The sequence below is a fragment of the Algoriphagus iocasae genome, from assembly GCF_014206875.1.
In the GTDB taxonomy this organism is placed as follows: Bacteria; Bacteroidota; Bacteroidia; order Cytophagales; family Cyclobacteriaceae; genus Algoriphagus; species Algoriphagus iocasae.
This window is the reverse complement of record NZ_JACIJO010000001.1, coordinates 57,672-288,357: the sequence shown is the minus strand read 5'-3', so window position 1 is coordinate 288,357 and position 230,686 is coordinate 57,672. Positions and strand designations below refer to the sequence as shown.

Below are 230,686 nucleotides of genomic sequence, written 5' to 3'. Positions count from 1 at the left end.
TTGGAAATTTTGATTTTCGAGTTAAAATAAGAATGATTAAAAAATCACTTTTTCAAGTCAACTTGGATTTTTTATTTAACTGAATTTTCTCCAAATTTGATGCCCCTGTAATTTCAGGTTCCATCAGATTTTCAGAAATCTTCTCTAATGAGTTCAGAAGCTAGCGCCGTTTGGAATGAATGTTTACGTGTCATAGAACAACACGTCAATGAGCAGAGCTTTTCAACTTGGTTTAAGCCGATCAATCCAGTTAAACTCGAAGGCACCAATTTAACGATCCAGGTACCTAGTCAATTTTTCTACGAGTGGCTGGAAGATAATTACGTGCAGGTTTTAAAACTTGCGATTAAAACGACTTTAGGCCAAGGTGGAAGACTCGAGTATGCCGTGGTGGTAGACCGTGGTAATTCCTCCAACCAGCCTTATGTAGTTTCTTATCCTCAGGGAAATAATGGTAAAAAAGGAGCTCCGACACAAGCAGAGGAGCAAAGAACTCCTTTTGAAATGAAAAGCTTGGATGCAGAAGCTTTGACCAAAAGCAATCTGAATCCGAATTATACTTTCAGCGCATACATTGAAGGTGATTGTAACCGCTTGGCACGATCTGCAGGATTTGCAGTCGCTACAAAACCAGGAATCACTTCTTTCAACCCATTAATGGTGTATGGTGGAGTGGGATTGGGAAAAACTCACTTGGTGCAGGCGATCGGAAACGAGATCAAAAATGGTCCTGAAGATAAGTTTGTACTTTATGTCTCTTCAGAAAAGTTCGTAAACCAGTTCATGGATTCCATCAAAGATGGCAACGTGAAAAGCTTTACCAATTTCTATATGCAAGTAGACGTCCTGATCATTGATGATATCCAGTTTTTGGCTGGAAAGGACAGAACTCAAGAGATGTTCTTCCATATTTTTAACCACTTGCATCAAAATAAAAAGCAAATCATCATGACTTCCGATTGTCCTCCTAGGGATTTGAAGGGTCTGGAAGAGCGTTTGCTTTCCCGTTTCAAATGGGGTTTGACTGCAGATTTGCAAATGCCTGATTTCGAAACCAGAGTGGCAATTATTCGCCGTAAAATGCAATCTGAAGGCATTTTCATCCCTGACGATGTGGTGGAATATTTGGCTTATACAGTTGATACAAATGTCCGTGAACTGGAAGGAATCCTAATTTCATTGATCGCTCATGCTTCCTTGAGCAGAGTTGAGATCAGTCTGGAACTTGCCAAAACCGTGATGAAAAATATCATCAAGGACATCGAGACAGAAGTTGGCATCGATTACATCCAAAAAACAGTTTCTGAATATTACGGAATTGCTTTAGACGATCTAAAAGCAAAAACCCGAAAGAAAGAAATTGTGGTTGCGAGACAAGTTGCCATGTACTTTTCAAAGGAATTCACCAATCATTCCTTAAAATCAATCGGCTATCACTTTGGTGGAAGAGATCACTCCACTGTCATCCATGCTGTACAAACAGTAAATGACTTGATGGAAACTGATAGTTCTTTCCGAAATGCTGTGAATGAATTGAAAAAGAAGTTTAAAATGAGATCTTATTAAGATTTTCAATTTTACTTTTTCACGATCCCATCCAATTCTTTCAGACTAAATCCCAACTCGGTATATCCCATCACATAAGGTCCTATCTCGTATGGAATATAGGTGAGTTTCAAACTATCCCCCTCATAGCCCACCGCATTAGGCAGAAAAAATCCTTCTTCAGGTAAAAAGAAGCGATCATCTTCTTCTAACGAAACACCTTCTTTGACATCATGGTATTGACGGAATGCCTGCTTCGTCAATCCTAATAATTTTTCCTTATCCAGGATAAATTGATCTTCGATCAAATGAAATCCATTGGACTTACTGAAAGTCATATAATTCACACTTGAATTAGGATGTGCCCCTCCCATAAATTCGTATTCTGAAAATTTCAAGCAAATCAAACTATCGGACTCATAGGACTTATTCACATTTATTTCTATCGCCCAAGCACCAGGCGCATCAGGAAAATCTTTTTTGAAATCTTCATACGACTTCACAAAATCTTGTGCTGCGGCTTCCATCCCATCAAAAACTGTATCCTGCCGGAAATACGCCATTAATCGATTTAATACCGCTGCATTTATTTTATCCCCAACTTCTGACTCTGATGCTACCGGCCAATTGATTTTTACAGTTGCGCAATCCTCACCTACACAACTCTCGGTCGTGAAATTCTGATCAGAAAATGATAATTGTTGAGCTTCTTCTTTCGGTTTTGAGCAAGACAAAAGGACCAATAGGCAAAAGATGGAGGCAGTTCTCATGGTAAATTAATTAGTCGGTTCAAAAAACATAGCGATCAATTCTCTGGCCAAAGCTAATGGACTGACCTCTCCATTTTGAATTTTTATGCGCTCTGCCTGAAGTTTAGATTTAATTTTCGGATGTTCTGAGAATCTATTCCCTAGGAGGTATTGGAGGTTTTCGTCTAACCATTTCAAGCGCTGATCTGCTCGGTTTTTTTCTTTAAATCCAGATTCCAAGGTGATTGCCTCATAGGATGAGATCATTTTCCACACTTCTTCCAAGCCAATTTTGGACATGGAGGAGGCTGTTAAAACAGGAACAGTCCAACCGCTCTCCGATGCTGGAAAAAGATGCAATGCATTCTGGTAATTCGCTTTGGCTTTTTTTGCTTCAGCTAGATTATCTCCATCTGCCTTATGAATCAAAATCCCATCTGCCATTTCCATGATACCTTTTTTAATACCTTGGAGCTCATCACCTGCCCCAGCAAGTACCAGCAACAGGAAAAAATCGACCATGTTTTTAACGGAGGTTTCTGATTGTCCTACTCCCACTGTTTCTACCAAAATCACATCGAAACCTGCAGCTTCGCAAAGCAACATCGCTTCCCTGGATTTCGCAGCAACTCCACCGAGAGTCTGGCCAGCTGGGCTAGGACGAATGAATGCTTTCTTGTTTGCAGAAAGTTTCTCCATCCGGGTTTTATCACCCAAAATGCTCCCTTTACTTTTCTGGCTGCTTGGGTCAACTGCGAGCACAGCTAATTTCTTCCCCTTTTCTAAAATCATGCTCCCAAAAGCCTCGATAAAAGTACTTTTACCTACTCCTGGAGAACCGGTAATTCCTATTCTTAATGAGTTGCCTGTATAAGGAAGAATCTCCTGAACTAATAGAGAAGCTAAAGCCAGATCTGATTCCAAATTACTTTCCACCAAGGTAATCGCCTGGCTTAAAATCATGCGGTTTCCTGAAAGGACTCCTTCTTTATATTCCTGTAAATCGAGTCTCCTTTTCATTTTGGATAGCCTTCTATAAATTTCACATCGCCCATAGGGCCTTTTTCATAGGTAGCTAAGACATATGGTTTCAGTCCTGATGTAAAGTAGGGTTCTGTTGGCGAAAGATTAATTTCCTGATCGATTTCCTTTGAAAAGAAAAAGACCATTGTCCGTCCATATTTAGTGTGCGGCTGAAAATCACCAAAAGACCTCATCCAGTCAGTGTTTGAATCCAATGCTTTCACAGTGATAATCCGAACTACTGGACCGGTATTATTTTCATTTCGATAGCTGGACAAAGGCTTGTATTTTCCTTCAAACTGTTCCAGTCCTGGTTGGGTAAAGCTTTCTTTTCCGATCCAAACGACCAGAATCAGAACCAATAATGCCAATAAATAGAAAATGAATTTAGAGCTTTTCAAGAAGTATAGCGGGTTTACGAGGTTTAGGCCTTAATTTAGCCGAAAATTCTGACAATGGGTTTCGAGTACATCAAAGCCTTACATATCATTTTTGTAGTCACCTGGTTTGCAGGGCTTTTCTATATCGTCCGATTATTCATCTATCAGACGGAGGCTATGGAGCGTCCCGAAAATGAAAGAGACATCCTAAAACCTCAACTTGATTTGATGGCATCCAGATTATGGTACATCATTACCTGGCCCTCAGCGATCCTCACTTTGATACTGGGAACATGGGTATTGAGTTACAGAATTGGGTATCTGGAAATGGGATTTATGCAGGCCAAACTGGCTTTCGTAATCTTACTTTATGGATACCATTTTGGCTGCCATAAATTATTCAAAGAATTACAATCCGGAAGAACCAGATGGACTTCAACTCAGTTGAGGATATGGAACGAGGCATCCACTTTGTTGTTGTTTGCCATCGTTTTCCTTATCGTTCTCAAAAATACTCTGAGTATGGTTTGGGGAGTATTAGGATTAATCGGTTTAGGAATCACCTTGATGATTGCAATTCGACTTTATAAAAAATACAGAAATAAAAATTCATGATCTCATGAAATTCAAAATTAGCATCCCTGCCATTTCATTACTTGCTGTGCTTTGCTGGCAATGCAAACCTGCTGCAGAAGAACAATCTGGACCATTACCGATTTTAGGTAACTTTCATGTCAATGACATTGAGATTGAAGGAAAAATCCTGAAAGACACCGTGTATCATACCATCGCGGATTTTGCATTTGTCAACCAAGATGGAGATACAATCAGTAATGAAGACGTAGCTGGAAAAGTATATGTGGCAGATTTTTTCTTTACTACATGCCCTACGATTTGCCCTATCATGAAAAAGGAAATGCTTCGTGTTTATGACACTTACAAAGGCAATCCTAATTTCAAAATCCTAAGTCATACTATTGATCCAAAGCATGACACTCAGGAAGAATTGAAAGACTATTCAGTAAAATTGGGTATTCCAGATGCCTCTACCTGGAATTTTCTAACAGGTGATTCCGAAAAAATATTTGAAATTGGACAGACCAGTTACCTGACTACCGCGATGGAAGACCAAAATGAAGCTGGTGGTTTTCTTCACAGTGGTGCATTTTTATTGATCGATCAAAAAGGAAGAATCAGAGGAGTATATGACGGAACCAAAACCGATCAGGTGGATCGATTGATCAATGACATTCCAAAGATTTTAGGAGAATGAAATACATCCATTTCGTCATTTTGATTTCCTCTCTTTTCGCCTGTGCTCCAAAATCTTCTGATGAGGATAACACACTGGCAAAGATTTCAGATCCTGAGGTGATGAAGTACGCAATCGCAGGAAAGAAAATCTATGAAAATCACTGTGGTAATTGTCATCAAAGCAATGGAGAAGGTTTAGGAAATTTGATCCCGCCAATAAAAAATTCTGACTATTTCAAGGAAAGTATTCACAGAACCGTCTGGATTATTAAATATGGTCAAAAGGGTGAAATCACAGTGAATGGAAAAATATATGATCAGGAAATGCCTGCAAGCCCGAAGCTGACTCCATTGGAAATTTCCCAAATCAGCACCTATCTCTATAATATTTGGGGAATGGATGAGGGTAAAATCACCTCCGTGGATGTGGAAAATTATCTTCGGACTAAACCCGAATTTTAATCACCCAAGAGTTTTTCAGATCTATCCAACACTTCCTTAAACTGCTTATTTACTTCTTTTACTTTGACCAGCTGATCCTCCAGATAGACTTTTAATTCTTCTTGAGTCATATCACCGTCTGTAACATCGTATCCATGCATCCAATCAAACATCCCTTCATAGGCGGCATTTAAGTCGACAGCTAAAGCTTTGAGTTCCACTATTTTTTCAGAATCGGGATTTTCTTCTTTCTCCAGCTTTTCAATAGTCTGAACAGCCTCTTTCTCAAGGGTTTTCAACTTCCCCATCAAAGGCATCACTTCGTCATGATAGCCGATTATTTCCTCCCGAAGTTTAAGATTTTCTTCCCTTAAGTTAGGGCCACAGGAACTTAGAATAAATAACAGAGCAATAATTAAAAAAGGAATTCGTCTAGTCATGATAAGTGGTGTAATCACCCCAAATATACTATTTATTCTATTTTAAATCTAAAAGATTAAGAGGTTTTAAAATGTTACTGGAATTAAAAAATGATCCTGTATTTTTGAGTAAATAAAATCAAACCACATGAAACCATTCTGCTTTGCTGACGGAGAAATAGTCGATTCATCCACTGCCAAAATTCATCCAATGGACCTAGGCTTTATCCGGGGTTACGGGATATTTGATTTTTTCAGGTCAGTAAATTATCAACCACTTTTCTTAGATTCTTACCTTGATCGATTTATAGGTTCTGCCGAAAAAACCTTCCTTCCATTACCTTATTCCCGTAAAGAATTAAAGTCGATTGTGAAGGAATTAACGGATAAAAATGACATGGAGCAAGGTGGTTTTAGAATGCTTTTGAGTGGTGGACTTTCGGAAAACCATTTTTCCCCAGCAGAAGGAAAGCTGTTTATTTTTCCGGAAACCTTACTTTTCCCAAGCGAAGAAAAATATAATAAAGGCATTAAGTTATTGGGATTGGATTATGTCAGACCTTTGGCAGATATCAAAACCACAAACTATGCACTACCAGTTTGGGATAGTATCCGCTGGAAAAAAGAAGGTGCAGAAGATGTGCTCTATCATAAAAATGGAATTGTAAGTGAAAGCTCCCGAAGTAATTTCTTTATTGTCAAAGATGGAACGGTCATCACTCCAGACAAAGACATCTTATTGGGAATCACAAGAAAGCATGTCTTAAAATTGATTGACAAAGTGGAAATCAGACCGGTAACGCTGGAGGAATCTTTGGCTGCCGATGAAGCATTCATCACAAGCACCACTAAAATCCTACTTCCTGTAACCCAAATTGATGATCATTTAATTGGGAATGGAAATCCAGGACCTGTTTCAATGGGTATTTTAGAAAAATTCAAAGCTTTAGAAAAAGAAGTAACTGTATCCTGAGACCGACTTATTTCCGATTACGAATTCAGTTTCCATCAATAAAAAAGCCTTCGATTCAGAATTGATTTTTGAATCGAAGGCTTTAATTTTTTTAGAAAGTTATTTATTCTGAAACAAGCTTTGCCTCTTTGAGAATATACATCAGTTTCTCAGGATCATTGCCATTTAGCACCAACTTCCCTCTCACTTTTACTCTCTTGGAAGTGTATTTAATCGGATCGGTAAGCATGACTTCCATCACTGTCTCAGGTCCACCCGAACCACAAAAGAAGCATTCTGCCAAAGGCAAACTCGAAAGAATAATATGCTCAGGCTTAAACATTCCCTCAAAAGGAATAATATATCCATCCGCCTCAACCACTGTACCTTCCAGTTTCTTTGATTCTTCAGAAAACACAGGAACGTACAATTCACCGAAGTTATCCTTACTCACTTTATAAGAAACGTCTGACAGACTTTTCCAAACATTCTTGTCTTGAGCATTTGCAGTCACTGTACCTAACAAGACCAAAGCCGCCAAACCAAAAATTATTTTCTTCATCATTTTCACCATCATTTTTAAATCTTCTGCTAGTTAAGCCTTTGTCAATTGCTTTGCAATACTTGTTTGATAAGCTGTAAAAGCAGGTATCAAAGAGGCTAAAACTCCCACCATTAACGCATAAACTACTATCCAAAGTTCTGCTTTTAAGAAAATCCATGGCTGGATACTTGTCATTACGCCTGTCTGATTTTGTCTAATGATCAAATCCAGAAAGCCATGACCAATCAAAATCCCCAAAATCGCTCCAAAGAAAGTCAGCAGAATTCCTTCCAAAAAGATCATCTGAAGCAGTTGAAATCTAGATGCACCAATGGCGCGAAGAATGGCCAGATCGTATTTTCTATCTTTCAAAGAATTATAAAGAGCGATAAAAATCCCTATTCCAGAGATCCCAATTAACACAAATGCCAATCCTTTTAGCATACTAATCCCAACGCCAAGTAACTCAAAAAGTCTGGACATCTCAAAAGTCGGAGAAGCTGCCTGCATATTAGTTCTGGCATTGACAAGTCGTGGAAGCTGGATGGCAGCCATTGGATTTCTATACTGGATTAAAAGCGTTGTAATTTCCTTTGGGCTATCACTGCTTGGCAGGCCATGAAGAGTGATTTCAGTTGACTCCAATTCCTCTGAATGTTCAGCTCCTTCCTCCTCTTCTTCCTCTTCATGGGTTAGCCAAACGGACTCAATACTGGTCAAAATCAATCTATCCACCACATTTCCTTTCGGCTTTAGCACTCCAGTAACCACAAAATAATTGGCATCATGATCATGACTTCCTTCACTGATCCCATGGCTTCCCAAAAATTGGTCTCCGGTTTTTAATCCTAGTTTTTGAGCAACTTCAGCCCCCAAAACAACTTCAAATGGTTTGGCCCAAGCCTGCCCTGTTTCAAACTCAGTTTTGTATAATTCCAGATAATCCAGATTGGTACCGACTATGCGGAACCCCTGATAATTATCTCCCAATGCCAAAGGAATGGTACTTTTTACCAACCTGTTTCTTGAGAGATTTTTTGCCTCATCCAGAGAAATATTTCCTGTCGGAAAATCGATATGATATACACTTGATAATATAAGTTGCAATGGACTCCCTTTTGCACCAACGACCAAATCAATCCCCTCGGCATCCTCATTCATTTTCTTTTCTAGCTGATCCTGCATCAGCAAAAGAACAGTAATGATCGCCAGACCCAAGGCCAATAAAAGCACATTTAAGCCTGTCGAAAAGGGTCTAAAAGTCAAATATTTCCAGCTGAGTTTGAATAAATTCATGAGGCTTTGACTTCTATAAATTTCGAAATATGATTCTTGACACGCTGATCATGAGTGACGATGATCAAACCTGCTCCGATCTTCTTTGCCTGATCTTGCAATAATTTGATCACTTTCAGGGTATTTTCATCATCTAGACTTGAAGTGGGCTCATCCGCCAAAATCAATTTCGGCTCATTTGCCAAAGCTCTGGCTATGGAAACCCGCTGCGCTTCTCCTTCACTCAATGTCAGAACCGAGGCATTTTTTTTTTGCGCCAAGCCTAGATCCTCTAAAATCTGGCTAAGCTTATTATTCCTTTTTTTGCTGAAAAAATTAGCCATTTTCAGATTTTCAATCACCGAAAGAGGTGCCAGCAAATGTGGCTTTTGAAATACAATTCCGATGTTTTGACCGCGAAAAAGATCCAGTTTTTGTCCTGTCAGCTTAGAGAGCTCAAGTCCTTCCATCAAAATTTCTCCTTTGTCAGGCTTTGCTAATCCTGCCAATAAATTCAGAAGAGTGGTCTTACCACTACCGGATTTACCTAAAATCAAAAGGCTTTCTCCGGATTCCAGTTGGATGTTTTCAAATTGAATGGTCTTTTGACCTGGATGAGTAAAAGCTAAATCGCTTGTCTTTAATAGCATATTAATTTACAGGAATTGACACGTAAAAAGTGGTTCCTTTATTTTCTACACTTTCAAAGGTAATCTCTCCTTTTAAAACCTCCACGCATTTTTTGACAATCGAAAGTCCTAAACCGGAACCTTCAATAATCCCGACGTTATGCGCTCTGAAAAAACGATCAAATAACTTGCTCTGTTCCTTAGGAGGAATACCAATTCCATGATCTGTAAAAGTCGCTTTCAAATGATTGTCTTCAAAATCTAGCTGGAAACTAACAGACTGTCCTTCTTTTGAGTATTTCACTGAATTGGAAAGCAGGTTTTCAAAAACCTGATAGAGCAGATCATAATCTGAGGTAATAGTCTTCGGCAGGTTTCCTAGGGTAGTTTTGATGGTTACGTTGTTTTCAATTCCCGCTTTTACGGTATCCAAAACCTCCTTAACAAAAGCTCCGAGAAACATTTTCTTAGGCTTAAACACCATCTTGTCTGCATCCGCTTTACCAAAGAACAACACACTGGTCAGAAGATTATTAAGCGCCCTCACCGAGTTTTCAATCTTCGTGGCATGCTTTGCAATTTTCACTTTAAATGGATGATCTTTTTCAGCATAGATCTGAAGCAATTGGGCAGAACTCAAAATCGATGTCAAAGGAGTTTTGAACCCATGTGAAACATTCAAAACAATCCTGGATTTCAGCTCATTGATCTCTCGCTCTTTTTCGAGAGATTTGGTCAATTCCTTATTGGCTTCATGGAGATCAGCAGTTCTTTGCCTTACTTTTTCCTCCAGTTCATTATTTAATTTCTGAAGTTCTTTTTCTTTTCTATCCTTAAAAATTGCCAATTCAATCACCATATTCAGTTCCCTGATATTAAATGGCTTGATCACATAGGCACTAGGATTGGTGCCAACTACCTTATTTAAAGTCTCAGCATCCGAACTGGCACTCAGATAAACTACCGGAATATCGTATTTCTCATTGACGATTTCTGTGGTTTTAATCCCATCCAATTCCCCTGCAAGATTGATATCCATCATCACTATATCTGCGATGTTATTCTCCAGAATATCAAGGGCTTTCTCCCCAGAATCTGCAATCCCTATGATGTCATGATTGTTTTTTTCGAGAGCTCTTTGTAACAATAAAGCGGAAACAGAATCATCCTCTACAATAAGAATTTTAAGACTAAACATGAGTTGCTGGGTGGATTTTTATGGGATTCAAAACTGAAAATACGAAATAAATTATTCTGGCAAGGGGATTTCTATGGTCACAAGCGTACCTGCGTTTTTTGTGCTCTGCAAAAGGATTTCGCCGTTTAGGAGCGCAACCAGATTTTTGGTGATACTCAGACCCAATCCTGTACCTTCATAAAGTCTCTGATTCCCGGTACTTTCCTGCTCAAATGGCTTAAAAGCTTTTTTTAGAAAATCCTCGGACATCCCAACTCCGGAGTCTTCTATCGAAATGAGAATATTGCTTTTACGCTTATCCACGGTCATATGGATTGCACCATGATCTGTATATTTCAAGGCATTGCTGACGATATTATTAAGGATCATTTCCATAAAGCGCTTGTCTATTTTACCATAAAACGGCTGCTTTAAAAAGCTCAGTTTTAAGCTCAATCCTTTACGGTTTGCCAGATTTTTTAAAGGGGAAATAATCGTGGCCATAAACTCATTGATGTCGACATCCGAATATTCCACATGCATTTTATTGGCTTCTATTTTGGCTATGTCCAGCAAGGAGGTGATGGTATTGAGTAACCTTTCGCTGCTTTGAAGGATAATATCCAACTGGGAAATCAATTCTTCATCGTCCTTTCTCATCATCATGATATGTTCCGTGCCACCTAATATCCCGTTTAACGGAGTCCGTATTTCATGGCTGATGTTCGACAACATACTGGATTTATACCTGTTTGCCTGTTCTGCTTTTTCTTTGGCATCCCGGAGTTTCTGCTCAATGGCTTTCTTTGAAGAAACATCCCTGAACACACTTAAAATCAAATTCTTACCTTCAAAATTCTCTTGGATCAAAATGGAAAAAACTTCCATTTCAAGATTCCCCGATTTCCAGGGCACAGTACTTTCATAGGTAAATCCTGTATTTCTCCTTTTCAAAACCCTTTTTAAAAATGACTTGATGTACTTTGTAAAATATCCCTCATAGCTGAAAAGATCTACCACATTGGAATTTTCCAAAGTGGCAACATCCGAATTCACCAACTGGGCGAAGCTCGGGTTTGCCGTGACGATTTTCTCACCATCCAAAGTAAGGATCAATCCATCTTTGGAACTGCTCCAAACATTTTTGAATTGCACTTCTGCGATTTGTTTCTCCTTTGACTTTTGATCAAAAGCACTCTTCAGCACTCCCACTTTTCGGATTTGCTGGTAAATGGTATTGATCAGGACACCCAATCCTATGAAAAACAGCACTAACAGGACAATAAACCAAGTCTGGAGATAGACTGGTTTCAATATTTCAAAAGGGGGAGAAACGATTACATCTGAGATATTGTCTCCCTCATAAGAAGCTTTCAGTTCCAGTTGATACTTCCCAAAAGGAAGGTTTGAGAGAAATAAAACAGTGGATTTCGGATCTTTGATGATTCTCCATTCCTCATCTTGATCCAGCCTATAATGGACCCAAAGATCTTTTGTTTCATTAAATCCAATGGCGGAATAATCTACTTCAAATGAATTTTGGGAATATGGGATTCTCAGTTCAGTAGTGATTTTCACCCTTTTGGAATCCAGAACAAGATCATGCAACATCACATTGGGAGCCTGGTCCAGCGAGTAGTTTTCTCCGGAGAAAAACAGAGAAAATCCCTTCATGGTGCCCACCAGAATCCTTCCATTGGTCCCTTCCAGAAGTGCGCCTCTATTCAATTCATTTCCTACCAATCCATTTTTCTCGTTGAAATGATGCAGCTCGTTATTTTCTATCAGAAAGACACCGTCATCAGTCCCAGCCCAAATCCGGTCTTGGCTGTCTTTCAACATAGCATAAACAGGCCTGGAAATGACTTCACCATTTATTTGAAAAGGCTTGATTTCATTTTTATAAAAGAGCTTCAATCCAGACTCTGTTCCAAAAAGTATGCTGTCAGGAGCCAGTTCCAAATAGTCGTACCCATTGGAAATCAACATTCTTCTGTTCTCATGGAAGGGTTTTCCGGTGGCGTTTTGTCCAGCTTTCACGATGATCAGACGACCATCGGAAAGCTTGCCTGCTTTTCGCATATAGATAACGCTGCTTTGCACCAGTGCCTCAATTTCATTTCGGATGTCATTGGAATAAATAGAAGAGGGAGGACTGCTTATGGTCGACAGGTAGAGATTTTCCGGACCTGTAATGATCAATGAATCTCCTTCCACTTTCACAAAGGAAATATTCACACCTTCAGGAGGGTCGATCAGGCTGATCCTCTCTCTTTTGATATCATATTTCCCTACCCCTGCCCAATTGGAAGAAAACCAAACAGTCCCTTTCCCGTCGTTTGAAAAATTGATTATCCTATTTTCGGGGTTCCCTTCCGGGTAAGGATCCCTATGCAGGGTTTTTACTTCCAATTGGGAATATTTTTGTATCCCGTTATTGAACCCAAAAAGGTATTCCCCATTGCCAAGACTACCGATAGCTGAGACTTCCTCCCCTAGAAGTGAACTGACCCCCAGGCCATAGTTCTGAAATGCCAGACTGTGAAAATTCACAAGTCCCCTGTTGGTAGCTACCCAAAGGATCCCTTCCCTATCCATCAGGGCTTTATTGATGGCATATGCCCTTAACTCACTACTGAGATCTACTTTTAAGGGAAATCTATTAACCCTGGAATATTTGAGAAGTTGCGAATTGAAATGATAAAAGATAGCGTCTCCATCAAAGAATAAATCATAGTAATCAAGGGAAGAATACTCCTGATCCGAAAAACTCCGATCGAGAAATTGCTCGGGATGGAAGGGGTCTTTCCCCACTGCCAGATATTCCCTGCCCAGAAAATAATACAATTGGTCATTTACGTTCCGCTTAACCAGAAATGGTGGCGAAGGCAGTGGTATTCCTTCTAATTTTACTGGTGAAATCTCTCCGTTATCTAAAGTAAACACCCCTTTTTCAAAATAGAGATACGGTTTACCAGTGACCGATTCCACTGACCCTAAATCACCTTCTTCATCAAAATTCCTTTCAATCAGTTGACTGGGCTTACTTTCATTTTTCCAGTGAAGAAAATCGTACTTGGTATCAAGAAAAAATTCCTTTTCCGACCCTTTACCTATGGAGAAAAACTTGATTCCGGAACTGAATTTTTCATTGAACATCACCTCAAAATCCACAAACTCCCAGGAACCATAGCCCCCTTTCATAATTTTGGGAAGCCCGGTGGCATTATAGATCCAGATCAGTCCATCCGCATCTTTGTGTATGGACATGCGGTAATTAAACTCGCTAACCAATGAATCCGGAAGAGAATAGGTCTCAATTCCATCTGAATAGTAAATGCCGACAGGAGTGGCAAACCACATCCTTCCCAAAGTGTCCTGCTCTGCCTGCAAAACCACCTGAACAGGCAACTTTACTCCTTTTGGCTGAAGATTGTACTTAAAACTCTGGGCAGATACCAGACTCACCAGACCAAAACAAATGAAAAGAGTAAAGAGAAATCTCATTTTATAGGCGTACTTTGCGCGACTAAGATATAAAAAGTATTGCGTCGGTAAATTCCCTAGATAATGTTCTTCATTTCTTTTGTCAGCGACCTGATTCTTTTATTTTTGTGCCAAACTTTAGAAATCGCATCATGAGTGTACTAGTAAATAAAAATTCCAAGGTGATCGTACAAGGATTCACCGGGTCGGAAGGCTCTTTTCACGCACAGCAAATGATCGAGTACGGAACAAACGTAGTCGGTGGTGTAACTCCGGGAAAAGGTGGGTCCACCCATTTGGACAAACCTGTTTTCAACTCTGTAGAAGAAGCCGTTCAGAAGACTGGTGCTGATACATCCATTATTTTCGTGCCACCGGCATTCGCTGCCGATGCGATTATGGAAGCTGCAGATGCAGGTATCAAAGTTATCATTGCCATCACTGAAGGTATTCCAGTTGCGGATATGATGAAAGCCAAGCCTTACATAGTAGAAAGAGGAGCAACCCTTATCGGTCCTAACTGTCCAGGTGTAATCACTCCAGGAGAAGCGAAGGTTGGAATTATGCCAGGATTCGTATTCAAAAAAGGTAGAATCGGTATCGTTTCTAAATCTGGTACTTTGACTTACGAAGCTGCTGACCAAGTTGCCAAAGCTGGATTGGGCGTTTCTACTGCAATCGGTATCGGCGGTGATCCGATCATCGGAACTTCCACCAAGCAGGCTGTTCAGTTGCTAATGGAAGATCCAGAAACTGACGCAATCGTCATGATCGGTGAAATCGGGGGTAACTACGAAGCAGAAGCTGCAAAGTGGATCCGTGAGACTGGAAACAAGAAACCAGTGGTAGGATTTATCGCTGGACAGACCGCACCTCCGGGAAGAAGAATGGGCCATGCTGGTGCCATCATCGGTGGAGCTGACGATACTGCAGCAGCGAAAATGAGAATTATGAGAGAAAATGGAATTCACGTTGCTGAATCTCCAGCTGAGATCGGTGCTACCATGGCGAAAGCTTTGGGCGTGGACGCCTAAGTGATATAAGATATCAGATTTAAGATATATGATTTTGAAAACCGCTTCGATTGATTTCGGAGCGGTTTTTTTGTGCTTTGCTCAAATCTTCAGGAAATTCTTTAAATTTTGAATTCATTCTCTGTTTAAATCCAGAAAATAAACTGTCTGAAATCATGAATGCACTACCTCTTTTTACTAAGAAATTTCTTTTCCTTTTTCTCCTCTGGCTTCCATTTCTATCTTATTCCCAAACAGGAATTGAAGTAAAAAAAGTTGAATTTGAAGAAGGAAAATCATCTACCGTCATTGAAGGAAAATTAAAGGGAAATCAAACCATCGATTATGTCCTTCAAGCTAAAGAAGGTCAGGTTCTGGAAGTGAAATTCACCAGTTCAAATTCTGCCAATTATTTCAACCTGATGGCTCCTGGAGAAGAATATGTGGCATTCTATAATTCCTCCATGGATGAAAATTCCTACACAGGTAAATTAGAAAAAAGTGGAGAGCAAAGAATTCGGGTTTATCTGATGAGAAGTGCTGCCAGAAGAAATGAAACAGCAGATTTCAAAATTGAAGTTTCTATAAAACCCTAGGTTTTATATCATAAAAAAGCCCTTTTGGAGATTCCAAAAGGGCTTTTTTAATTTTCAGGACTTCGCCTATTCTTCACTAAGCTTAGATTCAATTAAGGCATCAATATCTTTCAGGTGGTATTGAAAAATTCCTGATGGATAGCGGGAGCTGGCTGACTTGGCCATCCCCTGGATTGTTTTCAGTTCAGCTCTTGCTGCAGCACTGATGTCAGTCCGATTTTTCTCATCCTGTTTCATCAAGCCTGCCAACATCTCAACATGTGCTCTTTGAAGGTTTCTTCTGTAGGTATCAATTTCCTTCGTAGCAGAAAGCTCAGACCACAATCCTTTTCTAAGATCACTCAACATAGTTGTCAGCTTGTAGGCCTCAGCTCCATTAAGCGCCTCATTCTCTATCATTCTTTCTAATCGATCTTTTCTAAGAAGATTCGAAAGCAATCTAGATTGCATGGATCCAACAGCAGCTACCGCTCCACTTGGGCCGATATTGTTTAAAATTTCCTTTTGCAATAACCAATCAGGTGTAGAGAAAACATCCTCATTTAGAAATTTCATGGATTCGATCTGAGCAGATTTTGCAATTGGAGTATAAGTAGTTCCTGATTGATCGGTGGTTTTAAATTCCTCATATACTCCTCCAATATTTGTGATCACATGTGCAGCAAATCTTGTCCAAACTCCGATCAATTCTCCATAAAGCTCTTCCAGATCAGCATAGCCTTCCCCAGGCGTAGAAGTCCATTTCACCAGATTTGGTGCGACGATCTTTAAGTTTGCCAAGCCATATCGGCTGGCTTTGACAGGATCATCTCCAACAGATTCTGTTTGGGAGCTTGGGTCAAATGAATTTCCTCCACCGAAAAGATATTTTGGATCTCCGGCTTTTTCTGCGATCCACTTGTTCAAGATCGGCTTTTCATCTTCTGCCGAGTTGGCTTCAGGAATGTATCGATAGCCCCAATTGATGGCATATTCATCATACGGTCCTAGCATTCTAACAAATCTCACTCCTTCATCGCCCGGCTGAGCCACATAATTGTAGCGGGTATAATCCATGATTGTAGCTGCTAGTCCCCACTTTTGAGTGAAAGAAGCAGATCGAAGTGAATCTGTTGGATAAGCATAAGAAGCTTTCATGTTATGTGGTAAACCTAAAGCATGTCCTACTTCATGAGAAATAACACGTCTCATCATTTCTCCTATCTCCTCTTCCGGAGTGTCCAAAGTTCTAGCAGAAGGATTTGCTGCTCCAGTCTCTAATAGATATCGGTTTCTATACGAACGCAAATGGTTATGATACCAAATAATGTCACTTTCTATTATCTCACCGGATCTAGGATCTGAGACACTCGGTCCAACGGCATTTCTGGTAGTTGAAGCCACATATCTTACTGTAGAATATCGGGCATCTTCAGGACTCCAATCAGGGTCTTCTTCCTTAGTCGGTGCATCTTTGGCGATAATTGCATTCTTAAAACCAGCTGCTTCAAATGCTTGCTGCCAATCTTCGATGCCCTGACGGAAATAAGGTCTCCATTTTTCTGGAGTAGCAGGATCTAGGTAATATACAATTGGATTGATCGGCTCCACCAATTCTCCCCTTGCGTAAGCTTCAGGGTCTTTTGGCTCCAATTTCCATCTTCTGATGTAAGTTTTCACATCAGACTTCAACGCTTCAGAACCATAATCAATTTGCCGGATGGTAAACCAACCCACGCGCTGATCATAAATTCTTGGCTGCATCGGCACTTCAGGCAGTAAATACATGGATTGACTCATCTCCATCGAAATAGTCCCGCTTCTGAAATTAGAAGGTGGCTCGGTGGCATTGTAGGTCAAATCATGACGAACTTCGATATTTTCAGAGAAGCTAGCCATTCGGCTGATGAAACTTCTTTTTCTATCCAAGTTCCGAACTTTATACTGCCTTCTCATATTTTCTGATAGCCCACTTAGCGCTGGATTGTCAGAAAGGAACAAGTCACTCACTTCGATCAAAGCGGCCGTTGAATCTGCATTGAATGCCTCTATCGGGAAAGCAGCCAAAATAGGATCATAGTTATTTGCAGATACAGAAAGCTGAATCGGCAGAGAATCACTGGCCACATTGCTATAAGAGATGGATCTTAAATGAATGTTATTTTGAACTCTAGACCATCTGACCACTTGTTCATTGGTCTTGGAACCAGCATTCATATATCCTCCACCTAGTCCTGCAGCTATTTTTGAAATCCGGCTGACCAATAACATATCTGCATTTAGCAGGTCAAATGGAACTTCATAATAGTATTTTTCCCCAACCATATGCACTTTAAAAAGTCCTTCATCAGTTACAGCATCTGAAGTCACGATATCACTGTACTTTTTAAAAGGGCTCTTTTTTTCAGCTTTTGCAGGCTGACTTTGAGGAGCTGGTTCTGCACCTTTTTTCTTACTTTTCTTTTGTCCATAGCTGACCGTGGAAGCCAGCATCAACAAGAGAAATAAAACTTTGGAAATGTTCTTCATAGGATTGTTTATAAAACTCAAAGAAAATTAGAAATGCACGCTATCTAAAACAAGCAGACATATATGATCGGTAAATCCCTTTTTGGAGACAATTCATAATTACTCCAAATTTTAAATTCTCAATTCCTTACCTTTGCCGCTTCAATTCAGATAATTATGATTTCAGTAGATAATGTAGCAATCGTACACAGCGGCTCTACACTCTTTAGTAATATTTCATTTGCCATCAATGAAACCGATAAAATCGCCTTGATGGGGAAAAACGGAGCCGGTAAATCCACTCTTTTGAAAATTATCGCGGGGCAATCCAAACCCACCTCCGGTTCTGTTTCAGCTCCAAAGGGATTTGTTGTAGCCTATTTACCACAACATTTATTGACTTCGGATGACTGCACGGTGATGGAAGAAACTTCCAAAGCTTTTGCAAGCTACCTGAACATGAAGACAGAGATTGATCGGATCAATGAAGAACTGACTGTACGTACCGATTACGAATCAGAAGAGTATTACAAACTGATCGAGCAGGTTTCTGAATTGAGTGAGAAATTTTATGCGATCGAGGAAGTCAACTATGAAGCAGAAGTAGAAAAAGTACTTCTTGGCTTGGGTTTCGTCAGAGAAGATTTTACACGATTGACATCTGAGTTTTCCGGAGGATGGAGAATGCGAATTGAATTGGCGAAAATTCTTTTGCAAAATCCTGATCTGATCTTACTTGATGAGCCTACCAACCACTTGGATATCGAATCCATTCAGTGGCTGGAAGATTTCTTATTGAATAAAGCAAAAGCGGTAGTGGTAATCTCCCACGATAGAGCTTTCGTAGACAACATTACCACTCGAACCATCGAGGTGACCATGGGCCGTATTTACGATTACAAAGCGAAATACAGCCATTACCTCGAGTTAAGAAAAGAGCGTCGCGAACAGCAGCAGAAGCAGTACGAAGAGCAACAAAGAACCATCGCGGACATCCAAGGATTTATTGATCGCTTTAAAGGAACCTACTCCAAGACTTTGCAGGTACAATCCCGTGTGAAAATGCTGGAGAAAATGGAAATCATTGAAGTAGATGAGGTGGATACTTCTGCATTGAAACTTCGCTTCCCTCCTTCCCCGAGATCAGGGAAATATCCGGTGATCGTGGATGAGATGAGCAAAACCTATGGTGACCATGTGGTTTTCAAAAATGCCTCTATGACCATAGAGCAAGGGCAGAAAGTAGCTTTTATCGGAAAAAATGGAGAAGGTAAATCCACCATGATCAAGGCGATCATGGGAGAAATCGATTTTGAAGGCAAATGTGAATTGGGACACAATGCCATGATCGGCTATTTTGCGCAGAATCAGGCATCCCTTCTGGATGAAAGCCTCAGCATTTTCGAAACCATCGATCATATCGCTGTGGGAGAAATCAGAACCAAGGTAAAAGACATCCTCGGTGCCTTTATGTTTAAAGGTGATGATATCAACAAGAAAGTGAAAGTTCTTTCAGGTGGTGAAAAAACCCGTCTCGCTATGATCAAATTGCTTCTGGAGCCGGTCAACTTATTGATTCTCGATGAACCTACCAACCATCTGGACATGAAGACCAAAGACATCATCAAAGATGCACTGAAGGCTTTTGATGGCACCTTGGTGGTAGTTTCTCACGATAGAGATTTCTTGGATGGTTTGGTGACCAAAGTATTTGAATTTGGAAACAAACGCGTGAAGGAACACTTTGAAGACATCAATGGATTCCTGAGAAACAAGAAAATCGAAAATCTGAAGGAAGTAGAAAGATAATCTTCCTTAAGGGAACATTTTATAGAGCTCGTTTTTGTGGGAAATTCTTGCGAAAACGAGCTCATTTATTTCTATGTACAATCCGATCCGGTAGTTCTTTTTCTTGATCCGGAAGACATTTTTAAAGCCTGCCAGTTTTTTCAAACTTCCGATTTCGGATAAAAACTTCGCTTTCTCACAGGTTTTAAGCAACTGCGAGATCTCCTTTTTATCCTGCTCCTCGCTGACATTTTCAAGATCTTTCAGAAAGGATTTCAAAAATCTAGTTTTCATGCTCCATTAGCTTCTTAAGAACTACTTCCTTTGGGATTTCTTTAGTGCGATCGACTTTCACCATCAGATGTGAAAGGCCCAAATCCTCTTTTTCTTCCGCAGTAATAATCTTATATCTGGCACCTATCTTGCCCAATAACTCAGCAATAAAACTGAGTTCCTTTTCATTTTTCGGATTAATTAAAATAGAGTCCATATCGCCCACAGTACAAAAATTATTCCTTCAACAATCAGAAGCTAATTCATGATAATCGAAGGAATAGTTGTGGAATCAATACGACTTTTTCACTCAATTTGGGGGATTATACCCCAAATTTTATAACCCGAATACCCTCGGAAGCCATAGGGAGATTTCCGGGAAAATCATGATCAAAGCCAAGGCCAGAATCATGGCAAAGAAGAAAGGAAGTAAGGGTTTAATGACTTTTTGAATCGTCGTCTGAGCGATCCCAACTCCAATGAAAAGTACCGACCCTACCGGTGGGGTACAAAGTCCGATGCAGAGATTCAACACCATCATAATCCCAAAATGTACAGGGTCCACTCCAAGTGATGTCACCACTGGCAAAAAGATCGGAGTAAAGATCAATACCGCAGGAGTCATGTCCATAAATATTCCCACAAAGAGCAAAAGAACATTGATCATAATCAGGATCACGAAAATGTTATCACTCAAGGACAGAAGTGAATTGGAAATGCTTTGAGGAATTTCCTCACTGGACATCACCCAAGACATGGCCATAGAAGTTGCTATCAAGAGCATCACTACTGCGGTGGTTTCTGCCGATTTTAATAAAACTGCAGGAAGATCCTTGAATCCTATTTCTTTATAAATCAGGGAAAGAACCAAGCTATATACTACCGCAATTGCTGAGGCTTCAGTGGCGGTAAAAACCCCACCTATAATACCACCAATCACTACTACCAATAGAAATAAACTAGGAATGGCATGCCAAAATGTAACTGCTAAATGCTTTATGGTTGTAGCTTCACCAGCAGGCAATTTCTTGATTTTCACCATTACGGCAGCGGTAATCATCAGCAGCAATCCAACCAATAATCCAGGTAAATATCCTGCCACGAAAAGTGCCGCAATAGAAACGCCACCCGAAGCCAATGAATACACAATCAGAACATTGGAAGGCGGAATGATCAAACCTGTAGTCGAAGAAGTGATGTTCACTGCAGCTCCCAACTCTTTTGGATATCCTTCTTTCTCCATTCTTTTCCCTAAAATTCCACCCATAGAAGAGGCTGCAGCTACAGCAGAGCCTGCAATTGCCCCCATAAGCATCGCAGCGATGACATTCACATGCAATAATCCGCCAGGAAGTCTACCAGTCAAGGCTTTGGCAAATTCAATCAATCGGTTGGCAATCCCTCCCCGATTCATAAGTTCACCGGCAAGAATAAAAAACGGAATAGCCAATAATGAAAAGCTGTCCAATCCTGTCCCCATTCGCTGTGCAACTGTCGTAATTGCTGGCATACTGGCGACTGTAACCATCAAGGTAAACATGCTGGAAAGTCCCAAGCTCCATGCTACTGGAACGCCAATTCCCAAAAAGAAAATAAAAGACAATACGAGTACTAATACACTTAAAACTTCCATTATTCAGCTGTTTTGATTGAAGTGGACAATTGAATAATAAAAAAGAGCTGATAATAAGTTATCAATACTCCACTAAAGGGAATGATGGAATACACATATGCCAATGGAATTTGAAGTGTGGCAGATTTTTGACTCAAAATAAAGGTGATGTAAACCAGGTTAGATCCTCCTATCACCATGACGATCACTGCAAAAACCAAGATGCAAACACTGATCAATATCATTAATTTATCCTGTGCTTTTCCTTTTAAACTTGTCAATAATATATCGATTGCCAGGTGATCATTTTTACCAGCGACATAAGCTGCTCCAAGCATTCCAACCCAAATCATCATATACCGGGATAGCTCATCAGTAAAGGAGCTTGGATCTTTAAAAATATAACGGGAGGCTACCTGCCAAGTGACATTCACGACCATCAATGCCATCAAAACAATGAGTAAATAGGATATCAGTTTGTCAAGTTTACTTTTGGAGTCTAATGAAAACATGAAAAGATCGACTTTGGGTTTAAATTATTTCACATCACGGATTGCCTGAACAATCTCATAAATTTCTGGCTGTTGTAATTTCAGCTCATCATAAACGCCTTCCACTGCCTTTCTGAAAGGTTCTTTATCAGGATAGGTGATTGTCACACCAGCTTTTTCAAGCTCTCTCATGGATTCTGCTGAAGACTCCGCCCAAAGCTTATATTCGTAAGTTGCCGATTCATCGGCGGCTTCCTGAACCCATTTTTGTTCTTCTTCTGTAAGGCTTTCCCATACTTTGGTGCTGATGATCACCACATCTGGCAATGCAGTGTGCTCATCCAAACTATAAAACTTACATACTTCGTAATGCTTGGAAGTAAACAGACTTGGAGGATTATTTTCTGCAGCATCCACGATGCCCTGTTGTAGTGCTGTGTACAGCTCACCATAGGAAACAGGAGTCGGGGAACTTCCCAATGCTTTGACCATATTGGAAGCTGTGACACTTTCCATTACCCTTACTTTCAGACCAGCAAGGTCTTCCGGAGTTTCTACAGGCTTATCTTTGGTATAAAAACTTCTTTTCCCGGCATCATAATAACATAAACCTCTCAGCCAAAACTCTTCTCCGTCTAGCAGAAGTTGCTTGCCAATTGGCCCTTCCAAAACTTTGCGCTGATGCTCATCATCTCTAAATAAATATGGCATTCCAAACACCTGCATGGTGGGTGCGAATCCTTCCAAAGCTGCCGCAGAAACCTTGGTCATCCCAAGACTTCCTATCTGAAGTAATTCAAGTAATTCTCTTTCCGACCCCAATTGCTGATTGGGGTAGACTTTGACTTTTATTTTACCATTAGATTTCTTCTCAATCTGCTTCGCCATATAAAGCATGGCTTCATGAACAGGGTGGCTGACTACGAGTCCATGGCCGAGTTTGATAACCTTAAAATTGAGAGGAGAAGTACAGGAAAATGGAAGAACTCCTAAAAAAATCAGAATCATTAAGATAGGAAAGGCTCTTTTCATGGGTTTATTTAATCAATTAGGGATTTAACAATAATAGTCTTTTCCTGACTTACTTAACAGATGAATTACGGAATCGATTTAAAATACCGGATGCTTGGTTGATATTATCTCCCAACTTTTCAAATTGCTTTTCCTGAATCAAGACTTTTGAAAAAAGCTGAGACCCCATTCCTACGCAGTGAACTCCTGCATCAAACCATGTTTTAAGATTACCTTCTTCCGGATGAACTCCCCCAGTAGGCATTACCAATAAGTCTGGAATTACAGACTTGACAGAGGCAACAAACTCTGGCCCAAGAACATTAGCTGGAAATACTTTGATCAAAGGAATCCCAAACTTAAAGGCTTGAAATGCCTCCGAAACAGTTCCTATACCAGGAATCCAAGTGATTTTTTGAGACTTGGCATATTCAGCAAGTTCAAGATCCCATACCGGAGAAACCAGAAAATCGGCTCCAGCTTCAATGAAATCTGCGGCCTGTTCCTTGAAAAATATTGTCCCGATCCCCAAATAAAAATCTTCCCAATGTGCAGATGCTTTTTTTAGCTCTTTAAAAACAGATAGTGAATGATCTCCTCGGTTTGTAAATTCAAAAACATTCAAGCCCGCTTGATGACAAACTTTCATGACTTTAATTGTTGCCTCCACATCTTTGTGGTTAAAAACAGGGATTATCCCTGCTTTATTCATAGCATCTATCAAAACTTTTTGATTCATATAAATTCTTAGCGTAATAGTTTTCCAACATTTTTATCTTCTACCAGCATCAATGCTTCTTCTACAGTAATCTCATTGGCGTCACCATGAATACTATGTTTCAGAACTGAAGCGGCAATCGCAAATTCCAAGGCTTTTTGAGGCTCAAAATAATTCAGTCCATAAATCAATCCTGCGATATAAGCGTCTCCACCACCGATCCGATCTACAATTCCTGGCATATCATAATTTTTTGAACGCAAAATCTCACCATCCCAAAGTATCCCTTCTAATTGATTGTGAGTCGCCGAGATAGAATTCCTGATAGTCGTTGTGATGTATTTAATTTTGGGAAATTTCTCTTTTGTTTTTACACAGGCACTTTGAAAATCATTTGCTGCAATTCCGGCACAGTTTTCCAAATCTGTTTCACCCGCCACCATCAAGGTGCTATACTGCATCAATTCTGGCATTGCTTCCAAAGGATTCCTGCCATATTGCCAAAGGTTTCTTCGGTAATTGATGTCAGCACTGATTTTCACTCCCTGCTTATATGCAGCTTTAATTGCCTTTAACATTAATTGGTAGGCATTTTCAGAAATTGCTGGGGTAATTCCAGTCCAATGAAACCAATCAACTCCTTTGAATATTTCTTCAAAGTCAAATTGGTCTGGATCTAAATTGGCAAATGCAGAATCTGCTCTATCATAAATGATTTTGGATGCTCTCTGCATGGCTCCTACCTCTAAAAAATAGAGCCCAAGCCTTCCTGCTTGGGTTCGGATCAAATCCGTTTTCACTCCAGATTTTCTCAAACTTTTAATAACTGCTTTTCCAAGATCATTGTCAGGTAAAACAGTCAAATGGCTTACATCAAATCCCCATTCTGCAAGGGAAACAGCCACATTTGCCTCTGCGCCACCATAAACAGCACCAAAAGAAGCTGCCTGAGTAAAGCGCTGATTGGATTCCGGTGTCAATCTCATCATGATTTCACCGAGGGTAATTATTTTAGGGTTCATTAAATATTCTTATTTCCAGACAAATTCTCTACAAATGATTTCCATTTGATGTTGAATTATTGTCTATATTGCGCAATCGATTGCACAATATAGACAATAATTCCCATGAACCATAAAACATTGCAAATTCATTCTAAAGACAATGTGTTTGTTGCATTGCAGGATCTAAAGGCAGGAGAAAAAATTACATTCGAACAAAAAGTAATCACTTTAAAAACCGATGTTCCTGCAAAACATAAATTCGCAATAGGCGATTTGTGCAAGGGCGATTTGATTTATATGTATGGGGGAATTGTTGGAAAAGCAATGGTTGACATCCAGTCAGGAGAGGTTTTGACCACGTCGAATGTCACTCACGAAGCAGAAAGTTTTGGGAAAAAATCCGGAACATATTCTTGGGAAAAGCCAGATATCAGTTCTTTTGAAAATCGGACTTTCCAAGGCTACCATAGAAAAGACGGCCAGGTAGGCACAGGGAATTATTGGCTGGTAATTCCAATGGTATTCTGCGAAAACAGAAATGTAGACACTATCAAAGAAGCATTTTTGGATGAATTGGGCTTTGCTAAAACCAACCCATACAAACAATTGGTGAAAGAAATGGCCTCGCTTTACCAAAATGGAGATTCAGAATCAATCAAAAACTTGACTGTCAACACCTATTTAGATAAATCTCCTGCCAAGCTATTCGAAAACATAGACGGTATCAAATTCTTAAATCATCAAGGCGGATGCGGAGGTATTCGTCAAGATTCTGATGCGCTCTGTACGCTATTGGCCGGTTACATCAATAATCCAAATACTGCCGGAGCTACAATTTTGAGCTTAGGATGTCAAAATGCTCAGGCTCCGATTTTAGAAGAGAAGCTTAAAAACATAAACCCCAACTTCCAAAAACCATTGATCATCCTGGAGCAACAGAAAGAAGGAACGGAACAACAACTGTTGACACGGGCTATCAAAGAAACCTTTTTGGGTATGGCAGAAGCTAATTTGGAAACAAGAAAACCTGCTCCTCTAAATAAGTTAACTGTTGGTTTGGAATGTGGAGGTTCGGATGGTTTTTCTGGGATTTCTGCAAACCCTTCCGTTGGCTATGCTGCCGATTTAGTCGTAGCATTGGGTGGAAAAGCAATTTTATCTGAATTTCCGGAGCTTTGCGGAGTAGAACAAGAACTTATCAACCGATGTGTCACCAACGAAAGTGCCGAGAAATTCTCAAACTTAATGAAAGCCTATGCAGCATCAGCTGAAGCCGTAGGATCCGGGTTTGACATGAATCCATCCCCTGGGAACATCAAAGACGGTTTGATAACTGATGCCATGAAATCTTCTGGAGCAGCTAAAAAAGGTGGTACCTCACCGGTTGCAGACGTTCTGGATTATGGCGAATATGTAAAAACTCCTGGGCTGAACCTCCTCTGCACTCCAGGAAATGACGTGGAAAGCACAACGGCAATGGCTGGTTCCGGTGCAAACGTCATCCTGTTTACAACTGGCTTAGGAACGCCTACAGGAAATCCGATCACACCAGTGATCAAAGTATCCAGCAATCATCGCCTAGCCGAAAAGATGCCGGATATAATTGATGTAAATACAGGTTTTGTTATTTCTGGAGAAAGATCCATCAAAGAAATGGGCGAAGAAATCCTGGAAAAAATCATCCGTGTTGCCAGCGGTGAGGAGTTGACAAAAGCAATGATTCTAGGTCAAAATGACTTTATTCCTTGGAAGCGCGGAGTATCTCTTTAATATTTGATGTCTTCAAAAGGAAACTCAATTTTCTCATTTCTCTTTGAAGAGAGATAAATCCCTCTGATCAGCTCCACAGATTTTCGAGCCGTTTCACCGTCGACGACTGGAAGCGCACCCTCTTCTATTGATTTTAGAAACAATTGCCACTGAGCCAAGTGAAGCTGATGTCCAATTGCATTCGGGTCGGAAGAACCAGACGCTGATCCCGGAGCAGAACTGATCATATTACTATCATCACCTTTTATATTCCAAGCCACCAATTTCCCTGCTTCCAGGATAGCACTACCTTTCGTACCAAAAACCTCAATTTTCTCTGGGTAGCCGGGATATAGGGAAGTCGCAGAAGTAATATTTCCCAAAGCTCCACTTTTAAAATTAACGATCGCTGTACCCAAGTCTTCACCTTCTATCGGATAAAGTGCGGTTTGCACCTGACCAAAAACCGCCGATACATCTCCCATCAAATCCAATAGTAAATCAATGGTATGGATACCCTGATTTATCAAAGCTCCTCCACCATCACCTTTTAATGTACCTTTCCACTTACTTGTCCCATAATAGGCATCATCACGGAACCAATTGACATAGGCATTTCCCATCAATAATTTCCCAAAAACTCCCTGATCCACCGCCTTTTTCAATTGGACGTAATCTTCCGAAAATCTATTTTGAAAGATTACCGCCAGTTGAACTCCATTTTCCCTACAACTCTCCAATAGCTGATCAGTTCTATCCAGGTTAATTTCAATTGGCTTCTCTACTAAAATATGTTTTCCAGCTTTTGCGGAAGCTAAACTAGGCTCCAAATGCATCCCACTGGGAGTGCAAATACAAACGACATCCAATTCAGGGATTTTCAGGAACTCATCAAAATCAGTGAAAACAGGCTCTTTAAATTTAGTCTGTGCTGTTTCTGCACTTTTTGGATTGGGATTATATAATCCGACCAAATTAGCCTGATCCAACTCTGCGATTGCCTGGGCATGTTTGATCGCGATTGAGCCTGTTCCGATGATTCCAATTCCGTATGTTTTCATTTTTCTAATTCTTTTAAAATCTGATTCCAAATTGCCTCATCCACGGGTATTCCTTTTTCTAAATTTTCCTGCCGGGTTTTCAAGACATTTTCCCCAGGATAAAGAATCTGTTGTCCCTCAAAAACTTCAGAGCTTTTCAGATCTTGAATAATCGCATCACACTTTTGATCCATCCATTCTTCCAATTCCAACTTGACAGGGTCAAGGCTTATAAAAACCTGAGAAAGTCCGATTTCTGCACCCGAGTGGTCGACTTCATGGGTACTATAACCACCTGAAAGCACAGCTGCAAGCATGTCCAAGACCAATGAAAGCCCAGCACCCTTCCACATTCCAGCAGGTAAAGCCATATCGTTTTTCAGGATGGGTTCAGGCTCGTTGGTCAAATTTCCGGACTCATCAAAACCAGCAACATAAGGAGCATTTTTACCAGCTCTTGCATAGTTTGCCAGCTTGCCATAAGCGAATTGGGACATGGCCATATCTAGAACGACAGGTCCTTTTTTTCTAGGAATCGCAATAATCAAGGGGTTATTTCCGAGCTTAGGTTCACTTCCACCCCAAGCTGGCATATTGGGTTTAGTATTGGTAAAACAGATGCCTATTTTACCAGAATCTACTGCCTGCCAACCAAAATTACCTCCACGCATCCAGTGGTTTGTCTTCTTCAATGCCACACAACCAATTCCAAAGATTTCTGAATTGGCAATTGCTCTTTGCATGGCAAATGCAGCATTCAGATTCCCGGGGCCAAGCTGCCCATCCCATCTCTCAAAAACCCCTAAACTACTCTCCTGTCGGGGCTCAGCAGCAGGGTTTACAAAACCTTGTCTGATAAAATCCAGAAATAATGGAAATCGATTAACTCCATGGGATCGAACTCCATCGAGGTCTGTTTTGGCAAACAATTGTGCACATTTTTTGGCTTTCTCTGATTCAAATCCATACTTCAACAGGACATTTTCAAGCGTGCTTGTCAGTTGGGAAAAAGAAATCCTTTTGTCAGTCATAAGCTTTGACTATTAAAAATCGAGTATTATCCTAAGATAAAACCTCACGTCGGGAATGCCAGACCAAATTCAAAAATCTATCTAATTATCTAATCAAACTATTCAAATACATTTCCACATTGGTATAGTCTTGATCTAAGGTATAAAGTTTTGAATCAGAGGGGTCATTCGGGTTCAGTTGAAAAGCAAGCTCCCACTTATCTGGCATTCCATCCCGATCGGTATCAAGTGGTACATCTCCTTTTGGTAAAATTGGCCATCCTCCCACTTGGGTTTGTGAATCAATGATCCCATTATTCCCAAATTGGTTTTGTCCAGAACGAACTTCCTTAACAATCCGAGAATCCACAGGGTCTCTAAAAATATTAGCTCCAGCATTTTTCATTACCGCATCAAAAGCTTGCTCTGCAGTCATCGTTTCTGCATTTGAGAATTCAAATTCATTGTCAACTTGAACGATTTTTGGATCCACATTCTGAATTCCTAAAGAATTATTTTTCGTGACTGTAGCTGCTCCTTCCACCACATTTCCGGTTACATAAAAACTCGCATAAGGTTTATATGGCTCCACGATTCTATCTCTATTGGACTGGGTCGCGGGACCAGGTTTATAATAGTTGTTTACAATATTATATTGCCCTTGCTCACCGGCATAGGAACTATTTCCTTTCCAATTATAGATCACATTATTTCTAAAGTCCACCCATTCTTTAGCAGGTTCCTTATGATACCTTGCACCATTAAACCGAGGGTTTCTACTGTTATGATCAGCTAAGAGATTATAAAGAAAAGAAGCCTTTTTCCCTCCCCATATTCCTCCATAACCATGTTGTCCTTTTTCATGCACGGAATTATTTAGGCTTTCAGATAAAATGGTCCACTGAAGGGTAAAGTTTTCATTGTCATAAAAAGATCCGCATTCGTCTGTAGCCCAGCTTAGTGAACAGTGGTCAATGATGATATCTTTATTTCGTATGGAGCTCATCGCATCATCTTGAACTTTTTCTAAATCCCCAAGCCGGCTTCTAATGTATCGGATAATGACATTATCAGCTTTGATTTTAAGAGGATATCCCTGAATGGTTATTCCTCCTCCCGGCGCGCTTTGTCCTGCTATCGTCAGATCCCCATAGTTGATATCCAAACTGGATTTTAATTCGATATTCCCGGCTACTTCAAAAACAATAATCCGAGGTTCTTTCTTCTGGATTCCATCCCGAAGTGAGCCTGGTCCATCATCATTTAAATTAGAAACTATATACACCATTCCCCCTCTACCACCAGTGGTGTATTTCCCAAAACCTTCCGCCATTGGAAAAGCCAGTGGTTTTTGCGCCTCCTGTGCAAAGGCATTTTTGGTACCGCAAGAAAAAGTACTAAATGCAAAAAGAATCCCTAATACAGCATTCGAAATCTTTATCATAGGTTTAAATCATTGGTATTGCTCTTTTGCAGAGCTGAAGGCAAATCCCCCAGGGATCTCTAAGCATCACTAAATGCGATCCATCTGGTAAGATATCATCAGAAAACTCAGTCGCACCAGCGGCTATCAGCCGGGTTTTATCCGAGGCTGGATCTTCGGAAACCAAAGCCAAATGTACCGCCAAGGGATGTAAGGTTTCAAAACCCAAAGTTTCTCCTTTTGGATTGCTATAAATTTCCAACATCACTGTTCCGCTATCATCTGCCAAAAACGTCATATAAGGGGCCTCGGACATTTTCTTTTTAACCGTGAGACCCAAATGCTCTTCATACCAAAGAGAAACAGCTTTTGCATTGGGTACATTGATGGCGAAATGTTCGAATTTCATAAGTCTTATTTTTTGAGGGGAAAGTCTTTGATGAGACTATTTAAATAAATCTCAAGATAAGTATAGGGCGTACCTGATTTTATTTCTGTAGCATCGGAAGAATCATCAGGATCTAGAGAATTTTCAGTTTCCCATGAATCTGGAATTCCGTCCAAATCACTGTCATTAACAGCTTCTCCTTCGGATAAATCCGGCCATCCACCGACATCTGCCTGAGAGTCAATAATACCATTTGTACTTCCCAAAGAGCCTTCGAATGAATAAGAATTATCCTGTAAGTTCTGAATTATCCTTTGGTCCACTATATCCCTAACTTTGGAATTACCAGCATATTTCATCACCAATGACAAAGCTTCTTCCGCGCTGTGGGTAATCACATTGTCTTCGATATCATGTTCTTGATTTTTTCTAAGTCCGGCAATTTCATCTTCGGACACAGTCCCATAGCTGGAGTGAAACTGATTCAAAACCCCATAAGTCCAATTATCAGCACTGGTCTGAGAGCTTCCTTCCACGACATTGCCATTTATGAAAAACTTACCCCAAATATTATAAACCTCGGTACCTACATTTTTATTCTTGTCTATGGAAACAATCCGATTCCGCTTGCTTCCTGAAGGTGTTGCTGGTCCTGGTTTATAATAATTATTGACCAAATTGACATTCATTGCTTCACCTCCATAGGTACTGTTGGATCCCCAGTTATAGATGACATTATTCCTTATGTCCACCTTATCCGTCAGAGCAAAAGCTTTTCCCGCTTCCTCCCCTAGTCTTGGATTTCGACTATCATGATGCGCTAGCAGATTATGATGAAAACTGGCATTTTTCCCGCCCCAGATGCCTCCGTATCCATGAGACCCTTTTTCATGGACAGAATTCTTCAGGCTTTCAGAAATAATACACCATTGAAGTGTTGTATTTTCATTAGCATAAAAAGTGGCTGTCTCATCAGTAGACCAACTTAAAGAGCAATGGTCAATGATGATGTTTTTTTGAAATCTAGCTTCCAAAGCATCCGCTTGCTGCTTTGCCTCATCACCCATTCTAAATCGAAGGTAGCGGATGATTACATTACTAGCATTGATCACAACTGGAAAATCCCTAATTGTAATCCCATCACCAGGAGCACTTTGGCCGGCGATGGTTAAATCGCCAAAATTGATCAGCAGTCGGGATTTCAACTGAATGGTACCGCCGATATTGAAAACTATGGTCCTTTTCCCACTTTGATTGATAGCATGCCTCAAGGTACCTGCAGATCCATCATCTGTCAATTTTGTAACATAGTAAACTTTTCCTCCTCGACCTCCAGTAGTAAACTGACCAAAACCTTCTGCACCTGGAAATGCATATACAGGACCATCATAAGGGGGTTCTTCTACTATAGGATCCGGATCGAGAATAGGCGCTTCATTAGTCTCACCACAAGAAATAAGTGCCCAGACTATGGATATAAGCAAATAATGAAATTTCAAATCTTCCTATTTTTTGGGCCATATCAAGAAAAAAGTGTGGCTATTGCCACACCTTTTCTAAATCTATTACCCATGTTAATCTACAAAACAACTCTCCATCTAGAATCCCCAGAATCAAATCTTCCTGCAAAGCCATTGTCTTTGAAGTTGAAATTATTCATGGCTGGATTTACCCAAAGATCATCCTGACCTCCAGAGTAATTGCCAATTGGGAATCCCGGAATTTCGCTATCTGAAAAACTAAAATCACTAGTACTATATACATTGACAATGTCCAAAACCGTATTATCTAGGCCTTCGATTCCTCTGATTGCATAATTTTCTGATTCACTTTCGTCCCAACCGTGGCCAAAAATGCTGTTCTTGATGCTGATACCATTGGTGACATTATTATTGCCATCACCGCCTCTATATCTGAAAATACGGTTACCGCTGGAAATAAAATTCCCAAACGTACAAGATTCAATCTTAATTGATTTTGAATTATTTCTTGAAGTAATTCCACCTTGAATTTTATTGAAAGTAGAATTCTCAAAAACGATGTTATCCACATGCGCAGTTAGTTCATCATCACTTGGATTGGTATCAGTGGTAAGCAATCCATAACCGCCTATGCTGTCTACCAAGGTGTTTCTGATAATATAATTCTCCAAACCAACGGTTCCCCTTATTCTAATTATCCCACGGACAGTACCTATTTGGCAATTTTCGAACAATAACTCACGTACATTGACATTTGAAGTGTTTGGATTGAAAATATAATCCCCGGAATAATCCGCACCTCTTAATTCCAAATCAACGAATCGAATATGGTCAATCTGAGCTCCCTCGGCAATATTCCAATTTCCAGTTGTATATAGCTTTGCTTTTTGCTCACCAAAACCATAAGCTGCCCGAATAGTAATAGATCTGGTCAATGGCTCTTCAGGAAGGTCATAAGTAACACCTCTTTTCACTAAAATGATTGCGCCTTCAGGAGCAGTCAACACCGCGTCAGCTACAGCAGATGGACTTTCATTGTCTCTAACATCGATTACATTTGGATCATTTGGATCGATATCTTTCTCACGTGTAGTATAATCCACCCAACCTCTTAATTGCTCACCGCTATAGATTGCAATCTGATATTCAGTCTCTGGTTCAAGCCCTTCCTGAATAGCCACTCCTGACAGTGCTTCTTCGGAAGTCACTGGTCTCTCCTCAAATAATGGAGTAGTCAACTTCAAGTCCTCAGCAGCAAAAACTTTCATCCCAGTCACAGCTGCTCCGGCATTAATCCAGGTAACACGAGCAGCAATATCAGTGACATCATATCGGGCTGGTTCGTTTAGGATAGTAGGAAATCTTTGTGTCCTGACATTCCCCAAATCCGATGCCTTACTGTCATAAACTGACTCAGAAGCCCTTGCAGTTGCTCTAACTTGGTAAAGAGTGTTCCAGAACAACTCTTCCCCGACCAACTCTTTATCAATCACCACATAACTGGTGTCAGTTTCAATCAGATATTCTACAGTCTGAAAGGTATCTCTACTCACTTCCAAAGTATAAGAAATAGCTTCTTTCAGCTTTCCCATATTCACGATAATTGAATTACCTTCTGAAAAGAGGTCTTCATTCAGTACCGGTCTGAAAAGTCTTGTCTGCTCATAGATGGTCTCTTCCTCCTTACATGCTGAGAAAGCAATAATACCAACCATCACCAGCAGCAAGGAAGATTTTATATTGAATTTAAATTTTTTCATGTTCAATTTCTTTTGGGCGGTGTTAATCGAATTAAAACTCATAGCCGTCATTGGTCAGAGTACCTTGACTATTCGAGATTGCAGAAGTAGGGATTGGGAAAATGTACCTAACAACACCTGGCTGTGGCCCATTGATATAATTGGCCCAGTCTTTTGTAATCCATTCAGAGTACTGAAGTGTCTCATCATGCATACTCAAAAGGAATGGAACCTGATTCCAGGAATCATCTGGTGGAGCCACAACTTTTGTATTTGGATTTAAAAGAACGAACTGTCCGCTTTCATTTACTTTCCAGTACATGTAATCAGGAAGATTTCCTGTACCATTGAAAGCATCATCAGCCATCTTTTTAAGTCCTTCGACTGTTTCTTCCATCTTCTGGGAATAATTTCCCCATCTGATCAACTCGTATTTACGGATCATCTCGCCGCCAAATTCCCAAGCTCTTTCATCTACGATTGCCTCAAAGAACGACTCTTTACTTACCGATACCTCATCTACATACTCATCCACTTTCTCAGTCCATAAATCATCAGAAAAGGCACGTCTTCTAACTCTTTTCAGTGCTTCCTGTGCTTCGCCTGATGGACCGTTCAACTCATTTTCTGCTTCAGCATACATCAGCAAAACATCAGCATAGCGCATCATAGGCCAGTTGATACCAGTTCCTTTAGCAGAAGATGCTCCCGGAGGATTTTCCAAGAAAGCTCGACTCCACTTGCCTTGGGAAATGTTTGTTCTGTTATTGACAAACTCTTTTTCAAAGCTTGAATTGATCTTATACAGCGCGCAGGTCACATCTCTCCTTACATCCAGTGTATCAAATGAGAAGTAATAAGTAGGAGGAATTGCCATGTAGTTATTACCTGAACCAAAGCTATGGGCAGCGGTAGGTCCACCTTCTACAGTGATCCCGATATTCCATGCCACATCACCATTTCCAAGTGCAAAAGGCACCTCAAAAAGAATTTCAGAATTGACTGGAGAAATGAATTTTGACTGATTCAAAAATACCTGTCTGTAATCAGCAGGAAGTTCCCTGTCTTTCAGAGCAATTAATTTTGCTGTGTAATCTTTGGCGATTTGATAATAATCCAAGTAGTCAGATTCTCTTGCCAGCGTCAAATCAGGTTTTAAATAATAACCACCTCTTTGCAAGGCAATTCTTGCTATCATTCCCAAGGTATATTCTCTGGTTACTTGCTCGATCCCGAAAGGAGTTTCATCAGCCCACATCATCTTCTCTTCCACTTCGATCATGTCTTGAATTACTCCAGCCAAAATCACATTTCTATCTTCCTTTGGAAGTAAAAACTCACCACCAGCCACTGGAGCCTCATTGACATAAGGGACATCACCAAAGTAAAAGGCCAAAATACTGTACCAATAAGCCTTCAATGTGATTGCTTCTCCAAGAAGATGATTCATCGTTCTAGCTTCCACTGGATCAGAAGACTCCAATTTGCCACTGGCTCGAAGGCCTTCGATAGAAATATTTGCATCTCTGATCGCGCGGTAAGCATAAGTCCAGACAATATCCAGATCCCGATTGCTTTCCAAAGCATCTAAATTCCAAATTTGGTATCTATCCCCAGAATTGGTCCAACCGCTTTGATGCTCGATATCGGTGTTTCCTGCCATATTGTTGGAAAGACGAGATCTAAATGCATCCTGTCCGAAATGGGAATAGACCGCATTGACTCCTTTTCTGGCATCATCGACATTCGAGTAGATATAATTAGTATCGAATGTGGAGATGGATTCTGGCTCCAGAAAATCACTGCATGACATCATTAGGACTGAAGCTGCAGCTACAACTATATATTTTAATTTTATTGCTTTCATTTTCAGTTCAATTAGAATGTGATGTTTACTCCGACGGTATAAGATCTACTTCTTGGGAAAGAAGAATAATCCACGCCTGGTGTCAAGGCAGCGTATGAACTACTTCTGGAAGTACTAACTTCAGGGTCATACCCTGTGTAATCAGTCCAGATTTTCAGGTTGTTCCCTGTCCCATAAATTCTAAATTGAGACAATCCAATTTTTGAAATCAGTTCTCTTGGGAATGAATATCCTACAGTCAGGTTATTGAGACGGATAAATGATCCATCCTCCACTGCCCAATCTGTGATTACAGCTTGAGCAATTCCAAAACTGTTGTGAGACCACATCGTCTTACCTTCATTCAATTCACCTAACTGACCAAGGTCAGTCACTACTTCACCAGGAGTACCTGTAAAAGATCCATCCACATCGATATATGTGAATCGATTATCTGAGCTCATCATGGTAGTCATATTACCATAGGTCACTCTTCTGAATTGGTTGTATTGAATTTTACCGGTATTGTAAACATCATTTCCATATTGGTAATTGAAGAATACAGAAGCATCAAATCCTTTGAATCGGGCGTTTATTCCAAAACCACCTTGATTTTTTGGAAGCGCATTTCCAATCACTTTTCTATCTTCTGCATTAATCACTCCGTCTCCGTTCAAATCCTTGATTTTCATAAAACCAGGTTTGATGTTAGTATTTCCAACAGTAGAGCCTGAGTTAGGTACTCCTTCTTTCAGCTCGTATTGGCCTGTAACAGTATTGTATGCTTGGAAGTCATCCACTGAATAAAATCCATCTGAAACATAACCGTAGATATCACCAAGTTTTCCTCCAACTCTCAAGTAGTAATCATTGATGTTATTCAAGTCAGTACTTGCCCAGTTGGACTGGAAGAAGCGCTCATTTGTACCATCCAACTCTTCAATTCTAGCCACGTTGATACCGGTATTGAAATTAACAGAGATGGAGAAGTCCGTTTTGTCAACCAAGAAAGCGTTGATTCCTAGTTCAAAACCTTTATTCGAAGTGCTTCCTACGTTGTCCCACTGTGTAGCAAAACCAGTGTTTGGTGGTATGGCAGATTGTAAAAGAAGGTCTTTTGTCGTATTGGAATAAAGGTCAATGCTACCTTCAATTCTTGACTGTAGGAGCGTAAAGTCTAAACCTAAGTTTCTGTTGATGGTAGTTTCCCAAACCAAATTTGGATTGTACAACACAGAGCTACTTGGTGTATAATACACATTGTCTACGTTTCCAAAACCTGGACCTCTGTTTGTAGAACCTTGGAAAAGGAATTGTGTTGCTGTTGCATCAATTCTATCATTTCCGGTTTCACCCACACTGACTCTTAACTTCAATTCGTCGATAAAGCTGGACGATCTTAGGAACCCTTCCTCAGAAAGTTTCCATCCAAAAGCCAATGCTGGGAAAATCCCCACTCTATTTTCTTTTGAGAATTTTGAAGATGCGTCAGACCTTACTGTTGCAGTAAGCAAGTACCGATCTTTAAACTGGTAATTTGCTCTACCGAAAAGCGAGAATCGGTTGATATCTGTATTATTTCTTGTCTCTAAACGATCAGTTCTACCAAAAGTCATATTGGCAAATAATTCCTCCGGAGTGATGGAAAGTCTGAAATCCTCAGAACGGATCATGGCATAGGTACCACCTGTGGAATACACTTCCTGACCCACTAGGAAGTCCAAAGAATGATCTTTCCCTAGACCCTGAACATTCCATGTAAGACTATTTAACCAACGATAAGAGAAACCTTCTGTATTGGTTTTCACACCAAGAGGTAAGCTTCCGCCATTGTTAAATGATTCACCTGTCAATGGACCATAAAATCTTAAATCTTCACGGAAATTTTTAGAGCCATTAATTGTGGATTTGAAAGTCAGTCCGTCTACAATGCGATAAGTTAGACCAGCATTAAATACATAATCATTATCAGTTCTTTTTCTCCAATCTTGTTTTGCTAACTCAGTAGGACTAACTAAGCTTAAAAGGAATGACTGGAAATCATCTTCAGAATTTAGATTGTTAATATCAATATCCAATTCATCGGCAATACCATTTACGGGTCTTGTCTGAACAGCATCTTTAATATTAATCTGGGCATTTCCAGAAGTTCCAGCTCCATCCACCACCGTATTAGTGATTCTTGCCCCGATATCCAAGGTCAACTTCTTCGCTAATTCCTGACTTAACTTAAAGTTGATCACATTTCTTTTATAGCCAGAATAAAGCATCAAGCCCTCATCGGTGTTATTTGTCAAACTGAGCATCATCTTCGTCTTGTCAGTTCCACCGGTGATAGACAAATTATGGTATTGTGACAATTTTGGGTCACCGAATAATTCATCTTGCCAGTCTGTTCCTGGTTTTTGCTTATAAAGCTCTAAGTCATCATAAACTCCATAGAATCTCTCGAATCTTCTCAAGTCAGCCTCTGATCTTAACTTCGCATATTCGTAGTTAGCCATCACATACTCATATGGGTCTAACACGTCATAGCGACGGTCTTTTGGTAAAGTTTTAAACTGAAAGAAGTTATTATATGAAACGGAGGCCTTTCCAACGGTAGGAGTTTTAGTAGTGATTACAATTACACCATTAGATGCTTGTGCCCCATATATTGCTGTCGCAGCAGCATCTTTTAAAACAGAAATACTTTCGATGTCTGTTGGTGGAATATCCCGGATACTGCTTACAATAAATCCATCTACTACATAAAGAGGCGCATTATCCTGCGTAATGGAGCCACCACCACGAACACGAATCACCACATCAGCATCTGGTGAACCATCAGTCGTCAATACGTTGACACCAGGCAGTCGACCGGTAATAGCCTGCGCAGCACTGGCAACAGGGATTTTGGCAAGTTCTCTTCCAGACATGGATGCTACCGAACCTGTCATATCTGTTCTTTTTACAGTACCATAACCAAAATCAACTACCTCGACAACTTCCAGTTGCGAGATATCCAATTTCAGCTCTACGTCAATGGTAGATTTTCCTTCAATAGGAACTTCTTGTGTTACCATTCCGATCATGGAATAGACTAGGGTTCCATTAGGATCATTGACAGTGATGGAGTAAGCTCCATCAATATCAGTAACCGCACCAGTAGTGGTACCCTTTAGCAAGACGGTGGCTCCCGGAAGAACCTCGCCTTCTTCACTCGTTACTGTACCAGAAATCTTAGAAGTTTGAGCTTGCACCTCAACCACCAAAATCGTCAACGACAGCAAAAGCAACGATAAGAGTTTAGTAAAATTCATTTCAATTGAATGAGGGTTATTGTTATTAATTAGGTAGGAAATTATTGGTTGGGGAGCTAGGTACTTGGCGAGTTGATGCGATCCTTTCCACACAGCAGTCAAAAAATGGAGGCGACATATTCCTAGGGTACTTCATGATTTATTTTGGGTTATTACTGATATTGACTCTACAATCGATTGCTAAATTTGAGCAATCGATTGCATGATAAAAAATAAAATACTTATTCTCAAGAGTTCTTTGTTTTATTTACAAAAAACAGAATCTATTTGCCAAAATAGGCTTTTTCCTTTTTGAAAATTTTGCTAAATATTGAAAATCAAGACCAAAAAATGATTTTGCGTAATCGATTACGTGCGCAAACGATTACACATTTATTGAAAAATTATTTATCAAAGACTCGATCAAAAAATTGAATCATTTTTTCTATGGTTGGCTCAAACCAAGGATTGTACAACCAAAAGGGATGGGGAGTATCCGGAAAAGTGTGCACTTCTGAATAAATTCCTTTTGCATTGAGTTTGTCTATTAATTCATCTCGCCCTGCATGAAAACGAGGATACTGACTCTGTATAAAAAGGATAGGTTTATAGATAGGGTTCTGGAGATACAATGGAGAGGCTGCATCCCATACTTCGGGTTTTTGCTCGTAAGTTCCTCCAAGCCATTCTGAAGCCACTTGTCCTTCTGCAGATTCGGGATGATGAAATGCCAAAACTCCATCCATATCCACGATTGCTTGCACTTCCGAACTTGCATCTAATTCCGAAGTTCCTTCATACTCCTCTGTATTGGTCATACCTACCAAAGCCGCGATTTGTCCTCCAGCAGAACTACCGGAAATAGCCATTTGAGAAGAATCAATTCCAAACTCATTTGCATGCACTTTAAGCCAACGAATCGCTTCTTTTACATCATGAATCCCTGCAGGATATTGCGCCTCCGGCGAAAGTCTATATTCTACCACAGCGGTCACGTAGCCTCTTTCTGCCAAAGCAATTGCCATGGGAATTTGAAGTTCCTTATCTCCTGACTTCCATCCGCCACCATGAACCATCACAATCACTGGGCGTAGGGATTCTGCCTGGGTCGGTGAGAAAACATCCAATTTCAGTTCCCTTCCACCGAGTTTTTTATAAATATGTCCTCTACTTTCAGTCACCGATTCGCTGGACTGTATTTCTACCGGGGTAATCTGAGGAAAATTCTTTACATCCTTTTTCCAGGCATCTTGGAGGTTGAAAGAGCCATCTTTTTCAAAACCAAACCATCGGTTTCCATAAAAATCTGAATCCTTTGTTTTCCCGGCAAAGACCTCATATACATGGAATTTCTTTGCTTGGTTTTCTGTCAGTTGATGCGACCATACCACTCTTTCCTTCGAATTGGCTCCAGCACCAAAACTCCCATATTCAGCATAAAAAACAGTTTGCTCTGCCTTTTCGCGTCCCCAATTATGCCAGCCTTCTGGAACAATATGAGCTCCCATCTCCGTATTGATAAAAACCGTTATGGCAAAATCCCGCCAAGGTCTTCCCAGATAAACTTTTGTTACTTCAGGAGCTGAAGTGAGTTTGCAATCCTTGAACACATATCCATATTCTACCCATTCCGGAGTGGAAGCAGCTGTGATGTAAGAATCCGCTTTGGAGTGGATCACACAGTTTTCAAAAACCGCTGTAGCAGAGCCAAAAATAAAATCCGTGGTACCCTCTATATAGCAATTTCTATAGAGTTGACGGGAGTTTTCGCCGGAGGCAAACATGGTATCTTGGTTACCAAGAAAGCGGCAATTTTCGAATACCAGTCGATCTCCTTCTGCATGTAATGCTACGGCCTGTCCTACATTTCCAGCTGTATTTTCAATGGTCAGGTTTTTAAAAGTCAGGGAATTCCCCAAAACTTTCAGTGTGTAAGTCTCAAAAGTCCCCATATTATCCTTCGCCGCATAATCATCAAAGGTAATGATCGTGTTTTCTGGACTTTCTCCTTCAAACGTCACATTCGTCACCGGCCCAAGAATGACCAACTTCTCTTTATAAATGCCAGGCTTGATATAGACGGTAATAGGTTTTGGCAAATAAACCCGAATCGCATCCAAGGCCTCTCCAATGGTTTTGAAATGCCCAGAACCATCCTGCGCTACGACAATATCATGCTCAATTTTACCCTTCAGCTTTTCAGAATCAAGAGGTTTAATCTCTCCCGAAGTCACCTGAGAAAATGAATTGCTAATTATCAAGAGCAAAAACACCAGATAAAAAAATGCTGATTTCATAAAGTACTTCATATTATCTGATTTAATCTAGGCTCTTTGTTCTTGATACTTGATTCTTGGCTCTATAATCTTGAATCTAGATAATTGCTACTTGATACTTCCTGCCAATTCCCTCATCCCTTCCTGCACCAAAGCTGCCACGGCTTTCGCGCCTTCCGGCTGGAAATGCGTATTGTCTTTTTGTCCATCAGGATAGGCTTCATATAGTCCAGGACCGAAATTCATAAAGTAATTTTTGGTCACAAATTCCTGACCTTTTTCAGAGAAAAAATCCATAGAACGCTGGTTCAAGTCAATCATTAATGCACCCAACTCAGCTGCAACTTCTTTTGCCGCAGCATCATATTCTCCGTGCACATTTTGTAAATGACCATCCTTCCAAGGGTAGTTTCTAGCAACCGGTGTGAGAACAATTGGAGTAGCTCCTTTCTCTCTCGATTGATTCACAAAAAGCCGGATATACTCTTTGTACCCCTCAACAGTCACATAACGTTCAGTCTTATCTTTCGCAGCATCATTGTGCCCAAACTGCATGATCACAAGATCACCTGCCTTTAATTCTTTATAAACAGCCGACCATCTCCCTTCTTCGAAGAAAGTTCGGGTACTTCTCCCTCCACGAGCTCTATCATCCACAATAATAGAATCTGCTTTCACTAAACCCTGCAAAGATTTGAGGTTTTCTTTGTTCATAAAAGGCTGAAAAACCTGCCCCCAGCCGGTTACTGGATATCGGTCTTTCATATAATCTTCATCTCCTCCATAGTTGGAATAATCTGCCATAGTGGAGTCTCCAATCAAGTAGATTTTTTGGATCTTTTCTTTTGGGGCGAACGCTGAGGTAACAAAGATCGCAAGAAATATTGCTAAATATTTTTTCATGTTTTTTTTTGGTTGGTCCACAGACGACGATCAACAGTCCACTGCGGGGAACCGTTGTCCGTGGACGGTGGACTGTCGGCTTATTTTAATCCTTAAGAAATTTCATCAATTCAGGTAATTCCCTTTTCAGTTCCTTGATCGCCAAGTCACTTACTTTGAAAGCTCCTGTTGGGGATAAATGCGTATTATCCTCCACTCCTTTGGGGAATTTTTCATATTCTCCTGGTTTGAAATGAAGAAAAAGCTCCTTGGATTTCTCCACTCCCCATTGTTCCAAAAGCTCCACAGTCTTTTTATGAAGATCAAAAAGTGGAACCTCCATTTCAGCCGCAACCTCTCTTACTACCTCAGAATACCTGCCATGTGTATCCGTCAAAACCCCGTTCTCATCAAAACTTCTTCTGGAAATAGGAGTCGCCAATACTGCTTTCCCTCCCTTTTCTCTCACCTCATTAACAAATCGAATCAAATTATCTCTGTAAGTAGAGTCGGCAAAAGCATAACGATCGGCTGAATTGATTTTCTGATCATTGTGCCCAAACTCTACAATGACATAATCGCCCTCTTTCAATCGGTCCATCACCACATCCCATCGACCTTCGGCACGGAAACTTTTGGTACTTCTTCCATTCATCGCATGATTTTCGAAGCGGATTCCTTCTTTGAAATACAATGGAAAAACCTGTCCCCAACCTTTTTCAGGATTGCTTACTCCATAAGGTTTATCTGCCATGGTTGAATCTCCAACAAGAAAAAAGGTGATCTCTTCCTCACTTTTCCCTCCAAAAAAAGTTGAGAAAAATAAAGAAATGGTGGAAAGTAATATGATCAAAGTCCTCATTTTATTTAATTTTTATGGCAGATTCTGAAACACCATTTCCCTTCAAAATTTGATCTGAATTCTTAAAATCTGCTTGATCAAATTCTACATTATCAGAATTCCCCAACACTCGAACAGCTGCTTTCCCATTCTCTTCAAATTTAAATCCGCTCACTTTTACACCCTGGCTATTGTAGATTGTCAATGGAACCTCATCTGTCCCCAAAACTTGAACATTGATCAGTTCAAGCCCTTCAGCATCTATCGCGGTGATTCCTTTTTTAGCTTGTAAGACAGCATTTTCTAATCTGACATTTTCCAGTTTCATCTCTGGCAATCCCATAAAAAAAGCCGCAATTTCAGAATCTGTCACCGTAATATTCTTCATGCTGATATTTCTGAAAACCGGGGTTTCCTCTGTTACAGGCACTAAATTTTCCTGTCTTGCTTCATCTTCTGCGCTTTGATCTTCTTCGATCACAGGACTATTTCCTGTGTAAAACATATTGAATCCAATAGCCTCTGTAGGTATGCCCACCATATCGATATCAGAAATCCAGATATTCTCCACTACTCCTCCGCGACCTCGTGTACTTTTGAATCGCAATCCTATATCAGTGCCGATGAAAGTACAGGCAGAAACATGGATGTTTTTCACACCACTGGACATCTCACTTCCAACAGTCACTCCACCATGACCATGGTAGACGATGTTGTTTTTGATGATCACATTTTCGGTAGGAATTGCTCTATCCCGGCCGTCTTTATCTTTTCCGGATTTGATGCAGATCGCATCGTCACCCACGTCAAACGTGTTATTATAAATCAAAACATTCTTGCAGGATTCGAGATCCAAGCCATCCCCATTTTGGGAATACCAAGGATTCCTCACATTCAGATTTCTGATGATGAGGTCTTCACTCATCAGCGGATGAATATTCCAGGCTGGAGAGTTTTGGAAAGTCGGCCCGTCCAATAACACCACCTTACTTTCCCGGATACTTACCATCACTGGACGAAGGAAATCCTTCATTTTTTGCAATTCATCACGATCGGTAATATCAGGTACGTTAAAGCTGGAACTAGCCTTATATCCGTCTAGATAGGATTGTGAAGGATACCAGTTTGAGCCTTCGACAATTCCACCGCTTTTCACCAAATCTTTCCATTGGGATTCGGTCATTTTCCCTTTCTTCACAGCTCTCCAAACCTCTCCACTCCCATCGATCGTACCCTTACCGGTAATCGCAATATTTTCTACTTGATAGGCATTGATTGGAGAAAGGCAACGTACCGTATTTAAGCCTTCAAAACTGGTTTCTACCAAAGGATAATCGTCCTTATCCTTACTGAAAATGATTAGGGCACCATCTTCCAAATGAAGATTTACATTGCTCAAAAGAGTGATGGGACCAGTATACCAGACACCTCTCGGCACCAAAACCTTTCCCCCACCTGCTTTATTGACAGCTTCTATCGCAGATTTAAATGCATCAGAATTTTTGGTCAAGCCGTCACCAACTGCTCCATATTCTATGATGTTTTTTTCAAAATCAGGAAAGCTAACTTCCTTCACTTTTGGCATATCAAATTCCACCCCGTCATAAATGGTTTCAATAGTTTGCTGGGCAAAAGCCGGAATGCAAAGCAATGCCAGAAGCAAAGCAAAAACCGTATTCATATTATTTAGTCTCATATTTTGGGTATTCTTATTTTTAATTTTCTTTCCTTTTTTCAAATTCTTACTTCTTTTTTGGAATTTCTTCTCTCTAAAATATCTGAACCTGAAATCAACCTCTGAGGTCCAAAAAAACTCGTAAATCGTAAATCACTTCGTATTTCTCATTTCGTACTTCTAACTTCCTACTTCCTTACTTCACACTTCCTCGCTTCCTATTTCGAAAATCTAAACCAATCCACATCGGCAAATCCGCTATCATTGGTTTTGGTATTTCTAATGGCAAAAAGACCAACTTTTGCTCCGATCCATTTTCCAGGTACAGCAGTAAAAGTTTCCTTTATATCTTCAAATTTCTTTCCATCGATAGAGTAAGCAAAAGTGCAAATCCCACCTTTGTCAACTTTTACACGCAGTTGTATTGAGTAAGTATCCAGCTTGGCTATTTCTTTTTTCACTTCGGGTTTCCCATGTTCCGCATCTATACTAGTCACATAATTCAGAGAAATCCCCTCTTCTGTACTTTCCAAAGCCAAGTACGCATAGCTCATTCCCATCACGATCAAGCCAACCTGCTCATTTCTCAATTTTGGATTTGGATAAAATTCTAGCGAAGTGGTCGTAGTGAATTCCTCCGCGGGGAATTTTTGAAGCAACAAATTCGGCGCATCCCACAAGTTTTTAGCATCCTCAGGAAGTTGAGCTGTAAACAATCTCAATTTGCTTTCCGCAGGATTGGCAAAAGCACAAGTAGCCAAAGGATTTGCCTGCCATTGCCATTGTAGCCCTATGTCATTTCCACCAAATTCATCTGTATCTGGAGGTGTAGCAATTGCCTGTTTTGCATTGACATCAGGCTTTTTATAGGTCAAGACTGGCTGGCCAGTCCCATCTCCATCCGGATCATCTCCCATGGTAGGCCAGTCATTTTTCCAGTTCATCGGCTGCAAATGCGTAATCCTGCCATAAGCCTCCACATCCTGAAAATGCACAAACCAATCTTCACCTGACTTAGTATCTATCCAAGCGCCTTGATGTGGGCCATTGATGGGCGTATTTCCCTGTGCTAATGAAATATGCTCTTCATAAGGTCCGTATGGATTTTTTGACCTTAAAATCAACTGCCAACCTGTAGATACTCCTCCAGCTGGCGCAAAAATATAGTAATACCCATTTCGCTTATAAAACTTCGTGCCCTCCACTGTCGGATGCGCATCATGCCCATCAAAAACCATTTTGCCAGCACCAATCGTTTTGGTTCCTTCCCAGTTCATAGGCTTTACGACTAACACGCTTTTAATCCCAGCCCTACTTCCTGCAAATGCATGGGATAAATAAGCATTTCCATCCTCATCCCAAAGTGGACATGGATCGATCAACCCTTTTCCAGCTTCCACTAAAATAGGTTCCTCCCATTTCCCAAGTGGATCTTTTGTTTTCACCATGTAAATCCCAAAATCAGGATCTCCCCAATAGATATAATATTCTCCTTCGTGATAGCGAATGGATGGAGCCCAAACACCATTTCCATGCTGAGGCTTTGAAAAATGATCAATCGGGACCTGTCTTTCCAGTGCATAATTCACCAATTCCCAGTTCACCAAATCCTTCGAATGCAGAATCGGCAAACCCGGCACAGCATTGAAACTGGAAGCGGTCATGTAGAAATCTTCCCCTACCCGGACGACATCCGGGTCTGAATAATCAGCATGCAAAATCGGGTTGATATAGGTACCATCGCCCTGATCTGCCACCCAGACTTTTGACACTTCATTTTGCTGCGCAAAAACGGAACTTGCAGCAGCGAGTAATACACAAAAACTGTAAACTAATTTTTTCACTAAATCTATTTTTCAATTTTACTTTTTGGATTCCACTCATCTTCACCTGCCAGGACTGATTCAACAGTGTATTTAACAACTTCATCTTCAGTCAATTGATGAGCCCATGATACTCTTTGAGAGGCATTTGCACCAGGACCTGTCGAACCATATTCTGCATAAAAGGCGGTTTGCTCTGCATTGGGTTTGTTCCAATTATGCCAACCTTCCGGCTTTATATGAGCCCCCATTTCCGTATTGATAAACACCGTCTGCGCATAATCACGCCAAGGTCTTCCTAAATAGACTGAGTTTTGAGGAGCATCTCCTGTAAGTTTGCAATTGATAAATACGAAGCCGAATTCCGTCTCTTTTTCAGTCGATGCAGCTGTGACATAACCGTTCGGTGCTTTGGAAAAAATCTCACAGTTTTCAAAAACTGCTGTGGACCAACCGAAAATAAAATCTACGGTTCCTTCTATGTAACAATCCTTATAATATTGCCTGCTTCGATCTCCATGAGGATAAAGTGTATCCTGAAACCCTAGAAATCTGCACTTTTCAAAAATGACTTTATCTCCATCCACGCGAACAGCCACCGCTTGACCTACAGGTCCTGAGGAATTCTCAAACGTGATATTTTTGGCATAAAAACCATCTCCAAAAACAAAAAAACTGGTTGATCCAGTGGTACCCATTTCCTCACCAAACTTATTTTTTTTCTGAGCGAAGTCGTCATAAGTCATCAAAGTAGTTGCAGCATCCTCTCCGATAAGAGAAATATTGGTTTTTGAAGCTGCCAGAACCAACTTTTCTTTATAAACACCTGGCTTGAGTAGGATTCTCGTTTCATTTTTTCGAAAATCCGGAACTGCATCAAAAGCCTCTTGGATTGTCTGAAAATCTCCAGAACCATCTTTTGCTACGACAAAGGCAAATTCCTGAGCAGAAACAGGTCCGCTCAGGAAAATCATAAACAAATAGACAATAGATTTCTTCATTACTTAGCAAGTTGTTCGTACTGCAAAGAGGCCAAAATAAATGGGCCAACACCCTTTGGATCGTTGACACGTATTTCTTCGCCTACATAATATTCAAAAGATCCATCTCGATAAGGATTTCCTCCAAGTCCTGCCACTCCACAAACATTGGTAATGCTGATGCTTCCATCTGGCTCTTCTTTAATAAATTCTGCAAGCATTCCTTCATAGGCTTTCTTGCCAGCCGCCAAATCATCTGTATCTAAATAGCCTTTTTCCGCTCCTTTGAGAAGGAAATAGGCAAACATTCCAGAAGCAGATGATTCTAGGTAATTCCCTTCGCGAGTTCCTTGATCCACTACTTGATACCATACACCTTCTGACGTTTGATAGCGTTGGATTCCTTTGGCCAGTTTTTGGGCTATCACGATAATGTCTTTTCTTTTTGCATGATTTTCAGGAAGATAGTCTAACACATCTACCAATGCCATAGCAAACCAACCTATGCTTCTGCCCCAATAATTAGTAGAAAGTCCAGTTTCTGGATCGGCCCATTTTTGCTCATGACTTTCATCCCAAGCATGGTGATACAGTCCCGTTTCTTCACTGTAACCATACTTGTCCATCAACAAGATTTGATTTGCGACATCATCAAATAAGGCTGGTTCATCGAAGTTTGCTGCATACTTGGCTAAAAAAGGTGAACCCATGTAGATTCCATCGAGCCACATTTGATGAGGATATACTTTTTTATGCCAAAAGCCTCCTTCTGAGTTACGAGGATGATTTCTCATTTGATCTCTCAATTCCTCTATTGCCAGCTTATACTTTTCTTCCCCAGACTCCAGGTATAGATCTATCAAAAACTTACCTCCGTTTACTCTATCAATATTGTAATCTGATTTTTTATAGGTTTTAATAGTTCCAGCGCTATCCACCATAAAATCAGCGAATCCTTTGGCATAGTTATAAAAAGCAGAATCTCCACTTGATTTCCACACTTCGATCATTGAAGACATGATTAATCCATGGGTATATTCCCATTTTGGCTTTTGATTGAAGTCAATCGTCCAACCTTCGGGATTTCGTTGTATTTCGGATTTCGCCATCCATGCTGCATAAGATTCCGCAGGCTTTTCTGAAGTTTTAATAGCACAAGAAACAAAGCAGATCAGCAGAATGTGACCTACTTTGTTTAGGTTTAATAGGTTAAACATTGGTTCCATTAAGGGTTTATTGAACGATAAAAGTCCATGAATCAATCAAGTTAAAAACTGACTTTCAAAGGGTTAGATTTTTCTAAAATGATTTTATCCAAATAGGATTGAAAGGCTTCTCTGGAAGTAATTCCACCTGGTTCTTGTTCCCAAGCAGCCAAGAAATAATAACTCAGTTTTTTGCTACTGCCATCAAACACCAAAACATGTGAAAGATCATCTGAAGTCTTTTCCTGAAGTAAGGCCGTAGGGTAAATCAATGCAATTCCAAGATTATCCTCTGCCAAACTTTGAGGCCCATAGCTTGCTATATACCCATATTCCAATTCATCCGAACTGGTAAAAAATTCGGCCTTAGTATCTTTGATAAGGCCAGTTGCAAAGTTCTCAATGGCATTTGTAGATTTTAAATCCATTCTTGACAACCTCGTTCCGGCATGGATAGAAATATTAGAAAGAATATCGGTTTTGCCACCAGGAAGATCCCAACCAAAATAAGTAGTGAAAACCGATGAATATATAGGTCCATTATTAGTGATCTCTGAAAATAGACTATCTGTGACATCTACTCTACGAGCCGCACCATTTTCAAAAGTAGCAATACTTCCCAAGCCCAAGGTCTTCCCTACCTTCAAAACATCCATTCCCCAATCTGCAGGCTCATGGTATGAATTGAAACCATCTTGACCTACATCCTGAAGCACGGGAGTTTTGACTTTTTTACCAAAAACATCTATCCCATTTCTCCAATCCAAATAAAAACGATAGCCCACCAAATCAGACTCCCATCCAGGCCCCTCATATCGGATAAACCAAGAATGATCAGTATGCTCAGCAGGCACAGAAAGGGAATTCACATTTTCAAAATGCCCCCCGAAGTACTCTCTATCTTTAAACTCTCCACCAAATTTATGGGAAAGTTCAGCCTGGGTTCTCTTGGAATATTCTGGTTTTAAACCTTCTTCATCTGAAACAATTTTAAGTTCAATAGTTACGGAGGCCCCTATTTTTGGTAATACAAAAGCCAATCCCACATCATTTCCATTCTCATTCCATTGGGATGGGATTTCTTCCTCATCGGCATAAACCCTGAATTGATTCTTTTTTGACTCTGGAAATTTATTCTTCATTTCTTGAGAAGAAATCACAATTAGCTCTTCTTCTCTTTCCTGATCAAGAGGGTTTTGAATTTTCAATAAATGGGTAACTGAAGAATTTGCATCTTCTTCTTTTTGTTGCGCACAAGAAAAAATTGAAATGGCAAAAAGTCCATTTAGAATACAGAATAGGGCTAACCTAATCCAAGGAAGGTTTGTCGTTTTTGGGTCCATTAAATCACTATTTATCAGCAGATTAAATTAAACTCAATAGAAACTTTTAGAAAGTTTTGTTTCAAATTTTGAGCAATCGATTGCATATTAAAAATAATTTCTGAAATAAAAAATAAATAACCTGATAGCGATATTTAATATTGTTTTTTAACATTTTAAATCGTTTTTGAACTTCAATTATGATTTAAAAGAAATAATTATTGCTCTCCAGAATAAGTTAATAAATTTCAATTTTAATAGTATATTGCGCAAACGATTACATAAATCCAAAATGAATACTGTAATAAAAACCCAATATTCTTCCCATCCGGAGGATTTTAAATCTTATGACACCTCAGAGATACGTGATAAATTTTTAATCGAGGAGTTTTTTCAAACAGACATGATTTCGGGTGTATACACCATGGAAGATAGGCTTATCGTAGGAGGAATCCATCCAGTATCTAAGTCCCTTCAACTAGAACCTGTCGATCAATTAAAAGCTGAGACTTTTCTAGAAAGAAGGGAAATAGGAATTATTAATGTTGGAGCAAAAACAAAAATAGAGGCAGACGGAACGGTTTATGAACTCGATACCAAAGAGGCTCTTTACATAGGAAAGGGAACTTCTAATGTGATATTCCATCCTACTGAAACGGGTGATACTTTTTTATATTTTAATTCCGCCCCAGCGCATATGACTTATCCAACTACCAAAGTATCCAAAGAGAATGCTGAGGTGGTAACATTGGGTTCTTTGGAAAATTCAAACCATAGAACGATCTATAAGCTTTTGGTCAATTCAGTGGTCAAAACATGCCAACTTCAAATGGGCATGACTGAATTAAAACCTGGGTCGGTCTGGAATACCATGCCAGCACATACACATGATAGAAGAATGGAAGCTTACTTCTATTTTGATGTCAAAGAAGGAAATGTGGTATCCCACTTTATGGGTCAACCTAATGAAACAAGACATATTTGGGTAAAAAATCATCAAGCAATCATTTCCCCTCCTTGGTCTATTCACAGTGGTGCAGGAACTTCCAATTACACTTTTATTTGGGGAATGGCAGGAGAAAACATGAATTATGGTGACATGGACACTGTAAAACCTTCTGATTTAAAATAAGATGAAGCCGAACTTTGATCTAACTGGCAAAACCGCATTGGTCACTGGAGCAACCCATGGCTTGGGAATGGCAATGGCAAAAGCCTTGGCACATCAAGGAGCCCAGCTTGTCATCAACGGACACACACCTGAAAAGATGGATGCCGCCATTGGGCAGTACACTGCGGAGGGAATCACAGTCCACCCTTATTTATTTGATGTAAGGGATGCGGGTCTGGTAAACCAAGCTATTTCAAAGATTGAGGCCGAAGTCGGCGCAATCGACATTCTGGTAAATAATGCCGGGATGATCCAACGGACTCCAGCCTTGGAGATGGATCCAAACGATTTTCGAAAGATCATAGACATTGATTTAGTTTCGCCATTTATCGTTTCTCAACGGGTAGCAAAGACCATGGTGGAAAGAGGGACTGGAGGTAAAATCATTAACATTTGTTCTATGATGAGTGAGTTGGGAAGAAATACAGTAAGTGCTTATGCTGCCGCAAAAGGTGGATTAAAAATGCTTACAAGAAATCTCGCCACAGAATGGGCAAAATTCAATATTCAGGTCAATGGAATTGGCCCTGGTTATTTTGCCACTGAGCAAACAGCTCCAATCCGTGTCGATGGACATCCTTTCAATGATTTTATTATCAACAGAACCCCAGCTGCGAAATGGGGTGATCCTGATGACCTAGGAGGAACAGCCGTATTTCTGGCTAGTTCGGCCAGTGATTTCATTAATGGACAGATTATCTATGTAGACGGAGGAATTCTCGCAACAATAGGAAAACCTCATGGAGAATGATAAACCTTAAAATCCATAAATTGGAACAATATACCCAAACCGCTATCTGTAATGAAGAAACAAAAAGCCACCATTCATGACATAGCTGAAAAGTTGAAAATAACCGCAAGTACTGTATCAAGAGCTTTAAATGACAATCCGAGGATTTCTGAAGCCACTAAGAAAAAGGTACTTAAAATAGCAAAACAACTCAACTATCAGCCAAACCATATTGCCTCAGCTTTACGAAGCGGAAAAAGTAGATTAATTGGAGTGATTGTTCCTACTGCCAACAGGAATTTCTTCTCGTCTGTGATCAGAGGAATTGAAGAAATCGCCAATAGCTTAAATTATAAAATCATCATTTCGCAATCTTATGATGAATTTGATAAGGAAGTTCAAACGGTGGAGGCTTTATTGAATGCAAGGGTGGATGGGATAATTGCTTCGATCGGAAAGGCGACGGAAAACTTTGATCACTTTGAAAAAATTATGAACAAAGGAATTCCCTTGGTTCTATTTGACAGGATTTCGAATGAATTGGAAGTTAGCCAAGTGGTCATTGATGATTATTTGGGTGCTTATCAAACAGTAGATCATTTGATTCAAAACGGGTGTAAAAGAATTGTTCATTTTACAAGTACACAGAGAATAAACATCTATAAAGAAAGAAAACGAGGATACGAAGACGCCCTGAAAGACCATGGTTTGACTGTTGATCCGGAACTGATAGTTTATAGCAACATGCAGCTGGAAGATGGAAGGAAAAAAATGGAGGAAATTCTAAAGAAAAAAATCTCTTTTGATGGGGTCTTTTCCGCTTCAGATTATGCCATTATGGGTGCCATGCAAGTATTAAAGGAACATGGATATAAAATCCCCGAACAGGTGAAACTTGCAGGTTTTGGTAATGAACCCTTCACATCTTTTACAGAGCCGGCCATTACCACAGTGGATCAGAAAAGTATTCCAATGGGCAAAATCACTGCAGAAACTTTCTTTGAGCTATTAAACAGCCCAAACACCGACACTGTGGCAAAGAAAACCATACTTAAACCAGAATTAATCATCAGAGACTCTTCTAAATAGTCTTTTAATATCATGTATTCATCACCATTGCAATCCACGGGATTTTTGTCTGAAAACTTCCTTTTAAAAAGTGAATTCAGTCAGATTCTATATCATACTTATGCTTCTCACCAGCCTATTATTGATTACCACTGCCATCTTTCACCGAAAGACATCGCATTAAACAGGCAATTCAATAATATCACTGAAGCATGGCTGGAAGGAGACCACTACAAATGGAGGGCAATGAGAACCATGGGAATTCCTGAAAAATTTATTACTGGAAACAGTACTCCGGAATTAAAATTTCAAAAATGGTCCGAAACTGTTCCCTACACCATGAGAAACCCTCTTTATCATTGGACTCATCTTGAACTTCAGAGGTATTTTGGGATCGAAGAACTGTTAACTGGAGCCAATGGAGTAGATATTTACAATGAAACAAATGCTCTGCTCACCAGCGGGAATTATAACACCCAAGGTCTCCTTCATAAAATGAATGTAGAAACCGTCTGTACCACAGATGATCCAACAGATGACCTGGATTCCCATCTTCAGATGAAGCATTCAAATGCTCCTGTTAAGATGTATCCTGCCTTCAGGCCGGACAAATCATTTGCCGTAGAAAATCCAATCACCTATAAAGCTTACCTAGAAAAGCTAGGCGCTGTATCAGGAATTTCTATTCGATCTTTTGAAGATCTATTATCTGCTTTGCAAAACCGGATTGATTTCTTTGATCAAATGGGTTGTCGACTTTCGGATCATGGAATGGAGAAACTCTATTTCTTTAAAAATGGGGCTTATTCTATTTCCTCACTTTTCCATAAAGTGTACCAAGGCGAGGAGCTGAAGATCGAGGAAATTGAATATTTCAAATTTGCCACCCTACTTGAACTATGTAAAATGTACGCTTCAAAAGGCTGGACACAACAATTTCACTTAGGGGCTATCCGAAATACCAATGAGCGAATGCTGTCTATCCTGGGACCGGATACGGGTTTTGATTCCATTGGGGATTTTGAGCAGGCAGCACCCTTAGCTGGCTTTTTAAACGAGCTCGACAAAACTGACCAACTCGCAAAAACCATCCTTTACAACCTCAACCCTCGGGACAATGAAGTATTTGCAACCATGGCAGGTAACTTTAATGATGGTTCTGTTAAAGGCAAAATTCAGTTCGGTTCAGGTTGGTGGTTTTTAGATCAAAAAGATGGAATGGAAAAGCAACTCAATGTACTTTCAAACATGGGGATGCTAAGTTGCTTTGTGGGTATGCTTACTGATTCCAGAAGTTTCCTTTCATTTCCAAGACACGAATACTTCCGAAGAACACTTTGCAATTTGATAGGCCAAGATGTGGAAAATGGAGAATTACCCGCTGATGAAGAATGGCTCGGTAAAATCGTTTCTGACATCTGTTACCACAATGCTAAAGATTTTTTCCAATTTGCTTAATCATTTAACAACATGAAATCACTGACTCGATCTGCTGTTTCAGCAAAACCCAGACCTATCAAAATCCTTCAATTCGGAAATGGAAATTTCCTACGGGGCTTTACTGACTACATGGTAGATGAAGCCAATGACAAAGGTGTTTTTGATGGAAATATCCAAGTAGTACAGGTGCACTCCCCTATTGCAGATCCAAAAATGATCGCTCAAGATTGTCTGTTTCATGTTTTGATCAGAGGTTTAAAGGACGGGAAGCGGGTGGATGAAGCCAAGTTGATCACCTGCGTTTCCGGAATTTGCAATCCAAATGAGGATTATCAAGCTTACTTGGAACTCGCCAAAAACCCGGATTTAAGGTTTGTGATTTCGAATACCACCGAATCAGGAATTCAATTTGACCCCTCGGATATTGACCCGACTAAAGTTCCCAATTCATTCCCAGCCATCTTAGCGGCTTTGCTTTATCAACGATTCCTGCATTTTGAGGGAGATACTTCCAAAGGATTTGTATTCATTCCTTGCGAATTGATAGAAAACAATGGAGGAACGCTGAAGGCTTGTATTGACCAATATGCGACACTTTGGAAACTTCCCAATGCATTTACAGAATGGCTTTACAGTGCTTGTACATTTTGCAATACATTGGTGGATAGGATCGTCCCAGGTTTTCCGAAAGACAGCATCCAGGAAATTCAAGAGCGTATTGGATTTGAGGATAAACTGGCGGTAATGGCTGAACCTTTCCACTTCTGGGCGATAGAAGCTCCGGATCATGTGAAGGAAGAGTTCCCGCTGGACAAAGCCGGACTGGATGTGTTATTTGTCAAAGACCTGACGCCATTCAGAACCAGAAAAGTAAGAATCCTTAATGGAGGTCATACCTCTATGGTTCCTTATGCATACCTATCAGGAATCCGAACTGTGCGTGAAGCTGTGGAAGATCCTGTAATCGGAAAATTTATGAGAGAGGTGATTTTCAATGAAATTATCCCAACATTGGACATGCCAAAAGATGAATTGGAAAAGTTTGCAAACGATGTTTTAGAGCGATTTGCCAATCCTTTCATTCATCATGAATTGATCTCCATCGCTTTGAATTCCATTCCAAAATTCAAGGTAAGAGTACTTCCCTCCTTATTAGAATACCATAAGAAAAATAAAACTTGGCCTCCACTTTTGGTGAAATCCCTAGCTGCTCTTCTTGTTTTCTATAAAGGTGAATATCATGGAGAAACCATTCCATTGAAAGATGATCCAGCGATTCTAGAATTCTTCAAAAAAGCTTGGGAGCTTTCTACAACTGAAGAAACTGTAAACAAACTCTTGTCTGAGTATAGTTATTGGGGATTGGATTTAAGTGAAATAGAGGGACTTCCAGAACTTGTTTCACAAGAAGCTAAAACACTGATTAATTCTTAATCCAAACCCTCGGATCTTGTCTCAATAGGCGCACAATTGTGCCGTACAATTTTGAATTGTATTGAAAAAACTGATGTGGTCGTTCGAAGAAATTTTCCAATGCTACAGCGAAAAACTCATGTTCGTTGATTCCGCCCGCAGACCTGAAAAATGAGACTTGGCCTGATTTTATTTTTTCAACCTCCTCTATAGCTAGAGCTTTATAATCCATGTAAGTAGACAAGTCAAAAAAATCACTTTCATCATTTCCCTTGATGATGTTTTCTAGTTTTAAAGCATGGGCAATTTCATGAATACCTAAATTCTCACCATCTCTTTCATTTTCGTATCCTCTTAGAAAACAATTCCAGGAAAGTACTATAATCCCATGTCTCGGGTTCACTTCCCCTCGATGATATTGTTTGGAAATAGTACTGTAATACGTATCTGGATAGATTAATATTTTGCTGAAATGTGGAAGCCTCAGTTCCCGAAATCCAAAAGTCACCATCACAATAGTGGCTCCTATCAGGAGTTTCATCTCTTGAGTGATTACTCTGATTTCGGACCTGCCTATAAAGGTCCTGCCTTTTAAAACCATCTCCAGCTTACTCACAAACTCCTCTTTGTGATTTGGATTCAGCCGTTGGTAAAAAGGAAAATTATTCTCCAGATAAACCTTATCTGCACTACTGAGTTTGGGTCTCCTCAGATAAGAATGACGCTGAAAGATCCTTTCCAAAATCTTATGAAGAAGTGAATAGAATAAATACATAGGCACAAAAAAGAGGCTGCCTCATTTGACTGTTATTTGTCAGCCTGAGCACTGAAGCGACAAAAGTCGCGTATATCGAAGGCTTGAAATTTATAATCAAACCACATTTCGATTTCGAGACTCTCGTCTCTCAAGTGCTCAATGTGACAAACAGTTCTTTTGAAACAACCTCCTTAAAGTAAGAATTAATTCTTAAGTTATCTAGCGTAATTCACGGCTCTCATTTCTCTGATCACAGTGATCTTGATTTGTCCAGGATATTGCATTTCCTTTTCGATTTTCTGAGAAATATCGAAGGAAAGTTTTCCGGCTGTAGAGTCATCTACATTGTCTGCATCTACTAGCACACGTAGCTCTCTACCTGCCTGCATGGCAAAACATTTATTCACTCCATCAAAGCTTAAAGCCAACTCCTCCAATTCTTTCAGACGCTTGATGTAACTATCCATCACTTCTCTTCTCGCACCTGGTCTCGCACCTGAAATGGCATCGGATGCCTGTACAATCGGAGAAATCATCGAAGTCATCTCAATCTCATCGTGGTGAGCTCCAATAGCATTACAGATTTCAGGATGTTCTTTGTAACGTTTTGCCAGCTCCATACCCAATACTGCGTGAGGCAACTCTTGCTCTTCCGGCCATACTTTTCCGATATCGTGAAGTAAGCCGGCACGTTTTGCCATCTTGGCATTTAAGCCCATTTCGGCAGCCATAGTTGCTGAAAGCTTCGCTACTTCTCTGGAGTGCTGAAGCAAATTCTGTCCATAGGAAGATCTAAATCTCATTCGACCCACCATTCGGATCAATTCTGGATGAAGACCGTGAATCCCAAGATCGATACAAGTTCTCTCTCCAATTTCTACGATCTCTTCTTCAATGTTCTTTTCAGTCTTCGCAACAACCTCTTCAATTCTTGCCGGGTGGATTCTACCATCCTGCACCAATCTATGAAGTGAAAGCTTGGCAATTTCTCTTCTCACAGGATCAAAACCTGAAATAATTATTGCTTCAGGAGTATCATCCACTACGATTTCTACTCCAGTAGCGGCTTCAAGAGCTCTGATATTTCTACCTTCTCTACCAATGATTTTTCCTTTGATATCATCACTTTCGATATTGAAAACAGAAACGCAGTTTTCTACCGCATGCTCAGTTGCAGTACGCTGGATGGTGTCCAAAACAATTTTCTTCGCCTGCTTGGTAGCAGTCAGTTTGGCTTCGTCTAGAATATCCTTGATCTGAGAGGATGCTTTGGATTGAGCTTCCTCTGTAAGCATAGTCACAAGCTGTTCTCTAGCCTCTTCACGGGTAAGATTTGCGACTTTTTCCAAGTCTGCAATTCGCTGATTGGTCACTCGATCCAGCTCTTCTTTTTTCACCTGAACGGCATGAAGCTGGGCAGATAAATTCTCTTTTTTACTGTCTAGTTCAGCTTCTTTTCTCTTTAGCTGCTCCAGTTCTTTTGAAACCTGCTGCTCTCTTTGCTTGACTTTATTTTCATTAGAAATGATAATGTTTTTCTTATTACTCACTTCTTCATCAAACTCAGATTTGAGTTTCAGGTACTTTTCTTTTGCTTCAAGAATACGGTCTTTCTTGATGGATTCGGCATTGATCTCTGCCTCTCTGAGCATGGATTTCACACGCTCTTTAGTCTCTTCTTCGAGTTTTTGGTTTTTATTTTTGATCAATAATCCCGCTATCGCGGCTCCAACGCCAAGCCCAACCAGGGCGGCAAGGATGATGTATACTATCTCTCCCATAGGTTATTTATATATAATTCACCTGCGGGGAATCTGAAAAATTCCTGAAATAAGGTTGTAACAAATAATTACAAGGCTTTCGAAAGTAGGGTATTCAGTTGGGAAATACTGTTGCGGATATGTTCACTATCTTCTGCATTTACTTCATTGGTTTCCAATGACTCCACCATGCAGTCAAAAGCTACCATTGCCAGTAAATCCTGATTATCATCTAACCCAAACTCCTCTTTATACCTTCTCAATTTTTCATTAATCAACTTGCCCGCATGCCTGATCTTGGCTTCATCCTCGATCTTGACGCGCATGGGATATTCTCTGTCCCCTATTTTTACTTTGATGGCAAGTGTCTCCATATCACTCGGATAAGTAGGTGATTAAATGGTCGATTTCTTGTATATAATTATTGATTAATTCACTCATTTCGGTGGAATCTCCTGAATTCACCGGTCGGCTGTCTACAATGTTACTAATTTTAATCTTATTTTTAAAATGTTCGATTTCCTGCTCCTTTTGACTTAATTCAGCCGTCATTTCAGTCATTTTTTCCTTCAATTGCTCATTTTCTTCGCTCAAATGAAGTAATTTCTTACTGGCTTGATGTACCAGCTTTTCTAATTTTTGCAGTTCGTCGTGGATCATTTCTAAGTACGGATCAATGCACCTACTTCTTTTTCAAAGGCTTGAATCAATTTACTCATTGTTTTGTCAATTACCTTATCGGTCAGGGTATTTTCCTGATCCTGTAGATGAAAACTCAATGCATATGCCTTTTTACCTGCATCGATTTTGTCACCTTGGTACACATCAAAAACGCCAATTCTTCGTAATAATTTTCCTCCGAATTTAATTCCTACGGATTTTACCTGATCAAAGGTTACCGTTTTGTCAATTACCAAAGACAAATCTCTCCTTACTTCCGGGAATTTTGAGATCTCCTCGTAGCTCTTCAATCCACTGGCTTTCTTGCAAAGCAAGTCCCAATCCAACTCAGCAAAGAAAACTTCCTGTCTCACTTCTGCCAACTTGAGCAACTTGTCATCCACCAAACCAATAGACCCAATCTCTTTCTGACCCAACATCAATTTCAAACCATAAGCAAATGGAGCTGTTTCCACCATGCTCACATCTCCGATATTGATATTTAATTTATCCAAAATCTTTTCTACTGTGGAATATAAATCTGCAAATGCAAATGGTCTAGCAGGCTCAATCCAACTCTCAGAAGATTTATTCCCAGAATGGAAAATCGCCAATCGTCTTCCTTCTTTGTATCCATCTTCTGTCTTTTGATACACAGTACCAAATTCAAAAGTTTTCAGATCTGTCTGCCTACGATTGATATTTCTCGCCAAAACTTCCAATCCTGTAAACAACAAAGTCTGACGCATTACTCCCAAATCCTCACTTAGCTTGTTATAGATTTCAACGCTTTTGGTTGGATCCAAATAGCCGGATTTTTCTGCATAAGAAGGTTTTGTCAAACTATTGGTAATCATTTCGAAATACCCCTGACCAGAAAGAATCTCAGTCAATCGATATTGAAGTTTATTAAGATCTTTAACTGGATGCTCAGCCAGATAATCGGTTTTCAAATTTTCGGCAAGAAGAACCTGATGGAAGCCATGGATTCTTAAAATCTCTTCGATAATGTCCGCCTCACGGGTCACATCCACACGATATGGTTTGGCAATTGCCGTTAAACCCTCTGCTGTTTCATTCTTTACCTGAATGTCCAAGCTTTCCAAAATGGACTTCACTTCAGATGGCTCGATTTTCTTCCCAATCAAACGATTCACATGACCATACTCCACATCAATCACGAAATCCTCAATCGGATTTGGATAAAGATCTACGATATCAGAAGCTACTTTACCTCCAGCAATTTCCTGAAGCAATTTCACTGCTTGCTTCAAGGCATAAACAGGCATATTAGGGTCTGTTCCGCGCTCGAATCTGAAAGAAGCATCAGTTTTTAAGCCATGAAACTGACTTCCTTTACGAATAATATCCGGAGAGAAATAAGCAGATTCAAGGAAAATCGACGTGGTTTCATCAGAAACACCAGAACCTTCTCCTCCGAAAACACCTGCGATACATAAACCTCCTTTTGGGTCTTTGATCATCAGTTCCTCACCAGAAAGCTTACGCTCTTTTTCATCCAAAGTCACAAATTTTGTATCCTTTGGAAGTTTCCCAACAATGATTTTCCCTTCGGAAATTTTATCTGCATCAAAAGCATGAAGAGGCTGCCCCAGGTCATGCAAAATAAAATTGGTGATATCCACCACATTATTAATTGGCTCCAAATCCAGCGATCGGAGAAAATTTTGAAGCCATTGCGGAGAAGGCGCTACTTTCAAATCAGTCACAACCACCCCAGCATATCTAGGACAATCATCTGCATTTTCCACCTCTACAGTGATAGTAGGGCCATCAGCTTCTTTTTTCATTTCACCTTCAGCTGGTAGAATGATATCTCTTCCCAATAATGCTTTCAAGTCCCTTGCAACACCCAAATGAGAAGCTGCATCAGCTCTATTGGGAGTTAGCCCGATCTCTAAAACCTGATCTTGGGAGATTTCCAGAAGTTGGGAGGCTGGTGTACCATTCGGAAGGTCTGTATTCAGAACCATGATTCCGGCATGACTGGTACCAAGACCCAATTCATCTTCGGCACAGATCATCCCTTCAGAAACCTGACCTCTGATTTTTGCTTTCTTGAGCGTTAATGGATCGCCCGAAGTCGGATAAATAGTGGTACCTACTTTGGCAACCAACACTTTTTGACCTGCAGCCACATTCGGAGCTCCACAAACAATCTGCGAAGGAGTATCCAAACCCACATCCACTGTGGTTAAACTTAGCTTATCAGCATCTGGATGTTTTTCACAGGTTAAAACCTCGCCGATCACCACACCTTCCAGGGCTCCTTTTATCGACTCAAATTCCTCAATCCCTTCTACTTCAAGTCCAGATCTGGTCAGCAATGCTGCAATCTCTTCTGGGCTTTCTGTTAATTGGAGATGATTTTTAAGTCTGTTTATTGAAATTTTCATTGAATATTAGCTAGTGCTTTCGAATCTAAGATTCGTATTGATAAACAAAAAGGGTTCGAAAACCCCAAATTGATTAGAATAAGCTACAAATTTAAGAGAATTGCGGTAGGCAAAAAGGCTATTTATCGTAATTTTTCTCTCCTGCCGGAATTGGGATTTCCAGGATGTTCTCACGAGGTGGAATCGGGCATGCGTAATCCGGATTATAAGCACAATAAGGATTATAAGCCAAATTAAAATCCAAGGTGATACTGGATTTCCCATCTTGTCTTGCATTGATGTAACGTCCTCCACCATAGGTTTCTACTCCACTGGTTTCATCTGCAAAAGCCAAAAAGAAATTTCTCTTATCCGATTCATCCATGGACTGCATCAGCAACAAGCGCTGTGGTTTTCCCTGAATCTCAAACTCAGCCCAGGAATGCTCAATGTATCGCTCTTTAGAACCATCTGTCAAAGGAACCTCCCTCACTTTTTTATTTTCTATTGTCACCATCAAGGCTTTCACCTTGTAAGTTGGGTCAATGGGATAAAATTCCAGCTTCGTAAAAGACTGCTTTTGGGACTCTGTCAAAGGGGATTCAGCATTGAATCGGATAAACTTAAACTGTCTTTCCCGTTCTGCCTCCACCTTTTCAATATATGCCTCGGGGCTATCGGTACTTGTTAAGGTATAGGCAACCGCAGCGATGATTACTATCGCCACCAGCAAGGTTAAAATGTGTTTTGGTTTCATCTATTTAAATCATTCCTTCATCTGCAAAGCTAAAGTAGCCAACATCTGTAAAAATCACATGATCTAAAACAGGCAAATCCAATTCTCTCCCCACTTTTACCATTCTTTCTGTCAATCTCTTGTCTTGTTCGGATGGTTTCAGATTCCCACTGGGATGATTGTGTACCAAAATAATGGATTGGGCTAAGTGTTCCAAAGCTGCTTTAAAGACCAGTTTGGTATCCACAACTGTGCCTGCCGTGCCCCCTTGGGAAATAAGATGTTTTTTGATGACCTGATTAGATCGACTCAATAAAATCAGATAAAAATATTCTATTTGTTCGTCCTGAAGTTCTTGCTTCATCAGCTGATAAATATCCTGAGAGCAAGTGATCTTTGGTTTTTGTAATGGCTCTGCCTCTTTCCTCCTTCTTCCAAGCTCCATCGCTGCCACGATCGAAATTGCTTTTGCTTCGCCGATTCCCTTAAATTTCTTCAAATCCTGAATAGTCAGCCTTGCCAAAGAAAATAAGTCTTGATTGACCGATGAAAGGATATTTCTCGATAAATCCACTGCACTTAGTGAAGGAGTACCAGATCCAATTAATATTGCAATTAGCTCAGCATCAGAGAGTGCAGACTTGCCTTTTAGTAAAAGCTTTTCTCTTGGCCGATCTTCTTCTGCCAGTTGAGAAATCTTGATGGAGGAATTATTTTCCATGTCAACAAATAAAAAAGTTCAACTAAAAATACTAACTTATAGGCAATAAAAAAACCCTGACAAGCAGGGTTTTTTTAAAGATAGAATCTTTAAGTATTAACCAAGAGCGTTAACTAACTTGGCCAATCTTGATTTCTTGTTATTAGCGTTGTTTTTGTGAATCACATTTTTCTTCGCCAATTTATCCAACATAGAAACTACTTTTTTGTAAAGCTCAGTAGCTTCAACTTTATCAGTAGTAGCTTTCAATCTTTTGATGAAAGTTCTGGTTGTTTTGGCTTGGTATCTGTTTCTCAAACGCTTCGCTTCGTTTGCACGAATTCTCTTAAGTGCTGATTTGTGATTTGCCATATCTAGTTATAATAAATAAATTCTTTACGTTCCCCTATTCCGAATTGGAGTGCAAAGTTATTAGAAATTATTTACACTGCCAATTTATTTCTTGAATTACAGCAAATTGTCCAATTCATCAAAACCTGAAAATTGTACTATTTCGCCTATTCTGGCACAAAGATAGGTTATTTTCTAAGATTTCACAGTTTAATATTTTAACATTTTTAGATATGACTGGATCATTTATTTTAATTTTTTGTCAGTTTTTTTTGATTCAAACCTCCTTCTTTTGGGGTTTTTATGCGCATTCATTGATCAATCGAATGGCGGTTTATTCTTTACCACCGGAATTAATCCAGTTTTACAAACCTCATATTCAATACATTACTGAAAACGCAGTAAACCCTGACAAGCGGCGCTACGCTGTGGAAGGTGAAGCCGAAAAACACTACATAGATTTGGATCAATATGGAGAGAATGCGCTGGAAATTCTTCCTGAATATTGGTTTGTTGCGGTAGAAAAATTCTCAGAAGACTCCCTGCGAGCCAAAGGAATTGGCCCTTGGTCCGCCTACCTTACTTTTCAAAATCTCACCAAAGCTTTCGAAGAAAAAAATGCGTTGGCCATACTCAGACTATCCGCAGATTTGGGGCATTACCTGGGAGATCTGAATGTCCCGCTCCATACAACTGAAAATTATAACGGTCAACTCACAGATCAAATCGGCATTCATGGTTTTTGGGAAAGCAGGATTCCCGAGTTATTGGCTTCTGATTTTTCGCTTTGGGTAGGCAAAGCAAGTTATGTAGACCAACCTCAAAAGGAGATTTGGAAAGCCGTAAAACGGGCACATAGCCAGGTGGATTCAGTTTTATTTTTTGAAAAGAAGTTGACCGAAGATTTTGCTCCAGATCAAAAATTCAGCTTCGAAGAACGAAACAAGCAAACTGTCCGGGTTTATTCAAAAGAATTCACAGAAGCCTATGCCGCCGCCCTTGACCAGCAGGTCGAAAGACAAATGAAACATGCCATCAAAATGATCGCCGACTTCTGGTACACCGCCTGGATCAACGCCGGGCAACCAGAATTACCTAACATCGCTAATATGCCTCTTGAAGAAGAGGTAATAGTACCTAATAAAAGGATAAAGGTGAGAGAACACGGTAATTAGTGTTCAGTTGGCAGTCGCAGTGTTCAGTAGATAGCCGAAGTGTTCAGTAGGCAGTCGCAGTAATCAGTAGGCAGTTAGGAGATATAGGGTTTTTAGAACTACAAAGAGAATTAATAAAAGAAAAGATTTTTCAATTTTTACTAAAAGACTTATGGACTACAAACAACTATTAGCATTCAAAAAAGGATTTGAATTAGCCATGCTCATTTTTAATATTTCAAAAAGTTTTCCCAAAGAAGAAAAATATTCATTAACTGATCAAGTAAGAAGGTCAAGCAGATCTGTATGTGCATGTATAGCTGAATCATATAGAAAACGAATATTCCCAGCTCATTTTAAATCTAAACTAAGCGATGCAGACATGGAAAACAGTGAAACCAACGTTTGGTTAGATTTTGCACATGCATGCAATTACATAATTGATGAAACGCATTTAGATCTAATCCAAAAATCAGAGGAAGTAGGGAAACTCATAAATTATATGATGTTGAATCCTTCAAAATTCGGTGTTTCAGGAAAATAGCTTATTGAAACTACGCAGTAATACTTGACCACTGCCCACTGAGACTGAAATTGAGATTGTTATCTGCGACTGAATACTGAGCTGCCTACCGCGACTGAATACTGAGACTGCTCACTGAGACTGCCTACTGAGACTACTCACTGCGACTACCTTCTAAACAACGACTTCCGACTTCAAATACTCCCCAATCGCCTTACCCAATCTTCTGAAGGTATTTTTAAAGACTTCTTCGTTTTCTTCCAAAAGTGTCACGCGGAAACCACGGAGATCTGAACAGAAGGAAGATATCGGCACCACGCATATTTGTTCTGCTGCCAGCAAATTGTAAACAAATCGCTTATCCAAAGGCATGTTATTTTCTTCCAACCAAGAATCTAGAAGGCTTTGAAGTTTTTCATCTTCAATCGGTAAGGACTGCCCTTCTTTAAGCACTCCTTCATCAAACACGATCGTATTGTAAAATGCTCCCTGGGTTGGGTTGAATTTAATCCCTGGAATATCTCCCAAAATCTCCCGCATCCAATCGCTTCGCTTGCCGATTTGCGCATTTGCCTCTTCTCTGTATTTGAAATAGGCAGGATGTTTCATGATTTTCGGAATAGCCAACTGAGGTAAAATAGTCGAACAAACCTCGATCATTTTCGCATTTTCCAATGTTTGACAAAGCTTGGAAAATTCTTTTGAGGACTCTCGATTGTAGAACTCCATCCAGCCGCATCGCGCACCTGGCCAAGGGAATTCCTTGGAAATCCCTTTCAAAGAAATCGCAGGCCTATCTCCGATTACCTCAGAAAGCGGCACAGCAGTAATGCCATTATAAGTGATGTTTTGATAAATCTCATCCGTGATCAACAGGAGATTAAACTCCTCAGCGATCTTGACAAAAGCTTCCAACACTTCTTTTGGATAAACCATGCCGGTAGGGTTGTCCGGATTAATAATCAAAATACCAACGATAGAAGGGTTATAGCGCACTTTCAAATACAAGTCCTCCATATCCGGAAGCCATTGATTGTCCGGGTCCAACTTATAGGTAATCGGAGCAGCATTGGCATGGGCCGCCTCGGCGGAGCTATGCGTACTATAGGCTGGTGATGGGCCGATAATTCTGGCAGTAGGAATCAAAAACTGATATAGTTTTGCAATTGCATCACCGAGTCCATTAAAAAAGAGAATATCCTCCGCACTGATTTGGGTTCCTCCCCTTTCATTATTAAGATCAGCAAGAAATTTCCGTGTTTCCAACACCCCTTTGGAATCCGCATAGCCATAAGTTTTGTCCTCTTTCAATAAATCGGCAATAATCTCTTTCATCCAATCAGGCACATGATTGCTCTTTTGGATCGGATCACCGATATTTTCCCAGGTCATAGAATAACCTAGAGCTTCAATTTGTCGGGCTTTTTTGACGATCCCACGGATTTCATAGGATAATTCTTCTGCTCCGGGTCTGAGGAGTAACTGTCTCATAGTGTAATAGGCTTGATGCGGAATAAATCCGCTACAAAGAAACGAAAAAGGGAAAGAAAATTGCCTAATCAGGAAAAAGAAGAAATTATCAAAAAGTAAAATTCGTCAAGCACACATTCACTCTTTCTGGAATAAACACATTTTTGAAAACATAAAAACTTGCAACTTACTCAACCTAAGGAGTAATTTACCACGTACAAGTTGTCTCATGGTTTCTTATTCCTATTTAGGAGATAAAGAAACTATAGATTGAACCTACTCACATTTTCTGTTTTGGTACGAATTCTTCTTTTCCTCCTCTTTTTCTTCCTGATCGATTGGTATTCCTTTCAAGCTTTCAAAACCGGGCTTCCTGCCCAAAGCTGGATAAAACTCGTTTATTGGGCATTTTCCATTTTCATTTACCTCTTTGTGGTATATGGATTTCTGACTTTCAACAGAAGCAATCTCAGCCTGAATTTTGGTAGATTAATCTCCCTGATAGTGCTCTCTCTGATCCCAAAACTGATCCTATTGGGATTTATGTTTGGGGAGGATTTTCTGAGATTTTTTACCGGAATCTATCAATCAGTATCAGGAAGCCGGGAAGGTGACTTCTTGCCAGACCGAAGAAAATTCATCAGCCAAACTGCCCTAATTGTATCTTCTATCCCCTTTTTAGGGATTTTGCATGGTGTTTTGGTGGGTAAATACCGCTATCGGGTTGTGAACCATACCCTGGAATTTGATGACTTACCGCAGGAGTTTGACGGATTTACCATCACCCAGATCTCGGACATCCATTCAGGTAGCTTTGACAACAAGAAAAAGCTGGAGTATGGCGTGGAACTGATCAACAAACAAAATTCAGATGTGATCCTTTTCACAGGGGACTTGGTAAACAATCATTCTGGGGAAATGGAGCCTTGGATAGACACTTTTAAGAAGCTGAAAGCTCCCATGGGCAAATATTCCATTTTAGGAAACCATGATTATGGAGACTATATGTCTTGGCCTAGCAAGGAAGCCAAAGAGGCAAATATGCAGCGACTCTATGAAATTCAGGGGGAATTAGGTTTTCAGCTTTTAAAAAACGAAAACGTGAAGCTTAAAAAAAATGGAGCCCATATCGATTTGATCGGAGTGGAAAATTGGGGAAAGGGATTTGGGCAATATGGAGACCTGAAGAAAGCTGCTTCAAATCTCAGCGATCAGAGTTTTAAAATTCTGATGAGTCATGATCCTTCCCATTTTGACGAGCAGGTGAAAAACTTCTCCCAGTTCATCCATCTTACGCTAAGTGGTCATACCCATGGGATGCAGTTTGGGATAGAGATCCCTGGCTTTATCAAATGGAGTCCGGCTTCCCTTCGCTACCCGAAATGGGCTGGAATGTATGAGGAACTCGGACGCTACCTGCATGTCAACAGAGGATTTGGATTTTTGGCCTTTCCGGGTAGAGTTGGGATATGGCCTGAGATTACGGTAATTAAGTTGAAGAGGAGGTAGTTTGTAAGTCAGAAAGCTAAAGTGGAAAGTTAGAAAAAAACAAACAGTAGAAAATGCGCTTTATTTATCGTCATAATGGCCATAAGCACCTAAAACCGTCACTACAATCTTTGCACCGTCTATTAAGTAAACAAGCCTGTGCTTTTTGTCGATCCTTCTCGACCAGGTGTTCTGCTGGTAGTATTTAAGTTTCTCGGGTTTACCTGTGCCTGTTTCGGGGTGTACTTTAAGTTCTTGGAATAATGCGAACAGCTTCTTTACTAGAATTTTGTTGCCAGTTTTCTTTAGTTTCTCAATATCTTCTAATGCTTCTGAGGTGAAAACAATCTCAAAATTCATATTCCAAGAAGTTCCTTTAATTGATCGTCAGTTAACTTTACCGTTTTACCTTCATTGTAGGACTGAATGCTTTTTGATATTCGCTCTTGAATTGCAGGATCATCAAAAAAGCGATCATTTTTCACATTGTTTGATAATTCATAAATTTTATCCTTGCCTCTCTGAATGATAACCCGCTCATTTTTATCAATCAAATCCAGGTATTTTTTGAGATTTTGGCGAAATTCTCTTGTACTTACTACAACCATGGTTTTTACTATTTGTGTACACAATATGATACACAAAGATAAGCATTAGGGTTCAAAAATCATCTTCAAAAACCGACATATTTGGCGTAGAAAATTGGGGGAAAGGGTTTTGGGCAATATGGAGACCTGAAGAAAGCTGCTTCAAATCTCAGCGATCAGAGTTTTAAAATTCTGATTAGTCATGATCCTTCCCATTTTGACGAGCAGGTGAAAAACTTCTCCCAGTTCATCCATCTTACGCTAAGTGGTTTTACCCATGGAATGCTGTTTGGGATTGAGATCCCTGGCTTTATCAAGTGGAGCCCGGCTTCCCTTCGCTATCCCAAATGGGCAGGAATGTATAAGGAACGGGGACGCTATCTTCATGTCAACAGAGGATTTGGATTTTTAGCATTTCCGGGGAAAGTTGGGATGTGGCCGGAAATTACAGTGCTGACCTTGAAAAGGAAGTCAGAAAGCTAAAGTGAAAAAAATTGAAAAACAGGGAAGTCTGTTTTTGACATTTTAAAGTATTCATTGGGACTTGAAATGCAAAAGAACCATTTAATAAATGGTCAGAATCTTAAACTCCAAGCACAATAGATGCTTCAATATCAAGCTTACGACTTATTTCTCTTGCAATTTTTAAAGTTGGCTCACTCTTCCCATTTAAATACTCGCTGATACGCGAAGTACTCACTCCCAAAAATTCTGATAAAGCTTTTTGAGTTAAACCACGTTCATTCATTCTCAATTTGATCGCTTCAGGTAGAGAAGGTGGCAAAACTGTAAAATGAGATTCTTCATAATCGGCAACCATATCCGAAAGTAGATTCAACTCCACAAAACCTTTCGCTTCTGGATTTTCAATATTATCAGCATCAGCAAGAAGTTCCTCGATCCTTCCCTGGATGGCTTTGTATTCTTTTTCTGATTTAATCATATCTCAAATGTTTTGGATGTCCTTGATTTTATCGTATTCGGCATGAGTTCCGATGAACCGGATATAAACTTTCTTTGCATTGAAGGAAATAATAGCAATCAACCGATAGGAGTTTCCTTTAATATTGAAGACAAATCGATGGTTCCCAACGTAATCTACCGAGTTGAAATCCTTTTTGATGTCATTTAGAGATCCCCATTCTTTTTTGCTAGTCACAGTGTACCAAAAGCGAAGCGGAGTATCTGCATCGGCATGTTTCTCTGAAAACTCCTGAATCCGCTTAAAAGTAACAATCCTCATTTCCTTGAGAAATTCTATTTTATAGAACAAAATTACGAATATTGTAATTCATTAGCTAATACAAAACTGGTCTTCAAGAGATTATTAAATGTGGTACAATTTGTCAATTAGGTACTCACTTGAATTTTAAGCTTAAACCAAGTCCCACACTACCGCAGCTTTAATATACTCATGAGTCATGATCCTTCCCATTTTTGCGAACAAGTGAAAAACTTCTCCCAGTTCATCCATCTGACGCTAAGTGGTCATACCCATGGGATGCAGTTTGGGATAGAGATTCCGGGCCTTATCAAGTGGAGTCCGGCTTCCCTTCGCTATCCTAAATGGGCTGGAATGTATGAGGAACTGGGACGCTACCTTCATGTCAACAGAGGATTTGGATTTTTAGCATTTCCGGGTAGAGTTGGGATATGGCCGGAGATTACGGTGCTGACGTTGAAAAGGAAGTCAGAAAGCTAAAAGCTAAAGCTTGCCTACCGGAGGTAGGTCTGAAGGCTAAAGTCTGCCTACCGGAGGAAGGAGAGAAAGCTGAAAAGATGTAGGAAGTTGGAAGTTGGCAGTCGCAGTGAACAGTCGCAGTCGGTGGTTGTCATCCGGAGGTGTGAGCCTTTCGAAATTTTCGGTTTTGTACTGCTTAGAACACCGTTAAGAAAATGACTTAGCTCGCGCGGTACAAGCGAGATCCAGTCATTTTTAGGGAAGAAAGGCAGTACAAAATTCCGCTGGTTTTCTGTTTAAAATGAATGAAAAACGGTATCAGCGGAAAGAAAATATCGAGGCTCAGGGCTTTTTGGTTACTTTTTGGCCGCCAAAAAGTGACAAAGCTAAAATCCCGAATCCGCTGTTCAGGTCCCGATAGCCATCGCGGATGAAATCCTGAACCTAGATCCTAGGATTTTTAATCCGGGATATTTGGAAAAAATGCGTGATTTTTAAGATTTCAAATCTCGAAGAGCTGGAAAGTTAACAGGATAGCTTTTGGGAGCACGCAATTGCGATACACCTTCTAATTTGAAGGCGCATACCTAATATTCATTATGTCCCTATTTTATTCTCCAGAATTTAAAATTAATTAAAAACCTTGTATTTAGAATACATGATATCTTGTATCATAAATACAAGGTATTATATTTGTATTGATTTACAGCGTTTTAAATGATACAAATAGGCCTACTAGCCCAAATAATCGAGGAGCAAAATCAGAATTTCCTCCAAAAAAAACTCATTGTAAGAGAGGAGGCTATCCCGCCACAGTCCAACCAAATCCTCGTGGTAAGTGGTGTGAGACGTTGCGGAAAAAGCATCTTGCTGCGCAAAAGCCTACCAAGTTCCGAAGCGGGGCTCTATCTGAACTTTGAGGACCCAAGGTTGGTGGATTTTGAGTCGTCTGATTTTCCCAAGTTGGAGCAATTGAGAGACCAATTTGGTAAGAACTCCATAGTCTTGGATGAAGTACAAAGCGTGGAAGGTTGGGAGATCTTTGCCCGATCTCTTCATGAGAAGGACCAAAAACTGTATATCACAGGCTCAAACGCCAGCATGCTCAGCCGAGAACTCGGTACTCGGCTGACAGGACGCTACAAGCAGATCGAACTCTTCCCGTTTAGTTATCAAGAGTTCTTGCTTTTCAAAAATGAATCCCCGGGTGAGGAAAGTTTTGAAAACTATTTCCTAACCGGTGGATTTCCTGAGTTTTTGCAAAACCAAGACCAAGATTACCTCAGGACTCTTTTCCGTGACATTCTTACTCGTGATGTGGCAGTACGCAGAAACATCAGCAACGAAACCGCCCTTATTCGATTGGGGGTATTCCTTTGCTCCAATGTGGGAAAGCCATTTAGCTATTCCCGATTGGGAAATTTACTCGAAATCAAGTCCGTACGTACGGTAATCGACTATTGTGACTACCTCGAAGAAAGTTATTTATTTGACTTGATCCCCATGTACTCGCCATCGATCAGAAAGCAGCTCGCCAATCCAAAAAAGGCTTTCTGCGTGGATCCTGCTTTGGCATCTGCAAATTCTCTTGCCTTCAGTAAAGATTTAGGCAGGAAGCTTGAGAATTATGTCTACCTCCATCTTCGCAGATCTTTCAAAGAAATCCAATATTTCCAAAATAAAGATTCTGAGTGTGACTTTGTGATCAAGTGGAATGAAGCAATCGTCGGAGCAATACAGGTATGTTGGGATCTAAATAGCGACAATCTCCAAAGGGAAATCCATGGGTTAAAAGCCGCATTATCCGAAACGCAAACTCCCAAAGGAGTTTTGCTAACCTGGAATCAGGAAGATGGACTAGATGGAATAGAAGTAATACCTGTTTGGAAGTGGATTCTACGTCCTGCAAAGGATTATTTTGAAATAGGCTAAGACTTTCTTGAGCAATCACTCCTATTCCCATTTTGACGAACAGGTGAAAAATTTCTCCCAATTCATCCATTTGACCTTAAGTGGTCATACCCATGGAATGCAGTTTGGGATAGAGATTCCGGGCTTTATCAAGTGGAGTCCGGCTTCCCTTCGCTACCCAAAATGGGCTGGACTTTATGAGGAACTGGGACGCTATCTTCATGTCAACAGAGGCTTTGGATTTTTAGCATTTCCGGGTAGGGTCGGGACATGGCCGGAGATTACGGTGCTGACCTTGAAAAGGAAGTCAGAAAGCTAAAAGCTAAAGCTTGCCTACCGGAGGTAGGTCTGAAAGCTGAAATGATGTAGGAAGTTGGAAGTTGGCAGTTTCAGTGAACAGTCGCAGTCGGAAGCTTGGTTTCCAAAGGGTGCTGGAAGGTAAGTCATAAGCCTGAAGCCTGCCAACCGGAGGTACGTCAGAAAGCTAAAAAAGTATTCGTTTTTCATTTGCTATGTTATAGTCCTGATAATCCGGCTAGCAAAAATGCTATCCATTTACTTGTTAATGGAGCCTATTTTCAATGAAAGAATCCAAAGCCTACTAGATGGGATCGCCGGATTTCTTAATTTGGTTTTCAAAACACCTAATACCCCTGCGGACAAATGCGATATAAACGCAATAGACTGGTCGAACTTGGGTATATACAAGTGGTGAGTGCAACTAAAATAAATTCTGATATGAAAAAAGCACTAATAACCTTAATTGTATTTGTTTGTCTTTGTTCAAATATATCCTTTTGTCAGACAGGTGAAAGTTATGAGGTAGTTGAATATAAAGAGATTTCTTATATGCCAAAGAGTTTATTTTCTAAAGATACACTTCGAACATTAAACTTGATGCTACCACTGAAAGACGACAAAATTCCACTTTTAATATGGATTGGCGGAGGAGCGTGGTCCTATGGTGATAAGAACCAAGAAATGGATTTGGCAAAAAAATTTGCTGCACAAGGTATAGCAGTTGCATGTATCGGACATAGATTAAGTCCAGCTATATGGCGAGATTCAACTTTGAATAAAGGGATTCAGCATCCAAAACATATACAAGATGTGGCAGCTTCCGTAAAATGGTTGTATGAAAAAGCTAATGAATATGGATATGATAGAGATAATTTTTTTATCGGTGGATATTCATCGGGCGGACATTTAGCCGCATTAATAAGTTTGGATAGCACATATTTAAATCAAGTTGGGCTTTCTAATAAAATATTCAAAGGAATAATTCCAATTTCAGGGACTTACGATATAGTCGATTATTACAATGTAATGCTAAATAGCGGTAGACCCGAACTTGCTGAGCTACATGTGGAAGCCGTTTTTGGCAAAGGAACTGAAAGCTTCAAACAAGCATCGCCCGTTTCATATCTTCAAAACTTGTCAAGACCTCTATTGCTGATTAGTGACAACAATATGTATAACTACTCAAAACTCTTTGAAGAGAAAATTAGGATGACAGAATTCAGAAATATGCAAGTTGTATATTCTTATGAATTATCACATGGTGGACTGTGGAGAAACCTATCTTTTGATGAACAAAGTATTTACCGACAAATCGTTATAAAGTTTATTGAAAAAAACTCAGAAAAGGGATAGCAACACACAACACTGTATAACAAATCTTAGCATCTTTCAGGATGCCACTCTAGTTATATTAAACTTTCTCTTCAAACCAAAAAAAATGAACAGTACCACTCGAAAAAGAATAGAAGTAATCGTACATGTGCTTTTTTGGGTATTCTTTTTTAGCGCGGTGAATGTTGATTGGAATTCTGATTGGTTTGATAAAACAATCCGAACAAATACGCCCTCCCCACTCTCTGTACTAATATTTCCCTTCATTTTTTATGCGCATTCCTTATGGGCTATTCCTAAATTTTTGAATAAGAGCAAATGGAAAACCTATATTTTTTCGTTCATTCTAATCTTTATTTTTCCGGAAGTAATTCGCTCAGGTCTCCTTGATTGGAATGACCCTGATATTTCGTTCTGGGAAGAATTCCGCAGCAGGGATAGTTTGGTTCTTGGACAACCCAGTGTGTTTTGGCTAGCGTTTACACTCTCAACTGCCTATCGCTTTACTAAAGATTGGTTTGTCAAGCAATATCACATAGAGCATTTGGGGAAACAACTGTCTGAACTCCTCAATAATAAGGGCCCCGTCATTCAGCCTTTAAATGAAGCTGAGGCATCTGATTTAAAGCAGAAGCTGGAAATATCTTTACGAGAGAATCAACTTTACCTGAACCAGGAACTTTCCCTTGCCGAATTGGCACAACAGATCGATACATCTGATAAAAAACTTTCCACGCTTCTCAATCAAAATTTGCGAACCAATTTTTATGATTACATCAATTCATTTCGCATAGCCACCTTCAAACAGGGCGTTTTAGAAGGAAAGCTGAGTAACCTTTCCATTGTTGGACTTGCTTTTCAGTGTGGATTCAAGTCCAAAAGTAGCTTTTATAGGGCGTTCAAAAAGGAAACCGGCATGTCTCCCTCCCAATTTATCAACTAGTATTCTATTCATTTCTGTCCCATGGATTTTTTGGGACGGGCTTCTCCTTTACAAATACGTCCCGCTGCTTCTATTGGGATAGATACAGCAGAGAAATACACCCATGTCTCGACTAAAATTGGGAATTTGGAGCTGTTCAAAACTCTCAAATAATTGCTTTGGAACTTGGACACTAACTACTGCCAAAGTCTATAAATCATGATGTTGTCTATTCAAAGTCTGACTAAAACCTATCCCAATGGCGTCAAAGCCCTGGATGAAATTACCCTTGACATTCGCCCGGGAATGTTTGGTCTCTTAGGGCCAAATGGTGCTGGCAAATCATCCCTGATGAGAACAATCGCTACGCTACAAAGACCCGACAAAGGGAACCTGAGTTTCAATGGTATTGATATCGGAAATGATCCCATAAGCCTACGGAAAATCCTGGGCTATTTGCCCCAGGAATTTGGAGTGTATCCAAAAGAAACAGCGGAAAATCTGTTGGATTATTTCGCAATCTTGAAAGGGTTATCCTCTCGGAAGGAGCGTAAAGCAAAAGTAGAAGAAGTGCTGCACCTCACCAATCTACTGGAGGTCCGAAATAAACATGTTAGTTCCTATTCAGGTGGTATGCGTCAACGTTTTGGTATTGCACAGCTGCTACTCAATGACCCTCGATTAATTATTGTGGATGAACCGACAGCAGGGTTAGACCCTGAAGAAAGAAACCGATTTCTTAATGTTTTACGTGCAATTGGGACTGAAAACATTGTTTTGTTTTCCACACACCTGGTAGAAGATGTGAAAGAGCTTTGCACGGATATGGCAATCATGAGACAAGGTAAAATTCACAAACATGCTACTCCCTCGGAAGCCATAAAAGAATTGGAATCAAAAGTCTGGACCAAAACTATTTCCTCCGCTGAACTTGAATTTTACAAAACCCGCTTCCACTATTTATCATCCTCTTTCAATGAAGATCATTCACTATCTGTCAGGATTTATTCCGAAGACAGACCAGATCAGACTTTTGTAAAAACAGAGAAAGTGACGCTGGAAGATGTGTATTTCAATTCTCTGGGACAGAAAGCTGAAGAATATGCTTAAGTCTATCTATGCCTACGAATTGAAAAGCCTGTTAAAGCAGCCTGCTACCTACTTCTATTTCCTGGTTTTCTTTGGGATTGCGCTATTATCCATTCTTGGAACCGGAGGCTTCTTTGATGGAATACCTGAAACAGATAAGCAACTGCGCCTGCTCAATTCTGCTCATGAAATCAACTTCATTTTTCAATACTTCAACAAGTTTTTCCTATTTCTACTACCGGCGATTATTGGGATGGTGATTTACAAGGACTATAGAAGTAATGTACATCCCATTCTTTACAGCTATCCCATCAAAAAATCAGATTACCTGCTTGGAAAGTTTCTCAGTTCACTGACCCTTGTTTTTTTAATAACTCTTTCTATAGGCATTGCTTTCCATCTGGGAGAATCGATCCTAGGTAAAGAGAACCCGATGATCGGGCCAACTACCTATTGGGGATACGCAAATGCTTATTTCATTGTCGTTTGGCCCAATATGCTTGCTTATGGCTTGCTGGTATTTGTTGTTGTGGCTTCACTCCGAAATATTTATGCAGGTTTTATCACCCTGATCTTGTTGTTTTTCTTTCAGGTTGCGATAGACAGCCTTTTTGAAGGTACACCAGTTCTTTTTGCTCTTCTCGATCCATTCGGACAAAATGCAGTGGCATATGAAACTCGGTTTTGGACGATTTCTGAACAAAACACACTGCAAATCCCCGTACTCGGACTAGTGCTTTGGAACAGACTGTTCTGGCTGATTCTGAGCTTTTCACTTTTTGGACTTTTCTACAAAAAATTCCAATTGGAGCAGGAGTCTTTTAGCCTGTTTCCGAATGTGGGTAAGAAAAAAACAGTCAAAAATAATTCAGCAAGGCCACTTCAACCAATACAGCCTCATACCAAAGTATCGACTGATTTCTCCTTCCCAATACAACTAAAGGCGATGCTACAACTTTCGGGTACCGATTTTAGGTTTATCGCAAAAAACCGGCTTTTCTACCTGCTCGCACTAGTCGGGTTATTTGCAATGATTTTTGCCATGAGCAGGGTCACCAATCTTGCGGATATGACATTCTTGCCCCTGACCCGGATTGTGCTTTCCGTGCCCATGTTTTTCTTTTCTACCCTTATCATGCTCTTGACTTTTATCTATGCAGGGATGTTGGTACATCGCTCTCGGATGACAAAAAGCAACCAACTTATTGATACGACTGCCACCAGCAGCTGGGTGCTTCTGGGTTCGAAAATACTGGCCTTGCTATATGTACAAATCCTTTTGTTATGTACGATGATGCTATGTGGAATTGGACTACAGCTTTACAATGGATACCATCATTTTGAATTGGATTTATACCTTTTTCAATTGTTTTTCATCAGCTTTCCTACGCTAATAATTTGGGCTGCACTTTCTTTATTTGTACATAACACAATTCCCAATTTGTACCTGGGTATTTTCCTTCTTCTCCTGATTTGGATTGCAAAAGACCAGATACCTCAACTCGGAATAGAAACTTACCTATTCAGATTCAATTCTGCCCCGCAAATCACTTACAGTGATTTAAATGGATTTGGCCATACTTTATTAGGCAATTTTATCCTCAACTTCTATTGGTTGGCTTTTTCAGCTCTACTGATTATAGTTACTTATCTTTTCTGGGAGCGTGGATATGTGTATTCGCTCAAGGAACGCTTTCAAAAGGCTTTTCATCAATTGAATAGGGGTATTTCTTTCTTCATGCTCTTGTTCATTGTTGTCTTTTTTTGCCTTGGATACATCATTTACAAAGAGGAAAACAACGATTTCAGTGCTGTTGCAAATAGTGATGAAATACTACGGGAATTCAGGTTCAATTTCGGGAAATACAAGTCCGCAGTTCAACCCAAAATAGTATCTGCCAAATTGAATATTGAGATTTTCCCGGAAAGTAATTCGTTCTTGGCATCAGGGCATTATCTCCTCATCAATAAGACGCCTGAGAGGATAGACACCTTAGTAATTAAGTCCGGCTATGACGAAATCACCCAACTCTCACTAAGCGTCCCATCTACAATTGTACAAAAAGATGAGAACATGCAATTTGAAGTGCATGCCTTGGAAAATCCCATGGAATCCGGAGATTCAATCCAGCTGCACTTTGAGATCAAAAACAAGCCCAACACACTTTTCTACCGAAATTCTACTGTCCTTCAGAATGGTACATTTCTTCGCACCGATATCCTTCTGCGTTTAGGATACTTCTTTGATAAGGAATACAGACAGCCAAAAGATAGTCTTTCCAAGTATTCAAATTTTTATTCTCCTGACGCTGATTTGGTAGCTATAGAAACGGTTATCAGCACCAACGGGTCACAAAGGGCCATCGCTCCTGGAACGCTGCTCAATCATTGGACAGAGAATAGCCGCAACTATTTTCATTATAAAACAGAACAAAAAGTCAAATTCGCTTTTGCCTTTAACTCGGGGCTCTTTTCAGTAAGCAAGTCAAACCACAAGGGTGTTAGTTTGGAAATTTATCATGATAAAGACCATACCTACAACCTGAAGGATATGGCAGACGGACTGAAGGCTTCACTTGATTATAATACTCAGTTTTTCGGGCCTTATCACTATGCCGAAATACGGACGGTCGAATTTCCGCTCACCGAAGGAACCTATGCCTCGGTGATGAGCAATGCCATTCCCACCTCTGAAGTGCGGTTTGTTCTGAGAAATGAGGATGCGATAAATAAAATTAATTTATCCTTTTATGTTCAGGCACATGAGCTCACCCACCAATGGTGGGGTAATCAGATCGTGCCAGCAGCTGCTCTCGGTGCGAAAATGCTAACAGAAAGTATTACCGAATATATCAGTTTGAGGATATATGAAAAAGAATTTGGACATGAGAAAGCGCTGCATTTTCTGAGTTTGCAACGCCAACGCTATTTAAAAGGAAGGACTAAGGATGGAGGTAAGGAAAGTCCATTAACTCTGGTCAGAACTGATCAGGAATACATCGCCTATGGAAAAGGAGCCATTGCATTTAATACGCTGCAATATTATGTGGGAGAAGAAAAACTAAATAAGGTTTTATATGATTTTTTATTGGAGTATAGATTTAGAACAGATCAATATCCAACTTCATTAGACTTAATAGCCTATTTAAAGAGTTCCCTTCCCCATCAGTTCCATTATATCATTTATGACATGATGGAAACGGTCACCTTTTACGACAATAAAATAAGTGATATTAAAGAGCTACCGAATAACCAGCTTGAGATAAGTTACTCCATGCAAAGAATGGATAGTAGCCCAGAAAATGAACAAGATGCAAGCGAAGTATTTCTCACATTCGGTCAATACGATGCTGATGGAAACCTGCTTCATCTTGAAAAGGTCAAAGCAAGGACAGGAGAAAACCGCACAACTTTTTACAAGAAGGAAGGTGCTACCAGTATTTTGCTTGACCCTTTCCTTCATTTTATTGAAATGAATATTGAGAATAATCGAAAGTATATAGTAAACTAAGATTAAGGCAAGCAAAGAACATGGTTTAAGTGTAATGGCAGCTGAATCCCAAAAATTCAATATTTTCGAAACGATCAATGTTTGTTGCGGACAAAAAGTAAAGTGGTTCTACTACCTCACTACGCTTATATTTGAGCGTTTTTAATGAGCAAACCCTAACAGAAAAATGAAAACCGAGAGAAATTGAGCTGATGGACAAAAACCTGAATCAAATTAAATCGGAAATTTACAATAACTGCTCACTTCAGATTTCGGACTTTGAAACGGAACCTGAAGGCAAAGAATACAATGCTTGTCGGTTTAAACTTAATGGACGGACTATTCTGAGTAGAAATGCCAAAATAACACCAAAAAAAGCAGGGCAATTTGTCACCTTCTGGAAACGGATTGGAAATGGTCCGATTGAACCTTTTGATGAAAATGACCGAATTGATTTTTACATTGTAATCGTCCGGACTGAAAATGAATTTGGACAATTTGTATTCCCGAGATCTGTACTGTTGGAAAAAGGAATACTATCCACAAAAAAGAAAGAAGGGAAACAGGCATTTAGGGTTTATCCGAGTTGGGATACCGTGCACAGTAAACAAGCTGAACGAACTCAAAAATGGCAACAGAAATATTTTTATCAAATAAATGATTCAACTGACTTACAGAAAGTAGCTGAATTATACTTTGAACAGTAAAACAAGCAAATAGCTTTTCGGACGCCGAGCCAAATGCCCCCGTCTATAATTTAAATCGAAATGCTGGCAAACATAGAATGACACAATCTGAACTCATTATTTTAAATTTTACCGAAATCAGGAGACGAAGCATCAAACTATGGAAAGGACTTCCGGAGAGCTATTATCATTGGAGACCTGACGATAAAGCAAAGTCCGCCATTGAAATGGTCAGACACGTTTTGGAAGCCGATTATGGATGGAATAAAATAATCAACAAGGAGAGTATGGCCGATTATCTATCTCCCTGGAAAAATCGACCATTCACCAGCCTTGCGGACGAAATAGAGTTTGCCGAACCCTATAGAAACACTTTTTTAGAAAGTGTGAAACAATTTTCGGATGCAGAATTAAGCGAAATAGAGATCATTCATCCCGGAAATGGAGAGAAGAAAATGCTTGGTAAATATTTATTAAGGATTGGGTATCATGAGTCTGTTCTCGCAGGTCAATTTCTTTCATACCTAAGAGCAATGAATATTAATCGCCCGGAGATCTGGGACTGAAGAGCTCAACAAAAAAAGCATACAGCTGATACAAGTGAACAGGCTAAACGAAAGAAAAACACTTTTAAAAAACTCCGGTCTCAACTGGCAGGAAATCAAATTTATTGCCCGAAAACCCATAGACAAACACTTTTCAGCGATTTGAAAAATGAACTATATGATTATCGGCAATGGAGCCCGTAGTTAAAAAATCAGTTTAGAAAGTTGCGGATAATCGTCCACCGACGGCAGTCCAGTGTCCACAGCATGTTGAAATATACTTAAAAACCTTTTTCCTTTTGCTACTGCTAAGAAAGCGGACATACATAATGAACTATAAGATAGATAAAATAGAGAAATCAGAATACCAAAATGTGGTGGACCTCTGGGAAGCTTCCGTTCGGGCTACCCACCACTTTCTAAAAGAAGAGGATATTGAATTTTTTAAACCTTTAATCTTAACGAGTTATTTGGATGCGGTTGAATTGAGATGCATCAGGAATAATGAGAAGGAAATTATTGGTTTTCTGGGAATTGCAGATCAAAATCTAGAAATGTTGTTTATTCACCCAGCCTATCGAGGAAAAAGAATAGGCAAAGCCCTGTTGGATTATTCGATAGAGCAATTGAAGGTGACAAAAGTGGATGTAAATGAACAGAATGAGCAGGCGGTAGGATTTTACAAGCACTGCGGATTTGAAGTGATCAACCGATCCGAGTTGGATCCCACCGGAAAACCTTACCCTATTTTACATATGGAGTTGAGAAAATGATGGCGGCAACCAACCAACTGGTCAGGCAGCTATCGAATACGTAATCCTGAATCAATTTTGTGGGATTTCCAATCCAAGTTATTATCAAAAGGACTTGATTTTTTAAGATTTTAAATCCAGTTTAGGTGATTAATAAAATAAAGCCCTCTAATTGAGGGCTTTTATTATTAAGCAATTATAATTGCTTTTTGTAGTTCTGAGGCCAATTCGTGTAGAGCATTTTCAATTTTTTTGGCTTGGTCTACAGAGGGATTTTTTGCACCTGAAACATATTGTCTCAGTAAGCCAGGATTCATTCCGGCATGTTCGGCTACATTTGAAATTTTTAGAAAGTCGAATTTTTGAAACAGTGCTGAGATATCAAATTGATACTCAAATTGTACTGTATTTGGTTCCACTTCTTCAAATTCCCACAAGAGGTTTTTCATTTTTTGTTCGAGTTCGGAAATACTTTCTGCCTGTTCAACGATCAGGTTTTCGTTGTATTCCATTCTTCCCCATAGTTCTTTACTATCTCCTCTTTCAATTGTAAGGGGGATTTTTACGATTTCCATGTACAATTCTGTTTTCGTTTAAGTAGTATGAATTAGATTTTAATTACTCCAATCGTAATTATTATATATAAATTCCGAAGCAGGAAAGGGCTATTTAAGCCCCGCTTGTTTCAGAATGGAATTTAAGGTTCCTGGCGGTACGTCTCCATTATGAATGGGGACGGTTACTTTACCCGACTTCTTCGGGTGTATGAGTTGTAAATGGCTTCCTTTCTGTTTTTTTTCTAACCAGCCATCCTCATGAAGTAACTTCAGTAACTCTTTAATTTTCATGAACTCAAAAGTAACAATTATGTTACTTTATTTCAAACAATTCAGTAACATTTTTGCTACTTAACTTTATAAGCTGGTCAGCCTACCCTCATTTGAGAATAAACTTTTTAGAATTTAATATTTGACAATATGGAGAATGATCAAGGAATCGCGTTCCTTGATCTAATTTTAAACGAAAACCAACAGATACAATGACATCAAAAATATAAATGCTACTGGTTAATCTGAAAAAAGCAATATGCAAAAAATGCATATTGCTTTTTTCGTCTAATTCACCAACTATAAAAATTTTCTTAATGCATCGTCATATAACAAATTGATCTCATTAAAAGAGTTTAACAAGTTGCTCCTTAGAAAGCCAAACGGTTTCTTATTTAAACTTTACCTCAATTTGGGAATGGCCGTCAGTCCCCTGAAATATTTTGATTTAGTTTATCTTATTTTTACTTACCTCAAAGTATTCGACTCCTGGTCAAAAAAGAAATCCGAATCAACTTTCTTTCTATACTTACCCATTCCTGCCTTGTGTAAAACAGGCTTATTTAGTTCCTCAATGGGTAAAATATACAATTCTGCTGGACTGGAAGGTTTGCCTCCTATTCCCAAAGCAATGAATACTGGATAGTTTTCCTGTCTTTCAAAGGCTTTATATCGCTCCAGCTGTTCATCATTCGCGAAGCGGATAAAATCTCCTTTGGGTTCAGATCTCCATTTGCATTCTACAGCAAAAGGAAAGGAGTCTCCCCGAAGTTTTAAGGAAAGCTGGATATCTGGCTGGGTGGTGGTATCAGCATAGCGACCTTCTACAAACTTATCTCCAGCCCAGTTTCTGATTGCAAAATACTTTTTATCAAACTTCTGGACTATAAACTTCTCGAAGTCCAAGCCTGCTTTTTGGTTCACATCAATCAGCTCCGATTCACTTTCTTCCTCTGATTCTTCCAATTCCTTTCGGATCTGCGCTATCGTAACATCAGCATTTTTCCCTTCGTTTTGCGCCACCTCCCGGATCAGTTTCTCTTCCTTTGGAGTCAAAATGCCATCTGCTTTCACGGCATTAATTACCTGACTCAAAGATTCAGCTTTTGGAGTTTTTAAAAGCATGGTAATTCCAGCAATCAATAGAATTCCACCGAGGATAATTAAGGAGATTGGTAACATTTTGGACATCAATAATTTATGAAGTTTGTAGAATTGATTCCTGAGTATTAATTATTGTTTCTAAATTGTCTGAAATAATTATTTTATTCACAAGAATAGATGAATTCATATTAATTATTTGAACTTCTGTATCCTGTACTTTTTCAGATATAAAATATTTTATTTTAGATTTTTTAGTATAAAAATTATCTAGGTTGCTATCTGAAAATTTCAAGCAATATTTGGAAGTTATTGGCAAAAAGTATGTAAATCCCTCCTTGAATTTTGTGTTTTCTATATTTCCATTACTTGAAATAGCAAACCCTGGATTGTCTGAGGTGATAAAATTGAATTTAGAATCGGACGAGTCTAAAAGAATAAATTGATAATCTAAAATTGCTTTCCTAAATTTCTCAATTGAATAAGAATGTGGATTTGCTTTATCAATAATTCCTTTTAGTTGAATACTTCTAATTATATTTTTATTAGATTTCATTTCATACATTTTTTTCTCTATTTCATAAATTAATAAAGCTTTAGGTAAGTGTCTAAACCTAATATCTTCTTTCAATTTATTTAGCATGTTTGTTTTAGCTTTTATGGAATTATTGCTAAAGTTATTTACTGAATTTTTTAAAAAATACGGATTTCTTTGTTTTAATTGAATAAGAAAATCTGACAAGAAGATCGAGTCTTCAAAACATAATTCTTTTAGGTCGATTAATTTATTTATAATTTTTCTATACCTATTTTCAGAGGAATGCAAAACATTTGATTCCACATGTAGATCGTCAAAATTATTTAAATCATATTCCAAAGGTTCATTTATTGTGTAAAAATCTATTTCATAACAAACTTGTCCGGGTTCTTTTGGTGGATTGTTTAATTTATTATATGTTTTTAATATTTCTAGGTTAGAACAATATAACTTTGAATCGTTTGCAAATTGTTTTAAGTAGCATTCTGGAACAAAGTGATGTTTTTTCGGTTTATTCATTTTTATTTGATCTATTCCTTACTCCCTAAAAAATAAACAGGATGCAATGGAAGCATGTTTTTCTGCTCATCAGTCATTTTTGGATAGTATTGAATCCAAAGTTCTACAAACCTTGAAAAATCGATCAACTCGATATGTTTATAGGCAGAAGTAGCCTCATGTTTGGCTGGGCTACTGAAATTTCCAGACGTAACAAAAATCCCAACATCAGTATTTCGTTTCATTGTGCCAGAGAGCTTTTGGATCTCATCTGAACTCACATTATTCTCTGGTCTATGCTTTACTTGTACAATAATTCTAGGGGAATTCACGCCCAAAGGATCTGTATAGGCAATTATGTCAATTCCTCCATCTCTACCTTTGGGAGCAACTAATGCAATATAATACCTCATAGATTTTAGAAGGACTGCAACTAAATCCTGGAATTCATAGGGGTTTTTGCGATTTATATAATCTCTGATTCCGTCCAAAGCACTGGATTCATACTGATCAAGTAAGGCTTCTTGCTTTTGGGAAATCTCATCGCTATCATCTATTTCTATATCCTGGGAAAGATCACTTTCCTTGTTCTGCTTATTTTTTGCATCCCATTCTCTGTATTTTTTTGTAGCAGTAGACAGGAGTTTTTCTGGACCTAGTTTCATAGCCTCTTCTCCTTCTTCAGTCAGAATCCATGTGCCACTTTGCTTTCGCATATAGCCTGCTTTCATACAGTCAATAGTGAAAAAATGCAAGATGCTTTCCCATCGGATATACCCTGTCTTTTCATATCGGAAATTCTCATATTCATCAAAAGTGAGCTGTTCTCTCAGCTTTTCGACTACTTCACTTCCTCTCATTTCACCGCCAGCTTCTTTTAGTATTTGAAAGGAAGCAAAAATGGTTTTCTCAGCTATTTCTTTGGATCTAGATTTTTTCTTCATTTGAATAAGTTTAATCAATTTTAAAGTTTTAATCTCCCAGCCATTCAAATAACCATTTCATTTTAGCATCAAGTTTTTCTTCTTTTGTACCTTTCTTTAATAATTCTATCTTAAATTTATCTGAAGGGAAAACACCGAAATCAGTTAGGTTAAATGGCAGATTTTTTATTAGTGCATAATCTAAAAAATAACTTATATAATTTCCGTCTTCACTTCTTAAATCAATGGTTGTGTCATTCCACCAAATTTTACCAGCGTAGAAGAATGAGTTATAATAAATTATCGCTTGCTCATAATTTGACAGTTGTGCTCTAACGATTTTGATATACTCATATTTATCGGGAACTCCCTTTAATTGCTTACTTGACACTACAAATTTTATCAGTTGATAAAGGTGTCTATAATAATGGCCAAGCCTAGATGCATGACCTTGAAAAGGGTAGAAATCAGTTGTTAGATAAATTGCCTCATTTAAACCTACTAATTCATTTAAGATTAAATTAATAGGTTCCTTAGCTTCTTCTGAAAATTCTTTATCAAATATTTTTTGATATTCTTTTATTTGAGTTCTACAATAAATATAAAAGGGGGTATGGATTGTGATTTTAGAAAAATCAGCAAAATTTAATTTTTCATTTACGCCATAATAGAAAAAGAAATAAGCTAACTCTATAATCTGTTCTTTAGTAATACTTAAGACATGATTGTTTTCTTTTTCATAAAAGTCCTTAGCGGAATCTACAACGTAATATAAGAATCTCAGTTCTTCAAACATTTTAACAAATGCATTCCTTTTTAAGTATTTATTCGATATTTCAATTTCATTTACATTTTCTCTATGCAATTTCAATAACTCATAGAATCTTGTTTCAAACCTTTGAAAATCTACATCTTCGCGATACAATTGATTTGCTCTGTATTGAACAATAAATGCAAGGAAAGTAGTTATGACAGCAAGGGCTGCAATTAATGGGTTAAAAACACCGTTTAATGTATCTCCAATCGTACCTGTTATCTGGAAAGAATCTTTTATAGAATCAAAATTATACGAATTTAATAGAAGTATAAATGGTATAGAAAAGAATAAAATAATTGTACCACTTATAATATAAATAATCTTAATTAAAAAATTTATTGTTTTTTTGTCAATTCGGGAAACAAAAGTCTTCTTTTGATTTTTCAAGGTGAATATTTGTTAAGGATTATTTTAATTCTATTACACTATTTGCCTTCCACTATCCCAATCTCCTCCTCACTCAATCCATACATCTCATAAACCAATTGATTGATTTGGTTTTCGAGAGCTATAGTATCTGAATAACAACTAATTTGATTTTCAATTAGTACTTGTTCCGCCAATTTTGACAATTCTTTAATTGGTTCAATGATTGGAATTGTTTCTACATACGCTTTGGACATTGAAAAATAGCCGCCTCTCATCTTCGAGACAATAGATCCAAAATAAAATTTTGCAAGCTTTGAATTTAGTAATGCTAATAATCCTACATCATGTATTGGTATGAAAAAGGTAGTTTTGTTTAGGTGAATTCCTTCTGGCACAAGAGTAAATTGGTTGTCTAAGGATGTTTCAGGCCACACAATTTTTACTTTTTCAAACTCATCATAATAATCACAAGCCCTTAATTCCCACCAAAAATCTCCTTGATCCGTTCGTTTTTTAGCTGCCTTTTCAAACGGTTTCAAATGATTGGCAATAGCAGGATAAGTATTTTGTATCCAATTCCAAGCAGGATCGTAATCCATATAGCCATATCTTGGAGGTTCATTTACCTGATGAATTTTATTTGGATCATTTTCAGGCAGGTTACTTTTGATAGTAAACCCTTTTGAAAACAAAATTAGATACTTTTCAGCTTTAGTAGATTGATATCTTTTTATTTCCCTTCCTGCTAAAAATGGCTTAATCACCTCTGCACTTCTCGGTTCTTCGGAGATCAGTTTATCTTTCGTTTCTTGGTCGATTACAAAGGCTCCATTTAGCCCAGTTAATACACCTCGATAGATTTTCCCATCCACATACTCAGAAAGAGGAACGCCTTGGGATTTTAGCTTTAGAAGTAACTGTTGCGCTTTGCTATCGGTCAAAGTCCAACCATCATCTGAAAGCCCTTGAGTAAGCACTTCGATTCGGTTTTCAGCTAAATAGCTTTCCATTCCCAGCGGAAAATCCAAGGTGTCTACGTTTACAGCTGTGAATTTTTCGGAAGGACTTGTTTTGCCTAACCCTATAATAAGTGGGTAAGTAGTAGCTTCTTCAAATACTTGCAAATCCCCAAAGTCAAGCAATTCATGAAGATTGAAAGTCTTGACATAATTTCTTAGCGCTTTTCCATATCCAGCCCTCATCCATTTATTTGGAATGATAAAGACAAAATTGCCTGACTTCTTCAGCAAATTCATACTCAGCTCTACAAAATAGACATAGAGATCTGCTGTGCCTGAATAAGTTTGGAATCGTCCTTGGAGATAGGGTTTAAGGTTGGAAAATTCTTCCTGCCTGATATAAGGTGGATTCCCAATCACCACATCAAAACCCACAAAATCACCTTCATCATTCAGCACTTCAGGAAACTCAAAGCGCCATTCGAAAGCATTTTCATAGATCTGGTTGGCTTTGATTTCTTCGATTTCGGTTTCCAGTTTTTCCAATTCTTTGCTGACCTTATCGATTTTAGCAAGGCGAGCTTTTTTCTCTTTGGCAGACTCTTCGAATAGCCCTGTTTGCATGGTGAGGTTATAGAGTTCACCTCCCAGCTTGGCTTTCCGCTTGACCTTGGGATCATTATTTGCGATTTCGGAGCGGAAATCGGATTTGATCGCATTGATCAGGTTTTCCATTTCCCGTTTTTCCTCCTTGCTTTCGGCATTGCGATAGCGATCCACTGCGATCCTATAAGCATCTATGGAGAATTTACTTTTCTTCAAGGCCTGACTAAGATCTTCCTCCAAGCCAAACCGGGAAACCAAGGAATTCCCACATTTGATGTTGATATCGATGTTGGGCAGGGTTTCCAGTTCTCGCTGTGTTTTGAGGTTTTCCGAACCTCGAAGGTCTCTGTATTCATCTCGTACCTCATCCGAATCCGCATAGCATACAGGGGAACTATTGCCGGACAGGGTAGTTGTGTCTTTGTAATAGGCACTCTTCAAAAGCTCTATCCAAAGTCTTAATCGGCAGATTTTAACCGAGTTGGGATTGATATCTACTCCAAAAAGACAGTTTTCGATGATGGTCTGCTTCTCATGGAATAACGTTTCCTGGATTCGCTGGGATTCTTTGTTGGTGGGGTGGTATTCAAAGAGTTCCCCATCTTCATCTGTGACGATCAGTTCATCATTGACTACTTCTACCTGATATTCCTTCAGTCGTTTGCCTGATCTATCCTGCAAGATTTTCAGGTCGTTTTTGACCGCAATAATTTCATTGAGCGCAGAAACCAAAAAGTGACCTGAGCCTACTGCAGGATCACAAATTTTCAGGGAGTTGACTAGTTCGTTTGCCTCATTTCTATCGTCGATTTTGTCATAGAGCTCCTCCAGATTTTCCACTTCCCATCCTTTGGCTTCCTTAAATTTCTGAATGACTGCTTTTCGGATCGTTTCCCGGCACATATACATGGTAATAAAGCCAGGAGTGAAAAACGATCCGTCTTTGTAACCATTGATTTTCTCGAAGATCAAACCTAAAACAGAGGCATTGATCAGGGTTTTATTGTCCTCCTGAATTTCTTCCGAACCTTCACTGGCAAAATCATATGCATCCAGAAAACGGAATAAGTATTCCAAGGTGGTGAGTTCACCGGTTAGTTTTTTGCCTTGGGCATCTTTCAAAACCGTAGATAAAATGACCGGAATGGTTTTCTCATTTTTCAGGAAATTGACCATGATGGTCTTTTGTTCCATAGGAGTCGGTTCGAAAAGAGAAGAATTCAGATAAGGAACCTTGGCGAAAAGTGCCTTGACGTCCTCATTTCTATCTTCCGTTTTCTTCGCCAGAACTTGAAAAAAAAGCGAATTTAGATCATCCCAATCGTGGATATTCTTTTTACTGAGGAAAGCATAGGACTTGTCTCCTTTATGATAGGTGATTAACTGTGCCTCCAAAAGCTTGAGGAAAAGAACCCGATTGATCCAAGTAATACTCAGTTCTAATCCTACATTAAATAGACGTTCCTCAGCGGTATTTCCATATTGACTTGGCTTTTCCAGTTGGCTTATTTTATCCAGTGAATCCAATTGGATTATTGCGTCTTCAAGGATACTTCCAGTGTTGCGGCTTCCTTTGGCACTCCGTTCAATCAATTTTTTACCACCCTGCTTAGTTTCAGTAAGTCCGATGATATGCAGCAATTCGGAATAGAATCGCTTGTCCAGACTGTTACTATCATTGGCAAAAGGGAGTTTGAGCAGGTGTTCTGGAGAAAGGAGCTTGAATAGCGCAATTAATTTTGCATCATCTTTTTTATCCTGATTTCTCAGTGGCTTGTTGTAATCCCTGATATCAAAATAAGTAAAGGTGATTTGATCCTTTACTTTTTCGATGGCAGGTTCTGCGAGGTTTTTATAGAAAAAGTCGGTTTTGGTTTCAGCTAATCTTCCTGCCTCAAAATCCTCAAATTGCTTGACCAAGCCTTTATTCTGAGCAAAATGCCGATCAAATAGCTGAGCATCAAAGATAAACCACTCATGAATATTGGTGACTACCAAATGTTTGACTTCCAGATTTTTATGTGTGATCCGCTCTCTCAAATAATACAAAACCAACTCCTGAAAAGCCTTGAAGTTGATATTGGTTTTACTGAGCATTTCCGCCTTATTCGTTGGCTTTTTAGCCTCGATGATTACCCCAACGCTCGATTTGGCCTTATCCCCGGTATGAATAACCAGGTCATTTCTCCCTTTGGTATTGATAAAGTGGGAGGGATCGTAATAGGTTTTCTTCAGGAAATCAATGACCAAATTCTTGTGAAACTCCTCAGATTCAGACTCATTGATCCGGTCGATTAGTTGGATGAGATTGTCTTTAAAACTCTCAATAGCTGATCGATTGGGCTTAACCTTTAGAAATGCTTTGTTGAGGGACTGTTTGGGCTTAAGGAAATTATCAGACATTCAGGTAAGATCTTGCTAAAAAAACTCTCTACAAGATGCATTATTTCTGACTAAAAAGACAATTATAAGTAGTTGAGATTTCTAAAAAACCTTACTCTCTTTTACAATGAACAGAAAAAAGCCTTTCTGAGTCCCAGAAAGGCTATATGCTTAGGTAGGAATGCTTACTTCTCCAACATCCTTTTCATAATCTCCACCTTCTCTTGCTCCGATTCCAACAATCGCTCATAAAGCTTTTTATTCTCTTCTAAAGCTTCAAACCATTTTTCAAGCGGATTGATATTAAAAGTCGGGTAATAATTATACCCATTTGATTGGTCATTAAAAGTATTGGAAATAATATTTACTACCTGTTCTTCATCAAACATCTTAATCGCCTCCGCAGGAACTTTCAATATCTCAGCCACCTGTTTCAGCAATTCCTCCTCCACTTCTTCCTTTTGCTCCAGTAAACTGACTTTCTTCTGGGACCAGTCCTCCCCCAGCTCAAAAGCCAAGGCCTCCTGCTTGATGCCCATCATTTCCCTGAAACGCTTGATATTTCTGCCGTGGTGGATCTTCTCGTTCATAGTCTGCTAAGTGTATTGGGAAAAATAGGAAATTCTCTGTTAAGTCCTTTAACTAAATTATTCCATTTCTAGGAATGGAGCAAGGATATAGCCGGAATGATTAAAAAATCCTGACAGAATATGTCGTAAGGTTACCAAATTTTCATGGTATCGGTCATGCCTACGGCATTTTGGAAACCAATCAAAATCCATATTCCAGCCATTGAAATGGCTGGCAAGGTTATCGATCATGCCTACGGCATTGAAATGGAAAGCATCACTTGTACGGGTAACAAATCCCAAGTGAACGCTTCTTAAAAGATATCAATCCAGTCTATCTCACAAATCTAATTTAGGAGTCCCATAGGGACGACCCATCTCCTAGAATAAAAAACCAGAATCTTTTCAAAGTCCCAAAGGGACGGACGATAAAACTTATCGAATCCTGTCGGTTGCCTGTATTCATTTGTCTAAGTATGAATATTTTATTCCAAATCCCTTCTAAACTATCCATTTTCAGAATACCCTATCCCATTGATATTCATCAATTTGACCTCGTCATTCTTCCGAAGAATGAAATCAACAGCACATAACTTATCAAACCATGGAAAATACATTCAGCACCTGCCGCAGGGCTTTTCGATGTAAAAACCAGCATCAAGCCTTTGTCAATCTTAACTATGTCCTCCAAAGTGTAGCTGACATCTCTTACTGGATAAAAAAAATCGAAGATATACAGCTCGCAGTATTTGAACATGAAATTGATTTCGCTAATACTCCTCCCAATGGATTGATTTACCCAGGTCAACTAATACTCCAAATCATCTATGCCAGCATTCACTTACAAGAGTTCCCCGCTCTAGAAAAGAAGCTGATTGGCTGGGACCAACTAGCTGACTCCATGTTAAAAAACCGTTGCAAAAAAGAATCCGAAACCCTCCTTCCTCTACAAATCCTCCAATACGGTCCAAAAAATCTAAGCCTAGAAGAAATCCTCGACCCCTCAGGTTTCATCAAGGCATTTTTCCAAAAACAGTCTTTAAAGAAATGGATTCTGCGCTGGAATCAACTTCGTGAGATGGCCTTTTATAGCTATTCCATCTTTGACGGAGACGAAGGAGAATACCTGAAGGACTTTACCTATTTCAAAAAGCTGCTCGAAGCCAGCTACCTGATACATGTTCGCTATTCTCCTATTTAAACTCTTTTCCCATGCAAGTCAAAATCTCAAGAACCGATCAAGACCGCGCAGAGCACTTCAGAAACTTTCTGCAGCTGCTGGTCGAAAAATTCCAACCTACCAGAATCATTTCTTTTGGAGCCCAAACGCTTAAAAATGAGATCTTAGGATGTTTTGCCAACAAGCAAGTTATTCACCATCACTATTGTCTGCTGGTCTGCACCGAATCCTCTTCCCGGATCGAGTATGAGGTGCAAGACTTTGCAAATACACACTACCACAACGGTCAGGTCACCATACTATGTCATGGAGAAGTTGCTGTCCAAGAAGCAATCGAATCCAAAAATCGCTTCTTCACCACGGTATTGGCGCATGGTAAGCCACTCTATACCAGAGACGGTTTCTTCGATCTCGAATTCAAACCTTCCCTCGACACTGCCAAGACGCTTGCGAAAGCGGAGAAGCATTTTTTCCATAGGACAGACTTAGCTAGAGGATTTCTTGAGTCCGCATATGCCAGTCTCCAAAAGGGACAGCATAACGTAGCCACCTTCTTAATGCATCAAGCCGTGGAGCAATCCTGTATTCTTCTGATCCGGGTACACATCGACTACCGCTCCGAATTTCACAACCTCCACCGCCTATTGGGGCTGACCAGATGCTTTTCTGAAAGTCCGATCGAGCTGATGATCGGAGATCGACCCACTGACAAAAAGCTGTTCAGTCTTCTCACCAGCAGCTATGGGAAGGCGAGATATGCTCCCGACTTCCAGGTTTCCCAAAAAGATGCTGAAGAAATCTACCAAAAAGCCTCCGCCCTGCTTGAGTTGACCAAGACCATGTGTGCCACCAAGATGGAAGCAATGGCAGCTGAAATCCCCGATTTCAATCCCCAGACCAAAAACGACTGAAACCATGAGAAAAGCAAGCCAAATTCCAGATCCAAAAAACTTCTATCGTCTGCCCTTTGAGAAGGGCACCTTTGAGCTGACTGAGCAAACCCTTAACCTGAATTCCGATTTTCGAAAACCGCATTACTTCTATAAAATCAAAGTTCGAAATATCCATTTCCAAAATGAGATCCTCACGCTGGGAGTCAAGTTGGAGGGTGAGCCGGAAAAGCTGATATACCTAAAAGTCACCCTTCACGAACTGCTAGTCAGTTGCAATGTGGACACCGATTCAGGGTACTTGAGTCGCTATGCCTATTTTGGACTTCTCTCCCTCCTTGACTTTAGAAGTAGCAAATGCTTCGAGAGCTACTATTGGCCTGATTTCTTCGATCCCCTGACCGGCAAAAGCAAATTCCTCAAAATATACATTGATCGTCAGGGATTGGACATCTATGTTAAAACCCAGTATCCCCACTTTTATAAGCCCGGCGATGAACTGATCGAATGGTATATAGGAAAAGACAATCCTAAAAGGAAGGCCACCTCCCCACTATTGACGGAGGAACTCCCTTTTTATGATACAACTATAGGATATTTTATTGCCGATGTGAAGTTGTCTTCTATTCACTCCAACCACTATCCGTTTCTCATTCCATTTCTCGGAGTTCCAACCAAGGATAAGCAACGCATCAAATCCTACACCTCGATCTTGCTCAGCGAGAATGATCACCACTCCATAGATATTACTCCTACTCAGCAAGAGCTTAATGCGATCTGCTTCAGCATGCGCAAACTGGCACCGGTTGAATCAAGAAATTGGCGGACACAATTCTCTCCCAATTCAGATGAAAAGGAAAAAGGAAGCCAGCTTATGGAGCTGTGGTATAAGGCAAAGCCTCTTATCCAGTCACAAAAATATATCCACTATTATAATACCCATGGTCTTGTATATCTACCAAGAAGGCCGTCACGAAATTGGGTTCGCGATTGTACAATACATTCGGAATCCCCGAAACTAGTCATACTACTGATTGACAAAGGAGAATATTATCTATTAAAACTTAGATTTAGAGTAAACAAAAAACTACACATTCCGGAGAAAACAGACATTGCCTTTTTCATTTGTGGAACTACCGATCCAAAAAACCTTTATTTGCTAGAAAGATTTACAGACTATCAGCTGGTCTCATTTTTTTCGCAGTATGGACACAAATTCGCTGTACTGAAACTCCACTATCGGGATGAGCTAAAGGTCTTTGTCGAGAAACTGGCAACAGATTATGAGCTTATTAAAAGCTAACAGACTTATAGTGGCTCGGATTTGTACCCCTTAACCTATATCATAGGATTTAAATCCTAATAATTCAGTAGGCAGATCTAAAAACGAGGATCTCAATTATCCAAGTGCTTCGAAATCCCGGAGAGTGAGATTCTAAGCGATACTAGCCTAAGTCCCAATCAGCCAAAAACTAATGGAAAAGTGAACGGGAATTATAATTTCTCTAGGGTTTATCCAAGGTTAATACAGGTATTAAACAAGATTAATACAGAAAATTCTTGTATATAAATTGCACAAACCCTATTAAAACATTGACTGTTAGATGCTTTACTACTTGCTTTTTAAAATGATTTAACTAAATTAGATGTAGTTCAACTTAAAACTCTAATAACTATGGCGACTCTTTCAGATTCAAGCGTCATTCAGCCTCAGGGAAAAGTAGGAGGATTTACTTTTTACAAACTCAATGGCAAGATCATTATGAGAAGTCTCCCTCGGGCTCCCCATAAGAACGGAACCGACCCTACTCCACTTCAAAAAGTCTATCAAAACCGATTGGCGGAAGTGAATGCCTATCTCCGCCCTCTCTCTAGGGTTCTGGATTTTGGTTACCAGAACTTCCTAGACCAAAAAACCGGTGTCAACTGGGCTCACACCAATGTATCCACCAAAGGCTATAATCATCAAGCCAATCCAAGAATCAATCCTGCCTTTTTACAGATCAGTAGAGGCAGTCTTTTGGGGGCAGAAGACCCATTGGCTGTCCGAACAGCAGATGGAATTACAATCTCCTGGAAAAACAATTCCCTAGAGGCAAATGCCAGTGAAGGAGACAGTGCGATGATCCTTTTGAATCATCCAGAATTGGCAAAACATCATTGGATAAAAGAGGCAGGCAGAAGAAGAGATCTGCAAGCCTTGGTGCCACTTGATGCTGAAAACCTGGAAAAGGAATGGGAAGTTTACTTGGCTTTTTACAGACCCTTAAGCAAGAAAAAACTACTCATCTCTGATTCTATCTACTTGGGAAGGGTTTAAGGATTAAAGTCAGAAAATTGAAATTAGAAGTTGGCAGTCGCAGTGAACAGTCACAGTTGGAAGCTTGTCTACCGGAGGTAGGTGAGAAAGCCGAAATGATGTAGGAAGTTGGCAGTCGCAGTGATCAGTCGCAGTCGGAGACTGTCATCCGGAGGTAGGTCAGAAGGCTGAAATTAAAAGTCAGAAAGCTGAAGCCTGCCTACCGGAGGAAGGTGAGAAAGCCGAAATGATGTTGGAAGTTGGAAGTTGGCAGTCGCAGTGATCAGTCGCAGTCGGAGGCTGTCATCCGGAGGTGTGAGCCTTTCGAAGTTTTCGGTTTTGTACTGCTTAGAACACTGTTAAGAAAATGACTTAGCTCGCGCGGTACAAGCGAGATCCAGTCATTTTTAGGGGTGAAAGGCAGTACAAAATTCCGCTGGTTTTCTGCTTAAAATGAATGAAAAACGGTATCAGCGGAAAGAAAATATCGAGGCTCAGGGCTTTTTGGTTACTTTTTGGCCGCCAAAAAGTGACAAAGTTAAAATTCCGAACCCGCTGTTCAGGTCCCGATAGCCTGCGCGGATGCAATCCTGAACTTAGATCCTAGGATTTTTAATCCGGTATATTTGGAAAAAGTGCGTGATTTTTAAGATTTCAAATCTTCTGATCAAACTTCGAGATTACATCCACTATATTAATCGGGACTCGAAGAGCAGGTTTTTAAAATCAGAAATATGTAGCCTGCCTTCCGGAGGTAGGTCAGAAGTCTGAAAAAAAGTGATTGTTTTTCATTTGCTATGGTATAGTCCTTCCAAGCGGCTAGTTAAGATTCTCCCTCATTTAATTTTTAAAGGAACCAATCGAAAATAAAAGTATCCAGAGCCCGCTAGAAAGGATAGCCAAAATCCTTAATTTGGTTTCCAAACCACACCAAACCCCTGTGGACAAATGCAATTTAAACGCAATAAGGTGACGGGAGTGCTGTAATTACAAGTGTTATCTCTTGTGAAATGAAACAAATAACCCTCATATCAATGCTAATAAATATGCTTAGACTTTTCGGACAATCAAACCCAGAATTAAAATTCACTAAACAATATTTCAAAAAACTAAAGAGAGAAGTTCAAGGTTTAGAGTTGATTAGTTTGAAAGAATTGGAGATAAAAACTAAATACAATGGAAAAGACTTAACACATCTCCTAAACAACGCATACTCTGAATATGTCCGAGAAGAAGAAAACAAAAATGAAGTCTTTGAGAGGTACATAAAATCTGCATTGACTCTATATCATCCAAAACCAGAATTCTCATTTGATAAAATCGTTCCAAACATTAAAGATTGGAGGTACTTAGAAGAACTCAGAAAAATTCAACAACATAAAGAAGTCGAATATGTATATGAAAGATACAACGATGAATTATACATCTTTTATGCTCAGGACTCGGAACATTCAATATCATACTTGATCAAGAACGACATTAAAGAGTATGAAATTGAAACGGAAGGACTGAAGGAAAATTCCATAAAAAACCTCCTCAATATACTTCCAGAGATAAAAAGTCATGGAGAGAATGGATATTTCATTTTAACAGCCGGTGGAGATTATGAAGCAAGTCTCATATTGGAACAATCGATATGGACTAAAGAAAATTTCGCTGTAAAAGGTGAAATTGTTATAGGCATTCCTGCAAGAGATTTAGTTCTAATAACTGGCAGTGAAGATGAAGAAGGGATAAAACGGCTAAAAGAAACAATAAATGAAGTAAATCAAACTGGAAATCATCTTGTGTCAGAAAAAATATTTATTTGGAAACAGGGTAAATTTGAAATATACGATAAATGAATCACGAGAGAAAACACTAGATATGACGGCATACTTTGTACAGCCGCATATCATTCACCGTTGGTAGTAAAGCTGGGCTAAATTCGAGCATTAGAGATTAAAGAGAAATAGTAGTTTAATGAAAATTAATATTAAATAGTAATGAATATTTTATTTCATATTGCAAACGGACTCGTTATGCCTACTGCAATGTACTTCGCTTGGAATTATTACAAATTCAGAGGGAAGGAAATAAATTTCAGACAACTTTGGATAAGCACTATTATATTATCCTTTACGACTTTCGTGACAGTCCTCCAATTTGTTTTTCCTGTAATAATAGAAGTATTGGACCGTAACAGGGATGCATTACTATCAGGTGAAATCTGGAGGTTAATAACACCTCTTTTTATCCAACCAATGGGAATATGGCAGTGTTTAATTAACGGTTTTTTCTTCATATCATTTGTGCCTATTGGAGAACATCTTTATGGTCACAGCCTTTTGTTAATCTATTTTGTAACAGGCATAGTGGGACAAATGCTTAACTTCTATTGGGAGACAACTCCCGGCGGTCTATCAACCAGCAGTGGAGGTTCGTCCACTGCTTTATTTGGTGTAATGGGTGCATTATTCATGTACATTCTATTCAATCGAAAAATTTTTCCAAAGGGATATATTTTGATACCATTATCTGGTTTTATGGGTGCTGTCGTACTCTTTTTCTTCGAAGATGGTCATGCCCCCTCTTTATTGGCGGGTGGACTGCTGGGTTTAATACTACTCAGAAAAAACAAACATATTGATACATCTGTAAATCAAATTGTGAACTAAGCACTTCTGCCAACACACAGTATGTTAAATGCGGCATGACTTAGCAAACAGGAAAATTATTACATTTAACAAACCCTTAATCCGCTATTCAGGATTTGTAATCCTGAACTTAGATCCTAGGATTTTTAATCTGAGATATTTGGAAAAAGTGCGTGATTTTTAAGATTTCAATTCTTCTGATCATCCTTCGGTTTCACATCCACTATAATAATCAAGGCTCGAGGAACGGGAACCGGGCGTTGAAAGTTTTCGGAGACTGTCATCCGGAGGTGTGAGCCTTTCGAGGTTTTCGGTTTTGTACTGCTTAGAACACCGTTAAGAAAATGACTTAGCTCGCGCGGTACAAGCGAGATCCAGTCATTTTTAGGGGTGAAAGGTAGTACAAAATTCCGCTGGTTTTCTGCTTAAAATGAATGAAAAACGGTATCAGCGGAAAGAAAATATCGAGGCTCAGGGCTTTTTGGTTACTTTTTGGCCGCCAAAAAGTGACAAAGTAAAAATCTCGAATCCGCTGTTCAGGTCCCGATAGCCATCGCGAATGTAATCCTGAACTTAGATCCTAGGATTTTTAATCCGGTATATTTGGAAAAAGTGCGTGATTTTTAAGATTATAAATCTTCTGATCAAACTTCGAGATTTCAAGCACGATAATAATTGGGACTCGAAGAGCTGGAAAAAACGTATCGTTGTACAAGTAGCGATAACCGTCACCTGCATGAATCTGACTCAAGATTTTAAATCTCAAATTGGGAATTTAAAGCCTTCTCAACTTGAGATATTTTTTACTCAATGGCTAACCTGAAGTAAGAAAAACCTCTGTTTTTAAGCCATTTATACAGAAAAAAGGATAAAATCAGCTTGGCATTACTTGTGAATTAGTGGATAAGAATCTGTTTTATATATTAAACTACCACACCATGAACAATTTCTTTAAAACACTGATTGCCGGCTATGGCGCTTATAAACTTGGAGGAGGTTGCCTGGGAACTATTCTTGTATTCGTACTGATATTCTTTCTTCTAGGCCAGTGTAGTTAATTGACCCTTTTAATTGATTACAGACTGTCATGATCAACAGCATTTCTGGTTCCGATAGCCATCGGGAATCGAAGAGAAGGTTTTTAAGTCAGAAAGATGAAATTGAAAGTCAGAAAGCTGAAGTCTGAAAGATAAAGCCTGCCTACAGGAGGTAGGTGAGAAAGTTGAAAAGGTGTAGGAAGTTGGAAGTTGGCAGTCGCAGTGAACAGTCTCAGTCGGAGGCTGTCATCTGGAGGTGTGAGCCTTTCGAAATTTTCGGTTTTGTACTGCATAGAACACCGTTAAGCAAATGACTTAGCTCGCGCGGTACAAGCGAGATCCAGTCATTTTTAGGGGTGAAAGGTATTACAAAATTCCGCTGGTTTTCTGCTTAAAATGAATGAAAAACGGTATCAGCGGAAAGAAAATATCGAGGCTCAGGGCTTTTTGGTTACTTTTTGGCCGCCAAAAAGTGACAAAGTTAAAATCCCGAATACGCTGTTCAGGTCCCGATAGCCATCGCGAATGTAATCCTGAACTTAGATCCTAGGATTTTTAATCCGGGATATTTGGAAAAAGTGCGTGATTTTTAAGATTTCAAATCTTCTGATAAAATAAGACTTAGAAACTGATCAATTTGCTCCAGATACCAGCCACCAAATCCTTTTTGGTCATAATCTACTTGAAAACCAGAAAGATGTGCTCCTTCAAATTGAACGACAGTACAGTTCTCCCCTAGTTGCCCTTCAAGTTCTAAACCATCTTTATAAGTAGTAACTGTATCTTCAGATGCTGCTAAGATCAAAATAGGAATCTCAATAGAGTTAACAGAATTTCGGTAATGGGTTGCTTCCTCAGGAAGTTTGAGTTGCTTACCCAAATCATTATATCTTTTTACAATAGTAGATGTATCCGACACGAAACCTTCTCCAATGATAAAATCAATCTTGCTTTTTATCATAGGATAAGCTCGAGATGCTATAATTGTCCCCATGGACATTCCCAATACGCCTATTTTCTTTCCTTCAATTTTTTTGGAAATAAAATCCACTACTGCTTCAAGATCCCTAGCGAATTCAACATAGTATAGGTTATCTCGCTGAATTTCGAAATCATCACTTTTCCCAAAGCCTCTGTAATCAAAAGTAACAACTGTATACCCTGCATTTGCAAGAATTGCAGCATGATAAACAAAGTATGACATGTTTCCTGCATCAGGGTAAGCCAAGATCAGTACGGTGTCTTTTTCATTATCCTGATTCGGTTTATAAATCCATGAATTAAGCTTAAAATGATCTTTGGTAGTTATTGTCAATTGCTCATAGTCCCAACTAACTGAATCTGGCGTTCTGATATATTCTCTATCTGGATTGATGGCAAAAATAGGGTTGAATTGAACAATATAAACAAGAAGAGATAGTAGGAAAACAGGCTTATTCATAAAATCAATTTAAAGATGAAAGAATAAAAATAACTGAATATGATTATCCGCAACGGAGCCAGTAGTTAATAAATGTGTTTAGAAAGTCGCGGATAATCGTCCGACGACGACAGTCCACTGTCCATAGCATGTTGAAATATACCTCAACCCCTTTTTTCTTAGGCTGCTGGTAAGAAAGCGGATATACATATAACTGAATTTAAAGTTTTTACATTTCCCTTAACACCTACCCCTTCTCTCTTAATTCATAGATATAGTAACATTGATAGTCTTTTTCAATTTCATGAATTTCTGCTTGATCTCCATATTGCAGATACCTGTTTTTGCCTACATTTAGTTTCAAGGATCCAGGTAAATCCCAAAGGATTGAAGAGCCTATTTGCTTGCCATTTTTGATGTAATAATAATACCGCTTTTTGGATATATCCATTGCTTTTCTCTGCTCTGGCGTTTGGTTTTCAAAAACCAATTCAGGTTTGGCACCAGTTCGGTATCCGACTAGTAACTCGTCTCCATTGCCTATCATTTCATTAAAAGCTCCTCCTAACATCACATTTTCAGATCTATATTCTTTAACTGTAGTATAAGAAGCTTCTTCCATTGGAATTTCTTTGATCAGATCAGGCTGAATTCTTTTCAATGAGATTTGATTTACCAGTTTGAAATTTTGATTTGGATCCAGTTGATACAAGGTCGTATCTCCATATAATATGGTGGAAATGTACTTCGATTGAAGATCTGAAAAATAGACTGGCTTATCCATAAAAGGATAAAATCTACCCGAACGAAATTTACCGCTTTCATCTAGCCTCCCTCCTTTTGAAACAGACCCAGTACGAATATCCAACAGATGAACCATGTTTAGGGTATCATAATAATCCAAAGGATAAGGCTGGTAATAGCCATCATTAAGATTTACAACAGCACTTAGCTCACCATTGGAGGATTTAAAAGTGCTGAGATTGTCCAAGGAGAAATGAACCAATTTCACTCTGGGATTTTGCTCAAATGGATAATTTCGTAGTTGCTTAAAGTTAAGATCGTAGACATATACCTTTCCATCTGATACAAACATAATTTCATCTCCAACAAACCCAGCTCTGAGTAGCACCATGCCAAAGGCATCTGGCCCTTCCGATAGTTTATTTTCCGAAACGATTTCTCCATTTTTATCAATTAGTAAGTAATGCCCTTCCATACTCGCCTGCTTCACGATCAGGTACAATTCTTTCTCTTGATGATAATCCAGGATATGTACGGGCTCCAAAATATCCATCAGCAAGGAATCTACTTTCACAAATTCAAATTCCAGCTTTTCATCGGAGTTATGTGTCTTTTCAGCACATGAAAAAATCAAACATAAAAGACCTATAAAAAAGATTTGAGATTTCATATAATATATTTTTAGCTAAACTACTAAATTTTCGTAACAATAAAAGCAGACCCAAACTTATCTCTACCAAATAGGAGTCACAGAACATAGGAGAGGTTATAAAATTTAGGATTTGGAAGAACGATACTGTTCAGGTACTGATAGCAATTGGGAATCAAAGAGCGGATTTTTAAGTGAGAAAGATGAAATTGAAAGTCTGAAAGCTGAAGTCTGAAGGCAAAAGCCTGCCTACAGGAGGTAGGTGAGAAAGATGAAAAGGTGTAGGAAGTTGGAAGTTGGCAGTCGCAGTGAACAGTCGCAGTCGGAGGCTGTCATCTGGAGGTGTGAGCCTTTCGAAATTTTCGGTTTTGTACTGCATAGAACACCGTTAAGAAAATGACTTAGCTCGCGCGGTACAAGCGAGATCCAGTCATTTTTAGGGGTGAAAGGCAGTACAAAATTCCGCTGGTTTTCTGTTTAAAATGAATGAAAAACGGTATCAGCGGAAAGAAAATATCGAGGCTCAGGGCTTTTTGGTTACTTTTTGGCCGCCAAAAAGTGACAAAGTTAAAATCCCGAATACGCTTTTCAGGTCCCGATAGCCATCGCGGATGAAATCCTGAACCTAGATCCTAGGATTTCTAATCCGAGATATTTGGAAAAAGTGCGTGATTTTTAAGATTTCAATTCTTCTGATCAAACGTCGAGAATATACCCTTGATATTATTCAGAATTCGAAGAGCACACTAGACAACAGGTATCCAGAAGTCGTAAACATGCACTTCAACCATATACCTATTAAAAAAATCTCTCCTATCCAGTGAAGAGCATGTAACATAAAAAAACCTCCAACAAGGAGGTTTTAAATTTATAAGGTATTTATAGGATTATCTATTTGGCCAGTTACCCCAGTTGCTACAATGGCCCGCTTTATCGGAACCCTCTACCACCCGGTTTACTCCGCTGTACCCTGCATTCATTAAGGCTCTTGGAGCAAAGTGTATCTTACCGTTTTTTGGAGTACTAAAAGCTTTTCCAAAATGCGCCTGACTTAAAGCATGTCCTGTTTCGTGTAGTGCTACAGTTTCAAAATCATAACCGGAACCGGTGTCCACTACGTCCTGCCAGTTAAAGGCGTCATTATAATAGACCTCTTTAACCGCTACTTCGCTAACCCCGTCTTGATTAATATCTTCAGTATACGTAAGAGTAAAAGTAACTCCTAAAATAAATTCACCACCATCCACATCCACAAGATCAAAGAAACCTTTGGGCAGAACCCCAGCTTGCACGATTACTCCAGGGTAGTATCCTGCTGAACCTCCGTAACCAAAAAAGATATTAGAAATAAAGCCAAGGTCAAAATTAGATACTCCGGCATTTGGAATAGACAATCCTCCTGAGCATGTTACGTTTTCCCAGGTGTTTCTTACTGATTCCAAAGCAGATAAAACATTAAAACCGGATGCAGTAATAGCCTGAGTACCATCTACAATATAAGGTACTGTTTCACCTCCAAGGTTTCGTGGGTCATTAGGCAAAAAATCAGACCCTATTTGCTTGTTGCCTCTGTCGTTAAAGAAAACAGTATTTCCAACATTATCTGCTGATAAATATTCCATTTTTTCCAACTCAATGCCATAAGGTTCGAGGAGTAGATTAGCCTGCTGAACCATGCTGATTAAATCTTCATGTGTTCGGCTTGATATGCCATTTTGCTTGGATTTTTTAAAGTCACTGATATCTATATCCACTTTTGTCATAGATAAGTCAACCCCTTTCTGAGTCTGTATAGGGGTAATTTCTCCTATTTCCTGAGTGTCGCAACCTGCAGAGAGTCCCAAAATAGCAATGAATGCAAATAATTTATTTTTCATTTGGTTAATGGTTAAAAGTTTAATTTATAAATTTTTGATAATTAAGATAATGAAAATATTAATTAACTGATGCTTCTAATAATTATATTCAGATAAATTTAGACAATACAAAGTCTCTAAATTCAGAAGGCTCAAGTGAAAATTCTAAAAAAAAGTACTCTTTGTTCAAGTAGCGATAGCCTTCGGATATGTAATCCTGTTCCTAGATGGTAGGATTTTTAATCCAGGATATTTAGAAAAAGTGCGTGATTTTAAAGATTATAAATCTCAAGGAGCGAGGTCTTCAATTCACTTTCCTATCAGGGCTCATAAAAGTAAATCGATGGAATAATCAAAACCGCATTGTAAACGCCATGAAATAGCATGGCCCATTTCATGCCATGGTTGAGCCGGATATAACTAAGTACCAAACCCATCAAAAACTGGATTCCCACTAAAAAGGGGATATAGTAGAAATACAGACCATAATCAAAATCCTTAAAATTGGTGATATGGACCAATCCAAATAAGGCTGCGGAAACATAGACAACCAGTTTAAGGGGCGGTGGATTTTCATCATAAACGTTTACAAGTAAAAAAATCATATATCCGACAAAAATGAGGGGAAACCAAATAGCAGCTGCAAAAAGCAGAGAAAGCACTAAACTCCACCAAATGGATGATTTCTTAAGATCTAAATGAAGTCTGAATACCGGTTCCTCGATCAAAGGGGCCAGGAGTATGGCAAAAATTGCGACCAACCATTTGTTTTCTTTTAGAATATCTTCTAAAACACTTTCAAACTGATCCATACCAGCAAGTTCGAGTAAATAAGCATATGGAATCACCACGAAAAGGACGAGGACTAAGAGGCTCAAGAAATCAGAAAGCTTCATGGGCTGATAAGAAGCCGCTTTTTCAGGATTTTTTAAAAAATCGAGGAGTTTGTAGAAGATTTTCATTCATTAATAAAAAAGATCTTCTAAAACTAACAATTAAATTCAATTTACAAGACTTTGCAAAAAGTATTTAGCTTCAAAAAGTTAGAACGCTTTTTTTACCCACAGTTCTGGATATAGAACCCTTATTCTAGATTCTAGAGTTTTTAATCTGGGATAAAAGGGAAAAGTAAATGATTTTAAAGATTACAAATCTTCTGATCAAACTTCGAGATTACAAATCTCGAAGAGCTGAGAGTCCCCTTTTTAGCAAAAAACCTCCGATTCTTCCCGAACCGGAGGTTTTCATCTTTTTCACTTCTGATTTCTGATTTCAAACCTACCCTTCTGCAGGCAGGCGCTCCGCTGTTCTGGATTTATAATCCAGAACCCAGATCGTAGGATTTTTAATCCGGGATAAAAGGGAAAAGTAAATGATTTTAAAGATTACAAATCTTCTGATCAAACTTCGAGATTACAAATCTCGAAGAGCTGGCAGGCAGGCGCTCAGGCTGACAATCAGAGAATGAAACTGCAGACTGCGACTGCCTACTGGTCACTGCGACTGCCTACCTACTATTTTCAGACCTACCTTTCGGCAGGCAGGCGCTCAGGCTGACAACCAGAGAATGAAACTGCAGACTGTGACTGCCTACTGGTCACTGCGACTGCCTACTATTTTCAGACCTACCTTTCGGCAGGCGGGCTTCAGTCTTCTGAATAATTGCCTTCGACTCCGCTCAGGCTGACAACTAGCGACTGCCTACTGGTTACTGCGACTGCCTACTGGTCACTGCGACTGCCTACTATTTTCAGACTTCTTTCCTACCTCCGGTAGGCAGGCTTCAAACTTCTGACTTTATTTGAGGTTTTTGTATCGAATTCTCTTAGGTTCCACATCACCCAGTCTCTTCTTCTTGTTCTCTTCGTAGTCAGAGAAGTTGCCTTCAAACCAAACCACTTGAGAATCTCCTTCGAACGCCAGAATATGCGTACAAATTCTATCCAAGAACCATCTGTCGTGGGAAATGACTACTGCACATCCACCGAAGTTTTCCAAAGCTTCTTCCAAAGCTCGAAGCGTGTTCACATCCAAGTCGTTGGTTGGTTCATCGAGAAGCAATAAGTTTCCACCTTCTTTCAAGGTCAAAGCCAGGTGAACCCGGTTTCTTTCACCACCGGAAAGCACGCCAACTTTTTTCTCCTGATCACCTCCACCGAAGTTGAACTTGGAAACGTAGGCTCTGGCATTCACTTCCTTATTGCCCAATTTCATCAATTCATTTCCTTCTGAAATCGTTTGATAAACCGTCTTATTCGGATCCAGAATATCATGTCCCTGATCCACATATGCTAGCTGTACCGTCTCTCCTACCTCGAAATGACCTGCGTCTGGTTTTTCCTGTCCGGTGATTAATTTGAACAAAGTAGATTTACCCGCACCATTTGGTCCAATTACTCCGACAATTCCTCCTTGAGGCAAAGCAAAAGTCAAGTTTTCAAATAACAACTTATCTCCAAAAGCTTTGGAAACACCATTTACCTCTATCACTTTCGCTCCCAATCTTGGTCCTGGTGGGATAAATAATTCCAGTTTTGCTTCTTTCTCTTTTGCTTCTTCTCCGACTAATTTATCATAAGCGCTCAAACGCGCTTTTCCTTTGGCCTGACGGGCTTTCGGAGTCATTCTGATCCATTCTAGCTCTCGCTCCAATGTCTTCTGACGTTTGGACTCAGTCTTCTCTTCTTGCTTCAGTCTATTTTGTTTCTGATCCAACCAAGAAGAGTAATTTCCTTTCCAAGGAATACCTTCTCCACGATCCAATTCCAAAATCCATCCGGCAACATTATCCAGGAAATATCTATCGTGGGTTACTGCGATGACAGTGCCTTTGTAATTCTGTAAATGTTGTTCTAGCCAATGTACTGACTCCGCATCCAAGTGGTTGGTAGGTTCATCGACCAGCAATACATCTGGCTCCTGAAGCAATAATCTACAAAGGGCAACTCTTCTCTTTTCCCCACCAGATAGGTTTGCCACATTGGCATCACTTGGAGGGAGTCGAAGCGCATCCATCGCTTTATCCAGCATCACATCCAGTTCCCAGGCATTGGCAGCATCCAGCTTTTCCTGAACCTCTCCCTGCTTGGTGATGAGTTTATCCATGGCATCAGGATCTTCCATCAATGCTGGATCCATGAATTTCTCATTGATTTCTTCAAACTCTTTCAGCAGGGCAACAGTCTCGGCAACTGCCTCTTCTACCACTTCTTTAACAGTTTTGCTAGGATCTAACTGAGGTTCCTGTTCCAGCATCCCCACGCTGTATCCCGGCGACCAAACTACTTCACCCTGAAATTCCTTGTCGATTCCGGCAATAATTTTTAGCAAAGAAGATTTACCGGATCCGTTGAGACCAAGCACTCCGATTTTTGCTCCATAAAAAAATGACAGGTAGATATCTTTTAAAACTTTTTTCTGTGGTGGATAGATTTTTGAGACCCCCGCCATGGAAAAGATGATTTTTTCTGCACTCATATGTTAATTTTTGCGTTACAATTTCACTAAACGGTAAAGATGGCAAAAAAACCCCTTTCTTAGGATAAGTGCTTTTGAATTAATTAATTTGCCAAAAATTGAAAACGACCACCTAACCTACTGTAGAACAATGGAGCATCCTTATGGATATATCAAAGACAATAAAGTTTATTTAAAGGGATTTTTAGGTCAGGATGACAGGGTTATCGGGGAAGTCAAAGAAGATGAGGCTTCTACTTTAAATTACTTTGAGGCTAGATTTGAACAGCTGAAAGAAAAGGTCGAAAAACTTAAATCCGACATTCACGAAAATCAGAACAAAGGGTCTTTCCTAATGAAATTAATTCATTTGAGAGATTCTCTGATGCAATCGGATGCCCTTGGAGATTTTATCCCTCTCATCGAAGAACTGAATAAAGAGGAAGAATTTCTTAATGAAATCATTCAGGCCAACCGTGCAAAAAACCTGGAATTAAAGAATGCTTTGATTCTGGAAGCGGAGGAATTGAAGGACGATACAGATTGGAGAGAAACTACCGAGGCTTTCAAAGAGCTAAAACTTCGCTGGATCAAAACCGGTCCTGTAGAAAAAGAATTGGAAGAGGAAATTGAGGGTAAATTCAATGATGCAGTTCAGCATTTCTTCGAAAACAGAAGACATTATTACGAAGGTCTGGCGCTTCAGGCCGAAGAAAATATCAAAGTATATGAAGCATTGGTGGTGCAGGCCCGAGAGGCGCATGATTTCCCGGATGCCAAAGTAGCCTTTGAAATCAGTAAGAAAATTCAGAAAGAGTGGAAGTCGGCAGGAAAAGTACCTGCAGAAAAGCGTCAGCCACTTTGGGATGAGTTTTCGAAGCTAAACAACAGGATCTTCTCAAGATATAAGAGAACATTAAATCCTGGCCCTACCATGCATCCTCGCGAGATCATCCGTAAAGCGGAGCTATTGACTGAGGAAATCAAGAAATTAGCGGGACAGCCTACGACTTATGAACTGATCGGGCAAGCCAAAAAAATACAGGAGGAATGGAAGAAACTTCCGATGAGAAAGCCGAAAGAGGTTAACCTGACGGCAAGATCCTTCCAATTTTTCATGGACATTGTTTTTGAAAAGGCATTTTTAGAAAAATTAGTACATGGAAAATATGACGATTTTGACGAAAAGCCCGTTGAAGAGCAGAAACAGATTAAAATTGCGTTGATAAAAGACCTTTTGCATCGGGATCAAACCGAATTGGATACCATGCAGAACAATTCAGATAATTTTCGCGTTCAGACTCAGGATTTTGAGATAATGATGCGAAAAAAACTATCAGGACTGAAAAGAAAAGTGGACGTAAAAAATTATATTTTGAGACAACTTTCTTTTAAATAATCAGTACTTGATTGCATATTTCAAAAAAAAGATAATTTTGCAACCCTATTGAAATCCGGAACACCTATTAATTAAATAAACACTATGTACTGGACACTTGAACTTGCCTCTTATTTAGAAGATGCTCCCTGGCCTGCAACCAAGGATGAGTTAATTGATTACGGCATCAGATCTGGCGCACCACTGGAAGTGGTCGAGAATCTCCAGGAATTAGAAGATGACGGCGAACCTTATGAAACGATTGAGGAGATTTGGCCGGATTATCCGACCAAAGACGACTTCTTCTTTAACGAGGACGAATATTAAATTTAAAGCCCCGGGATGCGGGGCTTTATACTTTTCTTACAATCCTAACACTTGCCTAAGCCGGGTATAACCTGATTTGCTGACCGGCACCTGTTTTCCATTTCTTAATTTCACCAAAAAATTCTCCCTTTCATAGGGTTCTATTTGGGTCACTTCATTTAAGTTGACCATAAAAGACCTATGCACTCTGGCGAATTTTGAAGGATCCAAGGATTCTTCCAAAGCTTTCATGGTCATCTTTTTCAGAAATTTTCCATCCTTGCTGTGAATGGCGATGTAATCGTCCTCTGCTTCAAAGTATGAAACGTCTTTGATAGAAATGATCTTGATTTCATTTTTCACCTTTACCACCAGCCTGTTACTTTTCTCAGCCAGTTGATGGATTGAAGGATCCACTTCACCCGGACTCTGGGTCAGAAATTTTCCGATCGCCTGATCAAACCTTGCTTTAGAAAATGGCTTAAGAAGGTAATCTATAGCTTTGGCATCAAAAGCCTGAAGTGCATATTGATCAAAAGCGGTAGTAAAAATCACTGAAGGTGGCTCATCCAGCAATTCCAGCATTTCGAAGCCGGTGATCTTTGGCATCTGCACATCCAAAAAAATCAAATCAGGCTGATGCGTTTGAATGGCTTTCATCCCCTGAAATCCATCTTGGCATATTTCCAGCAATTCAAATTGTGGGTATGCTGATAAATACTCTTGGACGATAGAGGCCGCTAAAGGCTCATCGTCTATGATTAAGGTCTTGATCATTTTAATTGTGGAATTTTAAGCGTGACGGTAAACCTTCCTTCTTTGGATTCTGAAGTGAGAAGGTCTGTTCTTCCAAAAAGCAGTTCCAAACGCCTGCTCACCGAACTCAAACCAAACCCGGCTCCCTTTGGCGGGGCACTTTCCTCATCAAATGGGTTTTCTATTCTAATAATTAAATAATTCTGTTCCTTGGTTGCTTTTACCTGTAAATCTACTTCACCTGTCATGCCATACAAACCATGCTTGATGGCATTTTCCAATAAGGGCTGTATCAACAACTGAGGCAATTTCATCTCAAGAACATCAGGCCCCGACTCAATGCTCACTTGCAGCCTATGTCCGAATCTCACCCGCTCGATATCCAGATACATTTTTAAATATCCGAGTTCTTCATCCAGGCTCACCCAAACTTTATGATCCTTACGGATCGTACCCCTCAGAAAGTCTGAAAGTTGCAACACCATCTCCCTGGCTTTCTGTGGCTGGGAAACCACCAAGGCACTGATGGAATTCAGGCTATTAAACAAAAAGTGAGGTTGCAACTGCTGTCTGATAGAGGTCAACTCAGCTTCTTTCGAAAGAAGGTTGATCGTTGCTTCTCTTTTTTGTGCTTCTTCCTGAAGTTCGAGTTTAGAGACTACCAAGGCAATGATGGATATCAGGATTTCAGGGATAGCAAGGATCGCCCAACGGAGGTAAAAACTGGCTCTAATCATTTCTAGGTATTCTTGCTCCTCCCCAAATAGCCAAATCATCAGGATCCTATGAATCCAGATTTCTACAAAGCTTAGAAAAAGAGGGATAATGACGAGCAACCAGGAATTGCTTCCTTTTGGGATATAAAAACCAAAAATTATCTCCAGCACGAAAACTCCTGCCAAGAAAACTCCTGTAAAAGCCAATGCATCTGGCCAAGCGAGGTTTTCATCGATTCCAAAACTCTTCAGAATAAAAAAGCATCCCAGAAACCACGCAATGGCGGTTCCTGAGATGATATATTTGATAAGTTGCGGTTTTGAAAAAGCTTTGAAAATCAAAATTTCCAGTTTAAAGTCTGACTAGTTCTATTTAGTAGGATTTAATCTCCAAACCTCCAAAAAGTACGGTTCCTTTCAAAATCAATACTTTATTTGGATCGATCGCCGACTCTCTATAAATCCTTTTATCCTCAATTCCCGCAGCGATGTTACTTACTTCAGCGCGGACGTCCCAATGTGGTGGAACTACCAGCTTCATGCCTCCGAAAATCACATCTACCTGAACGGTAACAGGCCCTTGTATATCTGCTTGTGTCAGATCCAGATCTATTCCTCCAAATGCTGCAGTCAATTTACCACCTTTTAGGTTTTTGGATAAAATCCTCTTGTTCACACCACTTAAGATAGCATCGATATTTAAGGTATCCGAAAATGAATTGCCGGACATATTTCCAAAATTGGATTTAGTGTCTTTTCCTGTATCAGTGCTTGGGTCAGATGGATCCTCTATGACTTCCTCCGCGGAAGTTCCCATGGTATTACTCTTTTGATTCACTTGCCATTTGGCCTGAATATCCCGGATCAGATCTTTCTCTTTTTTCTTTTTTGTGATCAGGTAAACCCCAAGCACTATCAAAGCGACCGGAAAAATATACCTATCGAGGGCAAAGTCCATGTTAAATTCATTCCTTAAGAGGAAATAAGAACCCAGGAACAACATGAATACTCCAAATAAGCTTTTGAATTCATGCTTGATCAAGGTAAATACACCGATGACAATTAAGATCATTGGCCAGGTAAGCACCCAAGACGGAACAAAAATTCCAATCTTCTTTAGCAGCAAAAGGATACCAATCCCCAGGATTACAAATCCGAAAACAATGCCACCGTCATTTTGAGATGAATAATGTCTTTTCATTTTGAATATAGTTTATGAGTTTTCCCATGATTCTTACTGGTAATTATTCCCCAGCTAGATTTCATAAGTGTTTGATTAAAACTGATGCCTCAAAACTATATCAATCTACCTTAGCCTAAAATGACTATTAGGTCAAGACAATGCCTAAGTCGGTAAAGCCCACAAAAAAGTCGGTAAAAATGTTTTTGATTTTACTTTTTGCTCTGGGATAGCAAAAACTCACCGTATTGAAGGTCTTCTGGAGTGGTGATCTTAATATTCTCTGGATTCCCAGCGATCAAAGACACCTGCCAGCCTTGATGCTCATATACCGTGGCATCGTCTGTAAATTGCTGGATTTCTGTCACCTGAAAGGCCTTTTTGATTTTGGAAAGCAAGAAAGTCTGTGGTGTTTGCACTAATCTAAAGTATTGTCTTTCCTGATAGCAGGATTTGCCATCATCGCCTAGTTTTCGGATAGAATCTTTTAAGGCAATCACCGCAATCCCACTTCCTGATTTCTCTGCTTCCAAAAAGGAATTAGAGATCACCTCTTTGGCTACAAAAGGTCGCACACCGTCATGAATTGCCACTAAACCTTCTGCCCAGGTAATGCTATCCAATCCATTTCGAACAGATTGAAAGCGTGAGTTCCCTCCCTCTACCAATTGATGGGGAATGTTAAAACCATATTCCTGACAAAGCTCTTTCCAATACGAAAAATCAGAAGCCGGTAGCACCAAAATTAAATGAATGGAAGGATCGACTTCGTAAAAAATCTGCAGGGTATGCATCAAAACTGGCTTTCCGCCGATCGGTAAATATTGTTTGGAAATAGGTGCTCCCATCCGGGTTCCTTTTCCTCCTGCAACCAAAATCGCTGCTTTGTTCATTTTTTGTAATTTTTGACAAAAGTATCTTTAAAAATAGAATCAGATACCCTCTGCAAATTATCAAACTGTGAAAGAATAAAAAAAGGCTCCCGAAGGAGCCTGATATTTTAGAGAATCAACATGGCATCTCCATAAGAGAAGAACCTGTATTTTTCTTTGATTGCTTCTTTATAAGCTTTCATCACCAAATCATATCCTCCGAATGCCGCTGCTGTCATCAACAAAGTGGATTCAGGCAAATGGAAATTGGTAATCAATGCATTGGCAATTTTGAATTCGTAAGGAGGGATAATGAATTTATCAGTCCATCCTTCGCTTTCTTTCAATCTACCGTTTGCGGTCACTGAAGACTCTACCGTTTTCAAAGAAGTAGTTCCTACAGAAACCACACGCTTTTTATTATCCAAAGCCTTATTTACCAACTCAACAGTTTTTGCAGGGATGCTGTAATTTTCAGAATCCATTTTATGTTTGGTCAGATCTTCTACGTCTACCTGACGGAATGTACCAAGACCTACGTGAAGGGTTATCGGTGTTACTTCCACGCCTTGAAGCTCCAGTCTTTTCAGCAAATGCGGAGTAAAGTGCAAACCAGCAGTTGGAGCTGCCACTGCACCTACATTCTTTGCAAAAACAGTCTGATAACGCTCTCTGTCTTCAGCTTCCACTTTTCTTTCGATAAACTCTTTTAACAAAGGAGTTTCTCCCAAAGAATCGATGGTTTTGTGGAATTCTTCTTCAGTTCCGTCAAATAGAAATCTGATTGTTCTTCCACGGGAAGTGGTATTGTCAATGACTTCTGCCACAAGGTCAGAATCACCGAAATACAGTTTATTTCCTACTCTGATTTTACGGGCAGGATCTACTAAAACATCCCAAAGTCTCAATTCTGAATTCAGTTCTCTCAACAAGAAAACTTCAATTTCAGCACCGGTTTTTTCTTTGTTTCCATACAATCTGGCAGGAAAAACTTTCGTGTCATTTGTAACAAAAACATCGCCTTCACCGAAGTACTCGATGATATCTTTGAAAACCCTGTGTTCGATCTTTCCAGTGTCACGGTGCAAGACCATGAGACGGGATTCATCTCGGTTTTCTGTTGGATAAAGGGATACTAATTTTTTTGGAACGTCAAATTTGAAATCTGATAATTTCATAGGAAAGCTTTAGATGTCTGAGCTTGATTTGTTTATTTTAGATTAACTCTAAAAAATGCAAAGATAATAACAATAATGCCCAAATTCAGCTATCTTGACAAATTGTTTTAACCAACTATTAAAAGCATGCTCTTTTTCCAACTCACATGGGAGAGTTTTAGGTTCGCAATTACTGCTTTAAGAGCCAATATAACCAGAACTATCCTTTCGCTCCTCGGTGTTACGATTGGTATTTTTGCCATCATAGCAGTATTCACTTTGGTGGATTCGTTGGAGAATAACATTAAGTCTTCCTTTTCATTTCTGGGAACCAATGTCATGATGGTTGGACGTTTCCCATTTGCAAGTGGACCACAGGATTATCCTTGGTGGAAGTATTTCAGAAGACCACCCAGTACAATTGCTGAATACAAGTTTCTTCAGGAAAGATTGAAATCGGCCGAAGCAGTGACCATCTCTGCATCTGCTAGTACCACTGTACAGGCAGGAAGCAATGCCTATCAAGGAATGCAACTGACAGGAATAGAATACACCTATCAGGATGTGTATGAATTGCCCTTGGAAGAAGGCAGGTATTTTCAGGAATCAGAAATAAATGCTTCTAGAAATATCGCAATTGTCGGAAGAAAAATCGCAAATACGCTATATCCTAACCTCCCTATTTTAGGCAAGGAAATTAAAATTAAAGGTATCAAGTTTACTGTCATTGGTGTCTTCGAAGAAGAAGGAGAAGGACTATTTGATGCTCCTTCAAAAGATGAAGCCTGCATTATTCCTTATGGAGCTTTCAATAAAATGTTCTACACCGGTAGAAATGGGATAGAACCAACAATAGCTGCCAAAGGAAATGAAGAAGACATAGGCTTGGTCTCTTTGGAAAACGAAATGACCGGTTTATTGAGAGCCAAAAGAGGGCTAAAACCTACTGAGGAAGATAATTTCGCGCTGAACAAGACAGAATTTATCCAGAATGCGATCGGTTCGATATTTGACGTAATCTCTATTGCAGGCTGGGTAATCGGTGGATTCTCCATCCTTGTCGGTGGTTTTGGAATCGCGAATATTATGTTTGTTTCCGTTCGGGAAAGAACCAATATCATTGGAATTCAAAAGTCTCTCGGGGCAAAAAACTACTTTATTTTATTCCAGTTTTTATTTGAAGCCGTATTCCTAAGTTTGATCGGTGGGATAACTGGTATTTTGATAGTTTTTGGACTCAGCTTTATCCAGTTGGGGACCTTAGAACTGATACTTTCCTTTAAAAATATTGTCCTCGGCTTAGGTGTTTCCTCTGCCATTGGAGTTGTTTCCGGTATTGTCCCAGCTACTTTGGCGGCCAGGATGGATCCGGTCGAAGCGATACGAACTAACTAAAAATAAAAAAGGGAGCATTTCTGCTCCCTTTTTTTTTATAAGCTTTTGAGTTTATTCATCCTCCTCTAATGCCGCAGGAGCTGCATTTAATCCAGCAGCAGCTTTGATTTTCACTTCCAGTTCCTCCATTAATTCAGGATTATCAAGAAGGATATTTTTAACAGAATCCCTTCCTTGGCCTAACTTTTCCCCATTGTAGGAGAACCAAGATCCTGCTTTTTTGATAATATCAAACTCCACTCCCAGGTCGATTATCTCCCCTACTTTGGAAATTCCTTGCCCATACATGATATCAAATTCAACCACTTTGAAAGGAGGAGCCACCTTGTTTTTCACCACTTTGACACGGGTACGGTTACCTAGAATATTATCCGCGCTTTCTTTGATCTGACCAATTCTACGAATATCCAATCTCACAGAAGCATAAAACTTAAGTGCATTACCACCTGTAGTTGTTTCAGGATTTCCGAACATCACTCCGATTTTCTCTCTCAATTGGTTGATAAAAATACATGAACAACCGGTTTTATTGATGGCTCCAGTAAGTTTTCTAAGTGCCTGAGACATCAATCTTGCCTGAAGTCCCATTTTAGAATCTCCCATATCTCCTTCCAATTCTCCCTTTGGCACCAAAGCTGCAACGGAGTCAATGACGATGATATCAATAGCTCCAGAACGGATTAAATGTTCGGCAATTTCAAGTGCTTGCTCACCGTTATCTGGCTGGGAAATCAGAAGGTTCTCTGTATCAATCCCAAGTTTTTCGGCATAGGTTTTGTCGAATGCATGTTCAGCATCGATAAACGCAGCTAAACCTCCCGCCTTTTGGGCTTCGGCGATACAATGCATTGTCAGTGTGGTTTTACCAGAAGATTCTGGGCCATAAATCTCGATCACCCGGCCCCGCGGAATTCCGCCCACACCCAGTGCCATATCTAGCCCAAGAGAACCTGTGGATATAGCAGGAACATCCAGTACTTTGTTGTCGCTAAGCTTCATCACAGTACCTTTTCCATAGGTTTTCTCCAACTTATCGATGGTTAATTGGAGGGCTTTCAGTTTTTCTGCGTTATTACTCATGAGTTTTCGTTTAAAAGAATCTATAGTAGGTGAAATTAACTAAACAACATGCCATTACCAAAGGAGAATTAGCCATTGTTTTCGATGGCCAAATTCGTAATTTTATTCACCAAACGACTCTTTTTTTCGTAATACCTTTTGAAAAACTCAATTTTCGTCAGGTATTGTCAATAAAATGTATGAGAAAACTACCCGGCATTTTTTTCCTTATCCTATTTCTGTGGAGTTCCAGTGCATTTTCCCAACAAAATCCGGATAATGATGCTTTTACTTTTGGCGAAGAACTAAACTTTGAAGTGAGTTATGGCTGGCTAAATCTTGCAGATGCCAAACTCCAAATCAATCGACGCAGTCATACTCAAAACAATCGACCTCATTATAAGATCGATGTTTACGGAAAGACCAAAGGAGCAGCTACCATTTTCGGAAAAGTAAATGATAACTGGGGTACTTATCTAGACACCAATACCGTACTTCCTTCTCTTTTCTATCAAAATATTGAGGAGGGGAAATATAGAAAACATGAGAAGGTGTTTTTTGACCAGAAAAACGGAAAAGCCCTGGTGGAGCTTTATGAAAAAGACAATAAAACTCTCAAGAGCGCTAAAGAGTACGATTTACCTGGGCCTATCCAGGATTTAGTGAGTGGTTTTTATTATTTGAGAACCCTGAATCTTGAGAACATGAAGCCTGGTGAGGTGGTTTTAATCAAAGGTTTCTTCGATAAAGAGATATATAACATAAAGTTAATATTTGAAGGGACGGAGCGACTGGAAACAGAAATCGGCATCAAGGACACATATATTTTCTCACCACAGATTCCAAAAAACAAATTATTTAGAGGAGAGTATCCTGTCAAAGTCTGGGTAACTAAGGATCAGAATAAAATCCCTGTAAAAATCAAAGCCAATTTATTTTTAGGCTCTTTGAATTTTGATATCATCAACGCGAAAGGATTGCGAAACAATTAAATAAAGCTGCCTTAACCATAACTTAACCTAAGGTAAGGAAGGCAGAATAAAACATTGGATTCTTTGAAAATCGAAACCACAACATCCTTTTTATTTGGCTTCTATCTTCAAATATTCCTTATTTTTAAGCGAATTATTAAGAAATGCCAGCATGAGCGATAAGCAGAAAATCAAAGTTCTCGTAGTAGATGACGAACCGGACATTGTTGAAATCCTGAAATACAACCTCCAAAAAGAAGGCTATGAAGTAGCCACTGCGGAAGATGGGATTAAAGCCGTGAAAGTTGCATCTAAATTTGTACCGGACGTGATCTTATTGGACATCATGATGCCAGGTCAGGACGGAGTAGAAACTTGTCTACAGATCAGACAGATTCCTGAGCTTAAAAATGCCTTTGTGATATTCCTGACAGCAAGGATGGAAGAATATTCGGAGGTGGCAGCATTTGATGTGGGAGCGGATGATTATATCACCAAACCGATCAAGCCTAGAGCCCTGATGAGCAGAATTGCTGCACTCTTTAGAAGAGAGTCCAAAAAAGAACAGGAACAGATTCAGATTAAAATCAAAGATCTGACTATTGATAGAGGCAGTTACACGATTGATAAATCCGGTAAAACCATCACCCTTCCAAAGAAGGAATTTGAATTATTGTATTTCCTGGCTAAAAACCCTAATATGGTTTTCAGTAGAGATGAACTTCTCCAAAATATCTGGGGAGCTGATGTGTTTGTCTTGGCAAGGACAGTGGACGTACATATCAGAAAAGTCAGAGAAAAAATCGGAGAAGACTATATCACTACTGTAAAAGGTGTAGGATACAAGTTCGACTTAGGCTAAGATGCTTACAAATTCCCGTGGTATTGCATTCATACTGGCACTGGCTATCAGCGCCATGGTGACTGCTTTTTTGTCATTACTGGATACAACCAATGCCACTATTCTATTGGTAGCTGGAGCCATCTCATTTTCGGTGGCTTACCTGCTCGCCAATATCACCTTGGAGTTTTTGATTTTTAGGGAAATCGGAAATATTTATTCCTTGCTGGAGAAAATCCAGAAAAAGGATTTTTCCGAAATCAGCGATAAGTCCTCCAAATCATCCATTTCTCCTCTCCGAAGGATCAATAAGGTAATCAACTCTTATGCTTTGACTAAGCAAAAAGAAATTGAGACACTCCAGAAAAACGAGGAGTTTCGAAGGGAGTTTATTGCTGACATTTCACATGAGTTAAAGACCCCGATTTTTGCGACCCAAGGATATATCCATACACTTCTGGATGGAGCTATCGATGACAAGCAGGTGCGGATGAAATTCCTGAAGCGGGCAGCCAAAAGCCTGGATTCCCTCGATGTATTGGTACAGGATCTTTTGACATTGAATCAAATGGAAAGCGGGGTGATCAAATTCACATTCACCCAGTTTGATTTAAAAGACCTGATTATTGAGGTGATTGACCAATTGGAGCATAAAGCTTCAAAAAGGGATGTGGAGATTATTTTTGATTTCGAAGAAGGAAAAAACTACATCACTTCAGCAGATCGACAAAAAATCTACCGGGTCTGTCAGAACTTGATTTTCAATGCCGTCAAATACAACAATAACAAAGGACAGGTAAAAGTCAGTCTTAAGACAGGCAAAAACAATATTCAGGTAGACATCAAAGACGATGGACAGGGAATCCCTCCTGAGGATCTGAAGCGGATTTTTGAGCGCTTCTATCGAGTAGAGAAAAGTCGAAATAAAAAAGAAGGCGGCACCGGACTGGGATTAGCGATCGTGAAGCATATTCTGGAAGGGCACAAAAGCAAAATTTCTGTGAGTTCTACTGTGGGGAAAGGTTCAATTTTTAGTTTCTCGCTGCCTTTGGTTAAAAATGAATCTCAGGATCAAAAAGCAAAAGTAAGTCAACCAGTATAATTTTCAATAATTCCAGATTGTTTCGGAAAAGAGGTACTTAATTCTGAGGCTTAAACAAAATCAACTATTAGTTTTTTTTAAAACAAAATTATTAGTTTAGGAAAACTGATCAATTTTTCTCATGAAAAATCTAATTTCTATAGTTTCAATATTACTAGTACTATTGAATAGCTCCTGTAAGGAAAATGAACAGCCGCAATTTTTCACTGTTGATATGATGGCCTTTATCACGGTTGTAGATAAACAAGGCAATAATTTGCTGGATCCAAAACAAGAAGGAGCTTATGATTTTAGAGATATCAAAATTTTTTATGAGCGAAATGGGAATATGGAGGAATTTTATGAGGCCCACTTGGACATGCCGCGAAATTTCCGAATTGATCCACCTGAATTTGATAGAGATTATATCATGGCATTGGTTCTAGATTCAGAAAAAACAGTTATCCAATGGAATGAGACAGAAGCCGACACGATTCAAGCAGAAATCCATGATAATGCATCGAGTGTCATTGTCCAAAAAGTCTATTATCTAGGGGAATTAAAATGGGATGGTGAAACAGCTACTAAGGGACGAGGATTCACCATCATTAAAGAAAGGCAATAATTCAACTGTAGTATTTGGCTGCTAAAGTCCTTCTTAATTGAAGGATTTTTTTTTGCGCTTCCATTTCCCTACTTTTGCAGCCTCTTTGAAGAGGCAGGAGAATCCATGAAGAAAGTAGATTTTGAAAATCTTATTCTGTTTGAAAACGAGGATTACCTGGTAATCAACAAACCGCCGTACCTATCAAGCTTAGACGATAGACACGAAGCGCAGAACATCTTAGACTTAGCCAAGGCACACACCCCCGATTCACAACTGTGCCATAGATTGGATAAGGAAACTTCAGGATGTCTAGTGATTGCCAAGAATCCAGTGGCTTACAGGCATTTGGCCATGCAGTTTGAAAGCAGGAAAGTGGACAAGGTCTATCATGCAGTGGTAGAGGGGATCAAGGAATTCAGCAATGAGCTGGTAGACCGAAATCTTATCGCCACAAAAAAAGGAATCGCCAAAGTAAGTAAAGACGGCAAGCCTGCGCAGACCTATTTCAATACGTTGAAAACATATTATGCGCACACCTTGGTAGAATGCAGGCCTGTAACAGGCAGGTTGCATCAGATCCGGGTTCATTTGGCTTACCTGAAGTCACCCATTTGTGGAGACACTTTATATGGAGGCAAACCTTTGTTACTTTCTTCACTCAAGCGCCGCTTCAATCTTAAAAAGGACACGGAAGAGCTACCCATCATGCAAAGGGTTTCTCTACATGCCTTTTCAATAGAATTTGAAGGAGTGGATGGGAAGAAGCTTAAAATCGAAGCTCCCTATCCAAAAGATTTTCAGGTACTGGTCAAACAGTTAGAAAAAACCGCCTAAAAAATTTTATTGAAAAAAAGCATCGAAAATCAATCTCCTGAGAGGGATTTTGGGCTAAGGCTATGAAAATTAGGACTTAGTAATGGAAATATTTTGCATGAAAAATAAAATACTTCTATCTTTGTGTCCCTTTTTGAGGGTGAAATAAATTTAACAAGCTAAAAATTAAACAGTTACACAGTGGATACTTTGAGCTATAAGACCATATCAGCCAATGCCGCGACTGTAGAAAAGCAATGGGTCGTAGTGGATGCCCAAGCTGCAGTTTTGGGTAGATTGGCGAGTGAGGTCGCAAAAATCTTAAGAGGTAAGACAAAGCCAAGCTTTACTCCTCACGTAGATTGTGGTGACAATGTCATCGTGATCAACGCAGACAAAGTTCGTTTAACTGGTGATAAGTGGAACTCCAAAGTTTATGTGAGACACACAGGTTATCCAGGCGGACAGCGTATTTCTACCCCAAAATTGTTGAAAGACAAGTCTGCATCTATTTTGGTAGAGAAAGCTGTAAGAGGCATGCTGCCTAAAAACAGATTGGGAAGAAAATTATACGGCAACTTGTACGTGTACAATGGATCTGAGCATCCACACGAAGCACAGCAGCCTAAAACTATCACCCTTTAATCGTCTAAATCATGGAAATGATCAACACAATCGGTAGAAGAAAGACCTCTGTAGCCAGAATTTACATGGCTCCAGGAAAAGGTGAAATCTCCGTAAACAATCAGTCAATTGAAGTTTACTTCCCATTTGATCTACACCAGATCGTTGTGAAGCAGCCATTGGCTCTTGTTGGCGTAGAGGGTAATTATGACATTAAAATCAATGTAGACGGTGGTGGTATCAAAGGGCAAGCGGAAGCTGCTCGTATGGCTATCTCTAGAGCTTTGTGCGAATTTGACGCAGAGCACAGACCAGCGTTGAAAAAAGAAGGTTTCCTTACTCGTGACCCTAGAATGGTAGAACGTAAGAAGCCAGGACGTAGAAAAGCAAGAAGAAAATTCCAGTTCTCAAAACGTTAATCTGGATTTACTTCAGGATATACACTATATATTATGGCCAAATTAGAATATAAAGACTTACTAGATGCTGGTGTTCACTTCGGACACTTGACGAGAAAGTGGGATCCAAGAATGGCTCCATACATTTTCATGGAGAAAAACGGGATCCATATTATCGATCTAAATAAAACGCTTGCTTGCCTCGACGAAGCATCTAACGCAATCAAGCAGGTAGTACGCTCAGGCAAAAAAGTGATGTTCGTAGCTACTAAGAAACAAGCAAAAGACCTAGTAGCAGCAGAAGCTCAGCGTCTAAACATGCCTTACGTAACCGAAAGATGGTTAGGTGGTATGTTGACCAACTTCGCTACTATCAGAAAGTCCTTGAAAAAAATGTCCGGATTGGACAAATTGATGAAGGAAGAGTCTTATGCGAACTTAGCTAAGAAAGAACGTCTGATGGTTTCTCGTCAGAAAGACAAAATGGAAGTGGTTTTAGGTGGTATTGCTGACTTGAGCAGACTTCCAGCAGCCCTTTTCGTTGTTGACATCAAAAGAGAACACATCGCTATTGCTGAAGCAAAAAAGCTTGGTATCCCTGTTTTCGCATTGGTAGATACGAACTCTAACCCAAATGAGGTGGATTTCCCTATCCCTGCTAATGACGATGCATTCAAATCCGTATCCTTGCTAGTGAAAGCGTTTGGTGCAGCTATAGAAGAAGGTCTTTCCGAAAGAAAGAAGGACAAAGAAGAAGCTAAACTTTCTGAAGAGGAAGAAGCTAAAAAAGCTGTGGACGCCGAAACTAAAGAATAATCCACACTTGATTTGAAATATTAAAAATTGAACATAAGGTTTCGGCCTATGTTCAATTTTTTTGTTTAAAAGACATAGGGAAGCAAATTTTCCTCCCTGTCTCTAAAACTACCTTTAACGCAGCTTCAAAACCTGCGAATCAATAAAAATATCCCGTTTAATATTTAAACCGATAATACAATGGCAATTACTGCACAAGAAGTAAACAAACTGAGACAAATGACCGGTGCCGGTATGATGGATTGCAAAAAAGCTTTGACTGAAGCGGAAGGCGATTTCGAAAAAGCAGTGGACATTCTTAGAAAAAAAGGTCAGAAAGTATCAGCATCTAGAGCTGATCGTGAAACTAAAGAAGGAGTAGTTGTAACAAGCGTTTCTGAAAACGGAGCGAAAGGAACTTTGCTTTCTTTGACCTGCGAAACTGACTTTGTTGCCAAAAACGAAGAATACGTAGCATTTGCTAACACACTTTTGAACATGGCTGTAGCTGCTGGTGCAAACACAGTGGAAGAAATTCACGCTTTGCCTTTCGAAAACATCACCGTTGCTGAGAAAATCGTAGAGATGACCGGTAAAATCGGAGAGAAAATCGAAATCTCTAACTACGAAGTAGTAAGTGCTGAAGCAGTTGTTCCTTACATCCACTCTAATGGTAAATTAGGTGTTTTGGTGGGTTTGGTAAACACTTCTGGTGCAGACGTAGAAGAAGCTGGAAAAGACGTAGCAATGCAGATTGCAGCGATGAATCCAGTAGCTGTTGACAAAGACGGTGTAGATTCTACAGTAGTAGAAAGAGAAATCGAAGTTGGTAAAGAGCAAGCTAGAGCGGAAGGTAAGCCTGAAGAAATGCTTGAGAAAATCGCTATGGGTAAATTGAACAAGTTCTACAAAGAAAATACTTTGTTGAGCCAGCAGTTTGTGAAAGACAACTCTAAGTCTATCGCACAATACCTTGACAGCGTAAGCAAAGGCATGATAGTTTCTGCTTTCAAAAGAGTATCTATCGGGTAATTAATTCCGATTCGAACATAAAAAAATCCCCTCCAATTAATTTTGGAGGGGATTTTTGTTTTAAATAATTCACAACTATTCTTTTATTAATTTATACCTTAAGGTATCTTGCTCATTCTAATTACCCGAAATGTTCTTCCTTTAAATGACCAATTCAATTCTCTTTTTATTACAATTATTGAAAAGCAACAACCTATTTACACTCTCCAATTAGTTGGACTTTTAGTAATCAGTTTTTAACTCATTATCCCAGACAGAAATCATTTCAATGCATTTTTACACTAAAAAAACACATTCCATATTTGTATTTGCGTTTACAATTATCTGTATAGCATGTAACCCAGAAGAACAGAAAAAGCCTAACCTAGAATTAAAAACCAGTTCAGAAGTCCTTGTTCTTCCTGTGGATGAATCCACTTCCAATATTAGTGACGGCCTTTTTTATTTTGCCAAAGAAAACCTTCTTTTTAGTCAAAATTGGAAAGAAAATAGCATTCAGATTTATGACATTGAAAAGAAAAAAAGGGTCAAAAATTTGAAACTTGAAAGAGATGGTCCAAATGGTGTATTAGACCTTATGGGAATCCATGTTCTAAGTCAGGATAGTATTTTCCTCTTTAATCAGATAAAATCACAGATTACTCTTATAGATACCTCAGGACAAATCATTAATTCTATTCAATACAAATCTCCAGAGCGATATAGTCCCGCTTTTGTTCACAACGCTTACTTTCAAAGCCCTCCCCACTTGCATGGAAAAAAGCTGATTGTAAAAACCCATTATTTTGGATCCATTCGTGAAATGACCCAGGAGATCCTACAAACGAAAGAACTGGTATATGAAATTGACCTAGAGTCTGGAGAAACCCACTTTTTAAATCTCAAATTCCCAAAAGATTACATGCCAGATGGTTTAAAGCCTTTTGAAGCCTCGATTTCCCATGGTGCCGATAAACTTGCGTTCTCACTATTTGGTGACCATCGGATGTTTTATGTTTCAGAGCTTGGAGACTCGCTTCAGTTCAAAAATGGGAAAAGCGCCTATTTACCTGAAAAACTTCCAACAGTCCCCATAGATGCAGATGGCTTGATTTTTAGAAAGTATTCCTATTACAGCCCCCATTATGAAAGTCTTGATTACGACCCATTCAGAGATGTATTTATACGCTTTGCATTTCATGAATATGAGCAAGATGAGTCAGTTCCAGTGAATGATATGCGGAATCATTCCGGGCCATTTTCCATTCAGGTTTTTGACAGTGATCTGAATTTGATTTCAGAAACTGCATTTGAGGCAAATCAGTACCATCCATTCGATTATTTTATCACTGAAAAAGGAATTTATCTATCGACAAATCATCCTTTGAATCCTCAAAACAGTGAAGATCAAATGTCATTTGTGCTATTGGAGTATTCAGAAAAAGAAAAGCCATAAAAAATCCCCTCCAATTGATTTTGGAGGGGATTTTTGTTTTGATTCTTTTAAAATCAGGAATTCATCAACTCTTCGATCTCATCTGCCTCAACCGGAATATCTCCCATTAAATCCAGATAGCCGTTTTCCTGTACGACAATATTGTTTTCCAATCGGATTCCCATTCCTTCGGCAGGGATATAAATCCCAGGCTCCACGGTAAATACCATTCCCGGTTTGATTGGGCCATGCATGGTACCGACATCATGCACATCGAGTCCCAAATGATGGGAAGTGCCATGCATAAAGTACTTTTTATACGCTGGCCAATTCGGATCCTGATTTTTAATATCCGTCTGATCGATCAACCCTAAACCAATCAATTCACTCTGCATGATCAAACCTACTTCTTTATGGTAATCTTGGATATTTTGTCCTGGAATTAGCATGCTGGAAGCTTGATTTTTCACCCTCAAAACGGCATTATAAACAGCCTTTTGACGAGTTGTAAATTTTCCATTCACAGGAATTGTTCTAGTCATATCGGCATTGTAATTCCCGTATTCTGCTCCCACGTCCATCAGGATTAACTCACCACCTTTACACTCCTTGTTGTTCTCTAAGTAGTGCAATACACAGGCACTGCCACCTGATGCAATGATTGGCTCATAAGCAAAGCCCTTGCTTCGGTTTCTTACAAACTCATGCAGATATTCTGCTTCGATCTCATATTCCGTCACACCCGGCTTGACAAACTTTAAAATTCTTCTAAAGCCTTTATTGGTGATATCGCAGGCAATCTGTAACTGATCGATTTCCTCCTGCTCCTTTACTCCTCTCAGTTCATGCATTATTGGGGCTGCCCGCTCGTATTCGTGAAGAGGAAATTGAGCTTTACAGGTTTTGATAAATCTCGCATCTCGGGTTTCTACCACCACACCAGCTCTTAGATGCTCATTAGTATTCAGATAAACCCGTTCTGAAAGCGCCATGACCGTATTAAAAATCTGGTCAAAATTAGATAACCACTGAATATTCTTGATTCCAGACGCCTCTTCAGCCTCTTCCTTGGTGTATTTGTGGCCTTCCCAGATAGCAATTAACTCACTGGTCTCACGAAGGAAAAGCACTTCTCTCATTGCTGGATTTGGACAATCAGGCGCGATCAATAAAATCGTTTCTTCCTGATCTATACCACAGAGATAGAATAAATCATTGTTCTGTCTGAATTTCATCGTACCATCCGCATTGGTCGGCATGATGTCATTGGCATTAAAAATCGCAACACTATTTGCTTTCAATTTGGAAGCAAACTTTGCTCGGTTTTTACTATATAAACTAGAAGGTAAGGGCGTATATTTCATAAATCTGTTCTGATTTTTACAAAGCCGAAGTTACTAAAATCTAACTCAAAAGGAGAGGAAAACAAGGAGGGAAACAAATTGATGCTTTTCTTTGTATTTTACCGACAGGGTAAGCAACTATGGATTTAAACATCAAGGAATTAAGCAACGGCATCCGCATTGTCCATCAGGAAGTTTCACATACCAGGCTGGTTCATTGTGGATTTATTCTGAATATCGGAAGCCGGGACGAAACCAAAGAACAGGAAGGTTTAGCCCATTTTTGGGAGCATATGGCTTTCAAAGGGACACAGAAAAGAAAAACTTTTCATATCCTGAACAGATTGGAGTCATTGGGAGGTGAACTAAATGCCTATACTACCAAAGAGAAGATCTGCTTTTATGCTTCCACGCTCAAAGAGCATTATGCGAAAGCCGCAGATTTGCTATTCGACATTACCTTCAACAGCACTTTCCCGCAAAAGCAAATCGAAAAAGAGCGTCAGGTTATTTTAGAGGAGATGGCCATGTATCGGGACTCTCCGGAAGATTCCATTCAGGATGAGCTAGATGAATTGGTTTTTGAAAACCATGCATTGGGTCGGAATATCCTGGGCACAGAGACCACAGTCGGGAATTTCTCCCATATGGACTTTATAGATTTTATTTCTACCCGATTAGATACTTCCCAAATTGTTTTTTCGGTTGTAGGAAATATCAGCTTTGCCAAAGCGCTGAAAATCATAGAAAGACCTCTGGAGGAAATCCAGGAAAAAAGAAGCTTGTATGTCCGGAACGGATTTCAAAATTATCAACCCAAAGTAAAAACGGTAGAGCGCGAAATCACCCAATCCCTTTGTGCCATAGGTAGGCCTGCTTATTCTCTTCATGACCCGAACAGATACAAATTGTTTTTGCTCAACAATATTCTGGGCGGACCAAGCATGAATAGCAGACTCAACCTGACATTGAGAGAGAAATACGGCTACGTCTACAACATAGAATCTTCTTATTCTCCTTTTTCAGACACCGGTTTTTTTGGAGTCTATTTTGGCACCGAAGAGAAAACGCTCAAAAAAGCCCAGTCTTTGGTAATGAAAGAGATGTACAAGCTCCAAACTAAAAAGCTTGGGACAGTCCAACTTCACATGGCGAAGGAACAGGCGATTGGTCAAATGGCCATGGCAGAGGAGAATTATGCCGGCTTGATGCTGGTCTATGGAAAAAGCCTCTTGGATCATGGGAAAGTTGACCCGCTCGAAAGTATCTTTGATAAAATTAGAAATACCAGTGCTGATGAACTTCAGGAGATTGCCATGGAAATCTTTCTTCCTGAAAACATGAGTTTTTTAACGTACAAGCCTCAATAATTATGGATTTTATCTCAGAAGATCTATCACTCTACTGCGAAAATCATAGCACCCAAGAGGATGCATTACTCCGAAAAATCGACAGAGAGACCCAACTGAAAGTTCTGAAACCCAGGATGCTTTCTGGTGCCCTCCAAGGGAAAATGCTTGAACTTTTCACCAAAATGATTAATCCAAAAATCGCTTTGGAAATCGGTACTTACACTGGTTATTCTGCGATTTGCATAGCTCGAGGGCTAGGAAAAAGTGGAAAGTTGATCACCATGGACATCAATGATGAGCTGGAAACTATGGTGAGGGAATTTTTTGAAGAAAGTGGTCTGGCTGAAAAAATCGATTACCGACTGGGAAATGCCTTGGATATTTTACCGGATTTGGAAGGGCCATTTGACATGGTTTTCATTGATGCTGATAAGATCAACAATGAAAAATATTTTGACTTAATCATTGATAAAACCAGTCAGGGAGGAATTATCATGGCTGATAATGTACTTTGGTCAGGAAAAGTTTTGGTCAAAAAAGGCCAAAAAATCGACAAGGATACCAAGGCAATTTTGGACTTTAACGCCAAAATAAACGAGGATCCAAGAGTGGAAAATGTGCTCCTTCCTATCAGGGATGGAATCATGATGGCGAGAAAATTATAAGGAATTCAAAAAGGGAATCATTTTTGCTAAAAAGAGGCTGAGCACAAGATTTAAGCCTTTTTGGAATGAATAAATACCGATTTTCTACTCTTCTTTTCATCCTCACGCTCTTTAGTAGTTTTCCATTATTGGCACAGATCCCGCAGGTTCCTGCCGAACTGGAATTCGCTGACCTGATTGTAAGAATCAATCCTCAGGCAAGGAGGGAAATACAGCTGGATGTAGATGCCCAATATAGAAATCCGAATTACCTAAAAGTAAAACAAGAAAGGGTCAACCTATACATGCCTATCATTGAAGATATTCTTCGTGACAATGGCGTTCCTGAAGACCTGAAATATTTGGTGATCCAAGAGAGCTCCCTGATTCCTGATGCTGTTTCCACCTCTAATGCGGTGGGTTTTTGGCAGTTTAAGCAAGGCACAGCTGAGGAAGTATTTTTAAGAGTTGACAATCACATCGATGAACGTAAAAACATCGTTTCCTCCACCAAAGGAGCAGCATTGTATCTCAAAAAGCATAACAACACCTTTGACAACTGGATGTGTGCTCTGGTTTCCTATCAGATGGGTTTGGGTGGTGCAAAAGCCTATTTTGGAGACCGATACAATGGTAAAAGAATCGTCGATGTAGATAGGAATACACATTGGTATTTTAAAAAATTCCTCGCTCATAAAATTGCCTTTGAAAGCCAGATAGGAGTATTTACTTCCAATGCCAGGATGGTTGAGGTACCTGTTCATGGACCCACTACCCTTTCTGCTTTAGCTAAAAAATATGGGGTAACTGAAGACCATTTGAAAGAATACAACAAATGGTCTTCCAATGGAAAGATCCCTGGAGACAGAACTTATGCTTTGGTTTACATCAAAGAAGGAACACTTTCTTCCCAGCCGGCTATTATTCAGGATTCGAAGCCAAAAACAACTACTACCAAGCAAGCGACATCAACTTCACCAGCATACAAGCAAGCTAATTCTTTCCCAAGAATCGCTGGAAATACGACGAAAGCAAATCAGCCTGATCAGATTACAGTCAATGAGATCGAAGGTGTGCAAGCTGCTCAAAACACTACTCAGAGTAAATTTTCAGATCAGATTGGTTTGAAAGAAAAGAAGCTTAGAAAGCTGAATGACTTAGAGCCTGGAGAAAGAATTGAAGCTGGAGATTATTATTACACCAAGAAAAAGAAAACAAAAGCAGAGGTTGAAACTCATATCGTGATGCCAGGGGAGACGCTTTGGAGTATTTCACAGAAATATGGTATCAAGCTTTCATCCTTGAAATCCAAAAACAGAATCCGTAAAGATTCGGACTTGAAAGTTGGAATGGTGTTAAATCTACAGGAGCACAGAAAAAGAGGTGAGGATATCAGAATTGTCAAAATCAATCAGATGCCTCCAAAAACTGTGGTGGCGCAATCTTCTACTCCTACTACATCTTCAGAGCCTCAAGTAAGATCTACTACTCCAAGTAGTCAAAAAGCTACTACTCAAAGAACACATGTGGTCAGTCAGGGAGAAACGCTATTTGCAATCAGTAAAAAATACGGGGTAACGGTCAATGACTTAAAATCCTGGAACAATATCGGAAGCCAAAACATCATCAGCATCGGTCAGAAATTGGTTATCTTCACCCCCTGATCCTATTATTTCTCTTTTTTGAATGCGTAATTACCTCCTAATTATAGGATTTCTATTTATCGGTTTAGGTCAGCAGGCTTTTGCCCAAGACCGCCTTGTTATCCCTGACACAGTCTTGATTAATGGAGATACATTGCTGATGCTTGGCGATTCTCTTTTGATAGAAGAACCCAAGAAAGAGATTTTCTGGGAAACTGGCGGAAATTATAACCTCAACATCCAACAGGTTACTCTGAGCAACTGGGCAGCCGGTGGATCCAGCTCTTTTGCCCTGAACTCCGGAGTTTCTGTTTATGCGAATTATAAAAAGGAAAAGAAAGTCTGGGATACACAGCTCACGATAAATCTGGGTATGACCAGGCAAGGAGATCGTGACTTTCAAACCAGAAAAAGTAATGACAACTTTATTTTTGTCAGTAACTATGGCCGTGAACTTTCTGAGAAATTCTATCTATCGACGCAGTTGGATGCGCGAACCCAGCTTTTAGCTGGTTATAAATATTCCAGGCCAGCTGGAAGTGAAAATGATGTAAGAACAAAGATTTCGGATTTGCTTTCCCCTGGCTATGTCCAATCCTCCACGGGTTTGAATTATAGAAAAACCTACGAGGATAAAAGTAAGCTCTCTGTAATCCTGTCTCCTTTTACCGGTCGATTCACCATTGTGATGAATGATTCCCTGAGCCAAGTCGGGGCTTTTGGGGTGATACCTGGAGAAAATGTCAGGGCTGAGGCGGGTATGTCTTTTGCCACTTCGGTAGTAGACATCAAATTGATGGAGAATATTACCTGGAAAGCTGATTTAAACCTATTCTCCAATTACGAGCGATTTGGAAATATGGTGGTCAATTTCAATTCTACCATTCGAATGAAAGTAAATAAGTACATTTCAACCCGAATGGAAACGAGGATAATTTATGATGAGGAAGTTTTTATTAACCAAGATGATGGCACTTCCAAGCAAGCTGTTCAGCTTCAAAATCTGATAAATTTTGGGATTTCCCTGGACTTCTAGAAATCTGTCTCCAGTCCAAACTTACGCTGAAACTCCAGAAGTGCGGGATGCTTTTCTTTTAAGAACCTGAATTTATCCGAGCTTGTATAGAGTTTATTATTCGTGGATTCCAACTCTTCTTTTACTACCAATTTGATAGCTAGTTTTCCTACTCCGGTTAGATCTCTGATCAAAGAAAGTAATTCAGGCTTCATCTTCTGAGCGATTTCCTCCTGAACATGCCCCATTACCTCAAAACAGATTTCGTGACCTTCCATTTTCGAAGGCTGGTTCAAAATCGCCAATTCCAATACCTTATTTTGATTTTTGTAATGATCCAAAACTTTGGGCATCACCTCTTCCAGCTTTTCTTGTGTTAGCTGAAGGGCATTTACCGGTTCATCGATTTTTACCTCAGCTTTCTTCTGCTCAATTTTCGCCTCCTCAATCTTTGCTTTTTCGGCAATGATCTTTTTGGTGTGCGACAAACTGGTCGGAATCGACATGGTCTTTTGCACAGGAATACTTTTTACCGGTGCCGTAGGTTCTGGGGAAGATTTGGGAGTTTCTTCTGAGGAAGGTTTACTCAGGCTTTTTTTTTTGACTCCTCAGAGATCAACGTAGCCAATTTAAATGCCTGAGGCAATTTGGCTATTTTCATCAAGGCAAGCTCAACGTGCAATCGCTGATTTTTCGAAGTCTTGTAATTGATATCGCATTGATTGGCGATATTCAATGCTGAGAGTAAAAATGAAACAGAAGCTGCTTCTGTCTGCTGAAGGTATCGCTCTTTGGCATTTTCAGAAACCTGGATCAATTCCACTGTAGATGGATCTTTGGCTACCAAAAGATCTCTGAAATGTTCACAAAGACCAACAATAAAGTTATGGCCATCGAAGCCTTTCTTCAGAATCTCATCAAAAATCAAAAGAACTTTTGACAAGTCTTCCTCTAATAAGCCATCGACCACTTTGAAATAATAATCATAATCCAGAATATGGAGATTATCAATGGTTTCATGGTAGGTGACTTTTTTCCCTGCAGAATAAGTCACTATCAAATCGAAAATAGACAAAGCATCTCTCAATGCTCCATCTGCTTTCGTAGCAATCAGTCTTAAAGCCTCTTCTTCATAATCTACCTGTTCTTTCTCAGCGATATATTTCAGATGTTCCGAAATGTGCTTGATCTGAATTCTGTTGAAATCAAAAATCTGACAACGGGAAAGAATGGTAGGAATGATTTTATGCTTTTCAGTAGTAGCTAAAATAAAGATAGCATACTTGGGCGGCTCCTCTAAGGTTTTCAAAAAGGCATTAAAAGCCTGATTGGAAAGCATGTGAACCTCATCAATGATGTAGACTTTGTATTGACCTTTTTGAGGAGCGTATCGAACCTGGTCTACCAGGTTACGAATGTCATCTACGGAGTTATTCGAAGCAGCATCGAGCTCATAGATATTGAAGGAACTGTTGTTTTTGAAAGAAACGCAGGATTCACAAACACCACAAGCTTCCTGATCAGCCTGTCTATTTTCACAGTTGATCGTCTTTGCCAAAATTCGGGCACAGGTAGTCTTACCTACACCTCGAGGTCCGCAAAAAAGGAAAGCCTGAGCTAAGTGATTGTTTTTAATGGCATTTTGAAGCGTGGTAGTGATATGTTGCTGCCCTACTACGCTTTTAAAATCTGCCGGTCTGTATTTTCTTGCCGAAACGACGAAGTTTTCCATCACCGCAAGATATAAAAATCTCTTTATAGGAAAACCTAGAAATTTGACCAATTCAAAAGATTTTCCATAAAGTATTGAGATTGAATAGCATGCTATTGACAGATTTTAAGAACGAAAAACAGGAAAATGTTTTCAAAGATAATTAGTAATGATGTCGACGGTCGACTGTTGACCGTGAGCTGATCCAAAGTCTTTCTAAACTTACCCTCACCAAATTCTCCAAATCATTTCTATGGAACTAAAATTAGGTTACTTTTGTCATCCTATTTCAAATGGGGCTGACCGGTATTGACAGTAAGTGTAAAGATCGGGCTCGCATGCAGGCTGGAGTATGTACGGCCTTGAAAGATTCATACGAACTATAATTGGCGAAACTTCTTACGCCATGGCTGCCTAATCTAACCTTAACAGGATAGATCGCTTAAAGGGTTGAGTTACGAGAGTAATTCCCCAGCCACATCTCACCGTCTGTTATCTGGTCCGGACGGATCCGAGGTGTCGACTTGATCGGGTTGCGGCTTGTGATGCTATTAAGCAGGTCTAAGATCAATAGCTAAGCCGAGACAAGGTGTGTCATCCAGCATATTTCGGTCGAAAACCAAACAGGTGACTAAGCATGTAGACGGTACGTTGTTTCCTTATCTGGACGCGAGTTCGAATCTCGCCAGCTCCACCCAGTGAGAGAAAGACGAATTTTTCGTTTTTCTCTCTTTTTTTGAGTTAATTAAATCCCTATCTATCAAGTACATACACTCGACTACAGAATTAATTCTTGTGGTTCGACTTTTAGAATTTTCAAAACACCATTTTTCGGGAAAAATCGAACCAATTAGTATTCTTTTTTGAGCGGTGGTGCCATTTACAAACAGTTCATCGAGGCTTGACAACCTGTTAATCGACTGATTTATAACATCTTTAGTGTACTTCGAAGAAACCGGAACATTCAAAGAAATCAATTTTTGCTCCAGTTTGTTTATTTTATCGTTGCACTCTTCTTTTATCTCTCTATAATCTGTTCCATCTAAGTCACCGGATAAAAGTAAATCGCGTGCATTTTTAAGCCTCTTTTGTTCATCCTCTATCTTTTCGGAAAGTACCTTTTTTTGATTCAGTCCATTTTCAAATGTACTTTCAATTAACTTTGTCAGGATATTCTCATATACCTCCTTTGTGCTTTTCTTCAAGCTAAATTTCCTAAGCTCACTAACAAGTCTATCATGAGTTTCATGGACTCTTGAACGATAACCGCACGAAGATTTGCAATGGTAATAGTAATATCTTTTGGTACGTCCTTTAGAGGCACTTCCTGTTAGAACACTACCGCATTCAGGGCATAAAATCTGACCTCTAAGAGGGAAACTATCATCCGTTTGATCTTTTGTGTGGACAGGCAGTCTACCATTATTGGCAAGGATATATTGTACTTTCAAAAATTCATCTTCAGTCACAATTTCTTTGTGGAGACCATCTACAAGAGTTTCATTTTCATCCTCAAAGGCCGGGACAAGGATCTTTCCACAATAAATCGGATTTCGTAACATCCTGTGAAAGTTTGCACGACTGGTTTTCAAGCCTTTTTCCTTGGCCATTTCCCAAACTTTATCGACAGGATATACATTTGACAAAACGGTCTCAAAAGACCACCTTATAAGGCTAGCGGCAGGTTCAACAGGCTCAATATACTTTCTCCTGCCCTCTGCTTTATTTATATAACCAACGGGAGCCATTCGTAAGTAACGGCCTTCCTTTAACCCCCTTCTCATGCCAAAAAATATATTCAATCCTCTTCGATCATTTTCCACTTCTGGAGTAGCCAGGTAAATGGCCAACATTATTTTTGACTCTGGCACCTTCATATCAAGGGGTTGCTCTATGGCCTGAGGTTCAATACCCAATTTTCTAAGCGTATTAATCATTGCGTAAGCATCTCCTGCATTACGGCTAAACCTGTCCCACTTGCAAAAAAGAACTAGATCAATCCCTTTGCCTTTAATTCTCTTCCATTCCGATAACAACCCTTGCCAGCCAGGCCTTTCAAAGGACTTGGCAGACTGTTCTTCGGAAACCACTTTTCGGATGGATATTCCCTGAGTCTCACAATACTTCCTTAAAGCTTCCTCCTGAGCCCTGGGACTATATCCATATTTTTGATCATCTGTACTTACTCTGACATATAAATCAGCAATTTTCATAACTATGATTTAAGCAATTGATTTACAACTAATTTACAAAACTTATTCGCTTCAGACAAGATTTTAGTTGCATCCTCTAAGGTAAGTTTTTCACCATGGGAGTTATAAATTTCCTGTACTTCTTCAGCTTTTAATTTTTTGCTTTTTCGGGGTTTATACATAATTAAAATCAGCCATGTTAACAGAGCCAATTTGCCAATCCCCTTTACATTTCAATCACACTGACACCCGAGTTCGGTCTTGTAGCTATTCGAATAAAAAAGGGGACAATTCCCCTTTAATTAGCGGATCATTCCTTCATCAGCGAAAGAGTAATGCCCGTTGCTGGTTACGATAATGTGATCTATAACTTCCAGATCCAGAAGCTTACCCACTTTAACCATTTTTTCTGTGAGCGCAATATCCACCTGACTGGGATTTGTATTGCCACTGGGATGATTGTGAGCCAGGATAATGGACCGGCAGGCCGATTTAAGAGCTACTCCAAATACAATCTTTGGATCCACTAGTGTACCTGCAATTCCGCCCTGACTGATAGGCACAATTCCCTTTACCTTGTTCCCGGAATTCAGTAAAAGTATTTTAAACTCCTCAAACAGGTTAATCGTACCCTCCTCCCAGTTTTCCAGAAGGATCTTATAGGCATCCTTACTTGATTTTACTTTAGGCCAGTGGCTTGCAAGGACTTTAGGATGATACGACAGTTTGATTTCAGCTACTTTGAAATTTTGTTTTACAGCTTCCATAACAATAACATTTAAGATTAGAAATTATTTATGGTGCTGTCCCAGGGACTCCGGGAGTCAAGGAAAGGAGGAAACGGAATAAATAGCGCAGCGAGGCAAGCGGCTTTATGCCGTAGTCTACGTGACGCTCCGAGCGGAAGCTCCCTAACTTTGTACCGAAATAATGAGAATAATATAAACTCCACTCCCTTTGAGCAGCGCATGTATTCCCATATAATCTGTAGTTGATTTGTATGCACGTCTGATGATCCCGGTTTACTTTTTAAAAGAAAAAACAGCAAAAAAGAAAGCAGGCGATTCAGGGGCTTGCACAAGGAAAAAAGGAAACGGAATAAATAACGACCGAAGGGAGAGGCTTTATGCCGTCCCTTTTTTACCCCTTTCCAGCAGAAAAGCGAAAAGCCCCTTATTTCGCTGCGCTTTTCTGCTGTTGTTTTAAATTTTGAGTGCAAACATTTCTTATGGCAGTATCTGGCGATTATTCATACTAAAAGGAGGGTTAGTTTATTTAAGTAAAGCTTGATTCTAAAATGCTCAAATCAGAACGCTTATAATCTAAAAACCACCTGTTCCAGGTTCATTTTAGGATAGGGTCTCTCCCATTTTTTGAGTTTTTTCTGTTTTTTGCTAGATTCAGAAATCCGTTCTCTGCTTATGTCTGGAAATCACTCCTATACTGACCGTGAATTGCTACATCTCCTAAACCAGGGAGATGAATTGGCTTTTGTGGAATTTTACAGGGCTTATCGCAATCCGATCCGTACTTTCCTGGAGAAGTTTCTCAAATCACCGGAACTATCAGAAGATCTTGGGCAGGAAATCTTTTTACAGATATGGGAGAGCCGCGGCAGGATGGATCATATCAGGTCGCTTCACAGCTGGGTGTATACCCTGGCTAAAAACAAGGCACTGGATATGCTGCGCAGGGCAAGTGTGGATATGAATGCCAAAGCTGAAATCCTGAAACATTACCATACAGTAAGTACGACCACCTATGATCAGGTTTTAACACAGGAGTACCTGGATTATATCCAGTCTGTTATTGCCACGCTTCCGCCTCAGACGCAAAAGGTTTGGCAGCTGTGCAGGGAAAGGGAGTTCAGCTATGAAGAAGTTGCCGAAAAGCTAGGCATCTCCCGAAATGCCGTCAAGAAACATATGGTGCGTTCCATGAAAGTTTTAAGAGAAGGCGTTGAAAAAGATTTTGGAATATCTTTTTCGATCTTTATTTCTCTTATTGGTCTTTCGTAAGAACGAAGCTCTTATTTTTAAATCATCAGGAAGCTCAATTCCCATTTTTAAACCCTTCTAACAGCCTAGTAAAAAAATGCAAGACAATACCATTAAATTATTCATGTGGGGATATCAACAGCATGTACAGATTTCTTTCGAAGTAACAGCAGAAGGGCTATTCAATAAAATAGACAGGAAATTAAATCCAAATGTCTTTTTTGTGGGTGTATTGGTAGATGAGAGAGAGGATCGACATCCTATTTGCCTGGAACCTGAAGATTCTGGCTTTCAGGTGGAAAGCTTTAAAGACCTGAAAGGACTGGCAAATCAACTTGAAATGGCTGATAAGGAGACACGGATGTTTCACTCTCATCCCATAGCCCAGGAAAGCCATACTAAAAGAATTGCAAATAAATCCTATAGAGAAGCCATTCGGAAGATTCTGAAACGCGATCATTTATATGACAAAAATGAATTCTTTGTTGCCCATCCCACCTATGTAGAGGGATACCAGGTTTTTACCATTCTATCCCTTAATAAAGAGGTTTTAGGCAGCTATTACACCTTGTCTAAAAATGAATGGGGAAGGCTTACTATTTATAATTCTTTTATTGATAGTGCTATACACGTCTTTTTAAGTGAATGCACCCAGGCCTTAAAAGACCCAAATAATTCGTTAGGGGCCATCGAACGGGATGCCCATGAATTGTTCAGGGTTGCCGGGAAAAAATTCATGTACACTATATCGAGTGCCGGAGGGAATTTTGAAGGTTTACACCACTTATATGATGCGTGCAATGAGATTGCATCTTTAAAATACGAGGGTGCTATTGGCATTGGCAATATGATCGTAGCGCCAAAAGAGCATAAAAACGTCAAATTAACATTACAATTAAAGGAGCCCATTAAAATCAGGGATTACAGAAAGGTTCGCAAATTTTTAGAACTATCAGACAATGATGTTTCCATTGTTTCGGATTCCGCCCTAATTTATGGAATTGGCGAACTTCGGGGAAAGTATAACCCCAGGGAAGAAAATTTATTTGTAGTGAGTTTTACAGGACATTTTAAATGGGAGCTTTTTCATGACAACAATCCACTGATGGTAGTGGAATACAAGGAGCCGGCTTTGCCATCTGACAAGATAAACCGTGAAAAGTTTTATTCGGATTTCTCCAGGATTTTTAAGGGGATTATTGGGAGGGAACAAATTGCTGACTTATGGGAAATTGTGATTGAAGCCACCAAACAAAAACACGGTACCATGTTGGTTATCTCCAGTGCTGCATCTGAGGAGGCAAACCGGTTATCTCAACAGAGTTTTCCAGTGGTTCCGTTAAAACTTACTGACAAAATTATACCAAGAATTACCTCCATTGATGGTGCGGTGCTTTTGGACCCCGATGCGACCTGTTATGCTATTGGGGTTATTATGGATGGACTGGCAACTGAAAAAGGGGATTCTTCAAGAGGGGCCAGGTATAATTCCGCTATCCGTTACTTGGAACAACATAAAAAGGATGCTTCCATTGCCATTGTCATTGTTTCCGAGGATGGGATGGTAAATATTATCCCCGATTTACGGCCCCAGGTAAAGCATGCTGATATTACGGAGGCCATTGAAAATTTCAAAGAACTGGAAAAATCAAGCACTTTGAATTACAAGGATTTTAATAGAAGTATGGGTTTTTTCCGATCCTTAAAATTCTACCTGACACAACAGGAGTGCGATACGATTAATACGGTAAGGAAAGAGATTGAAGAAAAATTTAAAGAAGACTTAAGCGCGGTAAGAATAGTACACTATGATTTATCGCCTGATCCTGAAATGAATAGCAGTTACTATGAAGAGGAATGAAAAGCATGTTCTATTTAGCCTTCAGCCCCCATATCAATCAGTTCCTGAACGGATCTTACCCCCAGTTTATCCAGGAAAAACTTTTCCTGATTCTCCAGTTCCTTCATTGTAAAGTTATCTTCTGTACCGCTTAATGAAACAATCGCATCATTGCCGACAAAGACCTGTTCTCTGACCTTGTAAACAGAGCATTCCCCTGCTACATAGAGTCCCATCTTTTTCAAGGATTCCGGGTTTATGGCCACATTAAAGCCTGCTCCACCCACACGGACACTGGGATAAAATATTCCATCCATACCTTTATCAATGGCCATCTCTGAGAATAGGGCAGAAATCATATAATCATAATCACCACGAATTTCCGGTTTGGAAAACTCTTCCGCCAAAAACGATGTAAAGGCAAAAGACTTTTCCTGTAATTCTTTTGGTACGGTTGCCGAAAATCTTTTATATCCCATTGCCAATTCCTGCAAATAGGCACTTGCCTTTCCATATTCTTCTTTATGAATGATCGCCAGCAACCTTAAATCTTCCTGAACAACCCATCTGCCAAAGGATATTTTTTGATAACCGGAAGCATTTTTATCCCTCAGCATGGGTATGGTTTCAAATACACCAATAATCCGCATGTTGTTTAATTCCCCCTCCTGAATTTCATCCGGCACTGCGGTGGCATAGAACATGGTACGTTCGGGGGTACTAGCCCTTTGATACACTTTATTTAAGTGTTGTGGTTTAAAGGAAAAATCACTTTTACTGTCAAACCTTTCACCAGGGAGGTTAGGTCGGCCACGCATCAGGGATTTGCCCTTGTGATAGATGATTTCTACCGCAGCAAAAGGGCCCACCTGACCCAGCAGCGTTATTATTTCACTTTTTGGGTAAGTGGAAAGATCCAGTTTCCTTAGTCCCTGAATGATGTCAGTGATTTCCATTTTTCCTGACATTTTTTTTCTTAAGATACACTTATTTAAAAAAATCTCTTCTTCAGGGGTACCCTACCCGCCCCCCTTGTTCGTCATATATAGGTAACACCTAAAACATGAGCAAGGAGGACTTTCACCGGACACTCGTCCGCAGGTATATAAGCAACCAGGCCAGTAAAGAAGAAGTAGAAGCCTACTTCGAGCTGTTAAAGCGCGGTGCACTCGATAAAATCATCGCAGCGGAGATGGACGGTGAAGCCCCTGATTTTGGAGCACAGCATGTTAAGGTACCATCAAAACCTGCAACCCGCACCATCCCATGGATGGCCGTTGCAGCATCGCTCATCCTGCTTATCGGGATTGGTATTGTATTTAAGAGCCAGATCAGGGACATTATTGACCCTGTGCAGATGCTGGCATATACTACGAAAAAGGGAGAGCGAATTGAGATAACCCTTCCGGATGGCACGGGTGTTTGGCTTGGCCCCGAAACCGTATTGAAATTCCCGGAAGAATTCCGAAAGGACGAACGCCCGGTTACCCTGACAGGTGAAGGATATTTCGAGGTGACAAAGGATGAAGAAAAACCCTTTAGCATCCAGTCCGGCAATGTAAGAACCGTGGTTTTGGGAACTTCTTTTCAGGTAAAAGCCTATGAGGATTCCCCTGACGTATCGGTGACACTTGTAGAGGGACGGGTAATGGTGGACAACAAGAATGGTTTCGTGGAGCTAAAGCCTAATGAACGGGCGGTATTCCGAAAAGCAGATGCTTCCCTGAAAAAGGAAGCCGCACCTGATGCCCAAAAACTCTTATCGGAACGAAACGGGATATTCCAGTACGATGGATCCACCCTTGGGCAAGTCATAGCTGATGTAGAACGCGAATACGGGATTACAGTGGAAATCCACCAAAACCTAACTAAATCTGAATATTATGGTACCCTTGACCGGGCTAAGCCTGCCCGGGAATTCCTCGATAAACTCGTCCTTGTTATTGGAGGACAGCTCGAAAAAATAAGTGAAACGCATTACCGAATAGCTCCCGGTTGATCACCCAACACCACCAGTTTTCTTCATAAGGTGATGAAGATGCCATGGGAGGGCATACGGCTCTCCCGGCATCTCTTTATTACGGATTGATCCGGGATCACTCTGAATAACCTGCCAGCTACCACAAAAAAGTACCCTCCCGAATCGGCCGATCAGGGAGGGAAAAGTCAAATTATTTACAGGCTTGCCGCGCTGTCTGGAAAACGTACGGCACACCTGAACACTTAACCTGATTCAATGTATGCAAATTTCTTTACACTGCCAATGGCGTGAACGGGGACTCATGCCCCTGTTCCGCGGGCCGGGCTATGATGTGCCCGCTATATTACGCTCGCTTATGCGATGGACTGTACTTCTCACCGGACTGATTCTCACCACTGCATTTTCCCTTCATGCAGCATCTGTTAACGGGCAGTCATTAGACACCAAAGTGACCCTGACGCTCAAAGATGCCTCCTTAAAGGAAGCTCTTGACGAGCTGTCTGAGAAATCAAAAGTCCCATTCAACTATGGTTCAAAGGTGGCTTCCAGTACCGAAAGGATCTCCTATACAGCCAACCTGGTTCCCTTACGGATGATTCTAAATGAGGTATTGGCGGACCTACCCTTTGAATATATCCCTGTAGGAGATGAAGTCGTTATACGGTACCACCCCAGGCCCTCTACTGCTCTTAAAGGGGAGCCTGTTACAGAACAAGCCCCTAAAGAAATGGTAAAGGGCATCATTCTGGGACATGAGGGATTGCCCATGCCTGGAGCCACAATAATCATAAGAGGTACTACCAGGGGCACTGCTGCGGATGAGAACGGGGAGTTCCAGTTGTCTGATGTGAAAGAAGGGGATATACTGGTGATCTCCATGATCGGGTTCAGAACCCGCGAGATCGAAATCACGGATCCCGATCAGTCACTAACCATCGAACTGGAAGAGGCCATCAGTGACCTGGAGGGAGTTACAGTATCAACAGGTTATGAAACCATGCCCATTGAACGTGCCACCGGATCTTTTGCCCATGTAGATAACAACCTTTATAACCGTCAGGTCTCCACCGATGTGATCAGCAGGTTGAAAGCTATTGCCCCTTCTGTACAGTTTGATGAAAGGTCTGGCGAAATGAAGCTCACCATCCGCGGAAGGAGCACCATTTTTGCCAATGATCAGCCGCTGATCATCCTGGACAACTTTCCTTTTGAAGGAGACCTCAATGCTATAAACCCCAACGATATTGAAGACATCTCTATCCTCAGAGATGCCGCTGCTGCTTCCATCTGGGGGGTAAGAGCGGGTAACGGGGTGATCGTTATTACTACAAAATCGGGAAGCAGGGACAAGGAACCCACTGTAACATTTAATTCCAATTTCACGGTAGGGGAAAAACCCGATCTCTTTTATCAGCCTAAAATGAATTCTTCGGATTTCATTGAAGCGGAAAAGTACCTGTTTAACCAGAGCTATTATGACAGTGATTTAAACAATACACAAACTTATCCTTATGTTTCCCCGGTTGTTGATATTCTGGCTATGCAACGCAATGGTGAATTGTCAGCTGAACAAGCCAATGCACAAATCAATACGTATCGGAACCAGGATATCCGGGGCGACTTCATGGACCATTTTTACAGAAAAAGCACCCGTCAGCAATATGCAGTAAACCTTCAGGGAGGCAACAAAGTACATCAGTACTACTTTTCGGCAGGTTATGACAACAACAAAGCGAACCTGGTTACAGACAGTTATGAGCGCTATACCCTCAAAACCGATCAAACATTTATACCTCTCAAGGGACTTGAAGTAAAGGCGGGCATTCAATACAGTCAGTCACAACAGAAATCAGACAATTTTCTACCGCAGGTTATCGAGAACATTGACTATCCCTATGCCCGGCTGCAGGATGAAAATGGAGAGCCTGCTATTGTCAACAGGGATTACCGAAGATCTTTTGTAGACCAGGCCGGGAGTCAGGGATTACTGGATTGGTATTATCGCCCTGTGAATGAACCAGGACTAAATCTCTCTTCCTCAGTTCTCAGAAACCTGCGTGCCAATGTCGCTATTTCCTATGATGTATCACAACATCTTAAGGTCTCTGCTCAATATCAGAACCAACAACAAACTACAAACTCAGAAACGCTCCGGGACCAGGCCTCTTACTATATGAGGAACATGATCAATGAGTTTTCTGAAGTTTCTGAAGACGGAGTGGACCGAATCATTCCCCTGGGCGATCTGGTGCACCTGAACACTTCGGAACTTCGCTCCAACAATGGCCGGATTCAACTGAATTACAATTGGTTCTCTGAAAATCATTATGTTACAGCCTTAGCTGGTTTCGAAGCACGGCAAACCAATACCAATGGGTTTGGCAATAACCTGTATGGTTATGATCCCAACCTGGGGACTTCCATTAATGTGGATTTCAGTTCAAGTTACAGACGTTACCCCACAGGCTACTTTGCCTCAATACCCTCCAACAATTCTGTCGGTGGTACAACAGACCGGTTTAGATCGTATTTCATAAACGGTGCCTACTCCTATAAAGACCGCTACACCTTAAGTGCCAGCGGCAGAATTGATCAGTCCAATTTATTCGGGGTAAGAGCAAACCAACGCTCTGTTCCCTTGTGGTCTACCGGCTTTAAATGGGATATCCACAAGGAAAATTTTCTGTCGGCAGACCGCATCAACCAACTTACCTTTAGGACAAGTTATGGCTATAGCGGAAATATTGACAATTCCATTACCGCTTTTACCACGATGGCAACCACGAGCGGGAATTATACTAACAGACCGGCCCTCAGGCTTATTAACCCACCCAACCCGGACCTGAAATGGGAGAAAATTGCCATCGCTAATTTTGGAATAGACTTCTCCGTATTTCAAAACCGAATCACAGGAAGTATTGAATATTATCGAAAAAAAGGCGATGAAATCATAGGCGAAATTCCTGCAGACCCCACTACCGGAGTCGGGTCGTTCAGAGGAAATATTGCAGGAATTAAGGGCAGTGGATGGGATATAAACGTAAGCTCCCAAAACGTGCAGGGCAAGTTTAGCTGGCAAACAAATTTCATGTTTAATGTTGCTAAAGATCAGGTGACAGAATATCTGGTCGATCCGGGCACCTTTTACCTTTTTTTAAATGCCAGTATCAACCGCTATCCTTCGCAGGCCTCCCCTATTGTCGGGAAACCACTCTACAGTATATACAGTTATCCATGGAAGGGTCTGGACCCTGAAACAGGGGATCCTGTTGGTATCATTGAAAATGTAGAAAGCACTGATTACAGAGCACTGTCAAATTACTATTCTGACAATGTCGATCAGCTCATCTACAATGGTCCGGCTTTACCCACTACATTCGGTGCCCTACGCAATACGTTTGGATATAAGAATTTCTCATTGTCCCTTAATATATCGTATCACTTTGGAGGTTATTTCAGACGCTCCTCAATAAGTTATAACGACTTTTTCAGAAGCGGGTATTATTATGCCCATAAGGATTTTACGGATCAATGGCGTGAGCCGGGAGATGAACTTTTTACCAGTATCCCATCTATGGTTTACCCTTCAAACGGCTCCAGGGATTCTTTCTATGCCTCGTCTGACATCCTGGTGGAAAAGAGTGACCTGCTTAGGTTACAGGATATAAATTTCAGTTATGATTTCCCTTTCGCTTCGCAAATAGGATTTAGTGCCCTGAATATGTATTTCTATGCAAATAATCTGGGCTTGTTATGGACAGCAAATGATTATGACATCGACCCGGATTATCCCGAGCTGCCATTACCGAAATCCTATGCAATTGGCATTAAAGCAACCTTTTAATCTTTGAACATTATGAAACTTAAAATACTACTATTTACGATACTCATCTGTTCCTTATCCTCCTGCCAGGAAGACTGGCTGGAGGAAAAAAGAAGCATCTCCATGGTCGTTCCCCAAACCCTTAACGACATGCGCATGATCCTGAACAACAACCGTTTATTTTATATTGAAGGCACCTTTTATGCAGATGCCAGCGCTGATGATTACTACATTACCGAAAGTATCTATAACGCCTTAGATCAATCCTCAAGGAATCATTACACCTGGGGAGCGGATCTGTATGAGGGCAGAACTACTGTAACGGACTGGAATAAAAGCTATGAACAGGTGTTGAATGCCAACATCATTCTGGAAGGTTTGGAGCAAATAGACATGGGTGATCAATTCAGGAGTGAATACAATGATATCAAAGGAGGGGCACTTTATTTCAGGTCAAAAGCCTTTCTCAACCTGGCCATGCAATACGCCCCTGCTTTTAATGCCAATGAGGCACAAAGCCTGATGGGTATCCCTCTGCGTTTGAGTTCTGATATTCATACTCCCGTGGTAAGAGCCACTCTTGAGGAAACCTATAAACGTATCACGGAAGATTTGAGTCTCGCTGCCAGCTTGCTGGCAGATGTGCCTGAACATCCTACAGATGCTTCTAAAGCAGCAGCATACGGATTACTTGCCCGGTGTTATTTATATATGGGTGACTATGCCAATGCCCTGAGCAGTGCCGAAAATTCGCTACAACTTTATAGTGAACTATTGGATTACAATTCCATAAATCCTGAAAATAATTTCCCCTTCCAGAATTTCAATAAAGAGGTTCTCATTTATGGTGTACATCAGGGGCTAAATGCTCTTGTGGTGGATACACGCGCAAAAATAGTTCCTGAACTCTATGATATGTATGATGAAAATGATTTGAGAAAACAACTCTTTTTTCGGGAAAACACTGATGGCACATTTGCTTACAGAGGCAGTTATACAGAATCCAGGGGGCCATTTAATGGTGTAACGGTTTCGGAGATTTTTCTGATAAAGGCGGAATGCGAGGCAAGATTAAGCCAGACAGAGGCATCCATGACTACACTCAACCATTTATTGGAACACAGGTATAAAGAAGGATCCTATCATCCACATACGCCATCGAATGACAAGGATGCCATTGGGATCGTCCTTGATGAACGCAGAAAGGAAATGGTTTTCAGGGGACAGCGCTGGTTTGATTTGAAGAGACTGGGGTCAGACCCAGACTTTGCTGTTCAAATAAAACGGACTATTGGTGGTACGGAATATGTGCTTCCTCCGAATGACCCCAATTATGTCTTCCCGATCCCCCCGGATATAATCGCGGCTTCCGGAATACCTCAGAACCCGAGAGATTAATAAGAAAACCAGGCCGGCTAAAAAAGATAGCCGGCCTGGCTACATCCATTTATAACCGTTCTCCGGTTACTATATTAAAACCTTGCCCTACAGGTTGATTATCCTCATCCAGGTTAAAGGTGGCGGAACATGAATCGCTATCTGATTGATCACAATCACTTGCTCCTGAAACCAATTCTATGGGATTCCCGCTGGCATCAACATAATATTCAGCTGTTGACTGGTTCATTTCCATGGCAGTAAAGGCAGACGTGCCAATGGCTCCTACTACGAAGGCCGCCATTGTGATAGAAATTTTCAACTTTTTCATGATACTTACATTTAAAAAATAATGCCTACTCTGTGCTCAGGTTTTCGGCTTCCCCTGATTCCTCATCTTGCAAGACTTTTGAATGGGTTTTTATTATTGATCGTTTCCGGTACCAAAGCACCAGTAATCCCGCTATCAAAAAAGCACTGTTTAGTTTTATATGATCGTTCCAGTTCAGGTTTTTGCGCAATCCTCCGCACGTACAGGGTATCGAATCACTAAAGAGCAATACCATGACGATATAAACACTTATCAGGCCCAGCAATACCACTGATAGCCCAAGACCTATGAAGCGGGTTTTTCTATTGGCAAGAATTACGGCAAGGCCGAGCATTACAAGAGGCAATACCCAGCTTAGACCCATTGCTGCCCATGATATATATGGCGCCCGCTGCAACTGCAGATAGAAAGATTCATGGTCTGCCAGTTTGGTAACGCCTGCAAAAAGCCAGAGCAGAATATAAGCGGAAGCAATGATTTGGGTGAGTATTGTTTTCATAGGAGCCGCGTTTATACCCTACGAATTTCACGATAAAAAACACACCTAAGGGGGACCAGATGAACGTTTTACAGGGGGTCCAGCGGGATTTCCTTTACCAGTGCGGGCTTAAATTTTATATTTACAGTGTCATGGATTTGAAAACACCCGCTTAAGGACGTTTGGCGGGAATACTTTTTAGTGTAATGCATTTAATTCACTGGGATTTTTTAGTACATCTCGAATTTTCGGGAACCCAGCCGTTATACCTTCAGCTTGCCGGGGCGATACGGGAAAAGATCACCTCCCATAAATTGCCGGCCGGCCTGAAGGTTCCCTCCAGCCGTGAGCTATCAGCCATGGTTCACCTGGGGAGAAAGACCATTTTGCATGCCCTGGACAGTCTGGTGGCCTCCGGTCACCTGTATAGCGCGGAGCGCAAAGGGTACTTCGTGTCGGATATCAGCGCTCCTGATTCAAACGACCTGAATACCGGATTGCTCTACCAGGATATATCCACTGACCTGCCATCGGGCAGACTAAAATCGGAAGGGGAACTGGCACGGCTGTACCGAAGGCACTACTTAAAAAGCGTCAACCGGGATTACAGCCAACTGATCCACACAGATAGTTTTCGTCCTTTTTTAAAATCCCTGGGAAATTACCTGAACCGCACCAGGGGACTATCCCTCAGCCAGGGCGAGTTCACCTACGGTTTTGGAAATTACATCCTGCTTTTGATGGTGTTACATGCGCTGTTTCCCCATGGCGGGCGTGCCGTTATCGGGGAGCCTTTCAATCCTTCTATTGTCAGGACTTTTATCAATAGTGGGTTCCACCTGGATTTTATCCCTGTTACCCCGGAGGGAATGGATACGGATGCACTGGAAGAGCGCCTTTTAAAAGAAGTACCGGATGTATTGTGGCTGGAAGCTCTGGGGCATTATCCCACCGGAGCTGTAATGTCCGGACAAAGGCGGGACCATTTGTTTCGCCTGATGCAACAATACTCCTTTAGAGTCATTGAGGGAAATTATGAAAGTGACTTTACCTTCAGCGGAATAAAGAACTCTTTTCTCGCTGATTTTCCTGAGAGTGGAACGGTGCAGCTATCTTACTTAAGCAGGTTGATCCCCACATTTCAGCTTACCGCTATCGTAGCAGCTCCCCCGGAGCTGATCCACCGGCTCACCCAGTTGTTACAGCACGAGAGAAATGTGGTTTTTGAGCATGCGGTGCATTCTTTCTTAAGTGAAGAACTCCTTATAAAGCTGGTGCTAAGGAGCCAGAAAAAATACCATAGCAAATTAAGGCGTATTGTGGAAAGCAGTGGCCGGCAACAACAGCTGTACCACTCCGGCACCGGCTTATCTTTATGGTATGAATTTCCACACGCTATTGACTACGTCAAACTGGATCAAAAATTAAAAGTAAAGGGCCTTTTTATGCGTCACATCAAAGACTATTATTACGGAGCACCCCCTGAAAATATGTTACGGATCGGGTTGGGAAAATTACCCGTAAGGACTATCACGCAAATCCTTAAAATGGCGCATCGCTATAAGAAGTAAATCAGCGGTAAATCCATTTCCTGAAGGCCTTGGCCCGTGTCTGGCTGACGGTGACACTTTCGGAATATGGAGGTTCTAACTGCAATAAGAGCTTCCCATGTTCGTGGGACTGGAAGTGGGTACAGGCCACATGACGGATAATCATCCTGCGGTTGACCCGGAAAAAATCCCTTGGGGGTAACAGGGATTCCATTTCATCCAGGGTTTCATTGAGAAAATAGGTCTTATTGGTGCCCGTCACCAGGTAGTTCATCCTTTTCTGATGATAGATATAATGTATTTCGGATATGGCCAGCGGAATGAATCTTGCCCCCTGCTGGACCAGGATCGTTTCCTTTTTCCTGTTTCCGCCATCGGCACTTTTCATTTTTAAGAAAAGATACAAACACAGGTAATAGAGGTTGAACATAAAGATCAGTGCCACCACCAGGGGAAAAGCATAGATGGCATAAGTGGTATCACGGATGATGTTGAGCCCGAAAAATTGAAAGTAAACAGCCGCAAGCCCAAAATCCACTATCCCGGGCAACACCACACCCAGCAGGAGTTGAAGCCCTGCCCTTTTCAGGGGTCTTTCCTGCCAGTCATAGTAACGGTCCAGCCTTTTAGTCACCGCATGCACCAGTTCGATAATGAAAGTGGCAATGATAAGGGAGGACAACAGCTCCATATAGAAGGCCTTTAAAACAAAGTGTTCCCAAAAGCCCAGGCTGCTGCCATAAAGGGACATAAAAAGGGCTGTCAAAAGGCTCATCAGGACTCTGAAAATCCTGTCATTATAAGATATTGCAGCGGTTTGTTTAACCAAAAGATGATGTCGTTTACGCTTGCCCGGACGGTTATGACGTACAAAAAATCAACATGTCCTCAGCGGTTTACAGGTATGATTTAAGGAAGTTAAGATACAAAACGGTTTGGTAATTGTATATCACTTCTATGAACTAAATCTTTGTTATCATGAATACTTTCAATGAATCAGGTGTTACAAACCTGAAAAATGAACTCTACGGCCTCCCGGATGAGGATTTGATCACAGAAGGGAAAGCCATGGTGGCCGGATTCAGGGATTGGCTGGAATCCAAATTTGATTTTACGGACGGGCAGATGGATTACCTGGATGAGATAGACCCCAGAGTGATGACCATCTGGTCAGCAAAACTGGCTGCTGTTGCTGTGGCGCGGGGTCCCATTGAACTTATTTTCAACTTCACCCCACAAACCTACCGTACTAAACAGACAGATATCGAAAGTGGGGGCAGCACCACGCACATCCCTTCAGGACCTCCTGTTATCTCAGAAAGTGCTGTGATCAGCTTTGAGGATACCTGATGGTAAAATGCCTGGAACCTGCCGTTCCGGGACACTACATTTTAAGAAAAAGATTCAAAAAGGGAACAAAAGCCGCTTCCGTGTAGGGTAAAGCGGCTTTTTTCTTTGTGGTTACATACGGGGAACACTATAATTCAGGCACATTTTTCACTATTTCATGTGTTCCGGTGGCGACTTTCGGGGCGCAGGCCCTTATGAGTTTGCTACATTTGTTTTGAACATCTTAAAGACACCTGGCCGGTAACTCAACGTGTCCGCGGACAATTTTATAACAGGCTGTTATGTGCCCATCATAAATTGTCAAGTCATGAAACAAGCAGAACACTGGAACAATATGTTCCGGGAAATGAAATCAGAGATCCATACGGCAACTGTTGATCTTCAGGATCAGTTGCAGGTTGCCGAACAGTCCTTCCTGATTATTGACCGTTATTTCAGGGAGGTCAAAAGCAAACAGGAATGGAAGGATGAAGCAGAAGAAATTCACTTTTATAAAGAGATCAGACCGAGGTTTGAAGCGGAGCTGATCTATTATGGGGAAGTGTATTTTATTCTTTCTACCATGCCCCTGGGGACAAAGGATTCGCTCCACCATTTACAAACACAATACGCCCCTATCCGCCTGTATATTCAGAGGCACCAGCTCTTGCGGGATTATTTCAGGCTGGGCAGAAAGGACATGGATGCCCTGCTCTTCACCACATCGAAAGCCTCTGTGCCCTACTTTATATGCCAGATCCCTTCTTCAGGGGATGTAGATGCCACCCCTGCCGGGAAAGTACTGGCCCGCTTTAAGGCTTACGATATGCTTCGCAGGTTCCTGGACCGTGAGATCAAAAAGATTGAAAACCCACCGCAGGAAACGGACCGGAACGTGCGCTGGACCGCCCCCAAAGCAGCACTGGTGGAACTGGCCTATGCCCTGAAAGCAGCAGGGGCAGTCAATCATGGCAATGTCACCATCCGGGATATTGCCAATCACCTCGAAAGGGTATTCCACCAGGACTTATCGCAGTTTTACCGCACCTTCCAGGAAATCCGCATTCGCAAAAACAGCCGTACCACCTTCCTGGACCGCCTGCGCGACAAGCTGGAAAAATGGATGGACAATACCGATTTTGACGGAAAAGGAGACTCCTGAATCCGCGGTTTTTCTTTTCCACCTTCGGGTCGCAGTGTGATCATTTGTCTGCGGAATACACCAGGTTTGTCCCATCAAAATCAAAAGATTATGCTGGAAAATATCTCCTGGGGGAACTTCCTCCTTTGTGTTGCAGGACTCTCGCTGTTGTACTATGGCTATATAGTGGTTCGCTATTTCCGCGGGGACCTTATCAAGTACCTGCGGCATCGCGGAAACCCTAAACCAGACCGGGTCACCATTGAGCTTTCCGATGAGGAGTACTTTGAGTTGTTTGAAGAACTTCAGAATGTCATTCGAGACGTAGAGGTGGAGATCCTGCCCCAATCAGAGAGCAAAGAGGATTTCCTGGAAAATGTCAGGCACCGCCTGGAGCACTTCCGGGGCAAATCCGTCCCTATCTTCCACCGGACACTGGCGGCCCATTTGGTTACCCTCACCCAGGACAAGCCATGGGATATGAATGAAACAGGCCTTCAGGAATTCCTGGCTGGTTTATAACAGCATCTACTATTCACTTTCAAATCTAAAACCACTATGAAAAGAATCACAAAATGGCTCTTTACAGCCTACCTGTTTCTAATGGTCATTGCCGCCAATGCCCAGGATGGCAACGCAGGGATCAATGAAGCCACCCAGAAAGTCAAGGGATATTTCCAGTCCGGGACCAACCTGATGTATGCTATCGGTGCCATCGTAGGCCTGATCGGTGCGGTCAAGGTGTTTAACAAATGGAATAACGGGGAGCCCGATACCGGTAAGGTGGCTGCCGCCTGGTTCGGATCCTGTGTTTTCCTGGTGGTGGTGGCCACGGTTCTTCAAAGTTTCTTCGGACTGTAATACCACTGGTATGGATGGGTTTGAAGAAAGGAAAAAGGGACACCTCCCTGAAGTGGATATTGCCGGAGACCGGTTTCTCATAGATGTCAGGCTTGCAGAGCTTCGCCATGTGGATACCCCCTGGAAAAGGCTGCCACTGGATCAGATGGTCCCCACCGAAGACCATCGTCATTACCAGTTCTTCTACAACAGGGAGTTAAAGTCGGTGTTCCATGCCTCACAGGAGTTAACAGACATTCCTGAACATGTGGTCCTGGTGGAAATCCCGGATGAAATGCAGCTGGACCCGGTGGGCATGGCCAGAAAACTCGGGCTTAGCGATGCCTATTTCCTCAGCATGCATCCTTACCAAAAGCAAATCAAAGCCAGGGTTACCCCTGTGGAAGAGTCAGGGCTGCCGGATTTGGTTCTAAATAACCACCGTATGAATCCTGCCAAATCGATCAAACGATAAGTCATCATGAAGGAAAAAGAGAGAACATCAGAAATAGCCCAACTTCTTCACGAAGAATATCCGGACCGGATTTCAGATCTTAAGGAATCGGAGATGAAGGCTGTGATACAGAAGCTGTTCACACGGTTTGAGACGGAACAGGGAGCCTTTATCGGGCAATTGCCTGCTTATGAGCGCGTAGGGTATAGACTCCATTGGCTGCGGGAGCAATGGGGACCGTCCCGCTTTCTGATGGTTTCTGAAATTCTGGAAGAGCAGTTTCCTGATACAGCGGAAGCCTTGCGAAGCCTGGGCATTTTAAAGGAAGAAATACTCAATATCCTGCCTTATGTAAAGGATGCTTTTGAGGAACTTGATTTTAACCCCGAGGCCGGAAGTCCGCTCTATAATGCCCTGACCGGCCTGATCGCTGCATATTTGGAGAAGGGGGCTGATGGGCTTTAATCCAAAACAAATCATTCAGCGGAATATCGATGCCATAACAGTGGCTTTGGATTTCAGGGAAGGTTCGTCTTTGAATACCTACGGTTATGACCTGGTAAGGCAATATGCGGGCTTTGGTGGGATCAAGGCCATTCTTTACCTGGGTCTTTCCCGGGAAGAATGGGCTAAAATGGGGGCATCCAAAAGTGATTTTGCCCTATTCGAAGAAATAAACAGGCTCCATGCGCTCCTGAATTCCCGGCTGGACCCTGCAGATTATACGAAAGCGGTCCATTCAGTCAAGCAAAGTACGCTATCCGCCTTTTTTACCCCGGAAGTGATCCCGCACACGATTTACCGGGCTCTGGAAGAGTCAGGTTTCAAGCCCGAAAACATTTATGAGCCGAGTGCCGGCTCCGGGGTATTCTTAATGGACCTGAAAGCCCATGTTCCCACAGCTCAAAAGGTGGTGGCCGTGGAAAAGGACTATCTCACAGGCCTGGTACTTCAGGCAGTCGCCTCCTACCAGGGACTGGAAGATTTCACAGTTCAAATAAGAGGCCTTGAAGAGACTTCCGAATCAGAAAGCGAAAAATTCGACCTGGTGGCCGGCAATATTCCCTTTGGTAATTACAACATACATGATCCCGCTGTAGACGCCAGGTACCTATCAAAAATCCATAATTACTTCATGGTAAAATCACTGGAAAAGCTAAAGGATCGGGGTGTATTGGCCCTGGTTGCCACACGCGCGGTATTTGATGCGCCATCTAATAAACCGGTCCGGGAGTTTCTTCTGGAACACTCCGACCTGCTGAGCATAACGGTAATGCCTGATAACCTGATGAAGGAAACCGCGAACACGGAGGCACCCACACATTTGATCCTCCTTCAGAAAAACAACCATAAAAAAGAGATCAGCCTTTCTGAAAAGGCGCTGTTAGAAACGGTAACGCGCCACAATACATTTGGTGACTACCCGGTCAACCGTTTCCTGGCAGCGTCCCCTGAATTATGGCTGGGGGATACAAGGTCTGCCGGCACCAATCAGTATGGCAAGGCCCATGAGGTAAACCGGATGGAGGGAGATATGGCAGCACTTGAAAATCCCCTGCTGGATCGATTGAAGCGGGATTTAGAAAAAAACCTGTCTTCACTACATCCTGCCTTGACCCTGCTGGACCCGCCAAAGGAAGCCACACAGGAGCAAGGATTTCAACTGGGTTTGTTTGGGGGAAGTGCGGGGGAAATAAACCAGGCGTTACGATACATCACGGATCCGGACAGGAAGTTGATCCGGACCGAATCAGCACGGATAAATGCCGTGATCCAAAGCGGGGCTTTTCCCGGTCACGACCATGCGGTGGTGATCTCTGCCAGGACAAAGTCAGGAAAAGCATTTCTATACAAAGCCGTATCCAATGTCAAAGAAATAGAAACCAGTATCAACTGGATGGATGCAGCATTGCTGGGCAGGGAGGTGAAATCGATCCTGGAACAGGGAGAAAAGCTAGGGGTCCGTTTTAGACTGGATGCCAGAGACACCTTTGAAGATCTCTTAAAGGCAGGTGAAACCCTACAACCGGAGTCTGTTCCGGGCTATCTGAAACCGGACGCGCTGTATATTTTCCGTAATGAGGTGGGCGTGTTAAAACCGGATGATCATGGAAAGCCTGTGCATTTCAACAAAATTCACGTTACCCAGGGGCTCCGTTTCTATAAATCCTATATCCAGCTCAGGGACACCTTGCTTCAAATGGAAGGGTCCAAGACCCAAAAGGAGCTTTTAACGGATCAGTACCTATCCTTTTTTGAGGCTTACGGAAGGCTCAATGATCCTCAGAACAAAAAACACCTTGCTATAGACAGTCACGCCCTGACGGTTCTCTCCTCATTGGAAAGAAGATCGGAAAAAGGTTTTGAAGCTTCTGACCTGGTGACCCCGCAACGAGAACGTATACAGGAAGAACCTAAACCCGAAGACCACTTCGAGGCGCTGGCTGTTTCCTTAAACAACCTGGGCCGCGTGGACCTGAAATACATGGAAAAAATTTCGGGCATGCCAAAGGACCTGCTCATGGAGCAGCTGGATGGATATATCTATTTCAATGCTGTAAATGACCAGTGGGAAACCAAAGACCGGTTCTTATCAGGAGATGTCCTGTCCAAACTGGAAGATTTGAGAGCCTTACCTGACAACCACCCCTTTGCGAAGGAAATAACAAAGTCGATCCGTGCTCTGGAAGGTGTTTTGCCTGATCCCATCCCATTTGAACTGCTGGATTTTAACCTCGGGGAACGATGGATCCCCATGTCGTATTACAGCCGGTTTGCCAGCGAGGTATTCGAACTGGAAACCAGCGTTCATTTGATTGAGGGAATGGATGTGTTTAAGGTAAATACGACCGGTTCAAATGCAAAGATCCAAAACCAGTATGCGGTTAGCCCGAAACATGGCCGCACCACCTACGGGGATAAAATCCTGGAACATGCGCTGGAAAACACCACTCCTTTTTTCACCTATGAAGTTGAATCACACGGCAAAACCATCCGTATTGCGGATAATGCCGCGATTCAGCAGGCACATGAAAAGATCGAGGAAATCCGGGAGGAATTTACAGGATGGCTAAACAGGCTGCCACTTAAGGATAAGCAACATCTGGAGAAGGAGTACAACCACATCTACAATTCGAAAGTCCTTCGGGAGTATGACGGCAGTCATCTATCCTTTCCCGGGCTGGATGTAAAGGCTCTGGGGATAAAAGGGCTTTATTCCTCCCAGAAAAGTGCCGTTTGGAGAATCATTCAGGAGAGAGGTGCTCTCATTGATCATGAGGTAGGTCTGGGAAAAACCCTGACCATGGTAGTAGCCAGCCACGAAATGAAGCGTTTGGGTCTGGTGCGCAAACCGGCTATTCTGGCCCTGAAAAGCAATGTGCAACAAATAGCCAGAACCTACCAGCTGGCTTATCCGCAAGCCAGGATACTCTTCCCGAATATGAAAGATTTTACGCCTTCGAATCGATTTCGACTCTTCCGGGAAATGACTTTCAATGATTGGGACTGTATCATTATGACCCATGACCAGTTCCGGAAAATCCCCAATTCACCGGAAATTCAAAAACAGATCTTTCAGGAAGAGCTTTCTCATGTGGAAAAGGACCTGGAAACCGTCCGGGAGTTGGGAGGAAGGATTTCCAAAGCCATGGTAAAAGGTCTTGAAATCCGTAAGAACAACCTTATAAATACCCTGGCTCAGATAAAACAACAGATGGATCATCAAAAAGATGAAAATCTGGATTTCGAATCCATAGGCATAGATCATTTGTTTGTGGATGAGTCCCATGCCTTTAAGAACCTCACTTTTACCACGCGCCATAAGAATGTGGCGGGACTGGGAAACACCAAAGGGAGCCAAAAGGCATTGAACATGTTGTTTGCTGTGCGGTCTCTTCAGGACAGGTTCCGGTCTGATCTTAATGTGACTTTTTTATCGGGGACCCCGATATCGAATAGTCTGACGGAAATGTACCTGATCTTCAAATACCTCAGGCCGAATGAGCTCAAGCGGTTAAAACTTGAAAATTTTGATGCCTGGGCAGCTGTCTTTGCCAAAAAGTCGGTGGATTTTGAATTTTCAGTAACCAATGAAATTATCGCCAAAGAACGCTTCAGGCATTTTATCAAGGTTCCGGAACTGGCGATGCTCTACAATGAGATTACGGATTATAAAACAGCAGATCACATTCAGCTTGACAAACCCCGGCTGGAAGAAAAGCTGGTCCATATTTCTCCTTCAAAGGTACAGCAGGACTTTATCAAACGCCTCATGGAATTTGCCAAATCAGGGGATGCCACGCTGATCGGCAGGCCTCCTCTATCCGAATCAGAGGACAAAGGCAGGATGCTCATCGCCACCAATTATGCCAAACAAATGGCCACGGACATGCGCCTGATAGACCCGCAGCTCTATGAGGATCATCCGGGCAATAAAATACATACCTGCGCTTCTAAAGTTTCCGAAATGTATCGCAAGTCCACCCCATTTAAGGGCACACAACTGGTTTTCTCCGACATCGGAACGCCAAAGTCCAACCAATGGAATATCTACACAGCATTAAAGGAGGTATTGGTACAAAAGCACGGCATCCCTGCCCATGAAATTACCTTCATCCACAACTGGACGGATCGCAGAAGACCCGAACTCTTCGACAAAATGCAGGATGGTGAAATTCGCATCTTACTGGGGTCCACCACAAAAGCAGGAACCGGGCTGAACGTGCAATCCCGGATGGTGGCGCTGCACCATATCGATATTCCCTGGAAGCCTTCGGAACTGGAACAGCGAAACGGCCGTGGTGCCCGGCAGGGAAACTGGCTGGCTAAAGAGCAATTCGACAATCGCATCATCTCTTTTATTTATGCCACCGAGCAGTCCCTGGACAATTACAAATTCAACCTTTTAAAGAACAAACAAACCTTTATCAGTCAGATCAAAAATGCCTCCATGTCCACCCGGACCATTGATGAGGGGGCTATGGACGAAAACTCAGGAATGAACTTCGCAGAATATATTGCGATCCTCAGCGGGGATACCACCCTGTTAGAACGATCAAAACTGGATAAAAAGGTGGCGGTGTTAGCGTCCAGCAAAAGGCTGTTTCAATCAGAACAGCTAAGGATTCAACGCAAGCTGGGGATGGTTGAGAAAAACCTTCAATCAAATTCAGGGATCATTGACATCCTGAAAAAAGACGCAGTCCTGCTGAAGGAATCCGAGCGGCACGAAAACGGAAAAAAGGTAAACCAAACTGTACTTACCGGATATAAGGGAAGCCCTGATGCGGAAATGGGCAGGTTTATCCTGGAGCTTCACAAAGCCTTTAACCCCGCCCCATCCGGGGAATCAAAATCCATAGGTAAACTATATGGCTTTGATCTCTTCATCGAGCAAAAAACCACGGCCTGGGCCGTAGAAAAGCGGCTTCAGTATGAAACCTCCAATCATTTCTACGCCCTGTCTCCCCATGGAAAAATCAGGTATTCTATCAGTAACGGGATTCCCAATCCCGACCCGGAGTTTGCGGCCCGGCATTTTATGAGTGCCCTTTCGCGCATTCCTAAACTCTTAGAAAAGCACCAAAAAAAGGGGCAGGAGCTCCTAAAAGAGAAAAAGCAGCTTTCAGGGCTGGCTTTGAGGTCCTTCCCGAAAGAAAAGCTCCTGGAAGAATTGCGAAAATCAATCCGAAAGCTGGATCAGCAAATCAATAATAAGCTGCAAAAAACCCAAAGTCTGAGGGAGGCTGTGCAGCCCCCTGAAAAAGAAGCAGCGCAGCAGGCCTCCCCTTCTCTATCCACTTATATATCAGGAAAAGCCATATGAACTCCTACACTATAAACAAGGGTATCAACAAACCCATCGAATTTAAAGGTTTGAAGGCCCAGTATATTGGCTACCTGGCCGCAGTGCTGGTGTTGACCCTCATTGCCTTTGGTGTGGCCTATGCCATCGGGATCTCCATGTACCTCTGCCTGGGGATCGGGATTGTCCTGGGGACCTCCGGTTTCCTCTTCGTTTTTCATCTCAATGCGGTCTATGGGGAGTATGGGATGATGAAAAAACTCGCACAGAAGCAGGTGCCCCCACACCTTTTGATCCGCAGCAGAAAAATCTTTACCCGTTTAAACAAACATTGATATGGATATAAGCCAGGTGTTTCCCATTTACAAAATAGAGCAGGATATGATCCTCTCCCGGCAGGGAGATATTACGGCCACCTATGCCGTGGAGCTTCCTGAGATCTTTTCGCTCAACCCTTCCGGTTTTCAGGCCATGCATGCTGCCTGGAATAAGGCCATTGGTGTGCTCCCCGGCCAAACGGTACTCCATAAGCAGGATTGGTTTACATCCAAAGCATTCCGGGGAACCTATGCCGGGAAAGACCACTCTTTTCACTCCCTTGCCAGCGAACGTTTCTTTGAAGGACGTCCCCATCTGGAGCACCGGTGCCGGCTCTTTGTTACCAAAAGGCCGAAAGGCAGCAAGCTCGGGAACGCTGCCGTGTCGAACCTGCTTCGTAAATCTTTAATCCCTGAGGAACATATAGCCCCCACGATCAGGGAGGATTTCAAAAATGTACTGGGGCAGCTGCGACAGATCCTTGCCGATGCAGGTATCGGAATGCGTCCCTTAACAGGGGATGAAATAGCCGGTTCAACGCTCAGAAAAGGACTGCTGGAAGAATACCTGAGCCTGGATGATACCCTGGTATTGCAGGACATTGAGTTTAAACCGGAATGGAAGATCGGCAACAAATACGTCCAGCTATATACCATGGGTGATGTGGAGAATCTTCCCTCAAGCGTCAGTCCCCGGGTGCGCTATGAGCCGTACGGGACAGACCAATCGGAATTCCCTGTCGGTTTTGCCACACCAGTTTGCGGGCTCCTTCCCTGCAATCACATCTACAACCAGTTCATCTTCATTGAAGATCACCAGAAGAAATTAAAGGAACTGGAGTCCAAAAGGCTCCGGCTGGAATCGCTTTCCAGCTACAGCAGGGAGAATGCCATTGCGCGGGATGCTACTGCTGCCTTCTTGAATGAGGCTATTTCCTCAGGGCGAAAGGCTGTCAAAGCCCATTTTAATGTGATGGTCTGGACCGACCAAAAAGAAGCCCTGGGACAGCTACGCAGCCTGACTTCAGGAGCCCTGGCCAAAATGAATGTGGTTCCCCGGCAGGAGACCGTGGGTGCGCCCCAGATTTTCTGGGCAGGACTGCCCGGCAACCAGGCGGCCTTCCCGGTGAATGAAACCTTCGACACCTTTGTGGCGCAGGCCACCTGCTTTTTCAATACGGAAACCCATTACCGTACTTCCCGCAGCCCGGTGGGCATCCGCCTGGGAGACCGGATCACCGGCTACCCGGTTCATGTGGACCTTTCTGATGAGCCCATGAGCCGCGGGCTGATCACCAACCGCAACAAATTTGTGCTGGGTCCCTCGGGATCGGGAAAGTCCTTTTTGACCAATCACCTGATGCGCTCCTATTATGAGCAGGGCACCCACATTGTTTTAGTGGATGTGGGCCATTCGTACCGGGGGCTGTGCGATCTGGTGAATGGCTATTACTTCACTTATGAAGAAAATGACCCCATCCGTTTTAACCCCTTTTTCATCGAGGGCAGGAAGCGTCCGGATACCGAAAAAAAGGAAAGCCTGAAGACCCTGCTTTATGCCCTTTGGAAAAAGGAAGATGAGACCTTCAGGCGCTCAGAATACGTGGCGCTTTCCAATGCCCTGGGTGGTTACTTTGATTTGCTGGACAGCCAGCCGGACACCTTTCCCTGCTTTGACACCTTTTATGAATTCCTGGACACCAAATTCAGGGAAACCCTGAAAAAGGACGGGGTCAGGGACCGGGATTTTGATGTGGACAATTTTATGTATGTGCTCCGTCCCTATTACAAGGGCGGTGAATTTGACTACCTGCTCAATGCTACCGAAAACCTGGACCTGCTCCACCAGCGCTTCATTGTCTTTGAACTCGACAACATCAAGGATCACCCGATTCTATTCCCGGTGGTCACCCTGATGATCATGGAAATTTTCATTTCCAAAATGCGAAAGCTCAAAGGCATCCGAAAGATCATCCTGATCGAGGAAGCCTGGAAAGCGATTGCCAAAGAAGGCATGGCGGAATACATCAAATACCTCTTTAAGACGGTGCGGAAATTCTTCGGGGAGGCCATTGTGGTCACCCAGGAAGTAGAGGATATTATTTCCAGCCCTGTTGTCAAAAACGCCATTATCAATAATGCGGATGTCAAAATCCTGATGGATCAGCGCAAATACCAGAACAAATTCAGGGACATCCAGGCGTTGCTGGGATTGACAGACCATGAAAAGGCGATCATCCTTTCCATGAACAAGGCAAAGGAGCCGGGCCGGAATTACAAGGAAGTCTATATCAGCATTTATAAAAAGGTGTACCGGGTGGAAGTCAGCCCCGAGGAGTACCTCACCTACACCACTGAAGAAACGGAAAAACTGAAAGTCGAAAAACTCGCGGCCACATTCAAAGACCGCAAACAGGCGATCAGGGTACTCGCAGAAGAACGTAAATCAACCCTTTCATGAAAATCAAAAATAGAATCATCACCCTGGTGATCCCCTTAACGATTGGCTTTACGGTATTACCGCACCAAAATGCCAGGGCGGTACCTATAGCTGTGATTATTAAAGTGATCAAAGAAGCCATCAAAAAAGTGATCCAGGCCATTGACCTGAAAGTGCAACGCCTGCAGAACAGAACCATCTGGCTCCAGAACGCCCAGAAGGTATTGGAGAACAAACTCAGCGAACTCAAACTCAGGGAGATTTCTGACTGGAGTGAAAAGCAGCGCCAGCAATACGATGCCCTTTTCCAGGAACTCTGGAAGGTCAAAAGCCTCATTTCCCGGTTTCAGCGGGTACGGGATATAGCGGATATGCAGGCGCAGCTGGTCACAGAATACCGGAAGGCATGGGAGGTCATACAGAACTCTCCTTTACTACTGGCTGAAGAAAAACAAATGATCAGCAACACTTACCAGCACATCCTGGAAGCGTCACTGGAAAACCTGGATCACCTCACCGGGATCATGACATCTTTTACGGTTCAAATGAACGATGCAGATCGCCTGAGGGCCTTACATCAGGCCGAAAAGCGCATCCGGGGAAACCTCCATGACCTCCGGGCTTTCAATGCCCGGAACTACCGCCTGATCTCCTCGAGGCATTCACCTTTTTCGGACCCTTTAAAACAGCACTATGACCTGGACCACTAAAACCCTGATCGCTTTGATCTTGATGCCACTTCTCACCCCGGTACATGCACAGACACCACAGGAATGGACCAACCAGAAGGAGTTGCAGACGGCCTATAAAATGCACCAGATCGTGGCCCTGCAGGCCTACCTTCGGGTGGCTGAAAAAGGGTATGCCATCGTGCAGACCGGCTGGAAATTGGCGGGCGACATCCGCAATGGTGCCTTTGGACAGCACCGGGATTATTTCTCTTCGCTTGAGATGGTACATCCCCTGGTGAAAAAGGACCCTAATGTAAAAGCCATTGCAGACACTTACAGCCGGATCACAAGGGTAGCCTCATGGATAAATAGCCTGCCGGGACAAAGCAAACAGCTGGATCAAAGGGAACAAACCGCAGTACAACAGTTTGTCCGCACCATCATCATCAAATCAGAGCATGTCCTGGGGGAATGTCATGCCGTGCTCTCCCCTGGTACCTACCAGATGGAGGATGCCCAGCGTATGGCGGCTCTTGAGGTATACCTGCGGGAAATGGAAGCTTTGTACCAGGCCATTAAAGCCTGTTACCTCCGGCTAAGGCTGGTGGATCAAAACCGGGAGCGAAAAACCCGGGAACAACATGTAATCAACACACTTTATGGAATCAGGTAACTTAAAAACACTGCTTTTTGCCCTACTGCTTTCTCTTGGGTTATGCCTGCCGGGAAGCAGCAGCGCCCAGCAATATGAGGCCACTCAATTGATGCTGAACTATGAAAAACTGGTGCAGCTAAAAAAGATCCTGGACAATATGTACCAGGGGTATACGATCCTGAGCAACGGCTACAACCGGGTCAAAAATATAGCAGAAGGAAACTTCAGGCTGCACGAGGCCTTCCTGGACGGGCTGCTTCAGGTAAGCCCCGAGGTACGCAGCTATTACCGCGTGGCAGAGATCATACGCTACCAGCAGTACATCATCAATGAATACCGGGCCACCTATAACCAGGTCAGGGCCTCCGGGGACTTTTCCGGTGAAGAACTGGATGTCCTGGAAGAACGCTATTCCGGGTTTTTCAAAGCTTCCCTGCGCAACCTCGATGAGCTGGCCATGATCCTGACTGCCGGAGAACTGCGGATGTCTGACTTTGAAAGGCTGGAAGCCATCGACAGGCTGCACGATGAAATTTCAGGCTTACTGATCTCCCTGCGCAGCTTAAATACAGAGATCGGAACCCTGCAGAGGCAAAGGCAACGCTTAAAAGACGAAAAAAGGGCTGTCCTGAAACTAACTGAAAAAAAACCATAACATGAAAAAGCAAACCATCCTCTTTACCCTCCTTTTCATGGGACTTGCCATACCGGCCACGCATGCCCAGACGATTTCCGGCAGTGTGGAAAGCCTGCACGAGGTGTTGTCCGGGCTGTATGATGACATGATCCCGCTGGCCGGTCAGTTGATTACAGTCGCCAGAGCCCTGGCCGGCTTTGCTGCGATCTGGTATATCGGGTACCGGGTCTGGGGACACCTGGCCCGTTCGGAACCCATCGATATGTATCCCCTGCTGCGTCCCTTTGCTATTGGGCTGGCCATTATGGTATTTCCACAGGTGCTGTCGCTCATCAATGGTGCCATGTCCCCTATTGTCAAAGCCACCGCAGGGATGGTGGAAGGAAGTAACCAGGCCATTGCCCGGCATATTGCTGAAATGGAAGCGGAAGACCTGGAACCTTACCTGAACCGGATCCATGAAGACGGATCGCCTGAATACCCGGAAAACCTACAGGAAATGGGCATCTTTGAAAGGCTGGCCAATGAAGTCTTTGTCTTTAACTTAAAGGCCATCCTCAATAAGATGGTTTCCGAGCTCCTGCAGGTGCTGTTTTTTGCTGCTGCCCTCTGCATTAATACCATCCGAACCTTTCAGCTGGTGGTCCTCTCGATCCTGGGGCCCCTGGTCTTTGGCTTGTCGGTCTTTGATGGGTTTCAGCATACGCTGTCCGCCTGGTTTGCCCGCTATATCAATGTGTCCCTCTGGCTTCCCATCGCCAATATCTTCGGGGCGATCATTGCCAAAATTCAGCTCAATATGATGGTGCTGGACGGGGACTTCAGCAGTTCCCTGGGGTACCTGGTCTTTATGGTCATCGCCATTATAGGGTACATCACCGTTCCCAATGTGGCAGGTTTTATTGTTCAGCCCGGAGGCAGGGATGGCCTTTTAAATCAAAGCACCAAAGCCGCTGCGGCAGGTGGCAGTGCCGTATCACAAATGCTAAAACACTGATTTCTATGTTTGAGAACCTGAAAAATCTGGACACGGCATTCCGCCATGTCAAATACCTTTCTTTTGCCTCTGTTGTCCTGTCCATGCTCTTTTCGGCTTATATGGGAATTATGGCAATACGGGCCATTGAAACAGCCCAGGAGCGTATTTATATTCTTTCACAGGGAAAGGCTTTGGAGGCTTTTTCATCGGAAAAAAAAGAAAATATTCCTGTCGAAGCCCGGGACCATGTCAAAATGTTCCATCATTACTTCTTTACCTTAAGTCCTGATGAACATTTTATTCGGGACCAGATCACCAAAAGCCTCTATCTGGCGGATGGCTCTGCCAAAAAGGTCTACGACAATTTAAGGGAACGGGGCTATTATACGGATATGGTTTCGGCAAATATGAACCAGACGGTTCAGATGGACAGCATCCATATTTCACTGGATTCCTATCCTTACGGGTTCCGCTATTTCGGAAAGCAGAAGGTCATCCGCTCCACCTCGATTGTCACCCGAAGGCTGGTAACATCGGGGCAATTGCGCCACATTGATCGTTCTGACCAGAACCCGCATGGGTTCCTGGTTGAAAACTGGGAAACGATTTCCAATGAAACCCTCAAATCGGAAAAGCGATGAGTATGTCCGACTCCTCCACCAACCCGAAAACAGCAGTGCTTTCGGGTGGCCTCTCACCGATAAAGGCCATGGCTACATGGCTGAACAGCCTTTCAGAAAGCTCAAAAAAAGGAGCTGTTGTAGTCTTACTGGCTTTATGTACGATAGCTTCCTGCGTCATCCTCTACCGGGGGCTTGCCGGAACAAATGAAAGGATGCCACTTCCCTTAGAAGAGCCTGTTCTTCCCTATGCTGATTCCACTATTTATAATCCACTACATACACTACCCTATGAAACAGATCACTGAAAAACAGAAAAGAGAGCGGAAATTCCTGCTGGCATTACCACTATTGACCCTCCCCTTCCTATGCCTGGCCTTCTGGGCACTGGGAGGCGGAAAAGGCACTTCGGATTTGCCTCAAAAACAGCCCGGAGGCCTCAACATCTCCCTTCCCGAAGCCCAAGTAGACTCCCTGGCCCCGGACAAGCTGGCCTCTTATGAACGCTCGGAGAGAAGGGCCGCCCAAAAGAGGGAGCAAATGCGAATGGACCCCTTTGCCCGTGTTACAGGGCCCCAGGCGGACACTACGGAACACGTGCTGGCGGGGCTGGAAAGAAAAAGCACCCTTATGGAAACTGAAAATGCGGTTTCGGAAAAATTATCCGATCTGGAAGCATTACTACAACCCTCCGAAGAACCGCTGACGGTGACCCGGGAAGCAACAATTCCTGAAGGGGAACCCGGAACAGCAATAGCACCCGATCCTGAACTGCAACATCTGGAGTCTATGATGTCGGCTGTAATGGCCCCGGCAGAGGACCCTGAAATGGAAAAAATTGATCAGATGCTGGATAAATTGCTCGATGTGCAGCATCCCGGACGTGTGCAGCAGCGCTTAAATCAGGAAGCGGAACTTCTAAGCTCCAAGGCTTTTGAGGTAAGCCTCTCCCCTGAAGAAAGCACGGAGCAGGAGGTTCGCCATGCACCAAAACCTCAAAACCGGTTCTATTCCCTGGAAAAGAAGGATACAGCCCCATTTTCGGATATAAGGCCAGCCATTCCGGCCCGTGTGACGGTGGATCAGGAAATTGTAAGTGGTGCCTCTATCCGTATGGAGCTCTCCCAAACGGTTTATATCAAAGGTGTGGAGTTCCCGGCAGGCACTCCGGTAACGGGTGTTTGCCGTTTAAACGGGGAGCGCCTTCATATCCAGGTGGAGGCCATCCGCTCAGACAACCTGATCATTCCCGTGGATCTTACCGTAACTGGCCTGGATGCCCTGCCGGGTATACGGATTCCCAATACCATTACGCGGGATGCTGTCAAACAGGGAGCGGGAGACGGGGTGCAGTCTTTAAATAAGATGTCCATGTCCGGCTCCTGGGAGGCGCAGGCCTCTATGGCCGGGCTGGAAACGGTAAAAGGCATTTTTTCCAAAAAAGCCAAACTGATCCGGGTGCATGTCAAAGCAGGGCATCCCCTGCTGTTGACGGATCAATCTATTCACAGGTAATAACCACTAAATTCAATTGTATGAAAACCTTCATGATTCTGATAGCTCTCGGGCTATCCCAGATTTGCCATGCCCAGTTCGCCCAACAGGCGCGGGTAAAAACATATCCCCTTGGCATCGGGTGGAACAAAACCACCGTACTGATATTCCCTGCAGCGGTGGTCAGTGCGGATTTCGGGAATGGGGCTATCCTGGCTGAGAAAGACCCTGAGGCACCCCATATCCTGAAATTAAAAGCCGGGGAAAGGTATTTTCCTTCTACCAGCATGTACGTGATGACCGTAGATAAAGAGCTGTATCCTTTTACGGTCAGCTATACCAACTACCCCGATGCCCGTCCTATAAAAATGGCGGAGCAAAAAAATGCGGAACATACCACGGTCAAACTAAAGGGTACAGGCCTTACTCCTGGCGAAGTAGCAGATTTTGTCGGGGAAGCTGCCAGCCGGGAACCCGGGGCTATCAAATGGGGCAAAAGACAAGGCAAAGTAAGGTTGGGAACCGGGCAGGTTTTTCAGCATGAAGGGGTATTATTCTTTCAGCTGGCGGTGGAAAACAATAGTAATATAGATTTCCTGACCGAAAAATGGGAGTTCTTCATCCGGGATAAAAAGCAGTCCAGACGAACTGCGGTAAGACGGGTTCCCCTGGAACCTGTCGCCCGCAAGACTGCTCAAGGTGTGGGTGGTAAATCCGGTGCCATCGTGGTGTTTGCCTTTTCCGGCTTTACCATTTCCGATGCCAAGATTTTCGAAATCCGCTGTTTTGAGAAAAACGGGGACCGCCATTCCATGCTGGCTATCCGGGAAAAAAAGATATTGAAGGCCGATCCGATTGTCCTTCCTCAACCTAAACAAGACTGATGATGACTGTAAAACAAAATATCGAAGACTTACAGGATCGCCTGAAATATTCCGGCTTTGGGGAATCGCTTCACCAGGAACTGGAAAAACAGGTTAAATCCGGGAAAAGTGAAATTGAATTACACCTCACCAAAGATCCTGACAATAAAAAGCTGGACTATCACCTGCACTTTAGAAAATCTGAAGAAGGCAGGTATTTCTACAATGGTTTTGATGCCACTCTTACCCATGCTGATGGGCGGGAGCTGTCGCAGCGCTTTTACCATAACCAGGGTATTTCTGCCAAGGAAGCTTTCAACCTGCTGGAAGGCAGGGCCGTTTTCAAGAGCCTGTTCAACAGGGAGGGGGAACGTTACAATGCCTGGCTGCAACTGGATTTGCGCCAGAAAGATGATAAGGGGCAGCACCCTGTAAAGCAATACCACCAGAACTATGGATTTGACCTGGAAAAGGAGGTGACCAAACTGCCCATTGCTTCTATAGAAAATCCCGATCAAAAGGACCTTTTGTTCTATAGCCTTAAAAAGGGCAATCTTCACAGCGTGGAACTGGAAGACAGGGAAGGCCGGTTTCACCTGGAAGCCAACCCCAGGTTCAAGTCTCTGAACCTGTATGATGCATCGGGAAAACGCCTGGCTGCAGAGGGATTGTCTGCAAAGCAGGATCAGGATTCCAAAGCGCAAAAGAAACCTGCCAAAGCGCAAAAAAGGACCCGGGCCAGAAAGTATAAAGGCATGTAAACAATTGAGGTACAACAGGCCCGGCATTGAGCCGGGTCTTTTTTTTCTGGTATTAACCTCTGATGATCAGATGTCCCAGTCCGGGGGTATCAAAGACACGTTCCATTTCCATACGGACGATCTCGGCTACTTCTGTTTTTATCCTCCGGTAATTCTGCTCCACTTCTTCCTGGGTGATGTCCCTGACTTTCGGGATTTGACGGTAGTTTTCCTCCTCCTTTTTTAAGGCATCATGGTCATTGAGGATTTCTGCGTGAAAAGCTTTCAGGGCTATCTTTTGATCTGGCGTATCAGCCACCATTCCCACAAACGCACCGGACGAAAGCGAGGCTATGGTGGAAGGCGGGACCGCCTGGTCCAGCTGGGTGGATTTTGACACGGAGGTTTCTGAACTGTTTATGGAAATGCTTTCCCGGTCCTGGACAATCCTTCCGAAGCGTTCGGAGAGTTGTTTGGCGGTATCGCCCAACACCTGACCGCTGATGAAATTCCCCACCGTATTCATGATCACTTCGGCCTGTTCCCTGCCGTAGTCTTTCTTAAGCTGGCTGTAGTCCTGTACCCCCAGGCAGGTAGCTACTTTATTGGATCGTGCCGTGGCAATCAGGTTATCAATCCCATTGAAATAGATCGTGGGAAACTCATCGAATATGAGACTGGACTTGAGTTTTCCTTTTTGGTTGACCAGCTTGACGATACGTGAAATGTACAGGGACAATACCGCCCCATACACCTGTTGCTTTTGCGGGTTGTTGCCCATGCAAATGATTTTAGGGGCCTTAGGGTTATTCAAATCCAGGGTGAATTCACTTTCTGAAAGGACATAATACAGCTGCGGTGAAGAAAGCCGGGCCATGGTAATTTTGGCGCTGGCCACCTGCCCTTCCAGCTGGTCAAATGCTTTCTTGACCAGGGCGGAAACGAAGGGGTTGATCAGAACTTCTATTTCGGGTTCTGTACGGAGCACCGTGAAAAGCTTCTCATAATCCACCTGCATCAGTTCGATCACATGGGGAAGGGTACAGTATTTCCCATGCCTGTGTTTTTTTAAAAACCAGATAATGGCTGTTAAAAAGTTGATCGGGCTTTCCACGAAGAAATCGCCCTGTTTGCGTATCCATTCCCGGTTGAGCCCCAGCATAATCGTCCGTGCTGCTTCAGAGGCATCGGTAATATCCAGCATTAAATCCGGTTCCAGCGGGTTGCAGCGATGGGTATGGGAGAGGCGGTCAAAATTGATCGTATAGAATTCAGGCTTCACCCCATATGCTGAACCATGATGCTGCAGGGTATTGTACGCTATGCGCGAAAGGTCATCGTACTTGAAGTCATAGACAAACATGGAAAAGCCTTTCCTGATATGCTGGGTGATGACGTGGCGGATGACGAAATAACTTTTTCCTGATCCGGGTGTCCCTGCCACCAGCAGCGCCCGGAAGGGATTGATGATATTGATCCATGAGTGTCGGACTTTCTTTTTTAGTTTGTAGCGGGCCGGAAGGTTCACGGAATATTCATTTTCCAGGAAGCGTTCCTCCTGGGGAAAGGTCTCGTTCAGGTGGTTAAACACATCCTGGCTGAGGCGATTTTTAAGCATTCTCCCGAGCATGGCCCCTCCCATCAGGATAAGGGCGTATCCCAGTGCGGTGATCCCCATGTAAAGCAGGCTGTTTTCCTGTTCTCCCATAGGGAGGTAAAACACCAAAGGGCTGCCGCCATATAACAACGTTCCACTGATAAGCGGCCATAGAACACGTGCCAGGGTAATGGTTTCTTCTTTTTTGCCTTTTGTCCCGATCAGGGAAATGAGCAGCAGCCCCAAAGCAAAAAGTTTAGAGGTATAAAAATGGGTGAACAGCCCGGTATCCCTGATGTGCATCAACAGCCGGTCTGTTATCTCGTGGGTCATCCCCCACTCCCTGAATGAAGGATAACAATAGTAGTACCCGTGAAGGCACAGCATGCCGATACTGATTTTCCGGGTCAGGTCTATGATCTTCCGTAAGCCTTCTATATTTTCTCCGGTTTGCATTTTTGGGGTTTTAGAGGTGGCGTTTTTTTCGTTTCCGTTTTTTCTTCTGCCGAAATTCATAAGGCGTAGGGTCTTCACCCTGGAAGGTGTTCAGGGTGATCTTACTCTCCGGTACCTGAGGCTGAAGTACTTTTTCAGAAGTGTTTTCCCTGTTTTCAGGTTCTGCTGAATGCGGGGAAAACCGGGCCGCAAGCGCATTGGCGGACAGTTCCTTTCCAAGGGCTGACCCATTGAACACACTTCGGGTGGCATGATCCACATAGGTCACTCCATACAGCCTGCCTTCCGCATTGATCCGAAACACGGGCCTGATGCCTTTGCTTTTGAGCTTTTCGACAAGGTCATCCCGGGAGGTGCTGTTGCCCATGGTTTCGCGTATGGATGCCTTAAGGTCCTTCCGGTAAGGGGTACGCTGTACCCTGCCCTTTTCAAATTGCTTTTCCAGGCGTGCCAGTGTGGGTCCGGAATAAATGGAACTGGCTTTGACCGGAACCCCGGTCCTGTTTCCATCGGCATCCAGGATGGTGTATACCAAGCCTTTATTGCGGTGCATATCGCTTTCCGGCTCTCCCCTATAGGCGTTCACCCGGAACAAGCCGAGTACTGCATTCAGCTCCGGCAGGGAGGCAAAGTGATAGGTTCGGGTCACTTCTCTTACGATATTGGAAATGGCTGCTTTGGTTTCTGTCTTTCCGTAATGCGCCTGTTTCAGGGGACGGATCAGGGGGATCTTTTCCTTTTTTTGCTCCCCGGCTTTGATCAACTGGTACCGCTTTTCAATTTCCCTGCGTGCCTTTTCGGACAATATCCTGCCCAGGTTATGGGTTTCGATGCGTTTCCCGTTTTCGTCAATGTTCGTGGTGACGATATGCACATGGGGATGTGCCGCATCGAAATGCCGATACAGTAAATAGGGTTGCTTTTCAAAGCCGATGCCTTTCATATAATCAGCCGCTATTTTCAAAAGCTTTTCTCTATCCGGCTTATCCTTTGGGGAAAAGTTCAGGGAAATGTGCACCGTATTGGTTTTGGTCCTGCGGTTGAGTTCCTGCAAATCTTTAAATACCCGGATTTTTTCTGCGGTGGATAATCCTTTTTTCACAAAGCCCTTCATGTCCAAAAGGGTGGCTTTGCCCGCTCCCACCTTTTGTTCGTTGTAGCGGACCGCTCCTGCGATGGACTTACCGGTAATGATCTTCGCCACCAATCAGGGTTCAATTTTCAGGTTTTCAATCACCTCGTGGATAAGGGTCATTTTTTGTTGGGCCCGGTCTAAATGAGGGAGTATTTCCCGTACAAAGAAAAGCCGTTCTTTGGGATCTGCCTTCAGGTGAAAGTAGTGTGTGATCTGGTTGATGTTCACGCCTATGCGGTTGAGTTCGCTGCGCAGCTGCCCCAGTTCCATCCGCAGTTTTTCCAGGGATTCATTGCGGTGGTTTAAGGTGAGTTTTCTTTTGAAAAGCATGTCCCGTACCAGCTCACTTACCGTCTGGCAATAGGAGGCTTTGTCCAGCAGGGATTTAAGATGCTGGTCCTGTTGTGGCGTAATTCGGATGGTGAGCCACATTGGTTTATGGGTTTCTGTTTTTGTTATGAGCCTAAAGGATTATAAAATGCGACTTCGGAGAATTTTATCCCCCACCGCCACTGTGGCAGCGGTGGGCAAGATCGGATTGTGGCACAATCCTACATCTTGCTCATTGCCATGGCGCAATGGTATTGCCTGCTCAGGCAGAGGGTTTTGTTTGCAGCATTGAAGCAGATGGATGCCTGTTGGAAGGGGTCAGTTTTCCAGGTTCCACACCCAGTCATCTGCGGTCATCACCCAATCGCGGATGGGGGTGCCTGTTTCATTTCGCCAGTCCATGGCCTGGAAATAGAAATAGAAAACTTCGGCTTCAGAAACCGGTACATGAAGAAAATTGAAATAGGCTTTTACCTGCTCTAATGTGGGTGGTACATTTCTTGAAAAACTGAGATGCTGAGCTTCTTGATCCATAACGGTATTCGTTTTTGATGAAGCTCAAAAGTGTGGAAGTGCGGACTGGAATGGTCACACTGAAACCCGAAGGTGGATTAGAATTTAAAAGAAATCACAAAAATTGCTTGCAATACCAAGCAAAGCTTTCTATGTTTGCTTGCAATATTTAGCAAAATCAGAAATTTCAAGCATGGATAGATATGGTCACTACTTTAAAGCACTTAGAGAGTCAAAGGGGCTAACATTAAGAGAGGTAGAACGACAGACAGAAGTGTCGAATGCATACTTAAGTCAATTAGAATCAGGGAAGGTCAAACAACCTTCTCCTAATACTCTATATAAACTTGCCCAGTTTTATAAGGTATCTTACCAGATGTTGATGGAAAAAGTAGGGTATCCTGTTCCAAAAGGTGACAGGCCTCTTCAGGAGCAAAGTGTTTCAAATGTTGCAAAAAACAAACTTGGAGAGATCACCAATGAAGAGGAAGTTGAACTTCTTCAATACCTGAAATTCATTAGAAACAGAAAACAATAGTGATGAATTGGTCATACTCTGGATATAGGCAATTTCTTAAATGCCACCGGCAATGGTACTACAAAAATATTGTGGCCCATAGCTCGGCAAAAGATCCTTTTCGCAGAGAAGTGACCATTCTTTCAAAGTTAAAAACCCTGGATGCATGGAGGGGCGATATCGTTGACGAAGTCATTAGCCAGGTTGCGATCAATAAAATCAGGAAGAAAGAAGGCCTTTATGAAGACGCTTTAATATGGGTTGCAAACCGAAAGTTTGAAGAAAAATTAGATTTTGCCAGAAACAGGATGTATCGGACCCCCAATATAACGTTCTCGGATTACGGCCAGGTTTCAGCGATTATTGATTTTGACAATGGAAATGGGGTAAAAGAAAGCGAGCTAAAAAGAGTGCGAAACGATATACACCAGGCCCTCACGAATTTCGTGAAACGTGAAGATTTGATAGAGCATTTACGGACCGCAAGTCAATGGCTAACTCAAAGGACTATCTCTCTTCCTTTCAGCAAATTCCGGGTAGTTGCCAGACCCGATTTAATCTGCTTTTTTCAGGATGAACCACCTCATATTTTCGATTGGAAGGTGCACACTTTTGCGACCAAAACTTATCAGGAACAGTTATTGGCTTATGCTTTTTCATTGAGTAAGGTAAACCCTCACAAAGATTTTCCAAGTGACTTAGGCAAATACGAGGTATTGGATTATAGCTTAACGGAATTTCAGCTGCTAACTGATGAAATCCGAGATTACCAGGTTTCTGACGATGATATTAATAGTACGGAAGCTGAAATTGCTACAGGTCTTTTGAGAATGTACCGTCTTGGTGCAAATAAAAAATTCAGTGAAAGTACGCCAGAAGACTTCCCTACCACAACTGACCCTTCAGTCTGTGGAAACTGTTCTTTTAAACCAATTTGCAAATCTTAATAATATGATGAACGAAAGTAACATCTTCCCCATTGAGAACCTTTCGGCCTTATCAGCCCATTACAGACTTCTGGAAGTAATAGGGTTGAATAGTACGGGAGACGATTATGATATAAATATTCAATATATCACTAAACGACTCGCCTTTTCTTTAAAACATCCTGTGATTATTATTCACCGCAACAATACTCCTTTTTTAGTGGTGAAAGACGAAGCTAAAATACTTGAAGCTTTACCTGAAGATGGTCTGGAAGCTAAGTATGGTGATTATGTTTATTTTAAAGATACAAATGAGGTTCGATTTGTTGATTTCCAAAGTCAGGATCCTACCGAACAAGAAATCATATTACGGTTTTTACAATTTGATCTTTCAGGTGAAATAAGAAAAGACCTACGGCTATGGCAACCCCGATCAGGAGACGCATTTTATAACCGGGAACCAGTCAGGGATGCAGGCTCAAAAGATGTAGCGATTTACAATGGATTTATTCCCAGAGTGGTTGCCCTGCCTTCTGGTGGTTATGGCATTTGTGTGGATATAACCAAAAAATACATGTCCAAGTTTCCATTAAACACACATATGTCGAATGAAGAATTCAATAGGCTTAAAAGACAAAAAAGAAGGCTGGTTTACCGATATGGAAAAAGCTGGTTTGAAATAAAACCTGATGAACTCAGTCAGTTAGGTATTTCCAAATATCGTTTTAAGAGAGAATCGGGTTCAGTAACATTGTTAGAGGATATTCGAAATGCTTACAATGGAAGTATGCCTCCACATTTGGCCAAAATACCGGATAGTGCATCCGTGTTGATATATAGGAACAATGAGAAGCAGCCAAAAGGAGCTGTAGCGGCCATGTGTTATGCTACATATGACACAGGTGACAGAGAAGTAAGCATGCTACACAGAGAATCTATAATTCCACCTTATTTCAGAAGAAAATATAGCAGGACTGTTGTATCAAGGCACCTAAGTAAGTTAAAACACGGAGATACGATTATCCAGATTTCTTTAAACCCGCTAAGTCCGGATCTGGGGATCTTTGAATACCCTGACCTGCAGTTTAAAAATGACATCATTTTAGGAAGTAGTCCGGCAAGCAAGGCTAATATCCGAGTTGCAAAGGATAAACTGGGGATTGAAAGAAAGAAACTATTATTATCCTCCAAAGTGGGTTTTTATACCAACTCCCCTTTTGAAAGACAATATATGCTCATACCGGAAACTATATTCAATAGCTTCGGGAATGAAAAATATTTCATAAAAGACTTGAAAAAGCAAGTCAATACCATGCATCCGACAACTGAAGGATGGAATCCCATCCTTATTCCCTACGACAACCGGAACAAAACCAATCCACTGGAAATTGGCTTAGAAATCATTTCCAAGCTGGGGAAAAAGGCGGACTTGATGCGTGGCGGTTATGCCGTTGTCATTTTACCAGGTCATTTGGAAAAGAACAAAAAAATGCACGATGAAACTGCGGCAATGGTTGTTTCGGAAAGTTTAAACGAATATAATATAAGGGCCAGCATCATGCATACCAGAATACTTGAAACGTGTTATGGGCATGAGGAAATAAATGGAGAAATTAAGTATTATATTAAAAGGGTGGCAAACAAAAAATTTGAAAGATTATACCAGGGCTACCTTTTTGGAGTGGCGGTCAACCAGGTTCTTTTGAATAATGAGAGATGGCCCTTTATTCTTTCCACTCCGCTCCATTCGGATTTGGTAATAGGTATTGATGTTAAACAACATATTGCCGGCTTTACATTTGTAGATAAATTTTCTAAGAATATCTTACCAGCCTGGGATAAATCTCAAAACAAAGAGAAGCTTTCTCAGGATCAGGTTAATAGAATATTGGTAGAAAACATCTCCAAATTCGCTGAGTTTTCGAGTGAACCTATCCGGAAAATTACCTTTCACAGGGATGGCCGAGTTTTTCAGACCGAAAAGGAAGGAATAGAAAGTGCTATTAACTTCTTGATTAAAACTGAAGTTTTACCTACTGATGCCTCGTACACGATAATTGAAATACCAAAAAATTCCAAAGTACCTTTTCGCCTTTTTGAGGTTATGGGAACTTTCAACATCTGGAAGGAAAACAAGGACAATGGTAAAGTACTTAACCCCATGATGGGCACATATACCTTGCTTAACGAGAAAGAGGGCTATGTATGTACCACAGGAAGAGAATTTAAAAAAACAGGAACCTCCAAACCTTTATATGTAAAATATGTCTCCGGCACTATGCCATTTAAAGAAATTTTAGAGGACATATACTTTTTATCTCATCTTGCATATACCAAACCTGATGATTGCTCCCGTAATCCTGTCACCATTAAAATGACTGACCGAAGAATTAATCTTTTGGGAAGCGAATACAATACGCAAAAAGCCAGTTTATTAAAATCCCTTAACCATTAGCCCTTATAAACATGAGCGATATAGGATTGAATGCAAATATTTATCATCTGACAAGTAAATACCTCGGAATACTCAATGATTTTATCATTTCGATAAAAAATGATTCCACTGAGGTATCACAAGAAAAATACCAGGAAGTAAAGATTTTGTTTGAAAAACTTAAGGATGAGGATAACATTGACCCCCGAATACAGGTTTTAAGTGTCATTATTGAAGCTGAGTTAAGGAAAAAGAATTTCCCGAAATCGAAATTTTTTAATAGCATTACCTCAGATATCAATCAAAAAAAATATGAATCACTTTCCAGGAAATTAAACCACGTGGTCAATGCATTGGATAATGAATATTCTCATGCCTTGGCTAAAATGAGCAAAGGGTAATGAAGGACTATGTTGACGCTGCTATATTGGAGAGCATTCAAAAGTCCAGAGTGCTCAAAAGTAAGTTTCCCAGAGCTAAGGATTCCAGTTTGTATTTTGACCCTCTCATTTCGAAAGCTACGGTTGAAATTGATTTGATGATTGAAAGGCTTGCAGACTTGCTTTATGATCAGGACTATTCCCAACCACAGAATCTAAAGGAAAAATTTGGAAAATTTAAATCTATCCTGAGTGAGTTGCACGTTCTGGAAAACATTATTGTGGCAGCCATAAGTAGAAAACACGATGATGATGAGTATGTAAATAAGTTGGTTAGAAAAGTTTGTTCAGAAATTGAGTATCCTGTTCAGCCTCCGGTAGTGTCTTGTTTATCCCAACATTATTACCAGATATTTCCTTACTACAATTTCATGTGCATGCCTTTATTGGAGGCTGATTTCTTACTACATCTCCCTGATTTATACCATGAGTTATGCCATCCGCTAATATCAGTAGACAATCCCACAACAGAGCCCTTGAGGATCAGTATGGGCAAACTTAACAGGGATATAAAAAAATATTTCAACCAGGAGATCACCAGATTAAGTTTAAATAAATTCGGTGAAAACAACCAGATACAGTCATTCTATGTGTGGCGTGACAGCTGGATAGAAAGCTGGTCAGAGGAGTTTTTCTGTGACTTGTTTGCCACATATACGCTGGGGCCGGCATTTGTCTGGAGCAATCTTCATATGTGCGCAAAAATGGATTGGAACCTGTTTGGAATTCCATATTTTCAGAAAACCTCTCACCCACCGGCTGGAGCCAGAATGCAAGCGATGTTCCATGCTCTTGATTTAACAGGGTTTTCCCAAGAGAAAAAGGTTATCGAAAAGGAATGGAATAGTTTTATAAAAGTTCTTGATGTGACTCCGGAAACAGAGTATCATATTGCATTACCGGATCAATTTTTACAAAATGCCGCAACCTACTCACTTGAGGGAATCCAAGTCTTAGGATGTAAAATAGCTTCGGACAACCCGGAAACATTGGTAATAGATACCTTGAACAGTGCCTGGCATGAATTCTGGAAAAATCCAGGTGGCTTTACAGTTGAGGAACAAAAAATGGTGAAGTTGCTCAAAAGAGCCGTTTAGCAGGAGAAATCACAAAGAAATGGTTGGTAAACAAAAAACAGAATTTATGAGTGATAGAGAAATTGATACTGCTTTTGATTTTGTAAAGAATACAAACCTGTCTTTTTTTTTAACTGGGCGGGCAGGAACCGGTAAATCTACTTTTCTAAGAAATGTTGTCAGCACAGTTGGTAAGAATTTTGTAGTGTTAGCACCAACAGGAATAGCAGCCTTAAATGTTAATGGTGTTACTATTCATTCTTTCTTTCAATTCCCTCCACGGCCGTTGTTACCTAAAGACAAAGGAATCAAAACATTCTGGGAGAAGTCTGAAAAGAGAAAACTCATTGCATCACTGGACACTTTGATTTTGGATGAAGTATCTATGATCAGAGCAGATATAATAGATGCCATTGATTTCTCACTTAGAAAAAATGGAGGAAACCCAAATCTCCCGTTTGGTGGGAAACAAATTATTTTTGTAGGTGATCTATATCAACTAGAACCCATCATCCAGGAAAAAAATGGGGAAGCGCAAACCCTTGGTGAGTTTTACGAAGGTTTGCGGTTTTATCAGGCTCAAGTTTTTAAGCATTTAAAACTTTTCACGATAGAGTTAAGTAAAGTTTACCGACAAAAAGACCTTGATTTCATTAGTCTTCTCGACAAGGTCAGAACTAAATCTTTGAATCACGAAGAACTCAATCATTTAAATACCCGAGTAATTCACGAAACGGTCTCAGAAGTAGGAAATCATACATTGACACTTACCACCACACTTGATGCCGCTCAAAAAATAAATCAATCCCGGCTATCTGAAATCAATGGAAATCCATTTTTATATAAAGCCGAAATTTCAGGTGATTTCGATCCGGGAGCTTATCCATCTGACTTAGATCTAAAATTAAAGGTGGGTACACAGGTCATATTTACGAAGAACCACCCTGAAGGAAAATGGGTCAATGGATCACTCGGGGTCGTCAAAGGGTGTTCTGATAACCTTATCAATATTGAATTAGAAAATAGCACCATTTGTGAAGTGGAGAGGGATATATGGGAGAGCGTAAAATACCAGTTTAATAAGGACACAAATAAAGTTGAACAAGAAGTAATAGGATCCTACAAACAGTTCCCAATAAAACCTGCCTGGGCAATAACTATTCATAAAAGCCAGGGTATGACCTTTGAAAGGCTAAATATAGATTTTGGCAATGGAACCTTTGCCTGCGGCCAGGCCTACGTCGCATTAAGTAGGGTGACGTCTTTTAATGGTTTATTACTGAACAGGAAAATACACCATTCTGATATTCAAGTCGATCATTCAGTAAATGATTTTTTACAAGAGACGATACCGCATAACCTGCATGCTTTATTGAGTACGGGGAAAACAGAATTTGCCATGCTTAAAGGTGAAAATCCGATGTTGCTTGGAAACCTCTATTTGCATCAAGTTTTAACTGATATAGTGGAGTCGGATTATAAAAAAGGATATGAGCACCTTCTAAAAGCATTTGCTTATACCTCAAATGATCAGGATATAGTAAGAGATCAGAATTTTATAAATTTGTTAGCCAAGGCAGAAAAGGCATTGACATCTTCTTTTCAGATCAACAAACCTTCATATCGTTTAAGCCTCCTGACCGGAACTGTTTATTTCTTTTTAAGAAGATACAGCTCCGTCATTCAAATACTTAAACCTGCATTGAAGCACGATGACAGTAGCATTGCCCATTACATGCTAGCCCGGAGTTTATGGAATGAAAAAGAGTTCAGTGAAGCTTTGAACATTACTGATACAGCTCTTTCTCTGGCGCAAAACTCTCGAAACTACCTACTGAAAGCCACCATTTTAAATCCATTTTTGGAGGAAAACGTCAACAATGAGCTCGTGAGCAAAAGTCTTTATTTGGAAAGCTATATTCAGGCTCTTAATTTTTCTTCCACCAATATGGAAGCGTTTGAGGCAATACGTGCTTTTATAGTTAAAGAAGGAATGAAGGTTGATTTGCCATCTCTTATGAGATTTAAACAAGAATTACTTAAAAATCAGCTAGATGAGACTTTTTTTGAAGATATACTTGTATTAATTAACAGGAATAAAAGGGAACTCCTACGCTGCGCTGCCAAAGCTGAATTTTATAGTAATGCAGTAGAATTAAATTCTGAAGAATCTATTTTCGAAACCGATGACGATTTGATTGATGACATCAGTGAAGATGACCTTATTGAAGACCTTCTGGATGAATTTCTGGATGATGATACAAACGATTATTATTAGGGGAAACATACATTCCAGATCAAAAATAAAACTCCAAAATGCATTACCACTCCATACCCTTCGAGCAGTACAAATAAAATAGCCTATTTCAGGAAGTTTAAATGGGTCTTTTCAAAAAAGATTCTGCCCGTATTGACCGCTTTACGACCTTCTTACAATTTGGGCATTTATATTATTTTTCATCCATTCGTGCCTTTACGTCTTTTACTATCATTTCTGATTTCGCCTGAAAGGTCTTCAGAACCGGCACGTAGTTCTCATAGATAAGCATATAATGGAAAGCCACTCTGTTTTTGTATTCCGGGTCATTCGCAAAATAACGGACATACGCTTCTTCCTTTAGTTCTCCAATGGATGAGGAAGCATACCACGGGTAGGTATCACGCCAGTGCTTTAGGTTTTCGATTATATCCTCATTGATCAGGCTATTCAGTTTTTCTACTTCATCATCTAAGGTCGTGTAGAAGTTAACGACATCAAATGTGAGGGAATCACTTTTAAATTCTCCCGTATTGATACTTCTGTTGAGTTGCTGAAATCCCCTGGTGTTTATGGTGAGTAACCTTCGTCCGGTAATAAGATACCTGCAGTGATTGCATTCCAGGATTTCCTTTTGGCTAAGGGTATCGGCTATTACCTTTTCGAATGTTGATCTCTTGTCCTCATAGTAATCCAAAATCTGTTTTACTTCCTTTAGATCGATCTGAATGTCATTTAACAGGATGTGGAAGATGCCCTTTTTAATTTCTGTTTCGGCCCTGTTCCTGTTCCAGTTATTGATGGAAACGGCTATCAAAATCCCGATTACAATTAATAGCACTTCTCCCAGGGCGTATTTCAGATAGTTCTTTATCCTGCCGTTTGTTAATAGTTTATGTTTGATTTTTCTAAACATGTTTATTACTCAAAGTGATTGACTATAGGAAAAATAGATTGAGGGTTCATATGCTACAGGAGTGAATCTCTAAACCTACATCTTCAATTTCTTCGCATTAATCCCGTTTATTACTCCCTTTTCCTTACGACTATTTTAAGAAAAGTTCTTTACTATTCCATACCGAAACAGATTGATGGAAATACACACATCATTTTAAACTGAGCTGTTAATCTCTTACTGATACTCTTTAGGTTTTCATTCTACAAATCGCACAGACTTTTAGAATGTCCCAGGAAAGGCTGACCGCCTCACTATCCCTTCACAAACTTAGAGGTCATATTCCCTTCACTTGTTTTCAGGTTTATCAGGTAAATCCCCTGCTTCAGTTCTGAAATGTTCAGTTCACCGATCTGAGCACTGGATTGTACTTTTTGCCCGGAAATATTGTAAATATCTATTTGGTGGATGTTAATGTCACCGGACAGCTCTATGGTTAGCTTATCAGTAGCGGGATTGGGATAGATTTTAAGGGAAGGCTTTGAAAAGATGTTTTTCTGAAGTCCAATAAAGGAAAAGCATGCAGAAGTATCGGTACAATCATACCTGTTTACAATAACAGCACTCACAAAATTGTTCTATACACTATTGCAGAATATAAAGTATTCTGGCAATAGAACTGATGCCCATACCTTCATTGTTCATCTTTACCAGTATACCTTCTTTTTCATTATGGTTTTTCCATTGATATGAAAGCTGTTGGTATTCCAGACAAACTTTGCACCGGTATATCTGTCGTCTGTTCTTTTTCCCTTTTTTATGGCATTTTCCCTTACAGTAACGACACTTCATTTTTGCAACAAAAAAAGCCAAGAGAGGCATAATGGACAAGGCTTTCAGCTTGTTTTTTGCTACTTAGCGAACACCACATATTTTAAGCTCAGGTTTTAAAGGCTTTTCAGAAGCTTCTCTTTAGTTAATGGGGCATTGAACCATCATTCTCACTAAAATCATATTTCTGAAAATCAATATATAAAGAACATTTTTACACTAAATGCTACCTAAGGAACATTACCGGTAGCCAGGTTTTTCTTTTCCAGTGTCAACACTTCCTATATTTTTTGCTGCTGTTTATCATGAAATATCACAGGCCTTGCTTGAAGAACCTGGTCATTAAGACTGATCAAAGAATTGTTTCTTATTGTGAACCCAGATACAAAATCCCCAAATACAGTCTTTTCAAAAATAGACATATTCCTATTCTCTACTTTATAAGAGAAGTCATAAATAGAATGTAAATCTTTAATATAACATATATACGTGGTATATTTCCTTTGATCAATTTCTGTTTCATACTTTCCAAGTATGGCCTTATTATTCTGAAATTCTAAGAGCTGAATATTATGGCCTAGAAGAATCTCAGAAGTATCATTATAAAATGACTCATAGGATAAACTCATATATTCCTTTAATGATAAACCCTTAGCTTCATTTTTAATAATCGTACAGTATTCCAATGAACTTATTTCTGCATTTTTATTTAAATATGCATAGTAAAGAGCCTTCTCCGTTTTAACTTCTTCCCACTCCTTTAAAACATTAAATTTTAAAGTTTTATCATCTATAGAGTTTAAAACTTCCCAAGTTACAGAAAGCATTGTATCACCTAACGAATAAGTCCATTTCCCGATTTTTAATTCCCCTTCATATTTACCTTCAGCTATAAACTCATTAATAGAATTTGAGACTTCTTTTTCGTCTTTAGAATTTGACTTTTTATCAGTTGTTTTTGACTCCATACATGAGCAAATGAAGATAATTATGGATAATGAGTATAGACATTTCTTTAATAAGTTCATCATATTAATTTTCCTTTGAGAGTGAAAATTTACCTCCTATTGTTACTGAGCTGCTTCCTACCGGAACTGTCCCTTGAACTTTTACACCCGCTTCAGTAGTACTTGATCCATTTGATGATTCAGTATGAGAAACAAAACCGCCATTTGAGCCAGCACCAACTGTAACTTGCTGTTTATTCTGAGCTTCTCCTGTTGCCACATTTACTGATGATCGACTTTCATATGTCACATCCACTCCATCTACTTTTCCAGTAACTTTTACTTTATTAACAACTTCTGTTTTTTGATTAATTTCAAAAGTTACAGGATAACTGGAAGCTTGTTTATTATCAGAGGTTGGTGTAAAAAAATCTTTAAACCTTGTCCCCACAGTTGCTGTAGTTGTTTGATCAATAGAAGTGTTATTTCCTACGCTCTTACTGACAGTAAAGAACGTACTCAATGAAGCGCCTAAATTGTCAATAGCCGTACCCATACCTTGGAACCACTCAGTTAATCCTTGATACAAATAAGTTACTGGATTCTTATAAACTGGTGGATTCCCTGGACCGTTACCATCTGGATCCACTAAATTCAGAGGGTTGTTCTCGACAAAATTATATGGGGTTATATAAGGGTATTTATCTGCCCATGGATCAACACTGAGCCAGATTGACTTCTGTGGATTGTAGTACCTTGCCCCATAGTAATATAACCCCGTCTCCTCATCCAGTTCCTTCGCATTAAAGCGGTACATCGAAGTAAACCCGTTTCCGGCATCGTGATGCTCTAAGGTTTCACCCCAGGGGCTGTAATAAAAGTGCTGCCAGGCCTTACCACTGAGATCCGTTACCCATTCTGTATTGCCCAGGTAACTGGAATGGTACCAGTAAGTAGTACCTGCTAAGGTATCTCCTTCCAATTCAGGTAAGGTCAAAAGCACATCCATGTCAAAATCAAACGCTTCTTCTCCACCTCCCATACTCTCCTGATCTCTCAGCCCCAGGCAATGCAATGCAAGTTGCAAATCCCGTTCTGCTCCCTGCTTCAGGCTTTGGGGTATATCATACCAGGAATCGTATAAATCATCTGTATCATATTTTAACCCGGCCTGAAATCCCTTGTTTTTTAAACTGCTGGCTACCCTTTGGCTGCCCATATAAAAATGCTTGCTCGTTTCCACAATATTGGAAAAATGCTGCACATTATAATAAGGGTTTACATATACCATATAGGGCGCTAAAAGAAAAGACGCACTACTTTGATCACCTTCTGGTCCCCCGGAGGCATAGTCCATGGATCCCTTCATCAAGCGTTCCCCGTTATGATCATATAAATAATGTACCGCATTATTCTCCATCCTGGAACCTCGTAGCTTTTGATCCTCGTCCCAGCAAAAATCAGCTGTAACAGAACCGTTGGAGTGCTGGATCACACTACCTGAGCTATTGTATACATAGTCTGTAATTACACTGCTGTTTGTAATATCATCTACCTTGTGCCCGTTGTAGCTGTATGAAAGGCTATAATTAGGGCCACTCGTGCCATAGCTCTGTGCTTTTGTCAATATACTGCCTACATCATTATAAGTCATGTTCAACGCATAGGTTATGGACGAACCTGAATTAAACCTGGCATATTGCGAATTACTCACCCCACTAAGCCTGTTTAAAGGGTCATAGGAATAATAAGCCTGGTAATTTCCACCCATATTTTTACCACCTACTGCTACACCCCCGGTATTGGTAACCGAAGCCACCAATTCTCTTTTATTATAGGTAAACGTTTTATTAGTCAGGTAATCATCATTCACATCCCAAAGTTTCACATTATTAATACGCCCGGTGGTCTTATCGGTGGTAATGGTCGTTTTGGTACCATTGCCATATTCTATGGTTTTTATATTTCCATAACCATCATATACAATATTACTGATAATATCCAGAACCCCGGCATCGTGCGAAAAGCTTTCCAGGTCTCCCAGTGTATTGTAGTTGTAATCCACCTGGTCTCCGTCAGGATACACCATTTGCAGGATTTTACCGAATCCGTCATAACTAAAGGTGGTGGTATAGGTCTGTTCTCCCACCTGCGGGATCCTCAGTATTTTTTCTTCGCTTATCGTATGTCCCAGGGCATCATACTCAAAATGGGTAAAGGCATAATTGGGGCCCTGCTGAATTTGGGTCACACGTCCGGCTCCGTTTACCCCGTCATTGAAACTACCATAGGTGTAAATGACATTATTCACTTTACTGATATTTTCAGGCATCTTCTTCTTTTTGAGACGGGTATAGTCATACTCCATCACAATACCTGTTGCCCCGGTGGCGGGTGTCACTATCTTAATCAGGTTTCCTGCATCATCATATTCGTAATCACTCTGGCCCCGGTCAGGATGCACTTCCTGCAGCATTTTACCCTGCAAATCATACCCGTAGGTAGTGGTTAAGCTCAGGTCATCCGTGGTGCTCAGCATCTGCCCTAAAGCATCGGGCTGCAAAGTGGTTTTTATCTCGTTGGAACCTTTAAACTGAATGGTTCCCACTTGCTGCCGCATATAGTTGCTATAACTCCTGCTTTTGGCTGTGATGCTATTGTCGTCAACGATCATCTTCTGGGTATAAAAATATTCACTACCCATTTTATTGTCCCAGCCATAGGCATAATCCCACTGGGACCTGCCGCTACCGGTGCGGGGCGTATACTCACGTGTGACCCTGCCAAAGGCATAATCATATGTGGTGGACACCGCATTATCTGTGACATTATCCGTATAGGCCATGTTGATATTCCCAAGGGTGGCAGAAGCGGGTTCCAAAGAGGGCCCTGTTACTTTCACGGGTCTCCAGATATAATCGTATTGGGTAAAACCGGACAACTGCCGTTTTACTTCATTAGCCGTACCGGTGCTGTTGGCTACAGACACCTCTTTTTTAACCTGTATCACGCGTCCTGTACCGTCTATAAAAGTGGCTGTTTTTAAAGAACTGCTCATGCTTCCTGCTGTAAAAGTATATGTGCCACAGGTACCTGCCGCCCCGGTGGTACCCGGCACGGATGCTGCTGTGCCGGTATTGTGGTAGGTATAGGCCACCGGTATACCGGCAGAACCATCTCCAAAGGGATGGTATTCAAATTCCAGTGAAGGGGCGGGGTTGGTTTGGGTTAAAATTTCATTAGGCCCGAAAACCCTTTTCATGCGGTAATAGTTATCATATTCATACACCATGGGATTGCCATTGATGTCTGTAGTAGATAGCAGGTTACCTGTTTTGGGGTCATAGTGAGAACAGCTTATGTAATCATAGGATTCATTTTCTACACGTTCTATAAACTGGTGGTGCCTGGTGTCATAACTAAAGTTCACGGTTACCGCATCACCTGCATGATTTTCAGAGCCCTCTATCTCAGTAATATTTCCATAGGTATCGTATGCCAGATGGGTTAGTGACTTCCGGTTGACTGATTCATTATCAAAATCATTCACTTCTATATAACTCCAGATCTGTGCAGGAGCACCTTCTGCTGTAAGCGTATGTACCCGCGAATAGCGCAGCAGGTCATTGATGTTCCCTAACGTACCACTAAAAATTTTATGTGATTTAAGGATATTGGTTTTTCCATTCGCATTGGCTCCGGCAGGATCAAAGTATTCCATCACTGCTGTCAACTCCGAAATATAGGGCACGTTGTCTACCTCCCTGGTAATCTGGATGGATTCAATCGTCTCTTTTTGATGGTAACTGAAGATCTCAGCATCTATGATATAACAGGTGCAGGGTGCCGTTTCATCACCAGGTATCTCACAGGTGTAGGTGTCCACTATCTTATCACTGCGGGGGATTTCATCAGGGTTGCAAATGGTATCTGTGGTCACAGGTCCCGGACCGGTATAACAGGGGCCGGACGGAAAGTTGTAATACAGGGTATCTTTGGAAAAACCTTCTTCCGGGTAGGGTATTACATAACCTCTCTGGCCTGTATACGGGTGAAGAACCTGCGTATAACTTTGAAATTCGGTACCCTGGGGTTCTAAAAAATCCGAAAGGGAGTGGCCCAGTGTTCGGGTTTCCACCTTTACATTTTCTATGCTCGCTATAATTTGGGTGGTTTTAGTGGCGTTGCCGTTATACCCGTTCAGCGTGTAGCTGGTAACATTTAAGTATGCATCATAGGTGAGGTCATATTTGAGAGCCCTTATTTTGGCAGGGGTTCCCAGGTTGGGAACATCAATATAGGCTTCAGATACCACAGCAGGAAAAACACAGGCGCTTTCAGACAGGTTGGAGAACCCTGTGATTTCCGTCAGGTCACCATTGCTATTATGGGCTACCTCGTTCATATGGCTGCCACTATTGTTCATTTCGTAAAAAGCATAATCGTAGATCACTTCCGACATCCGCTTTCGGGTTTCGGTTATAACTTCTGTATATCGGTTTGGCAGGCACTGGTCATCATCAGAAGAGTACTCGTTAGCTTCATATTCATTAAAATAGGTACGCGAGTTAAATACCACGCCCTGCAGGTACCAGGCCATTTTAAGGGTATTAAAAGAGAGATCCGTGGGCCTGAAATACTCGGTTACTTTGGACGTATACTTTTGAATCAGATTGTTTTTGCGATAAGAGCATCCGTTTTCATCAGGATCCAGATCTGATATGGTGTTTTTAGTATATTTCGGCATTAGGGTCTCTGTGCGGCTGAACCCTAAAAACTGGCGGTTTCTTCTACTTTGAATGCCACCATCATATTTAAACTCATAGCGTTGCTGGTCTGCTCCATCGTTTAATCCATTCCCATTGATATCATAACCATCATGAACGGTAACCGCGCTCATCACCCATTTGCTAAAGGGCATAAACCAAAATGAAGGTTCATCGTTTCCGCCATCATGCATTTTCACCGTAGCGGTTTTAAGGCCTTTTTTGTTGCCTTCCCGTTCATATTCAATGGTAAAGGAGCCTCCCAGGGGGTTCTCCACTTTTCTCAAAAGATTGGTGGTACCTACTAAGTTTTTGTACACTTTTATGCCGTCTTTATAACGCTCCACAAAATCCGGCAAGCCATCCCCATCCATATCAATGAGGGCAGATTTAAGTTCATTCATGGCAAAGTTATAGCTGGCTCCGCCACCTGCACTACCCTTTACAAATGCAAACAGGGGAAAACCTACTGTAAAAGCTCCGTTAGCGGAAAATCCATAACTGCCGTTTACCCCTGCATCCGGCAGGTTTGCGGGACTGGCAACAGCCGAAAGACAAGCATTACAATCTATAAAAGATGAACCTGTATTAAGTTTAAAGGAATAATCACCCTCGGAAGACCTGATGATCTGATCGGCCAATCCGTCTCCGTTCATATCAATAAACAGGCGTTCCTTCTTGGATCGGGCATCATTTATATTGATCCCCAGGCTAAAGCTCTTGCCTACCCCTTGTTTCATATTGCTATTGCCGAAGGAAGCCCCAAGTGCAAAACCGAAACTTTCTGAAGCAGACAGGCCATATACCTGCGATGGCATATCCACTGCGCTTAACAGGCTTTTCCCTGTACTTAAATAAACTTCGGCCTCTTCATTCCTGGGTTGTTTTATTTTATCCGGTAAACCATCACCGTTTATATCAAACCACTCCACACGGCCAAAATCCTCACCAAAACTGACGGAACCACTTCCTGATCCTGAGCCGTCCGCGGAGTTCTTCGTAAAACGCTTGTCTTCATTTATATAACTTCCGTTGGCCATTAAACCGGAACTCTCGGTCTGGCTTACTGAAAGTTCACCGATGTTATCATAATACAGGGAACTGCGGTTGGCAGGGCCTGAATCACCGGGATTGGGATGTCCTCCCAGGGGGTCTGTCAGCAACCCATGATGGCCGTTACTCTCATTCAGGTTCACTATATCGGGATATTGATCGCCATTCATATCCATAAAGGCCTGCAAAGCATGCGTATTATACTGGGCTTCATTATAGGTCTCGGAAGAAATCAGGGCCACACTGGTCGAAGGGGTTGAAATGCCGGGGCCTTTACTCTCTGCCCTTGTCAACGATTCAGAATAAGGGGTAATCCCCTGGGCACTATACACGCCAAAGGGTATAGTAGTAGAGATCCTGTCGGGTTTTACTTCTTCTTCACCAAATTTTCCCGGTGCATTATACCCGCCCCTGTATACACCTATGTGTGTACTGTAAAAAGACCACCTGTCCAGGTCTGCATAATAGGGGCTGCTGCCTTTTGCCTTGATATACTGGCGCATCAGGCTTACATCCTCAGGACCTCTCTTTGCGATCAGGCCGAAAAAATTCTGGTCGGCAGGGTTTAAACCAGTCGTTATTTCATTAAAGTCAATATTCTCAAAATCGGTGACTTCACTTAAGTTATTTTCCCCGGCTACGGCACGGTTAGGAATACTCAGGTTGGTATGGTCAATTAAATCTGAAGGTACATTTGTGTTGCTCCATACAAACTGCCCCCAATGCAGTAAGTAATCATTTACATCAGCCCTGTCTTTGGCATAAATGCTTACATAATTGTTTAATGATACTGATAGTTTTTTGCTGTCTTTTAAAGTAACATTTACCCTGCCCGGGTGATCTCTTAGAAACCGGGCCAGCGATACGTTTTCACAAAAAAGAGCTATATACAATTGTTTTTCATAAAGCTGCGACACCTCAAAATTCATTTCCGAAACTACTTCAACCGCATCTATATTATCTTCTCCCGGTATACTAAAAGGCATCCAGCCTATCCTTTTTTCATCCGTTTTGGCCGTAAAATGTAAAAACTCACTTTCGGGGTTTTTATCGGTGGCTGCATGTATGGTGCTCATATCGCCCTCACTTAAGTTCAGGGACACCCTCAATTTAAGTTGATTGGGATACGAGCCGGGTACGGTATATTTCCCCATTAATTGTACGGCACGGTTATAGGTATCAAAATACACGGGCGGGTAATACGCCTTGTCCTGTTCTCCGCAATCTCCCATTTTAAAAGTGATCCTAGGCCGCCAGTTAATGGTTTCCCATCTTACATTGGAATTTGCGGAGACCTTAAAGGATATACTTACCAGGTGATCTGCATTTAAAGAGCTGTGCACCTTTCCCATGGTACCCAGGGAATAACCGGACCCAAAACCAAAATTGCTCAGGGACACGGAGCTTGTAGCACTGGGATTTATACTCACTGTTTTGGTTTCCGATAATACCTCTGCCTGTGAATCTACATCATGTGCTTTAATGGTTATCGTAAGGTCTACCTTATCGGTCAGTGAACTTATGGTTAAAGAAGGCCAGTCTATTTTAATTTCCTGGTCCCCGGGGAATGAAGCACCTCCCCCGGACAACAGAAATCCATCAGCATAACTCGTGCTGGCGTAATTATATCCATTGGCATCATCCTTATTGTTCTGATTGGTAATATAGGTAACCTGTGGATTCCAATTTACAAAGTCCAGCTTGCCATCTTCACCTGCCTTGGTCCGGAATAAAATTTTATCTCCTTCACTTACCGCTTGTGTTTCAGAAACGGTTACAGAACCCGTTGTGAGGTCTGTGAAGTTTTTCAGCATACTGCCATTATATTGTATCCCCACTCTTGTGGTGCCGGTGGCTCCGGTATACTGGGAAGCATTTCCGGAGATCTGAACAGTTCCAGAAAAAGGGGCCGTCCATACTTTTACAGCCTCCAGATCCTTGGCAGCTCCTGGTGCGGCAGCACCTGAAGTCGCAGTGATGGCAGACCCTAAACTCTTAACAGGGTTAACAGTGTACTCACTATTGTTCGAAAAACTGATATCCCCGTTCAGGTCCTGGCTCCCAAAGAATACTATATTTCTATTGTTATTAGGCTCTACCACATCCACTATCCCATCTGCATTAAAATCCGTCAGAAAGGTTCGGGTTTCTGTTTTGGACGCTATCCATTTCTGTCCATAGAAATACAGGTTAAAGGGTGCTGAAAAGTCAAAGCCGTAACTGGTATTATTTGTACGGCTACGGTTTAGATCACCACTAAATTTAATTTCCCTGTAATTTTTATCCAGTCCCAGCTGTCCTTCATTTATTACAGTGGGATAATAGAGGATTCGCCCCTGTTTTCTGAAGATCAGATCGGGTAATGCATCTCCGTTTACATCCCTTAAATCGGTGGCAGATTCTGTGAAGTTTTGCCCGAACCCCACATTCCCGGAAAAGGTAAATCCTTTATCCTGGGCAGGTAAAAACTCAGGGGTGGCACCCACTCCCAGGTTTCCGCCAATATTATAACCATTGGTCTTTGTGGTCCCCAGTGCTGAGGGGCTTAATATGCCGTTTAAGTTGGCCAGCACAAAGCCCAGGGGCGGGGCCATGGCATAAAATATAAAATTACTTCCATAATTTCCCCCTCTTAGAATTTGGGGCGTGGTACTAAACTGAACGGGCTGCGGATCGTAGTAAGAAAATTTATGCTCATAAAATTTACCGCCATCTGCAGTGTGCTCTTCAACAGCGGTGAGCAGGGTCTTTTTATAGCGGGAATCATTACTGTACTTAAATACGTACTTTTTAACCTGGGTGGCTGACGGAGCCATATAATTAACAATGATCTCGTTTAAAACCCGCTGGTCAACTACTTTGAACCCGTTTTTCAGGTTCACCGTAGCATCCAAACGATTTGGTCCGGTACTAAAAACAATCTGGTAGCCGGGAGTATCTGAGCCATGGCCCGTATAGGTGATACTGGCCGGGAATATTTCCTCGCCACCTTTTTTAAAGGTTCCGTCTGATGAGGGAATCGTATGTTTTTCGTAGGTATACGTGATAAAATTCCCCCATTTATCTTCAATTTTCTTAAGGTACCAGCTGGCAATATTTCCGGTACCCGGATCTTTCAATACATATGCAGGATCTACACCTGATAAGGCATCTCCCCCGTAATAATAGGTTGTACCATTTGCCATCGTTTCTACCCAGTAGTAAGTAGACGGACTGTTTCCATATCTTTTGAGACTCTTAAAATTACTCCTGGTATTTTCAATAAAGTTCACCCCGCTGGCCGAACTTTGCCTGGTTACCCTGTCTCTGTTCGCCTTATAATTGCCTTCCATGGAAAGGGTATTTCCATTGATGGAGTAAACCTCCGTCTCTATGGAGTTATCATAAGAGGGTACTCCCCACCTGGTATCCACACTTATTTGAGGCATAGACAGGTTCCAGCCAACGCCCAGCCAGCCTGTCCCGGCATCGCTGCTATAGCTTAGGTTAAGGTTGGGGGTCATGCCGTTTCTACCCTCAGGGATTTCTAAGGGATAGGAGATGCGGGCTTCTCCCGTTTGACTTATACTGGGGGCCTGCATGATGTTCATCCCGCTGGCTGGGTTAGCCGCTTTTATATCGGAAATAGCTGTGGGTGCAAATGCGGAAGCCTCAGGCATTTCGGGCGTTTTAATCATACCCGCAAAGTAGCTGGTATTTCCAGGCATTTCCCCGCTGGCCATATGGTTGTCACCCTCTAAAACAGTCTTTTCTGCAACATCCCATCGGTTCTGTTCTTTGTCAAAATAAAAGAGTTTTATTTTGGAACGGCTACTAGCATCGGTAATGCCTTCTTTGTATTTTATTGATATCCTAAGGGGTGTTTCATCTTTTGACACCACCTTATATCCTCTTGCCTCAGCAGTAACATTCGTAATATAAGAAGGGACGGAAGGCATGGTAAGTTTATTTTCAACAAACTTATTTTCTACATGTTCCCCCATACAGATGAAGTGATTTTCAGAGGCCTTTTCAGCTGTAATCTCTTCATATTTTACGGTCCCTGCTATGGCCGAATTACTCAGAATTAACTGAACATTTTCTATTTTAACAGGAGCATTTAATGCCGGGTTGTTAAAACGAATTTTATTCAATCCTTTAGAAAACAGGTGTGCCGGTAAATCAACGATGTCTTTTTCTGAGCCTACAGCTTTATAAAAGGTTTTATTATCATTTATAGTTACCGGTAAATCAGATACAGAAAGATGATCCTTACTTTCAGCTATATACTTTAAGTAAGCAAACTTATAATCCTGAGGGTCGGTGGTAATATCAACATTAAAAACATCATCTGCAGGCATGTTTAATGGGTCTTCCTCATGGAGTCCCAAATACGCAGCCGTTTCTTTAGCAAAAAATGTGACTGCTCCTACCTCTGCTTTAGGAGCTTTATAAGGAACCGTTTTATCTGTGGGATTTGGGCTGGCAACGGGTGTGGTGGCCGGTGTCTTTTCAAAGGTTGGAACAAAAGCACTGTTACTGCTTTCTCTAAACTCCGCATGGGCAAGTGCTGAAGCACTGGCCATAATATCATTGGCAAGAAAAAAGAAACATAAAAAGAGGGCGGCCAGCTTGGTGGATAAATCGTTGAACATGGCTATAATAGGTTTTTGAAGGTTTAGGTTAATTGACTACTACCTGGATCAGGTCTGAATAGGAAGGTGAGGTGAAGCGCACCAGGTAGGTGCCGTCCACATCAAAAATATGACTGAACAGGGTGGCTGTACCCGAGGGAATAAATTTCTCTACCAGTAAAGGGCTGCCTCCCTTATCAAACACCTCTATTTTAAAAGGCATATCATTTAGATCATTAAACTGAAAATGTATTTCATGATCTCCCGAACTGGGATTGGGGTAGGCCCGTATACCTGCCGTTACTCTTTGCTCCTGCAGGTACATCCCTGAAGAAGTATTGTCTTCGCCTGACTGACTGGTGGCATTACCGGTATTTGTATTATCCGCTCCTGAAGTCAACAGATTTGCTTCATTTGCCCACGGATGACCAGCATAAGGGTCAGTAAGATCAGGGCAATTGTCCAGCAGAATAACCTGGTCTGCCAGGGTAACATCAGGATTGGAGATATGTATCTGGTACTGACCGGAAGCCAGGTTCTTGATCGTGCTGTTTTCCACCATCAGGGTTTCCTCCAGCCTTTCATTGGTCGTCAGGTTTAACAGGTCCACATGGGCAGGTAAAGCTTCCGGGGCCAGTTTCAGGTTGATAAAACTGGGCGTGGCCGGGGTACAGGGGGTGGTCACCACCTGGCACAAAGGCTTGCACCGGGTTTCAGGAGCACCCCACACCAAATAATACTGGCTTTCTTCCATTTCCGCAGTAACAGGAATGGTAAGCCGGGTGTAGTCCCCGCTTTGCGCTCCTCTTATAGGGATCTGGCTATATCCATTGCTCAGGGAAGGCCATTCGTCCTTTGACAATTGCTGTTTTACAGTGAGGTACACCCTGTCGGTTTCATACTTCCAGTTCACAGGATTGATCTGCCAGGCACGGCTTCCCAATGCTTCCCCACACTGCATGGCTTCAGGAGTGGTTTTGCTTTTGGAAAAGATCAGCATAGAGTTGTTGGCCAGGTCACCTTCGGGCATTTGAGCTAAAAGACTGGTACTGTCCAGGCTTATCTGAATGGAGGCCGCATCTGCTGAGAAGGTCTGGGTCTGGTAAAATCCTAAGGAATCCACACGGCCCAGCGCCATAACTTCTTCATTAAAGACCAGGTCGCGTTCAACATCCCAGTATTTGGCGTTTTGGCCATCTATATAGTCCCGTAGTTTTTTGTTTTTGTTTTCCGTGATATTGATCGAGTACTTTAAGGCCAGGTAGGTTTCCACTTTACGGATCTCCATCGTATCGAGCAAACGATCGAAGTGGAGGATCTCAGTAAAACGGGTGGCGCTGTCTATGAAAGAAACACCTCTGTAATTTCGGTTCCCTGAGTTATAATGGTAACTCACCCGTATCATGGTAGGTGCTGACCTGATCACCTTAGTCATAGGAATGTCATGAGCGGCCACAGTAATCCGGTCCCTGAAAATCTGAATACGACCAAACCCGGCTAACGCCTGCTCAGTGGTGCTGTCGAGTGTTTTCAGAACCATAAACAAGGTGCCCTTTTTATACGCTGAAATTTTATCAAGAACAGCGAGGCTTGAAGAATCATTCGAAGGTAAAGTGTAGTAGTTGCCTATAGCAGTGGAGTCATCACAAATCGCTATGTTTTCGGATGGTTTGAGCCATACGGAACAGCTTTTGGGATTGAAAAATTGGGCTTGGATGCTAAATGGTGCGTTAAAAATAAAAAAGGCGATAAGGAATACGTTCCGGACCCTTTTCATACACCTGTGGGTTAATAGGTTTGGTCCCATATTTATTTAGGTTAAAAAATGGGCTAACAAACCTATGGTACAGCATCTGTAAAAAAAATACCGAATTTCCGGTATTTTAGTCAGGGTATTCCCTTAGTATATTGTAAAATTTTTATAGTGTAAGCAAAAGATAATCTTATGGATATATGTAACAAGGATCTATTTACATCTTTATTAAATTCATAATAATATGCTTTTTACCTTGAAATAAAATATACCTCCCTTCTGTCAAAATCCTCTGACCTACCATACTTATTTTTAGTATATAAGGTCTTTTTTATCGCATACCCAAGATTTAGATTTTCCTCTTTCAAAAAATCCCTCAGGTACGTTTTATCCAGAGTAAGGTACGTATTATAAGGCAATAATTCAGCCATGTCAGATGCATCCCGTAAGCCATCTAAAAAATCCTGGTAATACCCTAGGATCTTATCTCCCCTAGTATAATTCAAACAATTTTCGTCCATTTTAAGATCCAGGTTCCTTTTAATAATCGGTGTTAAAAGCCTACACGGATAAAATGAACGATAATACTGGAACATATTCCCATTTGATCTAACAGGAGCAACCAGTGGAATTATTTCACTTCCATTTATCATAGCCTTTCCTATAGGATTATGGAATTTCAGTTTGTTTGAAAACACTCCGAAATCTCTCATATCTTTAATTCCGGGATACCAATTTCCTGCGTTTATCTTTAGCCTATGGTATATTTGTGAGGCTTCAACCTGGCAATCCCATTCTCCGGAAAAGGCGAATGGTAATATCTCAAGTCCATAGAAATAATCGCCATGATAAAAATACTCCGCATTTGGCAGTGCTGTGTTAAGAGATAAAACCTGGATATTTTCAACCGAAGAAAGCAATTTTTCTATATCCATATTTAACTCAGGAGGTTCTTCATCATACTTAAGTTTTGGATAACCTTTCAATTGAGGCCACCATGATGGTCTACTGCCAAGATGTATATTCCATACTGAAGGGTCAATGGTAAAATTGGCAACTGTATATTTAAATAGGTCGAATATTGTTATAATATTTTGATTATATAAATAATCCAAAAGTCTGAAAAAGGTAGAGCGTAGTATTTCAGCAAAGATAGTTGCCCTCCCAATCATTAACTTATTATATTCATTCATATACCTTTCGTCCTCCCTGGCATATGTTAGTTCATATTCATTACAGTAATCATTAAAAAGCGTATTCCAGCAAGACCATATTTCATACGGACTATTCTCCTGCAATTCTTCAATGTAATTTAAATACACCAGGGGCAAATTGAACCCTACCAGTGCTTCAAACTCAGGCTTAGTTCTTGAATCCAGGCCGAAGGACATGCTCATGTACAAAGGTGGGTGAAATTCAAATGGTATATTAAGAACTTTTCCAATGGATGTCGCAATCAAATCTGTAGCCATACAACGTAAGCTGAGCAAATCACCTAAATTCTTTTTTGTTATGTGATTTTTTGAATTACTATTTTCTGATTGAGCGGAAATCAATAAAATCATAAGCCCCTCACAAGCTTTAGACTCCAACGTTTGCATCTTTAACCATGCAAAGTACTTTTGATGATAACTACCTGAAACATCTTCTGACAGGATAGTAATAATTTGTTTTGCAGCTCTTTCCTTAACGATAGGACTTAGCCACTCAAGCCTAAGGAGGAGAATATCAAATAATTCAATTTGTGAATCCGTTTCATAAAATTCCGGTTCAGGCAAATTGACATTTGGAAAAAGGCTGGGTAAGATGTCCAAAAAATAACCGGCAGTCTCTTCAGCTCTTTTCATTTGCCCCGCATCAATAAAAAACTGAATCGTCTTAGGTGCGGAAATACTATAATTCTTTCTGCCGTTTTTACTGTAGCGAAGCCCGGAATTATTAACACTTATTTCAAAGAATTCATTGAGTCGTAAGGGGAAGTCATTAATAACCTTTTTCCACCGGCCCCTGACTTCTTCAGGCCGGGAAAAGTAATCACTTGACCACGAACCACTATTGGATTGTGCCCAGCAGATACACTTAAAGGCGAATTCACGGTCAATGGAAAGTGCAAAAGGATAAAGGAAATCTAACAACTCATGTTCTGCCTCCAAATAATCCTGTTCAATAATATCTTTTAGAACCGTAATTAGTTGTTTCCTGTCTGAAGGGGTTTTATTAAACCATATTTTGGCCCAACTTAAAATGAAAAATGACTTTTCATATTTACTATAAGTAGATGTGATCAGATGATTTCTAAGGATCTGAGGCTGCACATTTAGATAGGTTTCATCTGAATCATTATTGTCATTATCCAACCTTGTTCTCTCCTCTTCTGTCTCCCTTCCGAAATCTATTCTCCCCAAACTATTGTGAATATCATGCAATACTTCCCTGGCTAGCGGGTCTTCAGAAGCAATCTTGGTTAATTCATAGTATGGGGCATCACCTACTGCAGTACTACCAATGGCTCTACCTATTTTATCTGAAAAATCCAATGTATAAAGGATTTCACCAAACAATCTTTCTGAAAGATAATAATCACGTTTACGAAGTGACCATAAATAGAAGTTATATAAAGCCGATACATCCGATTTACCTAGCTGGGAAGCGTAATCATAAATAAAACTTCCTGTCTCATCTCCATCAGTAAGCTCATCAATATGATATACAAATGGAGCAATACGCCTTAACAATTCTTTATGTTTGCCTGATCCTGCATTATAAAGCTTTTCGGTGCCCAACAGAATATCATATAAAAGCATGTCTTTATGGTTTCCGTAAGCTATAAGATTCTCCGCTGCGTGAAATAAAAGTAACTTCAGGCTCTCCGAATTTTTAAGATCAGCTGCAAGAATAGCCAGATTGGCCATTGTCTCTGTCTTATATTTAAATTCATCAAGTTTATTACTTAGTTTTTCAAGTTCCTTTTCTGCAAAAAAAGAAAAAGCTTTCGGTGAAAGTTTTGCTTTGTGCTCATGTAAGAGCTCAAATAAATGAGACTGGTAATACCATGGATGACTGACCAATGTTTCAATCTCTTCAATTTGGATTTCGTTATCAAAACAATGATGTGTATTAAAAATATGGGCTAACCATATCACTTCATCAATAATCTTTGGAATTACGGAACGACGGATTTCATATAGGGAATGGTCCTTATAAAAATCTAGTTCTGGAACAGTCTTCAGGGGTAGCAGTATCTCGGTTATTACAATAGGAGATTTTTTTAAGCAACATTCTCCAATCCTTTGGCCCATAAGCAGGATGGCTTTCAGCAATTGTGTTTGTTTATCCGTGTCTTCTATTTTTAACCAATAGCGGATTTGTTCCGTTTGATTGGAAAGCGTAAGAAACAGTGCCGTAGAAAAGTGGTTGAAGTATAATTCTTTTGCTTTGAGGTTATCGGCAGCATAATTATACCTCTCAGCAAATTCATGACGCGAATTCAGCGACATCTCAAAAACAAGATTCTTGTTGTACAGATAATTATAAACCTTTATGGTATCATCACTTTGTAGAGGGTAGTTCTCTATTCTCTTCCTCCACTCAAAACGACCATTTTTCAAATCATGCTGGACCAAAACACGGCCAAGACTTTTCTTTTCCGGGTCTGTCAGTTTGCTTTTAAACAATGCTGTCAATCGGAAGTCAAAACGGTCTCGGTTTTCGAGGATTTTTTTAATATAAAAAGCAAAATATAATTCCGATCTATCCTCTTTTCGAAATTGCTTGAGAAATTTAAATATCCGTTCGTTGCTTACATTTTCAAAGTTCAAAAGCACTTCCAACCAGGATATGGCAATATCATAGGTCTGCATATCACGATCCTGGAACAATATATTTATCCTGTCAAATGCAGCTTCCGGAATTTCATTCACAATTCCGCGCTCTTTTAGTGCTATCAATACTTCCTTAAGCTGGTAATGTGTTAATCGTGAAAAATCGGGATACTTAATGAATGTTTCCGCATTGTTTCTAAAGGAGGTCACCCATATCTTATGCAGGTTCTCATCCCAAAGATTATATAATCGATTTTTAAACCTTAAACTAATCTCCCCAAAGAAAATCACTTTCTTAAAGTCTTTGCTTTTGAATGCGGCTTCAGTTGCCAGGTCTAAAAGGTTTTGAATCTGGTTTTCATCCCTGCATTCCAAATAGCTTGTAATTAACCAATCTTTATCCAGGTTTAACAAGGGCTGGGGGTTTCCAAGATAATACTCTAATTTGGCGTGTTCTGACCATTTCAGGTTTTCATCTTTATAGTGCTTTAACCATTTTAAAATATTTTTATAGAGTAATAGTTTTTGGTCTTCCAACTCCGGCTGTTCTTTCATGAACACCATAAAACTATTGTGGTATACCGATATGCCTGAGAGTTCTGACAGAAGTATTAAGTGTTTGATTTCTTTGAAGCTCTTGGTAACGTCTGCGGGATATGGAGTAAGATAACTTCCAAGTTGAATGAGTTGCTCTTTGTGTAATTTGAAATCAAGTGCGGAAATGGCAAAACAGAATGTCTTGGCTAAATCCGGGAGTTGTCGCCAAATATCTTTGTAATAGTTTTGAATATCTCCCTTATAGGGAGGGATTTTATCGAGGAGGTATGTTGAAAGATGTTCATCTGAATTAATGATTTCACCCAGAACATACCTTAGATGTAGCGGATTTCCTGTGGTTATGTGAAAAATTTTATTGATGAATTCATTTTCTATGGGTTCTATTTCCTTTTTGAAATTGGTTTGAAGGGAGGATTTTACAATCCTGACGACATTTGGCCGGCTCAATCCTTTGATTTCTATCCATCTGTCCTCGGGACATGCGTTAAGTATTGCATTTGGCAGCGATTTGATGGCTATTTCCTGTGTCCCTAATAATAACCAATAGCCCTTTTGGGGATAAAAGATTTCATTAATGAATTCCTGGAGTTGAGCCTCGCTATTTCCTTCGCGTATAACATGATCAAGCCCGTCAATGATCAGAACAAAGGTTTTTTCCTGCTTTGCATAATAAGTGGCTATTTTATTAATGAATTCTCTTAATGGAGTATGTTCCGTGTTCTCTCTTCCCAGCTCATCCAGAACTCTGGACTTTTCCTTTTTAAAGGCTGCGCGGAGAGCTTCTTTAACCCGATCTGCATTCAATCTTTCAAAATGTGAATGGTCTTTAGGGTTCAGGTGATAGTGATGCCTGAATACCGCAATGTGCTTTTGGCTTAAGATTTCATAAAGCTTAGAAAGGTAGGTACTCTTCCCTGCTCCTGGTTTGCCTATAAATATTCTCGTCCCACCTTCCGGCTTTTGAAGGTCGAACAATACATTTTGATGGGTATTCCTATTGAAAAACTCAAAATCAGAAGGTATCTTAAAATTTTGATTTAATGGGCGGGGATTGTCCCAGGACAAATACTTTCTAATATCGGAAAGTGTAATCGCTTTGGGGTATTGCTCTGATCCCTCATTTCCAATGTATAGTAATAAGCTATCAACACCTGCTTTGGTGACTTTTAGTTCATCGTAGAGTTTTGTTCGGAGCTTATCTTCAAGTTCATATTTATCAGGATAATTGAAGATGAATGTAAAGTTTGAGAAAAAATCCAGTAGAAGACCGTTGTCTGAAAACTGCTGATTAAGTTTTTGTTCAACGTCTGGATAATATTGGTGGATCCTAGCTAAATCGAGTTTATTGCCATTCAAACAAGTTTGAAGATCAAGGTTGGCTACTCCATTGGTTATCAGACTGCAATTTTTATGCGGGCTGTTATTGACGGTTTTAAAGGAATTTATCCATCTAAACAGTCCTTTTTCAATAAGATGTGCAAAATCCCATTTGTCAATAGAGGGATTCTGTTTGTATTTCAATTGATAAAAGCTCTGACTGGAATCCGCATTTTCGACCACAATGTCATCTATTGCAAAGCCCTTCGTTCCCTCAGGAATATACTGGATCTTTATGTCATTGAATTTTTCCGGTTCACATAACCATTCAACACATAACTGAAGAACATACAGATCTTCGTATTTGTATCCGCTCCTTATAGAGCTGTTTGGGTTTTTCCTGGCCACTAATTCCTAGAATTTAAACTTTTTAAGATATTAAAAATACCATGGTAAGGTGAAAAAAAACTGTTTTAAGAATCCTATTTATAAGATTTTGAAGATTTTCCTCAACAGGAATTGCATTTAAATTTAAATCTAGTAAGGAAAGTTACTCAGAAAGAAAGAAAGAAAGAAAGAAAGAACCTTCTAAAATGTAAAGAGCTAAAACAGCTGAACCATTCACGGTACTGAATGAATTCCTCCATCAAGTATTTAAACTAATCAAGATATTCTTACTCCCTAGAATCATAAATACTCAACAGAACCAAAATTTTTGATACCTATAATTAAATAAAGGTTAGTTCACTTAATCCCTACTAAAAACTATTACAAGTTCAAAAATTAATAAACTATGTTTAAAGTGTCAGACCTTTAATCCTTATGAATTAAAAATATACTTTCTTCATTAAATCCAGGAATATCAAATGACTTCTTCTTAGCTAACGATTTATGTGTTTTATAGGAAGTTTTTCTGGACAAGTCATCAAAATTAGCTTTGAATATATTTTTAAATATAAATTCAAAAAACAAAAATGGAGATATCATTTTTTTTAGGGGAAACCTAATATAATTTATAGCTCCGATTTGAATTTCACATTTATTATGTGATTTAACATTCGTATCATAATCAACTCGAATATGTGAAGAATTCGTAGTTTTATATTTGTAATCTAATTTTGCTAACAGTAACGATTCAGTTGATTCATTATTCCCATGTGCAATTGAGTCCATCACCAGCTTTTTTAATGTTTCATCATTAACATTAAGCTCAAAATTGTGTGAGAAGATATTCCACAAATCATAGTAATATTCCATTAGAATCATGTCATTCGAATCATTAATTAGGTTTTCTATTTCCTCCTTAGATTCATTTAATTCTACAGGATAAGGATAGTATGCCATTTTTAATTTTTGAATAGTATTACGATGAAATTGATAGTAAAACTGAACACAACCCTTATCGTCCGATAGCAAAAAACTATATTGACGATTCCTTACAATATACTCATATTCTTTTGCATAAATATTTTTAAAAATCCCTGTATTGTAATTATCCCAACTAATTTCATAAGGATTTATTTGCTTGTAGTTCGAAGTGATTATTTTAGCTCTGAAAGTTGACTTAATAATTTCTAATTCTTTTAATACTTCATCAACCCCCATAATTATTTTTCTCCTTTTAATTTCTTAATTTCATCTAATAATTTTGGATCTTGACTAAGTTTCTCTAACAATAGTGCTTTTAATGATTCATCACTAAAAAGATTCTCAATTTCACTATTAGCCTTCTCTAAATCTTTGGAACTTGTTAATATCGTATACCTTCTATGTATTTCGTCTTCACTTGGAAAAGTAAATTTGAATTTCGGATAATTTGTTTGAATTTCGGCAATTTCTTTAGACAATCCTACTCCATATTCACCTGCACTATATATGTAGCACCAGCCTCTCGACCTAGTTATAGAAACAAAAATTGCGTTCCTCATTCGAAGAGTTAAATCATTTATTACTTTCTGAGAATTAACAATTATAACAACATTAGTTTCATTTCCCTTCGCTCTGAAAGGAGTACTTAGCGTAACAAAACCAGCTTCCTTAAACGCATCATTGCTCTCGATATAACCAGGTGTTATACACTTAATGTTCTTTATGTCCAGTTTTTGCCTTAAATATTGAAATTCATCCTTAGAATTTTTAGTATCTAAATCGATAATAAGAATTTCTTCAGGCTCAACTTTTTGTTCCTTTATAAGAGTAGAGACCAGTGAGACAACAGAATCTAATTGTTTTGAATGCTTGTCAAAATTTTTAACTTGAATTAATTTATTATCTGTATTTCGTTCTTCCAGAAGTTTCTCCAAATTATTTTTACTGTATCTTGATTCTCTTTCTACAATTACTATATCTCCTTCTGTAAACTTCTTTTTTTGGGGTGAATTCACAGTATATCCGCGGGCTTCCCATTCAAGTTTATACTCCATTGGCATCTTACTTTTTGAAGTATAAAGCCCTAAAGCAATTCCATGAGCAACCATTAAATTTATTCTAGGGTTTCTATATGAATTGGGTAGTACAAAGTCTTTTTTTATTTTGCCTTTATATTCACCCTCTAAATCTGAATTTTTAATATTTGGAATTCTTTTCTCGCTTATTCCAAATAATTCCTCAGGTTCTTTGATTTTTATATCTGTTAGCGATTGAAACTCGTCATATGCCCAAACAATTCTCTTATTATTTTCCTTTGTAACCTTAGTTAAATAAAATATAGTTTCAAAAAAAGATGAGGGGAAATCTTGAGCTTCATCAATTAAAACAATGTCGTAAATTGGTTCAATCTTATTTTTTGCTTTTTCTAATAAATCAGTAAAAATTGCATCCAGAGGGTCTTTTGCACTTCTAACATTCATGAAATTTAAAGGCCTAATCCCAACTGAATTAGCAGTATTGTAATATAGTCCTGGTTTATTACTACCTCCCCAAGCATGTAAAACATCTAGGTTTTGCCAATTTGGCATTTTTTTCACCTCGTTGAAATAATATTTCGTTATTAATGATTCAACTTGATTATACATGCTTTGAGTATTGAATACAAAAAGAATTTTCATATTCGCAAAAAATTTATGAGCGAGTGCTGCTTTCATGCATAAGATGATAGTTTTTCCTGTTCCAGCTAACCCCCTAATTCTTTGAGGACCGTTTGGGATTTGCAACGCGATTTGACGCTGAGTAGAATCAAGTTTAAAAGTATTATTTAAAGACTTTTTTATAAATTCGTTCATATTCTCAGGTTCTTTCTCTATTTTCTTTTTTGCAACCCTAGAATAAACATTGGAACCGTCAAAAATCGAATCTATGATATCAATTTTCCCCTGGTTATTACCTTCAGTGTTTTTTATTTCTTGGAATATTTTTGAATAATCATCAATTCCATAAAAGGTATTAAGTAATTCATTTTCAACATTAGAATTAATACTGCTTATTTCTTCTTTTTTATTTTGAGCAAAAATTAGATATTTTCTAACATTGATAGGTATCTTAAAATCACCCTTCCGTAAATCAAAAAGTTCTTTATTTTCTTTTAATCTATTTCTAATTTCTTGCTCATAAGCGGCAATGACTAAATCTCTCGAGTAGATATAATTATCATTTGATGTTAGCCAAAATTCATTTTCATCGTCAAATCCTATAATATTTTCATCTATTACATCAATTATAATAATTCCGATTTCCTCCCCTCTAATAATGAGAGTTGGAGTTTCGTTAATTTCTTTTCCTAGAGATGGAGTTTTAAACCCTGTTATTCCCTTTATAAGATTGATTTCTCTAACTATATTATCCCATAGTTGAGAAACAAAGTCACTATCTTCTAATTCAATATTTCCAGCAATAAATTCCATTAATAGCCCATCTATTATTAAAATGTGAATTTTCTATGTTTAAATAACATATTATTTTTTTTCAAAACTTGCAGACATCGGATTCAGGCTTTGATTTCTGACCGGTTTCGAAACACATACCAGTCTTCGACCACTGAACTCGAGTTGATGCACATAGGTACAAATATTTACGTAACAACGACTGACCCAAATCCCGGGAGGCACAAAATTTTTGATTTTTTCTAGAACAGCCAAAAAGGATTAATTTTTTAATTCACTCATGAAAAAAAACACCCTCTTGGCTAACTTTACCAAGATACTTGGAATTACTGAACTATTAGCCAGGTTTAAACAAAAAGTTGTTATTGGGAATTTAATGACACTTATAAAGATTGCCCAAAAGCTCAAAATCCTGCTTCAAATGGTTCGAGTACTCTCCCACCAGCTCCACAAAAAACCCTCTGGTATTTCTCCAGAGGGTTTCTTTTTTTAATGATCTAAATTTGTGCCTTTCTAGTTGGGATTTCCCTCACCTATCAATTGGATTGTCCAGCCAACCACTGCATTATCGTCACCGGTACCCCATTTACTTTTACTGGTTTGCCATCGAAATCTGTCTGACTCAAATTGGCATGTGAATAGATCCAAGACCAGTGCCCTGGGTAATAATAATCCTCTCCGCCCAATAAACCGGTAATGTCCACCACATGATCGTAGAAAGTCAGGTGTACGTCTTTTGCTCCCGCTTTGATCAGTTTGTCATAGACAGGCAAAACTGTCTGATCTGCCACTGTTGTGGAATCATCCTTGGAATGAACAAACCAGATCGGGACATTTTTAATGCTCTTTGCCTGTTCATCGGATAAATAAGCTGCTCTATACGCCAAAGCACTGATATAGCCACCCGCAAAATAATCAGGATACTCCAAGATCAGTTTTAAACTCATGTAGCCTCCATTGCTGCAACCTCCTACATAAATCCGATCCGTATCCACATTTGGATGCTTTGCCACAAAGTCATCAAACAATCCTTTCAGGGCTTTGAAATAAATATCGTCGACTTGCCCACTGGTGGATCCATCTCCACTATCCATCCATCGCGTTGGTGTTTGTGGCACCAAAACGTAAGCCCCTCCAAAATAATCCTGAATTTCAGGAGATGCATAATTGGCTGCTCTATTCCCTAAAAGTGGAATTGTCGTGTCTGTTCCTCCTTCTCCTCCACCATGCAACCAAATGATCAATGGCACCTTTTCTTGATCGGTATCAGGGGTAAAAGAAGCATAGGTGAGGTTCACATTGTCTTGAGAAAATTTCCCATTCAGGTCGTATTCATCAATCAAAGGCATCACTCGATCCGCTTCCTTATTCCAAACTTCCAGCGTCGCTGTGTTTGTCACTGATAAATTGTAATCTACCCAGACATTGCCATACGAACGCATGTATTGAAAAGGTGATCCCAAAGGAAGGTTTGGAGCGACAGAAAGATTAAGTGTCACATATTCTCCTTCAGCTAATCGATTGCCTTTTGAATCAGAGGTATAGGCAGACATGACAGTCCTTTCTCCAGCTGCTGGATTTATGGGATTTTCTGACAAATCAGAACTTCTAGTAGCATAGACTTTATAATGAGATGGATCAGTGCTTAAATCGGCTTCAGCTTTTGACAATACAACTTTATTGACTGCAGGGCCCCAATCGAAGCCTTCCACTACAAGCGTATAAGAGTTTTGGGCCATTCCCAATTGGGACAAAAGCATCAGGAATAGGCAAAAGAAAAGTATGGGTCTATTTTTCATTGTTATTTTGGTTACTGAGCCATCAATATAATAATCCATTCTATTCATTCACAGAATATTATATAGATGTAGGAAATCAGCTTAGGAATCAACAAAACCTAAGAAATCTTTATTTCTCCTCAAAAGCTAATAAAGCTATTTCAGACATATTTTCATTCGAGCAGGATTGAGATAAATAAAATAAAATCTCCAAATTTCTTTAAAGAATGTAATAAAAAGTTCAATTTTGTAAATATTTGTTAATGCTGGAACTTATTCTCCATTTCGATTGATTTAGAAAACATAGAATTTCTAAACCATTGATCCTGAAGAATAATAGGTTTCAGAAGTTATTAAAACCATTAACAGGAATTAACTGAAGTTTACTTGACTGTGAGTTAAACTTTAATTTATTTCGCACCCTGATGATAAAGTTGATTACAAGAATTGTACTCTCACTGTGTATTCTGCTCTCCAGCGGATACAGTCAACTATATTCTCATTCAATTGAGGAAGGGCCGCATTATACCCCATCCAATTCCTTGCTGATTCAACAGAATTCCCAAATCAGCAATAATTTTTCGGAACATCTCCAAGTACTTCATGATCATGCGACAGGCACTGTAAAGGTGGATGCAACTGATATTGAAGAAAAGGATGACATCTTAGTGTCATTCAAAAAATTTGTAGAAAGTAGCATTTATTTCACTGCTATTTTTTGCACACAGATTCTCGCCTTTTTATTTCTGTTTGTTCAAAAGAGCTTACACTTCAGTAAGCACTTTTTCTATAAAACTTCGCATAGGAAACATCTGATGATCCAGGTGTTCACTATATGATACTTTTTCTTTTGAGGTAATTCTTATACCTCAACCCCCTACTATTTCTGAGATTATCTGACCTCTATTCACCTGAGGTTTTTAATCCTGATTCTGTGTAAATTTTTGATACACAGACCAAAAAAGAACAAATCCAGTTTAAAATCAATATTTATGAAATCGAGAATTCTCATGCTCGCAGGTTTGTGTGCAGTGCTATTCCAGACAGGCTGTAACTCACATAGCGAGGAGCACCATGAAGCTGAAACGACCTTCCAGGTCACCAGTCCATTACAAATGGACACTTTGATTACAAAAGAATATGTATCTCAGGTACATTCTATTCAACACATTGAACTCAGAGCCTTAGAAAGAGGCTACCTTCAAAAGATCTATGTCGATGAGGGTCAATTCGTGAAAAAAGGCACCCTACTTTTCAAAATCATGCCTAACATCTATCAGGCAGAATTGGAAAGTGCGGAAGCAGAAGCTGATTTTGCACGGATCGAATATGAAAACACCAAATCTTTGGCTGATAGAAATATTGTAGCTCCAAACGAGCTGGCAATGGCAAAAGCCAAAGTAAACAAGGCAAATGCGGAACTTTCATTGGCAAAAGCGCATCTTCAATTCACTGAAATCAGAGCTCCTTTTGATGGGATCATTGATAGATTCTTAGTGAGAGAGGGAAGTCTTTTAGAAGAAGGTGAACTTCTGACAAACTTCTCTGACAATAGCAAGATGTGGATTTACTACAACGTACCAGAAGCGGAATATTTGGATTACAAAGCCCAAGTAAAATCAAATGACAAAGTTCAGGTGGTTTTCGAAATGGCTAACCACAAGCAGTTTGAATTCCCTGGCGTAGTAGAAACCATCGAAGCAGACTTTAACAATGAGACTGGTAACATCGCTTTTAGAGCGACTTTCCCTAATCCAAATGGTCTATTGAGACATGGTGAAACAGGAAACATCCAAATGTCCATTCCTTTGACAAACACCCTTTTGATCCCTCAGAAATCAACATTTGAGGTACTGGACAAGAAATACGTATTCGTCATCGATGAGGACAATGTTGTTCATTCAAGAGAAATTACGATTGCTGCCGAGTTGCCACACATTTACGCTGTGGTGAAAGGACTTGAACCCACTGATAAAATCCTATTAGAAGGACTTCGACTTGTAAAAGAAAACGAGGAGATCAAATATGATTTCTTGAAGCCAAGTGATGTGATTTCTAATCTGGACTTATATGCCGAATAATTCAAATCCTAAAACACAGAATTGATGTTTAGCAAATTCATAAAAAGACCAGTTTTAGCGATTGTAATTTCGATTATTATTGTGTTTGTAGGCTCTCTTGCGATGAAGCAAATGCCTATCTCACAATTCCCCGAGATCGCTCCAACGACGGTCAGTATATTTATAGCCTATCCAGGCTCGAGTGCAGACGTACTCGTAAAATCAACTTTGATTACCCTAGAAAACTCCATCAACGGGGTTCAGGGAATGAGATATATGGCCACCGATGCTACCAGTGCCGGTGAAGCAACAATTAACGTAATCTTCGAACCCGGGACGGACCCCAATCAGGCGGTCATACGAGTCAAGACGAGGGTGGATCAAGTAATGCCGCTTTTACCTGAACTTGTTCAGCGTGAAGGTGTAATTATCACCCCTATCCAGCCTAGTATGTTGATGTATGTCAACCTCTACTCGAAGAGCGAAAGTATGGATGAAAAATTCCTATACAATTACGCTAACGTAAACATGATCCCTGAGATTAACCGAATCAAAGGGGTAGCAAGATCTCAAATATTAGGTAGTAGAACCTATGCGATGCGTGTTTGGCTTAATCCAGACAGAATGCGTGCTTACAACATCTCCGTAGAGGATGTGATGGAAGCCATGCAGGAACAAAGTATCGTGGGTCGTCCAGGTAGGATTGGTCAAAGCTCCGGTATTGAAGCTCAGTCTCTGGAATATGTATTGACTTACAAAGGTCGATTCAGTACCTCTGAAGAATATGACAATATTATCATACGGGCTAACCCGGATGGTGAAAGTATCAAGCTGAAGGATATCGCCAGAACAGAACTGGGTAGTGAATTCTTCGATATTTATTCCAATCTGGATGGTCATCCTTCTGCTGCGATTGTATTGAAGCAAAACTATGGTAGTAATGCCAGTGATGTTATTGCGGAAGTAAAAGCAAAACTGGAAGAGATGAAGCAATCATTCCCTCCAGGAATCGATTACCAGATCAGTTATGACGTTTCCCAATTCTTGGATGCATCCATTGAACAGGTAGTTCACACGCTTCGAGATGCATTTATCTTGGTTGCCTTGGTGGTGTTTATCTTCCTCGGTGACTGGAGGTCTACCTTGATCCCGATCCTCGCGGTTCCAGTATCTTTGGTCGGTGCCTTCTTTGTGATCCAGTTCTTTGGGCTCTCGATCAACTTGGTAACACTCTTCGCCTTGGTACTCGCCATTGGTATTGTGGTCGATGATGCGATTGTGGTGGTGGAAGCAGTCCACGCCAAAATGGAGGATTTCCCGCATCTGACGCCTTACCAAGCTGTTAAAAGAGTATTGGGAGAAATCTCTGGAGCGATTATCGCCATCACTGCGGTTATGGTTTCGGTATTCTTACCGATCTCCTTTATGTCAGGACCTGTGGGTACATTCTACCGACAGTTCTCTATTACTATGGCAAGTTCCATTGTAATCTCTGCGGTAATCGCATTGACATTGACTCCGGTACTTTGTGCCATGTTGCTTAAAAACCATCACGGTCATGAGAAAAAGCAAAATATCCTGACCAAATCACTGGATAGCTTCAACCGGGTATTTGATAAATTGACAGGGAAATATGTTGCCCTTTTGAAAAGAATGGTCAGCAGAAGATGGTTGACTTTTGGAATCCTTCTATTATTTGGAGCTGGTATTTTCTTCGAAAATGAAATTCTACCAGCAGGTTTCATCCCTAGTGAAGACCAGGGTACTATCTATGCGATCATCCAAACACCTCCTGGAGCGACTTTGGAACGTACGAACCAAGTTTCCCAAAAACTTCAGAAAATATGCGAGGAAATAGATGGAGTAGAATCTGTATCCTCACTTGCAGGTTATGAGATCATGACGGAAGGCCGTGGTTCTAACGCAGGTACTTGTTTGATTAACTTGAAACCTTGGGGTGAAAGAAAGCACTCCGTGAAAGAAATCATGGAAGAGCTTGAAGAGGAATCCAAAGGTCTTGGTGCCATTGTGGAATTCTTCGAACCACCAGCAATTCCAGGTTTCGGTTCTTCCGGCGGTTTCTCTTTGAGATTGTTGGATAAAACCACAACTACTGACTATCAGGAGTTTGACAAGATCAACAAGGAGTTTATGGATAATCTGAGCAAACGTGACGAGATCACCGGTTTGTTCACCTTCTTTGCTGCCAATTACCCTCAATACGAGTTGGAAATCGACAACAATAAGGCCATGCAAAAAGGAGTATCCATCGGTAAAGCAATGGAAAACCTGAACATCCTGATTGGTAGTACTTACGAGCAAGGTTTCATTCGTTTTGGTCGATTCTTCAAAGTATATGTTCAGTCAGATCCTTCATTCAGAAGATTGCCATCTGATGTATTGAACCTATTTGTGAAAAACGAGGCAGGTGAAATGGTCCCTTATTCAGCTTTCATGACGATGAAGAAAACACAAGGACCGAATGAGGTAACCCGATTCAACATGTACAACTCAGCTTCTATTCGAGGTCTTCCGGCACCAGGATTTACTACAGCGGATGCGATTACAGCTATCCGGGAAGTAGCCGCCGAAACTCTACCTAGAGGTTATGACATTGCATGGGAAGGTCTTTCTTACGATGAAGCGAGCCGAGGAAATGAAGCACTTTATGTATTCATCATTGTATTGGTGTTCGTTTACTTCGTTTTGGCAGCTCAGTATGAAAGTTTCATCATCCCTCTTGCGGTAGTATTCTCATTACCGGTGGGGGTATTTGGTTCCTTCTTCTTGCTGAAAATGATGGGACTGGATAATGACATCTATGCTCAGATCGGTCTGATCATGCTCGTGGGTCTCTTAGGTAAAAACGCGGTATTGATTGTAGAATTTGCGGTGCAAAAGAGACAGGAAGGTGCCACGATTCTGGCTGCGGCCATTGAGGGTGCCAAAGTCCGTTTCAGACCTATTTTGATGACATCCTTTGCGTTTATCGCCGGTTTGGTGCCATTGATTATTGCAACCGGGGCTGGTGCCATCGGTAACAGAACCATTGGTGCATCTGCGATGGGTGGTATGCTCTTCGGAACCATTTTCGGGGTAATCATTGTCCCAGGGCTTTACTACATATTCGCTAGTCTGGCAGATGGCCGTCAATTAATCAAGAATGAAGACGAAAGTCCATTATCCGAACAAACTCAGCACAAACATGCTTAAGAGAATCCTTTATATAAGTCTAGGGGTAGCAAGTTTAACCTTTGCAGTTTCATCTTGTAAAACCCCTGAATTGACAGAAAAAGCTGTAAATAATGCAGTACCTGAGAGCTATAATGGCTCTCAGGATACTACCAATACAGCAGATGTGGTATGGCAGGAATATTTTTCTGATCCTTATTTAAGAGCCCTGATCGATACTGCTTTGAGCAACAATCAGGAGCTGAATATTACCATGCAGGAAATCCAGATTTCACAAAACGAAGTGAGAGCCCGTAAAGGCGAAATTCTTCCTTCTGTGAATATCGGTGCAGGTGCAGGAGTAGATAAGGTGGGAAGATACACAAGCCAAGGTGCCAACGATGCAAATACTGAAATCAAACCAGGTAAAGAAATGCCAGATCCACTTCAGGATTATGGACTGGGTGCGTTTGCCACTTGGGAAGTCGATATCTGGAAAAAGCTGAGAAATGCTAAAAAATCAGCCTTGACAAGGTATCTGGGCAGTGTGGAAGGTAAGAATTTTATGGTCACTAATCTGATCGCAGAAATCGCAAACTCCTACTACGAATTATTGGCTTTGGACAATGAATTGGAAATCGTAAAGCAAAACATCGAGATCCAAAACAATGCATTGGAAATTGTCAAATACCAGAAGCAGGCGGCAAGAGTCACCGAACTAGCTGTTAGAAGATTTGAAGCACAGGTATTAAGTACCAAAAGTCTTCAATATGGTATCCAGCAGGAAATCATCGAAACCGAAAACAGAATCAATTTCTTGGTCGGTAGATTCCCTCAAAAAGTGGAGCGGGATCATAGAGTATTTACTGATCTGATTCCTGAAATGATTCATGCGGGTATTCCTTCTCAGCTTTTGGCAAATAGACCTGATATCCGTCAAGCAGAACTGGAATTGGCAGCAGCTAAGATCGATGTGTCAGTAGCCAAAGCGGACTTCTATCCTAAGTTGGAAATATCTGCAGGTTTAGGCTTCAATGCCTTTAACACATCCTATCTGTTTACTACGCCGCAATCATTGATCTACAATTTAGCTGGAGAATTAACTGCTCCATTGATCAATAGAAATGCAATCAAAGCGAGGTATTTGTCTGCGAATGCGATGCAGATCCAGGCAATCTTCAATTATGAGCAGACTATCCTGAATGCTTATATCGAAGTTGTAAATCAGCTTTCGAATATCAGCAATCTGGAAAGTACTTATACCTTGAAGAACCAACAGGTGGATGCGCTAACTCAATCAGTTGACATCTCAAACGACTTGTTTAAATCTGCAAGAGCAGATTACATGGAGGTGTTATTGACACAAAGAGATGCGCTTGAATCCAAGTTTGAGTTGATCGAAACAAAAATGAAACAAATGCACGCCAAAGTGAATATTTACCAAGCACTTGGCGGAGGTTGGAAATAGTTTAAGTTGATTAAAGGTTGAATCTCCATCCTGTTATATTCAATAGGATGGATTACAGAAAAGCCCTTTAGGATGTTCCTAAAGGGCTTTCTTATGTTTAACCTTCAATTATCTCAACCTGTAAAGTAGGCATCCAGTTCTGCCATCATAGCTGTCTTATCGCGAAGATCATTGATAACTTTTCCTTTTTCCAGTAGGACGATCCTATCGCAAATTTCAGTCACATGGTTCAGATCATGACTGGAAATTAAAAATGTCACTTTGGAATTTTCTTTTTCCTGCAAGATCAATTTCTTCAAACGAATTTGAGAACTTGGATCCAGGTTTTCGAAAGGCTCATCTAAGAACACCACTTCTGGATTTCCCATCAAGGCTGCAGCAATTCCTACCTTTTTCAAATTCCCTTTTGACAGGTCTCGGATGTACTTTTTCTTCCCGACGATTTCATCATTAAACAAATCTGTGAACTTGGAAAGGTGGTTTTGAAGATCTGCCTCAGACATGCCATAGATTTTCATCAAGGTCTTGAAGTATTCATCAGGCGTGAGGTATGCCAAAAGCATGTGTTCATCTAGAAATGCCCCAGTTCTCTTCTTCCAGTCTTCACTTTTGCTGACATCTTCACTGTCTATGGTAACCGTTCCTTCTGTAGCCCTTACCAAGTCAAGCATGATTCGAAACAAGGTAGTCTTGCCAGCTCCATTATTTCCCACAAGTCCAAAGCATTCAGATTTCGGAATATCCAAACTTGGAATATCTAGGACAACTGCTTCTTTGTATTGTTTTTTAAGGTTTTTTACTAGAATCATAACTCTTGACGGAATGAAGATGAAATTTCGTATCTATTAGAAAGTACTCGATTGATATTGATCTGGGAAAGTTTATTGAACGCCAAAATGCCGATGATACCCATGGTTCCCAATGCTGCTAATCCTGCATATTCATTGATAAGCAGCGCAAAAGGTAAATAAACAACATAAGGTGCTACCATCATGGGGATAATCATCAGAAACTGTGCAGCACCAACTCCCTCGTAATTAAACATGGCTCCTTTATTCAGATCCATAGGTTTTGGTTTCCAAAGTGCCAAATAGATAATCAGATGAATCATCACTCCTGCATTGAAAAGCCAGGTAGCTAAATGGATCAGCAAGAATTTCCAGCCGAAATAGACATAAGGAACCGAAAGCAGAAAGCAAAGGCAGGAAATCGAAAGCAACAATAGATATTTTCCTCTTACCAGAGCCTCAATCCCATCTTTTCTATTGATGAAGAAATCAAAATTCCCGGAATTCCAACTTAGGAAAAGCTGACCATATTGAATCATGAATATTCCCGTAATGAAAACCCCAACAAAAATGAATATGAAGTTAAATCCTCCATCTTCTGTATGATACTGGGGGTTATCGTAAAAAATCATCCCATACAATAAGAAGAAAGCACTCAGCATCAAGAAGGTTCTACTCTTCTTATGACGAATAATAAGCTTCCATTCCAAATTTGCCATTTCTCCCGCAAGCCCAAATCTCGAAAAGAAACCAAAATCCCGATCGACAAATTTTGCTTCCTCTTCTTTAGAAAGATCTTCGAGATAGGCATTATTCAAATAATAAGTATATGCCATGTAGTAAAATACCACACAGGTGATGGAAGTTAGAACCAAAGGAATAAAGCTGGAAAGTGACCAAGTAAAGAATGGTTCAACGATTTCGCCCAAGTTAAACCAACCCATATAGGCCGAACCTCCTCCTAGAAGTAAAACACCAAATACGATCACCACTCCAATAAGACTGTCTTCGAATCGCTGCTTAAACCAAAGCATAAACCAATGAATCGACCAACTGATCATCAGAATAGTCCCGATCCAAAAGATCAGTGAACTAACACCCATTTGTGGCAAAATCTCCTGCAAACCAAATGGCAGAAATAGCAATAAGGCAATGATACTGATCGGTGAAATAAAGGAGCGAACCAATAGCATATGGATGATTTTCCGTTTACCTATTGGCAAATGCAAAAGGCTCTCGAGATCAATAACGGGTAGATTCTGAAGAAAATACCGGTACATAAATTCCATCAGGAAGAAAAATATCAACCCTTCACTCAACACCTCCAAAGGATCTCTTCCTTCGGCCAAAACTCCTAAAATCTTGCTTAGAAATATCCCGGCCATCAACACATAACTCAATAAGAGCAAGGCCAAAAATGCTAGAAAAATCGTGATCAAAAGGCTTTTTGCAAAAGAGGTAGATCTAAGACTTTTTAGAAATTGTAATCGGATTAATTCAAAAATCATGGAGAGTGGAGTTGGCTTTTCTTTCTAAATTTGATCGAAAATATAACCAAACAAACAGAATTATACGCTGTTTAAATCGAAAATTAGGTAAATGATAGACTCAAAAAAGGAATTGGGATTTTTTGAAGCGGTAGAATCGAGGCGTTCCGTAAGAATTTTTGATCAGGAGGAAGATTTTGATCATTCTGTAGTTCAGAGATGTCTTGAGGCTGCAATTTTATCTCCCAACAGCTCTAATCTCCAACTTTATGAATTTATTCGGGTTCCTGAATCCTCTCATTTCAAGGACCAGATCGCACAACTCTGTATGCGCCAAAAAGCAGCAGTAACAGCACGTGAACTAGTTGTTGTGGTGACAAGAAGAGACCTTTGGAAGTCCAGAGCAGAGGCAAATTACAATTACATTAAAACCACTGTCCAAAATCAATCCGAAAAGAAGCAAAAACAGGCTTTGAGCTATTATGGCAATCTGATCCCAAAACTCTATTCGAGATATCCTGGATGGACTTTGATCAAAAAACTAATTGCCTGGTGGGTTGGGTTAAGAAGGCCGATGGTGAGAGAAGTCAGTGAAACTGATGTCCGCATTTCCGTTCACAAATCCGCTGCGCTAGCATCCATGACTTTTATGCTCGGCATGAAAGCCTCTGGCTATGATACATGCCCTATGGAAGGCTACGACTCCAAACGCATATCCAAACTACTAAACCTCTCAAAAGGATCAGAAATCTGCATGATTATCGGCTGCGGGAAGGGATTGCCTGAAGGGGTTTATGGAGAAAGATTTAGAATAGCTTCAAAAAAGCTTATTTATGATGTATGATATATGACATAAGATTTAATGATGCTAAAATTGAAATATAAACTCCTCACATTTTTTTACTGTTAGACTTGGCAGTTTTAAGCATTTTTACAAAAATAGAAGTGAGTTCATTTCCTTCTTTCCATAAAGGAGCGATTTGATCTTTATTTGCCAACTCAGATTCTACAATAATTTCCAACCAATAAAGGGTTTCGTCCGATTCTTCTACTACAATACCGAGCTTTGCAATAAAATCGGCTTTTGACCTCCCTCTTAAAGCTGCTCGATAATTAGCACCAACAGATGTTGAAGATCGAATGATTTGATTTGAAACAGGAATCGTGGAATTCCTTCTGGGCAAGGTTTCAGTCATTTTAATGATGGAAACGGCAAAAGCTTTAGTCCTCTTTTTCAATTCTTCTTTCATCCCTAAACTTAATTACTACACTTTAAGTTAGTTAGAAAAATCTTATATCTGATATCTTATTTCATAAATTTAGTATCCATATTTTCCTTTCCACTTACTCCCTAAATACCGTCTTAATTCATTTTCTCGGGCGTTTTCGCCAGGTTCATAAAGTTTGGTTCCTTTGATTTCATCTGGTAAAAATTCCTGCTCGACAAAGTTGCCGGGGAAGTCATGGGAATACTTGTAGGCTTTGCCATAATTCAAATCTTTCATCAATTTGGTGGGAGCATTTCGGAGGTGAAGAGGAACAGATAAATCTCCTTTTTCCCGAACTAAAGCCTGAGCTTGATTGATGGCCATGTAAGACGCATTGCTCTTTGGAGAACTCGCCAAATAGGTCACACATTGGGAAAGAATAATTCTTGATTCCGGATAACCGATCAATTTCACTGCCTCAAAACAATTGGTTGCTAAAAGTAAAGCATTAGGATTGGCGTTACCGACATCTTCCGAAGCCAAAATCACCAAACGCCTGGCGATAAATTTCACATCTTCTCCCCCTTCGATCATCCTTGCCAGCCAATACACGGCTGCGTTGGGATCTGAACCACGAATGGACTTGATAAATGCCGAAATAATATCGTAATGCTGTTCTCCTGACTTATCGTAAAGCGCCACCTTTTGTTGAGCAATCTGCATTACCTTTTCATCTATAATCACGCAGGGATCTTCATTAATCCCATCGATCACTATTTCTAATAAATTCAAAAGCTTTCTCCCATCACCTCCGGAAATTCTCAGCAAAGCATCGGTTTCCTTTAGCTCAACATTCAACTTCTTTAGATCCATATCCTTCTCCAAGGCCTGATGAAGCATTGCTTCCAATTCAATTTTACCCAATGAATTCAAGGTAAAAACCTGACATCTGGAAAGCAAAGCGGCATTGACTTCAAAGGAAGGGTTTTCTGTTGTCGCACCGATCAATCGGATAATTCCTTTTTCCACTGCTCCAAGCAAGGCATCCTGCTGGGATTTATTAAACCGATGAATCTCATCGATAAATAATACCACACCCATCTGAAATTTCGCTTTTTCGATTACTTCCCGGATGTCTTTTACTCCAGAACTTATCGCCGAAAGCGTGTAAAAAGGTGCTTTGATTTCATTGGCGATGATATTGGCAATAGTAGTTTTCCCCACCCCTGGAGGTCCCCAAAGAATCAGAGAAGGCACATTTCCCGATTTGATGGCTTTGTATAAAAATGAATTTGGGGATGACAAATGCTCTTGCCCAATTAGATCTTCCAATCGAATGGGGCGCATTCTTTCTGCCAAAGGAGTGTTATTCATGTGTCAGAATATAGATTCAAAAGGCAAGATACAGAGAAATGAAAAAAGGGCTCCATGGCCCTTTCATTTATGACAAAAACTGTCTTATGATTACAAGTCTGAAATCCTATTTCCAAACTCTTCAAGTTGTTCATCATCAAAATCATGATGTGTCACAAACCGGACTAAATCTGGACCGAATTTCACAGCTTTGATGTTTTTCTCTTTCAGTTTTTCAAGAAAGAATTCAGGAGTAATCCCATCTAGTTTTGCGATGGCAATATTCGTCGCCACTGGAAGAACTTCAGAAACGAATGACTTTTTCAGTAGCATTTCTCCCAAAGCTCTCGCTCTTGCATGGTCTTCCTTAAGACGATCTACTTGATGATCCAACGCATAAATCCCAGCTGCAGCCAAAAATCCTGCTTGTCTCATTCCTCCACCCATTACTTTACGGACTTTTCTTGCTCTTTTAATATCAGCTTTTGAACCTAGGAGTAAGGACCCCACAGGACATCCTAGTCCTTTGCTCAGGCAAATAGAAATCGTATCAAATTGCGCTCCCCAGTCTTTTGGGCTTTCTCCAGACTCCACCAAAGCATTGAATAATCTGGCGCCATCCAAATGAAGCTTCAACCCGAATTCCTCGCATACTTTCTTGATCGGCACTACTTCATCAAGTGTATAAATACTTCCTCCCCCTTTGTTCATGGTATTTTCCAAAGAAACCATGGTCGTTTCAGGAGCGTGAATATCATCTGGATTGATCGATGCTGCCACTTGAGAGGCAGTAATTTTACCCAGATCTCCTTCCAGCAATTTTACCGAAGCCAATGAGTTGGCCATAATCCCTCCTCCTTCATACAAATAGATATGTGAGTATTTATGGCAGATTACTTCTGTTTGAATCCTTGTATGGAGACGAATAGCAATCTGATTCGTCATCGTCCCAGAAGGACAAAAAACAGCAGATTCCTTTCCGAAGAGTTGGGCTGCCTTTTCTTCCAGAGCCAAAACTGTCGGATCTTCGCCAAAAACATCATCTCCGACAGGAGCAGCAAACATAGCTTCTTTCATCCCTGGGGATGGCTTGGTGACGGTATCACTTCGTAGGTCAATGATCATTTTATGAAATACTTAGATTTAGAACTTTGAGATGGGGCTAAGGTCTTGATGGCTTTGGCGGCTTCGATAGGTCTATCTGTGGCTAAAATATCTGCTCCATTCTGGATAAAACTTGCATAGATTTGGTCGCCTCGAGCTTCGGCGCTTTGATCCAGGTTACCTAAAACACCTAAAATGGTAAATACGCGGCGCTGATGGAGTGCCTGATTAAATTCGCGAGGTCTTTCTGCCAAACCCGTAAAGGCAATGACTTTATCCCAAGGAATCCTTGTTTCTTCCAGCCTTTTAATTTCATCCTGATTCCGGATCGTAACAGAGAGCATTAATTCCGGAGCCATGAAATGAAGTTTTTTCGCAGCTGGAAAAGTATAAGTAATCAAAGCGGCATGGCCTTCAGACTTGGTTTCACGTACTTCCTCAATGATTTTTTCATAAGGAACTGAGCTTTTGATATCCACTGTCAACAAGGCTCTTCTTTTTGTCCAAAGTAGAGCTTCTTTCAGTGTGGGAACTTTAAAAGTGGTCAATTTTCCTTCTTCATCTTCCAGAAAAAGTCCTTGAATGTATTCATATGTGACCTCTGCAACTTCCCCTGTTCCATTAGTAGTTCTTTCAAGGTCATCATCGTGCATTAAAACCAACACAGAATCTTTGGTCATAGCGACATCCAACTCAATTATGGACGGAGTGTACTTTAAAACATGCTCAAATGTCTCGATCGCATTTTCAGGAAATCCAGGATACGGGCCTCCACGGTGTGCCGAAACCATCGGAATACGATCTGAGCTCCAATTATAAAAATCTTCAGCACTCCCAACTCCCTCTAAATCGATGTAATATCCTTTTGACTCCGTGGGGGAGGCAACTAAGCTCCCATCGACATTCTTTTCAGAAGTCTTAGGTGCACAAGCATTGAAAACAATTATGAGCAGTAAACTGCAAATAAGATTAATTCTCATCCTTTTTTGAGTCTTTCTTAAATATAAAATCCAGGCCACTGCTGCGTTTATTGAAAATCTCTTCCATGTCTTTTAGCTCCAGATTTAAAGCTTTGGTGGAAATCTGAATTTCTACCAAGGAAAGCGCCAAAGCTATCAGTAATGAGCCCATGCTTCCCACAAAGACCCAGTTGGCAGCTTCAATAAATCCATGGAAAAGCAAATACATGCATACGATGCATAATAAAAAGCTAAAAACTCCGAAAAGCTGCATGTTTTTGATGAGCGTTAATCTTTTGCGGAGATTATGAATTTGCTCCACAATCATTTCCTGATCCGGTGCATCCATGTAGTTTTTGTGTAGGCCACGAATCAAACTTGCGATAGCCAAAAAGCGGTTGGTAAATGCCAGCATCAATAAGGTGATGGCAGAAAAAAGTAAGGCTGGGGTTGAGAGTTGGAGTTCCATAAGCTAAAGTTAATGGATTAATGATCTCTCAAAATCCTCTAAATAAAAAAAACCTGCTCTTTTCAGAGCAGGTCCTATAACTAATCAATTACAATTTAATTCTCTATGCAACTTCACCCAAAACGACCAGCTTCTCCAAGGTAGGAGATTCTGAACCTCCTTTAGGCTCGATAGTGATGGCAAATGCTCCTGCTTGAGCCACTGCATCCATTTGTTGAAGCGTCAGTTTTTCACCAGGATTTACCAGACCGATTCCGATCGGACCATCATCTCCGATTGCCCAAAGCTGGTAATCGTATTCCTCACTGAGTGAATTTAAATTATTAACTGCTACAAATACTTCTCTAGCATTTTGATCCCAGAAGACATCTACTTTGGCGTCTTTCTGCATATCAAAACCCTCACCTTTCATTTCTACTCGTTTGAAATCACCAGCGATAATTCTTTCCAACTGGGTATCTTTCTGTTCGTAGTCCAGTTTTACTTGATTGAGATTATCAGCCATGACACTTTGCTCCTGCATCAGTGCTGTAAACTGTTGATCTCTTTCATAAAACTTATTCGCGTAGAAAATAGCCACTGCTGAGGCGATTACTGCTACTAATGAAGCAGCCACCGCAAATGGCTTCCATGGAGACAATTTGACTACTTTAGTCTCCAAAGGAGCAGCAGTAGGTTTCACTGTCTCTTCTTTCTTAAATTCCGATTCCAGGCTGGCGAAGATCTTATCTTTCACCTTGGCAGAAGGTTTCGTTCCTGTTAGCTCATCCAGAGCAAACATGGCCTCTTCCAGTTCATTGAGCTCTTGCTGAATCTCAGGATACTGTCTTGACAAGGCCAGAACCTCCTCACGCTCCCGCTCATTCAACTCTCCCAGAAGGAAAAGCTCCAATTTGCCTGATGCTATGTATGATTGAATATCCACTAGATTCTGTCTAAATTCTTTTTCAAAACTTGTAATGAAGCTCTCACCCGAGATTTGACGGTGCCAAGAGGAATTTCAAATTCCTCTGAAACTTCAGAATGCGTATATCCTTTGAAATAAATATACTCAATAATAAATCGTTGATCTTCATTGAGTTGATCCATCAATTCCTTTACGCCAATTGCATCTGTCTGCTCTACAGTCCCGGATTTGCTCTCCAAACCATATACGAAGTCGTCAATTGTGTTGGTCTTACCAGATTGTGAAATTTCTTTTGAGCGTAGTTTATCAATGGCAGAATTCCTGCAAATATTGGCCATCCAAGTGTATAGACGGCCTTTTGACTCCTCATACCGATCGATTTTTTTGATTATTTTAACAAAAGCATCGTGAAAAACTTCTTCGGCAATGTCGGAATCATGGACTATCCTAGATATGACAGCGAACAGCGCACGCGAATACTTCTCATAGAGATATTCGGTGGTTTTCCTGTCTTTAGCCCTGAGTCCGGCTATTAATTGTTCTTCCTCCAAATTTGGTCGTTTTAATTGGGTTATCCCTAAAAATAAAACACAAGACCGAATGTTTTCAGTCTTGTGCTCTTTATTTTCAAAATTAATTCAATTACAGGTGAATCACCTCATCATAAGCAGCAGCGGCAGCTTCCATAATTGCCTCTGACATGGTCGGGTGTGGGTGAACTGTCTTGATCAACTCATGACCAGTGGTTTCCAGTTTACGGATCGCCACGATTTCAGCAATCATTTCAGTCACATTCGCGCCTATCATATGAGCGCCAAGCAATTCTCCATACTTCTTATCGAATACCAACTTCACAAATCCGTCTTTTGCTCCGGCTGCAGAAGCTTTTCCAGAAGCAGAGAATGGGAATTTACCGATTCTCAAATCATATCCGGCTTCTTTCGCTTTTGCTTCAGTCATCCCTACTGAGGCGATTTCTGGTGAGCAATAGGTACATCCTGGGATATTTCCATAGTCTAATGGCTCAGGAGTATGTCCTGCGATTTTTTCTACACAAATGATTCCTTCTGCAGAGGCTACGTGTGCCAAAGCCGGACCTGGGATCACATCACCAATAGCGTAATATCCTGGCATATTGGTTTTGTAATACTCATCTACTTTGATTTTTCCTTTATCTACAATGATGCCTACATCTTCCAGACCAATATTTTCCAAATTGGAAACGACTCCAGCAGCAGAAAGAACGATATCACATTCTAAAGTCTCTTCACCTTTTGCAGTCTTAACGGTCACTTTGCAACCTGTCCCTTTGGTATCCACAGCAGTCACTTCAGAAGATGTCATGATAGTCATTCCAGACTTCTTATAAAGTTTCTCCAAGGTTTTAGAAACTTCAGCATCTTCCACAGGAACGATTCTATCCAAATATTCAACAATAGTCACTTCTGTTCCGATGGAAGCATAGAAATAGGCAAATTCAACACCGATTGCTCCAGAACCTACCACGACCATTTTCTTAGGCTGCTTCTCTAGAGTCATTGCTTCACGATAACCGATAATTTTCTTCTTATCGATTTTCATAGAAGGAAGCTCTCTTGATCTTGCTCCAGTAGCGATAATGATATTGTCAGCAGAGTAAGTTGTTTTCTTATCGTCTTTATCAGTTACCTCTACTTTTTTACCCGGCTGGATTTTGCCCCAACCTGAAATCACTTCAATCTTATTTTTCTTCATTAGGAAAGTAACGCCTTTACTCATCCCGTCTGCTACTCCCCTGCTGCGTTTTACCATTCCTCCAAAATCAGCTGTGGCTTCCTTTACAGTAATTCCATAATCAGCCGAATGGTTGATGTATTCAAATACCTGAGCACTTTTAAGCAAAGCTTTGGTAGGAATACAGCCCCAGTTTAGGCAAATACCACCTAGCTCGGCTGCTTCTACTACAGCAGTTTTCAAACCGAGTTGGGAAGCACGAATAGCTGCCACGTAGCCACCTGGACCACTACCCACCACGATCAAGTCAAATTTGGTCGAAGACATATCTAAATATTGTTTTATAACGAATTGAAACTATGCAAAAATAGACCTTTTGGCTTCAGAAAAAAATTTGAAGCAATCCCCAAAAGCGCAATTGATTTCGACAAAACTGGTTTAAAAGGCAGGGGTTGAAATAGAATTTTACCAAATTCTGTTTTCATCCAATTTTATTCTTTAAAATCAATTTTTGAGGAAAAATACGATCGAAGAATTGCAAAACTCAAAAGCCTTTGCTTTTCCAAGCGGAAACTTTCGGTTTTTTTCTAATTTTGGCAAAACAAAATTTTAGAATCAATGGGATTACTTTCCGGAAAAACAGCTTTGATCACCGGTGCCTCTAAAGGAATCGGAAGAGCCATTGCGATCAAATATGCTCAGGAAGGCGCCAATGTGGCCTTCACTTTTTTGTCCAGTGTTGAAAAAGGTCAAGCTCTTGTTAGCGAGCTAGAGGCTTTTGGCGTTAAAGCCAAAGGATATCGCTCTGATGCCTCAGATTTTAAAGCTGCTGAAGAGTTGGTAAACAATGTGGTAGCAGATTTTGGAGCTCTTGACATCTTGATCAACAATGCTGGAATCACCAGAGACAATTTGTTGATGAGAATGACCGAGGAATCTTGGGATGAAATCATGAATGTAAACTTGAAGTCCTGCTTCAATACTGTGAAAGCGGCAAATAGAACCATGATGAAAGCAAAGGCGGGATCTATCATTAATATGACTTCTGTAGTGGGAGCCAAAGGAAATGCCGGTCAGGCAAACTATGCTGCTTCTAAAGCTGGAATCATTGGTTTCACCAAGTCCGTTGCTTTGGAGTTAGGTTCTAGAAATATCCGTTGCAATGCCATTGCTCCAGGTTTTATCGAAACAGAGATGACTGAGGTTTTGGATGAGAAGACAGTTCAAGGATGGAGAGATGCCATCCCAATGAAGCGTGGTGGAAAACCGGAAGAAATTGCAGATGCCTGTGTATTCTTGGGTTCTGATATGAGTACCTATATTTCAGGGCAGGTGCTTCATGTAAATGGAGCGATGTATACCTGATGGATATAAAATTTTAGATGTATGATAAACGATTTAAAAGCGGCTGAGGAAACTCAGCCGTTTTTTTTTATCGTTAAAATTACTTAAAGCATAGTTAATCTTTTCGAGATGCCCAATAAATAACTAACTTATTAAACAACTTTTCACAAAGTCATGAAACGGATTTTCTTTTCAGCCTTTCTCTCAATTGTTATCCTAAGCGCATGTTCTCAAAAAATTGAGAAGAATTCAGACAATGAAACTCAGTTTAAGGACTTTAACCTTGTTCGGATTGATTCTATTAAAATCCCCTATCTAGGAAACCCAATTTTACAGGATATTTCACCTTTGAATCATAAAATCCTTTTCATTGAAAGCGGTCCAACTGATGAAGAAATCTTTATCACAGATTTCAATGGAAAAATCCTGAATTCCTTCGTGACAAATGGAAATACAATTGTAGGACATCTCAGACGTATTGCTCCTTTATATTTTGAAGAAGATGGGAATTCATTTCTATCTTTTGGCCAACCTCATGTAAAAAGGGTGTCCATTGATGGAACAAATGTGGAAATCATTTTTACAGGTATTCCTCTTTACTATTCTGGATTCCCTTCACCTACCAATGAAATTATCTTTAAGGGAAATAAAATCTTTTTTAACAATCGATCAGAAATCAGTGAATATAACCGATACCAAAAAGAGTATTTAAAAAGCCTAAAGCTTTTAGGAAATTTTGATCTTGAAAAAAATGAAATCACCTATTTCCTGCCATTTCCAGAAAGCAGCAAATACCATAATGGTTTGATCTATCCACATTCTAATTGGGTATCGCGGTTTATATTTTCCAAAAATGAATTAATAGTCGCCTTCGAAGGAGAGCCAGCCCTCTTTGTGTTTGAGGACAAAGAACCTTTTTCATTCATTAAAAAAATCGATCTTAAACTAGATAATTTTAATGCTTATAAAGGACATCCAGAAGGTGAGAAAGGAATAGACTTCATGGATGCAATGACAACCTTGGGGAAAATCGAAAGCATTAAAAAAGTAGGAGAATATGTTTTGGTGGGATATAATCCTGGATTCAACAATGAGCAAATAAGGAATTGGAAAAACACAATCTCCCCAGAAGAAAAAAGGGAATTGATCAATAAATTCAAAAAAGAGACACCAAGTAAAATCCTAGTATTGAATGAAAATCTTGAATTATTAGGGGATTTCTCATTTCCAGATAATATTCTCATTTCCAGCCTTATGGAAAGAGATGGATATTTATGGGGATCAAAATATAATCCTGACACTGAAGAAGATTATTTCACCATATATAAATTAGAATTTTCAGAGAAATAGAAAATCTCATTTCTCAAACCTACTTAAATCAATCTTATAAAACTCGTATTCGTCCTCTGACTTTTGTTCGGGTTTATTGATAAAAAGCCCTTCGGAAGTTAAGAACCAGTTTTCAACTTCTACCTCAGTTTGAAAGTCAAATAAATATTCTCCTTTGGGCTCCCAGTCGCCCGAAAAAACACTTAAGATATAATGTTTGGTTCTCTCAAATTTGGTATCGCCCGTGCCTGATTCTTTGATTTTAGAGCAACGAATGATTAAATCTCTTTTTTCATCGTAAAGTAAGAATAGGTGCTTGGAAGCTTCCTTTGGTAAAGCCCATACCGTAAACTGATTTCCCCAAGGAATAATTTCATTAGGCATATACTTAAACTTTTGCTTACTTGTAGGAGCTATTTTCTTTACTATTTCTAAATCCTTAAGTACATAAATCGTATCGGAATAAGGCCAGCCTAGCAAATAGTGGCCCCGTGTTTTATCCCTATCGCCAAACAACTGGGTTGCAGTCATATCTCCCTCAAATTGATCATATCCCCCTGGAATAAAGAATTCACTAGACACAACCTCACCAGTCTCAATATTTATCTGACTTAACCAACTTTTAAAGTCCAATGGAAAGGCTGTTCGCATCTCGCCAGGTTTAGTATTAGGACCCAAATTGACCCAATAAGTGGGGTTTTGCCCAATCTGGAGATATGGTGGTTTGAATTGCATAAGTCCGTTTTCTGGTTGAACATGTGCATCTGCCATCATATTATTTGATTCTCTTAAACTGGATTTAACATGACTAATTTTATTACCAATTGAATCATAAACACCAATCTCTCCTAAATCACTAATGCCAATTATTTTACTTGGAGAAACTATATAGCTAAACCAAGCTCCTTTGAGAGAATTAGGCCCATCTGAGGGAATTTGTATTTGGTCAATCTTTTCACCTGACTTGGTATCAGCAAAATTTATTGCTCTCCCATTAAATTTTGTTGCTCCAGATAGATATACAATCCATTCTTCACCATCCTTCTCGATTGATTTTAAATTGCTAAAACCTGTAGTCTGGTTATCTTTTATTAAAGAAAAGTCTTCTAAAAGCAATTCTTCAAGCTTTCCCTGGTAAATCCCTTCATCTCCTTTCTCAGCACAGGAAAAAATGAACCCAACCAATACCAATCCTAAAAATATCTTTTCCATCAGTCCGTAAATTGTGTTAAGTCTAGCTTATAAAACTCGTATTCATCCTCTGACTTTTGCTCGGGTTTATTGATAAAAAGCCCTTCGGAAGTGGAGAAAATGTTTTCAAATCGAGTTCCACTTGGATAAATAATTTCCAATTCCCCACGCAACTTCCAGTCCGGATCATAAATCAAAAGCAGATAGGTATTTTCATCCAAAAACATTTTTTGTCGTGGATCTAAAATATCCGGATCGGGTTGTCGGTGTTTGATTAAAGTCATTCTTACATTCAATCCAGAAGATATATCCTGGAATAAGCGAATGTTCATCGAACCATTTTCCTGTAATTTCCACGCTCCTCTATTCTTATCTCCTTCATATTTATCTGGAAAATAAGTCATGGGTGTGATTGATTCCAGTTTACGGGTATCTACCACTTGGCAATCTTTAATTTGGTATAACGAGTCAGAGTAAGAAAACATGGCCCAAGAATTTCCGTTTTCCACCATCCGAACCATTGCAGATGCCTGAGAAGAATTGGCGTAACTTTCATCATAAGGGGATTTAAAATCAGTCTTGCAAATCCAGTTTCCTTGATCATCAAATTTTAAAATCCAGGAGGAAAAATCCAGATCAAAGCCATCTTTTCCCACCCGATGCGCCATCACATCAAAAGGATTTAAAGTAAGTTCATATTCATCATTTGAAACTTGATGAAGGGCATTTCCACCCATTGGAAACGAAAAGAAGTCATTGGACTCTAAATCGCTCATATCCAATTGGAATTGGGCCGATACAGATTTATTCTTGTACACAATTGCATTCCCTGTGGTATTGGTAGCAACAATTGTGGAGTTATCAAAGACTTTGGCTATATGTGGCCCTCCTTTGAGAGAACCAGGGCCTTCTTTAGGAATCTGAAACTCGTCGATTTTCCTTCCGGTTTTAGGATCAAAAAACTTAAATATCCCATTCCATTTTGTGTATGCTACCTCCTTCCCATCATATTCCAATGCTCCTTGAAACCCCATAAAACCAACCTCCACACCTCTTTCAAAACTCATTCCCCCAGTGACAAAATCTTCTAAACTCCCCTGAATAACCTCCTGTTTTTTGGTACAAGAGAAGAAAAAAATCGAAATAAATAGTAAAACAAATGGTTTCATTTACGAAAATTTAATAGCCCAACTAAATCTAATGAAATATCTGAAACTAAAAAAGCCTCAGAGGTAAATCTGAGGCTTAAACTTTATTAATTAATGTCCTTAAAATACCCTTCGATTTCGAGACTCTCGTCTCTCAAGTGCTCAGGGTGACATCTTTAAAGTATAGGATCTAGACCTTCGAGGTTTTTGGAAACCTCAAAGGTTAAAAGAATCAATCCTCTCCCAAGAAAGGATATCTATAATCTTCTGGAGAAACGAATGTTTCTTTGATCGTACGTGGAGAAACCCAACGAAGCAAGTTGATCATTGAACCTGCCTTATCATTGGTTCCTGAAGCTCGGCTACCGCCAAATGGCTGCTGACCTACCACTGCTCCAGTTGGCTTGTCATTGATGTAGAAGTTACCTGCTGCATTCTTCAACTTAGTAGTTGCCAACTCAATAGCATAGCGATCCTGAGAAAAAACAGCACCTGTCAAGGCATAAGGTCCTGTCTGATCTACCAACTCTAGCGTTTCTTCGAAGTTCTCTGCATTGTATACATAGATCGTCAAGACCGGACCAAAGATCTCTTCACACATCGTAGTGTACATTGGATCTTGAGTCACTATTACTGTTGGCTCGATGAAGTATCCTTTTGACTTGTCAAAGTTACCTCCGGCAATAATCTCTACTCCGTCTGCTTCTTTTGCTTTTGTGATGTAATTGGAGATTTTATCAAATGCTATCTCATCGATTACAGCATTTACAAAATTGGTGAAGTCTTCTGTTCCTCCCATTGTCATGGATGCCAAATCCTCCAACATATATCCTTTTACCTCATCCCAAATATTGGATGGAATATAAGCTCTAGATGCAGCAGAACATTTTTGTCCTTGGTACTCGAATGCTCCTCTTACCAATCCAACTGCTACTGCTTTTGGAATGGCTGATTTATGAGCGATCACAAAATCTTTTCCTCCAGTCTCTCCAACGATTCTTGGGTAAGATTTGAATTTATTGATATTGGCTCCGATTTCTTTCCAGATATGCTGGAATACACCAGTAGAACCTGTAAAGTGAATCCCTGCGAAATCAGGATGCTTGAAAATAATATCTCCAGCAACAGGTCCATCCACGTAGATCAAGTTGATCACTCCGTCAGGAACGCCTGCTTCTTTGAAAACCTCCATCAACACATTGGCAGAATAAATCTGAGTATAGGCAGGTTTCCAAACGATGGTATTACCCATCATCGCAGCAGAAGTTGGAAGGTTACCCGCGATGGCAGTGAAGTTGAACGGAGTCAATGCGAAAATGAAACCTTCTAAAGGTCTTTGCTCCAATCTATTCCAAACTCCATTTCCTGAAACAGGAGGCTGCTGGGCATAGATTTCAGTCATGTATTTCACATTGAAACGCAAGAAGTCTATAAACTCACAAGCCGCATCGATTTCAGCCTGCATGGCATTTTTCGACTGACCAAGCATGGTTGCTGCATTGATTTTGGCTCTATAAGGACCAGCAATCAAATCAGCAGCTTTTAAGAAAATAGCAGCTCTTTGCTCCCAAGCCATATTTTCCCAAGCGTGTTTTGCTCCCAAAGCAGCGTTAATTGCCTGCTCCACATGAGATGCATCGCCTTCATGAAAATGACCTAAAACATGCTGATGATCATGAGGAGGAGACATTGGATGCTTATTTCCTGTTCTGACTTCTTCGGAACCAATGTACATCGGCACGTCAACTTGCATGGATCTGGCTTTTTCAAGCGCATCTTGTAATTCTTTTCTCTCCGGACTTCCGGGAGCATATGCTTTAACCGGCTCATTGACCGGAGTGGGTACATTAAAAAAACCTTTGAGCATGATATCTGGGGTTATGATTTTCTGATGTTGGCAAAGATAACCAACAGGATTTTATTGACTAGTGATTTTGGTAACAAAAGCGATTACAGGATACTTTCAAGCTCCTTGAGGTGCCCAATTGTATAGGTTGGTTTCAAATTTATTTGCTTTCCATCCGGATTGAAATAGACCTGATCGATCAAGGCATTTTGTGCTCCGAGGATATCGGAATTCGGATTATCTCCGATCATAATGCAATTTTCTGCTTTGGTTCCAAGGCTTTCAATAGCATGATGAAAGATCCTGGGATCTGGCTTTTTATGACCTGTGGTCTCCGAAGTCACAACCAAATCAAAGTACTGATCGAGCCCTGAAGCTTTCATTTTCTTGGCCTGAGATTCATTAAAACCATTCGTAATAACATGAAGCGGATATTTGGCTTTCAGGTAAGTCAGGATCTCATTGGAATAGGGAAACACATGTGGCTTAGAGGAAGTTCGATGCATAAAATCCTCCTCAAACGGCAAAGGAACTGAGTTTTCTGATGCTCCAGCATGGGCAAAGATTCTTCTGAAACGTTCTTTGCGAAGGTTATCCTTATCAATCTTCCCGACATTATATAAATCCCAAAGCTGGAAATTCACATGATGAAAGGAATTGAAAAATGTCTCGAATGTGGGAATTCCCAACTCTTGAAGCATGTATGCTTCGTAGAGTTCAGTGAGTGATTCGGTGACATTTCGATCATAATCCCAAAGCGTATGGTCCAAATCGAAGAAAATGTGTTGGTAAGTTTTCAAGGTAATTATCGTCGGTACTGATTATTCTGTATTTTATTGATGGCAAGTTCCCGGTTGGATTTCAGGATTTCGAAAGTTTCTTGGTCTTTGATCAGACTTGGATCTTTTTGAAAAAACTTGAAAATCTGCTGAAGGATCTCCAAATATTCTTCAAGGATGTAATAAAACATCCATTGATCCACTCTTCTACTGCCCAAAAGACCTGCATTCTTTAAGTATATCAAGTGTCGGCTGGTTTTTGTTTGAGTAAAATCCAGAATATGTTCCAAATCAGAAATTGACAAGTCTTTATTTTGCATCAGCAAATGCATGATTCGTACTCTAGGTTCTTCAGAAAGTGCCTTAAATATTCGGAGTCCATAATTTAAACTGATATTTTTAAGTCTCATTTAGTAAGTTTTAACTCAGTTTATGCTTATTAAATAAAAATTCACACGAAATTAGGGTATAATCGCATCGGATTTCCCAACCTTTCGTCTTTCTATTAAGTTAATTTATTTGTGAATAATTCAATTTTACTTCGATCCGCATTTCTTTTTCTACTGGGATTTATTTTTTCAGTACATCTTGCTACTGCCCAAGATCAGCAGGAAAGAAAAGTCATTCAGCTCTCTGGTATCATTTTAAATGCTGACAGTACAGATGCTGTTGCCGGGGTAAACGTGTATGTTCCAAAGAAAGGAAGAGGAACTAGTTCAGGAAGATTTGGATATTTCTCCATGCCAGTATTGGAAGGTGATAGTGTTGTTTTCAGTTTCATTGGATTAAAAAGACAAACTTTTAAAGTTCCTGAGACGGTAGAAAACGACCGAATCAGCTTGATTTTAACAATGGAGGTGGACGAAATTGCCTTGGCAGAAATCGAAGTAATGCCATATCCAACGGAAGAGGAATTCAAGCAGGCTGTTATAGCCATGAATGTCGTAGATCCAATGTCCATCAGCCGTGCCAACATGAGTCCGGAGATGTTACTTCGCTGGGCGGAGAGCATGCCGGCTTCCGGAGGAGAAAACTTCCGATATTTCCAGCAAGGCCAAGTTTTACAAAACCAAGATCTCTATGGGCCTAGACCTTTACGTCTTTTGGATCCATTTGCGTGGTCACAATTCATTCGATCCATTAAGCGAGGCGACTTGAAAAAGCGGGATTAACCGATTTTAAAAGCTCCCACAAATTTTAAAAACTCCCGCAAAGGCGCAAAAGGGCTATATTTTTTTTTATAAAATGGATGAAATCTGATTTGCCACAACTTATCACGCAACGACGCTACGGCGCAACGTTGATTTAATTGGAATTACAGGCCATTAACTATCCTTTTTATACCATCTTTTAAAAGAGCCTCATTAAAATTTAGAAGTAACCCTAACTTCAATTTAGTAAGTTTTAAATAAGTCATTACTTGTTTTAAATGGACAGGAGCAATTACTTGAACTGACTTAATTTCAATAATAACTTTCCCTTCTACTATTAAGTCGGCACGAAATCCATTTTCAAAATGTATTTCATCCCACTTAAAGGGAATAAACACCTCGCTCTCAACTTTAAACCCTAATTTCTTTAGTTCATAAAGCAAAACTTTTTGATAAACAGACTCTAATAATCCTGGCCCCAACTCTCTATGGATAAGAAATGCTTTATCTAAAATATTTTTAGCTATCTCATTTTCAACCTTTTCCATAAAAATTTTTGCGTCGTTGCACTTTTGCGAGAGTTTAATCAAAAGTTATTTTCCAATATTATGTTTGAGTTTTATAATCAATTTATTCTCAAACATCAATTCTGCTCGAAAACCACTTTCTACTAAAAGCATAATTTAAAAAAATTATACTTTTTGATTTACCGATTTCAGGAAAACAAACCATAATTCTTTAAACAATAAAAATGGTTTGCAAAAATATAATTTCCCTTTGCCATTTTTCCTGAATGTATTCGTTGCGCCGTTGCGTCGTTGCGAGAGTTTTCCTAAAAGAATTTAATTTATCTCAGGAAGCACCCAATTTTCCAAGACACTAGGAATTCGCATCATTTGCTCGATCGCCTCCACAGTCCTTGGTGCATCTCCAGAAAGATTAACCGGGCCATTGGAAGTTACCAGAATATCATCTTCGATTCGAACTGCGATTCCCCACCATTTTTTATCACAATCAGATCCATCT

General features: G+C 40.6%; 194 protein-coding genes, 1 other RNA gene and 3 pseudogenes (1 of these 198 running past the window's edge). 91 read left to right on the top strand and 107 right to left on the bottom strand.

Going from position 1 to position 230,686, the window contains the following annotated elements; genetic code table 11:
* The first annotated feature begins 147 nt into the window (after positions 1 to 147).
* Positions 148 to 1,566 (top strand): chromosomal replication initiator protein DnaA, encoded by a 1,419-nt coding sequence (gene dnaA, locus FHS59_RS01270; protein WP_184492603.1) that lies wholly within the window; start codon positions 148 to 150, stop codon positions 1,564 to 1,566.
* 11 nt (positions 1,567 to 1,577) lie between these two features.
* On the opposite strand, the gene FHS59_RS01265 is transcribed toward dnaA, so the two are convergent.
* The 3 genes from FHS59_RS01265 to FHS59_RS01255 are packed head-to-tail and all read right to left on the bottom strand — an operon-like array spanning position 1,578 to position 3,718.
* Complete coding sequence (locus FHS59_RS01265; protein ID WP_184492602.1) at positions 1,578 to 2,315, bottom strand: PdaC/SigV domain-containing protein; 738 nt, start codon at positions 2,313 to 2,315, stop codon at positions 1,578 to 1,580.
* Positions 2,316 to 2,321: 6 nt separating this feature from the next.
* Positions 2,322 to 3,314 carry a methylmalonyl Co-A mutase-associated GTPase MeaB gene (meaB, locus tag FHS59_RS01260; protein WP_184492601.1) on the bottom strand — a complete coding sequence of 331 codons (993 nt, stop codon included), beginning with the start codon at positions 3,312 to 3,314 and terminating at the stop codon, positions 2,322 to 2,324.
* The gene (locus FHS59_RS01255; RefSeq protein ID WP_184492600.1) at positions 3,311 to 3,718 is read right to left on the bottom strand and encodes a hypothetical protein; all 408 of its coding nucleotides are present in this window, start codon (positions 3,716 to 3,718) and stop codon (positions 3,311 to 3,313) included. The genes meaB and FHS59_RS01255 overlap by 4 nt, the downstream gene beginning before the upstream one ends.
* A gap of 54 nt (positions 3,719 to 3,772) precedes the next feature.
* On the opposite strand from FHS59_RS01255, the gene FHS59_RS01250 reads away from it, so the two are divergent.
* The 3 genes from FHS59_RS01250 to FHS59_RS01240 are packed head-to-tail and all read left to right on the top strand — an operon-like array spanning position 3,773 to position 5,413.
* Positions 3,773 to 4,312, top strand: coding sequence for a CopD family protein (locus tag FHS59_RS01250; protein ID WP_184492599.1), 540 nt, complete (start codon positions 3,773 to 3,775; stop codon positions 4,310 to 4,312).
* A 4-nt stretch (positions 4,313 to 4,316) separates the two neighbouring features.
* A complete protein-coding gene (locus FHS59_RS01245; RefSeq protein WP_184492598.1) occupies positions 4,317 to 4,970 on the top strand; it encodes an SCO family protein in 654 nt (217 codons plus the stop codon).
* Positions 4,967 to 5,413: a c-type cytochrome gene (locus FHS59_RS01240; RefSeq protein ID WP_184492597.1), complete on the top strand. Its 447-nt coding sequence runs from the start codon at positions 4,967 to 4,969 to the stop codon at positions 5,411 to 5,413. Before FHS59_RS01245 ends, FHS59_RS01240 begins: the two co-directional genes overlap by 4 nt.
* Here FHS59_RS01240 and FHS59_RS01235 read toward each other — a convergent pair.
* Positions 5,410 to 5,832 carry a hypothetical protein gene (locus FHS59_RS01235; RefSeq protein WP_184492596.1) on the bottom strand — a complete coding sequence of 141 codons (423 nt, stop codon included), beginning with the start codon at positions 5,830 to 5,832 and terminating at the stop codon, positions 5,410 to 5,412. The two genes, FHS59_RS01240 and FHS59_RS01235, sit on opposite strands and share 4 nt — an antisense overlap.
* Before the next feature lie 127 nt (positions 5,833 to 5,959).
* Here FHS59_RS01235 and FHS59_RS01230 point away from each other — a divergent pair, with 127 nt between their 5' ends.
* A complete protein-coding gene (locus tag FHS59_RS01230) occupies positions 5,960 to 6,784 on the top strand; it encodes an aminotransferase class IV (RefSeq protein WP_184492595.1) in 825 nt (274 codons plus the stop codon).
* A 103-nt stretch (positions 6,785 to 6,887) separates the two neighbouring features.
* Here FHS59_RS01230 and FHS59_RS01225 read toward each other — a convergent pair whose 3' ends face one another.
* From FHS59_RS01225 to FHS59_RS01205, 5 genes are read right to left on the bottom strand one after another with little or no spacing between them, the layout of a single operon-like run.
* Positions 6,888 to 7,325: a hypothetical protein gene (locus FHS59_RS01225; protein ID WP_184494454.1), complete on the bottom strand. Its 438-nt coding sequence runs from the start codon at positions 7,323 to 7,325 to the stop codon at positions 6,888 to 6,890.
* A gap of 33 nt (positions 7,326 to 7,358) precedes the next feature.
* The gene (locus FHS59_RS01220; RefSeq protein WP_184492594.1) at positions 7,359 to 8,603 is read right to left on the bottom strand and encodes an ABC transporter permease; all 1,245 of its coding nucleotides are present in this window, start codon (positions 8,601 to 8,603) and stop codon (positions 7,359 to 7,361) included.
* On the bottom strand, positions 8,600 to 9,232 hold the full coding sequence (locus FHS59_RS01215) for an ABC transporter ATP-binding protein (protein ID WP_184492593.1): 633 nt from the start codon (positions 9,230 to 9,232) through the stop codon (positions 8,600 to 8,602). The genes FHS59_RS01220 and FHS59_RS01215 overlap by 4 nt, the downstream gene beginning before the upstream one ends.
* Before the next feature lies 1 nt (position 9,233).
* Positions 9,234 to 10,409, bottom strand: coding sequence for a hybrid sensor histidine kinase/response regulator (locus FHS59_RS01210; RefSeq protein WP_184492592.1), 1,176 nt, complete (start codon positions 10,407 to 10,409; stop codon positions 9,234 to 9,236).
* 51 nt (positions 10,410 to 10,460) lie between these two features.
* On the bottom strand, positions 10,461 to 13,895 hold the full coding sequence (locus FHS59_RS01205; protein ID WP_184492591.1) for a sensor histidine kinase: 3,435 nt from the start codon (positions 13,893 to 13,895) through the stop codon (positions 10,461 to 10,463).
* 131 nt (positions 13,896 to 14,026) lie between these two features.
* Between FHS59_RS01205 and sucD the strand changes: the two genes are divergently transcribed.
* Both sucD and FHS59_RS01195 read left to right on the top strand, forming a co-directional pair.
* Complete coding sequence (gene sucD, locus FHS59_RS01200; protein ID WP_184492590.1) at positions 14,027 to 14,908, top strand: succinate--CoA ligase subunit alpha; 882 nt, start codon at positions 14,027 to 14,029, stop codon at positions 14,906 to 14,908.
* 155 nt (positions 14,909 to 15,063) lie between these two features.
* A complete protein-coding gene (locus tag FHS59_RS01195; RefSeq protein ID WP_184492589.1) occupies positions 15,064 to 15,483 on the top strand; it encodes a hypothetical protein in 420 nt (139 codons plus the stop codon).
* A gap of 66 nt (positions 15,484 to 15,549) precedes the next feature.
* On the opposite strand, the gene FHS59_RS01190 is transcribed toward FHS59_RS01195, so the two are convergent.
* Positions 15,550 to 17,991: a zinc-dependent metalloprotease gene (locus FHS59_RS01190; protein ID WP_184492588.1), complete on the bottom strand. Its 2,442-nt coding sequence runs from the start codon at positions 17,989 to 17,991 to the stop codon at positions 15,550 to 15,552.
* 156 nt (positions 17,992 to 18,147) lie between these two features.
* Here FHS59_RS01190 and FHS59_RS01185 point away from each other — a divergent pair, with 156 nt between their 5' ends.
* Positions 18,148 to 19,779 carry an ABC-F family ATP-binding cassette domain-containing protein gene (locus FHS59_RS01185; protein WP_184492587.1) on the top strand — a complete coding sequence of 544 codons (1,632 nt, stop codon included), beginning with the start codon at positions 18,148 to 18,150 and terminating at the stop codon, positions 19,777 to 19,779.
* 6 nt (positions 19,780 to 19,785) lie between these two features.
* Here FHS59_RS01185 and FHS59_RS01180 read toward each other — a convergent pair whose 3' ends face one another.
* The 7 genes from FHS59_RS01180 to FHS59_RS01150 form a co-directional block, all read right to left on the bottom strand.
* Complete coding sequence (locus FHS59_RS01180; protein ID WP_184492586.1) at positions 19,786 to 20,052, bottom strand: type II toxin-antitoxin system RelE family toxin; 267 nt, start codon at positions 20,050 to 20,052, stop codon at positions 19,786 to 19,788.
* Positions 20,042 to 20,248 (bottom strand): hypothetical protein, encoded by a 207-nt coding sequence (locus FHS59_RS01175; protein WP_184492585.1) that lies wholly within the window; start codon positions 20,246 to 20,248, stop codon positions 20,042 to 20,044. The genes FHS59_RS01180 and FHS59_RS01175 overlap by 11 nt, the downstream gene beginning before the upstream one ends.
* Before the next feature lie 120 nt (positions 20,249 to 20,368).
* Positions 20,369 to 21,664, bottom strand: coding sequence for a TRAP transporter large permease (locus FHS59_RS01170; protein WP_184492584.1), 1,296 nt, complete (start codon positions 21,662 to 21,664; stop codon positions 20,369 to 20,371).
* A complete protein-coding gene (locus FHS59_RS01165) occupies positions 21,664 to 22,155 on the bottom strand; it encodes a TRAP transporter small permease (RefSeq protein WP_184492583.1) in 492 nt (163 codons plus the stop codon). Before FHS59_RS01165 ends, FHS59_RS01170 begins: the two co-directional genes overlap by 1 nt.
* Before the next feature lie 24 nt (positions 22,156 to 22,179).
* Positions 22,180 to 23,166 (bottom strand): TRAP transporter substrate-binding protein, encoded by a 987-nt coding sequence (locus tag FHS59_RS01160; protein WP_184492582.1) that lies wholly within the window; start codon positions 23,164 to 23,166, stop codon positions 22,180 to 22,182.
* A 49-nt stretch (positions 23,167 to 23,215) separates the two neighbouring features.
* Entirely contained in the window at positions 23,216 to 23,884 is a 669-nt protein-coding gene (locus FHS59_RS01155) for a bifunctional 4-hydroxy-2-oxoglutarate aldolase/2-dehydro-3-deoxy-phosphogluconate aldolase (RefSeq protein WP_184492581.1), read from the bottom strand.
* Between the two features lie 8 nt (positions 23,885 to 23,892).
* Entirely contained in the window at positions 23,893 to 24,885 is a 993-nt protein-coding gene (locus FHS59_RS01150; protein WP_184492580.1) for a sugar kinase, read from the bottom strand.
* Between the two features lie 105 nt (positions 24,886 to 24,990).
* Here FHS59_RS01150 and FHS59_RS01145 point away from each other — a divergent pair, with 105 nt between their 5' ends.
* On the top strand, positions 24,991 to 26,637 hold the full coding sequence (locus FHS59_RS01145) for a UxaA family hydrolase (protein ID WP_184492579.1): 1,647 nt from the start codon (positions 24,991 to 24,993) through the stop codon (positions 26,635 to 26,637).
* Here FHS59_RS01145 and FHS59_RS01140 read toward each other — a convergent pair.
* From FHS59_RS01140 to FHS59_RS01065, 16 genes are all read right to left on the bottom strand, one after another.
* The gene (locus FHS59_RS01140; RefSeq protein WP_184492578.1) at positions 26,634 to 27,677 is read right to left on the bottom strand and encodes a Gfo/Idh/MocA family protein; all 1,044 of its coding nucleotides are present in this window, start codon (positions 27,675 to 27,677) and stop codon (positions 26,634 to 26,636) included. The genes FHS59_RS01145 and FHS59_RS01140 overlap by 4 nt on opposite strands.
* Positions 27,674 to 28,687, bottom strand: a complete 1,014-nt coding sequence (yiaK, locus tag FHS59_RS01135; protein ID WP_184492577.1) for a 3-dehydro-L-gulonate 2-dehydrogenase — start codon at positions 28,685 to 28,687, stop codon at positions 27,674 to 27,676. The genes FHS59_RS01140 and yiaK overlap by 4 nt, the downstream gene beginning before the upstream one ends.
* A gap of 85 nt (positions 28,688 to 28,772) precedes the next feature.
* The gene (locus tag FHS59_RS01130; protein WP_184492576.1) at positions 28,773 to 30,110 is read right to left on the bottom strand and encodes a pectate lyase family protein; all 1,338 of its coding nucleotides are present in this window, start codon (positions 30,108 to 30,110) and stop codon (positions 28,773 to 28,775) included.
* A gap of 4 nt (positions 30,111 to 30,114) precedes the next feature.
* Positions 30,115 to 30,498 carry a VOC family protein gene (locus FHS59_RS01125; RefSeq protein ID WP_184492575.1) on the bottom strand — a complete coding sequence of 128 codons (384 nt, stop codon included), beginning with the start codon at positions 30,496 to 30,498 and terminating at the stop codon, positions 30,115 to 30,117.
* A gap of 5 nt (positions 30,499 to 30,503) precedes the next feature.
* The gene (locus FHS59_RS01120) at positions 30,504 to 31,976 is read right to left on the bottom strand and encodes a pectate lyase family protein (protein ID WP_184492574.1); all 1,473 of its coding nucleotides are present in this window, start codon (positions 31,974 to 31,976) and stop codon (positions 30,504 to 30,506) included.
* 80 nt (positions 31,977 to 32,056) lie between these two features.
* A complete protein-coding gene (locus FHS59_RS01115) occupies positions 32,057 to 33,718 on the bottom strand; it encodes a DUF4957 domain-containing protein (RefSeq protein WP_184492573.1) in 1,662 nt (553 codons plus the stop codon).
* A gap of 31 nt (positions 33,719 to 33,749) precedes the next feature.
* Complete coding sequence (locus FHS59_RS01110; RefSeq protein ID WP_184492572.1) at positions 33,750 to 35,564, bottom strand: RagB/SusD family nutrient uptake outer membrane protein; 1,815 nt, start codon at positions 35,562 to 35,564, stop codon at positions 33,750 to 33,752.
* A gap of 11 nt (positions 35,565 to 35,575) precedes the next feature.
* On the bottom strand, positions 35,576 to 38,845 hold the full coding sequence (locus tag FHS59_RS01105; RefSeq protein ID WP_184492571.1) for a SusC/RagA family TonB-linked outer membrane protein: 3,270 nt from the start codon (positions 38,843 to 38,845) through the stop codon (positions 35,576 to 35,578).
* 383 nt (positions 38,846 to 39,228) lie between these two features.
* Positions 39,229 to 41,121 (bottom strand): pectinesterase family protein, encoded by a 1,893-nt coding sequence (locus tag FHS59_RS01100; protein WP_184492570.1) that lies wholly within the window; start codon positions 41,119 to 41,121, stop codon positions 39,229 to 39,231.
* Between the two features lie 87 nt (positions 41,122 to 41,208).
* Positions 41,209 to 42,003, bottom strand: coding sequence for a rhamnogalacturonan acetylesterase (locus tag FHS59_RS01095; protein ID WP_184492569.1), 795 nt, complete (start codon positions 42,001 to 42,003; stop codon positions 41,209 to 41,211).
* Between the two features lie 85 nt (positions 42,004 to 42,088).
* Positions 42,089 to 42,844 carry a rhamnogalacturonan acetylesterase gene (locus FHS59_RS01090; RefSeq protein WP_184492568.1) on the bottom strand — a complete coding sequence of 252 codons (756 nt, stop codon included), beginning with the start codon at positions 42,842 to 42,844 and terminating at the stop codon, positions 42,089 to 42,091.
* Between the two features lies 1 nt (position 42,845).
* The gene (locus tag FHS59_RS01085) at positions 42,846 to 44,519 is read right to left on the bottom strand and encodes a glycoside hydrolase family 28 protein (protein ID WP_184492567.1); all 1,674 of its coding nucleotides are present in this window, start codon (positions 44,517 to 44,519) and stop codon (positions 42,846 to 42,848) included.
* A gap of 197 nt (positions 44,520 to 44,716) precedes the next feature.
* Entirely contained in the window at positions 44,717 to 46,351 is a 1,635-nt protein-coding gene (locus FHS59_RS01080; RefSeq protein WP_394353569.1) for a glycoside hydrolase family 43 protein, read from the bottom strand.
* The gene (locus FHS59_RS01075) at positions 46,348 to 47,322 is read right to left on the bottom strand and encodes a pectinesterase family protein (RefSeq protein ID WP_184492565.1); all 975 of its coding nucleotides are present in this window, start codon (positions 47,320 to 47,322) and stop codon (positions 46,348 to 46,350) included. Before FHS59_RS01075 ends, FHS59_RS01080 begins: the two co-directional genes overlap by 4 nt.
* A complete protein-coding gene (locus tag FHS59_RS01070) occupies positions 47,322 to 48,518 on the bottom strand; it encodes a glycoside hydrolase family 88/105 protein (RefSeq protein WP_246388249.1) in 1,197 nt (398 codons plus the stop codon). The genes FHS59_RS01075 and FHS59_RS01070 overlap by 1 nt, the downstream gene beginning before the upstream one ends.
* A gap of 50 nt (positions 48,519 to 48,568) precedes the next feature.
* The gene (locus FHS59_RS01065) at positions 48,569 to 49,849 is read right to left on the bottom strand and encodes a DUF4861 domain-containing protein (protein ID WP_184492564.1); all 1,281 of its coding nucleotides are present in this window, start codon (positions 49,847 to 49,849) and stop codon (positions 48,569 to 48,571) included.
* Positions 49,850 to 50,120: 271 nt separating this feature from the next.
* Here FHS59_RS01065 and kduI point away from each other — a divergent pair, with 271 nt between their 5' ends.
* Genes kduI through FHS59_RS01040 form a run of 5 tightly spaced genes read left to right on the top strand, consistent with a single transcriptional unit; the run spans position 50,121 to position 55,671 of the window.
* On the top strand, positions 50,121 to 50,960 hold the full coding sequence (gene kduI, locus FHS59_RS01060) for a 5-dehydro-4-deoxy-D-glucuronate isomerase (protein ID WP_184492563.1): 840 nt from the start codon (positions 50,121 to 50,123) through the stop codon (positions 50,958 to 50,960).
* A gap of 1 nt (position 50,961) precedes the next feature.
* The gene (locus tag FHS59_RS01055) at positions 50,962 to 51,750 is read left to right on the top strand and encodes a gluconate 5-dehydrogenase (RefSeq protein WP_184492562.1); all 789 of its coding nucleotides are present in this window, start codon (positions 50,962 to 50,964) and stop codon (positions 51,748 to 51,750) included.
* A 51-nt stretch (positions 51,751 to 51,801) separates the two neighbouring features.
* Entirely contained in the window at positions 51,802 to 52,818 is a 1,017-nt protein-coding gene (locus FHS59_RS01050; protein ID WP_184492561.1) for a LacI family DNA-binding transcriptional regulator, read from the top strand.
* A 12-nt stretch (positions 52,819 to 52,830) separates the two neighbouring features.
* The gene (uxaC, locus tag FHS59_RS01045; RefSeq protein WP_184492560.1) at positions 52,831 to 54,255 is read left to right on the top strand and encodes a glucuronate isomerase; all 1,425 of its coding nucleotides are present in this window, start codon (positions 52,831 to 52,833) and stop codon (positions 54,253 to 54,255) included.
* A gap of 12 nt (positions 54,256 to 54,267) precedes the next feature.
* Positions 54,268 to 55,671, top strand: a complete 1,404-nt coding sequence (locus FHS59_RS01040) for a tagaturonate reductase (RefSeq protein ID WP_184492559.1) — start codon at positions 54,268 to 54,270, stop codon at positions 55,669 to 55,671.
* Here the strand turns inward: FHS59_RS01040 and FHS59_RS01035 are convergent.
* The 8 genes from FHS59_RS01035 to rpsT all read right to left on the bottom strand — a co-directional run bounded on the left by FHS59_RS01035 (position 55,661) and on the right by rpsT (position 63,031).
* The gene (locus tag FHS59_RS01035; RefSeq protein WP_184492558.1) at positions 55,661 to 56,425 is read right to left on the bottom strand and encodes a zinc-dependent peptidase; all 765 of its coding nucleotides are present in this window, start codon (positions 56,423 to 56,425) and stop codon (positions 55,661 to 55,663) included. The genes FHS59_RS01040 and FHS59_RS01035 overlap by 11 nt on opposite strands.
* A 197-nt stretch (positions 56,426 to 56,622) precedes the next feature.
* A complete protein-coding gene (gene rny / locus FHS59_RS01030) occupies positions 56,623 to 58,188 on the bottom strand; it encodes a ribonuclease Y (protein ID WP_184492557.1) in 1,566 nt (521 codons plus the stop codon).
* A 68-nt stretch (positions 58,189 to 58,256) separates the two neighbouring features.
* Positions 58,257 to 58,541 carry a cell division protein ZapA gene (locus FHS59_RS01025; RefSeq protein WP_184492556.1) on the bottom strand — a complete coding sequence of 95 codons (285 nt, stop codon included), beginning with the start codon at positions 58,539 to 58,541 and terminating at the stop codon, positions 58,257 to 58,259.
* Position 58,542: 1 nt separating this feature from the next.
* On the bottom strand, positions 58,543 to 58,827 hold the full coding sequence (locus FHS59_RS01020) for a hypothetical protein (protein ID WP_184492555.1): 285 nt from the start codon (positions 58,825 to 58,827) through the stop codon (positions 58,543 to 58,545).
* A gap of 2 nt (positions 58,828 to 58,829) precedes the next feature.
* Entirely contained in the window at positions 58,830 to 61,244 is a 2,415-nt protein-coding gene (gene pheT, locus FHS59_RS01015; RefSeq protein ID WP_184492554.1) for a phenylalanine--tRNA ligase subunit beta, read from the bottom strand.
* A 118-nt stretch (positions 61,245 to 61,362) separates the two neighbouring features.
* Entirely contained in the window at positions 61,363 to 61,980 is a 618-nt protein-coding gene (locus tag FHS59_RS01010) for a DUF1684 domain-containing protein (protein WP_184492553.1), read from the bottom strand.
* A gap of 4 nt (positions 61,981 to 61,984) precedes the next feature.
* On the bottom strand, positions 61,985 to 62,680 hold the full coding sequence (gene radC / locus FHS59_RS01005; RefSeq protein WP_184492552.1) for a RadC family protein: 696 nt from the start codon (positions 62,678 to 62,680) through the stop codon (positions 61,985 to 61,987).
* A gap of 96 nt (positions 62,681 to 62,776) precedes the next feature.
* Positions 62,777 to 63,031: a 30S ribosomal protein S20 gene (rpsT, locus tag FHS59_RS01000; RefSeq protein WP_074222937.1), complete on the bottom strand. Its 255-nt coding sequence runs from the start codon at positions 63,029 to 63,031 to the stop codon at positions 62,777 to 62,779.
* Between the two features lie 305 nt (positions 63,032 to 63,336).
* Here rpsT and FHS59_RS00995 point away from each other — a divergent pair, with 305 nt between their 5' ends.
* A complete protein-coding gene (locus FHS59_RS00995) occupies positions 63,337 to 64,185 on the top strand; it encodes a zinc dependent phospholipase C family protein (protein ID WP_184492551.1) in 849 nt (282 codons plus the stop codon).
* 151 nt (positions 64,186 to 64,336) lie between these two features.
* The gene (locus FHS59_RS00990) at positions 64,337 to 64,708 is read left to right on the top strand and encodes a four helix bundle protein (protein ID WP_184492550.1); all 372 of its coding nucleotides are present in this window, start codon (positions 64,337 to 64,339) and stop codon (positions 64,706 to 64,708) included.
* Positions 64,709 to 64,861: 153 nt separating this feature from the next.
* On the opposite strand, the gene FHS59_RS00985 is transcribed toward FHS59_RS00990, so the two are convergent.
* Positions 64,862 to 66,178 (bottom strand): pyridoxal phosphate-dependent aminotransferase, encoded by a 1,317-nt coding sequence (locus tag FHS59_RS00985; protein ID WP_184492549.1) that lies wholly within the window; start codon positions 66,176 to 66,178, stop codon positions 64,862 to 64,864.
* Between the two features lie 249 nt (positions 66,179 to 66,427).
* Between FHS59_RS00985 and FHS59_RS00980 the strand changes: the two genes are divergently transcribed.
* Positions 66,428 to 67,666, top strand: coding sequence for a metallophosphoesterase (locus tag FHS59_RS00980; protein WP_221444423.1), 1,239 nt, complete (start codon positions 66,428 to 66,430; stop codon positions 67,664 to 67,666).
* Between the two features lie 60 nt (positions 67,667 to 67,726).
* On the opposite strand, the gene FHS59_RS00975 is transcribed toward FHS59_RS00980, so the two are convergent.
* Positions 67,727 to 68,005, bottom strand: a complete 279-nt coding sequence (locus tag FHS59_RS00975; protein ID WP_184492548.1) for a Txe/YoeB family addiction module toxin — start codon at positions 68,003 to 68,005, stop codon at positions 67,727 to 67,729.
* Positions 68,002 to 68,253 carry a type II toxin-antitoxin system Phd/YefM family antitoxin gene (locus tag FHS59_RS00970; protein ID WP_184492547.1) on the bottom strand — a complete coding sequence of 84 codons (252 nt, stop codon included), beginning with the start codon at positions 68,251 to 68,253 and terminating at the stop codon, positions 68,002 to 68,004. The genes FHS59_RS00975 and FHS59_RS00970 overlap by 4 nt, the downstream gene beginning before the upstream one ends.
* Positions 68,254 to 68,460: 207 nt before the next feature.
* Here FHS59_RS00970 and FHS59_RS23115 point away from each other — a divergent pair, with 207 nt between their 5' ends.
* Positions 68,461 to 68,715 (top strand): metallophosphoesterase family protein, encoded by a 255-nt coding sequence (locus tag FHS59_RS23115; RefSeq protein ID WP_221444422.1) that lies wholly within the window; start codon positions 68,461 to 68,463, stop codon positions 68,713 to 68,715.
* Between the two features lie 100 nt (positions 68,716 to 68,815).
* Here FHS59_RS23115 and FHS59_RS00960 read toward each other — a convergent pair whose 3' ends face one another.
* Together FHS59_RS00960 and FHS59_RS00955 are read right to left on the bottom strand one after the other, a co-directional pair.
* Complete coding sequence (locus tag FHS59_RS00960; RefSeq protein WP_184492546.1) at positions 68,816 to 69,175, bottom strand: helix-turn-helix domain-containing protein; 360 nt, start codon at positions 69,173 to 69,175, stop codon at positions 68,816 to 68,818.
* 3 nt (positions 69,176 to 69,178) lie between these two features.
* Positions 69,179 to 69,475 (bottom strand): type II toxin-antitoxin system HigB family toxin, encoded by a 297-nt coding sequence (locus FHS59_RS00955; RefSeq protein ID WP_184492545.1) that lies wholly within the window; start codon positions 69,473 to 69,475, stop codon positions 69,179 to 69,181.
* A gap of 159 nt (positions 69,476 to 69,634) precedes the next feature.
* Here FHS59_RS00955 and FHS59_RS00950 point away from each other — a divergent pair.
* The 10 genes and pseudogenes from FHS59_RS00950 to FHS59_RS00905 form a co-directional block, all read left to right on the top strand.
* Positions 69,635 to 69,934: pseudogene (locus tag FHS59_RS00950) on the top strand (metallophosphoesterase); the annotation flags it as partial.
* A gap of 696 nt (positions 69,935 to 70,630) precedes the next feature.
* A complete protein-coding gene (locus FHS59_RS00945; RefSeq protein WP_184492544.1) occupies positions 70,631 to 71,845 on the top strand; it encodes an ATP-binding protein in 1,215 nt (404 codons plus the stop codon).
* 7 nt (positions 71,846 to 71,852) lie between these two features.
* Positions 71,853 to 72,143: pseudogene (locus FHS59_RS00940) on the top strand (metallophosphoesterase); the annotation flags it as partial.
* Between the two features lie 419 nt (positions 72,144 to 72,562).
* Positions 72,563 to 73,477, top strand: coding sequence for an alpha/beta hydrolase (locus FHS59_RS00935; RefSeq protein ID WP_184492543.1), 915 nt, complete (start codon positions 72,563 to 72,565; stop codon positions 73,475 to 73,477).
* 283 nt (positions 73,478 to 73,760) lie between these two features.
* Complete coding sequence (locus FHS59_RS00930; RefSeq protein WP_184492542.1) at positions 73,761 to 74,399, top strand: helix-turn-helix domain-containing protein; 639 nt, start codon at positions 73,761 to 73,763, stop codon at positions 74,397 to 74,399.
* Between the two features lie 198 nt (positions 74,400 to 74,597).
* Entirely contained in the window at positions 74,598 to 75,488 is an 891-nt protein-coding gene (locus FHS59_RS00925; RefSeq protein ID WP_184492541.1) for an ABC transporter ATP-binding protein, read from the top strand.
* Positions 75,481 to 78,978: a M1 family aminopeptidase gene (locus tag FHS59_RS00920; protein ID WP_184492540.1), complete on the top strand. Its 3,498-nt coding sequence runs from the start codon at positions 75,481 to 75,483 to the stop codon at positions 78,976 to 78,978. The genes FHS59_RS00925 and FHS59_RS00920 overlap by 8 nt, the downstream gene beginning before the upstream one ends.
* Before the next feature lie 191 nt (positions 78,979 to 79,169).
* Positions 79,170 to 79,664: a MepB family protein gene (locus tag FHS59_RS00915; protein ID WP_184492539.1), complete on the top strand. Its 495-nt coding sequence runs from the start codon at positions 79,170 to 79,172 to the stop codon at positions 79,662 to 79,664.
* A 77-nt stretch (positions 79,665 to 79,741) separates the two neighbouring features.
* Positions 79,742 to 80,209, top strand: a complete 468-nt coding sequence (locus FHS59_RS00910) for a DinB family protein (RefSeq protein ID WP_184492538.1) — start codon at positions 79,742 to 79,744, stop codon at positions 80,207 to 80,209.
* A 308-nt stretch (positions 80,210 to 80,517) separates the two neighbouring features.
* Positions 80,518 to 80,961 carry a GNAT family N-acetyltransferase gene (locus tag FHS59_RS00905; protein ID WP_184492537.1) on the top strand — a complete coding sequence of 148 codons (444 nt, stop codon included), beginning with the start codon at positions 80,518 to 80,520 and terminating at the stop codon, positions 80,959 to 80,961.
* A gap of 167 nt (positions 80,962 to 81,128) precedes the next feature.
* On the opposite strand, the gene FHS59_RS00900 is transcribed toward FHS59_RS00905, so the two are convergent.
* The 8 genes from FHS59_RS00900 to FHS59_RS00865 form a co-directional block, all read right to left on the bottom strand.
* Positions 81,129 to 81,515 (bottom strand): helix-turn-helix domain-containing protein, encoded by a 387-nt coding sequence (locus FHS59_RS00900; RefSeq protein ID WP_184492536.1) that lies wholly within the window; start codon positions 81,513 to 81,515, stop codon positions 81,129 to 81,131.
* A gap of 90 nt (positions 81,516 to 81,605) precedes the next feature.
* Complete coding sequence (locus FHS59_RS00895; protein WP_184492535.1) at positions 81,606 to 81,788, bottom strand: type II toxin-antitoxin system HicA family toxin; 183 nt, start codon at positions 81,786 to 81,788, stop codon at positions 81,606 to 81,608.
* Positions 81,789 to 82,235: 447 nt separating this feature from the next.
* Complete coding sequence (locus FHS59_RS00890) at positions 82,236 to 82,949, bottom strand: hypothetical protein (protein ID WP_184492534.1); 714 nt, start codon at positions 82,947 to 82,949, stop codon at positions 82,236 to 82,238.
* Positions 82,950 to 82,965: 16 nt separating this feature from the next.
* A complete protein-coding gene (locus FHS59_RS00885; RefSeq protein WP_184492533.1) occupies positions 82,966 to 83,925 on the bottom strand; it encodes a DUF4238 domain-containing protein in 960 nt (319 codons plus the stop codon).
* Between the two features lie 11 nt (positions 83,926 to 83,936).
* The gene (locus tag FHS59_RS00880) at positions 83,937 to 84,848 is read right to left on the bottom strand and encodes a restriction endonuclease (RefSeq protein WP_184492532.1); all 912 of its coding nucleotides are present in this window, start codon (positions 84,846 to 84,848) and stop codon (positions 83,937 to 83,939) included.
* A gap of 28 nt (positions 84,849 to 84,876) precedes the next feature.
* Positions 84,877 to 86,031: a putative phage abortive infection protein gene (locus FHS59_RS00875; protein WP_184492531.1), complete on the bottom strand. Its 1,155-nt coding sequence runs from the start codon at positions 86,029 to 86,031 to the stop codon at positions 84,877 to 84,879.
* Between the two features lie 38 nt (positions 86,032 to 86,069).
* Positions 86,070 to 89,981: a class I SAM-dependent DNA methyltransferase gene (locus FHS59_RS00870; protein WP_184492530.1), complete on the bottom strand. Its 3,912-nt coding sequence runs from the start codon at positions 89,979 to 89,981 to the stop codon at positions 86,070 to 86,072.
* Positions 89,982 to 90,145: 164 nt separating this feature from the next.
* Entirely contained in the window at positions 90,146 to 90,550 is a 405-nt protein-coding gene (locus FHS59_RS00865) for a helix-turn-helix domain-containing protein (protein ID WP_184492529.1), read from the bottom strand.
* 144 nt (positions 90,551 to 90,694) lie between these two features.
* Between FHS59_RS00865 and FHS59_RS00860 the strand changes: the two genes are divergently transcribed.
* The 7 genes from FHS59_RS00860 (at position 90,695) to FHS59_RS00830 (ending at position 97,555) form a co-directional block, all read left to right on the top strand.
* On the top strand, positions 90,695 to 90,847 hold the full coding sequence (locus tag FHS59_RS00860) for a hypothetical protein (protein ID WP_184492528.1): 153 nt from the start codon (positions 90,695 to 90,697) through the stop codon (positions 90,845 to 90,847).
* Positions 90,848 to 91,133: 286 nt separating this feature from the next.
* A complete protein-coding gene (locus FHS59_RS00855) occupies positions 91,134 to 91,730 on the top strand; it encodes a hypothetical protein (protein ID WP_184492527.1) in 597 nt (198 codons plus the stop codon).
* Between the two features lie 11 nt (positions 91,731 to 91,741).
* A complete protein-coding gene (locus FHS59_RS00850; protein ID WP_184492526.1) occupies positions 91,742 to 92,620 on the top strand; it encodes a HEPN domain-containing protein in 879 nt (292 codons plus the stop codon).
* Positions 92,621 to 92,624: 4 nt separating this feature from the next.
* On the top strand, positions 92,625 to 93,902 hold the full coding sequence (locus FHS59_RS00845; protein WP_184492525.1) for a hypothetical protein: 1,278 nt from the start codon (positions 92,625 to 92,627) through the stop codon (positions 93,900 to 93,902).
* Positions 93,903 to 94,274: 372 nt separating this feature from the next.
* The gene (locus tag FHS59_RS00840) at positions 94,275 to 94,919 is read left to right on the top strand and encodes a DUF6266 family protein (protein WP_184492524.1); all 645 of its coding nucleotides are present in this window, start codon (positions 94,275 to 94,277) and stop codon (positions 94,917 to 94,919) included.
* Between the two features lie 989 nt (positions 94,920 to 95,908).
* A complete protein-coding gene (locus tag FHS59_RS00835; RefSeq protein WP_184492523.1) occupies positions 95,909 to 96,742 on the top strand; it encodes a DUF1444 family protein in 834 nt (277 codons plus the stop codon).
* A 141-nt stretch (positions 96,743 to 96,883) separates the two neighbouring features.
* Positions 96,884 to 97,555, top strand: a complete 672-nt coding sequence (locus FHS59_RS00830) for a rhomboid family intramembrane serine protease (protein WP_184492522.1) — start codon at positions 96,884 to 96,886, stop codon at positions 97,553 to 97,555.
* Positions 97,556 to 98,675: 1,120 nt separating this feature from the next.
* Here the strand turns inward: FHS59_RS00830 and FHS59_RS00825 are convergent.
* The 7 genes from FHS59_RS00825 to ettA all read right to left on the bottom strand — a co-directional run bounded on the left by FHS59_RS00825 (position 98,676) and on the right by ettA (position 106,717).
* Positions 98,676 to 98,864 (bottom strand): hypothetical protein, encoded by a 189-nt coding sequence (locus FHS59_RS00825; protein ID WP_184492521.1) that lies wholly within the window; start codon positions 98,862 to 98,864, stop codon positions 98,676 to 98,678.
* A 296-nt stretch (positions 98,865 to 99,160) separates the two neighbouring features.
* Positions 99,161 to 100,012, bottom strand: coding sequence for an alpha/beta hydrolase (locus FHS59_RS00820; RefSeq protein WP_184492520.1), 852 nt, complete (start codon positions 100,010 to 100,012; stop codon positions 99,161 to 99,163).
* Between the two features lie 226 nt (positions 100,013 to 100,238).
* On the bottom strand, positions 100,239 to 101,405 hold the full coding sequence (locus FHS59_RS00815) for a hypothetical protein (RefSeq protein WP_184492519.1): 1,167 nt from the start codon (positions 101,403 to 101,405) through the stop codon (positions 100,239 to 100,241).
* A gap of 169 nt (positions 101,406 to 101,574) precedes the next feature.
* A complete protein-coding gene (locus FHS59_RS00810) occupies positions 101,575 to 101,763 on the bottom strand; it encodes a hypothetical protein (RefSeq protein ID WP_184492518.1) in 189 nt (62 codons plus the stop codon).
* 508 nt (positions 101,764 to 102,271) lie between these two features.
* A complete protein-coding gene (locus FHS59_RS00805) occupies positions 102,272 to 103,261 on the bottom strand; it encodes a M10 family metallopeptidase domain-containing protein (protein ID WP_184492517.1) in 990 nt (329 codons plus the stop codon).
* A 299-nt stretch (positions 103,262 to 103,560) separates the two neighbouring features.
* Positions 103,561 to 104,202: a CPBP family intramembrane glutamic endopeptidase gene (locus FHS59_RS00800; protein ID WP_184492516.1), complete on the bottom strand. Its 642-nt coding sequence runs from the start codon at positions 104,200 to 104,202 to the stop codon at positions 103,561 to 103,563.
* Between the two features lie 835 nt (positions 104,203 to 105,037).
* Positions 105,038 to 106,717, bottom strand: a complete 1,680-nt coding sequence (gene ettA / locus FHS59_RS00795; protein ID WP_184492515.1) for an energy-dependent translational throttle protein EttA — start codon at positions 106,715 to 106,717, stop codon at positions 105,038 to 105,040.
* A 130-nt stretch (positions 106,718 to 106,847) separates the two neighbouring features.
* Between ettA and FHS59_RS00790 the strand changes: the two genes are divergently transcribed.
* Entirely contained in the window at positions 106,848 to 108,095 is a 1,248-nt protein-coding gene (locus tag FHS59_RS00790) for a DUF349 domain-containing protein (RefSeq protein WP_184492514.1), read from the top strand.
* Between the two features lie 84 nt (positions 108,096 to 108,179).
* Positions 108,180 to 108,401: a DUF2795 domain-containing protein gene (locus FHS59_RS00785; RefSeq protein ID WP_008202749.1), complete on the top strand. Its 222-nt coding sequence runs from the start codon at positions 108,180 to 108,182 to the stop codon at positions 108,399 to 108,401.
* Positions 108,402 to 108,437: 36 nt separating this feature from the next.
* Here FHS59_RS00785 and FHS59_RS00780 read toward each other — a convergent pair whose 3' ends face one another.
* From FHS59_RS00780 to queA, 5 genes are all read right to left on the bottom strand, one after another.
* Positions 108,438 to 109,157 carry a LytR/AlgR family response regulator transcription factor gene (locus FHS59_RS00780; RefSeq protein WP_184492513.1) on the bottom strand — a complete coding sequence of 240 codons (720 nt, stop codon included), beginning with the start codon at positions 109,155 to 109,157 and terminating at the stop codon, positions 108,438 to 108,440.
* Positions 109,154 to 110,194 carry a sensor histidine kinase gene (locus FHS59_RS00775; RefSeq protein WP_221444420.1) on the bottom strand — a complete coding sequence of 347 codons (1,041 nt, stop codon included), beginning with the start codon at positions 110,192 to 110,194 and terminating at the stop codon, positions 109,154 to 109,156. The genes FHS59_RS00780 and FHS59_RS00775 overlap by 4 nt, the downstream gene beginning before the upstream one ends.
* 31 nt (positions 110,195 to 110,225) lie before the next feature.
* On the bottom strand, positions 110,226 to 111,053 hold the full coding sequence (locus FHS59_RS00770) for a LiaF transmembrane domain-containing protein (RefSeq protein WP_184492512.1): 828 nt from the start codon (positions 111,051 to 111,053) through the stop codon (positions 110,226 to 110,228).
* Positions 111,054 to 111,244: 191 nt separating this feature from the next.
* Positions 111,245 to 111,925 (bottom strand): 2-C-methyl-D-erythritol 4-phosphate cytidylyltransferase, encoded by a 681-nt coding sequence (locus FHS59_RS00765; protein WP_184492511.1) that lies wholly within the window; start codon positions 111,923 to 111,925, stop codon positions 111,245 to 111,247.
* A gap of 107 nt (positions 111,926 to 112,032) precedes the next feature.
* Complete coding sequence (queA, locus tag FHS59_RS00760) at positions 112,033 to 113,082, bottom strand: tRNA preQ1(34) S-adenosylmethionine ribosyltransferase-isomerase QueA (RefSeq protein ID WP_184492510.1); 1,050 nt, start codon at positions 113,080 to 113,082, stop codon at positions 112,033 to 112,035.
* A 126-nt stretch (positions 113,083 to 113,208) separates the two neighbouring features.
* On the opposite strand from queA, the gene FHS59_RS00755 reads away from it, so the two are divergent.
* The gene (locus tag FHS59_RS00755) at positions 113,209 to 114,456 is read left to right on the top strand and encodes an ABC transporter permease (RefSeq protein ID WP_184492509.1); all 1,248 of its coding nucleotides are present in this window, start codon (positions 113,209 to 113,211) and stop codon (positions 114,454 to 114,456) included.
* Between the two features lie 51 nt (positions 114,457 to 114,507).
* On the opposite strand, the gene recA is transcribed toward FHS59_RS00755, so the two are convergent.
* Positions 114,508 to 115,536, bottom strand: coding sequence for a recombinase RecA (gene recA / locus FHS59_RS00750; protein WP_184492508.1), 1,029 nt, complete (start codon positions 115,534 to 115,536; stop codon positions 114,508 to 114,510).
* A gap of 179 nt (positions 115,537 to 115,715) precedes the next feature.
* Here recA and FHS59_RS00745 point away from each other — a divergent pair, with 179 nt between their 5' ends.
* From FHS59_RS00745 to FHS59_RS00700, 10 genes are all read left to right on the top strand, one after another.
* Positions 115,716 to 116,507 (top strand): DUF3108 domain-containing protein, encoded by a 792-nt coding sequence (locus FHS59_RS00745; RefSeq protein WP_221444419.1) that lies wholly within the window; start codon positions 115,716 to 115,718, stop codon positions 116,505 to 116,507.
* A 151-nt stretch (positions 116,508 to 116,658) separates the two neighbouring features.
* Positions 116,659 to 117,348: a response regulator gene (locus FHS59_RS00740; protein ID WP_184492506.1), complete on the top strand. Its 690-nt coding sequence runs from the start codon at positions 116,659 to 116,661 to the stop codon at positions 117,346 to 117,348.
* Between the two features lies 1 nt (position 117,349).
* Positions 117,350 to 118,429 (top strand): sensor histidine kinase, encoded by a 1,080-nt coding sequence (locus tag FHS59_RS00735; RefSeq protein ID WP_184492505.1) that lies wholly within the window; start codon positions 117,350 to 117,352, stop codon positions 118,427 to 118,429.
* Between the two features lie 121 nt (positions 118,430 to 118,550).
* On the top strand, positions 118,551 to 119,033 hold the full coding sequence (locus FHS59_RS00730; RefSeq protein WP_184492504.1) for a hypothetical protein: 483 nt from the start codon (positions 118,551 to 118,553) through the stop codon (positions 119,031 to 119,033).
* Positions 119,034 to 119,138: 105 nt separating this feature from the next.
* Positions 119,139 to 119,849: an RluA family pseudouridine synthase gene (locus FHS59_RS00725; protein WP_184492503.1), complete on the top strand. Its 711-nt coding sequence runs from the start codon at positions 119,139 to 119,141 to the stop codon at positions 119,847 to 119,849.
* 180 nt (positions 119,850 to 120,029) lie between these two features.
* Positions 120,030 to 120,473, top strand: coding sequence for a 50S ribosomal protein L13 (gene rplM, locus FHS59_RS00720; protein WP_184492502.1), 444 nt, complete (start codon positions 120,030 to 120,032; stop codon positions 120,471 to 120,473).
* An 11-nt stretch (positions 120,474 to 120,484) separates the two neighbouring features.
* A complete protein-coding gene (rpsI, locus tag FHS59_RS00715) occupies positions 120,485 to 120,871 on the top strand; it encodes a 30S ribosomal protein S9 (protein ID WP_184492501.1) in 387 nt (128 codons plus the stop codon).
* Positions 120,872 to 120,904: 33 nt separating this feature from the next.
* On the top strand, positions 120,905 to 121,666 hold the full coding sequence (rpsB, locus tag FHS59_RS00710; protein WP_184492500.1) for a 30S ribosomal protein S2: 762 nt from the start codon (positions 120,905 to 120,907) through the stop codon (positions 121,664 to 121,666).
* Positions 121,667 to 121,846: 180 nt separating this feature from the next.
* Complete coding sequence (tsf, locus tag FHS59_RS00705; protein WP_184492499.1) at positions 121,847 to 122,677, top strand: translation elongation factor Ts; 831 nt, start codon at positions 121,847 to 121,849, stop codon at positions 122,675 to 122,677.
* Between the two features lie 268 nt (positions 122,678 to 122,945).
* A complete protein-coding gene (locus FHS59_RS00700; RefSeq protein WP_184492498.1) occupies positions 122,946 to 124,112 on the top strand; it encodes a DUF4221 family protein in 1,167 nt (388 codons plus the stop codon).
* A gap of 53 nt (positions 124,113 to 124,165) precedes the next feature.
* On the opposite strand, the gene FHS59_RS00695 is transcribed toward FHS59_RS00700, so the two are convergent.
* Positions 124,166 to 125,455, bottom strand: coding sequence for an aminopeptidase P family protein (locus FHS59_RS00695; protein ID WP_184492497.1), 1,290 nt, complete (start codon positions 125,453 to 125,455; stop codon positions 124,166 to 124,168).
* A gap of 119 nt (positions 125,456 to 125,574) precedes the next feature.
* Here FHS59_RS00695 and FHS59_RS00690 point away from each other — a divergent pair, with 119 nt between their 5' ends.
* The 4 genes from FHS59_RS00690 (at position 125,575) to FHS59_RS00675 (ending at position 130,109) form a co-directional block, all read left to right on the top strand.
* Positions 125,575 to 126,804 carry a M16 family metallopeptidase gene (locus FHS59_RS00690; RefSeq protein ID WP_184492496.1) on the top strand — a complete coding sequence of 410 codons (1,230 nt, stop codon included), beginning with the start codon at positions 125,575 to 125,577 and terminating at the stop codon, positions 126,802 to 126,804.
* Positions 126,805 to 126,806: 2 nt separating this feature from the next.
* Positions 126,807 to 127,451: an O-methyltransferase gene (locus FHS59_RS00685; RefSeq protein ID WP_184492495.1), complete on the top strand. Its 645-nt coding sequence runs from the start codon at positions 126,807 to 126,809 to the stop codon at positions 127,449 to 127,451.
* A gap of 65 nt (positions 127,452 to 127,516) precedes the next feature.
* On the top strand, positions 127,517 to 129,094 hold the full coding sequence (locus tag FHS59_RS00680) for a lytic transglycosylase domain-containing protein (RefSeq protein WP_184492494.1): 1,578 nt from the start codon (positions 127,517 to 127,519) through the stop codon (positions 129,092 to 129,094).
* A 22-nt stretch (positions 129,095 to 129,116) separates the two neighbouring features.
* Positions 129,117 to 130,109 carry a DUF3078 domain-containing protein gene (locus FHS59_RS00675; RefSeq protein ID WP_184492493.1) on the top strand — a complete coding sequence of 331 codons (993 nt, stop codon included), beginning with the start codon at positions 129,117 to 129,119 and terminating at the stop codon, positions 130,107 to 130,109.
* On the opposite strand, the gene FHS59_RS00670 is transcribed toward FHS59_RS00675, so the two are convergent.
* Complete coding sequence (locus FHS59_RS00670) at positions 130,106 to 130,606, bottom strand: DNA polymerase III subunit gamma/tau (RefSeq protein WP_184492492.1); 501 nt, start codon at positions 130,604 to 130,606, stop codon at positions 130,106 to 130,108. The genes FHS59_RS00675 and FHS59_RS00670 overlap by 4 nt on opposite strands.
* 68 nt (positions 130,607 to 130,674) lie before the next feature.
* The gene (locus FHS59_RS00665; protein ID WP_184492491.1) at positions 130,675 to 131,820 is read right to left on the bottom strand and encodes a DNA polymerase III subunit gamma/tau; all 1,146 of its coding nucleotides are present in this window, start codon (positions 131,818 to 131,820) and stop codon (positions 130,675 to 130,677) included.
* A gap of 274 nt (positions 131,821 to 132,094) precedes the next feature.
* Between FHS59_RS00665 and ssrA the strand changes: the two genes are divergently transcribed.
* Positions 132,095 to 132,496, top strand: a transfer-messenger RNA (tmRNA) gene (gene ssrA / locus FHS59_RS00660).
* Here the strand turns inward: ssrA and FHS59_RS00655 are convergent.
* Entirely contained in the window at positions 132,459 to 134,012 is a 1,554-nt protein-coding gene (locus FHS59_RS00655; RefSeq protein ID WP_184492490.1) for a recombinase family protein, read from the bottom strand. The genes ssrA and FHS59_RS00655 overlap by 38 nt on opposite strands.
* Before the next feature lie 281 nt (positions 134,013 to 134,293).
* Complete coding sequence (locus FHS59_RS00650; protein WP_184492489.1) at positions 134,294 to 134,758, bottom strand: JAB domain-containing protein; 465 nt, start codon at positions 134,756 to 134,758, stop codon at positions 134,294 to 134,296.
* Positions 134,759 to 135,412: 654 nt separating this feature from the next.
* Here FHS59_RS00650 and FHS59_RS00645 point away from each other — a divergent pair.
* Both FHS59_RS00645 and FHS59_RS00640 read left to right on the top strand, forming a co-directional pair.
* Positions 135,413 to 136,009: an RNA polymerase sigma factor gene (locus FHS59_RS00645; RefSeq protein ID WP_184492488.1), complete on the top strand. Its 597-nt coding sequence runs from the start codon at positions 135,413 to 135,415 to the stop codon at positions 136,007 to 136,009.
* A 76-nt stretch (positions 136,010 to 136,085) separates the two neighbouring features.
* Positions 136,086 to 137,849, top strand: a complete 1,764-nt coding sequence (locus tag FHS59_RS00640) for a diadenylate cyclase (RefSeq protein WP_221444418.1) — start codon at positions 136,086 to 136,088, stop codon at positions 137,847 to 137,849.
* A gap of 14 nt (positions 137,850 to 137,863) precedes the next feature.
* Here FHS59_RS00640 and FHS59_RS00635 read toward each other — a convergent pair whose 3' ends face one another.
* The gene (locus FHS59_RS00635; RefSeq protein ID WP_184492487.1) at positions 137,864 to 138,784 is read right to left on the bottom strand and encodes an RES family NAD+ phosphorylase; all 921 of its coding nucleotides are present in this window, start codon (positions 138,782 to 138,784) and stop codon (positions 137,864 to 137,866) included.
* A 107-nt stretch (positions 138,785 to 138,891) separates the two neighbouring features.
* Between FHS59_RS00635 and FHS59_RS00630 the strand changes: the two genes are divergently transcribed.
* From FHS59_RS00630 to FHS59_RS00620, 3 genes are all read left to right on the top strand, one after another.
* The gene (locus FHS59_RS00630; protein WP_184492486.1) at positions 138,892 to 139,827 is read left to right on the top strand and encodes a FecR family protein; all 936 of its coding nucleotides are present in this window, start codon (positions 138,892 to 138,894) and stop codon (positions 139,825 to 139,827) included.
* A gap of 337 nt (positions 139,828 to 140,164) precedes the next feature.
* Entirely contained in the window at positions 140,165 to 143,653 is a 3,489-nt protein-coding gene (locus FHS59_RS00625) for a SusC/RagA family TonB-linked outer membrane protein (RefSeq protein WP_184492485.1), read from the top strand.
* A gap of 12 nt (positions 143,654 to 143,665) precedes the next feature.
* Positions 143,666 to 145,030, top strand: coding sequence for a RagB/SusD family nutrient uptake outer membrane protein (locus tag FHS59_RS00620; protein ID WP_184492484.1), 1,365 nt, complete (start codon positions 143,666 to 143,668; stop codon positions 145,028 to 145,030).
* Positions 145,031 to 145,079: 49 nt separating this feature from the next.
* Here FHS59_RS00620 and FHS59_RS00615 read toward each other — a convergent pair whose 3' ends face one another.
* Both FHS59_RS00615 and FHS59_RS00610 read right to left on the bottom strand, forming a co-directional pair.
* Positions 145,080 to 145,340: a DUF6520 family protein gene (locus FHS59_RS00615; RefSeq protein ID WP_262890849.1), complete on the bottom strand. Its 261-nt coding sequence runs from the start codon at positions 145,338 to 145,340 to the stop codon at positions 145,080 to 145,082.
* 25 nt (positions 145,341 to 145,365) lie between these two features.
* On the bottom strand, positions 145,366 to 145,839 hold the full coding sequence (locus FHS59_RS00610; RefSeq protein WP_184492482.1) for a MauE/DoxX family redox-associated membrane protein: 474 nt from the start codon (positions 145,837 to 145,839) through the stop codon (positions 145,366 to 145,368).
* A 185-nt stretch (positions 145,840 to 146,024) separates the two neighbouring features.
* Between FHS59_RS00610 and FHS59_RS00605 the strand changes: the two genes are divergently transcribed.
* The gene (locus FHS59_RS00605) at positions 146,025 to 147,389 is read left to right on the top strand and encodes a GntR family transcriptional regulator (protein ID WP_184492481.1); all 1,365 of its coding nucleotides are present in this window, start codon (positions 146,025 to 146,027) and stop codon (positions 147,387 to 147,389) included.
* A gap of 1 nt (position 147,390) precedes the next feature.
* On the opposite strand, the gene FHS59_RS00600 is transcribed toward FHS59_RS00605, so the two are convergent.
* Entirely contained in the window at positions 147,391 to 148,197 is an 807-nt protein-coding gene (locus tag FHS59_RS00600; protein ID WP_184492480.1) for a LytR/AlgR family response regulator transcription factor, read from the bottom strand.
* A gap of 149 nt (positions 148,198 to 148,346) precedes the next feature.
* On the opposite strand from FHS59_RS00600, the gene FHS59_RS00595 reads away from it, so the two are divergent.
* The 18 genes from FHS59_RS00595 to FHS59_RS00510 all read left to right on the top strand — a co-directional run bounded on the left by FHS59_RS00595 (position 148,347) and on the right by FHS59_RS00510 (position 166,375).
* Positions 148,347 to 148,718: a hypothetical protein gene (locus FHS59_RS00595; protein WP_184492479.1), complete on the top strand. Its 372-nt coding sequence runs from the start codon at positions 148,347 to 148,349 to the stop codon at positions 148,716 to 148,718.
* Positions 148,719 to 149,025: 307 nt separating this feature from the next.
* On the top strand, positions 149,026 to 149,859 hold the full coding sequence (locus FHS59_RS00590; protein WP_184492478.1) for an RteC domain-containing protein: 834 nt from the start codon (positions 149,026 to 149,028) through the stop codon (positions 149,857 to 149,859).
* A gap of 90 nt (positions 149,860 to 149,949) precedes the next feature.
* Positions 149,950 to 150,360: a hypothetical protein gene (locus tag FHS59_RS00585; RefSeq protein ID WP_184492477.1), complete on the top strand. Its 411-nt coding sequence runs from the start codon at positions 149,950 to 149,952 to the stop codon at positions 150,358 to 150,360.
* A gap of 36 nt (positions 150,361 to 150,396) precedes the next feature.
* Positions 150,397 to 150,699: a DUF4134 domain-containing protein gene (locus tag FHS59_RS00580; protein WP_184492476.1), complete on the top strand. Its 303-nt coding sequence runs from the start codon at positions 150,397 to 150,399 to the stop codon at positions 150,697 to 150,699.
* 10 nt (positions 150,700 to 150,709) lie between these two features.
* The gene (locus tag FHS59_RS00575; RefSeq protein ID WP_184492475.1) at positions 150,710 to 151,153 is read left to right on the top strand and encodes a hypothetical protein; all 444 of its coding nucleotides are present in this window, start codon (positions 150,710 to 150,712) and stop codon (positions 151,151 to 151,153) included.
* A 6-nt stretch (positions 151,154 to 151,159) separates the two neighbouring features.
* Positions 151,160 to 151,597, top strand: a complete 438-nt coding sequence (locus FHS59_RS00570; protein WP_184492474.1) for a hypothetical protein — start codon at positions 151,160 to 151,162, stop codon at positions 151,595 to 151,597.
* Positions 151,587 to 156,959, top strand: coding sequence for an N-6 DNA methylase (locus FHS59_RS00565; RefSeq protein WP_184492473.1), 5,373 nt, complete (start codon positions 151,587 to 151,589; stop codon positions 156,957 to 156,959). Before FHS59_RS00570 ends, FHS59_RS00565 begins: the two co-directional genes overlap by 11 nt.
* The gene (locus FHS59_RS00560; protein ID WP_184492472.1) at positions 156,956 to 157,273 is read left to right on the top strand and encodes a DUF4133 domain-containing protein; all 318 of its coding nucleotides are present in this window, start codon (positions 156,956 to 156,958) and stop codon (positions 157,271 to 157,273) included. The genes FHS59_RS00565 and FHS59_RS00560 overlap by 4 nt, the downstream gene beginning before the upstream one ends.
* Before the next feature lies 1 nt (position 157,274).
* Positions 157,275 to 159,716 (top strand): TraG family conjugative transposon ATPase, encoded by a 2,442-nt coding sequence (locus FHS59_RS00555; protein ID WP_184492471.1) that lies wholly within the window; start codon positions 157,275 to 157,277, stop codon positions 159,714 to 159,716.
* Positions 159,713 to 160,405 (top strand): conjugal transfer protein TraI, encoded by a 693-nt coding sequence (locus tag FHS59_RS00550; RefSeq protein ID WP_184492470.1) that lies wholly within the window; start codon positions 159,713 to 159,715, stop codon positions 160,403 to 160,405. The genes FHS59_RS00555 and FHS59_RS00550 overlap by 4 nt, the downstream gene beginning before the upstream one ends.
* The gene (locus tag FHS59_RS00545; protein WP_184492469.1) at positions 160,389 to 161,039 is read left to right on the top strand and encodes a hypothetical protein; all 651 of its coding nucleotides are present in this window, start codon (positions 160,389 to 160,391) and stop codon (positions 161,037 to 161,039) included. The genes FHS59_RS00550 and FHS59_RS00545 overlap by 17 nt, the downstream gene beginning before the upstream one ends.
* Entirely contained in the window at positions 161,026 to 161,676 is a 651-nt protein-coding gene (locus tag FHS59_RS00540; RefSeq protein WP_184492468.1) for a TerB family tellurite resistance protein, read from the top strand. The genes FHS59_RS00545 and FHS59_RS00540 overlap by 14 nt, the downstream gene beginning before the upstream one ends.
* Position 161,677: 1 nt before the next feature.
* Positions 161,678 to 162,655, top strand: a complete 978-nt coding sequence (gene traJ, locus FHS59_RS00535) for a conjugative transposon protein TraJ (protein ID WP_184492467.1) — start codon at positions 161,678 to 161,680, stop codon at positions 162,653 to 162,655.
* Positions 162,656 to 162,660: 5 nt separating this feature from the next.
* Positions 162,661 to 163,278 (top strand): conjugative transposon protein TraK, encoded by a 618-nt coding sequence (gene traK, locus FHS59_RS00530; RefSeq protein WP_184492466.1) that lies wholly within the window; start codon positions 162,661 to 162,663, stop codon positions 163,276 to 163,278.
* 2 nt (positions 163,279 to 163,280) lie between these two features.
* The gene (locus tag FHS59_RS00525; protein ID WP_221444417.1) at positions 163,281 to 163,565 is read left to right on the top strand and encodes a hypothetical protein; all 285 of its coding nucleotides are present in this window, start codon (positions 163,281 to 163,283) and stop codon (positions 163,563 to 163,565) included.
* Positions 163,549 to 164,772 (top strand): conjugative transposon protein TraM, encoded by a 1,224-nt coding sequence (gene traM / locus FHS59_RS00520; RefSeq protein WP_184492464.1) that lies wholly within the window; start codon positions 163,549 to 163,551, stop codon positions 164,770 to 164,772. The genes FHS59_RS00525 and traM overlap by 17 nt, the downstream gene beginning before the upstream one ends.
* 20 nt (positions 164,773 to 164,792) lie before the next feature.
* Complete coding sequence (locus FHS59_RS00515) at positions 164,793 to 165,635, top strand: DUF4138 domain-containing protein (RefSeq protein ID WP_184492463.1); 843 nt, start codon at positions 164,793 to 164,795, stop codon at positions 165,633 to 165,635.
* The gene (locus tag FHS59_RS00510; RefSeq protein ID WP_246388247.1) at positions 165,635 to 166,375 is read left to right on the top strand and encodes a hypothetical protein; all 741 of its coding nucleotides are present in this window, start codon (positions 165,635 to 165,637) and stop codon (positions 166,373 to 166,375) included. The genes FHS59_RS00515 and FHS59_RS00510 overlap by 1 nt, the downstream gene beginning before the upstream one ends.
* Before the next feature lie 52 nt (positions 166,376 to 166,427).
* On the opposite strand, the gene mobC is transcribed toward FHS59_RS00510, so the two are convergent.
* The 4 genes from mobC to FHS59_RS00490 all read right to left on the bottom strand — a co-directional run bounded on the left by mobC (position 166,428) and on the right by FHS59_RS00490 (position 170,406).
* Positions 166,428 to 168,467: a conjugal transfer protein MobC gene (gene mobC, locus FHS59_RS00505; protein WP_449355363.1), complete on the bottom strand. Its 2,040-nt coding sequence runs from the start codon at positions 168,465 to 168,467 to the stop codon at positions 166,428 to 166,430.
* The gene (locus FHS59_RS00500; RefSeq protein ID WP_317168126.1) at positions 168,418 to 169,611 is read right to left on the bottom strand and encodes a relaxase/mobilization nuclease domain-containing protein; all 1,194 of its coding nucleotides are present in this window, start codon (positions 169,609 to 169,611) and stop codon (positions 168,418 to 168,420) included. The genes mobC and FHS59_RS00500 overlap by 50 nt, the downstream gene beginning before the upstream one ends.
* Positions 169,612 to 169,614: 3 nt before the next feature.
* Complete coding sequence (locus FHS59_RS00495; protein ID WP_184492461.1) at positions 169,615 to 169,974, bottom strand: plasmid mobilization protein; 360 nt, start codon at positions 169,972 to 169,974, stop codon at positions 169,615 to 169,617.
* Between the two features lie 216 nt (positions 169,975 to 170,190).
* Positions 170,191 to 170,406, bottom strand: coding sequence for a hypothetical protein (locus tag FHS59_RS00490; RefSeq protein ID WP_184492460.1), 216 nt, complete (start codon positions 170,404 to 170,406; stop codon positions 170,191 to 170,193).
* A gap of 172 nt (positions 170,407 to 170,578) precedes the next feature.
* Here FHS59_RS00490 and FHS59_RS00485 point away from each other — a divergent pair, with 172 nt between their 5' ends.
* From FHS59_RS00485 to FHS59_RS00460, 6 genes are read left to right on the top strand one after another with little or no spacing between them, the layout of a single operon-like run.
* On the top strand, positions 170,579 to 170,923 hold the full coding sequence (locus tag FHS59_RS00485) for a helix-turn-helix domain-containing protein (protein WP_184492459.1): 345 nt from the start codon (positions 170,579 to 170,581) through the stop codon (positions 170,921 to 170,923).
* A gap of 2 nt (positions 170,924 to 170,925) precedes the next feature.
* Complete coding sequence (locus FHS59_RS00480) at positions 170,926 to 171,849, top strand: PD-(D/E)XK nuclease family protein (RefSeq protein WP_184492458.1); 924 nt, start codon at positions 170,926 to 170,928, stop codon at positions 171,847 to 171,849.
* Between the two features lie 4 nt (positions 171,850 to 171,853).
* Entirely contained in the window at positions 171,854 to 174,283 is a 2,430-nt protein-coding gene (locus FHS59_RS00475; protein WP_184492457.1) for a hypothetical protein, read from the top strand.
* 11 nt (positions 174,284 to 174,294) lie between these two features.
* On the top strand, positions 174,295 to 174,663 hold the full coding sequence (locus FHS59_RS00470) for a hypothetical protein (protein WP_184492456.1): 369 nt from the start codon (positions 174,295 to 174,297) through the stop codon (positions 174,661 to 174,663).
* Positions 174,663 to 175,799 (top strand): hypothetical protein, encoded by a 1,137-nt coding sequence (locus FHS59_RS00465; protein ID WP_184492455.1) that lies wholly within the window; start codon positions 174,663 to 174,665, stop codon positions 175,797 to 175,799. Before FHS59_RS00470 ends, FHS59_RS00465 begins: the two co-directional genes overlap by 1 nt.
* A 46-nt stretch (positions 175,800 to 175,845) precedes the next feature.
* Entirely contained in the window at positions 175,846 to 178,056 is a 2,211-nt protein-coding gene (locus tag FHS59_RS00460) for an AAA family ATPase (RefSeq protein ID WP_184492454.1), read from the top strand.
* A gap of 172 nt (positions 178,057 to 178,228) precedes the next feature.
* On the opposite strand, the gene FHS59_RS00455 is transcribed toward FHS59_RS00460, so the two are convergent.
* The 9 genes and pseudogenes from FHS59_RS00455 to FHS59_RS00420 all read right to left on the bottom strand — a co-directional run bounded on the left by FHS59_RS00455 (position 178,229) and on the right by FHS59_RS00420 (position 202,428).
* Positions 178,229 to 178,951 carry a DUF6090 family protein gene (locus FHS59_RS00455; protein WP_184492453.1) on the bottom strand — a complete coding sequence of 241 codons (723 nt, stop codon included), beginning with the start codon at positions 178,949 to 178,951 and terminating at the stop codon, positions 178,229 to 178,231.
* Between the two features lie 293 nt (positions 178,952 to 179,244).
* Positions 179,245 to 179,559: a T9SS type A sorting domain-containing protein gene (locus FHS59_RS23500; RefSeq protein WP_184492452.1), complete on the bottom strand. Its 315-nt coding sequence runs from the start codon at positions 179,557 to 179,559 to the stop codon at positions 179,245 to 179,247.
* Between the two features lie 483 nt (positions 179,560 to 180,042).
* Positions 180,043 to 180,729, bottom strand: coding sequence for a hypothetical protein (locus tag FHS59_RS00445; protein ID WP_184492451.1), 687 nt, complete (start codon positions 180,727 to 180,729; stop codon positions 180,043 to 180,045).
* 64 nt (positions 180,730 to 180,793) lie between these two features.
* On the bottom strand, positions 180,794 to 191,161 hold the full coding sequence (locus FHS59_RS00440; RefSeq protein WP_184492450.1) for a SpvB/TcaC N-terminal domain-containing protein: 10,368 nt from the start codon (positions 191,159 to 191,161) through the stop codon (positions 180,794 to 180,796).
* A 28-nt stretch (positions 191,162 to 191,189) separates the two neighbouring features.
* On the bottom strand, positions 191,190 to 192,917 hold the full coding sequence (locus FHS59_RS00435; protein WP_184492449.1) for a hypothetical protein: 1,728 nt from the start codon (positions 192,915 to 192,917) through the stop codon (positions 191,190 to 191,192).
* Positions 192,918 to 193,144: 227 nt separating this feature from the next.
* Complete coding sequence (locus FHS59_RS00430) at positions 193,145 to 197,269, bottom strand: hypothetical protein (RefSeq protein ID WP_246388246.1); 4,125 nt, start codon at positions 197,267 to 197,269, stop codon at positions 193,145 to 193,147.
* A gap of 426 nt (positions 197,270 to 197,695) precedes the next feature.
* A pseudogene (locus FHS59_RS23585) lies at positions 197,696 to 198,832 on the bottom strand (NACHT domain-containing protein); the annotation flags it as partial.
* Positions 198,833 to 199,402: 570 nt separating this feature from the next.
* Positions 199,403 to 200,194, bottom strand: coding sequence for a DUF2290 domain-containing protein (locus FHS59_RS00425; RefSeq protein ID WP_184492447.1), 792 nt, complete (start codon positions 200,192 to 200,194; stop codon positions 199,403 to 199,405).
* A 2-nt stretch (positions 200,195 to 200,196) separates the two neighbouring features.
* Positions 200,197 to 202,428, bottom strand: a complete 2,232-nt coding sequence (locus FHS59_RS00420; protein ID WP_184492446.1) for a DEAD/DEAH box helicase — start codon at positions 202,426 to 202,428, stop codon at positions 200,197 to 200,199.
* 259 nt (positions 202,429 to 202,687) lie between these two features.
* Between FHS59_RS00420 and FHS59_RS00415 the strand changes: the two genes are divergently transcribed.
* Positions 202,688 to 202,900, top strand: a complete 213-nt coding sequence (locus tag FHS59_RS00415) for a hypothetical protein (RefSeq protein WP_184492445.1) — start codon at positions 202,688 to 202,690, stop codon at positions 202,898 to 202,900.
* Between the two features lie 43 nt (positions 202,901 to 202,943).
* On the opposite strand, the gene FHS59_RS00410 is transcribed toward FHS59_RS00415, so the two are convergent.
* Entirely contained in the window at positions 202,944 to 204,206 is a 1,263-nt protein-coding gene (locus tag FHS59_RS00410) for a prolyl oligopeptidase family serine peptidase (protein WP_184492444.1), read from the bottom strand.
* A 971-nt stretch (positions 204,207 to 205,177) separates the two neighbouring features.
* Between FHS59_RS00410 and FHS59_RS00405 the strand changes: the two genes are divergently transcribed.
* The 3 genes from FHS59_RS00405 to FHS59_RS00395 are packed head-to-tail and all read left to right on the top strand — an operon-like array spanning position 205,178 to position 210,884.
* A complete protein-coding gene (locus tag FHS59_RS00405; RefSeq protein ID WP_184492443.1) occupies positions 205,178 to 206,266 on the top strand; it encodes an efflux RND transporter periplasmic adaptor subunit in 1,089 nt (362 codons plus the stop codon).
* A gap of 24 nt (positions 206,267 to 206,290) precedes the next feature.
* Complete coding sequence (locus FHS59_RS00400) at positions 206,291 to 209,458, top strand: efflux RND transporter permease subunit (RefSeq protein ID WP_184492442.1); 3,168 nt, start codon at positions 206,291 to 206,293, stop codon at positions 209,456 to 209,458.
* Positions 209,451 to 210,884: a TolC family protein gene (locus FHS59_RS00395; protein ID WP_184492441.1), complete on the top strand. Its 1,434-nt coding sequence runs from the start codon at positions 209,451 to 209,453 to the stop codon at positions 210,882 to 210,884. The genes FHS59_RS00400 and FHS59_RS00395 overlap by 8 nt, the downstream gene beginning before the upstream one ends.
* 113 nt (positions 210,885 to 210,997) lie before the next feature.
* On the opposite strand, the gene FHS59_RS00390 is transcribed toward FHS59_RS00395, so the two are convergent.
* A complete protein-coding gene (locus FHS59_RS00390) occupies positions 210,998 to 211,693 on the bottom strand; it encodes an ABC transporter ATP-binding protein (RefSeq protein ID WP_184492440.1) in 696 nt (231 codons plus the stop codon).
* On the bottom strand, positions 211,690 to 213,180 hold the full coding sequence (locus FHS59_RS00385) for a DUF5687 family protein (protein ID WP_184492439.1): 1,491 nt from the start codon (positions 213,178 to 213,180) through the stop codon (positions 211,690 to 211,692). The genes FHS59_RS00390 and FHS59_RS00385 overlap by 4 nt, the downstream gene beginning before the upstream one ends.
* Positions 213,181 to 213,271: 91 nt before the next feature.
* Between FHS59_RS00385 and FHS59_RS00380 the strand changes: the two genes are divergently transcribed.
* Complete coding sequence (locus tag FHS59_RS00380; protein WP_184492438.1) at positions 213,272 to 214,003, top strand: nitroreductase family protein; 732 nt, start codon at positions 213,272 to 213,274, stop codon at positions 214,001 to 214,003.
* Positions 214,004 to 214,049: 46 nt separating this feature from the next.
* On the opposite strand, the gene FHS59_RS00375 is transcribed toward FHS59_RS00380, so the two are convergent.
* The 8 genes from FHS59_RS00375 to lpdA form a co-directional block, all read right to left on the bottom strand.
* Complete coding sequence (locus FHS59_RS00375; RefSeq protein ID WP_184492437.1) at positions 214,050 to 214,409, bottom strand: four helix bundle protein; 360 nt, start codon at positions 214,407 to 214,409, stop codon at positions 214,050 to 214,052.
* A 69-nt stretch (positions 214,410 to 214,478) separates the two neighbouring features.
* Complete coding sequence (locus FHS59_RS00370) at positions 214,479 to 215,741, bottom strand: replication-associated recombination protein A (RefSeq protein ID WP_184492436.1); 1,263 nt, start codon at positions 215,739 to 215,741, stop codon at positions 214,479 to 214,481.
* Between the two features lie 90 nt (positions 215,742 to 215,831).
* Positions 215,832 to 216,845, bottom strand: coding sequence for a threonine aldolase family protein (locus tag FHS59_RS00365; RefSeq protein ID WP_184492435.1), 1,014 nt, complete (start codon positions 216,843 to 216,845; stop codon positions 215,832 to 215,834).
* A complete protein-coding gene (locus FHS59_RS00360) occupies positions 216,842 to 217,804 on the bottom strand; it encodes a glycerophosphodiester phosphodiesterase family protein (RefSeq protein ID WP_184492434.1) in 963 nt (320 codons plus the stop codon). Before FHS59_RS00360 ends, FHS59_RS00365 begins: the two co-directional genes overlap by 4 nt.
* The gene (locus tag FHS59_RS00355; RefSeq protein WP_184492433.1) at positions 217,794 to 218,252 is read right to left on the bottom strand and encodes a DUF2721 domain-containing protein; all 459 of its coding nucleotides are present in this window, start codon (positions 218,250 to 218,252) and stop codon (positions 217,794 to 217,796) included. Before FHS59_RS00355 ends, FHS59_RS00360 begins: the two co-directional genes overlap by 11 nt.
* Before the next feature lie 103 nt (positions 218,253 to 218,355).
* Positions 218,356 to 219,177, bottom strand: a complete 822-nt coding sequence (locus FHS59_RS00350; protein ID WP_184492432.1) for an anti-sigma factor — start codon at positions 219,175 to 219,177, stop codon at positions 218,356 to 218,358.
* Positions 219,177 to 219,710: an RNA polymerase sigma factor gene (locus FHS59_RS00345; protein ID WP_184492431.1), complete on the bottom strand. Its 534-nt coding sequence runs from the start codon at positions 219,708 to 219,710 to the stop codon at positions 219,177 to 219,179. Before FHS59_RS00345 ends, FHS59_RS00350 begins: the two co-directional genes overlap by 1 nt.
* A 91-nt stretch (positions 219,711 to 219,801) precedes the next feature.
* Entirely contained in the window at positions 219,802 to 221,199 is a 1,398-nt protein-coding gene (lpdA, locus tag FHS59_RS00340; RefSeq protein WP_184492430.1) for a dihydrolipoyl dehydrogenase, read from the bottom strand.
* A 291-nt stretch (positions 221,200 to 221,490) separates the two neighbouring features.
* Here lpdA and fabG point away from each other — a divergent pair, with 291 nt between their 5' ends.
* Both fabG and FHS59_RS00330 read left to right on the top strand, forming a co-directional pair.
* Positions 221,491 to 222,237: a 3-oxoacyl-[acyl-carrier-protein] reductase gene (gene fabG / locus FHS59_RS00335; RefSeq protein ID WP_184492429.1), complete on the top strand. Its 747-nt coding sequence runs from the start codon at positions 221,491 to 221,493 to the stop codon at positions 222,235 to 222,237.
* A gap of 153 nt (positions 222,238 to 222,390) precedes the next feature.
* The gene (locus FHS59_RS00330) at positions 222,391 to 223,566 is read left to right on the top strand and encodes a hypothetical protein (RefSeq protein WP_184492428.1); all 1,176 of its coding nucleotides are present in this window, start codon (positions 222,391 to 222,393) and stop codon (positions 223,564 to 223,566) included.
* A gap of 6 nt (positions 223,567 to 223,572) precedes the next feature.
* Here FHS59_RS00330 and FHS59_RS00325 read toward each other — a convergent pair whose 3' ends face one another.
* The 5 genes from FHS59_RS00325 to FHS59_RS00305 form a co-directional block, all read right to left on the bottom strand.
* The gene (locus FHS59_RS00325) at positions 223,573 to 224,661 is read right to left on the bottom strand and encodes a DUF4221 family protein (protein ID WP_184492427.1); all 1,089 of its coding nucleotides are present in this window, start codon (positions 224,659 to 224,661) and stop codon (positions 223,573 to 223,575) included.
* A 95-nt stretch (positions 224,662 to 224,756) separates the two neighbouring features.
* Positions 224,757 to 225,905, bottom strand: a complete 1,149-nt coding sequence (locus tag FHS59_RS00320) for a hypothetical protein (protein ID WP_184492426.1) — start codon at positions 225,903 to 225,905, stop codon at positions 224,757 to 224,759.
* Positions 225,906 to 226,116: 211 nt separating this feature from the next.
* Positions 226,117 to 227,751 (bottom strand): L-glutamate gamma-semialdehyde dehydrogenase, encoded by a 1,635-nt coding sequence (gene pruA, locus FHS59_RS00315; RefSeq protein ID WP_184492425.1) that lies wholly within the window; start codon positions 227,749 to 227,751, stop codon positions 226,117 to 226,119.
* 83 nt (positions 227,752 to 227,834) lie between these two features.
* Positions 227,835 to 228,530 (bottom strand): YjjG family noncanonical pyrimidine nucleotidase, encoded by a 696-nt coding sequence (locus FHS59_RS00310; protein ID WP_184492424.1) that lies wholly within the window; start codon positions 228,528 to 228,530, stop codon positions 227,835 to 227,837.
* Positions 228,531 to 228,535: 5 nt separating this feature from the next.
* The gene (locus tag FHS59_RS00305) at positions 228,536 to 228,919 is read right to left on the bottom strand and encodes an ArsR/SmtB family transcription factor (protein ID WP_184492423.1); all 384 of its coding nucleotides are present in this window, start codon (positions 228,917 to 228,919) and stop codon (positions 228,536 to 228,538) included.
* 111 nt (positions 228,920 to 229,030) lie between these two features.
* On the opposite strand from FHS59_RS00305, the gene FHS59_RS00300 reads away from it, so the two are divergent.
* Positions 229,031 to 229,681, top strand: coding sequence for a carboxypeptidase-like regulatory domain-containing protein (locus FHS59_RS00300; RefSeq protein ID WP_184492422.1), 651 nt, complete (start codon positions 229,031 to 229,033; stop codon positions 229,679 to 229,681).
* 143 nt (positions 229,682 to 229,824) lie between these two features.
* On the opposite strand, the gene FHS59_RS00295 is transcribed toward FHS59_RS00300, so the two are convergent.
* Both FHS59_RS00295 and FHS59_RS00290 read right to left on the bottom strand, forming a co-directional pair.
* Entirely contained in the window at positions 229,825 to 230,208 is a 384-nt protein-coding gene (locus FHS59_RS00295; protein ID WP_184492421.1) for a GxxExxY protein, read from the bottom strand.
* Between the two features lie 294 nt (positions 230,209 to 230,502).
* On the bottom strand, positions 230,503 to 230,686 hold the final stretch of the coding sequence (locus tag FHS59_RS00290) for an aminopeptidase P N-terminal domain-containing protein (protein WP_184492420.1). It continues 1,415 nt past the right edge of the window; 184 of the gene's 1,599 nt are visible here — the last part of the coding sequence; its start codon lies off the right edge, out of view; its stop codon occupies positions 230,503 to 230,505.

What these genes read in the sequence shown, in the direction of transcription:
- FHS59_RS00880 (WP_184492532.1), bottom strand. Translation starts at nt 84,848, where the DNA reads ATGAAGAAAAAATCTAGATCCAAAGAAATAGCTGAGAAAACCATTTTT.
- FHS59_RS00960 (WP_184492546.1), bottom strand. Translation starts at nt 69,175, where the DNA reads ATGATTAAATCAGAAAAAGAATACAAAGCCATCCAGGGAAGGATCGAG.
- FHS59_RS00635 (WP_184492487.1), bottom strand. Translation starts at nt 138,784, where the DNA reads ATGGAAATCACTGACATCATTCAGGGACTAAGGAAACTGGATCTTTCC.
- FHS59_RS01105 (WP_184492571.1), bottom strand. Translation starts at nt 38,845, where the DNA reads ATGAATTTTACTAAACTCTTATCGTTGCTTTTGCTGTCGTTGACGATT.
- FHS59_RS00540 (WP_184492468.1), top strand. Translation starts at nt 161,026, where the DNA reads ATGGAATCAGGTAACTTAAAAACACTGCTTTTTGCCCTACTGCTTTCT.
- FHS59_RS00390 (WP_184492440.1), bottom strand. Translation starts at nt 211,693, where the DNA reads ATGATTCTAGTAAAAAACCTTAAAAAACAATACAAAGAAGCAGTTGTC.
- FHS59_RS01245 (WP_184492598.1), top strand. Translation starts at nt 4,317, where the DNA reads ATGAAATTCAAAATTAGCATCCCTGCCATTTCATTACTTGCTGTGCTT.
- FHS59_RS00755 (WP_184492509.1), top strand. Translation starts at nt 113,209, where the DNA reads ATGCTCTTTTTCCAACTCACATGGGAGAGTTTTAGGTTCGCAATTACT.
- rny (WP_184492557.1), bottom strand. Translation starts at nt 58,188, where the DNA reads ATGGGAGAGATAGTATACATCATCCTTGCCGCCCTGGTTGGGCTTGGC.
- FHS59_RS01070 (WP_246388249.1), bottom strand. Translation starts at nt 48,518, where the DNA reads ATGTTTAACCTATTAAACCTAAACAAAGTAGGTCACATTCTGCTGATC.
- FHS59_RS00850 (WP_184492526.1), top strand. Translation starts at nt 91,742, where the DNA reads ATGCAAGTCAAAATCTCAAGAACCGATCAAGACCGCGCAGAGCACTTC.
- FHS59_RS00490 (WP_184492460.1), bottom strand. Translation starts at nt 170,406, where the DNA reads ATGGATCAAGAAGCTCAGCATCTCAGTTTTTCAAGAAATGTACCACCC.
- FHS59_RS00430 (WP_246388246.1), bottom strand. Translation starts at nt 197,269, where the DNA reads ATGAAAGAACAGCCGGAGTTGGAAGACCAAAAACTATTACTCTATAAA.
- FHS59_RS01050 (WP_184492561.1), top strand. Translation starts at nt 51,802, where the DNA reads ATGAAGAAACAAAAAGCCACCATTCATGACATAGCTGAAAAGTTGAAA.
- FHS59_RS00685 (WP_184492495.1), top strand. Translation starts at nt 126,807, where the DNA reads ATGGATTTTATCTCAGAAGATCTATCACTCTACTGCGAAAATCATAGC.
- FHS59_RS01160 (WP_184492582.1), bottom strand. Translation starts at nt 23,166, where the DNA reads ATGAAAAGAGCCTTTCCTATCTTAATGATTCTGATTTTTTTAGGAGTT.
- FHS59_RS00440 (WP_184492450.1), bottom strand. Translation starts at nt 191,161, where the DNA reads ATGTTCAACGATTTATCCACCAAGCTGGCCGCCCTCTTTTTATGTTTC.
- FHS59_RS00765 (WP_184492511.1), bottom strand. Translation starts at nt 111,925, where the DNA reads ATGAACAAAGCAGCGATTTTGGTTGCAGGAGGAAAAGGAACCCGGATG.
- FHS59_RS01235 (WP_184492596.1), bottom strand. Translation starts at nt 5,832, where the DNA reads ATGACTAGACGAATTCCTTTTTTAATTATTGCTCTGTTATTTATTCTA.
- traM (WP_184492464.1), top strand. Translation starts at nt 163,549, where the DNA reads ATGAAACAGATCACTGAAAAACAGAAAAGAGAGCGGAAATTCCTGCTG.
- FHS59_RS01075 (WP_184492565.1), bottom strand. Translation starts at nt 47,322, where the DNA reads ATGAAGAAATCTATTGTCTATTTGTTTATGATTTTCCTGAGCGGACCT.
- FHS59_RS00295 (WP_184492421.1), bottom strand. Translation starts at nt 230,208, where the DNA reads ATGGAAAAGGTTGAAAATGAGATAGCTAAAAATATTTTAGATAAAGCA.
- rpsB (WP_184492500.1), top strand. Translation starts at nt 120,905, where the DNA reads ATGGCCAAATTAGAATATAAAGACTTACTAGATGCTGGTGTTCACTTC.
- FHS59_RS01175 (WP_184492585.1), bottom strand. Translation starts at nt 20,248, where the DNA reads ATGGACTCTATTTTAATTAATCCGAAAAATGAAAAGGAACTCAGTTTT.
- FHS59_RS00885 (WP_184492533.1), bottom strand. Translation starts at nt 83,925, where the DNA reads ATGAATAAACCGAAAAAACATCACTTTGTTCCAGAATGCTACTTAAAA.
- FHS59_RS00655 (WP_184492490.1), bottom strand. Translation starts at nt 134,012, where the DNA reads ATGAAAATTGCTGATTTATATGTCAGAGTAAGTACAGATGATCAAAAA.
- FHS59_RS00895 (WP_184492535.1), bottom strand. Translation starts at nt 81,788, where the DNA reads ATGAAAATTAAAGAGTTACTGAAGTTACTTCATGAGGATGGCTGGTTA.
- FHS59_RS00610 (WP_184492482.1), bottom strand. Translation starts at nt 145,839, where the DNA reads ATGAAAACAATACTCACCCAAATCATTGCTTCCGCTTATATTCTGCTC.
- FHS59_RS01035 (WP_184492558.1), bottom strand. Translation starts at nt 56,425, where the DNA reads ATGTATTTATTCTATTCACTTCTTCATAAGATTTTGGAAAGGATCTTT.
- FHS59_RS00380 (WP_184492438.1), top strand. Translation starts at nt 213,272, where the DNA reads ATGATAGACTCAAAAAAGGAATTGGGATTTTTTGAAGCGGTAGAATCG.
- FHS59_RS00590 (WP_184492478.1), top strand. Translation starts at nt 149,026, where the DNA reads ATGAAACAAGCAGAACACTGGAACAATATGTTCCGGGAAATGAAATCA.
- FHS59_RS00920 (WP_184492540.1), top strand. Translation starts at nt 75,481, where the DNA reads ATGCTTAAGTCTATCTATGCCTACGAATTGAAAAGCCTGTTAAAGCAG.
- FHS59_RS00735 (WP_184492505.1), top strand. Translation starts at nt 117,350, where the DNA reads ATGCTTACAAATTCCCGTGGTATTGCATTCATACTGGCACTGGCTATC.
- FHS59_RS00485 (WP_184492459.1), top strand. Translation starts at nt 170,579, where the DNA reads ATGGATAGATATGGTCACTACTTTAAAGCACTTAGAGAGTCAAAGGGG.
- FHS59_RS00625 (WP_184492485.1), top strand. Translation starts at nt 140,165, where the DNA reads ATGCGATGGACTGTACTTCTCACCGGACTGATTCTCACCACTGCATTT.
- FHS59_RS00460 (WP_184492454.1), top strand. Translation starts at nt 175,846, where the DNA reads ATGAGTGATAGAGAAATTGATACTGCTTTTGATTTTGTAAAGAATACA.
- FHS59_RS00560 (WP_184492472.1), top strand. Translation starts at nt 156,956, where the DNA reads ATGAACTCCTACACTATAAACAAGGGTATCAACAAACCCATCGAATTT.
- FHS59_RS00955 (WP_184492545.1), bottom strand. Translation starts at nt 69,475, where the DNA reads ATGAGGATTGTTACTTTTAAGCGGATTCAGGAGTTTTCAGAGAAACAT.
- FHS59_RS00640 (WP_221444418.1), top strand. Translation starts at nt 136,086, where the DNA reads ATGCAAGACAATACCATTAAATTATTCATGTGGGGATATCAACAGCAT.
- FHS59_RS01125 (WP_184492575.1), bottom strand. Translation starts at nt 30,498, where the DNA reads ATGAAATTCGAACATTTCGCCATCAATGTACCCAATGCAAAAGCTGTT.
- FHS59_RS01065 (WP_184492564.1), bottom strand. Translation starts at nt 49,849, where the DNA reads ATGGACCCAAAAACGACAAACCTTCCTTGGATTAGGTTAGCCCTATTC.
- FHS59_RS01025 (WP_184492556.1), bottom strand. Translation starts at nt 58,541, where the DNA reads ATGGAGACACTTGCCATCAAAGTAAAAATAGGGGACAGAGAATATCCC.
- FHS59_RS01095 (WP_184492569.1), bottom strand. Translation starts at nt 42,003, where the DNA reads ATGAAAAAATATTTAGCAATATTTCTTGCGATCTTTGTTACCTCAGCG.
- FHS59_RS00730 (WP_184492504.1), top strand. Translation starts at nt 118,551, where the DNA reads ATGAAAAATCTAATTTCTATAGTTTCAATATTACTAGTACTATTGAAT.
- FHS59_RS01155 (WP_184492581.1), bottom strand. Translation starts at nt 23,884, where the DNA reads ATGAATCAAAAAGTTTTGATAGATGCTATGAATAAAGCAGGGATAATC.
- FHS59_RS00820 (WP_184492520.1), bottom strand. Translation starts at nt 100,012, where the DNA reads ATGAATAAGCCTGTTTTCCTACTATCTCTTCTTGTTTATATTGTTCAA.
- FHS59_RS01010 (WP_184492553.1), bottom strand. Translation starts at nt 61,980, where the DNA reads ATGAAACCAAAACACATTTTAACCTTGCTGGTGGCGATAGTAATCATC.
- FHS59_RS00445 (WP_184492451.1), bottom strand. Translation starts at nt 180,729, where the DNA reads ATGGAGTCAAAAACAACTGATAAAAAGTCAAATTCTAAAGACGAAAAA.
- FHS59_RS00395 (WP_184492441.1), top strand. Translation starts at nt 209,451, where the DNA reads ATGCTTAAGAGAATCCTTTATATAAGTCTAGGGGTAGCAAGTTTAACC.
- FHS59_RS00690 (WP_184492496.1), top strand. Translation starts at nt 125,575, where the DNA reads ATGGATTTAAACATCAAGGAATTAAGCAACGGCATCCGCATTGTCCAT.
- FHS59_RS00810 (WP_184492518.1), bottom strand. Translation starts at nt 101,763, where the DNA reads ATGCAGTACAAAACCGAAAATTTCGAAAGGCTCACACCTCCAGATGAC.
- pheT (WP_184492554.1), bottom strand. Translation starts at nt 61,244, where the DNA reads ATGAAAATTTCAATAAACAGACTTAAAAATCATCTCCAATTAACAGAA.
- FHS59_RS00650 (WP_184492489.1), bottom strand. Translation starts at nt 134,758, where the DNA reads ATGGAAGCTGTAAAACAAAATTTCAAAGTAGCTGAAATCAAACTGTCG.
- FHS59_RS00435 (WP_184492449.1), bottom strand. Translation starts at nt 192,917, where the DNA reads ATGAAAAGGGTCCGGAACGTATTCCTTATCGCCTTTTTTATTTTTAAC.
- FHS59_RS00320 (WP_184492426.1), bottom strand. Translation starts at nt 225,905, where the DNA reads ATGAAACCATTTGTTTTACTATTTATTTCGATTTTTTTCTTCTCTTGT.
- FHS59_RS00695 (WP_184492497.1), bottom strand. Translation starts at nt 125,455, where the DNA reads ATGAAATATACGCCCTTACCTTCTAGTTTATATAGTAAAAACCGAGCA.
- FHS59_RS00840 (WP_184492524.1), top strand. Translation starts at nt 94,275, where the DNA reads ATGGCGACTCTTTCAGATTCAAGCGTCATTCAGCCTCAGGGAAAAGTA.
- FHS59_RS00925 (WP_184492541.1), top strand. Translation starts at nt 74,598, where the DNA reads ATGATGTTGTCTATTCAAAGTCTGACTAAAACCTATCCCAATGGCGTC.
- FHS59_RS01230 (WP_184492595.1), top strand. Translation starts at nt 5,960, where the DNA reads ATGAAACCATTCTGCTTTGCTGACGGAGAAATAGTCGATTCATCCACT.
- FHS59_RS00305 (WP_184492423.1), bottom strand. Translation starts at nt 228,919, where the DNA reads ATGAGACTTAAAAATATCAGTTTAAATTATGGACTCCGAATATTTAAG.
- FHS59_RS00605 (WP_184492481.1), top strand. Translation starts at nt 146,025, where the DNA reads ATGCATTTAATTCACTGGGATTTTTTAGTACATCTCGAATTTTCGGGA.
- FHS59_RS00995 (WP_184492551.1), top strand. Translation starts at nt 63,337, where the DNA reads ATGGCGGTTTATTCTTTACCACCGGAATTAATCCAGTTTTACAAACCT.
- FHS59_RS00525 (WP_221444417.1), top strand. Translation starts at nt 163,281, where the DNA reads ATGTCCGACTCCTCCACCAACCCGAAAACAGCAGTGCTTTCGGGTGGC.
- FHS59_RS00825 (WP_184492521.1), bottom strand. Translation starts at nt 98,864, where the DNA reads ATGCAGTACAAAACCGAAAATTTCGAAAGGCTCACACCTCCAGATGAC.
- recA (WP_184492508.1), bottom strand. Translation starts at nt 115,536, where the DNA reads ATGAGTAATAACGCAGAAAAACTGAAAGCCCTCCAATTAACCATCGAT.
- FHS59_RS00510 (WP_246388247.1), top strand. Translation starts at nt 165,635, where the DNA reads ATGATGACTGTAAAACAAAATATCGAAGACTTACAGGATCGCCTGAAA.
- FHS59_RS00680 (WP_184492494.1), top strand. Translation starts at nt 127,517, where the DNA reads ATGAATAAATACCGATTTTCTACTCTTCTTTTCATCCTCACGCTCTTT.
- FHS59_RS00480 (WP_184492458.1), top strand. Translation starts at nt 170,926, where the DNA reads ATGAATTGGTCATACTCTGGATATAGGCAATTTCTTAAATGCCACCGG.
- tsf (WP_184492499.1), top strand. Translation starts at nt 121,847, where the DNA reads ATGGCAATTACTGCACAAGAAGTAAACAAACTGAGACAAATGACCGGT.
- rpsT (WP_074222937.1), bottom strand. Translation starts at nt 63,031, where the DNA reads ATGGCAAATCACAAATCAGCACTTAAGAGAATTCGTGCAAACGAAGCG.
- FHS59_RS01240 (WP_184492597.1), top strand. Translation starts at nt 4,967, where the DNA reads ATGAAATACATCCATTTCGTCATTTTGATTTCCTCTCTTTTCGCCTGT.
- FHS59_RS00985 (WP_184492549.1), bottom strand. Translation starts at nt 66,178, where the DNA reads ATGAGACAGTTACTCCTCAGACCCGGAGCAGAAGAATTATCCTATGAA.
- sucD (WP_184492590.1), top strand. Translation starts at nt 14,027, where the DNA reads ATGAGTGTACTAGTAAATAAAAATTCCAAGGTGATCGTACAAGGATTC.
- FHS59_RS01055 (WP_184492562.1), top strand. Translation starts at nt 50,962, where the DNA reads ATGAAGCCGAACTTTGATCTAACTGGCAAAACCGCATTGGTCACTGGA.
- FHS59_RS00905 (WP_184492537.1), top strand. Translation starts at nt 80,518, where the DNA reads ATGAACTATAAGATAGATAAAATAGAGAAATCAGAATACCAAAATGTG.
- FHS59_RS01180 (WP_184492586.1), bottom strand. Translation starts at nt 20,052, where the DNA reads ATGAAAACTAGATTTTTGAAATCCTTTCTGAAAGATCTTGAAAATGTC.
- FHS59_RS00470 (WP_184492456.1), top strand. Translation starts at nt 174,295, where the DNA reads ATGAGCGATATAGGATTGAATGCAAATATTTATCATCTGACAAGTAAA.
- FHS59_RS00975 (WP_184492548.1), bottom strand. Translation starts at nt 68,005, where the DNA reads ATGAATTTTGAGATTGTTTTCACCTCAGAAGCATTAGAAGATATTGAG.
- queA (WP_184492510.1), bottom strand. Translation starts at nt 113,082, where the DNA reads ATGAAATTATCAGATTTCAAATTTGACGTTCCAAAAAAATTAGTATCC.
- radC (WP_184492552.1), bottom strand. Translation starts at nt 62,680, where the DNA reads ATGGAAAATAATTCCTCCATCAAGATTTCTCAACTGGCAGAAGAAGAT.
- FHS59_RS00425 (WP_184492447.1), bottom strand. Translation starts at nt 200,194, where the DNA reads ATGGGGGTTGATGAAGTATTAAAAGAATTAGAAATTATTAAGTCAACT.
- FHS59_RS00665 (WP_184492491.1), bottom strand. Translation starts at nt 131,820, where the DNA reads ATGGAAAACTTCGTCGTTTCGGCAAGAAAATACAGACCGGCAGATTTT.
- FHS59_RS00645 (WP_184492488.1), top strand. Translation starts at nt 135,413, where the DNA reads ATGTCTGGAAATCACTCCTATACTGACCGTGAATTGCTACATCTCCTA.
- FHS59_RS00555 (WP_184492471.1), top strand. Translation starts at nt 157,275, where the DNA reads ATGGATATAAGCCAGGTGTTTCCCATTTACAAAATAGAGCAGGATATG.
- FHS59_RS01020 (WP_184492555.1), bottom strand. Translation starts at nt 58,827, where the DNA reads ATGATCCACGACGAACTGCAAAAATTAGAAAAGCTGGTACATCAAGCC.
- FHS59_RS00370 (WP_184492436.1), bottom strand. Translation starts at nt 215,741, where the DNA reads ATGAATAACACTCCTTTGGCAGAAAGAATGCGCCCCATTCGATTGGAA.
- FHS59_RS01210 (WP_184492592.1), bottom strand. Translation starts at nt 10,409, where the DNA reads ATGTTTAGTCTTAAAATTCTTATTGTAGAGGATGATTCTGTTTCCGCT.
- traK (WP_184492466.1), top strand. Translation starts at nt 162,661, where the DNA reads ATGTTTGAGAACCTGAAAAATCTGGACACGGCATTCCGCCATGTCAAA.
- FHS59_RS00815 (WP_184492519.1), bottom strand. Translation starts at nt 101,405, where the DNA reads ATGAAATCTCAAATCTTTTTTATAGGTCTTTTATGTTTGATTTTTTCA.
- FHS59_RS00415 (WP_184492445.1), top strand. Translation starts at nt 202,688, where the DNA reads ATGAAAAAAAACACCCTCTTGGCTAACTTTACCAAGATACTTGGAATT.
- FHS59_RS00790 (WP_184492514.1), top strand. Translation starts at nt 106,848, where the DNA reads ATGGAGCATCCTTATGGATATATCAAAGACAATAAAGTTTATTTAAAG.
- meaB (WP_184492601.1), bottom strand. Translation starts at nt 3,314, where the DNA reads ATGAAAAGGAGACTCGATTTACAGGAATATAAAGAAGGAGTCCTTTCA.
- FHS59_RS00455 (WP_184492453.1), bottom strand. Translation starts at nt 178,951, where the DNA reads ATGTTTAGAAAAATCAAACATAAACTATTAACAAACGGCAGGATAAAG.
- uxaC (WP_184492560.1), top strand. Translation starts at nt 52,831, where the DNA reads ATGTATTCATCACCATTGCAATCCACGGGATTTTTGTCTGAAAACTTC.
- kduI (WP_184492563.1), top strand. Translation starts at nt 50,121, where the DNA reads ATGAATACTGTAATAAAAACCCAATATTCTTCCCATCCGGAGGATTTT.
- FHS59_RS01115 (WP_184492573.1), bottom strand. Translation starts at nt 33,718, where the DNA reads ATGAAAAAATTTAAATTCAATATAAAATCTTCCTTGCTGCTGGTGATG.
- FHS59_RS00545 (WP_184492469.1), top strand. Translation starts at nt 160,389, where the DNA reads ATGACCTGGACCACTAAAACCCTGATCGCTTTGATCTTGATGCCACTT.
- FHS59_RS00615 (WP_262890849.1), bottom strand. Translation starts at nt 145,340, where the DNA reads ATGAAAAAGTTGAAAATTTCTATCACAATGGCGGCCTTCGTAGTAGGA.
- FHS59_RS00805 (WP_184492517.1), bottom strand. Translation starts at nt 103,261, where the DNA reads ATGAAAAATAAATTATTTGCATTCATTGCTATTTTGGGACTCTCTGCA.
- dnaA (WP_184492603.1), top strand. Translation starts at nt 148, where the DNA reads ATGAGTTCAGAAGCTAGCGCCGTTTGGAATGAATGTTTACGTGTCATA.
- FHS59_RS00585 (WP_184492477.1), top strand. Translation starts at nt 149,950, where the DNA reads ATGCTGGAAAATATCTCCTGGGGGAACTTCCTCCTTTGTGTTGCAGGA.
- FHS59_RS00580 (WP_184492476.1), top strand. Translation starts at nt 150,397, where the DNA reads ATGAAAAGAATCACAAAATGGCTCTTTACAGCCTACCTGTTTCTAATG.
- FHS59_RS01110 (WP_184492572.1), bottom strand. Translation starts at nt 35,564, where the DNA reads ATGAAAGCAATAAAATTAAAATATATAGTTGTAGCTGCAGCTTCAGTC.
- FHS59_RS00410 (WP_184492444.1), bottom strand. Translation starts at nt 204,206, where the DNA reads ATGAAAAATAGACCCATACTTTTCTTTTGCCTATTCCTGATGCTTTTG.
- mobC (WP_449355363.1), bottom strand. Translation starts at nt 168,467, where the DNA reads ATGAATTTCGGCAGAAGAAAAAACGGAAACGAAAAAAACGCCACCTCT.
- FHS59_RS00575 (WP_184492475.1), top strand. Translation starts at nt 150,710, where the DNA reads ATGGATGGGTTTGAAGAAAGGAAAAAGGGACACCTCCCTGAAGTGGAT.
- FHS59_RS01165 (WP_184492583.1), bottom strand. Translation starts at nt 22,155, where the DNA reads ATGTTTTCATTAGACTCCAAAAGTAAACTTGACAAACTGATATCCTAT.
- FHS59_RS01150 (WP_184492580.1), bottom strand. Translation starts at nt 24,885, where the DNA reads ATGAACCCTAAAATAATTACCCTCGGTGAAATCATGATGAGATTGACA.
- FHS59_RS00800 (WP_184492516.1), bottom strand. Translation starts at nt 104,202, where the DNA reads ATGAAAATCTTCTACAAACTCCTCGATTTTTTAAAAAATCCTGAAAAA.
- FHS59_RS01040 (WP_184492559.1), top strand. Translation starts at nt 54,268, where the DNA reads ATGAAATCACTGACTCGATCTGCTGTTTCAGCAAAACCCAGACCTATC.
- FHS59_RS00970 (WP_184492547.1), bottom strand. Translation starts at nt 68,253, where the DNA reads ATGGTTGTAGTAAGTACAAGAGAATTTCGCCAAAATCTCAAAAAATAC.
- FHS59_RS00770 (WP_184492512.1), bottom strand. Translation starts at nt 111,053, where the DNA reads ATGAAAAGACATTATTCATCTCAAAATGACGGTGGCATTGTTTTCGGA.
- FHS59_RS01145 (WP_184492579.1), top strand. Translation starts at nt 24,991, where the DNA reads ATGAACCATAAAACATTGCAAATTCATTCTAAAGACAATGTGTTTGTT.
- FHS59_RS00330 (WP_184492428.1), top strand. Translation starts at nt 222,391, where the DNA reads ATGAAACGGATTTTCTTTTCAGCCTTTCTCTCAATTGTTATCCTAAGC.
- FHS59_RS00915 (WP_184492539.1), top strand. Translation starts at nt 79,170, where the DNA reads ATGGACAAAAACCTGAATCAAATTAAATCGGAAATTTACAATAACTGC.
- FHS59_RS01215 (WP_184492593.1), bottom strand. Translation starts at nt 9,232, where the DNA reads ATGCTATTAAAGACAAGCGATTTAGCTTTTACTCATCCAGGTCAAAAG.
- FHS59_RS01190 (WP_184492588.1), bottom strand. Translation starts at nt 17,991, where the DNA reads ATGAAGAACATTTCCAAAGTTTTATTTCTCTTGTTGATGCTGGCTTCC.
- FHS59_RS00465 (WP_184492455.1), top strand. Translation starts at nt 174,663, where the DNA reads ATGAAGGACTATGTTGACGCTGCTATATTGGAGAGCATTCAAAAGTCC.
- FHS59_RS00785 (WP_008202749.1), top strand. Translation starts at nt 108,180, where the DNA reads ATGTACTGGACACTTGAACTTGCCTCTTATTTAGAAGATGCTCCCTGG.
- yiaK (WP_184492577.1), bottom strand. Translation starts at nt 28,687, where the DNA reads ATGACTGACAAAAGGATTTCTTTTTCCCAACTGACAAGCACGCTTGAA.
- FHS59_RS00515 (WP_184492463.1), top strand. Translation starts at nt 164,793, where the DNA reads ATGAAAACCTTCATGATTCTGATAGCTCTCGGGCTATCCCAGATTTGC.
- FHS59_RS00945 (WP_184492544.1), top strand. Translation starts at nt 70,631, where the DNA reads ATGATACAAATAGGCCTACTAGCCCAAATAATCGAGGAGCAAAATCAG.
- FHS59_RS01090 (WP_184492568.1), bottom strand. Translation starts at nt 42,844, where the DNA reads ATGAGGACTTTGATCATATTACTTTCCACCATTTCTTTATTTTTCTCA.
- FHS59_RS01205 (WP_184492591.1), bottom strand. Translation starts at nt 13,895, where the DNA reads ATGAGATTTCTCTTTACTCTTTTCATTTGTTTTGGTCTGGTGAGTCTG.
- traJ (WP_184492467.1), top strand. Translation starts at nt 161,678, where the DNA reads ATGAAAAAGCAAACCATCCTCTTTACCCTCCTTTTCATGGGACTTGCC.
- ettA (WP_184492515.1), bottom strand. Translation starts at nt 106,717, where the DNA reads ATGAGTGCAGAAAAAATCATCTTTTCCATGGCGGGGGTCTCAAAAATC.
- FHS59_RS01265 (WP_184492602.1), bottom strand. Translation starts at nt 2,315, where the DNA reads ATGAGAACTGCCTCCATCTTTTGCCTATTGGTCCTTTTGTCTTGCTCA.
- FHS59_RS00570 (WP_184492474.1), top strand. Translation starts at nt 151,160, where the DNA reads ATGAAGGAAAAAGAGAGAACATCAGAAATAGCCCAACTTCTTCACGAA.
- FHS59_RS00550 (WP_184492470.1), top strand. Translation starts at nt 159,713, where the DNA reads ATGAAAATCAAAAATAGAATCATCACCCTGGTGATCCCCTTAACGATT.
- FHS59_RS00935 (WP_184492543.1), top strand. Translation starts at nt 72,563, where the DNA reads ATGAAAAAAGCACTAATAACCTTAATTGTATTTGTTTGTCTTTGTTCA.
- FHS59_RS01130 (WP_184492576.1), bottom strand. Translation starts at nt 30,110, where the DNA reads ATGATAAAGATTTCGAATGCTGTATTAGGGATTCTTTTTGCATTTAGT.
- FHS59_RS00890 (WP_184492534.1), bottom strand. Translation starts at nt 82,949, where the DNA reads ATGTTACCAATCTCCTTAATTATCCTCGGTGGAATTCTATTGATTGCT.
- FHS59_RS00405 (WP_184492443.1), top strand. Translation starts at nt 205,178, where the DNA reads ATGAAATCGAGAATTCTCATGCTCGCAGGTTTGTGTGCAGTGCTATTC.
- FHS59_RS00365 (WP_184492435.1), bottom strand. Translation starts at nt 216,845, where the DNA reads ATGATCATTGACCTACGAAGTGATACCGTCACCAAGCCATCCCCAGGG.
- FHS59_RS00745 (WP_221444419.1), top strand. Translation starts at nt 115,716, where the DNA reads ATGAGAAAACTACCCGGCATTTTTTTCCTTATCCTATTTCTGTGGAGT.
- FHS59_RS00400 (WP_184492442.1), top strand. Translation starts at nt 206,291, where the DNA reads ATGTTTAGCAAATTCATAAAAAGACCAGTTTTAGCGATTGTAATTTCG.
- FHS59_RS01085 (WP_184492567.1), bottom strand. Translation starts at nt 44,519, where the DNA reads ATGAGACTAAATAATATGAATACGGTTTTTGCTTTGCTTCTGGCATTG.
- FHS59_RS00990 (WP_184492550.1), top strand. Translation starts at nt 64,337, where the DNA reads ATGGACTACAAACAACTATTAGCATTCAAAAAAGGATTTGAATTAGCC.
- pruA (WP_184492425.1), bottom strand. Translation starts at nt 227,751, where the DNA reads ATGCTCAAAGGTTTTTTTAATGTACCCACTCCGGTCAATGAGCCGGTT.
- FHS59_RS00830 (WP_184492522.1), top strand. Translation starts at nt 96,884, where the DNA reads ATGAATATTTTATTTCATATTGCAAACGGACTCGTTATGCCTACTGCA.
- FHS59_RS00475 (WP_184492457.1), top strand. Translation starts at nt 171,854, where the DNA reads ATGATGAACGAAAGTAACATCTTCCCCATTGAGAACCTTTCGGCCTTA.
- FHS59_RS01170 (WP_184492584.1), bottom strand. Translation starts at nt 21,664, where the DNA reads ATGGAAGTTTTAAGTGTATTAGTACTCGTATTGTCTTTTATTTTCTTT.
- FHS59_RS00565 (WP_184492473.1), top strand. Translation starts at nt 151,587, where the DNA reads ATGGGCTTTAATCCAAAACAAATCATTCAGCGGAATATCGATGCCATA.
- FHS59_RS00780 (WP_184492513.1), bottom strand. Translation starts at nt 109,157, where the DNA reads ATGATCAAGACCTTAATCATAGACGATGAGCCTTTAGCGGCCTCTATC.
- FHS59_RS00495 (WP_184492461.1), bottom strand. Translation starts at nt 169,974, where the DNA reads ATGTGGCTCACCATCCGAATTACGCCACAACAGGACCAGCATCTTAAA.
- FHS59_RS00355 (WP_184492433.1), bottom strand. Translation starts at nt 218,252, where the DNA reads ATGGAACTCCAACTCTCAACCCCAGCCTTACTTTTTTCTGCCATCACC.
- FHS59_RS00620 (WP_184492484.1), top strand. Translation starts at nt 143,666, where the DNA reads ATGAAACTTAAAATACTACTATTTACGATACTCATCTGTTCCTTATCC.
- FHS59_RS01220 (WP_184492594.1), bottom strand. Translation starts at nt 8,603, where the DNA reads ATGAATTTATTCAAACTCAGCTGGAAATATTTGACTTTTAGACCCTTT.
- FHS59_RS00855 (WP_184492527.1), top strand. Translation starts at nt 91,134, where the DNA reads ATGGAAAATACATTCAGCACCTGCCGCAGGGCTTTTCGATGTAAAAAC.
- FHS59_RS00675 (WP_184492493.1), top strand. Translation starts at nt 129,117, where the DNA reads ATGCGTAATTACCTCCTAATTATAGGATTTCTATTTATCGGTTTAGGT.
- fabG (WP_184492429.1), top strand. Translation starts at nt 221,491, where the DNA reads ATGGGATTACTTTCCGGAAAAACAGCTTTGATCACCGGTGCCTCTAAA.
- FHS59_RS00860 (WP_184492528.1), top strand. Translation starts at nt 90,695, where the DNA reads ATGGTATCGGTCATGCCTACGGCATTTTGGAAACCAATCAAAATCCAT.
- FHS59_RS00725 (WP_184492503.1), top strand. Translation starts at nt 119,139, where the DNA reads ATGAAGAAAGTAGATTTTGAAAATCTTATTCTGTTTGAAAACGAGGAT.
- FHS59_RS01225 (WP_184494454.1), bottom strand. Translation starts at nt 7,325, where the DNA reads ATGAAGAAAATAATTTTTGGTTTGGCGGCTTTGGTCTTGTTAGGTACA.
- FHS59_RS01140 (WP_184492578.1), bottom strand. Translation starts at nt 27,677, where the DNA reads ATGAAAACATACGGAATTGGAATCATCGGAACAGGCTCAATCGCGATC.
- FHS59_RS00375 (WP_184492437.1), bottom strand. Translation starts at nt 214,409, where the DNA reads ATGAAAGAAGAATTGAAAAAGAGGACTAAAGCTTTTGCCGTTTCCATC.
- FHS59_RS00845 (WP_184492525.1), top strand. Translation starts at nt 92,625, where the DNA reads ATGAGAAAAGCAAGCCAAATTCCAGATCCAAAAAACTTCTATCGTCTG.
- FHS59_RS00385 (WP_184492439.1), bottom strand. Translation starts at nt 213,180, where the DNA reads ATGATTTTTGAATTAATCCGATTACAATTTCTAAAAAGTCTTAGATCT.
- FHS59_RS00870 (WP_184492530.1), bottom strand. Translation starts at nt 89,981, where the DNA reads ATGTCTGATAATTTCCTTAAGCCCAAACAGTCCCTCAACAAAGCATTT.
- rpsI (WP_184492501.1), top strand. Translation starts at nt 120,485, where the DNA reads ATGGAAATGATCAACACAATCGGTAGAAGAAAGACCTCTGTAGCCAGA.
- FHS59_RS00420 (WP_184492446.1), bottom strand. Translation starts at nt 202,428, where the DNA reads ATGGAATTTATTGCTGGAAATATTGAATTAGAAGATAGTGACTTTGTT.
- FHS59_RS00900 (WP_184492536.1), bottom strand. Translation starts at nt 81,515, where the DNA reads ATGGAAATCGTAAAAATCCCCCTTACAATTGAAAGAGGAGATAGTAAA.
- FHS59_RS00630 (WP_184492486.1), top strand. Translation starts at nt 138,892, where the DNA reads ATGAGCAAGGAGGACTTTCACCGGACACTCGTCCGCAGGTATATAAGC.
- FHS59_RS00360 (WP_184492434.1), bottom strand. Translation starts at nt 217,804, where the DNA reads ATGAGAATTAATCTTATTTGCAGTTTACTGCTCATAATTGTTTTCAAT.
- FHS59_RS01250 (WP_184492599.1), top strand. Translation starts at nt 3,773, where the DNA reads ATGGGTTTCGAGTACATCAAAGCCTTACATATCATTTTTGTAGTCACC.
- FHS59_RS00595 (WP_184492479.1), top strand. Translation starts at nt 148,347, where the DNA reads ATGAATACTTTCAATGAATCAGGTGTTACAAACCTGAAAAATGAACTC.
- FHS59_RS01100 (WP_184492570.1), bottom strand. Translation starts at nt 41,121, where the DNA reads ATGAAATCAGCATTTTTTTATCTGGTGTTTTTGCTCTTGATAATTAGC.
- lpdA (WP_184492430.1), bottom strand. Translation starts at nt 221,199, where the DNA reads ATGTCTTCGACCAAATTTGACTTGATCGTGGTGGGTAGTGGTCCAGGT.
- FHS59_RS01185 (WP_184492587.1), top strand. Translation starts at nt 18,148, where the DNA reads ATGATTTCAGTAGATAATGTAGCAATCGTACACAGCGGCTCTACACTC.
- FHS59_RS01195 (WP_184492589.1), top strand. Translation starts at nt 15,064, where the DNA reads ATGAATGCACTACCTCTTTTTACTAAGAAATTTCTTTTCCTTTTTCTC.
- FHS59_RS00740 (WP_184492506.1), top strand. Translation starts at nt 116,659, where the DNA reads ATGAGCGATAAGCAGAAAATCAAAGTTCTCGTAGTAGATGACGAACCG.
- FHS59_RS00835 (WP_184492523.1), top strand. Translation starts at nt 95,909, where the DNA reads ATGAAACAAATAACCCTCATATCAATGCTAATAAATATGCTTAGACTT.
- FHS59_RS00865 (WP_184492529.1), bottom strand. Translation starts at nt 90,550, where the DNA reads ATGAACGAGAAGATCCACCACGGCAGAAATATCAAGCGTTTCAGGGAA.
- FHS59_RS00700 (WP_184492498.1), top strand. Translation starts at nt 122,946, where the DNA reads ATGCATTTTTACACTAAAAAAACACATTCCATATTTGTATTTGCGTTT.
- FHS59_RS00910 (WP_184492538.1), top strand. Translation starts at nt 79,742, where the DNA reads ATGACACAATCTGAACTCATTATTTTAAATTTTACCGAAATCAGGAGA.